Origin of the sequence: Aliiglaciecola sp. SL4 (genome assembly GCF_041538045.1) — a bacterium.
Classification (GTDB): Bacteria; Pseudomonadota; Gammaproteobacteria; order Enterobacterales; family Alteromonadaceae; genus Aliiglaciecola.
The window spans coordinates 57,672-288,357 of sequence record NZ_JBGOSE010000002.1; the positions used below are offsets into that span (position 1 = coordinate 57,672).

Here is a 230,686-nt window from a genome sequence, read left to right on the forward strand (position 1 = left end):
GGCGTGCGTAGCGTGGCATATATACGTCTAGCACCTGAAGGCGATGATTCACCGTCTGAATGGCCTGAAGAGTTGCAAAACTTTCCACCGACTGAAAATAATACAGAAAAAAGCAGTAACTGATGGATAATGCTAAGGCAGACACTAAGTCTTCCGTTGCTACGATTCGGGACCTTAGGCATGTATATAAAAAGACCGTCGCCCTTGATGGTATAGAGCTAGATATACCCTCGGGTTTAGTCATTGGATTACTTGGACCAGATGGCGTAGGGAAGTCTACCTTATTAAGTTTAATTGCTGGGGCACGGAAGTTACAGCAGGGCAAACTTGAGGTACTAGGCGGAGATATGGGCTCTCAAGAGCATCGCAATCGCGTTGGACCTCGCATAGCCTTTATGCCACAAGGACTAGGTAAAAACCTATATTCTGAGCTTAGTATTGAAGAAAATTTGGATTTTTTCGGGAAGTTATTTGATTTAAGTGCCACTGAGCGTAATAGTCGAATTAAAAAACTAACCCTTGCCACTGGATTAAATGCATTTCTAAAAAGGCCTGCAGGTAAACTATCAGGAGGCATGAAACAAAAGTTAGGTTTGTGCTGTGCGCTAATACATAATCCAGACCTACTCATACTAGACGAACCCACCACAGGCGTTGACCCTTTATCTAGGCGTCAATTTTGGCAACTCATCGCCAGTATCCGCGAAGATAGACCGTCGATGACAGTTATTGTTTCTACCGCCTATATGGATGAAGCTGAGGGCTTTGATTGGTTAGTTGCCATGAACAACGGGGTTATTCTAGAAACTGGTAGCCCACAAGAATTAAAATCTAAAACAAATACTGATGATCTTGAAGCGGCATTTGTAAAACTGTTACCCACAGATGTTCAGCAAAAAGACATAGAATTAGTCATTCCTCCATTTGAGCAATCTAAAGCAACTCCTGCCATCGTTGCCGAAGGGTTAACTCGTAAATTCGGCGATTTTACGGCGGTAAATAATGTAAGTTTCGATATTCAAGCGGGGGAAATCTTTGGCTTTTTAGGCTCCAACGGTTGCGGTAAAACGACAACCATGAAAATGTTAACGGGACTCTTACCTACAACGGAAGGAAAAGCCTTACTCTTTGGTCAAGAGGTTGATGCATCTGACCTAGAAACCCGCAAGCGAGTAGGGTTTATGTCTCAAGGGTTTTCCTTATATGGCGAATTGAGTGTGCTAGAAAATCTAACCTTGCACGCTAAATTATTCCATTTAACTGTTGCCAAAATGAAAAATAGGATTGAGGCATTACTCGAACGTTTTTCACTCATAGAGTTTAAACATTCCTACGCATCGTCATTGCCCCTTGGTATTAGGCAACGGCTTTCTTTAGCTGTAGCCGTCATCCATGAACCTGAAATTTTAATATTAGACGAGCCAACCTCTGGGGTCGACCCCGTTGCTCGTGACGGCTTTTGGGAATTGCTAATCGAATTGTCTCGACGAGATAAAGTGACGATTTTTATTTCGACTCACTTTATGAATGAAGCAATGCGATGTGACCGAATTTCGTTGATGCACGCCGGACAAGTTTTAGTCTGTGACACTCCTAAAAATTTAGTGGCAGAAAAAAAGGCAGACTCATTAGAAGATGCTTTTATTGAATATATACAAGCTGCAATTGGTGAAAACCAGACCGATAATCAGCAACAGGACGTTGAATTAAGTATCGCGCCATCTTCTGCGGAAACGAGCAAACAAGATGAACATGTAATACCTAAGAAGTTTAGCCTTTTTAGATTGTTTGCCTATAGCTTTCTAGAAACCAAGCAAGTGATCCGTGACCCCATTCGATTGGCGTTCGCATTTTTAGGAAGTGCAATATTATTGGTGGTCATTGCTTATGGTATTTCACTTGACGTGGAAGATCTCACATTTGCCGTCCTTGACCATGATCAAACGCCACAAAGTCGTCAATATATTAGCAACTTTCAAGGTTCTCGATATTTTATTGAAAAAGAACCGTTACTTACACAAACAGAACTAGAGTCTCGATTAAAATCTAATGATATAACCCTAGCAATAGTGATCCCTCCAGGTTTTGGTCGAGATCTTAAAAAAGGCGAAACGCCTAGCGTATCTGCTTGGATTGATGGGGCAAACACGACTCGTGCAGGCACCATTGAGGGCTACGTTTCTGGCGGACATATTAAATATCTGACGGTACTGGCAACGGAAGCTGGAATTGATGCAGACGCTTATTATAATGTTACCTTGGAATCACGATATCGGTACAACCCTACGTTTGAAACGATTTATTCCATAGGGCCGAAAACACCCGCCATGTTATTATTATTGTTCCCGGCAATTCTGATGGCTGTAAGTATTTCAAGGGAAAAAGAAATAGGGACGATCACAAACTTCTATGTTACACCCACCAGCACGTTAGAGTTCTTGGTTGGTAAACAACTTCCCTATGTTTGTATTGGCTTAATTAATTTTTTGATTTTAACCATGATGGTGGTGTTTCTTTTACAAGTACCATTAAAAGGCAGCTTTTTAGGCCTTAGTTTGGGGGCGTTGTTTTATGTCTGTGCATCTACCGGGTTCGGCTTATTAATCTCTTCTATAACTAAAACTCAGGTTGCAGCAATTTTTGCCACTACTGTGTTATCGGTTATGCCAACTATTCAATATTCAGGAATTATACAACCGACTTCAACATTAGAAGGGCTTGGACAGTTTATTGGTTCGATTTGGCCTGCAACCTATTATATGCATATGAGTGTTGCGGCTTTTACTAAAGGTTTAGGGTTTAATGATCTGGGTAAAGATCTGCTAATTCTTGCGGTATTTGGGCCTATTTTTGTATTAATGGCTTCGGCGTTATTAAAAAAGCAAGAGGCCTAAAAAATGAAAGTATGGTCAAATATATTGTATCTTGGTAGCAAAGAGTTACGCACTGTAATCAGAGACTTGGTGGTTGTAGGATTGGTTTTTTACTCCTTTAGTCTTGATATTTATCTACAATCTACAGCAATTAGTGAATCGGTTAATAATGCATCGGTAGCAATTGTCGATGAAGACAATTCAGCGTTATCAAGAAGAATTGCTAATGCATTGTATCCCCCGTATTTCAAAGAGCCGGAATTAATTGATCCAGATGAGATCGATGAGGCCATGGATCATGACCGATTTATTTTTGTTGTAAGTATCCCACCTAATTTTGAAAAAGATGTGCGTGATCAACGTCAACCAACAGTACAAATAGATGTAGATGCAACAGCCGTCTCCCAAGCAAGTTTAGGGAATAGTTACATTCAAAATATTGTAAACAACGAAGTTAATCATTTTGTGAACCGATCGGATGAAGACACGTCCTATGCTGTTACCTTAGTGTCTCGTCGAGCCTTTAATCCTAATGGCACGGGCATGTGGTTTGGCGCAATTAATGGTTTATTAAACCAGATTACGATCCTCACCATTATATTAACAGGTGCGGCCCTTTTAAGAGAGAGGGAACACGGGACTATCGAGCATTTACTGGTTATGCCCATCAACTCTTTTCAAATAGCGATGTCTAAAGTTTGGGCCAATGGTTTAATCATTCTAATCGCATTTTCTCTTTCCATGTGGTTGATTGTCACTAATTTATTAGATGTTCCCATTGTTGGTTCGCGCTGGTTATTGTTAACTGGTACTACTATTTATTTGTTTGCGGCAGCGGCGATCGGTATTTTTCTTGGCACTATTGCACGAACTATGGCGCAGTTTGCGTTACTCTTAATGATTGTAATCATTCCAATGATGTTATTATCGGGGGGTCTAACTCCGATTGAGAGTCAACCGGATATTATTCAACCTTTCACCATGCTTTTGCCATCTCGTCACTATATGGCGTTTTCTCAAGCTGTGGTTTTCCGAGGGGCTGACTTATTCATTGTGTGGCCACAACTACTATTTATTGTTGGTTTAGGCTCCGTATTTTTCATTTCAAGTCTAGCATTATTTCGTAGAAGTATTGCCACTGAACATTAGTCGTCAATGTATTTATAAGCATAAAAGCAGTTTTTAAAAAGGAGCACTGATATTAAAAACTATGTAAGTGATAGCGAATTTTAGTAAATTTAGTCTAGGAAGTATTATTTACAAACCGTCTTTATCTGAAGTTTGGCCTATTTAGGAATCTTATGACCATAGATATAATTTACCAAAATATTTTTGTTGCAGCTATTCTCTCATTGCTTTGTGTTATTGCGACTGTATTAACTCGTCGTATTGGCGCTCCAATTCTCCTCGTCTTTTTATTATTAGGTATGCTGGCTGGTGAGCAAGGTATAGGTGGCGTAAAGTTCGATGATTTTAGCCTAGCATTCTTGTTTGGCAATGTGGCTTTGGCGATTATTATTTTTGATGGAGGCTTAGGTACTCGCAGAGACACTTTTCGAGTCAGTTTAAAACCCGCATTGTCTTTAGCTACTGTGGGAGTATTGATTACAGCGGGTATTACCGGTTATGCAGCGCATGTTATTTTAGGTTTACCTTGGCAAGAAGGACTGTTGATTGGTGCAATAGTCGGTTCAACCGATGCGGCGGCGGTGTTTGGCTTACTGCGAAATGCAGGCTTAGAACTAAAAGAACGGACCGGGGCTACACTGGAAATTGAGTCAGGATCAAACGATCCCATGGCCATATTTTTAACCATTACGTTAGTGCAAATTCTTCAACTCAGTGGTGAAGGCAATCAAGGTTGGACAATTTTTAGCGAGCTTTTTAGACAAATGGGTTTGGGGTTAGCCATTGGTTTTGCTGGCGGTTATGTTCTTTCTCAATTATTAAGACGGGTACCGTTACCGGTTTCTCTTTATCCACTATTAGCCTTAGCTGGCGGGATAAGTCTATTTGGTCTTACAACTCTTTGGGATGGCAGTGGTTTTCTCGCCATTTTTATCACCGGTGTGATGATTGGCAATACGTCAATCCCTTACAGTAATGATATTCACCGTTTCCATGATGGAATAGCCTGGTTAAGCCAAATAGGCATGTTTTTAATGCTAGGGTTATTGGTTACCCCAAGTAACTTAGTACCTATTATCATTCCTGCCATTGCTATCGCCGTTGTGCTTATCTTTGTAGCCAGACCTCTTGCCGTCTTAATATCGTTACTTCCATTTCATTTTCCATGGCGAGAACAAACTTTCATAAGTTGGTGTGGTTTACGTGGTGCAGTTCCTATCATCTTGGCTTTGTTCCCTTCATTAGCTGGGCTGGAACATACACAAACCTATTTTGAATTAGTCTTTTTCGTTGTTTTGATTTCTTTAGTACTGCAAGGCTGGACCATGGCACCGCTGGCAAGATGGTTGCAAATTGAATTACCACCAAGTGCTAAAGAACCAGAGTATCTACAATTAAAAATTAAACATGAACAAGACAAAGAACTACTGATTTACCCAGTGCTATCAGGTAGTCGCGCTGCAGAGTCAACTATTCGTCAGTTGCCATCTACAGAGGGAAGCCAAGTAGTTGGCGTAATACGCAGAGGCATACTTGCCGATGTGGATGAGAAGGAAAAGTTATTAGGCGATGATCAAGTGATGATCCTAGCTACTAGCAGTGCAAGATCGGCTTTCGGGCGGTTCTTCGCATCAGCTGCACATTCCCCATTTTTAGAATCTGATCGGTTTTTTGGTGAGTTTGTATTAAACCCTGAAGCACGATTGACCGATATCGCCCAACTTTATGGATTCGAAGTTTCCTCATCTAGTGAAGGTATTACTATTGAGCGTTACTTAATTAATCATTTTCACGGTAAACCCGTAGTGGGTGACCATGTAAAACTTGGTGAAGTGAAGTTAATCGTTCGAGAAGTTGATGGAGATCACATCGTCTCTGTGGGTTTAAAGTTATCATCAGGTAATGAAAAAAGTTAATGAAGATAAACCTAAGACCGCAACGGATGGTTAAAATATTGGGTTTATTGACTAAGCTAAGTGTATTCGCGTTATGGTTGGTTTAAGCCGTCAATTGCAAGAATACACTGCCTGATAAAAATGAAGCATCTGGTTTTAGGTTTTCGACTAGCAGAATAGGGGATATTTACGTTTATTAATGTATCGATATTGAACATTGATGTTGTCGTTAATAAATGAATTAGCAGGATAAATATCGGTTGCTCACTCAATAGAGCTAAACGAAATAGGGAAGCAGTAGTGAACATATTTGATATTATTTATGGGTCATCGTTTGCAGAAATTGCTGCTATTTTAGTATTGGCTGCGTTGTTAGGTTTTATCGGTTTACTCTTGCGACAACCCCTTATCGTTAGTTTCATTGCCGTGGGTTTGGTCGCTGGCCCTTCAGTTTTAGATATCGTTCATTCTCAAGAACAAATCACCCTCTTATCCGAATTGGGTATCGCCATTTTACTGTTTTTGGTCGGTATCAAACTAGACGTTAAATTAATTAAATCCATTGGCGGAGTGTCGGTATTAACGGGCCTCGGACAAGTGGCATTTACCTCATTCGTTGGTTATTACATTGGTATTGCCATTGGTTTAGAGCATTTGACCAGCGTTTATGTTGCCGTAGCCCTGACATTTTCCTCTACCATCATCATCGTTAAATTGTTATCCGACAAGCGCGAAATAGACTCGCTCCATGGACAAATAGCTTTGGGGTTTTTGATAGTTCAAGATCTAGTTGTGGTGCTTGCTATGATCGTTCTGGCCGCCATAGGGATCGGTTCTGGTCATGGTGGCGAATCATCGGTTTGGCAGGTCTCCATTTCAGGTATCGGATTAGTGGGCTTCGTTATCGTATTTGTCCGCTATATTGCCAATCCACTAACTGAAATGTTAGCTAAAGTACCGGAATTATTGGTGATATATGCCATTGCCCAAGCCGCCTTATTTGCAGCTATAGGTGATATAGTCGGTTTAGGGATGGAAGTTGGGGGGCTGTTAGCTGGCGTTTCATTAGCTTCTACGCCTTATCGTGAGAGTATTGCAGCCAGATTAGCGCCATTGCGTGATTTTTTATTGTTATTCTTTTTCGTAGCCCTAGGAGCCTCTTTAGATTTAACCTTGCTGGGTTCTCACTTCCAAGGAGCAATGATATTTTCAGTATTTGTGCTTATTGGAAACCCGCTAATCGTTATGCTGATTATGGGAATGTTGGGCTATCGCAAAAGAACAGGGTTTCTGGCTGGTTTAACCGTGGCGCAAATAAGCGAATTCTCACTGATTTTTATAGCGATGGGGATCAGTTTAGGTCATGTAACTAACGACATTTTAGGCTTGGTTACGTTAGTCGGTATAGTCACTATCGCTGCTTCAACCTATATGATCACATATTCACATCAACTTTATGCTTTGTTTGAACCCCTGATTAGTTGGTTTGAGCGACCTGGAGCTCCCCGCGAAAAAACCTCCAATAATAAAGGTAACGACAATTATCCAGTGATCATATTTGGGTTAGGGCGATTAGGCACTGCTATTGCGTTGCGGCTAAAGCAAAAGGGTATAAATGTTTTGGGGGTGGATTTTAACCCCTCAGCAATAAAACGTTGGAATTATCTAGGGCTTAATACTGAATATGGCGATGCCACAGATGCAGAATTTATCCTTGAATTACCCCTTAAAAATACAAAATGGTTGTTGTTTACCATTCCTCATCATCACATCGGATTATCATCTGAAGATATACGCAAAACAGTAGCGCAATTAATACATGCTGCTGGCTTTACGGGAAAGCTGGGAGCCGTTTCCCATAACAGTGAAGATACCGAAGAACTAGCATTACTTGGCTTTGATCTGGTTTTAGAACCCTTTCAAGATACCGCAGATCGAACCGCCAACTTTTTGCTTGATGGTTTAAACGTTCAATCAATTGAAAATGTAATAGGAGACACTCAATATGAAAAGGTTTAAGAACTTTCTATACGTAATGAGCAATCACATTAATGAACCTTCAGCTGCATTAATGCGAGCAGTTTCTCTAGCAAAAAATAATCAAGCTGACTTGACCCTATTGTATGTTATACCGAAGTTATCGATTCCTAAAAATGCAAAAATCGATAAGAAAAAGATAGAACAAGACATACTCAAGGGTGAACAGCAACATTTATTACAATTAGTTGACTCATTGGATAACGACTTACAAATCAAAACCCAAGTAAGAGTCGGTAAACGTTATTTGGAAAGTATCCGTGCAGTTTTAGCGGAAAATTTTGATTTGGTGATTAAAGAAGCGGACAAGGTTAGCTGGCTAGAACGTCTTATAGGCAGTGACGATATGCAATTACTTCGTAACTGTCCTTGTCCGGTATTTTTGATGAAAAAAGATGAATTATCAGAATATAAACACGTAATGGCCGCCATAGATTTTGACGTAGAGGATGACGAAAGCTGCAATGAAGAACTAAATGATACAATAATCGACCTCGCTAGCTCTTTATCTCTGTCTGAGTTTGCGACGTTACACATCGTTAATGCTTATGAAGTACCCGATGCCGGTTTTATCAGTTTATGGGTTGAACAACCGGAAAAAGTTGAGCGAGAGTTGTACGAATCAGAGTATCAAAATAGAAAAGTTAAGATGGAAAGTGTCTTCAATGAATTAAAGGAAAACTTAGGCGAAGAGTCTTTTAATTTTCTATCAATCCGTTCTCACATCAGTCGCGGAGATCCAGGTCAAGAATTACCTAAGATTGCTAAAAGCATAGGCGCAGATTTAGTTGTGATGGGGACTGTAGCAAGAACTGGAATTGCAGGGCTTGTAATTGGTAATACCGCAGAGACAATTCTTTATCAGCTACAAAGTTCCGTTCTTGCCATTAAACCCAAAGGCTTTGTATCTCCTGTGTCTTGAGGAGTTATACAAAGCCTAAAAGGAACTATTGATGACTTTATCAGCTAATCAATTTTCTTTACTGTAAACATAAAAATAGTAAAGAGAATTTGGTTAGCGCTAATGTCTAACGGTTTTCTTTAATGCCAGTCTAAGCTGTTTTTCTATCTCTATAATGGTGAACAATGCAACGCCTACAGCAAAAATGATGACACCGTCTAGAAACGGAATAGACTCAGTGTCAAAAACGGCTTGCAGTGGTGATAAAAAAGTAATTGAAAATTGAGCCAAAGTAATCGCCAATATCACTAACCATACAAATTTGGTGCCGCGGATCCCTTTCCAGGTTAACGATGTGCCATAAATATTGCGAACAAAGAACAGATGGAATATTTCCATGACCACTAGGGTATTTAGTGCGATGGTGCGAGCTAATTCAATAGAATAGCCTTTGTCGATTGCATATTGATAAATACCGAATACGCCACACAAAAACAACACTGAAACGAATAATACATGCCATATTAAACTGCCATTAAGCAGTGGTTCTTGACGGTTTCTAGGAGGGCGCAACATAGTATCGTCTTCTGTAGACTCAAATGCTAAAACAACGCCTAGGGTGATGGCAGTAACCAAATTGATCCACAATATTTGTATGGGAGTAACAGGCAATGTCATACTCATTAATAGAGCGACGATAATTGTCATGGCTTCGCCAGCATTGGTGGGTAATGTCCAACTAATCACTTTTTTAAGGTTGTCGTATACTGTTCGGCCTTCAGCAACGGCAGCAACAATGGATGAAAAGTTGTCATCCGCTAAAACCAGATCTGCCGCTTCTTTTGCAGCTTCACTGCCTTTTTGTCCCATGGCGATGCCAGCGTCAGCACGTTTTAACGCTGGCGCATCATTGACACCGTCACCGGTCATGGCAACAGTTAAACCATGAGATTGCAGGGCCATGACTAAACGTAGTTTATGTTCAGGACTGGTTCGCGCGAAAATGTCACACTCCAACGCGGCTTGACGTAAGGCGATATCATCTAACTGATCCAAATCTACACCAGTCATTACCTTTTCCACATTTTCCAATCCAATTTGTTTGCCAATGGCTGCTGCAGTTTTAGTATGATCTCCGGTGATCATTTTAACTTTGATACCGGCTTGATGGCATTGTGCTACCGCTTCAATCGCTTCTTGGCGAGGAGGATCAATCATGCCCACTAAACCCAACAAGGTAATTGTACCCTTGATGTCTTGGTGCTCTAGTACTGTATGCTCTGGTGGAAGAGTTCGAATTGCAAATGCTAAAACCCGCTGGCCTAAGCCTGCAATGGCTTCAGATTGTTGGTTCCAGTAGTTTGTATTTAGTGGCTCTGTTGAACCGTCTGCAGCCCGTTGATTTTCACACATGGCTAAAATTTGTTCTGGCGCCCCTTTAATGAAAGCTACCCCATGTTGTTGATGATCATGGTTCAAGGTGGCCATAAATCGATGTTTTGCATCAAAAGGAATGGTATCGGTGCGTGTCCATAATGCCTTTTCTTGAAATATATCTAAGTCCATTTTACCTGCAAAGGCTAATAAGGCGCCTTCCATAGGATCGCCTTCTACAATCCATTTATCTTTATCATGACGAAGGGCTGCATCGTTACACAAGGCAGAGGCACGGGCAATTTCAGCTAATATTGTATGTTTATCTGGGGTGACGGTATCTTCACCTAACTTCAATGTGCCTTTTGGTTCATAGCCGTTTCCGGTTAGGCTGAATAAGTGCTCATTGGTAAGGATAGAAGCTACCATCATTTCATTACGTGTTAAGGTGCCAGTCTTATCGGTGCAAATAACTGAAACTGAACCTAAGGTTTCAATTGCGGGTAGCCGCCGAACAATCGCGTTTCGCCGCGCCATTGCTTGTACGCCAATGGCGAGAGTAATGGTCAATACCGCCGGTAAACCTTCGGGTATAGCCGCAACCGATAATCCAACTACCGCCATAAACATTTCTGTAAATTCGTAATTTGCGACAAAAGTACCAAATACCACTAACAGCGCAGCTACGACTAAAATGAAAACCGTTAGCCACTTTGCAAAAACGCCCATTTGTGAAACAAGGGGAGTGGTTAGGGTTTCGACTTTACTCAATAATCCACTAATTCGACCTATTTCAGTATCCACGCCCGTTGCGACAACCAAACCTTTACATTGTCCACTGGTTACTAGAGTGCCCGAAAACGCCATACATGATCGGTCACCCAAAGGTGAATCATTTGCCACTGTTTGGCTGTTTTTTTCAACGGGAACGGATTCCCCAGTTAAAATGGCTTCTTGCACATAAGCATTATGTGCACTAAATATACGTAGATCTGCTGGGACTTTATCACCGGCTTCTAATAACACCATGTCTCCAGGGACTAAGTTTTCACCATCAATGGTTATCCGCTCACCATCACGAATAACATTTGCTTGTGGCGCTAACATGTGACGAATTGCATTCATTGCCTGCTCAGCTTTACCTTCTTGAATGAAACCGATAATGGCATTGGCAATGACCACTGTTAGTATAACGGCGCTATCTATCCAATGCTCTAGAATGCTAGTTATGAGTGCAGAGGCAATTAATACATAAATTAATATATTGTGGAAGTGCGATAAAAAACGAAGTACAGGATTTCGAGAAGAAGTTTGTTGAAGTCGGTTAGGTCCATGTTTTTCAAAGCGTTTATTAGCCTCCGAGGTGGTTACGCCTAACTCGGATGAGTTTAGTTTCACAATGGTTTCTTGGGTAGAAATGGTGTGCCAAGGCACTTGAGTACTCGAAGTCTCGCTATTTTCCATACTTATTGTCCTTGTAGTAAATCCCTATGATTGAAAAGACGATAAAGAATAAATGTGGGCGCATTAATGATAATCATGTTGTACAAGGTAGGGATTTTGTTTAATCGAAATAAGGAAGTATAGATGTTCGAAAATTTAGTCGATATTGGTAATAGTACGTATTATTTTTTAGTTGTGGAGCAACCTTAACGTTTCGGATTGAGTTGCCTAAATAGCTAGGCACTTTTGTGTTTTAGCTTCCTTACTTGATGATTAATTACTTTTGGGAGTAAAACAAAATTAAGTAAAATAGATGCGACTAGCAAAGTTCCACAAAGAACGATTATTCCTGTTGTAATTATTTGCAATAAAAGTGGAGGATGACTGAAACCGAATCTGAAAAATTGTGCTATGTCATAACGGTTAGCCGTGATTAAATCATCAAGCCAAATCCCCAGATAAATTAAGCCTAAGCCAAGTAGCAGTTGCTTTAAGGCAATGGAGATTACTTTAATATAATTTAAGCTAGCATTTACTCTTTGAGCAATAGTTTCCACACAAAGAGTCGATGTAAAACTCTTAATCACAAAAAGTGATCCTAAGCCAACGGTTAAGATCATGGATAGCAACCATAGATGGCGCGTCATTTCCGGCAGACGTTCAGGATCCCTTGAACTGCTCAAATCCGCAACGTACCAAATAGTTACTAAATAAATGATAAAGGCTAATATACTGAATAAAAATAATGGTAGGACCCATTTATTTTGCTTTTTCAATAACCGCTGATGTTGTTTGTTTTTTTCTTCGAGACGTTTTAATGCATCCATGTCCATATCTCTGTTGTATATAATTTCACTACTTCAACAGCGCTAACTAAGGCTTTTGATTATCAAATGATTTTTAGACAGCCAAAAGCCCATTTAAAACCTATTTCTTTACCCATTCTCCATCGTATTTAACATAGTAGCCTTTAGCTGTTTTCTCGAAGGCCTTTTTAGCTGCTAATTTTTCCACTTGGGATAAGGAAATATTGTTCTTTTTAGCCAATTCCATGTACTTAGCTTTACGTTTGACATTGACCTTGCCAACTAACTCCAAAACGTCTGATCGTTTTACTACCGCACCTAAATAGCCGTTATCTTGTTCGCCAACTAAACCACTTTGTTTGGCATCACCAAGTTCAAGAGCAAATACAGCACTACAAAAGAGCAGGGTACTTAACATTGTTATACGTAAAATTTTCATTCTTACTCCTTAAAATAAGTCACTGTCGTCACTGAATATATCGTCTAATTCTTTATCAACTTTGACCCGTATTTCATGATCCACTTTCACGTTGATATTGATGGTTATGGGTTCTTTGGTTTCTACTTGCACTGTGTGTGTACAAGCAACAATAAACATTGCAGGAACCATTATGAGCAGTTTTTTCACAGATTCTTATCCTTATTTGATAATCTTTGTTGAATTCGTTTTTCTATGGAATTTTGTACTGAGTTAGTTATCCTCATTGACTTAAACAAAGTGAAGATATTTTCTTTATGGCTATAATTAAAGTTTATTTCCTGTTGTTTGTCAGGATTAATCCCGTTTATACCAATTTTTAAATCCAACCAACCATCATCTGATAAAGAAACTTCACTTGAGAGTTTACTAAATTCGACGTTCTCTAAAAAGGCCAATTGATCTTGCTGTTCTTTAATCGCATTAAATGCTTGGTTATTACTGATTAAGAGTGTACCTGGGCCATCATTGAGCAGTGTACCTTGATCAATGTTACTAAAACCTGAATCCCAATAAATGGGTAGATCACCGGATATCTCGCCGCTAACCTCTATACCTTCTTGGTTTTGTAACTCTACCAGTTGCTTTAAATCCAAATCGTTAATATCAAGTTTGAGTAGTTGTTTGCGATTATCTAACCAAAAATCAGCAAGGGTTACCCGTCCGCCGATAATTCGAGCTTCAACAAAGTCAAATTTAGGCACATTATCGAGCATAGATATTTTTGCTTCAATTTGTGTCATCGGCACACCTACATTAATTTCTTCAACAGTAATCTTGCCATGGTCAAGCTGAATTCCAGATGAATCAAGTTTAAAGGGAGCGTCCATTTGAGCATTAATGATTTGATAATCTTGGTATTCGCCACTTAAACCGGTAATGGTTAAGTTACCGTTAAAGTCACTGTTATCATAGTTTTTTGCTAAATTAACAGTCAATTCCCCAGTGACTAAACTCAGCTCAGGAACGATTTGTTGCAGCAAAGGATTAAGGTAAGTAACAGACTGTTCGGGCACCAAAAGCGATAAACTTTGAGCATCATGAAATAGATTGGCTAATAAACCTGAGGGCAGGGTGATTTCGTGGTTTCCAGTGAGCTGGTAAGGCTCTATTTGGCCATTTATATCGTGTTTGATATCAATATTGTTGAGGTTAATTGTATCACTGCTGATGCCCAGAAGTTTTGACTTGCCAGTGCCACTGATTGTTTGTATGTCCTCCAGAAAAACAGTGAAATTGCTGGCCAAAGATTTGGCTGCAAAGTCGTCATATTTGATATCTTGCAGAGCGCTTGTAAAATTAATCTTTAACTGGTCAATAGTGTCACCATCGACTGAAAAGTCACTGGAAACTGAATGAATTGTTAATGGGCTTTTTACTATCTCGCTAGCCGTAATTTTCCCCTCGCCATTCACTTTCCAAGGGGTGTTTGCCACTTTCTCTAAGCTGAATTCAAGCTGGCTAGAGGTACTTTCTATTGTAGTTAAATCCGATGCTAAACTGGTTATTTCCAGGACGTTGCTAGCAATTAGTTGGATCTTATCAGCTTTTTTTAGAATGTTACCTGTGGTCGCGATATTCAGTTCTGCATCAATAAGTTGTTGCTCAACTAAAAGATCAGTGGCAGCGGTTTTAAGGGTGATTTGATAGTCTAACTTGGCATCCATTTGTGTGTTTAATTCTATATCCTTTAACGTCAGCTTTAACGGATTTTGCAACGAACTCGAGATTAGATTGATCTCTGGAATGACCATATTTGTGGCAGTAGCGGTGTTGATGTTAGGGATATCTATTGACCAAGCGTCTAGTTTTACCCATTGAGTAACGGCATCTGCTTGAGGACATTGTTTTATGGAGAACTGGGAATTTAAACGGCTAAGATCGACTTGCACTGCCAATGGCGCAACCTGAAGATTCGCTTTAATATCCCCACTGAGTTGCACTGGGATCTTACAATCCTCAAAGGTCATGACATTGTTAAGGTTAATCCCATGCTGGCTGTTAAGCTCTGAGCCTGTGAAATCAAAATGGCTATGAATTGGAGTATCCAGCAAAGATTGCCAGTTAGTAAAATAGTCTTGGTAAGGTTTAGTGAAGCTTTCAAGTTGCTGACTTTGCGACAAAAATAGACTAGCAGACCAATTTAAATCACCACTAATTACGCCTTTACCTTGATGTTTACCGACAACCAGATCTGCTTCTACATCTCCCCGAATGGCTAATTCAGATCTATTGGGTTGAAAAATACGAATGTGTAAAGGTTGCTGCATAAGATATGAGTCAACACGAATTTGCTCAATAGTTATTAATGGCAACATCTCTGGAAGTGCCCACAACTCTGCTAGGTCATTATTTTGAGCTGGCTTAACAGTTGATGCTTGCAGGTTTTGCTTATGGGAGACAGAAAGGCTGTTAATTTTCACACTGGCTTGGTTCAGATAGCTTGCTTTTGAGAATAAACTTGAGTCAACAAAATACTTTGCCTGTTGAAGGTTAATTTCCACATCAGCAGACTCGAGGCACATTGAGTGGATATTAATAAAAGGGCTTGTACCCAAATCGAAGTCTAAACAAGTGATTGATGTATCTTCAGCTAACCAGAAATCACTTAACCAAATAGCTAGGCTATTTCTAAATAAGAACGCACACAAAAAAATGACAAAAATCAGCAAAATTAGGCGAGGAAATAGGCCCTTGAGTAAATAATGGAATGTCTTTTTTGCTGTCACTAACAATCGTTCCCTGAATTAATGATCAATGTACGCAGCAGATAAAAAGTTTATTACGAAAAAGCGAGACTAGATCTACCGTTACAATAGGTTGTTTATCAAATACTTCCTGCAAATACTATCATAGGGTGTAATAAGATAGGGCATATTCTTTGATGAAGTTTTTAGGTAGTGAGCAATAGCACTGGTCGTAGTAATAGAGACGTCGAAAACAACGAGTTTTGACGTCTCTTTTTGTTATTTACTATTTAATTGTAAGACACTGTTTTAACCAATACAGCTGACAGCAAAAAGCTGATAGTTTGCATAGGAGCTATAAAGGTTGCGTAATGAACATACTCTCTGAATTAACTTTCAGTCACCGTATTAATTCAGATAGCCGTTTTAAAAACCCTTTTCCCTTTTAACTTAAATTAACACCTTTACATAATCTCAGAGAGCCTAATATTGCATCGCAACTTTAGAATTAGACTTGAATAAACTGCCTTAATGGATAAAGTGTTAATGATGTTTTTACAAAACCAGAACAGTTATTTCAATCAATACTATTTAAAATCTGTATTCAAAGAATGCATCAACAAAGCGCAATAAAAATCTGCCACAAGGAATAGTTATGTCCCAGTCTCATTATGATCTTATTATTTATGGCGCTACTAGTTTTGTGGGGAAATTACTTGTTGCACATTTACTCCATCGACATGGCGTTGAAGGTGATAAAAGTGGAGCAGGGCGCATTCGCTGGGCTATAGCAGGGCGTAATCAATCGAAGCTAAATCAGCTTAAACTCGCTCTTAGGGTAATGACGTTACCGACAATAATAGCGGATGCCAGTGATCGTGACGCGTTGGATGATATGGTTTCGCAAACAAAAGTGGTTGTTTCTACTGTAGGGCCTTATGCGATATTCGGTTCAGAGTTGGTTGCGGCCTGTGCTGCAAGTGGTACCCATTATTGTGATTTGACCGGCGAAGCGCAGTGGATAAGACGAATAGTAGATACCCACGAGTTGAAAGCTACAGAAACTGGGGCCAAAATTGTTCACAGTTGTGGTTTTGATTCGATCCCATCAGATTTAGGTGTCTGGTTTATTCAGCAGCAGGCAATGGAATCATTTGGTGAACCTTGTTCGCGAGTACGATTATTAGTTAAATGCATGCGCGGTAGTGCCAGTGGCGGAACAATTGCTAGTGCGCTAAATGCGATAGCTGAACAAAGCAAAGATCCATCTGTTGCATTGGAAATGGCGAATCCGTATTCCATAGCGCCACTGGATTATCGTCATGGAATCAAACAACCACAAGTTATTACCCCTGAATTTCATAAAGCTAGCGGTAATTGGTTAATACCTTTTGTAATGTCTGTGATTAACACGCGCATTGTACATCGCAGTCATGCATTGTTAGGGCAACCTTGGGGCAAAGATTTTCAGTATGATGAAGCGGTTATGGTAGGCAGTGGTACGCTAGGTTGGTTAAAATCTGCAGTCGCGTGTGGTGCCATGGCATCAGGCATGAAAGCCATGGAGTTCAGTATGTTACGTGAATTTGCAGCCAAACAACTACCTCAACCAGGTGAAGGCCCAAGCCCTAGAGAGCAAGAACAGGGTTGTTTTAACATCCTACTTTTTGGGGAAACAGCAAGCGGCAAGACAATCGAAACCCAGGTAACCGGTGATCGCGATCCGGGTTATGGCTCGACCAGTAAAATGTTAGGCGAAGTGGCCGCTGCTTTAGCTCAGGACATGGGTTCAAGCAAACTTAAAGGCGGGTTTTGGACACCATCCACATTATTTGGTGATGAACTAATAGACTGTTTAGTTAAACATGCCAGTTTGACATTTGTCCGACTACACTAATATTTCATAGCGTATTTGGAATTCGTAATTTTGAATAGAATTACCACATTCAACAATCTCAAAGTACGTCTAAAGCAAAGTATCGAATTAAAGTAATTCATCGGGTTTTAAGCAAAATAACAGAGTGAAAATCAATAAGCATTTAACGATACAGATCTAATTATCGGCTCATCCAAAACGCTAAATTTTAACGGATCTAAACTTTCCAAAAATAAGAGTTAAGCGAATACTAGTCTCCGCTATTTACTGGATTCTGACTTTATCAAAAACTTCAAAACCTTTTCTATCTGAGACCGCCGAACAAACTAAGGAATTGGCTATTCGTTTTTAGATTAAACGGATCTGACCACACATTCTTTTTCTTCCTATCCATAAATCTTTCCGCTGTTTTACCTGCAAATAATTTTTTAAAAATAGAAATTAAAAAATAGTGGGAGAGAGTATAAAACCGTATTTCGTCACTTAGATTCAAATCTGACAGTATTGTATGGCGACAGTGAGTACTTATTATCAAAATAATATTTTATTTAACATAATATACATTATGCGAATATTGTTATTAATGTGGATGAGAGGGCTTCTCGCGTTATTTAGGTAAAAATGCCCATCTTGGTCACGCGTCCCTGTGTGTCTGCTTTTGCAATAAACCCACAAACTTGCACAGATTTCACGTACAGCACGGTTTGATTTATTGGTTAAATTAGAACAATTGAAAATGAGAATTGATTTGGGAAAATGGCGTTAAAAATATTTGTTAGTTGGATTTAAAAACCTTGGTCCTTATCCAATCTTATTTATTGAAATGAAGTTCGATCACTCAGGTTTATACAACTACGATTTCACGTTGCCGCTTTGTCTAGAAATGGATGAAAGTAACACAATTTTTGTGGGGTAAAATTTAAGGTTAGATTTTGGGAATTAATAAGTAAAAGAAAATGTGGCCAGCATGAGCCGACCACATATTTTACTTATAAGTCACGGAAGTTGCTTTGTGACCCGTTTTATAAATAGACCTATTAGCTATTTAAAAATTTATCGACTTGCTCTTCGGCTTCTTCTTTGGATTTACCGTAAGACTGTTGAACTTTGCCAACTAATTCTTTACGAATACCTTCCATTTTATCCAGATCATCATCGGTAATTTTTCCCCAATTTTTCTGTACTTTGCCTTTTAATTCTTTCCAATTGCCTTTTACTTGGTCATCGTTCATAAAGTTCTCCGTTTAAAGTTGAAGTTAGTTAAAACGCTAATTGATTGCACAGTAAAAGGAGCAAAGACTGGACCAGTTAACCCTAGTAAATGGTAATAGCTAGGTAAATTGCGCAAATCGACTGATTTAAAAGGGATATTTTTTATCCCGTTAAGTTTTATAGGTTTAAAAATTCGATTTCTCGACTAATCTAATAGCTGCATGTTTGAAAATATTACAGCTTTGCTATGACAAAATTGCATGTTTACACCTTTAAAACCCGAATAATTAGTTGCTTTACGAATTATGGTTCGGCATCACATTACAGACATATTGAATGACAGATAAATGGATACTAATTGCTGAAGTATTAGGCGGTATCGGGCTATTTTTGCTTGGTATGATTGTAATGACTGACGGATTAAAATCTCTTGCGGGTAAACTCATTCGCTTCCGCTTAATGGAATACACCAAAAGCCCCTACTCTGGCGCTCTTTGTGGCGCGATCAGTACCGCAATATTGCAATCATCTAGTGCGGTTACGGTTGCTACCGTTGGCTTTGTTAGAGCAGGATTAATGACCTTTAGTCATTCATTGGGCGTAATATTTGGAGCCAATATCGGAACCACTATTACTGGATGGTTAGTTTTATTATTTGGTTTTAAACTCAAATTAGGTGTTATTGCATTTCCGCTTATTTTTGGTGGTGCACTGCTTCGTCTATTCGCTAAAGCAAATATAGCAGCCTTAGGGTTAACAATTGCAGGGTTTGGGCTAATTTTCGTTGGAATTACTGAGCTTCAAGAAAGCATGTCTACTTTACGGGAATTTTTTGCCTTCGAAGGTTTGTCGGTGTCTACGTTCTCGCAAAAATTGACCGTATTGGGTTTTGCAATCCTTTTTACTTTAGTAACGCAATCATCAAGTGCAGGCGTTGCCGCGGCGTTAACTGCTCTTTATTCTGATTTAATTAACTTTGAAGTGGCGGCCACTTTGGTGATAGGCATGGATATTGGTACAACTGTTACCGCATTAATGGCAACAACCGGAGCCTCTATTGCTGCCAAACGGACTGGCTATTCCCATGTTATTTATAATTTGTTTACTGGCGTAAGTGCCTTAATTTTTGTAACGCCCTTTGTTATGGCTTGGGAATACCTCACTGCTCAGTCCATTGTAGAGAATGCCGAGGTCGCTTTAATTACTTTTCACTCCGCTTTTAACTTTCTTGGCATTATCATAGTTTTACCCTTTAGTAAGGTGTTTGCAAAGGTTATAGAAAAGCTAATTCGGTCTTCCTATGAGACTAATTCAGAGCATCTTGATGACAGTCTGCTTAATCAACCTTCTATAGCATTAGATTTAGCTTTGGACTCGTTAAAAAAGCAAATGATGGCATTATTACAATCAACTGTGGGAGTGTTGCGGACAGATCCCTTAGCGACGACTACTAAACTGGTGGAATTACAAACTGACATTGATATTTCACGGGAATTTATCGACAAAATACCCATAGAAAAGAATGATCATCAAGAGCGACAGCGTCTACTTAACTTGATCCATACTTTGGATCATATGCAAAGATTACATGAACGCTGTGAAGAATTACCGAATCAATCTTTTAAACATTCCTTAAGCTCTAAAAGTGCCCTCCCCGCTGAAATTGCCGATTATTCTGCGCAGTTATGTGAAGCTGTGACGCTATTGAACAATGGCATTCAGCGCAATCAATGGTCTGCGCCTATGAAAGAAGTTTCAATATTGTTTGAACAACTTAGCGCAGCTCATCAAGAGTTTAGGCAAAAAGTACTGACTAAAGTCACCAATGATGAGTTTGATATTATGGATGCAACTAACATGTTGGATACGTATCGCTGGTTAGTGCATGTGGCTAAACACATCGAACGCTGTGCTAGCCACTTATCAGAAGCCAGCGCATTAACTGCTGGCTAAAGACTTTGAGGCTCATAGTTTTTTTCTACGCCTTCCTTCGGCATCAGCGGCTTTAATACAATGCATAACCTTTCTATGGGTGACCTCATAGGGTTCATTATGAATTGTTTCTCCTTCAGCACATGCTCTTTTTGCCACTTTTAACAGTTCGTCTTCAGTGGGATCAATCATGCCAATATCTTCAAGACAAATGGGTAACCCTATTGATTGACAAAAATCGAACACTAAATCAATTGTCTTGCTGGGTCTATCGGTTAGAAACATCATCGCTTGAAGACCAATTGCGACTTTTTCACCATGATAATAATTGTGGGTAGTGGAAATGGTGGTTAATCCATTATGAATTGCATGGGCGGCTGCCAAGCCACCACTTTCAAACCCTAGGCCGCTTAATAGCGTATTGGCTTCAACAACATGCTCCAATGCTGGGGTGACAATGCTGCTTTCACAGGCATGTTTGGCATAAAGGCCATATTCGAGCAATATTTCGTGACATAACTTGGCTAACGCATAAGCGCTTAAGGGCCCAACTCTGCCGGTCATATTTGTACCGCGTTTAAGTCGACAATCTTCTGCTTCAAACCAAGTTGCAAATGCGTCTCCCATGCCAGCGACTAAAAACCTAGCCGGTGCATGGGTAATCACATTAGTATCAACTAAAACCACTTCAGGGTTGTGTGGCAACACTTCATAACGGTTAAATGAGCCATCGGTATTATAAATTACAGATAAAGCACTACAAGGTGCATCTGTGGACGCAATTGTGGGGATCAGTATAATCGGACAATTTTGTTTATAGCCAACAACTTTAGCTGTATCTAGGGTTTTACCACCACCGATTCCAATGATGACGTCAGCAGAATCTTTAGAAAAACGATCACAAAGTTTATTAATTTCATCATCACAACACTCACCACCAAAAAGCTGTACTTTTGAATCGTTAAGTTGCGATAGTGGCTCTTTGAATATTCCGCCGTTGTTATCGGTTACGAATTTATCCGCTATGATTAAAGCACTCTTGCCATGCCGAGCTACTTCTTCTGGCAAGATACTTAATGCTTGGTCACCTTGAACATAACGCCCCGGAAATATGGATGTAGAAATCATTAAATTGGCCTCATTGAGTTCGAAGATAAGTATTAATTTAAAGGATCAGCCACGTTTTACGTTGATCTACATCAACAACTTTTACTTATTAGAGGTTCAAACTAGTATTAATAGCTGAATTGCTTTTAATAGTAATGTGCGAAGAGAAGCCTGTTTTTTTCAGTTGCTAGAATGAATTTATCAAACTGCATGGTACAGCTATTTTAGTCCTACGAAATTATTTGCCTGCCAACTATCGTGTAAGGAATATGAATGGATTTTAAAGATTATTATCAAGTTTTAGGTGTTAAAGAAGACGCTGATTTAAAAGAGATAAAAAAGGCCTATCGTAAACTTGCCCTTAAACTTCATCCCGATATGAATGCAGCCCAAGATGCAGAAGAAAAATTCCGTGAAGTAGCGGAAGCCTATGAAGTTTTAAAGGATGAAAATAAACGGGCCGAATACGATCAATTAAAACGGTTTGGTGGTCAGGAACAAGGCTTTGATGTACCACCAGATTGGCAATCTAGTGGCAACTATACCCATTCTCATGGTTCTGGAAGTGCTGACTTTTCAGATTTTTTTAATTCCATATTTGGCGGAGCAAATCGACAACATCGTCAGTCTCAACAGGCTGAATCAAATCTATATAAAGGCCAAGATGTAGAGTTAGAAGTGCCACTTTTTCTAGAAGAATCTATCAAAGGCATTGTTAAACGAGTCGAATACACTGTACCTAATATAACAGGTAACAACGTTGAACAGCTTAAAAAGTCATTGGAGGTTAAAATTCCAGAAGGTACCTCCGATGGCGAACGAATTCGTGTAAAAGGTCAAGGCGTACCAGGTAGTGAAAGCAAATTAAATGGTGACCTATATTTGCATATCCGTTTAATTCCTCACCCCTTATTTGATGTTCAAGGTAACGATTTGCTCCTTACCCTCCCCTTAGCACCTTGGGAAGCGGCTTTGGGTACTAAACTCGAAGTACCTACGTTATACGGTAATATAAACCTTAATATCCCTGCGAATAGTCGTTCCGGGCAAAAGTTACGTGTCAAAGGTAAAGGGCTGAAACACAAGGGGCTACAGGGAGATCTCTTCGCTGTTATTAAAATAGATATTCCCCCTAAAACAACAGCTGAAACTGAAAAACTATGGTCACAATTGGCAGACGTCGCTAATTTTAATCCCAGAGCAGATTGGAGCAAGTAACATGTCTGAAATTACACTTCACCTTTCAATTCACGAGTTATGCGAATACGAAGAAATTAGCCAAGACTCAATCTATGCGATGGTTGAATACGGCATAGTTGATCCTATTGATGGCAAATCTGTTTCCGATTGGATATTTGACTTGGACAGTGCCCACTGGATAAAAAAAGCAGTTCGTCTTAATCAACAAATGCAAATTGATTGGTTAGCAACTGCAATGGTCATTGATTTATTGCGACAAAAAGAGCAACTAAAAAAAGAAAACGACCAGTTAAAAGCAAGATTAAATAGATTACTTTGAAATCTTATAACCACAAATAAAAAGGTCAGCCATTGTCTACTACTGCTGACCTTTTTCTGTTTCACAGGATTTCGTTGCGCAAAGATAAAACATTTCACGTAGATTGCCAGGCCTTTTAACTATCTAAATAAACCTCAAAAAATTGAATTAGGATAAGGGTTTTTACCCACAAAGTGATATTCACTTAACCATTTAACTAATCTTTATTGGAATACTACGAAACCTCAGTGTATTAAATGCCTGTATAGGTTACGCGTAATTTTTTAGGTGCGAAATTTGAGGTGTTTTATGGGGTCAGATACGTTGAAATTATCAATCTTGATGATAATTTCACGGGGTCTGACCCCTTAGAGTTTTTTAGATTAAAGTAGTTTTCTAATCACGAATTGCAGGATACCGCCGTGTCTGAAGTATTCAAATTCATTAGGAGTATCAATACGAATATCCGCATCAAAACTAAATGGTTGTTCGTTCACTCGACGTACCTTTACTACAACACTTTTTTGTTCCGCGGATATAGCGTCAATACTAAAGGTTTCTGTGCCGTCTAATTTATAAGTTTCAGCACTTTGTCCAGCCTTAAACTGCAGGGGTAAAATCCCCATTCCAATTAAATTCGACCTATGGATTCTCTCATAACTTTGGGCAATCACCGCTTTAATGCCTAACATTAATGGCCCTTTTGCTGCCCAATCTCTTGAACTGCCAGTCCCATATTCTTTGCCCGCAATGACAACTGTGGGTGTTTGTCGTTTTTTATAGATCTCAGATGCTTCAAAAACGGACATTTCGTCAGATTCCGGTTGAAGTCTGGTCCACCCACCTTCTGTTCCAGGCGCAAGTTGGTTCTTTAAGCGCACGTTTGCAAAAGTACCTCGCATCATAACTTCGTGATTTCCACGTCTTGAGCCGTAGGAGTTAAAACTGGTTTTATCCACGCCCTCTTGTTGCAAATATTTTGCTGCGGGTGTGTCTAACCCTATGGCTCCTGCTGGTGAAATGTGATCGGTTGTGACGCTATCACCTAATTTAAGTAGGCATTTGGCATCTTCAATTGCTTCAATTTTCGAAGGAGAAGCCGTCATTTCATCGAAAAATGGTGGCCTTTTTACGTAAGTAGAATCCGGCCAATCGTAGATATCTGAATTAACCGCTTCAAGTTCATCCCAGATTTTACCTCCATCGTAAATTGAGCCATATTTTTCACTAAACATGTTTTTATTTACAACTTTATCAACCATAGCATTTACTTCTTCATTGCTAGGCCAGATATCTCTTAGGTAGACAGGCTTACCGTCTTGACTGGTGCCTAAAGGCTGTGAGGTCAAATCAATATTCATATTGCCGGCTAAAGCATAAGCAACCACCAAAGGTGGTGAAGCAAGATAATTTGTTTTTACTTCCGGATGAATTCGCCCTTCAAAATTTCGGTTCCCAGAAAGTACGGAAGAAACGGTTAAATCACCGGTTGTAATAGCTTCGGATATGGGATCTGGAAGGGGTCCTGAGTTACCGATACACGTTGTGCAGCCATACCCCACTAGATTAAATCCTAGTTGATTAAGTTCGTCGCTAAGTTGGGCTTCATTTAAATATTCAGTCACAACCTGTGATCCAGGTGCAAAGCTGGTTTTTACCCATGGATGCACTTTTAAGCCTAGTCTGTTGGCATTTTTGGCTAATAATCCTGCAGCAACGAGAACCGATGGATTCGATGTGTTAGTACAACTGGTGATTGCGGCAATGACAACTGCCCCATCTTCAACATTAAATGTTTCGCCGTTGTACTGGCATTCCACTTTCTTGCTGATGGGTTCTTGTCCTTGCCCTCCTTCATTTTCATAACGACCTTCAATGGTATCTTTAGGTGCAACGTTTAGATCCGATTGATCTGAAACCCACTTTTTAAAACTGCTAGCTGCATCTTCTAAAGCGATTCGATCTTGAGGCCTTTTAGGACCGGCAATTGAAGGAACAATAGTCGACAAATCCAAATGTAATTTGGCGTGGTACTGGGCTTCACTCAAACTTTCTGAGCCCCACATATTTTGCGCTTTGTTATATTGCGTAATGTATTCTATTTGCTCATCGCTACGGCCGGTTAAGCGCAAATAAGTGATGGTTTGTTCATCGATGGGAAATAATCCACATGTAGCCCCATATTCTGGTGACATATTGGCAATGGTTGCTCTATCTGCTACGGATAAATGTTGTATGCCTTCGCCAATAAATTCGACGAATTTACCTACTACGCCGAATTCACGTAATTGTTGTGTAACCGCTAATACCATATCTGTTGCTGTCACCCCTGGTGCGAGTTTACCAGTGAGTTCCATTGCAACTACTTCAGGGATTAACATTGTTACTGGCTGTCCTAACATGGCGGCTTCGGCTTCAATGCCGCCTACACCCCATCCCATTACACCTAGTCCATTGATCATAGTGGTATGTGAATCTGTACCCACCAATGTATCTGGGTAAAGTACCTTACTATTGTCTTTTGCATTTTCGTTATCGTCAGCGAAAGTAACTCGTGCCAAATACTCCAAATTTACTTGATGAACAATACCTTTTCCTGGTGGCACAACTTTAAAGTTGTTAAACGCTTTTTGTCCCCACTTTAAAAATTGATAGCGCTCTTTATTTCGTTTCACTTCAATGGCAGTGTTGTGTTGAAAGGCATCTTTGTTACCAAACTCATCGACCATAATTGAGTGATCAATAACCAAATCAACGGGCTTTAACGGATTGATCTTAGTGGGATCACCACCTAAATCATTCATAGCATCACGCATTGCAGCTAAATCGACAACTGCTGGTACGCCAGTGAAATCTTGTAAGATAACCCGTGAAGGTACAAAAGCAATCTCGGTACTTGAAGCTGCAGTGTTATCCCATTTGCTTAAAGCATCTATGTCTTCATTTTCTACAAAATCGTTGTGACTGTGACGAAGTAGGTTTTCAAGTAGCAGCTTAGCGGTTAAGGGCAAGCGTTGAAGGGTCTGCGGTGATGCAGCCTTGTTAATATCGTAGAACAGGTATTCCTTATCACCGATAGAGAGGTTAGATTGATACTTTGCAGATAAATCCATAATGCTTCCTTTTTGTATGCAATTAAAACGGGACGCGAGAGGACAAAAATAAACCTAATTAAAGTTCGATGTAATCCTCGTATATTGGTTCCATAAATTTGATAATGATTAGTTACCTCTAGCATGAAAAGTTATGAACTCTCATGATAAGGATTCTGTTACCAAGTTTAACGTTAGTATTGCAATTTGTTAGCCAATTAAGCGCTGGCAATGGATTCGGGGGAAGGATTGATAAACAGAGGAATTTTATATATAAATTATTCACTAATTGTAAAAATTACATTGATGTGTAGCTCATCATTTATTTGAATAGTAGTCTTCTCTGATTTTTCTGAAGTCGCCATTTTGTTTTCCGGTTATAATTATTCGTTCAATCTCTGCTTGTCTCGAGGTGAATTTAGACAATTTACTCAGGCCAAAAAAGTAATTACGTCGAGCTTCTGGCTGATAAAGGGCGGGAACTATAGTTATCTCACTTTCTAGGGTTTCCAACAACTTATGTGTACTCGCGGCAAAATGTACAAAACCGTCTACCCTACCTTTTTCTAACAATCCAATTTTCTGCTTTAAAGTGGATACGCTAACCGTCTTAGGTCGATCATTTAAGCTCAGTTCAGGGAAGTAACTTCCTCTTATTGTCACGGCAAAGGTAGATGTTTTGAAGATATCGACAGAGGTCATTTTATATTGGTCTTGTAGCTTTACAAATACAGTATTTTTGATAGATTCATAGCTTGGTTGAAGAATAATAAAAGATTCATCTGGTGATGCGTAATGGTGGACACCTGCAATTAGATCTAAATGTCCATTTTTAAGCTCAATCAAACGGCGAGCAAATGGTAAAGGGGTAATTTTTAAATCCACATCTAGTTTATTGGCCATGTACTTTAGATACTGAGCGTGCAATCCGTCTGGAAATTCAGGGGATACAGAAGAATGTAAAACCTCTTTTGAGAAAACTATTCCAGTTGAGGAAAGGAACATTAATAATATAATGCATAAAAATTTGAAACCTTTAATACTCAAAACCCCTACTACCTTTACCACTTGTTATAATCTGTATTTTTATAGACTAATTAATCTATCACCTTAAAATCGTTTATTGCATAAAAATGCGAATTGTAACTAGCGGTTATGATCTTTAAGCCATTCATTTAGTAATTTAATTTGGCCACATTTATAAGCCGCGTACGTAATTCTTAATGCGTTCGATAAAACTTCATTATCGGTCCAGTTTGTTTTTTCTCGTATCTCATCGTAACAATTCATGGCATCTTTTGTGACATAACCACGAACTTGTTTGTGCCCTAATTCTTTTTGACGCTGCCGATAGCGTTTCTGCTTTTCGGCGTTGGCTGCTTTTTTGAGATTTTTTTGCATTTAATCAATTTTCAGTTAAGTTTAAACGTATAATGACTATAAAATACCAGTTTGTTAAGAAAGTTTCACTGTTCAGAGTTGTTTAGCTTACAAGTGTTAGCTAAATTAGGGCCTTTATAAACTAGAAGAATCCTAAATGAGTAATTTTAAATCAAGTTTTAGTCGAGAAGATCTATTAGCGTGTAGTCAAGGGGAGCTTTTTGGACCAGGAAACAGTCAGTTACCTGCTCCGAATATGCTGATGATGGACCGTATTGTTACCATAAGCGAAACTGGCGGAAAGTATGACAAAGGTTATATTTTGGCTGAATTAGATATTTCTCCTGATCTTTGGTTTTTCGACTGTCACTTTCCTGGTGATCCCGTTATGCCTGGTTGTTTGGGCCTTGATGCCATGTGGCAATTAGTTGGGTTTTTCTTGGGATGGTGCGGTGGTCCTGGCAAAGGTCGTGCGTTAGGTGTGGGTGAAGTGAAATTTACTGGCCAAATACTACCTACTGCCAAAAAAGTCACATACAAAATCCATATGAAACGAGTAATTAAGCGTAAGTTGTTTATGGGAATGGCTGACGGTGTAGTAGAAGTTGATGGTAGAGAAATTTATGCTGCCGATAACCTTAAAGTTGGTTTGTTCCAAGACACGAGCAGTTTCTAAGTGTTTTAAGGGATAGTTGCTTCATCTAATAACTATCCCCCCCCCAATTACAAAAGCCCCTTTCGGGGCTCATTATTAACGGCTATTTAAACCTATGTTGCGGTCTTCGATAGCTTCTCGCCATCCTCCTAACCACTCAGAACGTGATTCCGTTGTTTGAAATGGACAGATTTCTTTAGAACGTCCGGAAATACCTGCTTGATAGCCTTTTGAATGAGCTCGGGAAAGTTTATCGCGTTTTTGTCTTTTCATTGAGTGACCTCTTATTGAAAAAAATACTTGTGATTATCAGAACCACATAAGTGAGACTATCTTAACCACGAAAGGGTTCAATATGTTATTGCATAAAAATTTACCAGTTTTCAATAAATATATGATTAGTTTAGGTTTTTACCTTTACATCAATTTTGAATATAGGCAGTAATTTTAATTTCTATTTGATATTACAATTTTGTGACGTCACTGGATGCGGGGCTTAGCTAGAGTTTTAACAAAAAATAAAAAAAAGCCCCGACATAAGAGTCGAGGCTTTAAAAATACTTGAGAACAGTTTTAGGGGGCGTTTATGACTTTAATTTTTGTCTGAATCGGCCATAAAATCCGAATAAGGCTAAACCAAGCAAATAGTAGATACTCCCACCTTTTCTCTCTACAACCTCATTGGATAAGCGGCAGTCATCGATACTACCACCAGGAATAGGCACTAACTTAACCGCCACTGACATATTTTCAAAAATAGTATTGCCACGGTCATCTAAGGCTAATTCACCGTTTATTGCGGTACGTTCACGATATACGACTGCAGTAGCTGTGATTTCATCATTATCGTTAATATCTACACCTTGCACTATGGTGTAAGGCGTATCACAACTCAATAGATCATTTATGTTAGCAAATTCATCGGTATTAATATTGTAAAGAAAAGCTTCACTTCTGCGAGTCCCGATCAAATCAGTATCAACCTGCCCTTCTCCAACCACTAAGCCATTGTTATTAATTCCTCTGGCAACACTTGATGAGCTTTCAAAAAAATCATCTGGAAAATCTAGTACGTCACCGCGATAGTCATAAACGAAGAATTTATTTCGTGAACTTCCGTTAATAATTATATTCGCATAACCTACCACCATGTCATTGTCATTGATGTCCAATGCGGTACTTTCAATGTATTCCTCATCACTAACAAAGCCTACGACTTCATCACCATCGAATACAGCCGCTTTATTTACTACAATACTCTGTGAGTCTTGAAAATAGTCATTAGAAATACCTACAGCGATACCATTATTATTGATAGCATTAGCTTGGCTACCATAAAACGTTTCATCACCTGGTGCAGGTTCAATCAAAGTCCCAAGCTCTCTGCTGTTAAGAAGTTCACCGCTAGCATTAAACTCCCATATAATTGCTCTACGCTTAAAGGTTTGATCAATGGGATAGCGATTTCCAACTGCATTAGCGAGTCTACCGCGAATATTATTCTGATATTGCTCTCTGAGTTGTCTTAGACAATACTCTTGAGGAATGTCCCCTCTTTCATTTTTGTCGTCACATATATCTACCACATCGTCGAAACCATCGACATAATCAACTGAACCGTAACCCGCTACTTCAAAACTATCGTTGATATCATTAGCAACACTAATACCACCTAACAAATCTTCAATTGGCGGTACTTCAATTGTTATACCGTTAATATCCATAAATCCGCGAACTAGAAAATCTTGAACATGATACCGAAGACTTACGCCGTTTTCGTTACGATAGTTAATTTTATAAAACGGGGCTTCAGCAAATCCTACGGTAGCAGAAAAGTTATTAATGCCTGTCGTCAGTGTATCTGCACTTTTGGTATACCCTTGTAGATCTTGTTCAATAACATCAAATCCAAACTTTTCTTCTACTTCGGTATTTTCTAATACGTAACTTTGTACCCGGGCAATTTGCTGTAAAAAGGGGTTTGTAGAGTCATTACTTTGCGGATAAAAAGTACTGGGAGTGGTTGCATCAGAGGTGATGAAACTATAAAGAAGTAACAAGTCATCATCGTTGATATTTCCCACTGAAGCACCATCGGCATCGGTAAGTACATTGATTAACGTTTCGTTTTCAAAGTCAATTAAATCTACATCTATAGGTGGATTGAAGGGATCCGAAATGGAAGCTGCAACATCTCCTTTATCATTAATGGCTCTAGCATAGCTGTTGACGCCTTTATCTCTTAAAGGTAATTCTACAACTTCATATTTTGCTGCTTGCGCTGAACAAACGGTTAGCGCACAAAGGGTTAGCCCAGAGGCCAGCCGATTTATTTTCATTACATATCCTGTAAATTACTGCTTAATTAGCTAATTTCGGTATTTAGATATTGTAAAACCATTAGGTTCTTACATACCATCTAGCTCATCCCATCTTGCATATGCTTTTTCTAAAGAACTTTCACATTCGGCCAGTTCGTTGATAGCATGATTAAACTCGTCTTGGGACTGCTTAAAAAATTCCGGATCATTTATTTTAGTCTGTAATAGCTGAACTTCATTTTCCAGCTTTTCAATTTCATATGGTAAAGAATCAAGTTCTAATTGGTGTTTATAAGACAGTTTTTTTGTCTTTTTTAATACCGGTTGAGATTTAGGACTCGCTGATTTTACAGAAGTTTCGTCTTCTGTGGGGTTTTTTTCTGTCTGATACCAGCTTTCTATATCAGTATAACCGCCCACAAACTCTTTCAGTTCACCATTACCCTCGAAAAACAGGCTTGATGTTACGACATTATCAACAAATTCTCTATCATGACTTACTAAAATAACCGTTCCTTGGTAGTTTGAAATTAAATCTTCAAGTAATTCCAAGGTTTCAACATCTAAATCATTGGTTGGTTCATCAAGGATCAGAATATTTGAAGGTTTTAGTAATAATTTAGCCAGTAATAGTCTATTTTTCTCACCACCAGAAAGAGATCTGACTGGCGCGTTCACCCTATCAGGGGTGAATAAATAGTCCTGCAGGTAACTCATAACGTGCTTATATTGACCATTAACCAATAAATCACGCTTACCATCACCCACGACATCAATCACAGTTTTATCTAGATCTAGGGCTAAACGATGTTGATCAAAATAAGCTACGTTTAAATTTGCTCCTTGTTTTACATAGCCAGATAGAGGCTGCAAATCACCAAGCAACAATCGAATAAGGGTACTTTTTCCACAACCGTTGGGACCTATTAACGCTAGTTTATCTCCGCGAAACACATTCAATTCAAGATTATTAACAATAATCTTATTGTCAATTTCATAATGGAGATCGGCCGTTTCAAACACAATTTTACCCGAAGAACTACTGGTACTTACGGTAGCTTTAGCCCTTCCTTGTAATTTATTCCGTTGTGAATGCTCTTGTCGTAGGGCTTTTAGTGCACGTACCCGTCCTTCATTACGGGTACGACGGGCTTTAATTCCCTGTCTGATCCACTGCTCTTCTTGGGATAATTTTTTATCGAATTCAGCATTAGCATTTTCTTCGTTTTTAAGATCTTCGGCTTTTTTATCTAAGTAGGTTTGATAATTACCTGGGTAACTGGTGAGGTTACTGCGATCTAAATCGATGATTCTTGAAGCAACCGCACGAATAAAAGCTCGATCATGACTGACAAAGACTACCGCCCCTTTGTAATCCTTTACTATGCCCTCGAGCCACTTAATCATATGAATATCTAAATGGTTGGTTGGCTCATCGAGTAATAATATATCTGGGTTTCCCACCAATGCTCTAGCTAAAGCTGCCTTTCGACGCCAACCTCCAGATAATGAAGACAGTTGCTGATTACCATCCAAACCTAATAGGGTAAGCACTTGGCTAATTTGCTGTTCAAATTGCCATGCATCTTGGTGTTCTAATTTATGTTGAAGTTGTTCTAATACTTGTAGGTTTTTATCCGACGGGTCCGTGGAGACTAAATTAATTTGATGGAAATAGGCTTTTAAAAGTTCGCCGGTTTCTGCCATTCCTTCAGCTACATAATCAAATAAGGTTGATTCTACGCTCTCAGGTGGATCCTGGGGTAAACGAGAAATTTTCACATTGGGTGAAATAATACGTTGACCATCATCTAAGGGTTGCTCCCCTTCCAACACTTTTAATAAGGTGGATTTTCCGCATCCGTTACGACCGACTAAACAGATTCTTTCGCCAGGATGAACAACCAGCTCACCTTTATTTAAAATGGCAGGGTGTCCAAACGAAAGCTGAGCATTTTTTAATTGTAACAAGCTCAATTTAAAAACTCCTTTAACTGTTGCAAATCAAATGGCCAGCCTAGTTCTTTTTGGTTATCTTCACGTTTGATAACAGGAATACGAGCCCCGTATAAATGGAATAATTGATGCTCAGATTTTACGTCCATTTTGGTAACTTCTATATCGTAACTTGATGTCACTTGTGCCAACAAAGCATCAGCTAGGTCACATAAATGGCATTCTTTTCCGGAATAAAATATTAACTGCATTAAGTTATTTTCTCGTTGTTTTAAGCGTGTTTAGTCAATATCCAGCAGTAGTGGATTTTAGGATTACGTTTAAAGTCTTCAGGTAATGTCTTTAGACTTATATTCTCTACTGATAAACCTAAATTGTTAACTGCGTTATTATCCAACTTAAAACTGCGTAAATTATTAGAAAAAACTATTTCTCCATTTACATTCAGTCGCTTGTACGCATGTTCAATGAGTTGCAGATAATCTCTTTGCACATCCCATGTTGAATCCATACGTTTTGAATTAGAAAACGAAGGGGGATCAATGAAAATTAAATCGTAGGTGTGTTCATGGCCCGCTAACCAATTAATACAGTCTGCTTGGATAAACTGGTTGGCACATTGAATGCTGTTCAATTGAACATTCTGTTTCGCCCAATTTATGTAGGTTTTTGACATATCAACGGTTGTCACTGACTTTGCTCCGCCCAATCCGGCATGCACAGAAACACTTCCCGTATAAGCAAAAAGATTCAATACATCTTTATTGCGGGATCGTTGCTGAATAATTTCTCTAGTAATTCTGTGATCCAAAAACAAACCAGTATCAAGGTAATCAGATAGATTTACTAAGAACTTAGCGCCATTTTCATAGACTTCTAAGGTGACTTTCTTTTCAGCTACTTTTTGGTATTGCTCACTACCCTTTTGTTTCTGGCGGGTTTTTACCACGATTTGTGCTGAATCCACACCAGTAACACCAGGCAGTGCCAGCAGCACATCGTGCAAGCGCTTACGGGTTTTTTGTTCTGGTATATCTTTAGGTGCAGCATACTCTTGCACGACTAACCAGTCGCCATAACGGTCAATTGCTACATTATATTCAGGTAAATCTGCGTCATACAATCGGTAACAATTGGTATTTTGTTTTTTTAACCAACGAGACAACGATTTAATGTTTTTTGCCAATCTATTGGCAAAATCAGAGTCGGGTTTTATTGCTTGTTTTACAATGCAATTTTTTTCATCCAATACATAGTTAACTAACTGGCACTCAATTGCGCCATTCATTAGTTTGTAGTCTTTGTTAGCTACCAACTTCAGTTGTTTGAATAAATCTCTATTAGCGGTGAGTAAACTCATTCGCCAACCTTGAAAGTGTTGCTTTAAATGTTCGCCCCAAGATTGAAATACGGGTAGTAGTTCGGTGAGTTCATTTAAACGCTCACCATAAGGTGGGTTAGAAACTATGTACCCTGCTTCACAATCCACTTGTAATTTAGTGGCATCAGAATTAAAAAAGGTTATGTGCTCTAACATTCTCGCCGAGTCGGCATTTTGTTTTGCGGTATTGAGTACTCTTCTATCTAGGTCATTAGCATATATTTTTGCAACTGGCTGCACCTGAGCATCTTGAGCTTCATCTATCAACGTATCCCAAAGATCAGCTTGGTGCAATTTCCAATTGCTAAATCCCCATTGTTGCCTGCCTATACCTGGAGCAATATTACAGGCCATCAAGGCGGCTTCAATGGCAATGGTACCGGAACCACACATTGGATCGAAGAGCGGTTTAGTGCGTTCATTGTTCCAACCACTGCGCAATAACATAGCGCAGGCTAGATGCTCTTTTAAAGGCGCTTGACCGGTATTCTGGCGATAATGGCGTTGGTGTAAACTCCGTCCTGAAATATCAACATAAACCGCAAAGTTTTCTCTGCGTACTCTTGCATGAATTCGTATATCTGGCTGAATTTTGCTAATTGAAGGCCGCTCATCAAAATGGTGGGTAAAGGTATCTACAATGGCATCTTTTACTTTTAGGGCACCAAATTGGGTGTTATTAATCGTTCTATTGGTACCCACAAAATCAACCACAAAGGTATTAGAGACCTGAAAATGATCCTGCCAAGGAACAGTTGCTACAATATCGTATAGCTCTTCTGCAGTATCAATTTTGCCTTCTGCTAATTGCACAAGCACCCGATTAGCTAATCGAGACCAAAGGCAAACTTGGTAAGCGTCTTTAAGATCGCCACTAAAATACACCTGTCCAGGTCGCATTTTTAAACTGCAACTGGGTAATAATGACGTCAACTCGTCAAGTAGTAGCCCGTCAAGTCCCCTTGAGGTTGTAACTAGAATTTCAAACATGTTTGTACCAGAAAATAAAATCTCGGGGATTATACGGGATAACGACTGTGGGTATAAGGGGTATTATTGATTAGCCCTTTAAATTTATATAAAACTAAATCGGCAATGATGCTCAAAAGTGAGATTGATTTTCTAACCCTTGGTCGTCATCGTCTTCTAGTTGCTCTAAACTCATTAGTCGATCAGACAACACGTTAATCAAAGAAAACTGAGGATGTACTTTATTATCTGAGGTTTTAAACTCTTCTGATAGGTTTAAACACAGTACAGAACTACCTTGTTGTTCTAGTGTAAGCATAAGATAGCTTTCGTCATGACTAGTTAACCAAGCAAGTTGTTGTTCGTCGCCATGCAAACTAACCGCGTTTTTAGTATATAACCAGCTTTTGTTTAGAACCGGCTTATGAAAACATTTAGCCGCAGTAGCATTCAATGCAATTTGCGTTTTGACGCTGCTTTCGAAAGGAACATTGGAATGATTAATGGCTTCAAGAGATTCAATAAAAGATTGCGAATGTTGAATTTGAAAGTATAGATTCTCAGGAATTAACTTTAACTGAGAATCTAAATAAGCCGTTTGGAAGGATAGCCCCGCGTCCATTTCAATCATCAAAAAATGCGATTGTTTATCTATAAACCACTTCCAGTGACCTGATGGCAACAACATAGATTACGCTCTTAAGTCGAAACAATTAATCTAAATTTATCATAACCACAAACTTATTCTAATCCTTTCACTATTTGTTTTATTAATGGTGGTCCCTGATATATAAAACTGGAGTATATTTGAACTAAACTTGCTCCTGCATTTAATCTTTCGTTGGCCGTAGCACTAGAATGGATACCTCCTACCCCAATGATCGGTAACGCACCACCTAAATACTGAGCCAAAAGTTTAGTGATATGTAAGCTTTTATTGGTCAATACCTCACCACTTAACCCGCCAGCCTCTTTAGCATAACGCAAACCTTCAACTGCGCTGCGATCGAGAGTGGTATTAGTCGCAATAACGCCATCAATTTCTGTTTTTAGTAAAGACTCAGCAATACCTTTCACTTCTTCATCCGTTAAATCTGGCGCTATTTTAACCACCAAAGGAACATATTTACCGTGCAGTTGTGCTAACTGTTTCTGTTCATTCTTTAAACCGAAAAGTAAGTGCTCTAGAGCCTCACCATACTGCAAAGATCTTAAGCCTGGCGTATTTGGAGATGAAATATTTACCGTTACATAATCAGCATAAGCGTATACCTTTTTCAAACATATTAGATAGTCATCAAGGGCATTTTGCTCTTCTGTTTGTTTGTTTTTGCCGATATTAATGCCCAGTATGCCGTCATATTGAGACTGCTTAACTTGCTCAACCAAGTAGTCTACGCCTTTATTATTAAATCCCATGCGATTAATGATTGCTTTGGCATCCGGTAATCTAAACATCCTTGGTTTATCGTTACCTGGTTGGGCTAATGGTGTAACCGTGCCCACTTCAATAAAGCCGAATCCCATGGCTGAAAAAGCATCGATACATTCGCCATTTTTATCCAAGCCTGCGGCCAAGCCAAGGGGGTTTCTAAAGGTTAAACCTAAACATTGAACCGGATGGTCGGCAATGCTTTGTTGATAGGTAAGCTTTAATAAATTGTGTTGAGTACGTTTTAAATAATCTAATGTGAAGTCGTGACTCCATTCAGGGTCACACTGGAATAGTGCTTTTTGCACAAGTGGATACATATAAAAAGAACCTCAACAAAAAGCCCTGAATTAGCAGGGCTTTTATGGTTAAAAACAATTGAATATTAGCTTACTAATATTCCACTAACTGCTCGCATTGATACTAAGCAACATTAATTCTCGTAATGCAACAGAGAATTTAGCAAACTCATGTGAGTTACTGGTTTTGAATTCAGACATCATATGATACCAGCGTTCTAGCAAGATAGTATTGTTGTTCATCCATTTTTCCAAAATTTCTTGTGGATCATTACTATCTGGTGCACCAGATAATAATACCGTGGTGAGAGAACGTTGCTGCCAATCTAACTCTTCACGATAGGACGCTCTTGCTAGCGCTTGCCAATGGTTACTCACGGTCTGATTATTAATTTGATCCAAGAACCAATGTAGTTGTAATTTCGAACCTAAATTGAAATATAAACTCGCAGCTACATCTAACTTTCTGTTTTCCGACTTAATCATTTGCGCTAAATCTAAGGCGCAGAACATATTACTTAAACTGGCAACCTTGTACGCAATGTTTTTAGGCACACCTTCAGCAACATAATCAGACGTCGATTTTTCTAATTGACTATATTCGGTATCAACTAAGTAATTTTCTAAATTCTCACTTAAGGTTTTGAAGGTGGAAACATACAAATCAACCGACTCGCTTATCGACAAGTTCTTTTCACCATGGCGTAGGAACCAGCGTGATGCTCTGCGCATGGTGCGACGCATTAAATCTAGCATTCCTAATTGGGTTTTAGCTGATACTTTATTATCTAAACTTTCAATTTCTTGCCATAAAGAATCAATTCCAAATACGGCTTTAACAACGGAATAAGCCGTTGCCACTTCTTCAACCGCCGCTCCGGTTTCTTCTTGCATACGAAACACAAAGTTAAGACCCATATCGTTAACCATATTATTAGTTAATTTAGTGGCAATAATCTCTGCACGTAACGGATGAAATTCCATTTGAGGAACAAACCGTTCCTGCAATTGTTTTGGAAATGCACCTACCAACAATTGAGCATAAAATGGATTATTAGTGATTTGCTCAATATTGAGTTTCTCTTTTAATACCATTTTACCGTAAGCGATCATTACTGACAGCTCTGGCCGGGTCAGGCCTTTGCCGAGTGCTTGTCGATCGGAAAGCTCATCGTCAGATGGAATAAATTCAAGCTCGCGATTTAACGCTCCCTCTCTTTCCAATCCGTGAATAAAGCGCAATTGTTCTTTAAGCAGTGTTGGACCTCCAAATTCAGTTATGGATATAGATTGAGTTTGACGATAACAATCTTGAATCACTAAATCTGCAACGTCATCGGTCATTGAATACAATAATTCGTTACGTTGTTTGTTAGTTAGATCACCTGCTCTGACTAAGGCGTTTAGTAAAATTTTGATATTAACTTCATTATCTGAGCAATCTACTCCGCCAACGTTATCAATAAAGTCGGTATTAACTCGACCACCTTGAGATGCGTATTCAATGCGACCTAACTGAGTTAAACCTAAGTTACCACCTTCACCAATAATTTTAGCGCGTACGTCCTTACCATTTACGCGAGTATCATCGTTGGCGCGATCACCGACTTCACTGTGGGTTTCTTTGGTCCCTTTAACATAAGTCCCTATTCCACCGTTCCAAATCAAATCGACCTGCATTTTTAATGCATTGTGAATCAGTTCGTTAGGCGTCATAGCCGCTTGAGTCGTGCCTAACCATTTTTTCATTTCATTGGTAAGTTTTATCGACTTAGATGCGCGACTAAAGATACCGCCACCTTTAGAGATGAGTGATTTATCGTAGTCATCCCAGGTTAACGATGGGTTTTCAAACAAACGTTTTCTTTCTATATAACTTTTTTTAGTATCTGGATTAGGGTCAAAGAAAATATGTAAATGATTAAATGCACAAATTAAGCGTGTGTGCTCAGACAATAGCATGCCGTTTCCAAATACATCACCGGCCATATCACCTACTGCCACACAGGTGAAATCGGTGGTTTGACAATCTACACCTATTTCACGGAAATGGCGTTTTACCGACTCCCAAGCCCCTCGGGCTGTAATGCCCATTTTCTTATGGTCATAACCAATACTGCCGCCAGAGGCGAAAGCATCCCCTAACCAGAAGTTAAAGTCATCGGAAATACTATTTGCAATATCAGAAAAGGTTGCTGTGCCTTTATCTGCTGCAACCACTAAATATGGGTCATCTTCATCAATTCTAACGACATTTTGAGGAGGAACAATTTCACCATCGATAATATTATCAGTGATATCCAAAAGGCTACGAATAAAGATTCGGTAACAAGCTTGCCCTTCTTTTTGAATTGCTTCTCTGCCTTGGTCTATGGGTAAGTTTTTGCAAACAAATCCCCCCTTGGCACCAACTGGCACAATTACGGTATTTTTAACCTGTTGGGCTTTAACTAATCCTAGTACTTCTGTTCTAAAATCTTCACGTCTATCAGACCAACGTAATCCACCACGAGCAACTTTACCACCACGTAAATGCACCCCTTCTATTCGCGGTGAGTACACAAAAATTTCATATTTGGGTAACGGCAGTGGCATGTCAGGGATTAATTCAGGCAATAACTTGAAGGACATATAAGGTTTTTCATTGCCCTCTTCGTCTGGCTGATAGAAGTTGGTACGTAACGTAGCCAAAATCATATCTAAATAACGACGGATAATTCTATCATCGTCCAAATTAGAGACCTGATCTAAACGTTCTTTAATGTCACTTAGGATACTTTCGTTTTTCTTATCACTTCGTTTTTTACTGGGGTCAAAACGATTGGCAAATAATTCGATCAGTTTTTTGGCAATATTTGGATAATTAGCCAGTGTATTTGCCATGTAGGTCAAACTAAAGGAGCTACCAGTTTGGCGCATGTACTTAGCGTAGGCACGTAAAATAGTGACGTTTCGACCTGTTAACCCTGCACCCAACACTAAACGGTTGAACGGGTCATCTTCTAAGGTGTTATGCCAGACTTTAGCAAAAGCATCTTGAAATAGAGCTTGTGCGGCTTCCATGTCCAAATTTTGGCTATTGCTGTGCAACATGGAAAAATCCATGATCCAGTGTACATCACCATTTTGACAGGTAATTTTATACGGACTTTCATCTATAACGCGCAACCCAAAATGTTCAAGCATAGGCAGAACCGCTGACAAATGAATCGGTTCTTTGCGATGAAACAGTTTGAGCTTAACTGCCTTAGAGTCATAACCTTCTTCTTGAGGTCGATAGAACAGCATGTCCAAAGTATGGGATTCTGTTAGTTGCTCCAGTTTACTAATATCAACTAAGGCAACGCTGGGCAAATTTTGCTCTGTATAGCTTCGAGAAAACCCATTGCCATACTTCTGCTCAATGGCCTTTCCGGCAGCTTCACCATAAGTCGCGCTAATGGATGCTGCTAACCTGTCGTTCCAACTTTTGGTCAGCTCTATAATATTCTTTTCAATTTCCTTCACATTAAATTCCGCATTATTATCTTGCACTCGAGCAATATAGTGAGTTCGCGCATAAACTGACTCTGAAAAATAAGTCGTAAACTCTACTTGTTCTGCACTGTTAAAGGACGTTTGTAATAATTCTTGGGTTTCTTTACGTAGTTGAGTGTTATAACGCTCTCTTGGCACATAAACCATGCAACTAATAAATCGACCAAATGCATCTTTACGGACAAATAACTTGGATATCCCGCGCTCTTGCATTTGAAAAATACCTAAAATGATATTTCCTAGCTCTTTATCATCACCTTGCAACAATTCATCTCTGGGATAAGTTTCAATAATGTTGACGAATGCTTTGTATGCATGAGAGTTTTTATCAAAGCCAGAATATTCACAAATACGTTCAATCTTTTTCTCTAAGACCGGAAGTTGAGTGGCGCTGCTATTGTAAAATGAGGCTGCATATAAACCTAAAAATCGGTGCTCTCCAATCACATTACCTTCTTTATCGAAGCATTTAACTCCTACGTAATCCATATAGGCAGGACGACTCACCCTCGCGCGACTATTTGTTTTAGTGAGAATAAGTGGATTTTTACTAAGGGCTTCTTTTTGTGCTGATTGGGGCATATTTGATAATATTCTATCGCGATCGCTGATAGAGTTTTTCATCAAACCTAAGCTGGTTTCGTTTTTAGGTGTCCAACGATGATCACCTTCTATGGCATTTACATCGTAATAACGGTACCCCATAAGGGTAAAGTTGTGATCATTCAACCAAGTTAAAAATGCTATGGCCTGAGTTTGTTGCTCTTTGCTTACTGGACTATTGGTGGACGGGAAGTGTTCAATAATATCGGCCAACTTATCACTCATCGCTTGCCAGTCAGAAACGGCTAAAGACACCTCATCTACCACAGATAATAATTCACTGGTTAATTTATTCAGCGCTTGTTTAGTAACCTGCCTATCCACTTCGATTAAAAAAACGGTTTCACGAAGTTTTTGTTTAACTCGACTTTTACTGCTCAAAAACGTGTTTACTTCTGCTTTATCATTACGCTTCAAGTTAATCGGGCTATGTAATAATAAATGTGAAGTAATGTTCAGACGGTTGAGTGTCATTCTGACTGAATCTACTAAAAACGGCATATCTCTAACAATGATCTCGACAATCGTGTGAGAAGATTGCCAGCCGTGTTTCGATATCTCTGGATTAAACACGCGAATTTTTGGTTGCTGACCGTCATATTTAACAAACTCGTTCCATAGACTTAGCGTTGCACCATATAAGTCACTGTCATTTCGATTCTCTAAATCATCGATAGAAATGTTTTTAAATAACAGACGGGAAAACTGTTCAACCAATGTAGCATTGGATTTATCGAGTTTTTTATTAATTAGTTTAAATACATTCCCGAGTAGTACTGAATGTTGGCTATTCGCAACCGTCATTTTATTACCTTGTTTTGATAAATGAGCTAATTTCTTCTTAACATAATAAGTAAGTTCTATTTAGATTAGTCAAAATGCTGAGATATATACAGTTTTTGATAATTTACTTGGGCTATTTTCGCTAAAAAATACGGATTTTTAAAGGGCTAAATTAACCTTATGTTTACAAAAAATATAAATATGCAGGGAATCTAATTAAAAAGGGCCGAATGGCCCTTTCATTGAAGTTTAAGCATATAATTATGCAAAATTTATTTTTGTTTTCGCCAGAAAACTGCGGCAAGTGCCGGTAATACCACTATGGCACCTAACATATTGACCACAAACATGAAGGTCAGAAGTATCCCCATATCCATTTGGAACTTGAGAGAAGAAAATACCCATGTACTCACACCAACAGCTAACGTAATACCAGTAAACAGAACAGCACTACCTCTTTCTTTTAGGGCTTCAAAGTAAGCTTGTCTTACTGGCATGCTCGATTTTAGTTTTATATTCATAGTAGACAGAATATAAATACCATAATCCACACCGATACCTACCCCTAAAGCGATAACCGGCAAGGTGGAAACTGTCAGGCCAATTTCTAAAAACGTCATTAACGCTTGGGCGAGTACGGATACTACATACAAGGGTATGACCACCGACATAGTCGCACGCAATGAGCGGAAACTCAGTAAGCATAAAATGATGACGGCTCCAAAAACATATAACATCATTGGGTTCTGGGCATCATCTACAGCTTCGTTTTTCGCAGCCATCACACCAACAGGCCCTGATGCTAAACTAAATTTAAGATCGTCAGTTTGGTAATCCTCTCTGAACAATTTCACCGCTTCAACTACACGTTTAATCGTCTCAGCTTTGTGATCTTCCATAAACAAGATGATTGGCATGACAGAACAATTCGTATTTAGCAAACCAGAGGACGTTGGTATTTGCGCAATAGCTTGAACTAAGGTTTGTTGATTTCTAGGAATAACTCGCCATTTCGGATTCCCTTCGTTATAACCTGCGTTGACTAACTTGGCGATAGAAGGAAGACTAACAGTGGATTGAACTCCCTCTACGTTGCCCATTTTCCACTGTAATTCATCAATTGCATTCATCACTTCATAAGATGTACAAGCTTCAGGTTTTGTTTCTACTAGGATAGAAATGTAATCAACACTGATGGCGTACTTATCAGTAATTAGAAACGTGTCTTGGTTATAACGACTGCTTTCATGTAGAGCTGGAGCTCCAGCATGAAGATCACCAATTTTCATTTTAGAAGATTGTATCCAACCAAAAACGAATAATACGGCGGTGACAAACAAGATTAAATAGGCAACCTTAGGAGTTGAACAATGGGCAATAGTATTCCAAAAAGTGTCTGAGCGATTTTCCTTGTTTTTAAACTTATTCTTATATGAATCACTAAATTTCACATAGGACATAAGCACTGGCAGTAGTATCAAGTTGGTTAAAATGATGACTGCGACCCCTAAACTAGCGGTTATCGCTAACTCACGAATAATACCAATATCGATTACCAGTAACGTCATAAACCCAACGGTGTCGGATAACAATGCAATGCCGCCTGGTATAAGCAAGGTTCTAAAGGCACTCTGCGCAGCAAACAATGAAGTGCCGCCTTCGACGACTCGTTTACCTACGGCATTAATCATTTGCACACCGTGACTAACGCCAATGGCAAAGACTAAAAACGGCACTAGGATAGACATAGGATCTAGGCCAAAACCTAAAATTGTTAATAACCCTAATTGCCATACAACGGCTATTACTGAGCATAACAGAGGTAAAATGGTGAGCATGATTGATTTAGAGAAGAAATAAACCATGACAGCCGTAATGGCTAAAGCAATGGCAAAAAACATTAACACGTCTTTGGCACCATTGGCCACATCGCCAATCATTTTGGCAAAACCAATGATATGAATACTGGTATTTTCGTTTTCAAACTTACCACGTAATTGCTGTTCCAACTGATCTGCCAAAACTAGGGTATCAAGCTTCTCCCCAGTAGTTGGATCAATATTGAGCAACTGAGCGGATACCATTGCACACTTAAAGTCATCTGAGACTAACTGCCCAACGATACCTGCCTTATCAATATTTTGAGACACTAACGCTAATGCATCTGAGTTAGTTGAATCGAAATCTGCTGGGATAACTGGACCGCCTGCAAAGCCCCCTTCGACTATCTCGGTAAAACGCGTAGACGAAGAAAACAAAGATTTCACTAATGAGCGTTCAACACCATTAATAAAAAACAACTGGTCATGGACATTTTTCAGAGTGTCGAAAAATTCGGTATTAAAAATATCACTGTCTTTGTCACATACTGAAACCAAAATACTATTAGCACCACCAAAGTCTTTGGCATGCTTCATATAATTAACCATGTATTCATGGTTTAACGGTATATTTTTAGTGAACCCCGCATCTAACTTAAGTTGTGAGGACTGATAACCCAAAAACGCGGTGGTTAAAGCAAACAATAAAACAACAATAATCCGATTTCGAAAAATTATGCTGACACAAAAATCAATCAATTTAGTCATAAGTCTTAATTCATTCCTTCACAAACGGATTCGTCATCGCTATACAAAACGCTTTTTATTCCTTCCGCTGTTGCTAAAAGGATTATATTTTCATGTTTAACAGCTGCATTAATAGCTTTGCCGTCATCAAAGTGAGCATCTATGACGTTGTTACCGTTAACACAAACCACATTGCCACTATTCCCCATGGCAACATATTGGGAGTTTGACAAGGGCATAATCATATTCAACGAGGAGGTTATGCCAGATTGAATCGATACCCATCTTTTATCTTCAGCGGACAATTTAAATATGTTGCCACGCAAACCAACGGCAATTAAGTCATTATTGTCCAATTGTTGTATATCGAAAAACGAACCATAGTAATTCACATCCATTCGTTGCCAGGTAACGCCTTTATCGTCACTTTTAGCCAGTAACCCTGACTCGCCTGCTACATAAATGCTATCGTCAACAACTAGAATTTTGTTGAGGTGAGGTAAAATGGAAACTAATTCAGAACGATAAAACTCTTCATCCTCCAAGCGCAGTTCTTCTAAATATTCAATATCATCAGGATGAAGAAAACCGAGATGAACCTCAGTATCCCAAGTTTTACCACCATTTAGGGTACGCATAAAGGTACCGTAAGCGCCTATCGCTAACCCTTCATTAATATTTAAAAACGCCACATCTAACAACGGCTTTTCTAATTCAGGAGCGAACAGTTGAATTTCCCAAGGTTGACCTTGGTCTTGCTGATGTAAAATAACTGCATCGTGACCCACGGCCCAAAGTTGATTATCAACTGCAGTTACCGCCGTGAGTGTAGATAAGGTAGGAATGACTTGTTGTTGCCAATTTTCGCCATCTTCTGAAACTAGAACATGACCACGTTCACCAACAGTGACTATCTGTTGATTGCTTTTTACCACGTCCAATAATAGTGATTCTTTAGCTAAAGGAGCCATATAAGACTCTTCAGAAGACGCTGAGAATGCACTGAAAGAACTGATAAACAAAATTGTTAAAATTTTACTTCGCTTCATTTTCTTCTTTTCATCTTCAATTACAAAAACGGCTGGCAGAGCCAACCGTTGTTATTTACTAGTTAGCGTATCCCTTCTCGCCTTAGGGCTTGGGCCGTAAATTCTTTTTCTCTAGGTCTAACCGAGAAATCATATACTTTATCTTCGTTATCTAAACCAAGAGCCAAGTAACGTCTTGAATTTAGATCATGGTATACATCTAGCGTAGACCAATGTGCAGGAACATCGTAGAAATTTAATCCATGAGCTACGGCTACTTTGTACAAATCACCGCGGTTATCATACATATCAACCACTTGTACTTGCCAGCTATCTTCGTCAATGAAGAATACGCGTTTAGAATAAACGTGGCGGAAGCCCTCTTTTAAAGTCGCTTCAACAACCCAAACACGATGTTTTTCATAACGCGTTAAATCTGGATTAATGTGTCCTGGGGTAAGTATTTCTTCATATTTTACCTTATCACTATGCAAAGCATAGCTGTTATAGGCAACATACATTTCTTTTTTACCCTTTAATTCCCAATTGTAACGGTCTGGAGCACCATTAAACATATCGAAATCATCGGTAGTACGCAATCCATCAGACGCTGTACCTGGTGCATCATAAGCAATATTAGGTGCGCGTCTAACACGACGTTGTCCAGTATTGTAAGTCCAAGCTTGACGTGGTTCGCGAACCTGATCCATAGTTTCATGAACTAATAATGCTGTTCCGGCGAGCCGTGCAGGAGACGTTATCTTCTGTTTAAACTTCATAAGAATGTTGTTTTCAAGTAGCTTTTCCGGCGTTGCATCACGTTTGGCGTATTCCACCAATAAAATTTCATCAAAACCTATCACGGTGTAATCACCAGACGCGGTAGGGGCTGCTTGACCACCGTAGCGCTTAATGCCTTCACCGCGGAAACGTAAAATATGGTTCCAAATTGCCTCTACGCCTGTTTGTGGAATAGGAAAAGGTACACCAACAGCGGCATTTTTGATGCCATTACCACCTTGAACTAATTCAGCACGAGAAGCATTAGCTTTCGCTGCATCGTACACATATTGTGGGTTTGAAGCCGTTCGGCGAGTTTCGTAGATAGGCATTTCATAAGTATCAGGATAGGTTTCAAAAAGCTTTATTTGTCCAGCACTTAAGAAGTCTGCATATTCTTTGTAATTTTTACCGCTAATGGTAAACAACACTTTGTCTCCAGGAAATGGGTCTGGATGAAAGTCACCAGGTTCATAACCCTCTGGAGGAGTTGTAATTCCTCCGTTCCAAGCTGGGATACTGCCATCAGCATTACCTGCTTTTTCTCCGCCTAATGGCGTAAGTTCGTTACCTAGTTTCGCTGCTTGCTCTTGAGATACTTTCGCATGAGCAAACGAAACACTTAGTGCCAATGCCAAAGCAGTGGTTGTTACTACTAAATTCTTTATCATTTCGTTTTTCTCTTAAATCGAATATTTGAAGTTAACTGATACAAAGTCGCGATCTGAAAGTGCATTTGAATTACCGATGCCACCCCAGTAACTACTGTAACCTACTGCAGCTGAAAATTTGCTTAAATAATCAAACTCGAAAGTTAAGTTCGCTGATTTCACATCTTCTGTAAATAAGAACAATGGATCAGGCGTTGTCCCCTCAACATCATGAGAGAAAGTCGCTCGCGTTCTAAGGTTTACACCAGAAAACACATTATTGAAGTCGGCTACTGCCAAAATACGATATCCCCAAGCGTAATCTGTTGGGAATGGGTTTGTTTCAGGCCCATCAGACAAACCTATATGTAAACCTTCTCGAGTGGAAATAATATTACCACTTTCATCACGCAAAGGCTCTAAAGAAGGTGTTCTCGATGTACCGGGGCCATTTAATCTAATAACGTTTGGATCGGGCATATCTTCTATACTCACATAACCTACTTCACCAAGTAAGATTAGGTTATCAGCGCCCCAAGTTGGACCAAAAACATGAGTGGTAGTAAATTGCACCTGCATGGTATCTGATACTACAAAACCCTCAGCAGTTTCACCTGGACCAACCGAGCGTCCGATATTACCCATTTGTGATATACCCTCAAAATCTGGACGAATACCTGCGTTAGCAAGTTGTTCAGGCATTGCGGTATACAGCAATTCCACATCATCGATTTGTAGCGGTTCATCAACACGATAAGCAATTTCACCGGCCACAGCTGTTTCACCAACGTTGGTGTTAAAGCTAAAACCGTATAACTTAATATCTTCGGGGTACATAAATTGACTTTCTGTAAATGCATCTAACGAGGTGATGTTGTCACGGGTGATTTCGTTAGCCGCTAAAAAGGCAATATCTTGTGCAATACCAGCGCTTGTGAAATCGGAAGTCGTACCTGAAATTAACGGACGCTGACTATGATAATTGATATGGTATAAACTAAATTCCGTATCATTCAATTCACTTGAATAATACGACATCTTAATACCGTACTGACCTTGATCATCTGCATCTGTATGAGCAGCGTCACTATATCCTCTTACCGCCACTTTAGTAGGATAGGCCAAATAAGCCATAGCAATATCTGAAGAGTCCGCCCCGGCTAACAATGCTGAACGTAATCCATTTAAACTTTCAAGTAGGAAGTCTAAATTAATATCTGGGTTACCAGAGAAGCCTAATTGAATGTTTTGAGCCTGACCGCCCTCGCCTGCAAAATCATTGGTTGCGAAATAACTTCCAGCTTGTGGCAACCTGCTACGTTCCCACTCATATTGATAATAGGCGGATAAACTAAGGTTTTCTGTTAGTCCAAAAGATGCGAAAACCATTCCTACAGGAATGAATACTTCTTTTAGCTCAGCACCAGGTGCTAGTGCACGAGTAACATCAACAGGGTTAGTTGTATTGATACCGTGTTGGATGAAAGTACTTTCCCCCCAACTTACCACTTGATCACCTATACGCAATGTGACTGGTACATTACCAATATCAAAGTCAGCATAGAAAAATGCATCTAACAATCGAACATCTGAACACAGTTCCTCAGACGCTTGCGGTGCAGAACAAGGATCCTGAATTTGACCAGTAATTGGGTTAGCCCAATCTCTTGTGCCATCTTTTAACGCGAAATCGTAAAAATACAAGCCACGAGCAAAAAAGCCCATGTTGTCATAGCGAATGTCTAATTCATGGGTCCCTTTAAAGACGGTTGAAAAAGCTTCGCCTTTATCAAAGTTAAGGTTACCTAAGTCACCATTGGTTGAATAAGCACCGTCTGCGCTTGCCCATACATCAGATGAAGCATAAGTGACATTAGTCGCTGCGTTGTAATTACTCCAATCGAAGTTGGGGTGATTGCTGTTACCTATTAGAGAAAAGTCACGTTCTTCAACACGAATACTTGTTCCGAGTGAAAAGTTTGAGTCGAAGTTTATCGACCAATCCCCTTTCTCCCATGACGCAGCATAAAGATTTGCGGAGGTCATAACAGAAACGGCAGCTATGCTAAGTGCAAGCGGTGACTTTTTAAACTTCAAAGGTCCACACTTCATATTTTAGTTCTCCCTAGTCGCCAGAAAATGAAGACGACATTTATTTAGTATCAAATTATTCACAAAATGATTACATCATTTAGACACGATAGCAAGAAGAAATCGTACCAGTTGAAAATTTGTAAAAGTCTACCATTTTCAACAGGTTAAAAATCACACAATTGCTAACTGTGAGTTATTAGGTCACTTTTTCAAATGAAAAGACTTTATTTTCAGGAGTAATTATAAGTCGAAAACGGCCATTTAACCCGAGCCTAGTAACAAATGGCCGCAAATTAAAGGTAGGGAGTTGAATTCGTTCACCATTTTCTGAATATAGAATAACGGCGTTATTTGTAGTCAAATAAAGCTTCTCACACATTTCGTAAGAAGCGTTTAAATTGAAATAATAGGTTCGCATATAATGTTAATAACTGAGGCTTTTACTTACTTTTTCAAAGACATCTTTACTTAAACTCGGTAGAGCAAGTAACCGAGTTAATTGATATTTCATCAAGTCAGCTCGAATATCATCCACTTTTCGCCATTGTGTTAACGGCGTAACGATGCGTGAAGCAACCTGTGGATTTCTTGCATCCAACTTCATTAAGTAGTCTGTTACGTATTTATAACCTGAACCATCAATAGCATGGAAGCCCGTTGCATTATAAAATGCAAAGGTACCAATAACTGATCTTACTCGGTTAGGGTTATCATGATTAAATTGTTTATGACTCATGAGTAAATCTAAGCGGGTCAGGATATCGGGTATCTCACAACTAGCATGCAAAGCAAACCACTTGTCTAAAACCAAAGGATCATCGGCCCATTTCTGTTCAAATTTATTCATAAGATCTTCGAAACATGGCAGCACTGCTGCTTGAGCGGCTTTAAGTGCGCCTAGTGAGTCAGTCATGTTATCGGATGATTCGAATTGTTTACTAACAAGTGAATTACCCTGCTCTGTTTTCGCTAAGTAATATAGACACAAATTTCTTAGCTTACGCTTGTTCACCTGTTCTGACTGATATGCATAACCAGATTGCTGGGTAGACTGGTAGACCCTTAAAAACACGTCGCTAAAGGTTTTTGCAATATAAACTTCTAGTTCTTTCCTGCCTTGGTTTAATTCAATCACATAATATCGAGACACTTGTTGCCCTAGGGTTTCGATGCTAGGTAGGGTCAGCATTTCAGCAATCAAAGCCAAATCACAAGGTGCCTTTGTTTCGCTTAATAGCCCATCCACTAATTTATCAATGGCGTTAAAGTTGACACTTAATTTAGAGCTAGCTGGTGTTTTACCGTGTAAAAATTCACTGAATAGTGTCTGCGCTGCATCCCAGCGTGCATAACCGTCTTTTGCAGATAACGCTATTTTTAATAAGGCATCCACTGAATAATTAAATTCAAGTTTAACCGGAGCAGAAAAGTCCGTTAACAGAGCAACCGTGGGTTTTTGTTCAAGCCCTGCTTTAGTAAGAGTTTGCTGAGACTGTTTAAGATGGAATAGTTCAACAGAGGTTTCACCACAACTATTTATCAATTCCAATCGTATTGGAATATGTAAATCTTGCTTTTCTAGTTGATCAGCGGTGGCATTATTTATTTGTTCAAACCCTATGGTATATTCGCCTTTTAGTTCATCGAAACTTTCGTTAACTTTGACAATAGGCGTTCCCGATTGTCCATACCATCGTTTAAATTGTGATAAATCGAACTGATTCGCATCTTGCATAGCGCTGACAAAATCATCGCAAGTTACCGCTTGGCCGTCATGACGTTTAAAATACAAATCGATACCATTTTTAAACCCTTCTTGACCAAGTAAGGTATGCATCATTCGAATAACTTCCGCACCTTTGTCATACACGGTTACAGTGTAGAAGTTATTCATTTCTATTACTTCATCGGGACGAATGGGATGTGACATGGCGCTCGCATCTTCTGCAAATTGATGCTCTCTCATCACTTTGACATTTTTAATCCGATTCACAACCGGTGAGCCCATATCTGCACTAAATTGTTGATCGCGAAATACCGTTAGGCCTTCTTTCAAACTTAGTTGAAACCAGTCTCTACAAGTTACTCTGTTGCCTGTCCAATTGTGGAAGTATTCATGGGCGATGACTGATTCAATATTGAAAAAGTCTTCATCTGTTGCTGAGGCACTATCGGCTAACACGTATTTACTGTTGAATACGTTTAGCCCTTTATTTTCCATTGCGCCCATGTTGAAGAAGTCAACGGCCACTATCATATAGATATCAAGGTCATATTCTAAATCAAAAACTTGTTCATCCCAGGCCATGGCTTTTTTGAGAGATGCTAAAGCATGATGCCCGCGATTTAATTTACCTTTGTCGACGAACAGTTGTAATAAAACCTTTCGCCCTGAAGTGGTTTTATAATGATCTTCTAGTAGATCAAAATCTCCTGCTACTAACGCAAATAAATAACAGGGTTTTTTGAATGGGTCATGCCATTTTACCCAGTGGCGACCATCTTCTAATTTACCACTGTCTATTTTATTACCGTTTGACAATAGATAGGGATAAGCTTTTTGATCCGCATAAATGGTAACAGTATATTCGGCTAGAACATCGGGCCGGTCGATAAAGTAAGTTATTTTTCGGAAGCCTTCAGCTTCACATTGGGTGCAATAAGCATTTTCGGTTTTATACAGCCCTTCTAACGATCTATTTAGTGCAGGATCCAGTTCTGTATAAATTTCAAGATAGAAATCATCTGGCACATTTTCAATGGTTAAAGCGGATGACGTTTGTTCATACTTTGTCAGGCTATTACCATTTAACTTGATATCGATTAAAGTTAGCTCTTCACCATCTAACACTAGTGGCTGTTGGTGATCTCCGTTACGTTTAACACGCAACTGACTTTTAATTTGAGTTTTTGGCTGTTCAAGTTTTACGGACAAATCTACCGTTGAAATCAGAAAATCTGGAGCTTGATAATCTAAACGGCGCTTTGCTTTAATATCACGATTGTCGGACATACTTAGACCTAATTAAGAATACAAAAATACCGATTACTCTAAAGGCTTTTACTGACCTTTAGAGGTAACCGATTCTGCGTATGCAGGCATTGGGACTCTGAGAATTTTAATCCCTAAATAAGCATACACAATAGCTAAAACAGGGTTAATGAGATTGAAAAAAGCATAGAAAAGATAATCTAACGCACTTACCCCTAATACACCGCCCATATAGGCACCACAGGTATTCCACGGTATTAATGGCGAGGTTAAGGTTCCACCATCTTCTAAGCTTCTGGATAAATTTAATTGGTGTAATCCACGTTTTTCGTACTCGTTTTTATACATACGGCCAGGCATTACAATTGCCATATACTGATCTGCCGTAATCACATTGGTTGCGAAACAGGTTAATATTGTTCGAGAAATCATGTCACCCGCAGATTTAGCACCTAATAAAATGGCACTTACTATGCGTTTTAATAGCCCAACTTTCTCCAACACAGCACCAAAGGTTAATGCGCACATGATTAACCATATTGTATTTAGCATACTGGACATGCCACCACGGCTTAATAAATCATTGAGCACATCACTTTCTGTTGTAAAGCTGACACCTGCATAAAGCGCTGTCCACACAACAGTAATACTTGCCACTATTCCGTCACGACCGTCAGTGGCAAAACCTTGTACCACTTCAGGCTGAAATATTGCGGCCCAAATTCCTCCCATAATTGCACCAATAGATACCGCTGGAAAGGCAGGTACCTTCTTCAACGCTAAAATAAGTAGAACAACCAACGGAATGAGTAAATGTAAGCCTAAATTAAATTCCGACGCTAACAAGTTTTGCATGTCTGCAATACTTTGCGCGGATGACTCTTGACTAGAATTAAAACCTAAAACCGTAAAGATAATTAGCGTCAGTATGATACTCGGAACTACCGTCCACAACATGTACTGAATATGTTCAAACAAGTTGGTACCAGCAATGGCCGGCGCTAAGTTTGTGGTTTCTGATAAAGGCGAAATTTTATCACCAAAATAAGCGCCAGATACCACAGCTCCAGCAGTGATGGCTTCTGACATTCCCATGCCATTAGCCACTCCCATTAAGGCAACACCAACAGTCGCGGCGGTTGTCCAACTACTGCCAATACTCATGGCAACAACAGAGCAAATTAAACAGGTAGCAGTATAAAATAAAGAAGGATTGAGCAATTCTAGGCCGTAATAAATCAAGGTTGGAACCGTACCTGATAACATCCAAGAACCAATTAATGCGCCAACTGCTAATAAGATTAGGATTGCTCCAAGGGAAAGCGATATGCCATTGACAATGCCCTCCTCTATCTCCTTCCAGGTATAGCCATTTTTGATGCCAATAATCGATGCTATGAACATGGCGAATATCAGGGCAATTTGATTTGGTCCGAAGGAAGAATCACTTCCGTACCAATAAACAGAAGAGCATAACAAACAAACTAAGATGACTATTGGGATCAAGGCATCAAGAATCGAGGCGTCTCTGGCGACTTTTTTATTTGGAATATTGTCCATTAAATTGACTTCCTTATCCGATTACTGAGCGATAGAACATAATGGAAATGACAACGGGACATACAAATTTCACGTACCAAGGCCAAACTTTCCAGAATAAGGAATGTTCAGCATTCTCATTTCCTTGCTTCAATTCCGCTAATATTTGATCTCGACGCCACACCCAACCTGCAAACAAGCATAATGCTAATCCTAAAAGTGGTTGGCTGTACTTTGTGGTTAGACTAATCACTAGTCCAAATAGACTAGAAAAGTTAAACACGATAACAGCACTTGCGATAAACACGCCGCTGGCTAGAAACCAAACGGCTTTAGTACGTTTGACTCCTTTGCTTTCGACGACATAAGCTACGGGTACTTCAAGCATTGAAATGGAGGACGTTAGTGCAGCTATTACCATAAGTGCAAAAAACGCAAACGCAACAATATTTCCTACGGGCCCCATAGTATCGAACAGTGCAGGTAAAACCGTGAATATAAGACTGTCCTCAGCAATTAAAGCGCCACTTTCAGAAAATATCTGTACACCGTTATGCAAAGCTACATACATAGAGGGAATAATTAGCATCCCGGCAAGGACAGCAACACCAATATCAACCAAGGCAACTGAGGCTCCCAAAGACGGTAACTTTTCATTTTTACTAACATATGATCCATACACCAACATGGTACCTACACCAAGAGACATAGAGAAAAATGCTTGTCCCATGGCATTAATTAACAATGCAGGATCCATAATGCGGCTAAAATCAGGCACTAAATAGGCTTTCCACCCCTCAATAGCTCCTTCTTGCAGCGACACATAAACAATTAAAAGTACGATAATTATCATTAAGGTCGGCATTAAACGTACAGACCAACGTTCTATTCCTTTGCTAACACCGCCAGTGACTATAGCTGCAGTTAATCCTAAAAAGACGCCACAAAACAATAAATTACGAGTTATAGATTCACTTGTTAGCCAGCTAGATGCCGTATCTAAACCGAGTAGATGAGTAACAGTTTCTAAGAAAAATGCCAACATCCAACCGGCTACGATGGCATAAAAAGCAAGAATTAATGAAACAGTAACAAAGCCCCATGCGCCTGTTGCCCGGCCTATTTTACTGCCTGATATTTGCCCTAAGGCATCGACCATATTTGCTCTGGTAGCACGTCCAATAATTAATTCTGCCATTAATACTGGATATGCTAATAGGAAAGCCAAGATGATGTAAACTAATACAAATGCGGCTCCACCATTGCTTGCAACCTGTGTTGGGAAACCCCAAATATTACCTAATCCTACAGCTGATCCAGCTGCTGCGAGGATAAATCCAAGTCGAGAAGAAAACTCTCCACGTGCGTTCATTCCGTACCCTTTTATTATTATTGTGTTTAGCTAATTTTTTTAACCATTCTAGGAATATTATACTAAACCGTCATGACCGCAAAACAATCCTATTTTAGGTTTGACTGACTAAAGTAAAAATAGCCTGTTGTCGCTAATGACGTTCCATCCAATACTTTTATAGTTGGTAAGTGCCAATGCTTTTGAAACAAAATATGCGTTTTTTATGTTATAAAAAAAGGGCTATTTAAAATAGCCCCCATTAATACATTAAAAATTACTTACCCTCTGAATGAGATGCATACATACCTGTAGACACTAAATCAAATGTAATACTTGCAGCTTCATCAAGGAAAGGATCAATTTCATCCATATCCTCAGGTAAATCATCAAGTTTTTCGACTTTTTCTTTGCCTGCTCTTACTAAACGCTCGTTTGCTCTTTTAAGACGCAAAGCTTCTTGTTCGTCTTTTTCTTTGATTCGTTCAGACTCTACCAATGAAATAGTCTTTTTATCTTTTTCTTTTTGGTAACGCTGAATATCTTCAAAGATATAGGCAAATTCAGGATCATTTTTAATACGTTTTAAGTGATTTTGTTCCATTACAGTAAGTGCACTTGATGTATCACCAAATGTAGAATAATTCACTCTTTCAATGCTGTCCCAGGGTAAAGCATTTTCTTCTTGGCTTTCCCCCCAATCATCTGGGTCAATTGCAGAAGGAAATTTGATATCTGGAACCACACCTAAGTTTTGTGTACTACCACCGTTAATGCGGTAAAATTTAGCAATAGTATACTGAATACTTCCCAATGGGTTGCTATATAAATCGTAAATACGTCCTAAGGGACGGTGACGCTGTACAGTGCCTTTACCAAAGGTTTGCTCACCCAAAACGACGGCACGTCCATAATCTTGCATGGCTGCGGCAAAAATTTCTGATGCCGATGCACTATAACGATCAACAAGTACAGTTAAAGGACCATCATAATAAGTAATGCCATCAGTATCTTTTTCAGTTCGGGTACGCCCAGAAGCATCGTGAATCTGTACCACAGGACCTTGGTCGAAAAACAATCCAGACAACAACGTTGCTTCAGTTAAAGAGCCGCCGCCATTTCCGCGCAAATCAACTACGATTCCTCGCACGCCTTTTTCTTTTAAATCAATAAGTTCTTTTTTGACGTCAGAATGCAGATTGTTATAAAAAGACGGTATGGTAATAACACCAAGTTTTTCACCAGCGTGATTGCCAGTTTCTGGTGTGTATACTTCAGACTTAGCCGCTCGGTCTTCTAGTTTAATTTTATCTCTGGTTAAGCTTACCACTTCTGGAACATTAGATTCAGAAGCACCTTTCAAGACTTGTAGCTTAACTACACTCCCTTTAGGGCCTTTAATAAGGTCAACCACTTCATCTAATCGCCATCCGATAATATCCACAAAATCATCTTGATCTTGCGCGACACCAACAATTTTGTCTTCAGGTTTAATTTTTTTAGATAATTCAGCTGGACCACCAGGCACCACACTGCGAATGACCGTATAATCGTCTTCACTTTGTAATACCGCGCCTATACCTTCAAATGACAGGTTCATTTCCATATCAAAACGATCGGTACTTTGCGGTGATAAATAACTTGTGTGGGCATCAACGCTGCGGGCAAAAGAATGCATTACAGTTTGGAATACATCTTCACTTTTGGTTTGTGAAAGACGTTTAATTGCGCGTTCATAACGTTTCGTTAAAAGATCTTTAATTTCTTCCGCCGTTTTTCCCGCCAACTTTAGATTTAAGGCATCATATTTTACTCTTTGACGCCACAACTCATTTAATTCAGCGGTGGATGCAGCCCAAGGCGCCTCTTCACGATCAAACTCCAAAGAGTCGCCTTTTTTCTCAAAATCAAAAGGTTTATCGAGTAACGTGATGGCATACTCAAACCGCTCTAAACGACGATTTAAGTTCAAAGAATATATACTGTACGCGTCGTTTAAATTTCCTTGAGCAATGGCTTCATCAAAATTTAAACGGTACTTTTCCATTGCATCGATATCAGACTTCAAAAAGAAATTACGATTGAAGTCTAGGGTTCTAACGTAGCGGTCAAATGTTTTAGCAGACAAGCTATCGTCAATTTTAATCGGTTTATAATGGGAACGTAATAAATGAGAGCTTATTCGTTTAGCTGAAGCAGAGTGTTGTGACTCTTGCACTAAACTAGGGATGTCGACAGCTTCACTCGTAGAATTAACCGCGATCGCCCCAGCACTTAAACAAAATAATGCGCTATATACAGAAACGCGTACAAATTTATTCATATTACTACCTCTTAGGTCGAGCTAAGCGCAAATTATCTGCTTGCACTTTCACTATCATACCGGTTTGCAGTTGGACGTGAACTTCATCTTTTGAGATATCGGTAATAGTCGCAGGAAGAGGACTCTTTCCAACCTTAACGGTAACTTCGGTCCCTACCACTAAATTTGATTCAGTCAATTTTTCAGGTGGTGGTTGTTTAATTTGTTTGTGTTTTGCGGGTTTAGTTCCCTTAAATTGCGTTTGATTTTGTTTTTCACGCTTTTCTTTAGAACTTTTTTTCTCAGGTTTTGGTTTAGACGCGTTGTTTAGTTTACGTTTTTCAGCCACTTTAGCTTTACTTTCAGTCAACTGTTTTAACGCATGTTCAGCATGCTCTTTTTCAATGGCATCACCTTGATTACCATCTAAATCAATTCGAAAACTGCCTTCTTTCACACTGTGTAAATAACGCCAGCTGTTTGTGTAATGTCTAAGAGAAGCCCGTAATAACGTTTTACTTACCCGATCATCTTCTTTTAAACGTTCAGAAAGTTCTTGAAAGATACCTATTTTTAAAGGTTTCGCTTCACCTTCTAATGAGAAACATTTAGGGAAGGTTTGTGCTAAAAAAGTAATAACTTCTTTGCTATTCGAAAATTTTTGTTGGTTTTCCATTCAATCTACTAATTAATAATTTTGTTCATAATCTTCATCGTGTTCTGCATCATCCCAAGTTGCCAACAGTTGGTCAACCCAGTCGTGCAAATCCGCGTCGTCGATTTCCAAGAGGTAACTGTCTTCATGCCAGTTTACCCATATATGATGTAGTATTTTTTCTAAACGGCTTGTGTCTATGTCTTCATCTGCAAGATCATAAGCCATGTGTAAAATCGTGTTTAATCGTTCAGCTGCTTCTTCAGCTTCGTCATCCCAATTTTCAAGATCAGCTGGCGTCGCCAAAACAACATGAACATCTACAAGACTTTTCACACTATCGTCTCTTGCAGCAAATCAACCATTTTTTGTAATCCCAAGCCATCGATAGAATCAAAACGTGCTATTGATGGACTATCTATATCTAACACTCCGATTAGTCGTCTCCCTGACAAAATGGGGATCACAATTTCTGAGTTGCTTGCAGCATCACAAGCAATATGCCCTTCAAACTGATGAACGTCAGAAACGATCTGAGTCGTTCGATTTTTAGCAGCATTGCCGCAAACGCCCGCTCCCATTGGAATTCGAATACAAGCAGGTTTTCCTTGAAACGGACCTAATACCAATTCTTCACCGTCTACTAAATAGAATCCAGCCCAATTTATGTCCTCTAAACTCATAAATATTAACGCACTCAAATTTGCTAAATTAGCAATTAAGTTACGCTCATCTTCTATGAGAGCTTCAGCTTGTTTTGCAAGGCTTTGATAAAATTCAGCTTTTTCTTGATCTGTAGACATCTTTACCTTCGGGTTATTAACCTATATTTGCGACGAGTCGATATATAAAAAGGATTTTAACCTTCAATCACTAGAATTTCAGCGGTTTTTTTACGATTTATGTTTTAAAGACCTTCGGAAATGATCTTTGCAGAGATTAAGGGGTCTCAATCTCTGCAAAATTTGGCTGGAAATAGCGATATATTTTGATCTGCTAGTTATCCCCTAAGGAGGTTATTCCTTAATTTTAAAAGACAAAGTTACACTTGCATTTATTTCATTTAGACCAGGTAAATACTGCGCTGCTTCATTAAATACAGAAAGTGAGCGCGCAGAAGGCTGCGGAGTTGGTTGATAACTCGATGTTTCCTCAACATTTATCACATTGCCTAATTTAATCTTTAAGTTCTTTGCTAAATGTTTAGCCCGCTCGTGACCATCAGAGATAGCTGCCTCTAAGGCGTTAAGGTAAGCTTGTTGTTGATCTTCGACTTCATAGCGAAATCCATCGATTCTGTTTACCTTCAAAGTAAACAACTCTTCTAAAATTGCTGGGTAGTTTTCAAACTTCCGCAATGTCACATTGATATTGCGACTAAACACAAAGCCTTTTTGAATGTTTGATTGTCTTTCACGTTCATACCAAGGATATAAGCTTAAGGACATGGCTTGAATATCTTGTTGCGCCACTTTGTGTTTACTCAGTACCGATAATATTTTATCAGTTTTCGCATTTACTAGGCCATTTAAGACTGACGAATTATCACCCTTTTCTTCAACGGCAATGGTAAATTTTAAAATATCAGGTGCTTGGAAAATGCTCCCTTGCCCCCTCACTGTGATGATATCACTACGAGATTCATGGGCGGATAAAACAAAACTATTTAGTAATAAAATACCAACAAGTAGTATACGCATTTTAATCTAATCCTTTTTTGGTGATAACTGCCGCTCTATCCATAATGAAGCTGACTTTAATATACTTTTCTTCTTCATTACCCCAGATGCATGAATGGGTACCAATAACGGCCTCGCAATTATCCGCTTTACCTAAAATCATCTCTACATCTGATTTTATCATCCCCATCTCAACTCTATCGTAGTTTTCTAAGGTTACTTTTGAACACCCTGCTAGCAAAATGCTAATACCTGAAAACATGATTATTTTTCGCAACATATCTTTACCTTTCAAAAATGTAAGTTGTTCAGCTGTTAGTTTAACCAAAAAACCAATAAGCCACTATAATTGCCGTAATAATTCCTGCGAGATCTGCAGCGAGGCAACAGGCCACGGCATAACGACTATGCTTAATTCCCACAGCCCCTAAGTATACGGCGAGAATGTAAAACGTAGTTTCTGTTGAACCTTGCAATACTGAAGCAAGACGACCGGCAAAAGAGTCCGCGCCATGGTGTTGCATGGTTTCAATCATTAATGCTCTGGCACCAGAACCGCTCAAAGGTTTCATTAATGCATTGGGTATAGCATCAACAAAGCGATTATCTATCCCAATAAAGTTTACGCCACTGGCCATGACCCCCATCAACATGTCCAATAATCCGCTGGCTCTAAGCATACCAATAGCAAATAACATAGCAATTAAATAAGGAATAAGTGAAATAGCTAATTTAAAACCTTTTTTTGCCCCTTCAACAAACAATTCATAACAATTTAGTTTTTTGAAAGCCCCCACACTTAACACTATGACAATAAAAGTTAGTAGCAAGCTATTGGCTACAATGGATGATTGCGTCGACATTTGCTGTGCTGTCAGTGAGGAAAAATAAATAATTACCGCTGCTAATATTGAAATAACCGCGGCGGCATAAAGAAAAATCACACGGTTAAATAGATTTATCTTTTGTACCCAAGAGGTCACTAACAAGCCAACCATGGTCGAGGCAAATGTCGATAACAAAATGGGTATAAACACATCCGTAGGGTTGACTGCACCCTGCTCTGCTCGATACAAAAATACTGCGATTGGAAATAATGTCACAGACGAAGTATTCATGACTAAAAATATGATTTGTGCATTAGTAAGACTGGCTTTTGATGTATTCAGACTTTGCATATCTTGCATTGCCTTTATACCGAAAGGCGTAGCTGCGTTATCCAATCCCAAGACATTGGCTGATATGTTCATCGTAATACTTCCTATGGCGGGATGCCCCTTGGGAATTTCAGGCATTAATCGACACAACAGTGGTTCTAACACAATAGATAATTTAGAAACTAAACCAGAACGCTCAGCGACTTGAAAGATTCCTAACCAAAATGCCAATACACCGATTAAACCAATGGAAATATCAACGCTTAATTTGGCCATTGAATAGATCGCATCCATTACGTCTTTAAAACTACCTATATGGTCATTAAAGAATACTTGCCAGAGTGTGGCGATAAATGCCGACAAAATGAATGCTAACCAAATTCTATGTAACATAATTACTTAAGGTGTTGACTGTTTGAGAGTAAACTACCATAGAATCAATATGATGTGAGAAAATCCTGTTTATCGATTAACAATAAACAGGACTTGTTCGTAGTAATAATTAGTGAGGGGGAATTTTTTATAGAATTATTTATTTGAATTTAAAACAGCTTTTAAACTATCAATACAGTAATTCACATTTTTTAAATTTGAACCATAACCCATTAGACCGATTCTCCACACTTTACCCGCTAAAGAACCGAGTCCAGCGCCGATTTCTAAATTGTAGTCATTTAGTAAGGTTTGTCTTACCTTAGCATCATCAACGCCGTCAGGGATCCGTACTGTATTTAATTGCGGAAGACGATATTTTTCTTCAACAATAAATTCTAATCCGAGTGCTTCAAGGCCTTCTTTTAGCTTATTGTGCATTTCTTGATGGCGTTGCCATGCAGCTTCTAACCCTTCTTCTTTTAAAATAACTAGGGATTCGTGCAGCGCATACAAACTGTTAACAGGTGCGGTATGGTGGTAAGCGCGTTTAGCTCCTTTACCCCAATATCCCATCACCAGTTCCATATCTAAGAACCAACTTTGGATAGGTGTTTTTCTTGCCTTAATAGCATCAATTGCTAACTGACTGAAGGAAACAGGCGATAAGCCAGGAACGCAGGATAAACATTTTTGTGTCCCTGAATAGATAGCATCAATTTGCCAGTCATCGACGCGTAATTCACAGCCGCCTAATGACGTCACAGCATCCACTAAGGTTAAACAGTTGTACTTTTTAGCCAGTTTACATAAGGCTTCAGCATCATTTTTAACCCCTGTAGAGGTTTCTGCATGTACAAATGCGACAATCTTAGTGTCTTTATTTTCTTCTAAAGCTTGTTCAAGTTTTTGAATATCTGTAGGTTTTCCCCACTCATCTTCCACCAACACAGCTGTACCACCGCAACGAATTACATTCTCTTTCATGCGGCCGCCAAAAACACCATTTTGGCAGACAATGACTTTGTCACCTGGCTCTACTAAGTTAGCAAAGCAGGCTTCCATACCGGCGGAACCTGGTGCTGAAACCGGCATAGTTAATTGATTCTTGGTTTGAAATGCATATTGCAGGAGAGTTTTAATCTCATCCATTAAATCGATAAACTGTGGATCTAAATGACCAATTGTTGGTCTAGAAAGGGCCGTCAGTATTTTTGGATCAACATCTGAAGGTCCAGGCCCCATGAGAGTACGAACCGTCGGGATAAATGATGTAGCAGTTGAAGTCATAAATTACATTCTCATTAGGTTAAAACGAATATAGTGTTACAGTTGATTGGCTAAACAACAAGATCAGCATATCCAACATTCACAAAAAGAATGTAATTTTCATTCAGCATTTTTCAAATTACTATTCAATTAAGTCAAAAATAATGAATTTGTTGCAATTAAGCGCTGTGGATAACCTGTACACAAGAACTGTATAAGATGTGACGAAATCACTAAGATCATTTATATTTTAGTAATATGTAATAACTAGGTGACTGATATTACGTCATTTTTAAATTTAATCTCAAATATGTTTAAATTTTGAGCAAAGTTGTTCTAAACTAAATATTCAAATCAATTATTTTGATTTTTGAAGACTTCTCCCTGAAGAAGTTTAGTTAGCGCAAGGCTCTTTACCAGAGCCATTCCCCTAAGCCCGGCACTAGAAATGGTACCGGGCCTTTTTTAAGGAAAGTGACGACATTATTCAGCCAGTAACTCGCTCATATAATGTTTGGCATTTTTTACATAATGGTCAGCAGAACCTTTTAGCATAGCCTGTTGCTTATCACTCAGGGTTTTTACAACTTTGGCAGGGCTGCCCATAACTACAGAGCCGTCGGGTATCTCCATATTTTCGGTCACCAAACTGTTTGCGCCAATCAAGCAATAACGCCCTATTTTAGCACCATTTAGCACTACCGCATTAATACCAATTAAACTGTAATCACCTATTTGACAGCCGTGCAACATCACCTTATGCCCAACGGTAACCCCTTTACCCAAAACTAGCGGCACTCCATAATCGGTGTGTAATACCGAACCATCTTGGATATTTGTGTCTGGGCCTACGGTTATATCATCGCAGTCACCGCGAATTACCACGTTAAACCAAACACTGCTATTTTCACCTAAGTTCACCGAGCCAATAACATGGCTTCCTGGCGCAACAAAGACACTATCAGCCACCACGGCTTTGCGTTCTCCTAATGAATAAATCACATCAACTCTCCTATTGTACTGTTATTTATCAACTTGTCGCATCAATCCTTCTTGCATAGTTGACGCTACTAGAACGCCTTGCTGATTGAAAAATTGACCACGAACTAAACCACGCACACCACCAGTAAATGGACTTTCTGCTACGTACAATAACCATTCATCAAATTTAAACGGATGGTGGAACCACATAGAGTGATCTATGGTAGCCATTCTAAGCTGCTTATTTCTCACCGAAATACCGTGGGGCTGCAAACAGGTACCCAGAAAATGATAGTCTGACGCGTACGCCAGCATGGCGTGGTTTAAATTTAAATTCTCCGCAACCAATTCTTGGGCGCGCATCCATATATATCGTTTGGGCTCTGATTTAACCGGTTGCAGTGGATCGATAGTTTGCACAGTTCTGCTATCTATCGGTTTGTGATAACTAATGGCTTCTTGCATTCGTTCTGAAATTTTGTCCAATGTACTTTCAAAAAAAGTTATATCTGATTTAATTTCTTCTGGTGGCGGTACATCTGGCATATCCGCATATTGATGCTCTAAGCCTTTTTCAGGTGTTTGGAAAGAAGCCGTTAAGTAGAAAATGTTTCTGCCATTTTGAATGGCCTTTACCCGCCGAGTAGAGAAACTTCTACCGTCCCTGACATTTTCCACTTCATAAATTACTGGATGGTTAGCATCACCCGGCAATAAAAAATAGGAGTGAAATGAATGGGAGACTCGACCCTCTGGTAAGGTATTGTGGGCAGCGGCTAATGCTTGACCCATTACCTGACCGCCAAATAGCGCGCGGAAGCCGAGATCCCAACTTTGCCCCCGGTACAAAGTGTTTTCAATTTTCTCTAATTGCAATAATGACTTTAATGTCACTTCTGCCATGTACTACTCCCCGTTAATTTTAGCGCTGTTGTATTTTTAGTTTTTTAGGATAAAACTTTTCTGGTAAACCCGAAGCATGTTCGAAATAACGAGTGTCTTTATACGGCAATTTCATAAATCCTGAAATCCCTAAGCCTTTAATTTCTGAAACTAACTGAATAATCCGCTTTAATAATGCCCTAAATTCATTTTCCATACTGTGGTCAAGTAAGGTGTAATAACTGTGGATTTTTAAATTAGATGGCAGTGCTTCAAATATTATGCACCCCGTATGATGAATACGATTTAACTGATGAATGATCTCCATCATTTTATCAGGTAGAGCTAAAAGTTCATCTGGATCTTCGCCGTCCTCAAAATAAGAATGGTTGCGACTTTGATCCTCCGTTATCGAAGTATGACTGAGTTCATAAGGAATCTGCATGTTATTCTCAGCTTGATAAGGTAAATTTTCGTTATCACGTTCAATATGTAAGGTATCGCGTGCGTTAAACATACAGCTTTTAAACACACCCACACGGTGAATTGCTCGCGCTAAGGTAATCACATTATTGACTGACACATCAAAAGACCGTTTTAAGGTCGGATCGTATAAATTTAAACTAGAGTCTATATACACCCCTTCAGGTTGCCACCGAACCACTAAACCGCCCACAACTGGGTATTTACCTAACCTGCCTACCGCTGATATAAAGGCTTTTTCGGTTTCGCCCATCCCTTGCATGTAATTTTTATAATATCGTTCAAACTGTGCATCATTGACGTAATGTAGATCCGAGCTAATATCGCTATTTTCAAGTTTCAAGAAAGAGCGTCTAGAACTATAAACAACAGTATCAATTTCCTTTTTCTTAGCAAAACTCCAAGTTGGAATAAGCGCAAGGTGTTCATCAATATCCTTATCAGCGAAAACCACGTTTTTCATGAACTTCATATTTTTCATAAAATAGTCGCCGCCTAATCGGCGTTTTTCCGGCTCGTCACTTAACATTGCGGTTAATACTTCTGATAACTCTTTGGGTAACCCTAGGGAATTGGGCGTAATAATATGTCTTCCAAAGCGACTTGATTGACCTGACGCCAATGCATAAAGTGTACTCGCTAAGCCCTGCTCATCGAATCTGGGGCTAGATAGCTCTCCGTTTAACTGTTCATCGCCAATGAAATAGACGTCGCCAAGACGAGCGTTAGTTTGTTGCAGATCACTGGACATGAGATCCATCACATTGTTTGCGATATATTGGCCTTGATGATCCATTTGTGCAAACACACTGGAGCCCCAATCAATTAACCCGATTGATTCAGTTTGTGCGTCGAATACGATGTTTGAAGGTTTAATATCACCATGCACTATGGGTTTGTTGGTGCCCTGCTCTTGATGCTGTCGTAGAAATAATAAGATGTCACAAAGTTGAGCGGCTATTTTGGTTATGAGTCTAGCTGACAACGGCCCTTTTTGTAGGGAATAGACTTCAAGGTCAACTCCCTTTGCCCTTTCCATAACCAAAATGGCTTGTTTTTTAATGCGTTGAAATTCAATTAAAGAAGGCACATGAGGATGTTCTACCTGACTTAGCATATAAGCTTCGTCTTCTAACTGTTCCTGAACGTGTTGTGGCAGGTTAATACGGGAGAATTTAAAAACCAATTGGTTCTGTCGAGGATCACTACCGGCAAATGCAAAACCGAAGGCACCTTTACCTATCAATTCAATATCACTGTAACCAAGCAGCTCTAGTTGCTCTTTACATAACTTAATCCATTCCTTTAATTTTTGTGCGTCTTTGTGGGACAAAAGATAAACAGATTGTTCGTCTGGAATATAAAAATGTTTGAGATCTGCAACAGTCATTTCAGTTGGCCTTGATTCAATAGCCTAGTTTTATAAGCCCATATTATTTAGCTCTTGATCATAAAAAAGGCTATTCAGCCTTTTTCAACCACTCGACATACCCTTTGCCATGGGCTTTGTCCGCACTAATGTGATTCACTAATCCAGGTAGCAATTCATCTAAATCAGTGTCCAATTGCCAAGGCGCGTTGACGATAATTAACCCCGAACCATACATACCGGCGTCACCTTCATTTTCAGTAACATGCATAACAACATTCAATACACTTTTACAGTCAAGTTGCGCAATTTCTTGGCACATTTTTTCGCTTAATCCAGCCTTTTTACCGGCGCGATTGGATAACAGCGGATACCAAATAGCAAAAATGCCAACGGACCACTTTTTAATCCCTTTAGTCAAAGTCTGCACAACCTGTTCATATTCGCTAGCCACTTCATAGGAAGGATCTATCAGCACTAAGCCTCTTGCTGGAACTGGCGGTAATATGGCCAACAAACCTTCATATCCGTCACGATGATGTACAGCAATAGTGGCTGAACTACCAAAGTCAGACAAATTGTCTCGTAAGTTATCAATTTCAGTATTGTGCAACTCCATGCAAACCATTTTGTCTTGTTCACGGAGCATATTAGCGGCAATTAACGGCGAACCAGGATATTGATTATTTGCAATAAATTCATTGGTGAGCTGCTGATAGTCTGCAATATCCTGTTGCTCTGATTGATATTTCTGGATTGCCGTTATACCAGTCTTAAACTCTAGGGTTTTTTGTGCTTCTTCACCAGCTAGTTCATACAAACCCGCTCCGCTATGGGTATCAATATAGATGGCTGGCTTGGGTTTGTTTTTAAGTTTTTTGATGATCAACATTTGGGTAATATGCTTTAACACATCTGCATGATTGCCTGCATGAAAACTGTGGCGATAACTTAACATTTCAATAGTTACTTTTATAACTGGACATCAGCTAATGATACTTAAATAAGGCAATGCCACCAAGGTTTAATCAAAAACTGCCATATAAAACTATATGGCAGCACATACCTTAACTTAACTCAGTTAGCATACTGATGGGGTTTTCCAGATAGGATTTCCACAAGTTACTAAATTTCAGCATAGTGGCACCATCAATGATGCGGTGATCCCCAGACCAACTGATATGCATGATATTGACCGGAACGACATTGTCATTTTGATCAAATCGTGGAAGTCGCTGAATTTTACCTAGAGCGACAATGGCACTTTCAGGTTTATTGATCACCGGCGTTGCTGTGGTACCGCCAATCACGCCAACATTGGATATACTAATAGTACCGCCCTTTAAGTCCTGATTAGACAGTTTCCCCTGTCTGGCTAACCCTACTAAACGTTCCACTTCTTGAGCAATCTCAAACAAGGAAAGGTTTTCTACACCTTTTATATTGGGCACCAACAAACCTACCTTTGAATCAACTGCAATGCCAATATTATGGGTTTTGATATAGGTTATTTCAGTACACTCAGGGTTCACCTGGCTATTAATGATTGGGTACTGTTTTAAAGCCAAAGACAGAGATTTAATGAAAAATGGCATCAAACTTAATTTAGTGCCCTTATCTTCAAACTCCTGTTTAAGATCCCGGCGCACATCCATTAACTTATCCATTTCTATTTCATCACTGACACTAAAATGGGGAATACTGAAAACAGAATCCGTCATTTGTTTGGCCATAATGGCTTTAATTCCACGAATAGGTTCAACTGTATTATGGTTATCTAGATCTTTACTTTGTGTTCTAGGATTTTCATTGAGGTTATGATTTGTCGCTACCTGATTGGCAGAGTCAGTTTGCTGAGATTTATCTAAGTGAGCGGCAATATCTTGTTTTAACACGCGCCCTTTTTTACCGCTTCCTAATACGCAAGTAATATCTAAATTATTTTCTCTGGCTAGGCGACGGACAGCTGGGCTGGCTAGTGCCTTTTTGTTAATTGATTTTTGCTCAGGCGAGCGCTGTTGGCTTACTTGAGGTTGATGGCTCACCTCTTCGGCAGTTTTCTGTTGTCCTGACTTCGGGCCTGCTTCTTCAGAGGTGATCAGTGAATACAAAGGGCTATGGACTTTAGCCACTTCCCCTTGATGATAATAAAGTTGACTTATTACCCCAGTGTATTTGGCTGGGATTTCAACCAATGCTTTGTCTGTCATCACTTCGACCACGGCTTGATCTTCAGTCACTTTTTCACCTTCTTCAACCAGCCATTTAACGATTTCACATTCGACTATGCCTTCACCAATATCTGGCAAAATAAAATCCAAAGCTTCACTGGAAGCGGCATCATCGGCTGATGGCGTTTGACTCAGTTTGGTCTCTTCTTCCTCAAGAATAGGCTCACTGGTCTTTGATTTGTCAGAAGGTGCATCCTCAGAAGTTCCATGGGCTTTTGGCTGATCGTCAAGATTGCCATCTAATGCAAATAAAGGTTCATGGACTTTTGCCACTTCACCTGCTTTGTAATATAGCTTACTCACTTTTCCTGAGTGCATTGCTGGAATTTGCACGGTTGCTTTATCGGTCATGACTTCGGCAACGGGCTGATCTTCTTCGATCAAGTCCCCTTCTTTTACCAACCACTCAAGGAGTTCACATTCTACTATTCCTTCGCCAATATCAGGCAATATAAAGTCTTGCATCTTATTTCTCCTGATTAATAATTGACTGAGCGTTTGATGGCTTCATAGGTTTTTAAATGATCCGGCATATATTCCTTTTCGTGTGACAACGGATAAGGCGTATCTAAGCCACAGACTCGTGTTATGGGTGATTCTAGATTTAAAAAACATTTGTCTTGAACAGTGGCGGCAATTTCACTGGCAAAACCTCCGGTTTGAGGTGCTTCGTGGTTAATTAACAGTCGCCCCGTTTTCACAACAGATCCACAAACGGTTTCTACGTCCCAAGGTAAAATGCTACGTAAATCGATGATTTCACAGGAGATGCCATCACCTTCTGCCATTTCTGCCGATTTTTGCAAAACTTCTACCTGCGCTCCCCACGCCAGTAACGTGATGTCAGTCCCGCTTTTAACCAACTCCGCTTTACCTAGAGTCAATTCGTAATCTTCTTCTGGTACTTCCCCCACTGATGCGCGGTATAAACGTTTGGGCTCCATAAATAGCACCGGATTGTCGTCGCGAATAGAGGCCAATAACAGACCCTTAGCTTGATATGGATTGCGAGGAATAACGATTTTCATGCCTGGAATATGAGCGAAAAAAGCCTCTGGTGATTGTGAGTGATAATGGCCACCAGCAATACCACCACCATATGGTGTTCTGATGGTCAAACTACCGCAGCTAAATTGACCGCCGGAACGATATCGAAATTTAGCAGTTTCATTGACGATCTGATCAAACGCGGGAAATATATAATCAGCAAACTGGATCTCTGCGATGGCAGTTGACCCCTGTGATGCTAAACCATTGGCAAACCCGATGATGCCCTGTTCAGTTAACGGCGTATTGAAACAACGGCCATTACCAAACTTTTCTTGTAAATTGCTCGTGGCCCTAAATACCCCCCCAAAATGCCCTACGTCCTCACCAAATACCATGGCTGTTTTATCTGCTTCCATAGCTGTGATTAGTGCATTATTTACCGCTTGTAACATGTTCATTTTAATCATTTTTAATTCTCCCTGAAGTCTTAGGATAGGCATCTGGGTACTGACGAATATGTTGCTTTAATGATTGCAATTGTTCTTTTAAGTGCCATGGAGGGGTGTCATAAACATCTTCAATAATATCATCAATGTTATTTACGGGTTCCTTTTCAACTTGCTTTAGAGTTTGCAATACTTCTTGACGAGATTCAGTGGCAAATTGTTTGATTGCCTCTTCATCCAGCCAACCTTTACTTTTCATCCATTTCTCGAAACGTAACAATGGATCTTTTAATTTCCATTTAGCTTCTTCTTCTTTAGAGCGATACCCACTGGGATCATCTGAAGTTGAATGAGCAGCAAGGCGATAGGTCATGGCTTCAATTAATACCGGGCAATTTTCTTTCAGTGCAGTCTCTCGTGCCTGTTTAGTTGCTGCATAAACGGCTAAAACGTCATTGCCATCGACGCGGATCGTTCTAACTCCGTAGCCGATACCACGAGATGCAATGCCATCTCCGGCAAATTGTTCTTCTGCTGGGGTAGAAATGGCGTAACCATTATTGCGGCACAGGAAAATCACCGGGCAATGTAAAACAGCGGCCATATTAAGCCCTGCGTGAAAATCGCCCTCAGATGCGGCTCCTTCCCCAAAATAGCATATAGTTAACGCATCCAAACCAGCCATTTTTTGACCATAAGCATAACCTGAGGCTTGGGGAATTTGTGTCCCTAAGGGAGATGAAATGGTCATAAAGTTAAGATCCTTATCACCGTAGTGAATGGGCATTTGACGACCTTTATTAGGATCTTTTTGATTACTAAACATCTGATCCATAAATTGTTTGGTTGTATACCCACGATACGCTAATGAACCTTGTTCTCGGTATTGAGATAAAATCATATCTTGGGGCTCTAAAGCCGCTGCGCTACCAATAGTTGCGGCTTCTTCACCGGTACAGGCTAAATAAAAACTGATCCGTCCTTGTCGTTGAGCGGCAATCATTCGTTCATCTAAAATCCTAATGTAATGCATAGTTTTTAAGATTTTTTCAGATACTTCTTGGCTTAACTCGGGGCACTGCTCATGGTCATGCTCAACACCATCAGGTGACAATAATTGCAACATGGGGATGTCAACTAATCCATTGGTGATCATTTGAACCTGATGGACCATCCCAATATCGGAAAGATGATTTCTGTCTTTCATCAAAAAACCTATTTTGTGAGTTAAATAAACTGTTATCAATATGTTAATTTTAGTTCACATTTAAAGGAGATGTGTTGCGAAAATGAATTGTGCAAAATGCACATAAGACAGAAGCATTCTAATAAGACCATTCATATTAGGATGTCTATCCTAATTATTAATTAACCTGAATCCCTTTATTCACCAGCAAGAGAATGTTTGGACTAATTTCTTTTGTTAACTAATTAAAAGACTGGAAGTTGTGGTCGTGGAAGTTGCTGGAAAATGATTGAGTTTCAACACGAGTTAAAAATTTTAGGATCTGAGTTCATACTAGAAATAAAAAAGGGTCTAATCATTAGACCCTTGCTATATAGATTCGACTTAAGTTTGTTTACTCAAACTTACGTTCCCGTTTAGTCTCTATGGTTTCAATGTACCCATGCCATGTGGCATATCCAATTAATGGCATTAGTAATACAAATCCAACAAACCCCGTTAAAAAGCCAATGACCACTGCGACAAAGATAATCATTGCCCAAACAAACATTGCACCTTTATTCAGCCATACAGCGTTTACGCTCGTTAACACGGCAGTGGCCAAATCTACCTTACGTTCCATTAATATTGGTTGGGTAAAGGCACTGAGTAAAAATACGATGCCAGTAAATACTGCGCCAACGACTGTACCTAAAACTAGGAATGGCAATAACTCTTCCAAGTTATCTCCTAAGTAAGATGGATATAATGCATGGATCATTGATGCGACACGCAACCAAAATATCATCAATACCATAAGCAATATGCCAAACCCCCATTCATTCACGGCATTTCGTTTCACTGCTTTTACCGCATGCCATAAAGTCGGTTTATGGCCCTTACCAAATTCCCAGCTAATATCATATAAAGCGGCGGCTAAAAAAGGGCCGATTAACATAAAACACACCATGGCAGGTAAAATAACTAAATGCCAACCAGTGAGTGCAACTAAATAGGTTATCAACCAAGGAATTAACGCGAAAAACACGCCAAAGAAAACCGTTAAAATAGGTGCTCGTAATAGATCTCTAAATCCTAATGCGAGCCACTTAAAAGGATCGGTTAATGCTAACTCTTTGCAAGGAATAACTCGGGCAATACTACTATCAGTTATTGCATTATGAGGTTCTTCTTGGAAATGCTGTGACATACATAACTCCCTAACTTTAAATCGAATCGGGTGGAAACACAGTTATAATTCAAATAAGACATATCAATTAGTATAAGTAAGCAATGAAAGTTTGCCATTTTTCCGCTGAATTATTATTCACTTGAGTTAACAGAACAGCGCTTAAGATGCCGACTTAGAACATTCTTATTATTAACATAAAATTAACAACTTGAAAGTAAAAGTAGATTAATAATTAAACTGAATGTATTTAAGGGTTAATGAATATCGGCTAGACACCAACTCAAGGGGCTAGCAAAATAGCGAAAAAGGGCTAGATTAAGGTCAGAAAAGCTCGTAATGGATTGTTCTGAGTTAGATACACATTTAAATACAAAACGATGACAATTGTTTTTAATCAGATCGTAGTCACTATAATTGTATAGATTAGCGACTGCAGTTGCTGCAGCGTGGGGAGAGATTAGCGGTGCGCCTGAAGCATCACATAATACATGTATGCGAGTTCCACTTCTTTTAGTTAAGAAGCGCTCAGGAGAAATTCCGCGAATTAAACCGTTTCCTTTTAATTCAATAATATTACCGTCAACCCAAATCCCAGTATGTTCAAATACACCAAAAATGCCACAACAGACAATAGAGCCGTCTTGAACACTAACTAATGAATCATCTTCACCAGGGTAATGTTTTACGTATTGGCGTTTAATTTTATTTGATTGCTGAAGTTTATCGCCAGCATATAAAGCGGCTATTCCAGCCCCTAACCATAACAAAGGTACAGGCATGTCGTTTTCCTATGAAGACTACTCCTTAAGCCTGCAAGATCTATTTAAATTAGGCAATATAAAGTTTGTAAACAGATGTTATGCAAAAAAACATGAGTGATATATAAAAATAATTATGAATTCCCCCTTAACACCACCCCCTTGGCTGTATTATTCTGTGTTATCAAATTAAGGTGTAGGTATTCATGAAAATAATCAACAAATCCAACAAATTAGAGGGCGTGTGTTACGACATTCGAGGACCAATCCTCGATGCTGCCAAAAAAATGGAAGATGAAGGACATCGTATCCTCAAACTTAATATTGGTAACCCCGCCCCATTTGGATTTGCCGCACCAGAAGATATTTTAAAAGACGTTATTCATAACTTGCCTACTGCCCAAGGCTATTCTGATGCCAGCGGTATTTACGCTGCCCGTGTTGCAGTAATGCAGTACTACCAACAACAGAACATTAAAAACATTTTAGTTGATGATGTATTCATTGGTAATGGCGTAAGCGAATTAATCGTTATGGCCATGCAAGCGTTGTTAAACAATGGTGACGAAGTATTGATCCCCAGCCCCGATTACCCTCTGTGGACTGCAGCGGTCAGCTTGTCCTCTGGTACGCCGGTACACTATAAGTGCGTTGAACAGGCAGATTGGTTTCCAGATATAGCCGATATTCGCAGTAAGATAACCAGTAATACCAAAGCCATCGTACTCATTAATCCAAACAACCCGACTGGTGCGGTATACAGCAAAGAAGTACTCCAAGACATCATTGACGTTGCCAGAGAGTTCAATTTAGTTGTGTTTAGTGATGAAATTTACGACAAGATTTTATACGACGATGCTCAGCACAATTGTATAGCGGCCATGGCCGATGATTTGTTTTTTATTACCTTAAGTGGCTTGTCAAAAAACTATAGAATCGCGGGCTTTAGGGCTGGTTGGCTATTGGTTAGTGGTAATAAATTAATTGCCAAAAATTATATAGACGGCATTAATATGCTGGCATCCATGCGCATGTGTGCCAATGTCCCCTGCCAACATGCAATTCAAACTGCATTGGGCGGCTATCAAAGTATTAATGATTTAATTGTCGACGGTGGCCGTTTAAAAATTCAACGTGATTTAGCCACTAAAATGCTAAATGACATCGAAGGCATAAGTTGTGTGGTACCCAAAGGGGCCATGTACTGCTTCGCTAAAGTAGACGCTGAAAAATTCAATATAACCAATGACGAACAAATGATTTTGGACTTATTGACCAAAGAAAAGATTTTGCTTGTTCACGGAAAGGCGTTTAACTTTAAAGATGGCTGTTATTTCAGATTGGTTTTTCTACCTCACAAGGACGAATTAGAAACCGCGATTAAACGTATTGGTAACTTCTTCTCGTACTACAGACAGGTTTAATTGCATTACTCTAAATGAGAGTGCTATTTTCAACACTCTCATTCATTAAACAAGGGCTTTATTTGCTGATTTGGGCACAAAATCAGCAAATAGTGACCACATCCATGTATCATTCACACCAGTAGCTGATATTGGTATTCTTTACATTAATCGGTAAAGAATAAACGGTAAGTAAAAGCCTTTCCCTTCAATCTAAAATGATAAATATTTCATAAAATCAAAGGTCTTAAGTATGAACCAAAGTACATTTATGGCATGGATCATTAGAATGCCATTACTCGAACGATGGGCATTAATGCATTGTTTTCAAAAAGAGAATGTTTCAGAGCATTGTCACCAAGTGGCGGTTATTGCTCACTTATTAGCAGTAATAAAAAATAAGCGATTTAATGGTAAGTTAAATCCAGAAAGAGCCGCTACCTTGGCTCTTTACCACGAAGTCTCTGAAACCAAATTGCAGGATATAAATACCAACACAAAGTACCATAATCCTGAGTTTACGAAAGCATTTAAGATGCTGGAAGATTTAGCTGAAAAAGAGTGTTTATCTACCCTGCCTGAAGATTTGCGCAGTGAAATGGAGCCATTGTTAGTTCAATCTGAAGTAGACCCTGAATATAAAGCGATAGTTAAAGCCGCAGACATTTTACAAGCCTATGTAAAAACCATGAATGAACTGCGTTTTCACAACGATGAATTCTTGCATGTGAAAGATAAATTAGATAAAACCATTGAAGAACTCATTGTAACCATGCCTGAAGTAGCTTGTTTTGTAGAAATATTTTTAGATAGTTGTACCACTACCCTAGATAAATTGTCAGAAGCACAATTATAAGCTCTTATAGCTTCCTTACAAACTGGCTAAAAATAAGAGACTTAAACTGTATATTGTTAAGTCTCTTATGTATTTGCTAGTTGTTGTTAATATAAATTCAACTTAAAATCTAATCCCATCCTCTTATCAAGCCTAATCAGTACGGCGATACTGACTTCGTTCTTAGTAACATCTAATGTTACCTACGCTGAAGATAACTCAACAAGAGAAATTGAAAAGCTCGAAGTAAACCATAATGCAACGCCTTCATCCTCACTTAGCCAAGTCGAAGTGGTTAAAGGGTCTGGAAAAATTTTATACGCTCCACAACATAATTTAAACATAGTTGAATATGCGCAAACATAAAATTGAATGTTTCCCTTCGCCCCCATAATTACGCAAGTGACAAGACTCTATAAATAAGTTAATTTATTCCTAACGCTTTGATTTAAAAAGATCGATTCAAGATTTTTCAGCACTGCATCAAAGTATATTTAATGCAAAAACAAACATGAGAAATGTCGTTGATCACTAATTTTAAAAACCAATTAAATAGGTAGGATAATGTAGATGTGGACCCAAAGAAGAGAATCAAATCAATCTATTCGTACTGGGGATCACCGAAATCCTTACCAACGTGATAAAGCGAGAATTTTACATTCTGCTGCGTTTAGGCGTTTACAAGCTAAAACCCAAGTTTTAGGTGTAGGTATGAGTGATTTTTACCGCACTCGCTTAACTCACTCCTTAGAAGCATCACAAATTGGACATGGTATTACTTCACAGTTACGCAATAAGTATCCACAACTAACCGAGCAACTTGAAGTAAATGAACAACTCATAGAAGCCCTTTGTTTAGCCCACGATATAGGTCATCCGCCCTTTGGTCATGGAGGGGAAGTGGCATTGCATTATAAGATGTATCAACACGGTGGTTTTGAAGGAAACGGCCAAACCTTTCGAATTGTTGGAAAACTAGAACCCTATACCTTAGAGCATGGTATGAACTTAAGCCGTCGAACTATGTTGGGATTGGTTAAGTACCCAAATTTTATCGATACCCTCACCAATCATAGTATTGCAACAGACCAAGTACCTCACCGCCAAGTTAAAGCAGACTTATGGCATCCACCGAAAGGTCTTTATAAATGCGACTCAGAAATGTTGAGCTGGCTGTTAGAGCCTCTATCAGATAATGATAAAAATAAATTCGTTGGTTTTAATCAGTTTGATGATAAACATAGTAAAACGCGATTCAAAACCTTTGATTGTTCTATTATGGAATTAGCTGATGACATTGCTTACGGTATTCATGACCTTGAAGATGCCATCGTTATGGGAATTATTCATCGTGATCAGTTCCAACAAGAAGTGACTGCAAAAATTAAAAATCTAACGGATTTTGCATTATCTAAAAATATTGAGGCTATTACCGACAAACTTTTTAGCGAATATCATCATCAACGTAAAGACGCCATCGGTGCTTTGGTAAATGTTTTTATTACATCAATAGAAATTGTTGAAAAAACTGAACACTTTGATGAACCCTTGTTACGTTACGATGCAGCCTTTCCTACGTCTTGTCATCAAGCCTTAGGGTTATTTAAAACATTTGTATTCAATCGTGTTATCCGTAAACCAGACATTCAATTGATAGAGTATAAAGGCCAACAAATAGTAATGGAGATTTTTGAAGCGATTGAGTCAGATCCTGCGCGGCTTTTACCTGAAAATACTCGAATTAGATGGCGTGCTGCTGAATTAGAAAATAATGGAAATCGAGTTATTGCAGATTATATTTCTGGCATGACAGATGGCTTTGCTTCGAAACTATACAGTACGTTGTTTTTACCAAAATCCGGCAACATTAATGATCAATTTAGTGGTTAGTTTTATGGTTTATTACTAAAAGATTGCAACTTTTTGTCCAATTCATCTTTCTATACGTATAAGTGCAGCGTTCTTAGAATTTATTGGATTAATAATGTTAATAAAAACCCCAAAAAAGAGTGATGAATTAGAAAGTCAGGTAACCCCCAAAGCTGTCTATCAGCAGCGTCGAAATATGCTTAAAGCAATGGGGTTCTTAGGCACCAGTGCCCTACTCGCTAGTCAACCTGTACGCGCAATAAGTTGGTTTTCAGATGATGACGAATTATTTAAAACGACGCCTTTGTCATTCACCAAGTCGTCTCAGTTTAGTACCCAAGAAACTCTTACACCCATTGATAAAGTCACTTCCCACAACAACTTCTATGAGTTTGGCACGGCTAAATCCGATCCCAAGGAAAACGCGCAAAAATTCAAAGTTGAACCATGGAAATTGGTCATTGATGGTTTGGTCGAGAAGCCCATTACCTTAGACTATGATGATCTCACTAAATTATTTCCACTTGAAGAAAGGATCTACCGCCTTAGATGTGTAGAAGCTTGGTCAATGGTTATTCCATGGATTGGCTTTCCGCTGGCAAGTTTAATCAAAAAAGCCAGTCCCCTTAGTTCAGCTAAATACGTCGCGTTTGAAACCTTAGATGATCCAAAACAAATGCCAGGCCAGAAAAGTCGCTTAATTGGTGGAGGAATTGACTATCCTTATGTTGAAGGGTTACGTATGGATGAAGCACTACACCCTTTAACGTTAATGTCCGTTGGTTTATATGGTGAAACCTTACCTCCACAAAATGGTGCTCCCATCAGACTTGTGGTGCCATGGAAATACGGGTTTAAGAGCATCAAGTCCATAGTGCGTATTAAATTAACCGATAAACAACCTCCCACTACATGGCAGAAATTAGCGGCAAACGAATACGGTTTTTACGCAAATGTAAATCCGGCTGTTTCTCATCCGCGTTTGAGTCAAGCCAGTGAAAGGCGCATCACCAGTGGTGGCCTTTTTAATCAATCCCGTGTTCCGACACTTCCCTTTAATGGATACGATGAAGTCGCCGACTTATATAAAGGCATGGATTTGAGGCGCTACTTTTAAATGAAGATAAGATTAACTAACAGACGCCTATTTTGGCTAAAAGTAATCATTCATTTATCTGCAGCCCTGCCGTTAGTTTGGTTTTTTTACCAAGGATCCATAGATCAACTTGGCGGTGATCCCGTTAAAGAGATTCTGCATTTTACTGGCATCAGTGCATTCAACTTGCTGTTAATTTCTCTTCTGGTTACGCCCTTAGCAAGGCGATTTAAATTAGCTGCTTTGGTTAGAGTGCGACGATTGCTTGGTCTATATGCATTTGTCTATGCTTTGGCGCATTTCCTTAGTTATATACTTTTTGAGCTTCAACTTGCTTGGCAACTATTGATATCGGAAATTGTTAAGCGGCCCTATATCACCGTTGGTTTTTTTGCTTTTGTTATTTTACTGCTACTGGCTGCAACATCCACTGTATGGGCACAACGTAAACTGGGAAGAACTTGGCAAAATCTACATAATTTTGTCTACCTTGCTGGAATTTTAATCGCTCTGCATTATATTTGGTCAGTTAAGTCAGATATCCTTCAACCCACTATTTATTGGGCTTTACTGCTTATTTTATTATTTTTTAGAAAGCAAAAACTGACACAATTGGTTAAAAAATGTAAAAAAACACTTGCATGAACAGATATACAGTACTACTGTGTATACAACCACTGTATAAAAATACACTATAGAGGCAAGTTCATGGCACAGGTAGATTTAAATCAACAAACATGTTTACCCAATCACAATCAATTGCATTATCAAAACTATAAAGCACATTATGGGCTTAATGGATTATCTGATGCTAAATGGATGTATCTAATTTCTGACCGGGTGAGCTATGCAGGTAAATTTGAAAAAGCGATTAAGTTAAACAAACCATCTCAAGAAGTATTGTTTAGCTGGCTTGAGAAAATTATTCTTGGGGGGCAATGTTCAGCATTATTCGTAGAAGACTTGCCCATTGATGATATTCGAACGGCTAAAATCAAATCTCTTTGTGAGCAAAACTTTATCACTCTGATAAATTTAACCTTAGATGGCACTTTACCTGATAATTTGATCATCGGTCCCTGGCACTAAACTTTTTATAGTAAAGACTAATTCAACCTTGGTGTAATTTCGATTACCGTTGGGCAAAAATCATAGTTCAATAATTCAAGCTTAGGGGAAAAGGAATGCAAACCTGAGTTTAAGGGTTAAAGTAATCAATAAAATAACTCATAGTTTTTAGACAAAGTTCGAGTGACTATAGTAGAGTTTCTATTGCTCTATTGTTTGTTGTTTAATTCTAGATTAGATTTACCGCAGATGAATATTCTAGAGTAAGTTAAACGATGCAGCGTAATAACCATCCATGTCCCTGTTGCAGTAACAAGTCCTTCGCAGACTGTTGTGGGCCATTTATTTCCAGAACAAATTCTCCTGTTAGCGCAGAACAATTAATGCGCTCTCGATTCAGCGCCTATGTAAAAAAGAACTACCAGTATATTTTGGATACCTACGCGGCTAGTTCTCGTCAAAACCTATCGGCCAAAGAACTTCAACAAGGAGATAACGGCACTCAATGGTTATCCTTGGAAATTGTTGACTGCCCTAATGTAAACACCGTTGAATTTAAAGCTTACTCTCGAGTAGATAGTTGCTTTTATTTACTTCATGAGGTATCAAACTTTAAGTTAGAAAATGAACTATGGGTCTACGAGGATGGCAGTATTGTAAAAGACACGGGGGCATTTACACCAAATCGAAACGATCAATGTCCTTGCGGTAGCGGTAAAAAATACAAAAAATGCTGCTTAAATTAATAAAACTTCATTTAACCCAATAAAAAGATAGTTGCTTTTAGTTAACTATTTTTACCCTAAACGATTATAGTCTTCACCGTCTTAGCCCTTATTAAATGGGCTTTTAGGGTTAGATTACTAACCATTCTAACTATCTGAATTTGGTAAAATATAATACCTGCAACAGTAATGAATTTGTTAAATCAACTCCAGTCTTATCATTCTTACTTATATCTTATCTATCTGATTTTGTTATTTTTTAATTGATATTTATTGAAAATTTGTAAGAATAATAGATGAAATATATCTGTTCCAGGCGTTATCTGCGATTAGTATTTGCAGATAAATTTTAACCGTCTAAGATCAAAAGCAACCTCCGCTAAAATAATCATTTGATTCTCATAAAACTGAAAAATATCAAAACACTACGCGGGGTTATTTCACATTAACATCAGGATACAACATATATGAAAAAAACTGCTATTTTTAAAGCCAAAGAACATTGGTTAAAAGTCGCTTTAATGATGAGTGCTTCAAGCGCAATTTTCACTTCCTTACCAGCTCTTTCTCAACAATCAGCAGAAATAGACACTGAATCGGTCGAAAAAATCAGCATTATTGGCTCTCGTCGTTTAGGCCGCACTGTTGAAGACAGCCCTGTTCCCATCGATATTATTGGTGCCGATGCGCTGAATACAACAGGCCAAACTGAAACAAATATGATTTTGGGCAGCTTGTTACCTAGCTTTAACTTTCCTCAACCTTCTCTAACTGATGGTACTGACCATGTACGACCTGCTCAACTAAGAGGTTTAGCACCTGACCACACTTTGGTACTCGTAAACGGTAAACGTCGTCATTCCAATGCGTTACTTAACTTAAATGGATCTACAGGTCGTGGCTCTTCTGCTGTAGATTTGAATGCAATACCTGCAAATGCCATTGAGCGTATTGAAGTCTTACGCGATGGTGCTGCAGCGCAATATGGTTCTGATGCTATTGCAGGAGTGATTAATATTGTCTTAAAAAGTGCCAACAGTGGCGGTTCAGCCTCTCTAACCTATGGTGCCAACGTAACCACTATGGATGGCGTGCCAGAATTACAAGATGTGGGTATCAGTGAAGATGGTAACCTTACCTTTACAGAAAGTGGTGATCGAGAATTAACCGATGGTCAAACTGCTACATTAAGAGGCAACATTGGTTTAGAACTAGGTGAAGACGGTTTCCTTAATATTTCAGCAGAATTTCGTGACCGCAATGCGAGTAATCGTTCAGATTACGATACCCGTGAAAACTACGCCCGTTTAGAAGATGGTTCTTTAGATCCCCGTGAACTCACTTGGGATCGTTACAACCATAACTTTGGTAATGGTGATGTCGAAGATATGGCTGTATTCGTTAATGCCGGTCTTACCCTAAATGCAGAAGCAGAGTTGTATGCATTTGGTTCATACAGTACCCGTGAAGGTGAAGGCGGCGGTTTCTATCGTAGAGCACAAGATAGCCGTAATATTGAAGCAATCTATTCAGATGGCTTTTTGCCAATCATCACTTCTGATATCAATGACTTTTCATTGGCAACAGGTATAAAAGGTGATTTGAATAAATGGAACTACGACGTATCTGCGGTTTATGGTGAAGATGAGTTTAAATTTGGCGTCATCAATAGCTTAAACGCTTCTCTTGGGCCAACCAGTCAAACAGAGTTTGATGCAGGAACCTTGATCTATGATCAATTCACCTTAAACCTAGACTTCAGTCGTGAAATTGACGTTGATGGTTTAGCCAGCGGCGTTAACCTTGCGGTCGGTGCTGAATATCGCCATGAAGGTTATGAAATTAAAGCCGGTGAAGAAGCATCTTATATCCAAGGTGAATTTGATGGCGCAGCAGGTTCTCAGGTCTTTCCTGGATTTACCCCTGAATCAGCTGGTGACAACAGCCGTCATAACATAAGTTTATATGTGGACTTAGAAGCTTATGTTACGGATGATTTGAACGTCACTGTAGCGGCGCGTTATGAAGATTATTCTGATTTTGGTTCTACTGTTAATGGTAAACTGGCGACTCGTTATACTCTTACCGAAGATATAGCACTACGGGCTTCAATATCCACAGGTTTTAGAGCACCGTCTCTTCAACAACAATACTTCACATCAATCGCCACTGTCTTTGTGGATGGCGAGCCTACTGAAACTGGAACATTTGCTCCTAGCAGTGATGTAGCTGTAGCTTTGGGCTCTCCTGGCTTAGACGCTGAAGAGTCACTGAACTATGGTGCAGGTATTACCTGGTCGCCTGATTCAAATGTAAGTGTGTCCGTTGATTATTATAAAATTAAGATCGATGATCGTATCGTGTTATCGAATAACTTATCTGGAGCGGAAATTGAAACTTTATTAGAAGGTACGGGTGCTAACCGTGCACGTTTCTTCTTAAATGCTATTGATAGTGAAACTTCAGGTGTCGATGTAGTGGTTTCCTATAACACTGATATTCAGAACTGGGGGGATATTGCCTTTAATGCCGGTTTTAACTACAACAAAAATGAAGTTACAGACATCATAGATCCGCCAGCAGTGCTAGCTGGTGCAGGCTTCGATCAAGATAACTTGTTCTCAGATGTTGAGTTAAGACGTTTTGAAGTTGGCTCGCCAAAAACTAAACTTAATCTAAGTGCCATTTGGAATATGAATGATTGGCATGCAACTATGCGCACGACTCGATATGGTGAGACCCAAGAGCCATCAACTGATCCAGCAACTAACGAAGTGTTACCTGAAAAATGGGTTACTGATTTAGATGTAAGTTATGATGTCTCTGAGAATCTAACCCTGACATTAGGCGCGAATAACTTGTTTGATGTGTATCCTGATACCACTCGTACGTTGGTAGAAGAAGTAGGAACTTTCTCAAGATTGTTCCCCTACTCAGGCTTTTCACCATTTGGCTTTACTGGTCGTTTCGTTTACGGAAAGGTTTCATTTACATTCTAATGGGTTAAATCAGTCACTTATTTTAATAATAAAAAGTGAATCAGATAATAAAATACAAGTGGGTACAGTAGTTACTGTATCCACTTTTTTTTGTTTTTTTGAATCACTAAATTGACAAAAACAGTAGAACTTTTATTTACCACTTAAATATTCAAGTCATTAAGTAAAAAATTTTAACGCTTGTGTACTCCAGCAAATCTTAAACTGTTTTTTAAAGGGAGGGGTCTTTGCAGGTATTCTTTCTTATGAATTATGGTTATGGGTTTTGATGGGTGTGATCAAGGGGCTTAATGTAAAAGACACTGATCATTTCAAGCAAACAGAAATGACCAATGTCTTTGTAGTCGTTCTAAAACATATTTCTTATTGAAAGTATAAATTTAGATTTTTGAATCTATCCATGCATGTATGTTGTCTGTCAATACTGTTAAATTTACCGCGCCATGAATGAGTACTTGATCATTAAATTCTGGCAAAGAAAATTTATCTCCCAACTTTTCTTTAGCCAATTTACGTAGTTCAAGAATACGAATTTGCCCCAATTTGTAAGAGGTTGCTTGCCCTGGCATGACCGCATAGCGCTCTACTTCTCTAGTTAAGGATGCAACGCTTTGCCCAGTATTTTTATGCATCCAGTCAATGGCGTATTCTCGACTCCACTTCTTATAATGAATTCCGCTGTCTACTACAAGTCGAGCAGATCTAAAAAGATCTGATTGTAATCGACCAATATCACCTAAGGGGTCGTCATCGTATAATCCTAGTTCTTTAGCGAGTAATTCTGCATAGAGCGCCCAACCTTCACCATATGCGCTAAACCACAACATATTCCGAATCATAGGCATATCGTCAATTTCCTGAGCGATACTCACTTGTAGGTGGTGACCAGGGCTGGCTTCATGATAAACCAGAGTTGGCAACGAAAGGATTGGCCAGTCAGCCGTATCTTTTAAGTTTATCCAAAAAACACCTGGGCGAGAGCCGTCTAAGTTCGGTGAGGTATAATAGCCACCGGGAGAACTGTCTTGCTCATAAATTGATATACGACGCACTTCAACTTCGGCCTTTGGAATGGTGTTAAGAATATTAGGCAGTAATAGCTCTACTTCTCGCATTTGTAAGTTGAGATCGTTCAATAACTTATTTCGACCTTCATCGGTATTTTGATATAGATTGGCGGGATCTTCAGACAAAGCAATGACTCTATTGATGACTTCCCCTTCTGAATGACCGATAGACTTTAACAGTTCGTCTATTTCAGCCTTAATACGTGCAACTTCGTCCAGGCCTAATTGATGAATTTGTTCGGCAGTCAGATCTCCAGCGCCAAAATTTTGTAACGCTAATTCATATAATTTTTCACCATCGGGCAATACCCAAATACCGGGTTCACTTTGTGCTGACGCTAAAGTGGCAGTTAGTGCTTTTTGCAGTCTGCCATAACCTGGGTAGACTTTTTCCAAAGTGATTTTTTCAGCGCGCTCTATATAGTCTGCTCGTTCTGCATCACTAATCTCTGCTACCGATTTTAAACGGTTGTCTAACACCACCACTAGTGGGTTTTCAGCCGCAGCGCCACTCGTCATGCCAGAGATAACTTTTAACGCACCTTCAATGGCAAATTTAGGTGGAATTAAACCGTGTTTGGCATCTAAGGTCACAACATCAGCCATATCTGTATAGGCTTTTTCTAACAAACTTAGTCGCGTTAGATAGTCTTCTACATCGGCTTTATTGTTGAGTGGTTGTTCAGTTTGTAGAGCTCTTGGCAAGTCAATGTGTATTCCCGTTAACTGAGTGATTGCATAAGGGCTATAGATAGATAGTGGATAAAAAGCACCAAATACATAGGGTTCAAATTGTTTTGTCATTGCGATGGCACTGGCTAAGACATCATAAGTTGTAGCCGCTGTACCAGTTAATAATGAACGATCAATTTTTAATAAATCAGCTTCCATTGAATCACGTAATGCTTTTGACTTGGCAATATTTTCAACAGAGTAGTCTCCAAGCTTGTTGTTAAATTTCCCGCCGAAATATTCTTCCGATACACCTAAGGTTGTCGCCAGTGTTGGTGTAAGCTGCAATAACGCTTTAGTTTGTTTGTCCATCAAGGCTAAAAATGCAGCCGTTTCGTCTTGATTAGTTTGTTGCTGAACTACTAATTTAACGTCTTGCTTACTCTCTGGCATTTGAGGATGACTAAAACAAGCCACTAAGTTAAGTGTCATTGCTGTTGTGATGCATATTTTGAATAATTTCATATTGCTTCCTTTGCTTTGGGTTTACTTTTAATAAGTATTTATTTTTCTCTATCCTTACAAATTAGCTTAATTCAGCTTTTAGCACTTATTTTTTTCTATATTCGAGAGCTGGAGCACGATCACCAATCATAGACTTATATTTCAACGCGTCTTTTCTTTCAAGGTATTCTTTTTTCGCAGCTTCAATATTGTCAGGGTGAGCAAATAAATCGATAGCAGTTTTAGTTAACACTTCACTCGCCAGATACATACCTTTGTAGCCAATATCCGTACCACTCATCGCTGATGCTTGCCAAGTATGAGGAGGCGTGCCTTTTACCCATGTTGCACTTGAGATACCGACTGTTGGTACTTGCCAGCTCACATCTCCCACATCAGTTGAGGCTGACCACACCGCGATCTTTTCACTAAATGGAACTGAACTACTGTGTTCTTGCAAATTAAAAGAATGATTTAACGTTTCGCTTATATTGCTAGCAAATGCTTGTTCATCTTTTGACAATGTAATCGGTTGGGCAGCAACAATAGCTTGGTCCGCTATTTTCGATAGAGCCACGTTAGGGAGTACGCTCCACACTCCGCCTGTCACTTCTACTTCAACTCTGGTTTGTGTGCCTAAAGCTGCCCCCTCGGCAGCATTGTTCAATCGATCCCATAAAGATAAGACTGTTGCAGGCTCAACAGAGCGCACGTAATAATACACTTCAGCAAATTCAGGCACTATATTAGGAGCAGTTCCACCATGGGTGATCACATAGTGTATACGTGTCCCATCGGGCACGTGTTCACGCATTAAATTAACCATCATGTTCATGGCCTCAACCGCGTCTAAAGCCGAACGTCCTCTATCCGGCGCAGCAGCGGCATGGGCGGCAACACCATAAAACCGAAACTTACCACTTTTATTGGCTAATGAAGTATAAGGAGCTGCGGTTGTTCTATCTGATGGGTGCCAATGCAATGCCACATCGACATCATCGAACAAACCTTCTCTTACCATGTAAACTTTACCGGATCCCCCCTCCTCTGCTGGCGTGCCGAACACCTTTATCTTTCCTTGTTCAGGATGTTTATCTAGATAGTCAGCTAACGCTAAAGCGGAGCCAATCACGCCTCCGGCAAATAAATTATGCCCACAAGCATGTCCAGCATGTACATGGCCATTGGTCGATATCGGTTGTTTATCAGGTGTGTTTTTCACCCCCATTCCTGGTAACGCATCCATTTCTGCCAGTAAGCCAATAACTGGCCCAGTATCTCCGTACTCCGCAACAAAAGCTGTGGGCATGCCTGCAACCCCTGTCTTGATGGTGAACCCACGTTCAGCCAATGCTGCTTGCATCAATGCGCTGCTATCATGCTCAAGAAAACCTAATTCAGGCGCTTCCCACATGGATTTAGCGATTTGCTTCATTACAGATTGGTAGTTTTTTGAAGATGAATCGATACTTTGTTGGTTTTGGCTGTGGCTAAGACTTGAAAATCCAAACACTACACATAAAAAGCTCGCGAGCAGTGTTTTGTTAAAGTTAGTTTTCATATTTGATTCTCACAGTATGCTGCCTTGTTAATTTTAGTTCTACCATTCTAAAATGCTTATAACAATTCTACATCAGTATCACAGGCTTGATTAAATATAACTTTAAGGATTTCACTTATAGAATTGATGGTTCTTAACATCAAAGGAAGGAAGGTTTTTAGTTTACCCATGGCTAAAGTAAACTAAAAACTGCCTGAATTGTTAACCTAATTGAATTCGACTAGGGTTTAATACCCTTTTAAATAATTAACTCTTGGCGCTTCTAAAAGCTGTGACCAAGAACCGTAAGTTGGGTTGCCTAAGATGAACCATTTAACTCCCCAATTATCTTGATAATCAATGACTAGGTCTTTTCTAGCTGATGGCGTAATTCCCTTTTTTACATTTGGCAAAAAATCACCAAGATCATCACCGATCAACATGATAATTCGATAGGACTCAGCGACTAATTCTCGTCTTGATTGCTTTTCAGAACTCCAATCGGCTTTTTCTTTTTTAAGAAAAACATCCTCAGAGTCGACTTGGTTAATACCCACGCTCTTTAAGTTGTTAATGGTTTCTTGCTTTTGCGGACAATGACTAGAATTTTTATCCCGTGATTTACATTCACGGTTAGTGATATAGATTATTTCAACGCCCATTTGTTGCGCTTTATTGATAAATGCTACTGCACCAGGAATTTCAGGTGCCGACTGCATAGACACCCATTGGTCCCACTTTTTCGGATCATAGCTATAGTCATTTAAAATCATATCGGCTTGAAACTGTGAGTTGTCCAGTACTGTTTCATCCACGTCTAAAATGATGGCTGGCGGTAAGTTCCCATAGTTGTCTTGTTGCTCGATGGCAGAAGTCCAACTTGTATCTTGTATTGCATTATTTAATTGCAACTCCGCTGCTTTATAGGTTTGCAACGCATTAGCTTTATATTCTGCCGAGGTTTGCATCCATAAGGTACTGTTTAGATTCATTAATTCATTTGAACTGCTTGGTGTTGATTCCTTATGAACCACTACACAGCCACTTAAGCTGACTGCCAATAAAACACTACATAGAGGAACTGAATATCCCATTTTTAATATAACTCCTAAATTACTAACGCTATGGCGCTATTCCTGTTGAGAGGCGCAGGTTATGATACTTGCAGTCCCACCTATTGATCCAACTAACTCTTCGCCAATTTTGTGTATTTCATCTAATTCTAATGGCCATGGATAAGATCTGGACGAAAATGGAAATAACACGTAAAGAATATCACCTTTGGGCGCCCCTGCTCCATTTCGAGGATTGACGTTATTACCGCCAAGATTTTCAGCTAAGGCCATGGACATTTCCCCTAAACTTGCATTTGTTGGTCCAACATCGGCTACCACAAAAGCACTGTGTTCCCCTGATTTAAGGTTAACAGCAACGCCAATATCCCCTAAGCGTCCAGTGCCTTTTTTATTATAAAATTTTCCTGGATAGACTAAATATGGGATCTTGGTCGCATCTACGTAACGAGAAACATCTAAATCAGCCTTACTTTTATCAAATAAAGATGTTTTTGATATGAAATAACCAGCGAAGTCACCGTTCGTTTGTACATAGGGTTTAGTGGGATCACTGGGATCTGCAACTAACACTGAGTTCCACCAATTACTATTTGGATAACCCGCATTTAAGTAGTTATCTAACCCAGTATTTTCAGGGTGATAAGCATTAGGCGCGCCATCTGCATCTATTGCCTTATGCTCTGTTTGGAATAAAAACGCCGACTTAGTTGGATTACGTAATAACTTCTGTTGTTTGTATTCTTGCCAAGGTTCGAATTGACACTCTTCAGCCTGCACCCAAAAACTAGGTAAAGATAATAACAGCGACAAATTAACTAGCAGTATTTTTGCAAGGTTTTCCATTTGAAACTCCTAATTTAATTTAAATACAAACTATAGTCGAAGCTGTCAATACCAGTGCTTTTTGTTTTACCGAGATTTTATGCCATCAAACAAATCGTAAAAGTTCTTGGTAGTCGCTGCAGCGAGCTCTTCCACACTCACGCCTTTCAATTCAGCGATAAACTCTGCCACCTCCACCACATAGCCTGGTTGATTTTGTTTGCCACGATACGGGATCGGAGCCAACCAAGGCGAATCGGTTTCAATTAGCAACTTATCCAAAGGCAGGGCTTTTACTACGGCTTGTAACTCTTGAGCGGATTTGAAAGTAACGATACCTGAGATGGAAATATAAAAACCCATTTCGATGGCTGCTTTAGCCATTTCTAAAGACTCAGTAAAGCAGTGTAATACTCCTTTAGTATGCTCGGCTTTATGTTCGCGCAACAAGGACAAGGTATCTTCTCTTGCATCTCGAGTATGGATAATTAATGGCTTAGATAGCTCATTGGCAACTTTGATATGATCAATAAAGGATACAAGTTGCACTTCTTTAGTATCACTACTGTAAAAATAATCTAACCCAGTTTCCCCCACTGCAACGACCTCAGGTCTAGCTGCCATGACTAATAAATCGTCATAACTGCAAGCGTCTTCTTGATGTAAAGGGTGGACACCACAGGAAACCGACACGTCATCAAAGTCACTGACTTTGGACAACATCTGGGGAAAGTCTTTTACTGAAACTGCGACACACAGAAAATGATCCACACCTCGTTGTTTAGCAAAGTGAATGACTTCTTGTAACTCTTCACTTGTTTTATCTAATTTGTCGAGATGACAGTGGGAATCTACAAACAAAAAATAACTCCTATTTTAATTAGCGTGTTAGCGCATTAAGCGGTAATAATCCGTTAGTATATCGGATAATATCAATAAGCGATTCACCCCCGGATTTTGTAATGCTTTAGAGGCTTTAATTAATTTATCTTCTAGCTTCCACAATAAATTGTTATGTAAACCCGTGATAGCCAATTTTGATAAATCATATTGCAGCCATAAAACCACTTGTTCCGCCTCTTTTTGCCATTTATCGGCAAGGGTTAAAGAACTTGCTTGGGCTTGTTTCAACTGATTTAACGAAGCGGAAAAATCCTCAAAAGTGATTCCGTCTTTGTTAGCAAGCTGAGCAATGACCTTAAGGGGGCATTGCCCATATATCCGAATAATATCGTCGTTTACACCCGCAATATTTTGCGACGCCAACCACTGCTTACATTGTTCGAAACTTGGTGCCTGTAAATTCACTTTTTCACAACGACTAATAATAGTTGGCAATAATCGTTCAGGAAAAGCGGATATTAAAAACAGAAAGGTATTTTCTGTGGGTTCTTCTAAGGTCTTCAATAATGCATTGGCCGCAGATTCGGTCATACTTTCTGCTTGTTCAATAATGAGAACTTTGTTTCCAGAAAGGTGTGCGGTACTGGTTAATTTTTGTATTGCATCACGAATGAGATCCACACCTATTTGTTTATCTGAGGCGACTCGATGCAAATCAGGATGGGATTGAGCGTCAAAAAGTGAACAGGATTGGCAATTTCCGCAGGGCTTTTGGTGGGCACTTTTACATAAAATGGACTTGGCTAAAGCTAAGCTAAAATCCGTCTTACCAATTCCCACAGGCCCTTTAATTAAAAGTCCATGATGCAAGCTACTATTTTGTGCTCGATGCCCAAGCTGAGAATAAGATTCGGCTAACCAAGGGTACACGATTGATCCTTTAAAAAGCAGCTTAAAGCGGTTTGAATATCTGCATGAACGTTTTCTATTGTTTGCATTGTGTTGATGGTAACTATACTGTCATCCTGTTGGCACAGTTGCAGATATCGTTCACGTGTTCGTTCAAAAAAGGAAATGTCTTCCAATTCGATCCTATCCAACTCCCCTCTACCTCTAGCTCTTTTTAATCCTTCTGTAGGTTTAACATCCATATACAGAGTGAAGTCTGGTTTGAAGCCATTTAACGACAATTCACTTAAGGTTGTCATTTTTTGGCTTGAAATTCCTCGACCGCCACCTTGATAAGCTTGAGAGGATAAATCATGGCGATCACCTATCACCCAATCCCCTTGAGATAAGTGAGGCTTGATTACGTTTTCAAGCAATTGCACACGGGCTGCATACATCAGCAGTAATTCGGCTTCTATTGTTACCTTTTCCTGCCAAGGATGTTTGACACATTCTCGAATGGACTCGGCCATGGGAGTTCCTCCAGGCTCTCGGGTACACACTACCTTTAGTCCTTGATGTTCGAGTTGTGCTTTAACTGTGGCGATAGCGCTACTTTTACCTGCGCCTTCTAACCCTTCGATAACGATAAATTTACCAGACATTTAATTAGTTACTTTTACTTTTTTTAAGTTGATACTGCCTAACGGCTCGATTGTGTTGTTGTAACGTTTCAGAGAAATAATGCGTACCATCACCTTTGGAAACGAAATAAAACTCTTCTGTATACAAAGGATGCAACACCGCATCGATACTTAACTTGCTTGGCATTGCAATGGGTGTTGGAGGAAGCCGCTTGATTACATATGTATTGTATGGGGTAGCTTGCCTAAGATCTTTACGCCTAATATTACCATCGAATGCTTCGCCCATTCCATAAATCACCGTTGGGTCTGTTTGCAAACGCATACCTCTATTGAGCCGGTTAACAAATACAGCAGCTATGCGAGGTCGCTCAATGGGCACACCCGTTTCTTTTTCTACAATTGAAGCCATGATCAACGCTTCATATGGACTTTCATAAGGTAAATTTGCTTGTTTGGTTTGCCAAGCTTCTGAAAGATAACTGGTGAGTGCTTGATGAGCTGTTTTTACAATATCCTCTACTTTTGTTCCACTGGTAAAATGGTAAGTATCCGCCAATAACCAGCCCTCGATAGACTGACCGGGTAAATCAGGATCCAACATTTCAAGCCATTGTTCGTTGCTTTTAGATGATTTCACTAAATGAGGATGATTATTTAATTGGATTAGCCAATCTTGCCAGCGTAATCCTTCTATTAGACTAATTTGATAAGTTTTCTCTATTCCTCTAGATAACTTATTAAACATATTACGTGCGCTCATGCCTAAACTTAACTCATAAGTACCGGCTTTTATTTGGCTTAATTCAGGTTCAAGTTTTAGTGCTGCTTTTACCAATACGGGATGTTTGATTATTGAACGCTCATATAATTTATTAATCACTGAGTGAGCGTATTGTCCCTTTTTAACGACTAGTATTTGACTACCAACGATGTTCAATGGATTGTTAAACGCGGTATTAATCTGGTAGACCATAACAATCATGACAGCAAAACAAAACACGATGCTGCCTAGTAGAAACTTTAACCACCTACTCATTTAATACTACCTCGTGTTGATTGGCACAAAACCAATCAGAAAATACACTTTCAGTGCTATCTAAAACCCGTTGTTGCTCATCCATGTTGATTACTTTGACGTTTATAATTTTCATTAAACTATTGCATATAAATGCTTCGTCACATTCAAGTAAGACTGAAGTTTTGAACAAAGAAACCTGCAAAGGCACCTTATTTTCTCTCATTACACTAACAATATGGTTACGCATAACCCCTGCGACACCGCTGTACTCCAGCTTTGGGGTAAACCATTGCCTACCTTTGCGCCAAAACAAATTTGCAGCACTACATTCAATAATATTTGAATCAGTATCACATACAATGACGTCATCAACGTCCATGTTTTGCATTTCATGTTTAATTAAAACTTGTTCCAAGCGATTTAAATGTTTAATACCGGCTAACAAAGGTTGCTTGGCTAATTGTATGTTACTCAGCCCGACAGTCATGCCTTTGCACCTTAAATCGGTATACTGTGATGGAATTTCAGACAAACTAATATAGCAATGGGCTGAATCAATCCCACTTGTTCCGTAACCCCGACCACCAAAGCCCCTGGATATTACCGCTTTAATTACCTGCTTTTGGTAATTTAGAGCAATATTTTCAAGTCTATCTTGTAAATCACCCCAATGGTTAAAATCAATTTTTAAACGTTGGCAACCGTCTTTTAATCTGTTGATATGTGCAGTTAACAGTTCAATCTTCTTATTATTCACACACATGGTAGTAAAACAACCGTCACCATAGGAAGCAATCCTATCGTTACTCAAAATTCGGTCATTTGTGGAAAGTTCGATAATCATTTTTTACCAACAAAAAAGCCCAGTTCTTACTGGGCTTAATCTTAAACTATTGAATGTGCTACGCAATAATTCAATTTAAAATGTGACTAGATTTTTTTAAATAACAAAGAACCATTAGTGCCACCAAAACCGAAAGAATTACACAACGCATATTCCATACTGACTTTTCGAGCTGTGTTGGCAACAAAATCCAAATCACATCCTTCACCTGGATTATCCAAGTTAATTGTTGGAGGCGCTATTTGATCTTGTAGTGCTAATATCGTGAAAATACCTTCCACAGAGCCAGCAGCACCTAGCAAATGACCTGTCATTGATTTGGTTGAGCTTACTAGTACTTTATCAGCGGCTGAGCCAAAGATGCGTTTAACCGCTGCGACTTCAGCCTTATCACCAGCCGGTGTAGAAGTACCATGAGCATTGATATAACCAATTTCACTGGCCGGTAATTTAGCATCATTCAATGCATTTTCCATCGCCGCTGCTGCACCCTCACCGTCTGCTGGTGGCGAGGTCATATGATAAGCATCACCACTCATACCAAAACCCACTAGTTCAGCATAGATTGTGGCACCTCTGGCTACCGCTTGTTCATACTCTTCAAGCATTACAACCCCAGCACCCTCGCCCATCACAAAACCATCACGGTCTTTGTCCCAAGGGCGACTTGCCTTAGTTGGATCATCATTACGGGTCGACAATGCTCTAGCCGCGGCAAATCCACCTAAGCCTAAAGGCGAGATTGAAGATTCTGCACCGCCCGCTAACATCGCATCAGCATCACCATAAGCGATGGTACGCGCGGCAATACCAATATTATGAACACCGGTAGTACAAGCAGTAACAATATTTAAATTAGGACCTTTCAAACCTTCAAAAATAGATAAGAAGCCTGAAATCATATTAGTAATAGTGGCAGGAACAAAAAAAGGTGTAAGTTTCCTAGGACCACCGGCTAACATTTTTTTATGGTTTTCTTCGATAAGACCTAATCCACCAATACCAGAACCAATTGCCACACCTACTCTTTTTGCGTTTTCAGCAGTAATTGCCAATTTAGAGTCGGCCAAAGCTTGTTTTCCCGCGGCTATTCCTAATTGAATAAAGCGGTCCATTTTTTTGGTTTCTTTTTTGGGGATATAACTTTCCACATCAAAATCTTTAATTTCCCCAGCAAAGCGAGTACTAAAATCAGATGTATCAAACGATGTGATAGGACCTATTCCACTTTTACCTTGTAAAATGCCGTCCCAAGTTGAATTGGTGTCTCCACCTAAGGGGGTCAGCATGCCAAGACCCGTTACTACTACGCGACGTTTAGACACATAGGCCTCCGCATAAAGTTTATTATTTTATGTATAAAGAAAAAAACGGCTCAGACTGAGCCGTTTATAGGAGTATCTTACGCGTCTTTATTAGCGTTAACGTAGTCTATTGCAGACTGAACTGTTGTAATTTTTTCTGCTTCTTCATCTGGAATTTCAGTATCGAATTCTTCTTCCAAAGCCATTACTAATTCAACAGTATCTAGTGAATCCGCACCCAAATCATCAACAAATGACGCTTCAGCTTTTACTTCTTCTTCTTTAACGCCCAATTGCTCGACGATGATCTTTTTAACGCGTTCTTCGATGTTACTCATGATTCTAGTTTTCCCTATAAGTAGCTAGAGTTTAAATTTCCGGTAGTTTATTCAGCTAGCCTCTGTCTTGCAAGTAAGACAATTAACTTTTTATCTGGTCAAACCACCGAATCAAATTAGTCTAATAAACAGTACATTAACAATCACCTTCTAAAAGTGTGACCGTTTAATACGTTTATTATCCCATATACATACCACCGTTTACATGGATAGTTTCACCCGTTATGTAAGCGGCATTATCACTTACTAAAAAACTAACAGCTGCGGCAATCTCTTTTGGCAAACCTAATCTGTTAGCTGGAATATCTTTGAAAATGGCTTCTTTTTGCTCTTCAGTCAATGACTTTGTCATATCTGTATCAATAAAACCTGGCGCTACAACGTTTACGGTAATGCCTCTGGAAGCAACTTCACGCGCCGTTGATTTACTAAACCCGATAACACCAGCTTTTGCTGCTGCATAATTAGCTTGTCCTGCGTTACCCGTAGTACCGACAACCGAGCCTATGTTCACTATTCTACCACTACGTTTTTTCATCATGCCACGTAAAACTGCTTTAGTCAGTTTAAAAATAGGCGTTAAGTTGGTATTTAGAATATCTTCCCACTCTTGATCTTTCATTCGCATCAGCAAATTATCACGAGTCACACCTGCATTATTAACTAAAATATCAATTTCGCCATGATTTTCTTTAATTTTAGTCAAAACTTCATCAAGAGACGTCTGATCAGTTACATTTAATGTTAGACCATGACCACCAAATTTAGAAAGATAATCGGTTATGGAATCAGCACCTTTATCAGATGTGGCCGTTCCTATGACTACCGCACCTTGTTCAGCCAATGACTCAGCAATAGCTCTTCCAATACCACGACTAGCACCAGTAACTAGAGCAACTTTTCCATTTAAATCGTTCATTATAATACCTTAATTACAGTAGTTTTTGGACTGATTCGACTGTGTTTAATGAGTCGGTTTCGATACTTTTATTGATCCGCTTAATAAGACCAACAAGTACTTTACCTGGACCTACTTCATACATTTTTTCTACATTTTGAGCAGCCAGAAACTCAATGGTTTCCGTCCACCTTACCGGACAATAAAGCTGTCTAACCAACGCATCTTTTATGCTATTTGCATCAGTAGCTGACATTACATCAACGTTATTAATAACAGTAACACTAGGCTGTGCAAATGTAATGGATTCTATCAAAGCAGATAACTTCTCAGCTGCAGGTTTCATTAATGCACAATGAGAAGGAACACTTACAGGCAATGGTAATGCTCTTTTAGCGCCAGCTTCTTTACACAAATCTGCAGCAACTTTTGCTGCTTCAGTGGTACCGGCAATTACGACTTGTCCTGGCGAGTTAAAATTAACCGCAGAAACCACTTCACTGGTTTGTTGCTGGGCTTTTTCACATGCACTTAGAATAAGATCATCAGCCAAGCCAATGATCGCATACATAGCGCCCTTACCTGCTGGCACGGCTTGCTGCATGAATTGACCTCTAGCTTCAACCAATTTAACGGCTTCTTTTAGGCTGATAACATCGGCACAAACCAAAGCAGAATATTCGCCTAAACTGTGACCAGCCATATAATCTGGTTTGTCACACCCTAAGTCTAAGAGTAATCGATAAATGGCTACACTTGCAGTCAATAACGCAGGTTGAGTGATGTGAGTTTGATTGAGCTGTTGATTTTCATCATTTTGAACCAAATCCCACAAGTCATAGCCTAACGCTTCTGAAGCTTCACTAAAAGTCACTTGAATTTGTGGATAATTCGCGGCCAGATCGGCCAACATTCCAACTGTTTGAGATCCCTGACCGGGAAACACAAAAGCTTGTTTAGTCATAAAACATACCTTGGGTGAATTTAAACAAATAGAAATTAATATTTAACGAGGGCTGCAGCCCAGGCGAATCCACCACCGAATGCTTCCAACAATAAATTTTGGCCGCGTTTAATACGTCCATCTCTTATTGCTTTGTCGAGTGCTGTAGGCACAGTGGCAGCAGATGTATTGCCGTAATCTTCTAAGGTTAGTACAACTTGATCCAAAGACATTTCTAATTTTTTGGCTGTTGCTTTAATAATTCGAAAGTTTGCCTGATGAGGAACCAACCAATCTAAATCCGATTTTTGCATGTTATTTGCTTTTAAAGTCAGTTCAACCACTTCACTAAGTTTCGTTACAGCCACTTTAAAAACTTCATTGCCTTTCATGCTGCCCCAGTTTTCATGAACTGATTGTTCATTACCATGTTGAACATGGCCAATTTGCAATAAATCACCATAGGAGCCAGCAGCATTGATATGAGTGGATAAAATACCGGGTTCTTCACTAGCTTCAAGAATTGTTGCGCCAGCTGCGTCACCAAATAAAATAACCATAGAGCGATCTTCAGGGTTGATCATTCTTGATAAGCAATCAGTACCTAACACTAATATCCGTTTTACCATACCGCTTTTAATATACTGATCTGCCACACTTAGCGCATAACAATATCCGGCACAAGCAGCAGCGATATCAAACGCTGGAATACCATCGATTCCTAACGCTTTTTGAATTTCACAGGCGGTGCTAGGTAGAGCGTAACGTCCACTAGTGGTAGCACACACGATCATATCAATTGAGTTTTTATCAATACCGGCCGCTTCAATAGCTTTTATAGATGCTTCGTATCCCATAGTGGCAGCAGTTTCATCTGCACCAATAATTCTTCTTTCTTTTATGCCCGTTCGATCGGTTATCCATTCATCAGTCGTATCAACCATCAATTCTAGATCTGCGTTGCTACGAACTTCTGCAGGGTAATAACTTCCAGTACCTATTATTCTTGAGTACATATTTTAAGAGCGCTCCATTAAAACGGATTCAATTTTATCTTTTATTTTTTTCGGAACTTGCCGTTGCACTTCTTGTTCAGCTTCCTTAATTGCAAACAAGAAAGCATCCGAAGAAGCATTACCATGGCTCTTGACCACAATTCCGCGCAATCCTATCAGACTAGCGCCGTTATACTGGTCGGGGTTCACCTTTCTATAAATTTTTCTTAATAGAGGCAAGGCTATTTTTGCCAATAATTTTGTCACCCAATTTTCGTTTGATACGCGCTTTGCCTCTTCTAAGACTAAGGTTGCTAACCCTTCACAGGCTTTTAAAGCGATATTACCAACAAAACCATCAGCTACCACAACATCTGCGCAATTTGTGAAGATGTCATTACCTTCAACAAAACCAGTATAGTTTATTCCTTCGGCTTGCTGTAACAACTGAGCCGTGAACTTCACTTGGTCATTGCCTTTAATTTGTTCTTCGCCCACATTTAATAACGCCACTCTTGGGTTTTCAACGCCAGCCACTTCTTCTGCTAATACCGAGCCCATAACTGCATATTGAAATAAGGTTTCTGAGTCACAATTTACATTCGCCCCTAAATCTAACAAAAATAACTTATGCTGATCATCGGTGGGTAATGCAGATACTAGAGCTGGACGGTCGATACCGGGCAAAGTTTTTAATACGTGATAAGCGATAGCAAGAAGAGCACCTGTGTTACCGGCGCTAACACATGCATCAGCATCACCACACTCTACTCGCTCTAAGGCGCGACGCATGGAGGAATCTTTTTTATTACGAAGGGCCGAACTTGGTCTTTCATCCATGGCAACCTGTTCTGAACAGTGCTGAATCTCGACACGTTCTTGAATGGATGAATTTTGGGTACTAATAACCTTGGAGATGATTTGTTCATCACCACAAAGTATAAAATATAGGTGTGGAATTTCGTGCAGTGCTTTAATTGCAGCAGGAAGAGTTACATGGGGGCCGTTGTCGCCCCCCATAATATCTAACGCAATGGTTAGACGGCTAAAAGTCATTGCTAGTCAGCGATAACTTTTTTGCCTTTGTAGTAACCGTCAACAGTCACGTGATGACGAAGATGCGTCTCACCTGAAGTTGAATCTACAGACAAAGTCGCTCCAGTCAAAGAATCGTGTGCACGACGCATACCACGCTTTGAACGAGTTTTCTTGTTCTTTTGTACAGCCATTACATTACTCCTAGTCTCGCTTAAGTTCTTTCAAAACCGCGAAAGGGTTTGGACGTTCATCGGCCGGTTCAATCTTACCAAACTGCATTTCATCCCGCTTGATATTGCAATCCTCCTCTGCATGAAGGGCAACAATAGGCAAAGACAATATTAGTTCATCCTCGAACAATTGCAGTAGATTGATTTCTCCATGGTCATTGACCTCTACCGGTTCGTAAATATCCGGCAATTCAACTGCATCATCTGTTTCAACTGCTTTCCGTTTAATCGGACTAAAACAAAATGATGTGTGAATTGAATGAGCAAATTGCTCATTACATCTCTGACAGACAAGCTCCACAGATGTTGATAGTTGTCCTTGAAAAAAATTCAGACCCTGCTCGTCTTTATCGAATTTTACTTCAGCTTCAACAGTATCAGCAGCGGTGGCCACTGCGCTAAGAAAACGCGCCATATCAGAAGTCATCATCACACCCTTATAATCGGAGCGTTTTGTTGCACTTTTGACTGGTTCAATAAACTTGGGCAATTTCACTTTCTGCATAGGGCGCGCATAATATAGATACTGAAGCCGTTAGTCAAAGGAAAATATAGCCAAAAGCGCCCTATTCCCTAATAATAATCAAGACTTTTAATTCACTAACTGGAAAATTGTGGAAATTATACTCGCTTCTACTTCTCAATATCGTAAAGCCCTGTTGCAAAAACTGCAATTGGAATTCAGCTGTCATGGTCCAGATGTAGATGAAACTCGACTTGCCAATGAATCGGCTAAAACCATGGCCCTTAGGTTGGCAGAAGCAAAAGCAGAAGATGTAGCCAGCCACTATAGTAGTGGTTTAATTATTGGCTCTGATCAAACGGCCGGTTTAGATAATGACATTCTAGGGAAACCGGGAAACGCCAAAAACGCGAAAGCTCAACTACAACAATGCAGCGGTAAAGAAGTGGTATTTTATACGGGGTTATGTGTGATTGATGCAGCCACAAATAAAACTTTATCTAAGGTAGAAGAATACAGAGTGTGTTTTAGAGACCTAACGGAGCAACAAATAGAAAACTATATTGTTAAAGAAGCTCCGTTCGATTGTGCCGGTAGTTTCAAATGCGAAGGCTTGGGAATTAGTTTATTTAGCCAATTACAGGGGCGAGATCCCAACTCTTTAGTTGGCTTACCCCTTATTGCTCTGTGTGACCTATTGATTGAGTTTAATATGGATGTTCTTGCCTAGGAACGAATATTAAGCTTCACGTTTTCTTAAAGCGTTCAGTCCTAGGGTCAATGAACTATCTAAATTAGCGGTATGACTCATTTGCTTTCCACTCACTGGGTGCAAATATAAAATCCGGTGGGCATGTAAAAATAAACGGTGTAAACCCAATTTCGCCATAAAATGATTGAACTCTTCGTCCTTATACTTGTTATCGCCGGCAATTGGATGTCCAGCGTGCTGACAATGAACACGTATTTGGTGGGTTCTGCCTGTAATGGGTGATGCTTCTACCAAAGTTGCTTGGGAAAAAGACTCTAAAATACGAAAGCGGGTTTCCGATTCTTTACCTTCAGCAGCCACCGTTACGATGCGCTCACCTGACTTCACAATATTTTTTAACAAAGGCGCTTTAACTTTGAACCTGTTTTCAGGCCAATTTCCATGCACTAATGCTTGATAGCGCTTATCCACGGTTTTATTGCGAAGTTGCTCATGTAAGTGTTTTAAAGCTGAACGTTTTTTTGCAATCAACAAACAACCTGATGTATCTCTGTCTAAGCGGTGAACTAATTCTAGAAATTTAGCCGTTGGACGAAGCGCCCTTAAAGCCTCAATCACCCCAAAACTTAAACCACTACCACCATGCACAGCCATTCCTGAGGGTTTATTAACGACTATTAACACCTCATCTTCATATAAGATATGTGATTCTAAGGTAGCGACCTTATCAAGTTTAGTTGATGGAGCAGTTTGATTTGACTCAGACACTCGAATAGGCGGCAAACGAATTTCATCACCACTAATTAGTTTATATTCTGGTTTAATCCGCTTTTTATTTACTCGCACTTCACCTTTACGCACAATTCGATAAATCATACTTTTCGGTACACCCTTTAATAATGTGCGTAAAAAATTATCAATTCTTTGGCCTTCGTGTTCTTCATCAATGGCTAAAAATTGTACTTTATCGAAGTTTGTATCTGTCATTTACGAGCCTGTCGAGTTTTACTAATTGGATTTAATTGTTAGTTGAACGCATATGTTTACGAAGCTTATTTTTAAGCCGAGAATGTAAACACCTTAATATAACGACTAAATTCAACTGGTTTGGGGCGTTATTCTAACTTAAATATATAAATTAGCTTTATAATTTTTATTTGCTTGCCAGAGAGTTAGTTTTAATGTGATAATTTGACTGTTTAGCTGGCTTTGCAATTGCATAGCAGTAAACAATGCGATGAAAATAGAATTTGTATGGCATCAACGAAATAAATTTCGTAACACGTAATGATGCATTGCCGCTATCGAAGTGAGTATTTTTTCGATTAGTTGGGCAAGCAAATTCACAACTCATCATGCGATATACAATAAAAAAGTACCAATCGCAGAATAGTAAGAATTGAATTTGGCAACAAACTGATGTGTTTTGTTTAATATCACGTCAGTTTGAAAAGATAGACAAAAAATTTATTGGGGTGAGGCGTTTCACCCAAGGGTCTGAAGTTAAAATTACCAACTGTAATAATTCACTTCCCTAATGAAATCATATGCTTAAGGTTAAGCCTTGGCACATCTAAACGCGCACAAGATCTGTTTTTACAGTCGTGAGACTGAAAGTGATTTCAGCTTGGTGCAGCTTGCAAGCCACGTTTTTCAGTTCTACATTATTCCGCATTCGGTACTAAAACCGAGTCTTATACAATGAAAAGAATGTTAATAAACGCTACTCAACAAGAAGAGTTGCGTGTTGCATTGGTCGATGGACAAAAGCTTTATGATCTTGATATCGAAAGCCCTGGACACGAGCAAAAAAAAGCCAATATTTACAAAGGAACGATCACCCGAGTAGAACCCAGTTTAGAAGCTGCGTTTGTAGATTACGGTGCTGACCGTCATGGTTTCCTTCCTCTAAAAGAAATTGCAAAAACTTATTTCCCACAAGGTTACAAGTTTGACGGCCGTCCAAGCATCAAAGATGTAATCAAGGAAGGTCAAGAAGTCATCATCCAAATTGATAAAGAAGAGCGCGGCCAAAAAGGCGCTGCGCTTACTACCTTTATTAGTTTAGCCGGTAGCTACCTTGTTTTAATGCCAAATAACCCTCGTGCAGGCGGAATATCTCGTCGCATTGAAGGTGATGAGCGCACCGATTTAAAACAATCCTTAAACAAACTTGAGTTGCCTGAAGGCATGGGCCTAATTGTAAGAACCGCTGGTGTAGGCAAATCTTTTGAGGAGCTAGAACACGATTTAAATGTGCTAATTCGTCATTGGAATGCAATTTCTGAAGCGTCTGAATCTAAACCCGCTCCTTTCCTTATTCACCAAGAAAGTAACGTTATCGTTAGAGCGATACGTGACTATTTACGTCGTGATGTAGGTGAAATCCTAATTGATAGTCTTGAAGTGTATGAAAAAGCGCTACAACACATTCAATTAGTAAGACCAGACTTCGCCAGCCGAGTAAAACAATATACAGGTGACGTGCCTCTTTTCAGTCATTATCAGATTGAAACTCAAATCGAATCCGCTTTCCAACGTGAAGTTCGCCTTCCCTCTGGTGGCTCAATTGTAATTGACCCAACAGAAGCGATGATTTCCATTGATATTAACTCTGCCCGAGCAACAAAAGGCGGTGATATTGAAGAGACGGCTTTTAATACTAACCTTGAAGCGGCTGATGAAATTGCACGTCAATTGAGATTGCGTGATGCCGGTGGTTTGGTGGTAATCGACTTTATTGATATGACCCCAGTTCGTCACCAGCGTGAAGTTGAAAACCGTCTTAAAGATGCCGTTAAACATGACCGAGCTAGAATACAATTAGGTCGTATATCTCGCTTTGGTTTGTTAGAAATGTCTCGTCAAAGATTGCGCCCATCATTGGGTGAGTCTGCACATATCGTGTGCCCTCGCTGCAGTGGACATGGTACAATCCGTGGTACTGAATCTTTAGCATTATCTGTTCTTCGCATCATGGAAGAAGAGAGTATAAAAGACAACACCGGACAAATAGAAGCGCAACTTCCAGTTAATGTTGCAACTTACCTGTTAAACGAAAAAAGACGTTCAATTCAATCTATTGAAAAACGTCATGGGGTGAGTTTGCTGATTATTCCAAATCCAAATTTACAAACTCCCCATTACCATGTTGCTCGTAGACGTCCCGATGATACCTTAACTGAAGCTAGCTATAACATTGAGTTAATGGATACCCAAACTGCAGAGGTTGATAATCCTACTCAAGAAATTAAGCCTAAAGAACAACCAGTATTACAAGGCTTGTCAGCTCCTCAACAAGCTCCTGTTGCGGCTAAAGCTGAAGAACCTACATTATTAACTAAGGTTTCTAAATGGCTATCCGGTTTGTTTGAAAGCGAACCAGAAGAAACTACTAAGAAACAAACTAGCAATACGCAAAATAAACGTCCACAACGTAATAGTCGTAATCGTAATGAGCGCTCTGGTAATCGAAAGCCTAGAGCTACCGATCGTAAAGATAAGTCTGCTCGTAATAATGACAAGACTCAATCTGAAAAGCGTGATCAAATACGCGATCAGAAGCCTAAGCAACGTCGTGACAACCGGAATAAACCTCAAGAAGCTAAAACAAATGATGTAGCTAAAGAGAATGTTTCTACTCAAGCCCAACCGGAACGTAAAAACGAGAAGGTAGCTGAGCGTAGAAAAAGACGTGATACCCGCCGAAATGTGCGTGGTGATAAAACTGAAAATGAGAAAGCGACTACTCAAGCTCAATCAGACGTGACTAAAACAACCCAGCATAAAGCTAAGGTTGAAGAAGTTAAAATTAATAAAGTTAAGAATGAAGAAGCTAGCATTGACGAGGAGAATAATACTAAGCAAACCGCTGTAGTTGAGGAAACAGTTAAAACTGAGCGCAGCAGAAGCAGACGCTCTCCAAGACATATTCGTGCTGCAGGCCAAAAGCGCAGAAAAGAAGAAGCCGAAGTTGAAGAAACAAACGCAACTGATAGCGCTGAAAAACCTGACAATGTAGCTCAAGATGAGCTTAAATTTGAGTCTCATGATACACCTACAGTGCAAACTACTGACAATGGGGATGAAGCAAAGGCAGAAAAGCCGAAAGCTAAACCTCGTACTAGAAGACGTCCTAAGAAAGTAGAAGAAAACACATCAGTGTCTACTACCGATGAAAGCGCTACTGAAGGTGCTAAGCAGGATGTTGTTGAAGCTAGTGCAGAAACTGCACCTGAAGCCAAAGAACCGGTTAAAGCTACGAAACCTGCAAAGCCTAAGGCAACTCAACCTGAGCAAGTAGAAATTCAGTTGGATGCCGACAATTCTGAGCCGGCGACGAAAGAAGCCGATGCTAAAGTTGAAGAAGCCCCTGCTCCTGCTGAGGTTCAAACACCAGTTCAGCAAGAAGTTGAGCAAAAGTTAGCTGAGCCTAAAGCAACTGAGGCAGCTGCCCCAGCTCAAAAAGCACCAAAAGCCAAGTCAGTTGCGAGTAAACCAAAAGCGGTGAAAAAGCCAAAGGTTACTGTAACGAAAGTGCCTGTATCTCATCCTATGGCTAAGCCTAAAGCGATAGATACTGATTTCAATGAAATTGAAATTAAAGCCCTAGCTGCTGATAAACGTGCAGGCCTTAAAGTATCAGGTAAAACAGCCTCTATGGTTAACACTGCAAACAGTTCAACTGCTGCAGCAACTAAGCCAGGCTCTGTTGCTTAAAAAATGAATGGCTAATTAAGCCAATCAATACAAAACGCCGATAAATTTACATTCATCGGCGTTTTTTTATGACCTTTACTCAAGTTTAGGTATGCTAAACGAACATTAATTTGTTAACTAACATGTTAGTTGTTAATCAATCCCGCAAGATTTACCCTGACGCCCGGCGTCCCCTCAAGCAATTGCTGCTTTAACGCTTGATTGATTTCCACTTTTTTATAGTTTTTGGCATCTACCATCACATAAATCACTTCAACGGTGCATATGCTTTGTCCGTCTTTTTGCTGACACATGTCTACATGCAGTGTAAATGACGAACTTCCGACTTTAGAAACACTTACCTTCATACAAATAACATCATCAAATTTAGCGGGGCGCTGCCAACTAATATTGAGATTCACAACTTGATTGTCTAACCCTTGAGCCAGTAGTTTATCAAAACCCCCTAATAATGCGCGCATGAACTCTGTGGCGGCTAAGTCTGCATATTCGGCATATCGGCTATTAAAAACCACTTGTTGTGCATCACATTCGGCATATCTTACTCTTAGTAACACTTCCATTGGCATATTGTTTAGTTCAGACATTTAATCCTTCTCTCTTATTATTGATGATACTCTCACCTGCTGATTTTTATCTTCAATCTTGTGGTTATCGTTTTCTTCAGTCCTATATTCAGATAGATTTTGCGGACTAGAGTCCTGTGCATAGAATTTTTCGGAGCTTAACCACTGCTCGCCAATTTTAGGCTCATCAGCAATTTCTGGATCTTCCCATTCGTAGCGTTTTATAGAGGGTTTAGGATCAAGCTTATGCCACAAAAGCGCACTTATGATGCCTGCAAGACCACCAAATAAATGGTATTCAAAGGAAACGTTTTCTTGGCGCGGGAAAATGGTCATAGTCATGCCACCATACATAAAAAACGCGGCCATCATAATAGCTATGGAGCTTTTATCGCGTCTAAATAGGCTAACCACGAATAGATAGAAAAATACTCCGTGGGTTAAGCCGCTTGCTCCAAGATGATACGCATTTCTAGCAAACAACCACACGCAAATACCAGAAAACAACCAAACAAAAAGCAGAACTCGCCAACGCGAACGGGGATATCCGTAAAGCAAAAAGACACCTAAGATCAACAAAGACAAGGTGTTATTAAATAGATGTTCTACAGAACCATGAATTAACGGGGCAGTTAATATTCCCATTATACCTTGAACGGCTTGGGGATAAACACCTAACCACCCAAGGTCAACATGGAATAATAATTCAAATGATTTTATGCACCACAAGAAGCCAATAAAAAAACTAATGACAGTGATGCTAGATTGTAAAGATGGCTTTGTTTTCATCATTCAAGGATGGGGGCGATTTGCCTAAACAAAAGAGACGCCCCCAAAGCCATTTTATTTTACACTGACATATGATTCTTAACCGGTAAATCCCTTATGCGTTTACCACTGGCATGGAATATAGCATTGGCTAAACTTGGTGCCACCGGCGGCGTACCCGGTTCACCAACACCTCCTGGAGGTGCATCTGATTCAATAATATAGGTTTCTATTTTTGGACATTGATGCATCCGCAATACTTGGTAATCGTGGTAGTTTGATTGTTCTACCGCACCATCTTTAACTGAAATCTCCCCCAATAAGGCGATAGACAAGCCGAAGATCATCGAACCTTCTTGTTGCGCTCTCACGCGATCTGGGTTGACCACTGTACCGGCATCAATAGTTGAATGGATTTCCAAAACTGTCACTTTGTTTTCCACTACTTTAACTTTTGTGGCAACGGCGCAATAACTCACAAAGCTTCGATGGACACAAATCCCCCACCCTTCATTTTCTTTGGTTGGTTGATCAGCGCCAGATTTTTCCACAACTAAATCCAATGCTCGTTTAATACGTTTAATGTCCACCGGAAATACATCCTGAGGCTCGCCATAATTCTGATAATCAAAATCATCGGTTTTGGGATCCACTAAACGATCTTTACCCAGTAGCTGATGCCACATTTTATGGGTCGAGATACCGGCTTTTGAGGCTAACTCGTCAACGAAAGAACCTTGCGCAAAGCTGTGCTGAATATTACACACTGAACGCATCCATCCAATTCGAATATGTCCTGTTGCTTTGTGAGTTTCGCAAGCTAAGTTATTTACTTCAAAGGGCAAGTCACCGAAACCTAACGACAGTTCATTCATTTGAGGTTCGTCAACGGTACCAGTAAATGTCCACAAAATACTTGGAAAAGCAGTACGTTGCAGCCAAGATGTAACCTGTTTTTCATTATCCATAGCGGCAGCTAAATGTTGCACACTGACGGAGTGATAAAATCCCTGTTGAATGTCATCTTCACGGCTCCAAACCACTTTTACCGGTCGATTTAGCTCTTTTGCCAACAGCGCGGCTTCAATGGAGAAATCGGGTTTGGCTTTTCGGCCAAATGCGCCACCTAAAAAAGTAACATTGATTTTGACTTTATCCTGCTCGATTCCTAGAGCCTGGGCTACATTTTGTTGGGTAACTTGAGGAGATTGGGTACAGGCCCAAATTTCGCACTTACCGTCTTTTACCACGGCAGTGGCTGCAGATGGTTCCATAGGGGCTTGGGAAAGATAAGGTACGCTGTAAATAGCACTGTGTGTATCTGTTGAATTTTCTAGGTCAGAGTAAACATCCCCTTTAACACGAATAGGTTTACCTTTAGTCACAATACGGTTTTTTAGTTCAGCAACATATTCCGTTGTATTATGTTTAACGTTGTCACCTAACTCCCAATCAATATTAAGGGCCTTACGTCCCTGTAATGCTGACCAAGTATTATCGGCAATTACCGCTACACCATTCATCGGGTGAAACATCACTGGCATTGGCTGTTCTGGCATTTTAAAGGTTGAGACAACCCCTTTTACCGACTTTGTAGCCTCTGCGTCATAGGACTTTACTTTCGCCCCTAATACTTTTGAACGTTCGATACTGGCATACAGCATGTTTTCCAACCGAATATCTTGTCCAAATTCAGCTTGTCCGCTGACGATTTCGGTTGAATCAATACCAGTAACGGGTTTACCGATGAGTTTAAACTCCTTTTTCGATTTGTAGGTCAAGGTCTCGGGATCTGGAGGAGATAACTTGCCAGCTGCTTCCGCAATATAACCAAAACTCACTTTACGGTTAGAGTCTTTATGATGTACGTAACTGTCTTCAGCATAAACTGTATTTACATCTACCTTCCATAGATCTGCTGCAGCTTGCTCTAGCATCGCACGAGCAGATGCTCCCATTTGCCGTAAGGTAGTATAAAACCTGCGAATTGAGCGCGAACCATCGGTATTTTGACTGCCGTATTCTTTATTGGCTAAACCTTGTACAACAGACACTAACTCCCAGTTTGCACATAACTCTTCAGCAACAACCTGAGGAATAGATGTTCGTATCCCCTGTCCCATTTCACTGCGGTGACAGATAATGTCCACTTTGTTATCGGCGTGTATGCTAACAAACAGGTTTAACTCTACATCATCTTGGCTAGTAGGTTGAGCCCAAACCGGTGTATAACTTCCTAAGCTACTGGCCAGTACAAAACTACTTGCACCTATTCCAGATACTTTTAAAAACTGACGGCGACTGACATTTTCTATTTTATGGCTCATGCGTCATCTCCCACGTTCTTGGCAAGATCTACCCCTTTGGCAACACTTTTAATCGCGGCTTTGATCCGAGGGTAGGTTCCACAACGACATATATTGCCTTGCATATAGTTATCTATATCTTCATCGCTAGGAGATGCATTTTGAGATAGCAGAGCCACCGCACTCATTATTTGACCAGATTGACAATAGCCACACTGAGGAACATTGTGTTCAATCCAAGCTTTTTGAACCGGATGATCACCACTAACCGATAAGCCTTCAATAGTAGTAATTTGTTTACCCGCCACTGCTGATATTGGCATAACGCAAGAGCGAACGGGCTGTCCATCAATATGTACAGTGCAAGCTCCACATTGGGCCATACCGCATCCAAACTTACTTCCAGTTAAACCCAAAGCATCTCTTAATACCCACAACAGCGGCATAGAGGGTTCAACATCCACTTGTTTTGGTTTACCGTTCACACTGAAATTAATCACGTTTTTGCTCCTAAATTAGCCGGTGAAAGAATTGCGCCAGCGACGCATATCCTCAATAGTATCTATATCAAATTGTGCTTCAGGGACTTTGACCTTAATTAAATTTTGTTGATTTGCCCGTAAAATAGATTTAGCACCTTTTTGTAAATCTGAATTTGAACTATTTAAATTTAATAAATCAGAAAATATGCGCTTTGGAAAACAAGCAGGTACACCAACATTGCCAGCGTACTCTGATGCTATTATAGATTCTGAATTATGTATTATATGTTTATACAGTGTAGCAATTTGAAGAGACTCCACTGCTATTTGATCAGCTAAAGCAATCATTATATGGCTGGCATCTGGGTATCTTTGATGCAATATAAAGTCTACCCCTGCTCGAATGCTCTCTCCCATTCCTAGTCGCCAATTTTGGGCTGTAACCACATCGACAGAAGGATCAATTTGTTGTTTTATCAGTTCTGCATTTGCCCCAAGTACCACAACAACTTTTTCTAAGCCTGCCCCTCTGTGTTGTTCAATAACCCTATTCAACATCGGCTGCCCCTGTATCAGAGCGAGTTGTTTTATGCTACCAAAACGGCTTGCCTCTCCGGCAGCCAAAATTAAACTAACAAGTTTCACACTATTCCGCTTATGGATTTTGCATCTTTTTCAGCAAGAAAACTATGTACCTCAGAAATCATAGACAGTGCTATGGATTCTGGCAATTCACCGCCTAGACGCAAGCCAATAGGATTGGCAAAAGGCAACGAAAAAGCGCCTCTATCTAACCCGGCTTGTGCAAACACCCGCTCAGTTCGATGCAGTGGACCCAACATTCCAACATATTTGGCCGAACTTTTTAAGGAAAGCAACAAGCCTTGAGCATCAAGTTTTACATTATGGCTCATAATGATTAATGCATCAGTTTGCGCCAGCCAAGTTAACTCATCAGCATTTTCGATCAAACTGTCCAGTGGTACCTTTATTACCTCAAAGGCGTCTGGAAAATAATTGCGTCGCCCATGACTCGCCCTTGGATCAATTAACACAACTCGCCAGCCTAATTTAGCAGCAATTTCAACAACCGGTTGCGCATCCACTCCTGCGCCAACCACACACAGGTTTATTGGCGGGCGGAGTACCTGTTTGAGAAATACTTGCCCGTTGTGTTCCCATTGTTCCACTTTAACTTGCGCTGTGGAGGGTAATTCTGCATATTCGACCTGGGGTTCACCACTGGTTATTTGCTGCGCAAAGTAACAATAGCCATTTTGCGACAAACGACCATAGACCTTATTTAAATACAAATAATCATTCTGCTTAGAGACCGGTTGCAATAAAATTTTAACCACGCCTCCACAGCCAATGCCTAACTTCCAAGCCAAATCTTGCTCTTCCGTCATATCATACTCAACGATTCGCCCTTCACCAGTATCCCAACACCTTCTCGCTTGCAGCATAATATCCGACTCTAAGCACCCACCACTAAGGAGTCCATGATATCGGCCCAAATCGTTAATCATCATATGTGCGCCGGACTTACGGTAAGAAGAACCCTGCGTCTCAAAAATTGTGGCTAACACCCACTGACATTGATCTTTTTGTTGATACCAAACACTTAGCATGCTGGTTAATGTATTAGCCATTAATGGTCACTTATTGTTTTGCTTTTAATCTAATGACTAAGGTTTCAGAAATCTTATCTTGGATAGCTTGCCGATTGGGATCCCAATAAATTTGTATAAAGCCGAGTAACCCAGTAGCCAAACCAGCGCCATATCCACCATAGCGTCCAAAACTTTCCCAAACATTCAAAGTACTGCCATCGAGTTTGATGACTTTAATTGAAAATAATTTTTTACCAATGGTTTGCCCTCTAAGTAGCACCATAGTCCCGGTAAAATAAACCGCAGCCCAACCGAAACCGAGGCCAAGATCAGCAGCAATTCCTTTAAACCACTTTACAATACTATGGTCTTGAAATGATGAAGCTTCGGGTTCTGCATCAGCTTTTGCCTGCTCTTGTATGGCAACCTTATCGACATCTGCCTGCAATGATTCAAACTGTGCTATTAAGGCTGTTCGCAAGTTTTGATATTGAACGGCATTGAGCTCAGTACTGCTCTTTTCAAAAAGCTCTTCTAACATTTCGCTTTTTGCTGATTTTGGCAAGGCTAATTTAACCAAGTCTTCGACAAATTCCTCACCGATCATTGACCAACAGGTTTCAACATCTGGGCACCCGCCTTGTTCTACTTGTTCTTGAATTAAACTAGTAAATGCGGCATATGTACCAGTAAAAACGACAACAGCAACGGCGTCTGACGCGTTAACGTCCTGTTTATCACTGGACTGGGTATCAGTCCAAATAGCAGTATCATTGCGAAATAAACCCAAAATTCCACCTAGAATTAACGCCACAGCAAGAATTCGCACTAACATAATTGCTGAGGGTAAGCGTTTTTCACGTTTTAGGCGTCTACTGGTTACCCACAATAAAATTGCAATTAAAATTGCCAATGCGTTACCAGTAACACCTGACAGTATTGCAACCAAGATTAAATCGACAGACAGCGCCAACGCGCGACGAGTGGGAGTAGCTAAGGGTGTTCCGTATAACTCTTCGGGCACCTCAAAAGCATATGGTGTTATAACATCGCGGGTTTCTTGACGTTGCTGATGTTTTGAGGTGTGAGTGTTTGTTTGCTTGTCTGTTTCAGATTGATCTGGTACCGCTTCCTTAGGGTTCATATACTTACCTTTTGGTGAGCGCTTTGATGCCCTCGCTGAGTCCTTCTATGGTTAATGCAAACATTTTACCTTGCATTAAATCTTTTAAAATCTGAATAGAAGCATAATATTGCCAATGTATTTCCATTTGCGGATTTAACCAAATGGCGTGGGGAAAGTGATCCGTCAGACGTTTTAACCAAACCGAACCTGGTTCCTCATTCCAATACTCAACACTACCTCCTGGGTAGGTAATTTCATAAGGTCCCATAGTCGCGTCGCCAACGAATACTAATTTATAATCGCTTCCATACTTATGAATGATATCAAAAATAGAAATGACTTCATTTGAGCGACGTTTATTGTCTTTCCACACCCCTTCATAAACGCAATTATGAAAATAAAAATATTCAAGATGTTTAAACTCAGAGTGTACGGCTGAAAACAATTCCTCACAAGATTTAATGTGTTCGTCCATAGAGCCACCAACATCAAAAAACATCAATACTTTGATGGCGTTATGACGTTCTGGCACCATGTGAATATCTAACCAGCCGGCATTTTTAGCCGTTTTACCAATGGTTGTAGGAAGATCGAGTTCTTCACTTGCGCCAGTTCGTGCAAATTGACGTAACTTACGTAACGCAACTTTTATATTACGGGTACCTAGTTCTACATCAGTGGCGAGGTTTTTATATTCACGCTTTTCCCACACCTTAACAGCAGAAGATTGACCTTTTCCTTTATTGCCAATACTAATTCCTTCGGGATTGTAACCATGTGAACCAAAAGGAGACGTCCCTCCAGTCCCGACCCATTTGTTACCACCTTGGTGACGTTTTTGTTGTTCTTCCAAGCGTTTTTTGAGGGTTTCCATAAGCTTATCTAAACCGCCCATGGCTTCTATTTCCGCTTTTTCGGCATCACTAAAATGTCGTTCTAATTGTTTTCTCAACCATTCTTCAGGAATATCTTTGCCAAATAAGTCAATGAATTGCACCCCTTCAAAGTAATCAGCAAATGCCCTATCGAATTTATCGAAATGGCTTTCATCTTTAACCAAACACAATCGCGATAAATAATAAAAGCCTTCGGTATCGGCAAATATCACTTGCTGTTCCAACGCATTGAGTAAATCTAGCAACTCCCTAACCGTTGCTGGAACTTTGTATTCTCTAACTTTAAAGAAAAAATCGACTAACATTAGCGTCTAGCCATGAAAGCCAATTTTTCGAACAAATGAATATCTTGTTCGTTTTTAATTAGCGCACCGTACAAAGGTGGAATGCTGTTTTTGCCGTCTTTATTTTGCAAAGCTTCTGGTGAAATATCTTCGGCAACCAGTAGTTTTAACCAATCAATCAACTCACTAGTGGAAGGTTTTTTCTTTAATCCTGGCATATCTCTTAAATCAAAAAACGTTTCAAGAGCTTGGGCAAGCAATTCTTTTTTCAAATTAGGAAAATGCACGTCGACAATTTCTTGCATTTGTTGTTTGTCTGGAAATTGAATGTAATGGAAAAAACAACGACGCAGAAATGCATCAGGAAGTTCTTTTTCATTGTTCGAGGTAATAATCACGATAGGACGCTTTTCAGCTTTTATGGTTTGTTTAGTTTCATAAACAAAGAATTCCATTTTATCTAATTCTAAAAGCAAATCGTTTGGAAATTCGATATCGGCTTTATCGATTTCATCAATTAACAATACCGGTGGCGTCTGCGCATCGAATGCTTGCCAAAGTTTACCTTTGATAATGTAATTGCTGATGTCTTTGACTTTTTCGTCACCAAGTTGAGAGTCTCTTAAACGAGAAACTGCATCATATTCATACAAACCTTGCTGAGCTTTAGTCGTCGACTTGATATGCCACTGGATTAAATCAGTACCTAAACTTCTAGCTAACTCTTCTGCCAACATGGTTTTACCCGTACCTGGCTCCCCTTTAATTAATAAAGGTCTCTGCAATGTTATGGCAGCGTTTACCGCTAGCTGCAGTTCCTTGCTCGCAATATAATTTCCGGTACTACTAAATGGCATCAATCACCTCAATCATCAAAAAATGTAAATATAAAACTAAGATATAGCAAAAAGCACTTTGAAAAATGTTCGTTGAGTACAATCATACTAGGGTACAAAATTAAGCAAACTTAAAAGTTTTGCTATCTACATTTAAACAAGTGCTTGTTATGTACAACATTAACAGCCTAATATAGTTATTCAAATAACGAAAACACATCAAAGGGTATCACTGAAAGTTACCTAAACCTATGCAAGGATATAGTATGCAAGTTTATGATGATAATTCTCTCGCTATTGGTAATACACCATTAGTTAAATTAAATCGTGTTGTTTCCAGCGGTAACGTTTACGCAAAAATGGAATCACGTAACCCCAGTTTTAGTGTTAAGTGCCGGATAGGCGCGAACATGATTTGGGATGCTGAAAAACGTGGCATTTTAACCAAAGACAAAGAGTTAGTTGAACCAACCAGTGGTAATACTGGGATTGCTTTAGCGTTCGTTGCAGCTTCTCGAGGATATAAATTAACGTTAACAATGCCAAGCAGCATGAGCTTAGAACGCCGCAAGTTGCTTAAGGCTCTTGGTGCAAATGTAGTGCTTACTGAAGCACCTAAAGGCATGAAAGGTGCTGTAGCTAAGGCACAAGAAATTGTAGCCTCTGATCCAGGTAAATATATTCTGCTTCAACAGTTTGATAACCCAGCTAACCCCGAAATACATGAAAAAACTACTGGTCCTGAAATCTGGAAAGATACCGATGGTAAAGTGGATATTTTTGTAGCCGGTGTTGGTACCGGCGGAACAATTACCGGTGTGAGTCGCTACCTTAAAAATACTAAGGGTAAAGACATCTTAACGGTAGCTGTAGAGCCAACTGACTCGCCAGTTATTACACAAGCAAAAGCAGGTGAAGAACTCACTCCTGGTCCCCATAAAATTCAAGGCATAGGGGCAGGATTCATCCCTGGTAACTTGGATCTTGATATTGTTGACCAAGTTGAACAAGTGTCAAATGACGACTCTATTGAAATGGCTCACCGTCTGTTAAAAGAAGAAGGCATTTTAGCCGGTATCTCAACTGGCGCGGCCATGGTTGCGGCTAAACGTTTAGCCGAGAAGCCTGAAAATGCTGACAAAATGATTGTCGTTATTTTCCCAAGTTCAACAGAACGCTACTTAAGCAGTGCTATGTTTGCTGGTGAATTTACCGATCACGAAGAAGTGCAATAAAAGAAACTGCATTTTTTAATTATAAGAGCAGGCTTTACGCCTGCTCTTTACTTTTAAACACAGAAAACGCAGACTGTGTGAGTGTTCAATTTAACTCTGTCGATTCATCATGATAAATCACTCTTACTTACGTTTATTCTCATTATGTATTTTAATTTTATTCCTACAAGCTTGCGACAACGAAAGTAAAAAAGGAGCAGGTAAATACGGCATGATGGATACCAACACGCCAGATTATGCCGCAGTCGAGTTTTTCCAACACGTCTATAACGATAAAAATTTAAATAGAGCAATCGCCATGAGCACTGAACGCATGGCTAGATTGCTAAACTCTTACCGTACAAATAGAAATGTGCAGAGACACGTATTCGATTTAGTATACGATGAAGTAGACATTCAACCTGATACCGGAAACAGTATAGGACGCAGTGAGTTTGCAGAATCTGCCGTGGTTACCCTATTTTTTACGGGTACCTTGTACGACGAACGAGTTGAAGATATTCGGGTAATAGAAATGGTTCGTAAAGATGGAAAATGGTTGGTTGATAAAATTCAGCCTGACAAATATTTATAGATAGAATGAAAAATGTCTAACCTTGCCAATTCAAACCTTTGGCTTTCCCACATAAAACGACTGCATGCAATTGCCGAGTCGGGATTAGCCTTCTCCCCAGAAGAGTTTGATCGCGAGCGATTTGAAGAAATCTCTTTAATTGCTCAACAAATGATGAGCGATCTGGCGTCTGTTCCCGTTAAGCAAATTTCAGATTTAGTCACGCCTTTTCATCGACGTTATGTTACGCCACAAGTAGAAGTCCGTGGTGCAGTCATCAAAGACAACAAAATATTATTGGTTCAAGAGAAAAGTGACAAAAAATGGACACTACCTGGTGGCTATGCGGATGTTGGCTTAACAGCGGTACAAAATATTAAAAAAGAAATTGAAGAAGAAGCTAACGTTCACATAAATAATGCGCGCTTAATATCGTTACGGCATAAAGCATCGGGAGACTATGATCCTGATATTCGAGAATTTTATAAAATTTTGTTTTTATGTGAACCTGTAGAGCCCTTACAGGAAATGGCGGGAATGGAGACTTTCGACGCAGCATTTTTTGACCTCGACCACATCCCTACTCTCTCGACGGGCAGAACCATTATGCGAGACCTACAAGATGCCTTTGCTTATTTTGCAGATGATCATAAACTCACAACCATTGAGTAGTCCGCTCAGGTCAACGATTTTAAGTTAGTGGAATAATTTAAGGCGTTTATCCCAATTACCTTGATGGCTAAACTGACAAGCTTCTTCGCTATCAAAAAATACATTCTGTTTCGGTTTTTTTAATACAATTCCAACGTTTAATAGTTGTTGCTGTATTAATTTTCGCAAAAAGGCGTCTTGTTGTTGAGATTGTGCATCCTTTAAATGTTGTTCCGTTTGAAAAACACAAGTAATCACTAAACTAGACGGGAAGTTACTATAATCAGCAGTATGGGTCAGCCAATCAAACCCAGCAATTTTTTGCTTTGCTGTTTCGCACACGTTAGTGAGTGCCTTGATGGTATTTTCATCTAACTTTTTAACTGTGGATTTTGCAGAAGACATAACACACTTATTTGAATTCAAAATCGGACGCTGAATTAATCGCGTCCGCTGAGTATTTACATTTACAACAACAGTATTTATTTGCCGTATGTACAAAGATAGGCTGTATCTTGCGTTACCTTAACTTGAAATTTTACATTTGCGTCAATGGTAAATACCTGGCCGGTAGTAAAAGTTTGCCATTGTGTTTGACCGGGCAACAATACGGTTAGCGCACCATTTACCACAGTCATAGTTTCAAACTCACTTGTGCCAAATTCATATTCACCAGGAGCCATTACCCCGACTGTCGCTGGTAATGTAGCTGTTTGAAACGCCATGGAAGTGACTTTGCCATCAAAATATTCATTTACTTTAAACATATAACGCCTTTCTATAATTATAAATGGCGCTTAATTTAACAGGTTTAGAATAGAAACTCCCTATCAAAAACAGCTAATTTAGATATTCTAGCACTAGCTCATAATTAGGATCTGTAGGTCTAGTTTAAGAACCTTATAATGATTAAACCGCCACTATTTGCGTCAATTAACCGACTTCACAGCGGTTTGTTTGCTGCAGGCCAATACCGTTGTCTTTAGCTTGTTCAATAACATCAACATCTTCTAAAAATAACATGTAGCCATCTTCTTTTACTGCTTGCAGAAATACATCCACTTCCAATGATGCAAATTTATTTAAGTTACCAAAACAATTATTTTCAGTGGAAATAGCGAATTCGCCTCGCCCCTTGACGTCTTCAGCTTTGTATTCTTTCGCTTTAGCCAATAACCCATTCATTAATTGAGCGTCACTATCCGACAGTTTCAGAATTGTCACCCTTTCATTATTATCTAAATCATCCAATAGAATTTCAGGCATATCAGTGATTGGGGCTTGTTGCACTTGCACGTTAAAATTATGCTCTTCATAAAAAGCCGGCAAGCTTTCGTTTCCATCTGAACTGTAACTCATAAATATTTTTGCAGCGCCATTTTTCACATCGATACTTTGATCGGTGCGAAGGGCGATTCTTATGTCTTGAGGTTCCATATCTAAAGGAGAAAACTGAGACATTTTATACATTGTCGATAAGGGCATACTCATACAGCCATTCAAAATAACACTTGCCGCTAGTATTCCTATCACCTTTGGCTTTAACTTCATTATCAATCCCTTTTTAAACCTAAAATTTAGGTATTTTTTTATCACTAGAACGCTGCTTAAAACGACCTTTTTCTAAAATTAGCATCTCTATTTAGTGTTTAATCCTAAATTAGAAAAGGGCTTAATTAAATTAAGTTCCCTCTCAAATTTGTAAAATTGTAATACGCTCCATTTACCAGAGCGTAATATTTTAAACTAATCACCCACAGCAACACCTTCCCTTCTTGGGTCAGCTCCACCAATTATTTTGCCGTTTTTAAATTGAATTCCGTGCAAACCACTGTTTAAGTCGATTACCTTAACGTTATGACCCATGGCAGTTAGCTTATCTACCCACTTTTCAGCACTGGTCCCTTTTTCAAGGGCAGTGTAATCATTACGATTAGTTACTTTGGGTAAATTAATGGCTTGTTGAATATCTAATCCCCAATCCACTACACCCACTATGGTTTGTGCAACATAACTAACAATTCGACTTCCACCTGGCGATCCTATTACCATCATCAACTGGTCATTTTCGTCAAATACCATTGTTGGACTCATAGCACTGCGAGGACGTTTATTGGGCTCAACTCGGTTAAGTGCAGGCTGTCCGTTAGCACTTGGGTTTAAAGAAAAATCTGTCAATTGATTATTTAGCAAAAACCCTTCTACCATTAATCCTGAGCCAAAACCAAACTCAATACTGGTCGTCATTGCAAGAGCATTACCCTCTTTATCGACTATTGAGACATGGCTGGTATTAGGTAGTTCAAAAGAATTGTCCATGCCGAACAAAGAAGCGTTGATATAGGGTTCTCCTGGTACAGCTTTCCCCATATTTTTATCTGCTTTTATCAGCTCGGCGCGTTGTGATAAGTAAGTTTGATTGATTAACGCAGCAAAAGGAAGCTGGGCAAAATCACTGTCAGCAATATATTTATCTCGATCGGCATAAGCCAGTTTAGATGCTTGGGTGAACAAATGAATTGACTCAACCGAATCTGGTCCCATTTTAGCCAAGTCATAGTCTTCTAGCATTTTCAGAATTTGTAAAACGCTAATGCCGCCAGAACTTGGTGGTGCCATGCCACATATTTTAAATTTACGATACAAACCACAAATTGGCTCACGCTCTATAGATTGATAACTGTTAAGATCATCTACGCTTAACGTACCGGGATTAATAGTCGAAAATTGCACGGTTTTAGCAATCTTATCCGCTAACTCACCTTTATAGAGGTAGTCCGCGCCCTGTTCAGATATATTTTCAAATACTTTAGATAGTTTTACGTTGGTCTTATTTGTGCCTTGTTTAAGCTCTATGCCATTTGGATAAAAATAAGTTTTAGGGATCAAAAAGGCTTCTAGTCCAGGATGGAACCTTAAGGAAAGCAGTTTTTCTAAACGCGGAGAAACAGTGAAGCCTTTTTCTGCTGTATTAATTGTATCATTGAAAAGTGCATTCCAAGGCAATTTGCCAAATTGCTTATGGGCTTTTTCCAACGCTTTAAGGGCTCCTGGTACGCCGACTGAACGCCCACCAACAACAGCATCTCGCCACTTCATGGGCTTACCATCTTGCATGAACAAATAAGCATTTGCTTTAGAAGGCGCGGTTTCACGACCGTCGAATGTATGCAGTTTTTTGGCTTTATTATCCCAATATAATATAAAGTTTCCGCCACCAATACCCGATGATTGGGGTTCAACTAAGGTCAACATTGCTTGCACAGCAATGGCAGCGTCTATGGCACTACCGCCTTTGTTGATAATATTTTTACCAGCCCATGATGCATAAGGATTGGCGGATACCACCATGTACTCTTCAGCGATCCGTGCTTTTTTCTGACTGACACCAGTTGCGGCCTCAGGCTCGCGATCTTCCCTAGTCGTTTGCTTAGCGTTAATTTGATTAAAAGAGATTAAACAAAAAACGCACACTACTTTACACAATAATTTCACTGACTATCTCACTTAACGGCTATGGGATGATAGAAAGATAACTATCCCGAGATTTGGATGCAACCAAAAATCTAGTTATTAAACCATTCTTGTGCAAAATCATGGATTTAGTTAAGGTGTTCACTACTATTTATAAATATTGTGTTGGCAACTTGTTAAATTTCCCCTTAAAACCTCAACATCTAATCGGGCCTATTTTGATAACGCTTATATGTTGTTTGTTATGGATATTTGAACCTACGACCTCAGAATATCTAGCCTTACAACGAGGATCACTTGCAGAAGGTAATTACTGGCAATTTCTCACCGCAAACTTTGTCCACACCAATACAAATCATTTATTACTCAATATTGCCGGCATATTGCTGCTCTGGGCCATCCACGGTCAGTATTACACTGTAAAAAACTACCTTATCGGTATCGTTTTACTAAGCATATGTGTGACCCTTGGTATTTATTTATTTTCCCCTAACCTTGTTTGGTACGCTGGACTTTCTGGAGTTTTGCACGGCATATTTGTGTATGGCGCTTACTTAGACATCTGTAACAAAGTAAAATTTGGCTGGTTGTTAATGCTTGGGGTTTGGTTGAAAGTTTTACATGAACAGCTTTATGGTGCAGATCAAATGATCAGCGATTTAATTGCCGCCAACGTCGCTGTAGATGCTCATTTATATGGTGCGGTAGGCGGATTAGTTTGTATTTGTATCAGCTTAGTTAAAAACAACTATTTGCCTCAGAAGCACTGAGACAAATAGTTAATTGTTAGGGTTATAAATTTTCTTCAAATAATTTAAATATTCTACGGTATTCATCCAACCATGAGCTAGGTTCAATAAAACCATGGGACTCAACGGGATAAATTGCAGTTTCGAAGTCTTGTTTTTCTAACTCAATTAAGCGTTGAACTAAACGTACTGTATCAACAAAAAACACATTTGAATCCACCATAGGTGCATTGATAAGCAGTGGCTTGGTTAAACCTTCCGCAAAATAAATAGGCGAACTGCGCTCGTAAGCGATGGGATCAACATCTGGTGTATTGAGAATATTCGACGTATAGGGATGATTGTAATGGGCCCAATCAGATACTGGACGCAAGGCTGCTCCGGCTTGGAATAGGTCCGGTTCAGTGAACAGCGCCATAAAGGTCATAAAACCACCGTAAGAGCCTCCATAAGTCCCTATTCTATTTCGATCCACATTAACGTTGTTTACCATCCAGTCAACACCGTCAACTAAATCTTCAATTTCAGGTTTCCCCATATGTCGATAGATAGCAGTGCGCCAGTCTCGGCCGTAACCTGCTGATGCCCGATAATCCATATCTAAAACCACATAACCTTTTTCAACAAGCAGGTTATGGAACATGAATTCCCGAAAATACCCTGACCAACCTAAATGGGAGTTTTGTAGGTAACCTGCCCCATGGTTGAAGATAACCGCTCGTTTCTTGTCACCTTCTCCAGCATCTTTAGGCGCATATAAGCGGGCATAAATTGGTTGTTCACCGTGGGAAGATTTTACCGCTACTATTTCAGGGACAGTCCAGTTAATTTGTTTAAATGCTTCACTGGTGGTGAAGGTAACCTGCTGTGGCTCGCCCTCAGAATCCAAAGTTTTAACAAAAAGTTCGGGCGGCATGGTTAATTTAGAATGGGTTAACAATAACCTGTTTTGTTTATCATTCAGCACATAATCTGTTACGCCATTTAAATCCGTCAAAGCCTCAATATCACCACTGCTTAAATCAATACGGTAAATTTCGTAGATTCCAGGGTGCTTTTTATTGGCTTTAAAATAAATAAATTGATCGTTAGCGCTAAGGGTTAGTTCATCAACCTCATAGTCACCGCGAGTAAGTTGTTTTGCATCACTATTTAATGCTTTTAAATAGAGGTGGGAATAGCCACTTTTTTCAGACAAAAAATACAACTGTGAAGACTGATTTAACCAACCGAAACTATTAAAGTTATAATTGATCCACGCATCATCATGCAATCTATCTTGAGTCACTAAGCTTTTGTTTTTGAAGTCCACCGTTGTCAACCAACGATCTTTGTTGTCCCAAGCTTCCAACATGATGGCAACATTTTCGCCATTTTGTTGCCATTCTATTGCGCTTTGGTTCCATCCCCAATCTTGCAACAAGGCAATGTCTCTAGGCAGTCGGTTACTCTCATAGGTCTGTCCTTTAGCTTCTGCATTTTCCCGTTTTACTTGTTCTAAAACATCTTCGTTATATCCAGGTAAACTTTTGTAGGACAGCTCTTTTTGCGTACCTGTTTGTAAATCTAATAACCACAAGTACTGACTTTCAGGCTTAGAATCGGCCACTCGGCGTCTGACTTTCTCAGCTTTAATACGGCCATTGTCTTTTATGTAGTTAGGCATGATGTCGCCTTCACTGCGACTTGGGGTATCTTTTTCAATGGCTAAAATGAGATATCGGCCATTGGGCGATAGGCTAGCTGCAGCGGTCTTATGTTCAAGGGGTAAATAAATAGGTTCAGGTGTAGAGGCTAGATTCTGCGCAGATAGTTGCGCATTAAAATCAAACTTATCTTGAGTTCTTGTGCGACGCTCACGCAATACCTCAATTAAATTCAACTGCTGCTGGGCAATATAATCTTTGGCCTCTTCATTGGCTTTTGGAGCCTCTTTAAACTCCCAACTAACCAGTTGTTGCGTCATTCCTGAATCAGTATTAATAGCATAGATTTTATTGTAACTACGGTAGCTCAGTCGGCCATCGGTTAGAAACTGTAAACTGCTTCTATATTGCGCACTGCGGGTAAGTTGAATAACTTCTCCAGAGCTAAGATCTTGTACAAAAATATTCTGTTTAAATATCCAAGCCGCTTTGTCTCGGCTTTGGTTAAACACTTTATTTTTATAGGCTACCTCATGGTACTGGGCAAGTGGCACTAAACTCGCAGTTTTTGACGACAGTGATTGTTGAAATAAATCAGTCACTACCGAACCTTCACGCTTTTGCGAATAAAAATAACTTTTCCCATCTAAAGACCAATACGGGGATTGTGGCTCTCTGCCAATCCAATCCGGATCAGCCATGATTTTATTTAAGGTCAATGCTTCATTAGAATCACCAACATAGGGTGCTTGCTGTTTAACCGTTTGATAAATCGCTGTGCTTACCGAATCACTATTCGACAAATTGGTTTCAGCGGGGCTTTCTGACGTTTGAATGCCAGAACAGGCAAGTAAACTTGAAGTGATAGTAGAAATAATGAGCAGCTTAAAGCTTTTTTGCATTTTTGAGTCTCTGCTTTTTGTTATAGTCGTTAGAACTTAAGGTTGTATTAAAACCTATGTGGGTATTTAGGTAAACAAGTGATCTAAAATTGCTTACCGAGGATAGTAACGTTTAGCTGCCATATTTTGGCCTGTCATAACCACGGAGTTTTCATGAAAAAATTAGTCTTATTATGTAGTTTAGTGTTCACCCCTATGTTCGCATCTGCAAATGCATGCCCTGACGTTTTAAAGTTTATGAAACGTAAATTAAACTCACAAGAAACCGTAAACATGTGCAAGGAATATCAAGGCAAAACGTTACTCATTGTGAACACCGCGAGTAAGTGCGGGTATACACCTCAATTTGAAGGACTAGAAGCGTTATACAGCGAGCTTAAGGAACAAGATTTTGTGGTGTTAGGTTTTCCCTCTCATGATTTTAAACAAGAATTTAATGACGAAAGTAAAACGGCAGAATTATGTGAATTAACCTACGGTGTAGAATTCCCAATGTTTGAAGTCACTAAAGTAAAGGGTAAAAACGCCGACCCCTTATTTCGTAAATTAAGCAAACAAAGTGGTATGGAGCCAGGTTGGAATTTCTATAAATACTTGGTGGATAAAAATGGTGAGGTAGTCAAAGCCTATAAATCATCGACTAAACCAGCAGATAAAGAATTTAGACAAGATATCGAAGATGCATTAGCTCTTTAAATTAAGTTAGTTATGTTTGCCCCTTAAAACCAAAAAAAACAGGCAAAAAAAAGCCCCGTTAAACGGGGCTATAAACACACATCACTTGGAACACACAATGAAATGTTTTACTGTTTTAGCAATAAAACATCTTTACAACTAATAGTTAGTCACTTTTAAAAAACTTTAGTTCATTAAATTTTAAATATTTTTAACATTTTCTAAAAAATGCATTCAAGTGATTGAATTTACGTTATTTATTTTTTGCTCAGCTAACTAAATAGCAGTGCTCTTAAACTTACTTGTACGACAACGCTACAGTTGAGCAAATGCCTGTTCAAAATCTGCAACGATGTCATCGGTGTCTTCAATACCGACAGAAAATCTTATCATATTATCGTTGATACCCATTTGCGCTCGTTGCTCAGCACCATTTTCATAGAAAATAGTCGAGGCTACCGGCAAACACAATGTCCGGGTATCGCCAAGGTGGGTAGCAATCACAACCGTATTTAACGCGTTAATAAACTTATGGATATCCAGTCCTGGAGATAAGTCCATACTGAAGACCCCGCCATAATTACCATTAAAAAGTTCTCTGGCAATATAGTGCTGCGGATGATCAGCAAGGCCTGGATAATATACGTTAGCGACTTTGTCGTGACCATGTAAATAGGTCGCTAGCCTCAAGGCATTTTGACAAGTTTTATTCAGGCGTAATGCCAAGGTTTCTAAGCCAACTGAAATTTGCTGCGCAGATTGCGGTGCCAAAGTTGCACCTAAATTACGTAAACCCTTTTTACGAATTTGTGTCATGCCCCAAGAAGATGAATCACCCACTCGGTACAAATCAAAAATATTAGGATACTTAGACCAATCATAAAAGCCTGTATCTACCACTGCCCCACCTAATACATTTCCATGCCCAGAAATATACTTAGTTAATGAGGTGACAGTTAAAGATGCTTTGACGGCTTTAGCATCAAATATATACCCTGGGGTCATGGTATTATCGATAATAAATAGCAGCTTGTTGATATTACAAAACTCACCAATAGCTTGTAAATCAGCCACCTGTGTTACAGGGTTTGCGATAGTTTCAGTAAAAACCAATCGAGTATTATCTGTAAGGGCTTGGCTGATAGATTTGATATTGGTGGTATCCACATAACTCACTTGAATACCTAAGTTTTCCAATGTCACCATTAAACTACTGGTGTTGCCGAATAAAAACTGACTCACAATGATGTGATCATTTTGTTTCAGCAAAGCTAAAAGCATTGACGAAATCGCCGCCATACCCGTAGCAAAGGTTACTGCTGAAACGCCACCTTCTATATCAGCTAATATATTTTGCAAGGCTGCATTAGATGACGAAGAAGAACGGCCGTAAACATGCCCTAGTTTCTTGCCTTGAAAGACCTCAACTAAATCATTGACGTCTTGATACTCAAATAGTACAGAATTACTAGTGGGTGAATGAACAGAACCATCTTGAGGCTTGTTAAACATGCGGTCAGCATGCACAAGTCGTGTTGTAAAACCTTTATCTTTCAATCGAACTCTCCGCGGGAAAGGCTACCTGGGAAGGAAATTTTGCGTGCACTTTAGCATAAAACTCATAAACTTTTTGCATTTCTAAAGAGTTATCTTCTTCAGGATGAAAAATCGGTCCTAAAACGATGGATTTATGCCGATAATCTAGGCCAATTAAAAACACCGGAATATTCGCTTGTTTAGCAATATGTAAAAAACCACTTTTCCAAGGGTAAATTTTGCTGCGAGTGCCCTCTGGAGCAACCGCTAATAATATTTTATCTTTTTGTTTAATTTTATCAATCATTTGATTTACGACACCATGAGATTGCGAACGCTCAATGGGTATGCCGCCCCAACGCATTAAAAGCGATTTAAAAGGAGGGATAAAAATACTATGTTTACCAAAAAAACAGATTTTGAGTCGTAAACTAAACACCGCAGCCATGCCAATAACGAAATCCCAATTCGACGTGTGTGGCGCAACAGCAATGACCATTTTACTTTGTTTAGGAAATTCACCTACAAATTTCCATCCCAAAATTTTTAAAATAGTAATGCCGAACCACTCGCTGAAAGCATTTCCCAATCTGGGGATATTTTCTGATAGTTTCAGTTTTTTTAACCTTTTGCTCATGAAATAATGCTTTTTACAATATTAATTACGTTCATATTCTCTTATTATATAGCCGAATTGAAAAATAAGCGGGTTGCAACTTTTTACAACTTCAAGGGTCATGTAAATAGTCGTGGAAGAATAATCACGTTATTTTTGTAACCCACAATTCAAGCCGCAGTGTTTCAGTTGAGGTTTCGTTTGAAGCGGCCGCAACTAACCCCTAATTACCATCGTCAGTATTATAATGGGATTTTTAGTGCTTAGAATTATAATTTTTATATCATTGATTTTTAGCCTACATGCTTTTAGTCAGCAAACGGCGCAAAATTTGTTTAGCCAATATCGTAGTTCTTTATATCAAATCCAAATGATTGATAAAGAGTCAGGAAACAAGTCTTCAATTGGTTCTGGATTCAGAGTCAGTGAAAATGGCGATATTATTTCCAATTACCACGTCATTTCCGATTTTGTATATTTTCCAGATAAATACCGAATTCAATATTTAGATTCAAATGGTAATACCGGAAGTTTACAGCTTAAGAACTTTGATGTAATTAATGACTTATCCCTTCTACAAATTGATCCTGCACAAACTAGCGGTTTGCCATTTAAGTTAGCTGAGAACCTCCCCTTGCAAGGTTCGAATATTTATTCTTTAGGTAATCCCCATGATTTAGGAATGATAGTGGTACCTGGAACCTATAATGGGTTAAAAAAGAATAGTTTTTACCAACGTATTCATTTTACGGGCTCAATCAATCCAGGAATGAGTGGTGGCCCTGCTGTCAATGGTTTAGGCCAAATTGTTGGTGTGAATGTTGCCACAGCGGGCAATCAAATAGGCTTTTTAATCCCTCTACCAAAAGTTAAAGCATTGTTTAATTCGCAACTCGAAATCAATGCTAAAGACTATAAATCACATATGCAGAAACAGTTACAACAAAACCAAAGTAAGCTGATAACTGAAATTTTATCAAAACCTTGGTCTCACGCCCCATTAGGTAAAGCCAGTGTACCAGAACAAATTTCCGACTTTATATCATGTTGGGGGGGCTCCAACGCCAGTGAAAAGGACGTAAAATTTCTCTCGGTTTCCAGTCGCTGTCGAATTGGTGAAGCTATCTTTTTAAACGGTAGATTACAAACAGGCGAAATTGAAATAGAGTTTGAATGGTTAACCAGCGAACAGCTTAATACCTTTCAATTTCATAACTTTCTAACCAAAAAAATAGCTTTTACACGACCAGGAAACCAAGCAGGGAAAAATGATGTAACCAATTATCGTTGCCAACAAGATATCGTCTCAAACCAACATCAAGTTTCACAAAAAAGTGTCTTGTGTGCCCGCGCCTATAAAGACTTCGACGATTTGTATGATGTGCTATTTATTTCCGCCAGTAATGACTTCGCAGATGGAAGTCTAATCAGTCACTTTACCCTTGCAGGAGTAAGTGCAGATTCGATGAAACAATTCTCTAATCAATTTATGGATTCCATGTCATGGCAATAGTTGTTGAAGTACTGTCGAGAAGCGGCAAGGTCTTAAGTTATCAAGTTTTTGAAAAACAGTTGATTTCAGTAGGTAGAGCCTATGATAATGACGTCCGTATTGACGATCCCTATGTAGGCTCGGAACACCTAACCATAAGCTCCGAAGAAGATAACAATGCACTGGTATTAACTGACGTTAATTCATTAAATGGTGTAAAAATTAATGGTGTCCAGGGTAGTAAAGCCTTGGTAGGTTTTGATGACATTATAACCATAGGTCGAACACGATTACGGGTATTTAAAAGCAATCAAAAAGTCATACCAGCAGTTGTTTTAAGTAAACTAGAAGAAAAAATGGAATGGCTATCCATGCGCAGAATATGTGCACTTCTAGCATTTGTCTTTATTGGCTTAGTTTCTGCAAATTTCTATTTCAACAGTATTGTCGAAGTGAATATTTCGCAGGTTATGAAAGTCAGTTTAAGTGCAACAGCAGCAGCCTGTATTTGGCCACTTTGTTTTGCTCTGTTGTCCATCTTGGCCAAAAAAGAAGCTCATATTGTGACTCAATTTAATTTGCTTTGGCTGTTTTTAATTAGTCACGAACTTTTGAGTTATTTACAGGCACTATTACAATTTAATTTAAGCTCTGTGCAATTTATTTATTGGTTTATCTTATTATTAAAAGGCACCCTATTTTTTGCGTTTTTATGGTTTACCTTATTTATTGCATTCCATCAATCAAAAGCCATGCGAAACGGTATTAGCATAGCCGGTACTGCTTTATTGGCCATGTATGTGTTGGCTCCCCATTTCTTTAATACCCAGAGCTTCGTAGCAGCCCCTCGCTACACCTCTCAAGTACTGTCGCCGATATTTAGGATTACAACACCAGAAAGTACAGAAGAATTTGTAGAGCGGTCCGATAATCTAATTAAAGGATTAAAGCAAGAAGTTGAAAAGGATAAGAAATAGTTAATGTGTATTCTTTTTATTGCTGTAGAGCAACACCCTGATTATCCGTTAATAATAGCCGCTAATCGAGATGAGTTTCACCAACGCCCCACCGCTCAGTCTGAGTTTTGGGCTACATACCCTAACCTACTTGCCGGTCGAGATCTGGAGGCGGGAGGTACATGGATGGGCGCCAATGTAAATGGCCGAATTTGTGCCTTAACCAATGTAAGAGATCCGCAAAAGCTGCTTAGCAATGCAATTTCACGGGGCCATTTAGTTAGCAAATTTTTAATTAACCAAGATCCCCCACAAGATTATTTATGCAAATTACGGAAAAGCAAACAGCAATATAATGGTTATAATTTATTGTTTGGAGAATGGAACGACCTGTATGTGTATAACAATCACACAGATAATGTGAATCGATTAGGCGCAGGGGTTTACGGACTTTCAAATGCAGACTTAGACAGCCCTTGGCCGAAAATAAATCAAGGGGTTAACAAGTTGCGCGAGCATTGCCAACAGACATCGTCATTAGATAGCGAAAAATTATTTGAAATTCTACTCGATCAAACAAAAGCAAAAGATGAAATGTTGCCTAAAACTGGGGTGCCTTTGGATTGGGAACGCAAGTTGTCGTCGATTTTTATTCAATCTGCCGATTACGGAACTCGTTCTTCAACCTTGTTATTAGTGAATAAAAACAAACAGGTAACATGGCAAGAACACACATTCGACCCACAGGGACATAACGTCCAACAACGTGAGTTTAACTTTAACATTCAATAAGCTCATATATTACTCGAAATATCTCCAATTACTGGCATAATAGCGGCTTATTTTTTTCGCCTGTTATTTATTGAGGAATTGCTGTGTTAGAAGTGCTACCGAAATTACCCGCCGATCCTATTTTAGGTCTGTCTGCTGCATATCGTGAAGATCCGAATCCTAACAAAATTGATTTAGGTGTCGGTGTTTATAAGGATGAAAACGGGAATACACCAATACTCAGTTCAATTGCTAAAGCGCAAAAAATTCTTTTAGCTCAAGAAACCTCTAAAACCTATATTACGCCTCAGGGTGTACAAGGTTATATTAATGGCATGTTGGAGCTACTTTTAGGTAAAGGACACCCTGCTATAATTGAAGATCGTGTGGCAGCGGTCCAAGCTCCAGGTGGTTGTGGTGCCCTAAGAGTACTATCTGAATTAATTAAACGTTGTAACGCTGATACTACTGTTTGGGTAAGTGACCCTACTTGGGCAAATCACATCCCCTTAATCGGTAGTGCTGGTTTGAATATTGAAACCTACCCGTATTTCGATAAAGCCTCAGCAAGCATTAAGTTCGATGAAATGGCCGATTGCCTGAAACAAGTTAAAAAAGGCGATGTAGTCTTGTTGCACGGTTGCTGTCACAACCCAACAGGGGCTGATTTAAGCAATGAACAATGGCAATCAGTATTAGAAATCGCCCAACAACAGGGTTTTATTCCTTTTATCGACGTGGCGTACCAAGGATTTGGTGACGGCCTTGAAGATGATGCTTATGGTGTTCGTTTGTTAACTAAGAACCTGCCTGAAGTCATTATTGCCGCATCCTGTTCTAAAAACTTTGGTTTGTATCGTGAACGAGTTGGACTTGCAGTGTCTGTGACGAATAACAACGCCACTCGTCAAATTGTTCAAACACAAATTCAATCCATTGCTAGAGCCATTTATTCTATGCCACCATCATACGGCGGTGCCTTGGTAGATATCGTATTAAATGACCCTATCCTAAAAACAGAATGGCAAGGCGAAGTTGAAGATATGCGGGTTCGTATGCAATCTTTACGTCAATTATTAGTGGTCAAATTAGCAGAAAAAGGAGCATCGAAAGACTTTAGCTTCGTCACTAAGCAAAAAGGGATGTTCTCCTATTTGTGCATCAGTCCTGAACAAGTTAAAGCCATAAGAGCTAAACATAGTGTATACTTTGTAGATTCAAGTCGAGTCAACATAGCTGGTATTAGCTTAAAAAATGTCGATGCGTTAGCTACCGCTTTGGTAGATGTTTTATAAATACTCTTCTAAATGCGCTCAATAATGAGCGCATTTCTCCTCTTGTTAGCCAATGTGTTCTTAGGTAACCCCATAAAGATAAACAAACACTCTGGCTGAAATTATTTGTATTTTCTTGCGTTTAATACTTAGATATTAAGCAATGAACATATCACCTGTATTTTACTTAATAGAGAAACTTTAATGAATTTTAATTCCCTTGGTTTAGGCCAGAACATTGCTAATGCCTTAATTGAAAAAGGCTACAATGAACCTACACCAATTCAAGCTCAGGCTATTCCAGCCATTTTAGAAAACAAAGATGTGATGGCCGCAGCACAAACTGGTACTGGTAAAACAGCTGGATTTGTACTCCCCATCTTAGAAAAATTAAGTCATCAACCGCGCCCAAAGGCGAACCAAGTTAACGCGTTAGTGTTGACTCCTACCCGAGAGTTAGCCGCGCAGATAGCGGATAATGTAAAAGCCTACAGCAAAAACTTAAACATTCGACACACGGTTGTTTTTGGCGGCGTAAGTATTAATCCGCAAATGATGGCCTTGCGCAAAGGTGTGGATATATTAGTAGCCACACCCGGGCGTTTGTTAGATTTGTATAATCAAAAAGCGGTGAAGTTCGATAATTTGCAAATTTTGGTCTTAGATGAAGCAGATCGCATGTTAGATATGGGCTTCATTCATGATATTAAGCGGGTAATGAAACTATTACCGCCAAAACGCCAAAATCTATTGTTTTCTGCAACCTTTTCACCGCAAATACGTGAACTTGCAAAAAATATAGTGAACAATCCTGTCGAAATTTCAGTGGCTCCGGCGAATAAAACTGCGGATAAAGTGGAGCAATGTGTTCACCCTGTTGATAAAAGTAAAAAATCAGCATTACTGTCTCACATTATCAAACATCAAAACATGGATCAGGTTTTGGTATTTAGTCGCACTAAACATGGCGCTAACCGCCTAGCTAAGCAATTAACGGCCAAAGGCATCATATCATCAGCAATTCATGGTAATAAGAGCCAAGGAGCCCGTACCAAGGCCCTAGCAGAATTTAAATCCTCTGCCATCCAAGTATTAGTTGCCACCGATATAGCGGCTAGAGGATTAGATATTCATCAACTTCCTTTTGTGATTAACTATGACCTACCCCACGTAGCAGAAGATTACGTGCATCGAATTGGTCGAACAGGCCGTGCTGGTGCTACTGGCCATGCTGTTTCTTTAGTAACGGTTGAAGATGTTAAGTTATTAAAAGATATCGAACGGGTAATTGGTGAGAAAATTAATCGCGTTGAAGTTAAAGGTTTCGAGCCAACTGAAAAGTTATCAGAAACCCCAGCCAAACCTCAGGCTAAAAAACCACCCAGACCTAAAAAACCTCGTAACCCTAGAGCAGCTAGAAATTCACGTCCCAAGGCCGATTAACTGGGACGGTGAAATTGGGTTAACATGCGATCTAAGTGATTGGCAAAGTTCTGTCGGTCAGTTTGATTGAGTGCCGGAGGCCCGCCAGTGTTAACCCCGCTGGCGCGCATGGTATCCATAAAGTCTCGAATGTTAAGTCGTGAACGCACGTTTTCCTTGTCCATAAGTTCACCTCTAGGACTAAGGGCGTTACAGCCCTTTTCAATCACTTCAGCCGCTAAGGGAATGTCACTGGTGATAACTAAATCACCGGCTTCACAGCGAGCAACAATTTCATCGTCAGCCACATCAAATCCTGAAGAGACTTGTAATGACGTAATGTTTTTATTTGGCGGTACGCGAATAAACTGATTTGCAACTAAGGTCATCTCAACCCCTGTACGTTGCGCAGCTTTGAATAAAATGTCTTTTATCACATTCGGACAAGCGTCTGCATCAACCCAAATTTTCAAATTAGAAAGCTCCTTGAAAAAAGAAAAATTAAAGTATGTTGATTACCACACTAAATCATCTGGAATTTCATAATCTGCATACCATTCATCTTCTTCGGCAGTACTGGTTGATTTAGCTTCTGCCTGTTCCGCCGCATCAGCACGATACACCACCGCATCTTTGTCGCGTAAACTAATTTTGTCTGCCACAGGCATAGGGACAATTTCATATGCCCCACCAAGTACCACAATGGCAAGTTTGCCTTGGCTAATCCGGTTACGGGTTTGTTGATTCACATACAGCCGTTTGATGATATTGTCGTGGGTGAAATTACAAGGGATATCACCATTATCTTTGGGCTGCTTGTTCAGCTCAACCAACTGTTTAATCTGCGCTTGTACCGCCTTGGTCTCGGCAAGTGCTTTGGCTTCTTGGTTTAGCTTTCGGTCTTTTTCTTGCTTTTCTTGAAGTGCTTTTTGAGCCGCAATTTGTGATTCATTTTTATTCACAACTTTATGTTTTTGCTGCTGTTTTACTTGTTTGTGCTTTTCTTTTTTGGCTTGTTTTACCTTTTTCTTATCGGTTAAACCTGCTTTTAATAATTGCTCTTGTAATGATAACGCCATAATAAAATACTCTTTGAATATTCTAGAAATAAAAACGGCAGTATTACACTGCCGTTAACAATAGATTGTAAAACCGACTATTTGCCTTTTTTACGTTTGTCTTCAACAACCCATTTGCCATCTTGATACCAAGCTGCCCAACCTGTTGCTTTACCTTCCGCATTTTCAGAGGTGACATATTGTTGTTTAGTTTTACGACTAAATCTCACCATAGTGGGATTACCGTCGGGATCCTTTGCAGGTGCATCAGCTAAGTAATAAAACTTAGGTGAAATACGGTCCCTAAATCTAGCTAACTCATGGACCATTGGTGCCCGCGTCTCGCGAGATTTTGGAAAGTTATGGGCTGCCATAAAGATTCCTGCTGCACCATCACGAAGAACGAAATGAGCATCAGATTTTTCACATTCCAATTCTGGTAAATCAACGGGATCTTCTTTAGGTGGCGCGGCCTCACCATTTCTCAATAGTTTGCGCGTATTTTTACACTCTTCATTAGTACAGCCAAAATACTTACCAAATCGACCATTTTTCAGTTCCATGTCCGAACCACACTTATCACATTCGATAATTGGTCCGTCATACCCCTTAATTTTAAAGGTCCCTTTTTCAACATAAGTACCAGGACAGGTAGGCGCATTACCACAAACATGTAACTTGCGAGTTTCATCTACCAAATAACTATCCATAGCTGTACCGCATATATCACAGCGGCGTTTAGCTCTTAATACTTCCGTTTCCAGCTCTTCTTCATCATCCACTTTGATGACTTCATCCCCTGGAGTCAGATTTTTAGTACCTGTACAGCGCTCTTTGGGAGGTAAGTTGTAACCCGAACAACCAAGGAACACGCCAGTAGAGGCTGTTCTGACATTCATAGGGCGGCCACACAAGTGACATTCAACGTCGGTTTCTATGGCCTGATTGAGACGCATGCCTCCCTCTTCAGGTGGCAATTCAGCTTTTAACAATCGTTGATAGAAATCTTCGTAAAACTCATTTAAAACATCTTTCCAATCACGAACGCCATTTGCAACATCATCAAGTTGTTGTTCCATGTTGGCGGTGAAATCGAAGTTTATTAAATCAGAGAAATTATCCACTAAACGATCGTTAACAATTTCCCCCATTTTCTCCGCGTAAAAACGTTTATTATCCAATTTCACATAACCACGATCTTGGATAGTCGAAATGATGCTGGCATAAGTTGAAGGACGACCTATACCTCTTTTTTCTAGCTCTTTAACCAATGACGCTTCATTAAAGCGAGCAATAGGTTTTGTAAAGTGTTGTTTTGGATCCAGTGCCTTAAGGTCGAGTTTTTCACCTTCTTTAACATCAGGTAAATTAAGATCACCATCGCCCTTGCCTTTCACTTGCGTTTGTACCCGAGTCCAACCATCAAATTTTAACACACGGCCTTTAGCGACTAATTCGTACTCGCCGGCTTTCACCTTAATGGTACTCGCATCATATTTTGCCGGCACCATTTGACAGGCTACGAATTGACGCCAAATTAACTCATAAAGTCGCTGCGCATCACGCTCAACTTCTGTTAATGATTCAGACTTGACGATCACATTGGAGGGACGAATAGCTTCGTGAGCTTCTTGTGCACCTTCTTTGCTACCATAAGAAATGGGAGCGTTAGGCAAATAATTATTGCCAAAATTATCTTCGATATAACTACGACAGTTATCTACAGCGTCTTTACTCAAATTAGTTGAATCTGTACGCATATACGTAATATGACCAGCTTCATACAAGCGCTGAGCCATCATCATCGTTTTCTTCACTCCAAAGCCCAACCGAGTACTTGCAGCTTGCTGCAACGTGGAAGTGATAAAGGGTGCGGAAGGTTTACTTTGTGTCGGTTTAGATTCTCGACTGATAACCTCATAAGCGGCTTTATTCAGCGCTTCTAAGGCAGTATCAGCCTGGGATTTATTAATTGGTTTGAAGGCTTTACCTAAATGCTTAGAGACGAGCATACGTAATGCTGTTTGCTTCGCATTTAAATCCGCATGAATATCCCAAAATTCTTCTGGAACAAATGCTTTGATTTCGCGTTCACGTTCAACGACTAAACGTACAGCCACCGACTGAACACGGCCTGCTGAAAGCCCACGAGCGACTTTTTTCCATAACAATGGAGACACCATGAAGCCCACCACCCGGTCGAGGAATCGGCGAGCTTGTTGAGCATTTACTCGGGCAATATTTAATTGACCAGGGTGCGCAAATGCCTCTTGGATAGCATTCTTGGTAATTTCGTTAAAAACTACCCGTTGGTAAGTTTTTCCTTTACTACCCAATAATTCTTGCAAATGCCAGGCAATCGCCTCCCCTTCTCTATCCAAATCCGTTGCGAGATAAATAGTGTCTGCATCTTTTGCAAGTTTCTTTAATTCATTAACAACTTTCTCTTTACCCGCAAGAATATCATAATGGGCTTTCCAGTCGTGTTGGGGATCAATACCCATGCGATCGACTAACTTAAGATATTCAAATTCTCTTAAGTATTTTTCACGCTTTTTTTCGCTCCACTCTTTTAGCTCTTTAGCTGGTTTTTTGGCCGGAGCTTGGCCTAATGCTTTTGTTGGTAAATCTCTAACGTGTCCAACACTAGATTTAACAATAAAATTTTTGCCCAGATATTTATTTATTGTTTTCGCCTTGGCTGGCGACTCGACAATAACCAGTGATTTTGCCATAAATTACTTATTAACCTTTGATTTATATGGATTTTATACCATTTATAAGGAGTTTACTTAAACTTCCTGACACATATTGCTTTTTTAACATATATCGGCAAAGTGAATAGAAAACAAGTTCTTCTTAATACTTATCTACTTTTTAATTGTAATGACGCACCAAATATGTTCAAAATATGTACAGGCACATTGGCAAGCACATTAAAAGACGTATAATCGCCACCAATAGTAAACAGAGCAAGTCTAAATCACCTAGTTTTTTTGAAATATAATTCATTGAAACCTATTCGTGATGGACAAGCTTTATGCATTTTAGTTGCAATGAGGTGAGTGAGTGAAACAAGTTGAAGTCAATTTTGATGGTTTAGTCGGTCCAACCCACAATTATGCGGGTCTTTCAATTGGTAATGTAGCGTCCCTAAATAATGCAAATGCGTTTAGTAGTCCAAAGCAAGCAGCGCTGCAAGGACTGCAAAAGATGAAAGCATTACATGATATGGGCATGGTACAAGGTGTATTAGCGCCCCAAGCACGACCAGATATTGACACGCTCAGACGTCTTGGCTTTACAGGCAGTGATTCAACCGTGCTTGAGCAAGCCTCAAAGCGTGCTCCTGAAGTTTTCAGCGCTTGTTGCTCCGCTAGTAGCATGTGGACAGCAAATGCCGCTACTGTCTCTCCCAGTGCCGATACGAGTAATGGAAGAATTCACTTCACGCCGGCTAACCTGACCAATAAATTTCATCGTTCGTTGGAACCGGAAGTGACCGGACGTATTTTGCAAGCCACTTTCGCCAATGATAAATACTTTCAACATCACCAACATTTACCAGAAAATGAACACTTTGGTGATGAAGGTGCGGCGAATCATACTCGACTTTGTAGTGACTATGGTCTCGCAGGTATTGAGATGTTTGTTTACGGCCGCTATGCGTTTGACAGCAGTAAACCTGCTCCTAAAAAATTTCCCGCCAGGCAAACCTTGGAAGCCAGCCAAGCCATAGCCCGATTACATGGTTTGAGTGACGATACCACCGTGTTTGTGCAGCAAAATCCTGACCTGATTGATCAAGGGGTATTCCACAACGACGTTATCTCTGTGGGGAATCAAAATGTGCTGTTTTATCATGAACAAGCATTTCTCAATACTCAAAACGTATTAGATGAAATTCAACGCAAGTTTGGCGAACAAAAATTGCATTTTATCCAAGTCGATAGCAAAACCGTCCCCGTTCAAGACGCGATTAAGACCTATCTATTTAATACCCAGATCATTACTCTAACAGCGGGTGAAATGGCAATTATTGCGCCAACTGAATGTGAAGAAAACCCAACCGTCGCCAATTATTTACAAGAGCTGACAAGCTTAAATACCCCAATTAAAAAAGTGCACTATTTTGATGTTAAAGAAAGTATGCGAAATGGTGGAGGGCCTGCTTGTTTGCGCTTACGTGTAGCGATGACAGAAGCTGAACTCGAAGCGGTTAATCAACATACTTTAATGTCTGAGGCTGTTTTCGCCCGTTTAAATAAGTGGGTAAACAAACACTACAGAGATCAATTAAGTGTTGATGATTTACGGGATGCGGTTTTACTGGATGAAACCCGCAGTGCATTGGATGAATTAACTCAAATCTTAAACTTAGGTTCGATATACCCTTTCCAGCGTCAGTAAAAATTATTTTGACTCAATAAAAAAGCCTTGTATCAATACAAGGCTTTTTACATTCTAACTTACTTACAGAGTATCGGTACAACTAAACCCTGTGCCAAACGGACTATTAGGCGGTGATATCGCTTCATCGTCCAGGTCTTCGGCAGCTACAGATAAGGTATAATACTGACTTTCGACGGCTTCACTGCCTGAAGATTGACCAAACACGGCAACTTCAACATCCGCCCAAAAACCAAATGCTCTAGGATAACGAACTTCTAATTTTGCTTGACCGTTTGAATCAGTTTCATTATTACCGTCAGTAAAACCTATTGTACCTATGATACCTGGTGTTAATTCACCATCACCATTGGTATCTTCACCACTATCGAGTATGCCATTGCCATTAATATCTTCATTCGCACAAATAGCGGTGATATTAGCTACCCAAACATCCCCTGAATAAGACCAATAGCCTTTTCGATATACCCCATCTTCTGTAAATTTAATTGGGGTTAAAGATGCAGTTAAAGACACATTTTCCACAGCTCTACCCACTGAATCACTTACAAATACTGAAAACTCTTTTTGATAACTAGAATCATCTGGGGATGATAATAAGTTTCCTGTTCCCAGGGAAATATCAAAGGCTCTATCTCCCACAGTTAAAGTGGTAAAATCCGTGACTGAATCATCATCTGCCACCTCGGCATAGACAATCACTGCATCTTCGCTGCTCACCGCATTAGAAGTATACACAGTGGAAGCGATTCCGTTGCTGTCGGTTGTTGCTGAGTTTGGCGACACATAACCACCACTTACATCGTCCACTCTGAAATTAATGACCTTACCTTTTACAAGATTTCCGGTGTCATCTCGGACGATTGCGGTAATTGTTGATGTTTGTCCATCTGGGCCGATAAGATCCGGTGATGCATCTACAATAACAGTGGCAGGTTCAGTGGCTACAAATTCAAATTGTGTTCTAGCGCTTACGGTTTCTTCATTTGCATCTGTTCCAAGTGCGGTAATAGAAGCTAATCCAGCGTTGTTCGAGTTAATTAAAAATGTAGCAACACCGTTGTTATCTGTCATTGCGGTCGTTACATCAAAGTTCCCTCGTGAAGAACTTAACACCACTTCACCGCCAACATAAGCAATATTGTCTTTTAACCAAGTCACCTCCAAAGTGGTGTCTGTATTAAGAGGGACATCTTCTGAGGGCACTGTGGTAAAACTAAAACTATCTTCTTGCACGGTAAAAGTTAAACTTCCTTGGGCATTGAGTGCACTGGCGGTAATGATATTCTCACCAGAAGTAGAAGCGACATACTGGATGCTTACCTGCCCTTCACTATCAGTTACTGCTGAAGTGGCAATATTCCCCTGTGAGGCACTAAGTTCAACACTTTTATTGGCCAAACCATTACCGTCAGAATCAGCCACTTTAATAGTAACGTCTATAGTATCCCCTAGTACTACCGAAGATGGGCCATCCACATTCACTTCTGTACCCACAATATTAATGTCGATTGTTTCACTGAAGGTACCGGAAGAAACCGTGGCGGTAATTGTTCTATTTTCTGGGTTATTACGACTGGTGAGTGATGCTCTAGCCGTACCATCGTCTGTCGATGTACCTTGTATAATTTGTAATTCCGCGCCGTTATTAGCAGCGAAAGACACATCTACGCCAGACAATAAGATATTTTGGGCATTTTTAACCACCGCAATTAGTTCTATTTCATCAGAACCGCTAGACGCCAGTTGAATTGAACTTGCATACAACTCCAAAGACGCTGGCGTAACACCAGATTGCGAAGTACCTGAAGAGCTAAACCCCACTTGACCTGCTGTACCATCTTCAAGCGCTCCTGTAACCAAGCCATCCCCTGAACTAGCTCCAACCAACAATCCAATAGTGGCAACTCCATCTGCGTTGGTTAAGGCCGTTCCCGTATCATTATCAAAGGTGGCTAAACCATTTTGGCTGAATGTGAAGGTGACGAGTCGATCTTCTACGTTACCATCAGAACTACTGACGGTTGCTGTCACCACTAAAGGAGAGGTAGAGGTTAGTTCATTGACCGCGCCTCCGTCTTGATCCGCGATGCTTAAATTAACATCATAGGTTACAGAACTATCACTTCCACCGGTATCTGTGGCTGTAGAATCACGCTCAACTGAGCCGCCTCCACCACAGGCTGAAAGTGTAAAAATTAGTATAACAGCGAACAACATCTTCAAACGTGAAGCCATGCATTTTTTCCCACAAATAATGTTTTTCAATTCAAGTACCAGTTCTAAATCATTTTTCTTGTTTTGCTAGAGACCTAAACTTGCTACGCTATCCAAAAATCAATAATAAATTTAGGACTAACAATGCAGCAATCTCCAAAAAAACTTGGTCTCACCGCTAAAATCTTTATCGGCATGATTGCCGGGATAATTACCGGTGTTATTTTAAAATGGTCATTTGATGATAGCGGAGATTTAGCATTTAGTGTATTCGGGACTACGGTTTCTACGTATGATGTTTTAATCAATGGTATATTTAATGTCGTTGGTTCGATATTTATCAACAGTTTAAAAATGCTTATAGTACCTCTGGTCTTTGTTTCTTTAGTCTGTGGTGTGGCTAACTTATCTGAACCAAGTAAATTAGGACGCCTAGGTGGCAAGTCTGTTTTGCTTTATATTGGTACTACTGCCATAGCGATAACTGTTGCAATGATTGCAGCGATCATCGTTCAACCTGGTTCTGGTATCCCTATTCCAACTGATGCCGTTTTTGCCGCCAAAGAGCCACCTACTCTAGCCGCGGTAATTATCGATATATTCCCATCAAACCCGTTCCAAGCCTTTACCGAAGGTAAAATGTTGCAAGTTATCACTTTCGCAGTTTTATTTGGTTTAGCCATTGCGATGGTTGGTGATGCGGGCAAACGTATTGCCGCTTTCTTCGAAGATTTAAATACGGTAATTATGAAGTTGGTTACCATTTTGATGAATTTGGCCCCCTATGGTGTTTTTGCGCTGTTAGCAAAATTATTCACCACCATTGATGAAGGACGAATCGCATCCTTAGCCTTATACTTTGTATTGGTATTTGCTGTGTTACTAATTCATGCCTTTGTTAACTATTCAATAATTCTGAAGCTGTTAACGGGATTGAACCCTAAGTACTTGTTCTTAAAAATGCGCGAAGCAGTGTTATTTGCCTTTAGTACCGCCAGTAGTAGTGCAACCTTGCCAGTAACAATGGAAACCGCTACTAAAAAATTAGGTATCGGCAAGTCAGTGGCGTCTTTTGTTGTTCCCCTAGGTTCGACGATTAACATGGATGGTACGGCAATAATGCAAGGGGTAGCCACCGTATTTATCGCTCAAGTTTATGGTATCGACCTTTCTACTTCGGATATGTTAATGGTGGTATTAACCGCTACGTTAGCGTCGGTAGGTACCGCAGGTGTACCAGGTGTAGGTACACTCATGTTATCTATGGTGTTAGTACAAGTAGGGCTTCCAGTTGAAGGCGTCGCCTTAATATTAGGTGTCGATCGGTTATTAGACATGACTAGGACAGCGGTGAATATTACTGGTGACTGTATGGTTTCTTGCGTAGTCGCAAAAAGCGAAAATGAACTTGATGAATCTGTGTATTACGATTTGGAAGCGGGCGTAGACTTTGAAAATGTGGATCTAGATGATTTTAAACCCACAGAAACCCAAACCAAAGACTAATTTAAATAACTAAACATTAGCAGCTATTGATTAGCTGCTAATGTTGTCCTAAAGCTTCTGCAGGATTTATTTTAGTGGCTTTTATGGCTGGATAAATGGTTGCTAACAAACTTAACGTCACCGCGATTAAAGCTGTAAAAAACACTTCACTCCAACGTAATTGTGACGGCAGAAAGTCGATAAAATAAACATCGCCAGATAGGAATTTCACGCCACTGACAGTTTCAATAAAGCTTGCAATTTGAGTCAGATACTCAGCTAATAGCACCCCACATGTTACACCCACTAGGGTTCCAATAAGTCCATTTACAGCACCTTGCAGAATAAATACTTGAATGATTAACCTATCTCTGGCACCCATGGTTTTAAGCATTGCGATTTCCGCCTGCTTTTCACTCACGGCCATGACCAGAGTTGAAATAATATTAAAGCAAGCCACTGCTATGACTAAAGTGAGCGCAACATAAACCACTGCTCTTACTAATTGAATATCCTGATATAAATGCCCTTGAGTTCGCATCCAATCAGACATAAACACATGCTGGGAAAAAGAAAAACCAAATTCACGTATGGCGCTATTGGCGATAAAAGGATCATTGAAACGAAAGCGTAAACCTTGAGCACCGGTTTTTGTACCTAATGTATCAGCAGCTAATTGTATATGCATAAAGCCAATTTGAGCGTCAAGTTCACCGCCTATGGCGATTTCACCTGCTACATGTAACCACACTGATTTAGGCGCTGAAAAAGAAAGGTCGTCGGAAATTTGTGGCAATACAAGTTGTACTTTGTCGCCTACGTTAACCGCTAATTGCTGCATTATCGAACGGCCTAACAACACGGCGTTAGGATCTGCTTTAAAGTTATTCCAGTGACTCTCGCCTACTTGTTGAACCAATTTATTATTTTTCGAATAGTTTAGATCTATGCCCACCAGTTCTGGTACCGCTTTCATTTTACTGCCTTTTTGCAATAAACCTGCGGCTTTGATGTAAGGTTCGATAGAAGTGATCCTTGGATCAGCAGACAAACGATTGAGTTGCTCTTGCCAGTTTTCTAAACCACTGCCTTCGTAAGCGTATATTTCACCATGGGGTATAAAGCTTAAAAGTTGGTTTTTAAGCTCTCGTTCAAAGCCATTCATTACAGATAGTAGCAATATTAACACCATACATCCCAATGCAATGCCTAGTGTAGATGATGCGGAAATAAAGGATATAAAACCGTTTTGGCGCTTACCTGAACGAAACCGCCAGGCCAATTGTCCAACTAAATTCATACAGTAGTGCCCTGCTCGACCAATTTGCCATCGGTAATATTCAACGTTCTGTCGAGTTTAGCGGCTAACTCAATATCGTGAGTTACTACAATAAAGCTGGTTGAAACCTGTTCTCTTAATTCATTTAATAAATGATAAATACTCTGTCCAGTTTTATGGTCTAAATTCCCTGTAGGTTCATCGGCTAAAACCAAATCAGGTTGAGTGACAAGAGCTCGCGCTATGGCACAGCGCTGACGTTCCCCACCAGACATTTGAGCAGGTTTATGATCTAATCGATGACCCAATCCCACTCGTTTTAAAATCTCTTCTGCTCGGTGCTTAGCCAAGTCCGCTTTAATTCTGCCAATGAGTAATGGCATGGAAACGTTTTCTAGTGCGCTAAACTCAGGAAGCAAATGGTGAAATTGATAAACAAAGCCTAAATATTTATTACGAAAATCAGCTTGTTGTTTCTCATTAAACTGAAAAATGTCTTGTCCGTTAAACAGTACCTTTCCAGAGGATGGCGTATCTAGTGCACCCAAGATATGCAACAAGGTACTTTTCCCTGACCCTGAACTCCCCAGTATGGCAACTTGCTCCGCTGTATTAACTTGAAAATTAACGTTATCCAATACTTGTACTGACGCGGCGTCATTTTCTTGATAGGTTTTACTTACATTTTTACAGATTAACAACTGTGACATAATCTCTACTTTATTTTTGGTCTTGCTGTTGTTTGAACAATTCTCGCTCACGCCTCTTCCACATAAGTCGTGCAACTTTTTTCATGCTTACATGTTTGTCTTTCTCATCTACGATTTCAAAACCTAAAAGACTCTCGAGTAAATCTTCTAAGGTTAATATGCCGTCCATTCCACCGTATTCATCCACAACAAGCAGAATATGAGAACGAGATTGTAAAAAATGCGGAAAAGTTTCAGCCAAACTAGTACTGCTTAACAAGGCCACCATGTCTTTACGATATTCAGACAACAACTTATTTCCGTTGCCTCTTGCCTGAGCCAAAATCAAATCGGATTTTAAAACAAATCCACTTATTTTCTCTGGCTCTTCATCTTCATAGACCGGAATTCTCGAATAGCCCTCGGTTGCGTGTTTATGATAAAACGTTTCTACCGTTAAGTTTTCTGAAACTTTAAATACCACGGTTCTGTGGGTCATTGCATCACGTACTTTAAGATCATCTAAACTTAATAAACTTTGTAGGATATTGGCTTCTTGGTGATCTAATAAACCTTCGTGTTTAGATAATTCTGTCATGGCTTGCAGCTCTCCACGACTCAAACCTTTTAAGGGGCTTTCCTCTGTAAATCGGCTGGTTAACGCATTTGCCATTTGTACAAACGGATACAAAACCCAAACCAAATACTTTAAAAAATATGCGGTAACGGGTGCGAGCTGACGCCAAAAAGTAGCCCCTAATGTCTTCGGAATAATTTCTGAAAACACCAAAATGAGTAAGGTTAATACAGCTGAAGCTGCACCAAGGTAAGCATCGCCAAACACCACTGCTGCTTGTGCCCCAGCACCAGCAGCCCCCATTGTGTGGGCAATGGTGTTGAGGGTTAAAATGGCGGCCAAAGGTTTGTTAATGTCCGCCGTTAAGCTATGTAAAATCTCTCCCGATTTTTCACCTTTGTTCATAGAAACAGATATGTAAGCTGAAGAGATACTTAAAATGACCGCTTCAGCGACAGAACATAAAAAGGAAAATCCCAGTGCAACAAAAACATATATAATTAGTAGCACCATAAAGTTAACTATCGCCCTCTTTTTTAGGTTTATGTTGCTCGAACCACCACAAAATATATTCCACCTTTGCCATCAAATTACTTGGTTTACGATAGATACTATGTGACGCATTAGGTATGCGTACCATGGCACTCTCAACACCTTGCAGTTTTAATGCTTGATAAAATTGTTCGGATTCAGATATGGGAGTTCTATGATCAGACTCACCAGTCAATAACATCGTCGGTGTCGTTACATTACCAACATAGCTGATAGGCGAATATTTCATATACTCATCTAAATTATCCCAAGGTTTACCGTTGAACCAATATTGATAAAAGAAAGGATAGAAATCCGCAGTTAGTACAAAACTAAACCAATTAATTACCGGTTTTGCGACTACCGCTGCTGCAAAACGTTGAGTATGGCCAATAGACCAAGCAGTGAGGGTACCACCACCTGAACCACCAGTAATAAATAGCTGATCAGTATCAATAAACCCTTTTTCAATAAGCTTGTCCACGCCACTCATTAAATCGTCGTAATCTTGACTGGGATAGTTTTTATCAATCGTATGGGCAAAGTCTGCTCCATAACTAGAACTACCTCTAGGATTTAGATACAACACTACATTGCCAGCAGCGGCAAACAGTTGGATCTCCATTGAGAAATGTGGTCCATAGGCGGTAACCGGACCACCATGGATTTCCAATACCATTGGATACTTTTTAGTTTCATCAAAGCCCGGAGGGTAAGCAATCCAGCCTTGAATATCCTTACCATCAGTACTGGATTTAAACCAAAACTCTTCGATCTTGGCCAGAGTTTTGTGACTCAAGGCATCATCATTTAAATGGGTTAGTAGTTTGCTTTTTTTGTTTTCGATAATCGCGATATCCGCAGGTCGCATGGGATCAGAATGTGAAATGACCACTTTGCCATTTTCACTTACCGAAAACTCACCGCTGGTATAAGGTCGACCATAAGATTGGCCGCCTAATTTGTCAGACAATATACTGCGTTTATCCGCTGTTCTTGCCGATTGCAGGGCTAAAATAGTTTTGCCTTTATCATCATACTGAATATAAAGGTTTCGACTTTTGTGATCCCACTCTATTGTGTCTATACTGCGATCTAATCCTTCAGAGACCATTATTGTCTCACCATCAGATAGCTGTTTTATATAGACTTTAGCATTGTCATAATTTTTACGTTTATCATCAAAGCCAATATAGGCCAAGTATTTGCCATTTGGAGAGATCTTGGGGCTGCCGTCAGGCCCATCCCTTTCGGTTAATTGCGTGATAAGACTATCTTTAATTGAAATAGAATAAATATCGCTGTTAAGAGGAGTAAAATCTCGATTTTCGGAACGATTAGCAGAAAAATAGAGGAGTTCACTGTTTTTACCCCAACTCAACGCGCCACCATTATCAAATTCATCGTTAGTTAGTTGTCTAGGTGTACCGCCATCAGCAGATAAGATAAATATCTCTGATGTGCCAGGGCTACGATAACCGCCTCCATCAAAGCGATAATACACATCATCAATATAAATCGCAGGGTCTGCCCATTTGGCTCCCGCGGGCTTACCCGCTAGGTTTACTGGTGATTTAGGTTTACCAGCGACAAACATGCTAAAGGCGATGTACTTACCATCAGGCGACCAACTTAACCCACTAGGAGACGAGACCAAATTAGTAAGCTTTGCAGTGTTGCCCGAGGCTAACCAAGTGACGTAAATTTGTGGCTTACCGCTTCGAGTAGAGATAAAAGCAAGCTTTTTACCATCGGCGGATAGTACCGGGTTGTAATCTAAATGGTCACCCGTAGTAACAGGTAACATGTTGCCCGTCTTAGTGTCTACAGACCAGATATTACCAAGCTTTCTGTCACTTTGAATATCCATAAAATGGCGTACGAAATAGACGACTTTACCATCTTTACTGATGTTTAAATCAGCCGCATACTCAATGTCGAAGATATTCTCAGATTTGAGTACATCGATTTCTGTCTTTGCGTTAATAGCTGGTGAAATTAATCCTCCCATTAACAAAAAAGTAAGCATTACGTTTTTCATTTTTATCCCTAATGTAGTCGGCGAACAAATAGCTTATCGCACTTTTTTTAAAATGCCTCGTAAATACGACCTTTGCATTGAAAGTAACAACGATTATTGATCATATAGAAGACAATTCTACGTATTTTCGTATTAATCGGTAATTGCCAAACTGTATCCTATATATCTGCACTTTTTATGCAGTGATTGACTAGTTTGACAACTTAATGATGAGAATCAAAGTATTCTCAATTCGAAGTTGAATATAAAGTGTAAATAACTGTTTATTATTTCAAAACGATTAGTTTCCCTTCTAATACAGCCCCTTTAACTTGGTCATTAAATAACATCAACCAAGTTGGTGGCATTCTCTTTTGCCAGAAGCCAGCAGGTTCAGACTCTCCCGGCACTTTGATGATGGGCCAATCAGTTAACTGATTGATTAACGATATATCGCCACTGAAACGACAAAAACCGTTGCGTAACAAAAATAGGTACTTGTCTTCACTAAGGTCGATGGGTTCATTGACCTCAAAGGTATTCCCTGGTGCATAATTAAAATTATGGGCATTTAACACTTCATAACCGCCCAAATGCCTTAAGTCCCCTAGTTCGCTAATCAGTGCCTGTTTGTGGTTTAGATGCTTTAAGGCAACATCCACATTAAAATTACCTTTCACGCTATCAACTTTGAGGCCCCTAATGACTTGATCACAGAGTCCATTTTCAATATTATACGGTAAAGAATTGTACGCAAACTCTCCCACCTGCTGATATGAGCCATCAGCAATGTGCTTTAAACCCAGCATTAGACAAAGAAAATTGAGTCGTCTGGCATTTTGTCTATTTAGATCATTGGTCCTATATCCCGATTCAATCAAAACACAAGCAATGCCTTGGCTACAAGCTAGATCACCAAAGGCGCGATCTGAATAGCTATCTTGATACTTGGCGACCCGACCAAACAATTCATCTGACATATCAGATAGCACAGCACCAATAAGTTTCATGGCATTACATCTATTATCAGGCATACTTTCGTGAGAATCACCTGCAGGCGCTAAAAATGCCATTTCTACCGGTGCTAAAGAATGCTCAATGCGATAATAACGAGACTGATCATGAAGGTTGAAGGCAAAAGCTGGCTTAATATTGTCGAACAAAGATTTTAGTACTTTTCCTTCAGGGGTTTGTAAGACTGCGGCATCGCGATTGATATCAATACCTTGGGCATTTTCTCTAGTTTGTTGCTGTGCACCGTCGGGGTTCAACATAGGCACGAAGTGTAGAGTGACTTTTTCAAAGAGCTCGGTTAGCCAAGGAGTGGTTTTATTTTGCTCAATAAAGACAAGTAAGTCCAACAGTGACGCTGTTGCCGTTGGCTCATCTCCATGCATTTGCGACCAACATAATATAGGAATACTCCCCTTGCCCACTGAAATCATATGAATGGGACGGGCTAAATAGGAATGACCTATAATTCGTTTCTTAATAAAATCCGGATCAACAAAAATAGCTTCCTCAAGATGTTCGCTGACATCCTCAGGGAAAATGTGGGCTTTGTCCAGTTGAGCAATTCTGGCTTTGCAATAAAGCTGTTCTAATTCGTTGTTCTCAGGGAACATGCCTACTCCGAACTGTCATTATTCACTATGTCTAGATTAGAGCGCTTGACTAGGTAATTCTAGTAATTTTAGTTAGTTATCATCATTAGCGCAATTTAATCAATGGCAACTTCCCTAGCCAAGCCTAATCTATCAGTTAATTACAACCGCCTTTTTGAGCTTGCCTAGCATCAAACTCCGCAAGTTGCTCGGGGGTAGCTTTGGCTTGATACTGTTCTTTCCATTGGGAATAAGGCATACCGTATATCTTTTCCCTAGCTTGTTCGTAATCGATTTCAATTCCTTTTTCTTCCGCCGCGGCCTTGTACCACTTACCTAAGCAATTACGACAAAAGTCGGCTAAAATCATTAAATCGATGTTTTGCACATCTTTATTGTCGTCTAAGTGTTTTAACAAACGTCTAAAGGTTGCCGCTTGAATTTCAATTTCTGTTTGTTTATCCATCGTATATTCCAATCGTAATAATCAATTAACACAAAATAAAAAAAGGAGCTTAAAGCTCCTTTTTATGTAACACAATTTTGTAGATTAATCTTCAGAAGGTGCTTCTGCTGCTGGTTTTTCCAACAACTCTTTGATGCTAAGACGAACACGGTTCTGACGATCAATTTCCATTACTTTCACGTCAACCATTTGGCCTTCAGAAAGATAATCAGAAACTTTATTCACACGTTCATGAGCGATTTGTGAAATATGTACCAGACCTTCTTTACCAGGCAATACTTCAACAAATGCACCAAAATCAACGATACGCGTCACTTTACCATGGTAAGTTTTGCCCGCTTCAACTTCTGCAGTTACTTGCTCAATCTTAGCGATAGCAATTTCTGCTTTAGCTAGTTCAGTTGCAAAAATCTTAATAGTACCGTCATCTTCGATTTCGATATTAGTATCTGATTCTTCAGTGATAGCACGGATCATTGCGCCACCTTTACCAATCACATCACGGATTTTATCCTGATCGATTTTAAGGGTATAGATGCGAGGAGCAAACTCTGACATTTCGTCGCGGTGTCCACCAAGAGCTTCATCCATAACACCCAAAATGTGCAAGCGAGCTTCTTTAGCTTGCTTAAGGGCTTTTTGCATGATTTCTTTGGTAATACCTTCGATTTTGATGTCCATTTGCAGTGCAGTAATACCATCGGTAGTACCAGCAACTTTAAAGTCCATATCACCAAGGTGATCTTCATCACCTAGAATGTCAGATAAAACAACGAAGTTTTCGTCACTTTTCACCAAGCCCATAGCAATACCCGCTACAGAAGCTTTAATAGGTACACCGGCATCCATTAGTGCAAGTGAAGTACCACATACAGAGGCCATAGAAGACGAACCATTTGATTCAGTAATCTCAGACACTACACGAACAACATATGGGAATTCAGCTTCAGATGGCATTACAGCTTGAATACCACGTTTAGCCAAACGACCGTGACCAATTTCACGACGCTTAGGAGAGCCTACAAAACCTGTTTCGCCTACACAGTATGGAGGGAAGTTGTAATGCAACATGAAACGGCTACTTGCCATGCCACCTAGCTCATCGATCATCTGTGCATCACGCTCTGTACCAAGGGTAGCGGCAACTAATGCTTGAGTTTCACCACGCGTGAAAAGAGCAGAACCGTGAGTTCTAGGTAGAACACCTGTATTTACGTGTAACGCTCTGATCATATCCGGTTCGCGACCATCAATACGTGGCTCGCCGGCAAGTATACGAGAACGAACAACATCACTCTCTAGATCATGTAGCATTTCAGACACTTCTTTAGGGTCTTGCTCAGGATCAGCTTCAAGGATTGCTTCAACGGCTTTTTCAGTTACCGCAACAACGGCATCTTTACGCACCATTTTATCAGAAATCTGGTAAGCTTCAGTCATGCCAGCTTCTGCTAATTCTTTGATTTTGCTCTTAAGATCAGTATTTTCAGCATCAGCGGCCCATTCCCATTTAGGAGTAGCAACTTCTGCAGCAAACTCACTCACTGCATTAACAACAGCTTGGCTTTGCTCATGACCATACATTACAGCACCAAGCATCACTTCTTCAGAAAGAATGCTTGCTTCTGATTCAACCATCAATACTGCACTTTCAGTACCGGCTACAACCAAATCTAATTCACTTGTTTCAAGTTCTGAAGTCAAAGTGTTTAGAATGTACTCACCCTCTTTGTAACCAACACGAGCTGCACCAACAGGACCATTAAATGGAATACCTGAAATTGCCAAAGCCGCAGAGGTACCAATAAGAGAGATGATATCAGTCGGAATTTCTGGGTTTGCAGAAACAACGGTAATAATAATTTGCACTTCGTTCATGAAGCCGTCTGGGAATAGAGGACGGATTGGACGGTCGATCAAACGTGCGATTAAAGTCTCACTTTCTGAAGGACGACCTTCACGTTTGAAAAAGCCACCTGGTATTTTACCAGCAGCATAAGCTTTTTCTTGATAATTAACCGTTAATGGGAAGAAGTCTTGACCTGCTTTGGCTTCTTTTCTACCAACTACACTAACTAGTACAGATGTATCATCCATGCTAGCCATAACAGCAGCAGTAGCTTGACGAGCAATAACGCCCGTTTCTAGAGTTACAGTATGCTGACCATACTGAAATGTTTTAGTAATAGGAGTCACTATTTATCCTTTTTAATATTTTCTTATATCGCTTTTAAATGCGGCGCATAGTATAGCTATATGATAGGCAAATCGACAGTGAAATTTATATTTAATCAAGGTTAATTTTGTTTTTTCCTAATTTTTCCCATAAGCTTGTTTTAATTTGTACTAAGCTAGGGGGGTTAACACCAAAATATTGAGTGGTTTATCAACTGATGGGGAAAGCTAAATTGCTGATATAAAACAATTCCAATGAAAAATTGTTTTTTGAACTTATGCAGATATAGAATACACTCTCGCTTAGTCATAAAAATGCAACAAAAGTGTAACAATGTCACAAATTAAACATTTAAAGTCCTTTTTCAACTTTATTTTGGTTCTTTGCATCAGTTTCAGCGCAAATGCCAACAATACCAGTGGTGTAACTGGCCCAATAGTCAAACCCAATGACCAGTCTTTCCAAATTCGTACTGCATACACGCCAAGTGAAAATGGTGATAGAGAACAGTACGTAATTAGAATGAATGCGCAAAAATCCATTACCGATTCAGTGCGATTTCGCATGGTTGGTCAAGTAAGAAACACCACAGGGAATTTTGAACTTGACTCCATTTCCGCCGATTTATTATGGCAGTTCCAACATAAAGAAGATGGAATTTGGGACAGTGCTGTTCGAGCTGACATTAAAACCCGTAAAGCTCATCGCAGCGAAGGACTTTCATTTAAATGGAGTAATCGGTGGTCATTTGCGCCTAAATGGTCGCTTACTCAAGTGTTGTCATTTACTTGGAACATTGGAGGCGACAACCCTGCCACCGGAACCTTTTTAGAAACACGCACTGGCATAACCTATAAAGCGAACAAAAACGTTACCCTTGGCTTTGACTCATTCAATAACCTCGGCAAAATTGGCGCTTTTGGAAATAGCAATGATCAAAGCCATCAAATTGGACCTTCAATTTCTGGTAAGTATCAACAACTCTCCTATTCTTTCAGTTACCTAAAAGGGATTACCAATGGCGCCAGAGATGATGTTATTCGGTTATTTGTAAAAAAACCGTTTTAACCAGTTACGTTTCTTAGTCTGATACTTTTTAGTCTGTTTTGTTTTAATCCTGAGACTGCCTTATCTTCTAACGGTTTTGAATGATTAATAACTAAATTGATTTTACTGATAATTATTCCTTCACTATCATAACGTTTTGCAACAATTATTACTCGACAACCTCAACCTTATAGAGAAAAATAATGAAATTAGAGTCCATAGCATTACACGAAGGCTACAAATCAGAAGAAACCACTAAAGCTGCTGCGGTTCCTATTTATCAAACCACATCTTATACTTTTGATGATACGCAGCACGGCGCGGATTTGTTTGATCTTAAAGTACTAGGAAATATTTACACCCGCATCATGAACCCTACCACTGACGTCCTCGAAAAACGTGTGGCGGCGATGGAAGGCGGCATAGCTGCAGTATGTGTGTCGTCAGGTATGGCAGCCATTACTTATGCAATCCAATGTATCTGTGAGGCAGGCGACAATATTGTCAGTACCAGCCAATTGTATGGTGGAACCTATAACCTTTTTGCCCACGCATTGCCTCGTCAAGGCATTGAAACTCGCATGGTTTCCCATGACGACTTTACTACTTTTGAAAAATCTATCGATGAAAAAACCAAAGCAATATTTTGTGAATCCATTGGCAACCCAGCCGGTAATGTAGTTGATATCAAACGCTTAGCACAGATAGCGGATAAACACGGTGTACCTCTAATTGTAGACAATACCGTTGCAACCCCCTACTTGTGCAGACCATTTGAATTAGGCGCGCACATAGTTGTGCATTCACTTACTAAGTACATTGGTGGTCACGGTACATCTGTGGGCGGTGCGATTGTTGATTCTGGCAAATTTGACTGGGTAAAAAACAAACACCGTTTTGCTATTTTAAATGAACCTGATCCTTCATATCACGGTGTGGTTTACACTGAAGCACTAGGAGCTGAAGCATATATTGGACGCTGCCGCGTAGGCCCACTTAGAAGTACTGGTGCAGCCATTTCTCCGTTAAATTCATTCCAAATTTTACAAGGATTAGAAACCCTAGGGTTGCGCATGGAACGTCACTGTGAAAATGCAGAAAAGCTTGCAACTTACTTATTGCAACACGATAAAGTTGATTGGGTAAATTATGCCGCCCTCCCCGACAGTCCTTACCATGAAAACTGCCAAAACATTACCTCAGGAAAAGCATCCGGGGTGTTAAGTTTTGGTATTGCTGGCGGTTTAGAATCTGGCACGAAATTCATCGACTCATTAAATATGATCCTACGCTTAGTGAATATTGGTGATGCTAAATCATTGGCCTGTCATCCAGCCTCGACCACCCATCGTCAGTTAAACGAAAAAGAACTGGCTGCGGCTGGGGTAAGTACCGATTTGGTAAGAATATCAGTGGGTATTGAACATATCGACGATATTATTGCGGATGTTAGTCAAGCGTTAGATAAAGTGTAATGTTGCTCTAAATATAAAAAACAGCAATCAATAGTTGATACAAAAAAGCCTGTAGAGATTTACTCTACAGGCTTTTTATTTATATTGGTGCGGATGGGGAGACTCGAACTCCCACGGCCTAAGCCACAGCCCCCTCAAGGCTGCGTGTCTACCAATTCCACCACATCCGCGATGTTTATTAAAACAACTATCTAGTTAGGGATCTCGTTTGAATCTGGCGTAGTTTCCTGATTAGGAATGTCTGAATCAACTGATTGCTCAATAGCGCCTAGATTTTCAAATTCATCAAGTGATTGATCTTTATCTGCGGTTTGATTACCTAAAATCAAACTGATAACAAAAAACAAAGTAGCAAGTATGGCTGTTGTTCTTGTCATAAAGTTACCTGAACCAGAAGAGCCAAATACTGTATTTGAGCCGCCACCACCAAATGATGCGCCCATATCCGCACCTTTACCTTGCTGAATAAGCACCATGCCTATCAACATTAAAGCTACTACTAAATATACTACTATCAAAATTTCGTAAAAATACGTCATGTTATGTCTCTAACCTTTTGCTGCTAAGCAAATATTTAAAAATTCCTGTGGATCCAAACTGGCTCCACCTATCAACCCGCCATCTACATCGGGTTGTGAAAATAATTCATTGGCATTGGCGGCTTTAACACTACCACCATATAAAATACGTAAGCCATTGGCTATGTCAGCATTTAATTTACGTAAATATTCACGAATAAATGCATGAACTTCTTGCGCTTGCAATGGGCTGGCTGTTTTGCCTGTACCGATTGCCCATACTGGCTCATAAGCAACCACTATGTTGTCAAAGTCGTCGATTCCAATGACATTAATTACGGCTTCAATTTGTGCTTGGATATGATTAAAAAACTCACCACTATCACGCACAGACTCTGGCTCACCAACACACAACACTGGTGTTAAACCATGTTTTAGTGCCACGCTTACTTTTTCAGCAACCAGTTTATCACTTTCGCCGTTATCCGTTCTTCTTTCAGAGTGACCGACTAACACGAAGTCACATCCTACAGATTTTAGCATTGAACCAGACACTTCTCCTGTATGAGCACCAGAGTCAAATTCACTTAGATTCTGTCCCCCAATAGCACCTTTTAACGAGTTAAAAGCACTTATAAATGGAAAAGGAGGACAAACCAATACATCAACATCCGTCAAATTGGCACCGTTAAGGGTATCCATCATTTGCTTGGCAAGTTCGATGTTACCATTCATTTTCCAGTTGCCTGCAACCATAGGGAGTCGTTTGTTCTGCACTTTAATCTTCCTTAACCCAGCGAAAAAGCGGGCGAGATATTAACTAACCCGAGTAAAATATACAAGTGGGCTAGCGTTAATTTATGATGCTAAATGACTAATTGGTTAATTTACGCACTGCATCAGCGATAAATTCAGCCCAATTAGTCGAGTCTTCTTGTTTTTCGGCTTCAACCATGACACGAATAAGGGGTTCAGTACCACTTTTTCGCAATAACACTCGTCCGGTTTTACCTAAATTGTTTTCTGCTTCAATAACGGCTTCTTTGACCTTCGTATTTTCTAATGGGTCTTCACCTTCCTCAAACCTCACATTTACCAGTGTTTGAGGATACATATCCATGCCGGAACATAATTCGTGTAGACTCATCTGAGAACGTAACATGGCAGTAATAACCTGCAAGCCCGCTAAGATACCATCACCTGTAGAAGTGACATTTAAATTAAGTACATGGCCGGAGTTTTCTCCACCAATTGCCCAACCACGTTCTTGTAACAATTCCATCACGTAACGGTCACCGACATTACTTCTGAGAAAAGCGACACCAAGTTTATTTAGGGCAATTTCTAAACCTAAGTTACTCATTAAGGTGCCTACAACACCACCGTTCAAGCGGCCTGATTTTAACGAGTCACGAGCTATAATATAAATAAGTTGATCACCATCGATTAAATTACCTTTATGGTCAACCATCATAATTCGATCACCATCACCGTCTAAGGCAAAACCTAAATCGGCTTTATGCTCAAGTACACTCTCTTGAATCGCTTTCATTGAAGTGGCCCCGACACCTTTATTGATATTTAACCCATCAGGTTCAGTACCAATTTCAATGACTTCTGCTCCAAGCTCTTCTAAGACGTTAGGGGCAATATGATAAGTTGCACCATGGGCACAATCGACCACTATTTTTAAACTTTTAAGGTTTAGATCCGAAGGAAAGTTGCCTTTGCAAAATTCAATATATCGACCTGCAGCATCTTCAATTCGATACGCTTTACCCAGCTTATCGGAGGCCACACATACCATAGGCTTTTCCATTTCTTTTTCAATGGCAAGTTCAATTTCATCATCTAGCTTATAGCCGTTAGCTGAGAAAAATTTGATACCATTATCGTAAAACGGATTGTGAGATGCACTAATTACTATTCCAGCTTCAGAGCGAAAGGTTTTGGTTAGATAGGCAATTGCTGGGGTTGGCATTGGACCTAATAAACCAATATTAATGCCCGCTGCAGATAAGCCAGCTTCAAGACAAGACTCAAGCATATAACCAGATATACGTGTATCTTTACCGATAAGAACTTTATTTGTTCCCTGCCCAGCCAACACTTTTCCAGCAGCCCAGCCTAACTTCATTACAAACTCAGGATTAATGACACTTTCGCCAACTTTTCCACGAATACCATCTGTACCGAAATATTTTCTTGAGTTCATCACATTAATCCTTATAAGTACTCAACGCCAATACCACTTTTACAACATCAACGGTTTGTTTTACATCGTGCACTCGTAATATCGAAGCGCCTTTAGTTAACGCAATTGTCGCAGCAGCTAAACTGCCAGCTAATCGATCGTTAACGTCTCTATTTAAGAGATTGCCTATCATTGACTTGCGAGATATACCAATCAACATAGGTAAATCTAATTCTTGCATTTCATTAAGTCTATCAAGTATTTGATAATTATGCGGTAAAGTTTTGCCAAAACCAAATCCAGGATCAATCAATAGCTTAGATTTTGCTATCCCAGCTTGAACACAAAGGTCAATTTTAGCTTGTAGAAATTCAGTCACCTCTTTAACTACATCTTGATAACTAGGTGCTTGTTGCATACTTTTAGGCCGTCCTTGCATATGCATCAGGCACACAGCGGCTCCACTTTGTGCCGCAGTTGTTAACGCACCAGTTTGTTCTAATGCGCGGATATCATTAATAAGACCAGCACCGGCTGCAACAGCATGTTGCATCACTTCAGGTTTACTGGTGTCGATGGAGATAACCACATCAAAATTGGCATTTATAGCTTCAATGACTGGAATTGTGCGATCAAGCTCTTGCTGAACAGACACCTCTTCGGCACCGGGCCGAGTCGATTCTCCGCCAACATCGATAAAGTCGGCACCCTCTAAAATCATAGTTTCAGCTTGAGATAGCGCACTATCGCGCCCTTCAAACTTTCCGCCGTCGGAAAATGAATCAGGCGTGACATTTAGGATCCCCATGACTCTGGGTGCGGTTAAATCGAGCTTTTTGTTTTTAAACTGCATAAAGTAATTTCAAATACCAAAACATGGGGTAGTAGATACAAAAAAGGTCGAGTCAGCACTTGTCTGAGTCGACCCAATTTAAACGAATAATAATTTAGCTAGGTAAATCGCCAGGCTTGCCTACCGTCGGAGGAGGCGTACTCTTATCATCAGTACTTACCGTTGCCCCACCAGTTGGTTTGTCATTTGACCCTGGGTCACGACTATCCCAATCAGCAGGTGGTCTTACTGGACGACGAGCCATTAAATCATCAATTTGTTTGGCGTCAATGGTTTCATATTTCATTAACGCGTCTTTCATGGCGTGTAAGACATCCATATGTTCGTTCAGAATATTTTCTGCACGTTCATAATTGCGATCTATGATTGACTTAATTTCAGCATCTATAGCACGAGCCGTATCATCAGACATATGTTTTGCCTTAGACATGCTGCGACCAAGAAATACTTCACCTTCCTCTTCGGAATACAGCATAGGTCCCATCTTGTTCGATAGACCCCACTGAGTAACCATTTTACGGGCAATATCAGTTGCTCTTTCAATATCGTTGGAAGCACCAGTGGTGACACCTTCTTCTCCGAGAGTAAGAGCCTCTGCGATACGACCACCAAACAAACTAGAAATCATGCTTTCAAGGTGCTGCTTGCTGTGGCTATATTTGTCTTGTTCAGGCAAATACATTGTTACCCCTAAAGCGCGTCCTCGAGGAATAATAGAAACCTTATAAACAGGATCATGTTCTGGTACAACACGACCAACAATGGCGTGTCCCGCTTCATGATATGCCGTATTGGTTTTTTCTTCTTCAGACATAACCATGGTTTTACGCTCGGCGCCCATCATGATCTTGTCTTTCGCTTTATCAAACTCTTCCATAGATACAACACGTTTATCTGAGCGTGCTGCAAATAATGCTGCTTCGTTAACAAGATTAGCTAAATCTGCACCAGAGAAACCCGGTGTACCTCTGGCTATAACAGAGGCTTCAACATTGTCACCAATAGGAACCTTGCGCATGTGAACTTTAAGGATCTGCTCACGTCCACGAATATCAGGTAAACCTACAACAACTTGACGGTCAAAACGACCTGGGCGCAACAATGCAGGATCAAGTACGTCTGGACGGTTAGTTGCAGCAATAACAATAATGCCCTCGTGCCCTTCAAAACCATCCATTTCAACCAACATTTGGTTCAATGTTTGTTCACGCTCATCGTGTCCGCCGCCTAAACCAGCTCCACGTTGACGACCTACAGCATCAATCTCATCGATGAAAATAATACATGGTGCTGATTTTTTGGCTTGCTCAAACATGTCACGCACTCGAGATGCACCCACACCCACGAACATTTCAACAAAATCAGAACCTGAAATAGTAAAAAATGGTACTTTAGCTTCACCCGCTATGGCTTTGGCTAAAAGGGTTTTCCCCGTTCCTGGAGGACCTACCATCAAAACACCCTTAGGTATTTTACCGCCTAACTTTTGGAACTTAGAAGGGTCTCTTAGGAAGTCAACGAGTTCAGACACATCTTCTTTGGCTTCGTCACAACCTGCTACATCAGCAAACGTTGTCTTTATTTGGTCTTCGCCTAACAAACGAGCTTTACTCTTACCAAATGACATAGCGCCACGACCGCCGCCACCTTGCATTTGACGCATAAAGAATATCCAAACGCCAATAAGCAACAACATTGGGAACCAAGAAATAAAAATTTGAGATAAGAAAGAAGGCGATTCAGGCGGTTTACCCTCCACTACCACTCCATTACTAATCAAATCATTCATCAAATCAGGGTCGGCATAAGGAATATACGTTGAAAACGCATCGCCACTGGTAGTAGTACCCGTTATTTCACCTGTTTGTCTGTCTATGGTTGCTTGTCTAACAGATTTTTGATCAACATTACGTACAAAAGTAGTGTAATCAATTTTCGCCTTGCTTGTTTCGCCCGGCGTAAAACTATTAAACACGGACATCAACACAACGGCGATGACCAACCATAAGATTAAATTTTTTGCCATATCGCTCAACGCTTTTAACCTCTAAAAATAAAATTCTGTCTGTAGGCTTATTCTTGGGTAGATTACTAAATAATCAACCAAGTCTTCTGCCCGGTTAGCAGTACATCAAGAGTACTACAGTTTAAATCCTGTCGCTACCAGAGAAACCGCGTTTGATTCTGCTTCAATCAAATCAGCTCTCAACTTTTCATCATACTCAATGACACTTTCCATTTACTGTACAATTGATGGAACCCTTTACATCATATGACTTTAAAATTTCCGTAAAGTTTTAACACCTACCTTAAACAAATAAAAAACGATGCGTAAAGTAGTTTATGAAACTTGAACCTTAGTCCTAAAAGTAAACGTAGGACACTAACTGGAGTTACACTAATAAAAAATTGTTTGTTTGATACGTGCTGGTGCACAATATTGTTCAATTGTCTTTAAAATTCGTCTGCGGACTGATTTAAATATAGCTTACCTTGCATTAAATCAGTCTTTTTTACCCTGTATGTAGTTTCTTATTAGGTATAACAGCAAGATGGCGTTAGAATACCGATTTTCAACCGTAAATAATCAATAAAATTGTAAGAATTAATCTAAATGAAGTTATCTAATAAACAGAAACAATATTTGAAAGGCTTGGCCCACCCTTTAAAACCCATAGTACAATTGGGAAATAATGGCCTGACTGAAGGTGTGTTAGCAGAAATCGATAATGCCCTAAGTTTCCATGAATTGATTAAAGTTAAAGTACCTTCAGATGATCGAGAAGAGAAGCAACTAATTATGGATGCAATTATTCGTGAAACCTCTGCAGTTAAATTACAGGTTATAGGCCACACACTGATTATGTTCCGTCAAAGTGAAGATAAAAAAATCAGTATTCCTAAGGTTTAAGATATTTACTTGGGCTCCATTATCGCCTGTCTGAATACTTTTAATTAGTGGGGGGCACTATGTCTACCCCCTAAAAACAGCCTCATCAATCCCCTTTTTTTTGATTTAACGTTTACAAATTAAAGTAAGGGGCGTTGAGTTATAAAAATACTATTGTAAGCTAAAAAAGTACATTAGCTTGAAGGTTACCTGCCCTATCAACTATTTCCACCATGGCATAAATGAAATGGAAATTGCTAAAACAGAATACCTAACTCAACGTTTTCTATACACTTCTATATGTGATGAAGACCAAGCTATTTTTTGTGACCTTTATTGTAGCGATGTAGTTATGGGCAAGATCATGCCTAAGTTAACCACTGAGCAAGCTAAATCTCTATTTAAGGATAGTTTAAGCAATCAGCAACAACATCCCCATGAATTTTGGTGTATTAAATCGATTGTTTCAGGGCAATCTATTGGTATCCAAGGGTTTATGGCAAACCCTGAGCAGAGAAAGCGTGGTGATGCAGAATTTGGGATATTATTAAAACCAGAGTTTTATGGAAATAACGTAGCGACAGAATCTGTTACTGCGATGCTATTTCATGGTTTTCAACATTTAAAGCTGAACTGCGCACATGCCTATTTCAATATTAATAATGCCGCTATCCTAAAAATTGCTAAAAAATTAGGCTTCACAATTACGGTTGATGATAAACAACCTGATAAAATGTGTTGTTCTATCTCAAAAGCCGCTTTTTTAAGTTCTAATAAGGACCCAAAATTTGACAATAAATAGCCAAAACAGACACAAAGGAAGCCTTGTATGCGTGGGTTTGGGTATGATTTTAGGTTCACACCTAGCCCCCCTCTCTCGCAACTTTATTGAACAAGCTGATGTCGTGTTTATGAGTGTTACTGACCCATTAACTGAAAAATGGATTCAAAAAATGAATCCAAATTGCCAGAGTTTGCAAAAGTTTTATTCTGAAGGAAAAGATAGACGGATCAGTTATCAACAAATGGTAGATACGGTTTTAAGAGAAGTTGAATTGGGAAAGCAAGTTGTTGCTGCTTTTTATGGTCACCCTGGCGTATTTGCTTGGGCCCCACACAAGATGATTGAAGTAGCGAAAAAAAATGGATATCACAGTCACATGGAACCAGGCATATCGGCGGAAGCTTGTCTATATGCCGACATGGCAATAGATCCAGGGAAAAATGGTGCAGTGCATGCGGAAGCTAGCCAGTTCATGCTATATGAACGAAAAGTTGACACTACCGCGTATTTAATTTTATGGCAGCTCGGTTTTGTCGGAGACTTAAGTATGTCCAAATACCAAACTGACAGCGCTAATCGGCTACTATTACAACAACTTTTAATCCAATTCTATTCTACTGATCACTTAGTGGCAATTTACGAGTCGCCAACGCTTCCAACGGGAACAGCTCGCATAGAGTGGTTTCCATTAGAGCAACTGAGTCAAGTTCACGTTGAGCACTTCTCTACCCTTGTTATTCCTCCCTCTAGGTCGAAAAAAATCGACGCTGACATGCTATATAAAATAAACAAACTTTTGGAAAACAGTTAAAACTTAAAAAAAAGTGGATAGTCCTTTCCACATGTATAACATGTGTTTAATAATACCGTCCCGTTAACGTTGTTTACGTGTCTAATATTTTTAAAATTATAAAGGTGACAATATGACTGCACTAGAATTAATTGAAGAACTAGCGATTAACCCTAACTTTAAAAAAGAATTATTTGAGAACGGTCAACACCCGTTAGCTTTAAAAGCAAATAAAGAAATTGAAGAGTTGCGCAACAAAAAAGGTAAATTTTGGTGTGCACTAATGCCTGCAAAAGATGACGAGCAGGAAGAACAAGAGTCTGAAGATCAAGAAGATGTCCCAAAAGAGAGCTGAGAATGCGTGGTTTTGTCATTTGTATAAGTTGTTTACTGTGTTTATTAACTCCTCTTTCGTCAAAAGCAGACGTAACGACTTTATTACACAAGGCAGATAAAATTCGAAGTTCAGACTTTAACACTTTTGAAACGTTGATGACTGAGCTAGAGCAAAATAAAGGCTCATTTAGCGAGCAACAAAAACAGTTTTACAAACTACTGAAAGGCTATCAACTTACATTTAACGGCAAAGTTGATGAAGCTATCGCCCTATATAGAAATATTGAAAGCAGTAATGCTTCAGAAACGCTTAAGTTGCGGGCCTTAAGTTCATTAGTAAACAACTACGCCGTCAAACGCGATTTTTATCTTGGTGCAAAAGCTATTAACCGGTTATTTGACCAAAGAGAAAAAGTCCAAGACGAGGAAGCCTTAAACAGCAGTTTTGGGGTGGCAGCAATATTTTATAACCAAGCACATCAATTTGATCTAGCTTTACAAGTAGCGAATCAATTATTAAAAAGAACAACAACCAATCGAACTCAGTGTTTTGCACGCCAAATTAAAGTTGAAGCCGAATTTGAGTTAGCAAAGACCTTAACGGATTACCAATATGCACAGCAGAGTATAGACTTTTGCAAAAGTCATAATGAGTTTTTGGTTGCTAATATCATCATCATGACAGTGGCAGAATCGTTGACCATTGAAAGTCGTATCAATGAATCCCTCAAATTGTTACAAAATGCTGAAAAACAGACACTTTCAAGCAAATATCCACCTTTGATTGGTGTGTTTTTTAGTTTAATGGCTAATAATTATTTACTTTTAGAACAACCTGATTTGGCGAAAACCTATGGTCTTAAAGCGTATGACAGTATTCAGAATTTTGGTTTAACAAAAGCCCTAGTAAGGTCTCTTGAAGTTTTATATAAAGCCGCTGAAGCACAAGGCGATTACCCGCAAACAATCGATTACTTAAAACGTTATAATCAAGCTGAAAAAGCCTACTTAGATGACACCATTGCAAGAGGCCTTGTGTTTCAACAAGCCAAATACGAAAAGCTAGAGCAAGACAACACTATCGTTATTTTAGATAAGCAAAATGCTCTGCTACGCACACAAGCGGCCCTTGCAGCAGAACAGTCCCGAAACAATAAATTGGCGTTAACACTGGCGGTATCGCTACTCATCTTGTTATTCGTTGTTTTATACAGGAACAGAAAAGTCCAATTAAAACTAAGAAAAATGGCCGAAACCGATGAGTTAACAGGGATCAGTAACCGTCACTATTTCAATCATCGTGCAAAAAGCATCATTGAGAATGCGGAAAACCAACAACAACCAGTTAGTTTTGTATTATTTGACTTAGATCACTTTAAAAAAGTGAATGATACCTATGGTCATCAAACTGGAGATTGGGCCCTTAGAGAATCCGTTAAACAAGCAAAACGAGTATGCCGTTCTATCGATCTTATTGGCCGAATGGGCGGTGAGGAGTTTGGTATTGTATTGCCTGGCTGTAATGTTGACGAAGCATGTAAGGTCGCTGAAATTTGTCGCGCAGCGATTGAAAACATCGATACGCAACAAACCGAACATCAATTTAAAATCACCGCCAGCTTTGGTGTCGCGGATGCATTACATTGCGGATACGGTTTAGAAAAGCTGTTTGCAGGTGCTGATACCGCATTATATGAATCTAAAGAAAATGGCCGAAACCGTGTGTATCAATTTAATAGCGAAAGTCCAGGGTTTACGGCAACCTAACAAAGATAAATTAGGTGCTAAGATTTAGCGCCTAATTTGTCCCAAGTGGCTTTTCCGACAATACCATCTACCTTTAAACCATTACGCTTTTGAAAATCCATCACTGCTCCTTCGGTGCCAGCACCAAAATCATTATCTATCCCTATAGCGTAACCTTTATCAACCAACATTCTCTGCAAGTCCCCGACTTTTTCTCCAAATGAGCCGCGACGAACAATCACCGCTTTTTCGCCCTCGTTAAACGCAATTCGGATACCTTCAATTGCAGCTAATGCACGTTTGGCTTTCTGCAAATATTTACGCCTGTCGTCTAGACCATTGGTACCACCATTAACCAGTTTTGTTGCCCTGATTAGATCGTCTAAATCTGCAACCGCGTTAATTTTCCTAGTACGCCAATACTCACAAGCTATTTTTAATGAAATAGCAGGATCTGCCGCAATATTAGGGTCATCTTCCAAAGATAAATTGAGTTTTTTACCATATTGACGGTAATTGGCTCTGCCTGTTAATTGTATTAATCCACGACCTTTAAAACGCTTACCATCACCCACTTGATCGTTTCCTAAATCACTCCGCCCTTCGTAAGCGGCACCCGAAGCGAACTCTTCGGTGGTCCGAAAACCTGCACACTCGTGGGTAACCTGACCCATAAAATGAGCTATTCGCAACCTGGTGTTAATTTGATAGCTAGCTAAGGTTGGCGCGAATATCGCCGAAATTTGACCGACTATGCGCATTTGAGCTTCGGCTTTTGCGCCAGAAAAGCGCGGAGCAACAGATAAAATGAAATCACCATCCACTGGAATCATGTTAGAGATCCTTAAGTTATAAAAAACATAAGTGCATTCTAACTGCGATGCAACATCCCCCATCTTTACGAAATTGGAATCGTTTGAATTAAGCGGGTCATATTGAAGATAGTCTATATATCGGAAAATGCATTAATAAGTAGCGCAATTTTTAATCATTACGTTTTTTATTGATGGCTTATAAAAGAATAACTAACTAAGGTTAGTGATGATGTCCTCCTACACCATGAGCGTGGCCGTGGAGACAAGCAGCTGGATCATTGGAAAACTTTATTCTAATTCATTACCTTCTAGATCATTGATTCTATAGTGAAACTAAAACACTTTATTTTTGCTAATCAGCATATTTTTCTCTGTTTATGGTTTTGTTAATCATCATCTGCGCCATTAACGATAGATGCAATATTATACAAACGATTTACCGCCAAATAATTCATCGAACCTTTAGGGTAACGACCTCTAGAGTTTAATTCACCCGCTTCTTTACCAGTTAACAAGGACAATGCCTGATCAACGGTTGCCACTGTATATATGTGAAATACGCCCTTACTAACAGCTTCGATTACTTCACTGTTAAGCATTAAGTTGATCTTATTTGAATGGGGAATAATCACCCCTTGGGTACCCGTTAAACCACGATGCTGACAAAGTGTGAAAAAGCCTTCTATTTTTTCATTTACCCCACCAATAGATTGTACTTCACCATATTGGTTGATTGAGCCGGTAATCGCTAAATCTTGTCGAGCGGGCACTTCTGTTAATGCGGATATCAGTGCCACTAGTTCACCTAGTGACGCACTATCTCCATCAATATGACCATAGGATTGTTCTAGGGCAATATTTGCCGATAAGGTCAACGGGAAATACTGAGCATATTTGTTTCCCAAATAGCCCGTCAGCAGCATGACTCCCTTAGAATGAATCGGTTGGCCGAGTTCCACTTCACGCTCTATATCCACAACACCGTTTGCACCAGCATAAACTGTGGAAGTAATTCTTGCTGGAGTCCCAAACACACTATCGCCAATTTCAAGTACAGTTAAGCCATTAACTTGACCAATTGATGTCCCTTGTGTGGCAATCAATATTTGACCTTGTTTAATGTCCTCTAGTAGCGCTTGGCTTACCCGTCCTGTTCTTTCTATTTTCGCTTTTAACGCAGTTTCAATATGCTCAGTTTGAATTTCAGTCGACTGTTCTAAACCACAGAAATAATGGGCTTCATTAATTAATTCAATAACATCTGAAAAACGTGCAGACAGGTTCTGTTGATGCTCAGCTAAACGCAAACTGTATTCTACTAGTCGATACATAGCTTTATCGGAAATGCTGTTCAAGCCAAGGGACATAATATGATTGCGCACTCTACCCACAAAATCGTATAAGGTTTGCTGATTAAGGGGAATTTCATGGTCAAAGTCTACTAAAACACGGAATAATTCATCGAACTCTTCATCGTAATCTTGCAACAAATAATATAAGTCTCTCGACCCCAAAAGTACCACTTTTACGTTCAAAGGAATTTGCTGAGGGATCAGTGTCATGGAATTCACCATACCCACATCAAGTTGCGGTAACTCCATTTTAAGTTGACCGAATTTAAGGGCTAACTTCAAGGATTCCCACACAAAGGGCTGATCGATCATTTTATCCGCATCTAAAAGTAGATAACCACCGTTAGCTTTGTGCAACGCCCCACTTCGAATCATACGAAAACTCGTATACATTGATCCTTGCACATTAGTGTATTCAATTTTACCGAACAGATTTTGATGGGTAGGATTGGGTTCGTAAACCACTGGCGCGCCGTCGTGTATATTATGGGAAACCAAAATATTCGGTAAATATTGCTCTTCTAATACATCACGTTTGTCGTACTCATCTTGTTTATCATCTTTTAAATCACCGGCCAGTAATTCAACAATGGTATCCACTAAATGAGACTTTAGCTGTCTTAAGAATTTTAGTACCGCTAGCTCGTTGGCATATTTGTGCTCTAAATCTTTAAGTAGTGGTTTAATTCCTTGTTCAGCTGTATCGCGCTTTAATTTGCGTAATTGTTCAGAGGAATGACGCTTCCATTTAGGTAATTCTAGTAGCGCTTCACTTAAATAGTCTTCTAAATGGTCGATTAATTGATAATAATGCTGACGCTGTTGATCATCCAATTTTGCAAAGTCTGCATCCGTAATGGGCTTATCTTCTAAAATTGGCGAAAAACTAATGGTGCCATTTTCTTCAAATAGTGCGACGTTTTTAGATTGCGCATACTGCTCAACTTTATCAATCGCTTTGTCGTAGCGTTGATCAAACTCTCTAGCAATGGCTGCTTTTTTACGTTGATAACCGGGATTGTCGTATGCTGCGGGAAAAGTATCTAACAGGACATCAATCAACCCTTCCATGTCTTTGTGCAACAGTTTACTTTCGCCGGGTTTAAGGCGCAGAACAAAAGGTTCCCGCTCTTCTTCAAAGTTATTGATGTAACACCATTCATCAGGAGTCGGAATTTTATCCACTGATTTAGCAATATATTCCTGAACTAATGTAAAGCGCCCGGTCGCATGCTCTCCCATAACATACAAATTATAACCTTTGGCTTGAATTCCCAATCCAAAAGATAGCGCTTCTCTGGCCCTTTGTTGGCCAATAAACGACGCCATTAGAGCGTTATCGTCCCTTAACGCCTGATTTATCAAATCACGGCTGGGGATTGCAGTTAGTTGTTCAACACTCACTGATTTATGTTGCAGCATATAAGTTTTTCGAAGTTAATTTGGCCACAGTGAAACCTTTATGTTGAATTGTGTCAACTGTCAAACCCCTAACTAATTTAGGTTTCGATTAAATTATAACCACTACAGAGGTTTTTAATTGCTCTAAACAGCATTTCAGGTTGTTTGCACACGGCTAGCTAAGGTATTCTTGCAGGAATAACATTAAGAAGCTCTTTTCGCTTCTTGTAACAGATAATTATACTATTTTTTTGGAATTCCGTGTTAATGGCTGACAAACAATACGACCCGCAACAAATCGAATCAAAGGTACAATCCCATTGGGAAGAAAATGACATATTCCGCGCTGAAGAAGATGCCAGTAAGGAGAAGTTTTATTGTTTGTCAATGTTTCCCTACCCTAGTGGTCGTTTACACATGGGTCATGTCAGAAACTACACCATTGGCGACGTAATCAGTCGCTTCCATCGCATGCAAGGTAAAAATGTTTTACAGCCTATGGGATGGGATGCGTTTGGGTTGCCAGCTGAAAACGCCGCTATCAATAATAACACCGCCCCTGCAAAATGGACCTACTCCAATATCGACTACATGAAGCAGCAACTAAAGTCCCTTGGATTTGGTTATGATTGGAACCGCGAACTGGCGACCTGCAAGCAAGATTATTACCGTTGGGAACAATGGTTTTTTACTCGTTTGTACGAGAAAGGCTTAGTTTACAAGAAAAATGCTACGGTAAACTGGGATCCAGTGGATCACACAGTACTGGCCAATGAACAGGTCATTGATGGTCGCGGTTGGCGCTCAGGAGCATTGGTTGAACAAAAAGAAATTCCCCAATGGTTTATTAAGATTACCGACTATGCTGAGGAACTGTTACAAGATTTAGAACTGTTGGATGACTGGCCAGAACAAGTTCGCACCATGCAAAAAAATTGGATTGGCCGCTCTGAAGGAGTAGACATTAAATTTGAGCTAGCTCAACCAATCAACAACATCGAAGAGTTCGAGGTCTATACCACTCGTCCAGATACCCTTTTAGGTGTGACCTATGTGGGTATTGCGGCCACGCATCCAATTGCTTTAGCCGCCGCAAATAGCAATCCAGAATTAGCAGCATTTGTCGAAGAATGTAAAAATACCAAAGTTGCAGAAGCTGAAATGGCAACCATGGAGAAAAAAGGCTGTGCCACAGGTTTGTATGCAATCCACCCTATATCTGGCATTAAAGTACCCGTTTGGGCTGCGAATTTTGTGTTGATGGATTATGGTTCAGGTGCGGTTATGGCTGTTCCAGGTCATGACCAACGAGATTATGAGTTTGCAACTAAATACAAATTGAACATCACGCAAGTAATTGAACCCCAAGATGGTAACTCACAAACTTGTGACCTAAGCGTAGCGGCTTTTACAGAAAAAGGTAAATTAATCAATTCTGGACAGTTTGACGGCTTAACCTCAGAACAGGCATTTGAAAAGATAAGTGAAGAATTAGAAAACCAAGGTAAAGGTCAGCGCAAAGTGAATTACCGTTTACGTGATTGGGGTGTTTCCCGTCAACGTTACTGGGGTTCACCTATTCCTATGCTAAACCTTGAAAATGGTGAATCAGTACCAGTTCCAGAACAAGATTTACCCGTGGTTTTGCCGGAAGATGTGGTAATGAATGGCGTGGTTTCGCCAATAAAAGCCGATCCAGAATGGGCTAAAACTGAATATCAAGGCCAACCAGCCTTACGTGAAACTGACACCTTCGATACGTTCATGGAATCGTCATGGTATTATGCACGCTATACCAGCGCGCAAAATGATCAAGCCATGCTAGATCCAACTCAAGCTAATTATTGGCTGCCAGTAGATCAATATGTAGGCGGAATTGAACATGCAATCCTACATCTACTTTATTCTCGATTTTTCCATAAACTATTGCGAGACGAAGGTTTAGTAGAGTCTAGTGAGCCTTATAAAAAGTTGCTTTGCCAAGGAATGGTTTTAGCCGACTCTTTTTATCGTGAAGATGAAAAAGGTAAAAAACATTGGTATTCACCTGCAGATGTGGAAACCCAAAAAGACGAAAAAGGTCGCATTATTAGCGCCAAGTTAATCAGTGACAAACAAGAAGTTGAATTTGGTGGTATGACTAAAATGTCAAAATCCAAAAACAACGGAATTGATCCACAACAAGTTATTGATATTTATGGTGCTGATACAATTCGCCTATTCACTATGTTTGCCGCGCCACCAGAACAAACCTTAGAGTGGATTGACTCTGGTGTTGACGGCTCTAATCGCTTCTTAAGACGCTTCTGGAAATTAGTACAAGACCATTTAGCATTGGGCCCAGTTGATAGTTTGGATCTTTCTAGTCTTACTTCTGAGCAAAAGGCATTACGTCGTCATATTCATAAAACCATAGATAAAGTGAGTGATGATATTGGTCGCCGTCAGACATTCAATACTGCAATAGCCGCAATTATGGAGCTTTTGAATCACTTACAAAAAGCGTCTCAAGATTCGCCTCAAGATCGTGCTCTTTTAGATGAAGGATTACATTCTATGGTGTTAATGTTGAACCCAATTACTCCCCATATTTGTCATGAATTGTGGGCACAGTTTGGACACACAACTGAAATAGCCTTTGAAACCTGGCCTCAAGCTGATAAAGCAGCCTTGGTTGAAGATGAAAAATTAATCATCGTGCAGGTGAATGGCAAGGTTCGAGCAAAAATGACAGTAGCAGCTGATATGGCTGCGGATGACGTTAAAGAGCTCGCTATTGTGCAACCCAACGTCACACAATTTACCGAGGGTAAAACCCTTAGAAAAGTCATCTATGTACCAGGTAAACTTGTTAATATTGTGGCTAATTAAGTTTATGAAACTATTTTCAGGTCGTGTTTTTTTATTAATTGCAGTGCTGGTCACTTTGCATGGTTGTGGCTTCAAATTTCGAGGTTCACAACCGTTGCCGGAGGGAATTCAGCAGGTCTATTTGGCGGATCCCAAAGAGTACTCCCCTTTAAAACGTGCCCTGAAAGAACATTTTGATTTTTACCAGATAGATTATGTGGCTAATATTCCGGTAGCTCAAAAAGACCAAACTATCGCTATTTATTTATACCCAGACTCTCTAGATAGAAGATTGCTTTCTCTTTTTAGTACCGGGCAAGTAGCAGAATATGAACTGGTTTTAACCATTAAACTGCAAGTTATCTTCCCTAACAATGAACCGCAAATAGTTGAATTTGATATCACCAGAGAATATCAGGATGACCCTGACGCAATTCTTGCTAAATCTCGAGAGTTGGATTTGATTTTAAAAGAGATGCGGAACCAAGCAGCAGATCGAATAGTTAGAATGTTACCGAGTTTAGATAGCCGAGAACATTAATGCAGGTTTACCCAAATCGCTTGGCGCAGCATGTTAAACAAAATAATCATAGTTTTTATATGATTTTTGGTGATGAGCCACTGCAAAAAATGCTGAGTATTGAAACCATACGTAAACAAGCTTTACAACAGGGTTTTGAAGAGCGTCAGCAATTAAATGTAGACAATCAATTTCAATGGTCTCGTTTAATTGAAGCAACCCAAACATTGTCACTATTCAGTTCTAAACAATTTATTGAATTAGAACTACCAACAGGCAAACCCGGCACCGAAGGCAGCAAGATACTTTGTGAACTTGCAGCTAACGCTAATCCAGACACTATTGTACTTATTCACGGCCAAAAAATAGGCCGTGATGTGCAAAACGCTAAATGGTTTAAAGCCTTGGACAAACAAGGCATTTACGTACCCTGTTACCCACTGGAAGGTAAAAACTTGCATCAATGGGTTGCTGGTTACATGAATGAAACGGGCTTAAAAACCGGACCAGAATCAATAAAGCTGCTCAGCGATTATTGTGAAGGCAATTTATTAGCAGCCAAACAGGAAATTGATAAATTACTATTGTTATTTCCTAATGGACTTGTCACTGAACAACAAATAATTGAATCTGTTGTAGACCAATCTAGGTACAATGTATTTCAATTGGTCGACGTTATGTTATCCGGTGATGCTGTTAGAATGGTTAAAATGTTGTACCGATTAGAGGCTGAGGGTGTAGAGCCAACTATAGTGTGCTGGGCTTTAACTCGAGAGTGGCAAATATTAAATACGTTGCTGGCCGACAAACAAGCCGGTAATAGCATTAATTGGAATCAACACCGTATTTGGAAAGCCAGACAACCTTTTTATTTAAGCGCAATGCAACGTATGAGCTTTGCAACTTTAGACAATATTCAACAAAAACTACAAGTGTTAGATCAGCGTATTAAACAATCCCAAGTTATGCGTCCTTACGTTGAGCTTTGCCACTTGTGTTTGTTATTTGTCCCCTATGACCTAACCTCTATTCCGTTTGAATAGTAGAGTTAGTTACGCGTAACGCGACAAACCCAATAAAATTGAAGTAATAGATAGCTATGCTAGTTTGTCTTTATTTCTGATACAATTTACAGCGAAAATTTGTTTTAAGAGGAACACAATTGGAAAGCGAAGAATTCAAAAAATTTGTAATCGAGAAAATCGAAGATTTAAAAGCCAGAGACATTGTTGATATCGATGTGAAAGGCAAGTCAACTGTGACTGATACTATGTTAGTTTGCTCAGGAAATTCCAAACGACATGTGGCATCAATTGCACAAAATGTGGTTTATGAAACCAAACAAGCTGGTCACCCGCCTCTGAGTGTTGAAGGACAAGAAGAAGGTGAATGGGTACTAGTTGACCTCGGTGAAATTGTAGTGCACGTCATGCAAGATCAAACTCGTGACTTTTATCAGTTAGAAAAGCTTTGGGCATAATAAACTAAAATCAATCTAGGAAATTAGTTCGAATGCGCATTCAACTGATAGCAGTAGGCACAAAAATGCCCTCTTGGGTAGAATCAGGTTACCGGGAATATGAGCGCCGTTTTAACGGCGACTTGCAATTAACACTTACCGAAATACCCGCTGGTAAACGAGGCAAAAATGCAGACATTAAACGCATATTGCAAAAGGAAGGGGAACTTACCCTAAATTCCATACCCAAAGGTAATAAAATAGTCACCCTTGAAGTAACAGGAAAAGCCTTGACCACAACTGATTTGGCAAAAAACCTCGCAGCCTGGCAGATGGATGGCCGAGATGTTAGCCTTCTAATTGGCGGTCCTGAAGGGCTTGCACCTGAATGTATTCAAGCGAGTGAACAAAAGTGGTCTTTGTCTGCCCTCACCTTGCCGCACCCATTAGTTAGGATAATCGTTGCTGAAAGTCTGTATCGAGCTTGGTCGGTGAATGCTAATCACCCTTACCACCGAGAGTAGTTTTGCCAGTTAACCGCGTTACGATTAAAGATCATTCAGCCGAAGCCAACCTTTTTGCAAGACGCAGCTTCATTGCAATGGTGTTGGTATGTTTGGCAATGATACTTATCATCAGCAACTTATATTATCTGCAAGTATCCAAACATTCAGATTATCAAACGCGTTCCAATGGTAACCGTATAAAGGTATTGCCCGTGGCCCCAAATCGCGGCCTCATTTATGATAGAAATGGCATTCTATTGGCTGAAAACAGACCGGTGTTTTCGTTGGAGGTTATCCCCGAAGAAATTGATGACTTAGATGATACATTAGCGCAGCTCACCAGCCTGCTAGATTTAAGCGAAGACGAAATCTCTGATTTCAAAGCAAGTATGAAACGGGTAAGACGATTTAAACCCGTATCACTACGTAACCGGCTTAGTAATAAAGAGTTGGCATTGTTCTCAGCCAATCAACATAAGTTTCCTGGGGTTTCAATTGAAGCTCGGTTAACTCGCCATTACCCTTTTGGCAGCGCACTTACCCACGTACTGGGATACGTGGCAAGGATCAATAAAAAAGACCTGCAAAAACTGAATGAAGCCGGACAAGAAGATAATTATGCTGCTACCCATGATATCGGCAAACTTGGCATTGAAAAATATCACGAAGAACTACTACATGGTTCAGTCGGTTATCAAGAAGTAGAGGTGAATAGCAAAGGACGTATTATTCGTACTTTAAATTTTCAACCTCCAGAACCCGGTCAAGATTTGATCTTAAATATTGACGTTAAAATGCAGTTAGAAATACAAAAAGTATTAGGTGATACTCGCGGTTCGGTCGTTGCACTGGATGCTAAAACAGGTGGCGTTTTAGCACTGTACAGTAACCCAAGTTATGATCCCAATTTGTTCGTTCACGGCATTAGCAGTAAAAACTATGCTAAATTACTGCAATCTACTGACCGTCCTTTAATAAACCGAGCGACCCAAGGTCAATACCCTCCAGCATCCACCGTTAAACCTCATTTGGCCCTTGCCGGCTTGGAAGAAGGCGTTATCGATAGTGAAACTCGCTTATTCGATAATGGCCGATACAAGCTCAAGAATGTGAGCCATGTTTGGCGAGATTGGATCCCGTGGGGACACGGCTGGGTAGATGTTAAAAAGTCCGTAGAGGTCTCCTGCGATTTTTTCTTTTACGATTTAGCTTATCATTTAGGTATTGATCGTATTAACGAGAGCATGACCGAATTTGGCTTTGGTGATTACACTGGTGTTGATATTTATGAGGAGTCCGATGGAAATATGCCAAGTCGGGGATGGAAAAAAGCCCGTTATAACGAACCTTGGTATATAGGTGACACCATTTCAGTCGGAATTGGCCAAAGTTATTGGACAGCCACCCCATTACAGTTAGTCAAATCAGTCAATACACTTGTAAATAGAGGCAAAAGAATTGTTCCACAAATTTTACGAGGACGCATTGTCAAAAACGAAATGGTGTTGGATCCTTTAAAAGAATTACAGCCTATCCCAGTTAAAAATAGCGAAAATTGGGATCTAGTGCTGTCTTCCATGTATGGGGTTATTCATGCACCTCATGGTACGGCACGTGGCGCTTTTGTTGATGTTAACTATGAGCCAGCAGGAAAAACAGGTACAGCACAGGTAGTGTCCATTGCCCAAGATGCCAAGTACGACGCCGAAAAACTGGCTGAAAAACATCGAGATAACGCTATGTATGTAGGTTTTGCCCCCTATCAAGATCCGCAAATAAGTATTGCCGTAGCCCTCGAAAATGCGGGTGGCGGTAGTTCCCAGGCCGCGCCTATAGCTCGCAAGGTGATGGACTTTTACTTTAAAGACAAGCCACCTCAATTGGTTCAGACTAATGTCGAAGAAACTGAAACCGTTTCTCAGACACAACAATAAGCCTTGCCCATGTTAAGAACGAAATTAGAACCTAATAAACAATCTATTTTCACAAAAATACACATAGACGTGACCTTGTTGATTGGTCTTTTAGTGTTAATGGCAGTGGGTCTAGTTACCATATATTCCGCAGGTGGCCAGGACATGGCACTTATCCAGCGCCAGGTTATTCGCCTAGGTGTTGCATTATTTGTAATGTTTATGTTGGCGCAAGTTCCGGTATTAGCCTATCAACGAATTTCAATATATTTTTATATCGCTGGTGTTTTAATGTTAGTCGCAGTACTGCTATTTGGGGTTTCAGGAAAAGGCGCTCAACGCTGGTTGGATTTGGGAGTTGTCAGGTTTCAACCATCTGAAATCATGAAGTTAGCCGTACCTATGATGATCGCCTGGTATATAAGCCGCTTTAATCTTCCCCCCAAAATATTGAACATTTGCATCGGCTTTTTATTTGTTGCTGTTCCAACATTACTTATTGCTAAACAACCTGATCTTGGAACATCATTATTGATTGCCAGTTCAGGGGTGTTTGTATTATTTCTAGCAGGGATGAGCTGGAGTCTAATTTTAATGGTCACCTGTTTAGTATCGGCTTTTGCCCCTGTAATGTGGTTCTTTTTAATGAAAGAGTACCAAAAACAACGGGTACTGACGTTCCTCAACCCCGAGAGTGATCCCTTGGGCTCTGGTTATCATATTATTCAATCAAAAATTGCTATTGGCTCTGGTGGAGTAAGTGGCAAGGGTTGGCTTCAAGGTACTCAATCACAATTAGAGTTTTTACCCGAAAGACACACTGACTTCATTTTTGCGGTATTTAGCGAAGAGTTTGGGCTGTTTGGAATTTTAGCCCTGTTAGCCATATATTGTTACATCATAGTGGTAGGTTTAATGATAGCAATGCGTGCTCAAGATGCTTTTGCAAAGTTATTGGCTGGCAGTATCACCTTAACCTTCTTCGTTTATGTATTTGTTAATATGGGGATGGTATCTGGTTTGTTGCCTGTTGTAGGTGTGCCTTTGCCCTTAGTCAGTTATGGTGGTACCTCAATGGTGACTTTATTAGCCGGATTTGGCATTCTAATGGCAATCAGTACTCAAAAACGTCTACTGTCCAGACAATAATAACTAAGTATCGGGCTAAATCAGACAAGTTTAGCCATGGAGAGAAAATGCGAGCTCTAGCAAAATTACTATTATGTTCCGCTTTATGTCTTAATTTGACGAAGGTTGCAGCTGAACAGTCGACCAAGCCAGAAGTTAACGATCAGATTGAAGCGTTCATTACTATGATGGCACAAAAGCATCAATTTGAACCAGATTTCATTAGACAAACTCTGAGTAATGCTGAAAAAAATCAAACTATTTTAGATGCGATTGCCAAACCTTGGGAAGCGAAACCTTGGCATCAATACTACCCTATTTTTCTAACCGACAAACGCTTGGAAAAAGGCGTTGAATTTTGGCAACAACACAAAGACGACTTACAACGAGCGGAACAAGAAACTGGCGTACCAGCGCAAATTATCGTTGCCATCATTGGTGTAGAAACATTTTACGGCGCATACAAAGGTAAGTACTCGGTTTTAGATGCGCTTTATACTTTGGGTTTTCATTACCCTCCCCGCTCGAAATTTTTTAGAAGTGAGTTAGCTGAGTATTTTCTTCTTACCCGAGAAGAAGGATTTAACTTAGATGAAGTGAAAGGCTCTTATGCTGGTGCTATGGGTTGGGGGCAGTTTATCTCGTCGAGTTATCGTCATTATGCAGTAGATTTTGATGGTGATGGTGTACGTGACTTGTTGAACAACCCAACGGATGCCATTGGCAGTGTAGCAAACTACTTCAAACGTCACGGTTGGAAGGACGGTGAACCCGTAGCATTTAAAGCGAGTGTCGTCCCGTCCAATGACAAAATTGATAAGCTGATTAGTAAAAGTTTAAAGTACAAACACACATGGCAAGATTTAGAGGCCGCAGGAGTGAGTCTAAGTGACGATGATTCATTAACTCCACAGCAAAGTGTAAAATTACTGGCGTTTCAACAAACTGACAACACTGAGTATTGGGTTGGTCTACCTAATTTTTATACGATAACCCGTTATAATCATAGTCCTTTGTATGCCATGGCAGTATTTCAATTCAGCCAACAACTAAAACAAGCAATGGAATAAAAATGAAAAGACTTGGTTGTTTGATATTTTGTATTTTAATTGCTTCATGCAGCAATACAGGCCGCTACAGCCAACATTCGGATTCAAAGCCAAAATCAATTAGCAGTGATATTGACTTTCGAGATGTCAAACCCAGCTATGAGCCCTATTTAGCCGCATCCATGCGACCTTATACCGTGTTAGGAAAATACTATAAACCCCTTAAAACCGGAAAAGGTTATGCTAAACAAGGTATTGCATCTTGGTATGGACAAAAGTTTCATGGCCATTTAACCGCAAATGGCGAAGTTTATAATATGTTTGCCATGAGTGCCGCACACAAAACCTTACCCCTACCATCAATTGTAAAAGTGACCAATATTGAAAATGGCAAAATTGCAGTGGTGCGAGTGAACGACCGTGGCCCTTTCCATGATAATCGAATCATTGATTTATCCTATGCGGCAGCAATGAAGATCGGTGTGTTAGATACAGGAACCGCCAAGGTAAAAGTAGAAGTTTTACACTTGGATAAAGATGGCACTCTAACGGTAGGTAACACCCCCACTACAGCACCAACAACTTTAGTCGCAGGGAATAAAAGTGAGCAGTTGTTCATTCAGGTTGCAGCACTTCAAGATGAAACAAAAGTGCAAGCCTTAGCACAAGGTTTACAAAGCCAATATCAGGTATCCGTTAACACGCCTAACGAAAATGGGTTATTTCGATTGCACTTAGGCCCCCTAAACGATGAAAGTCATGCAGAACAACTTTTACAACAATTAAAACAAGATGGCTACAGCAGTGCATTTCGTATTTATAGTCAATCAACATTAATACCCTAACCTTTGGTTAAAACTTCGCTGCTTTTAGTCCTGACAACTGAAAAATAACCGTTAACTAAACTTTTTTAAGTATTTAGCGGTCATATTATGAGTTGAAATATACGCCTGTACTGATTTACGCTGGCGCTAATTCATATAGAGTTGAAATTAAGCATGTCGTCCGACATAAAAAGTGAGCGATTAAACGAACTTGCAGATATTTTTCACGAAAGTAAATGACAGAAATGATATATTACGCAGCGCTCACGAAACACTTTTTAAAAGATTAATAAAAATGGTAGGTCAATGAACAATATTAAGTCTATTTTTTTCGGGTTATTTTGCTCAGTTAGCACAGCTGTATTCTCGGTTAGTGCCTTCTCAGCCGTGGTTATTCCCCCTCCTCCGACTGTCGCTGCAAAAGGCTTCTTGTTGATCGATCATAATACAGGTCATGTAATAGCGGAACTAAACGCGGATATTCAATTAGCTCCTGCAAGCTTAACAAAAATGATGACCAGTTATGTGATTGGGAATGAACTTAAACTGGGTAATATTTCAGAGTCCGATATGGTCACAGTGTCTGAAAACGCCTGGGCCAAAAATTTTCCTGACTCATCTAAGATGTTTATTGAAGTCGGTAAACAAGTTTCAGTTCATGATTTAAACCGAGGCATTATTATTCAATCTGGAAACGATGCTTGTGTTGCCATGGCTGAGCACATTGCAGGAACAGAGGGTGCATTCGTTAGTTTAATGAACGCCCATGCTGAAAAATTAGGAATGACCTCAACGCATTTCGTAAATAGCCACGGTCTACATGATGCAGATCACTATACCACGCCACGTGATATGGCTATTCTAGCCAGTGCTTTGATTAACGATGTTCCAGAAGAATATGCATTATATGAAGAAAAGGAGTTCACCTATAATGACATTAAACAATACAACCGCAACAGTTTGCTTTGGGACAAAAGTTTAAATGTAGACGGAATTAAAACCGGCCATACATCAGATGCTGGTTACAGTTTGGTGACTTCAGCGACCCAAGGTGATATGCGCTTAGTTGCAGTGGTTATGGGCGCAGATAGTGAAAGAGCCCGTAAAAACGAAAATAAAAAATTATTAAAATATGGTTTCCGTTTCTTTGAAACTATTACCCCTTATAAAGCTGGAGACAGCTTTGTTTCTCATCGCATTTATATGGGTGACAAAGAGACTGTAGACTTGGGAATTAACCAAGACACCCCCATAACTATACCTAGAGGTCAGGTCAAAAACCTTAAAGCAAACTTCGAACTAGACAAAAGCTTAGAAGCTCCTATCGCTAAAGGTGAAGTAGTTGGTAAGTTATATTTACAACTTGAAGGCGAAGATATTGCAGAATATCCCTTAGTTGCACTGCAAGAAGTGCAAGAAGGTGGTTTGTTTGACCGCGCATACGATTACATAAAATTACAACTTGGATTTGGTGACTAATCTATTTACTAACATTCAAATCCCTAAATTAGTTAAGAGAAAAAAGTGGATACTAAATTCGATAAATTGTTGGATTTTCCTTGTTTACAAACATTCAAAGTAATGGGAGTTGCCCATGAGCAACTTCCAATTGACGTAGTTTCTTGTTTACAAAATCACGCTCCAGGTGATTATAGTCCAACCATAAAACCTAGCTCTAAAGGCACTTATCATTCGTTATCTATTAGCGTGAAGGTGACGAGTAAAGAACATATGGAAACTATTTACACTGAGTTATCTAGCCTAGAGTTAGTGAGAGTTGTGCTCTAATGAATTTGTCAGTACCCGTTGAATAATATGTCTTTAATTGTTCGTCAATTAGGTAAACAAGCGTATCAGCCAATATGGCAGGCAATGCAAGACTTTACTGATACACGAGACGCTACAGTTGCAGATGAAATATGGTTAGTTGAACACTTACCTGTATTTACTCAAGGTCAAGCTGGCAAAGAGGAACATCTGTTGGCACCAGGGGATATACCCGTGGTTAAAGTAGACCGTGGCGGTCAGGTGACCTATCACGGGCCTGGCCAACAAACCATGTATGTACTGTTAAACATTAAACAACGTAAGCTCGGCGTAAGAAGCTTGGTTACGGCCCTTGAAAATTGTGTTGTGAACACATTACAAGACTATTCCATAAACGCCTACCCTAAAGCAGATGCCCCTGGCGTGTATGTAGATGATAAAAAAGTCTGTTCTGTTGGGCTTCGCATACGCAAAGGCTGTTCGTTTCACGGCTTAGCATTAAATGTAAATATGGACTTGTCTCCATTTAATCGTATTAATCCTTGTGGCTATGCAGGGCTTGAGATGATAAATTGCGCAACTATTGGTGGCCCACAATCTGTAAACGACGCTGGGACTAAATTAGTTGAGCACTTTTGCAATTTGTTAAATATTGATCACAAAGAATATAAAGAAGGTTTTGATGAGTAACGCACGACCACAAGCTGGAGTAAAACTCCGCGACGATGAGAAAGTAAAGCACATTCCCATTACTATTGTTCCAACTGAAAAAGAACAAATGTTGCGTAAGCCTGAGTGGATCAAAATTAAATTACCCCGTACAACGGAAAAAATTGATCACATCAAACAAACGTTGCGCAAAAATAATCTGTTTTCGGTGTGTGAAGAAGCAAGTTGCCCAAACCTGGCAGAGTGTTTTAACCATGGTACAGCGACCTTTATGATTCTAGGCGACATCTGTACCCGACGTTGTCCATTTTGTGATGTTGCCCACGGGAAACCTTTACCTCCAAGTGCTGAAGAGCCAATTAAACTGGCAAAAACCATTGCAGAAATGGGCTTGAAATATGTGGTCATTACTTCGGTTGACCGAGATGACCTTCGTGATGGTGGTGCACAACATTTTGTTGACTGCATTAATGCCATTCGTGAGCACAGCCCTACGACTAAAATTGAAGTACTTGTTCCAGACTTCCGTGGAAGAATGGATCGCGCGCTAGAGATATTTAAACAAGGCGTGCCAGATGTATTTAACCATAATTTGGAAACCATTCCTCGCCTTTATCGTGAATGTCGTCCAGGTGCGAATTACCAGTGGTCTTTAGATCTGCTTAAGAAGTTTAAGCAACAGCATCCTGAAATCCCCACCAAGTCTGGTTTGATGATGGGAATGGGTGAAGACAAGCAGGAAATAAGTGTAGTGCTTGACGATCTGCGTGCCCACGACGTTGATATGCTTACGTTGGGACAATATCTGCAACCTAGTAAACATCACTACCCGTTAAAGCGCTATGTACACCCCAGTGAATTTGACGAATTAGGTGATTACGCACATAGCATCGGTTTTACCCATGCAGCCTGCGGACCTATGGTTCGCTCCAGTTATCACGCCGATAAACAAGCGGCAGGTGTGGAAGTTAAATAAGTAAAACACAATAAAGTTTACGAATGAATCAAAGCCCGTTAATGTAATCATTAACGGGCTTTTTCGTATTAAGGAATTTCAATGAAATCATTTAGCGCTCTGTTAGTCTTACTTACCTTTTTTAGTGATTCGGCGTTAAGTAAAATTCAAACGGAATGGCGAGCACCTGCATTAGCAAACCAAGTTTATATGCAAACTGACGAAGGATTAGTGATCATCGAGCTTGCACCATTTATTGCACCTAATCATGTTACGCGGTTTAAAAACTTAGTGAACCAAGGTTATTACGACGGCTTAGACTTTTATCGGGTGATAGACGGTTTTGTTGCCCAAGCAGGTGATCTTGAGGATAAAAAACCAACTCAATTTAATAGTCCATTAAAGGCAGAGTTTACCCGTTCTATTCCCCCCATGAGTGCCTTTCAACTGGAACAAAAAAATGATTTTATGGCACCTGAAACTGGCTATTTACATGAATTTCCTGCCGGTCGAGATTTACAAAGCAAAGAAGAGTGGCTACTCCATTGTCCGGGTAATGTAGCCATGGCCAGAGATGTAAATAAAGACTCAGCCACTACCCATTTTTATATAGTCATTGGCCAAGCTACGCGACACCTAGATCGAAACATGAGCTCCTTTGGTCAGGTTATCTATGGCATGCCAGCCTTGCAATCCTTAAAACGGGCAAGTGTCAATGAAGCGAGTGGCGTTATCGAACAAGCTGAGCAGCGTAGTAAAATACATTGGATTAAAATGGCAGAAAATATTGCCCCTGAAGAGCGCATTAACATTGAAATACAAAAACAGGACTCTGATGCCTTCCAAAAGCGTTTACAAAGCGCTCGTGGTTTAGAAAGTGAATTCTTTCACTTTAAGGGTAACGGTAACTTGGACATGTGCTACTACAAGCCCAAAACTTACATAAACGAATAACGGTTTTATCTATACAGAGTTGCTTTGAGCACTGAGAATTTCAAAATAGCCGGGCAATATTGACCTCAGTAATTCTTTACTTGTTGGAGTCAAAGATAGCAAAACTGCCCTTGCATCTTGCTTATCCTTTTTGGAAGACAATAACGAGGCTTCAATAAGCTTCTTTATGGCTCGACTCAATACCGGCTTTGATACATCTAACCTTTCTGTTATTTCATGGGCAAAGAGGTGATCACGATCCGGCTCCCGATCAATCACCATCATGACTAAAAATCGTAATTGAGAAAGGTTGTGGCTAGCAAAGTAGTCCTCTAATTTTCGAATCAAAGTGCTGTATTCTCGCAGTCCTTGTAATTTTTTAGCGACATCTTCACTTCGCTCAGGAAAGTAATCTTCACTGTAGCGGTTTATCATTGCTTGAGTCGGTAGCTCTTTTAGAAAAAACATATTTTTAAACTTCTACCATTATTTGAGTAAAGCCATGGTTTTTATCTCAACAGGCTCAGCTAACCACTCTTGATAAGCAGCAAACACCTGTTTTGTATAATCTTGCTGATAATGTTGTTCAAGGGCACTTTCATCCTGCCATTGTTCATATAAAAATAGCTGTGTTTCACTTTGATTTGTGTGGACGTCAAATTGCAAGCAGCCTTCTTCTTTTCGGGTAGCTCCTAATATCCCAAGGATAGCTTTTTCTGCCGATTTAAAATATTGGGGCTTGGGAGTAATGGTGGCAAAGATACAATGCACAGAGCAATCCTTAATGAAAACAATATAGTTATCACGGTAACCATATACACTAAATTGTCAAGCAAACATGATATTTTATCTATTTATGCCATGGCTTTTGATATTCAGACTTCCTATGCAGTTAACACCTGAATTTGACTACCTGCTCTCCCTGATTTCACATCAACTCGCAGGGCCATTTGACTTTTTAACTCACTGACATGGGAAATGATCCCAATCATGCGGCCAGTGGATTGCAAATCGATTAAAGTACGAATGGCTAAATCTAACGACTCAGAGTCTAAACTACCAAAGCCTTCATCTATAAATAATGTATCCAGTCGAATACCACCTGAATAGGACTGCACAACATCAGACAAACCCAAAGCTAATGATAAGGCAGCCATAAAGGACTCTCCCCCTGACAGAGTGGCAACAGGACGCGATTTACCGGTGTAGGCATCATCTACTTCCAGTTCAAGTCCAGAGGCTTTGTTGCCTTTCGCACGCTCTTCTTTGCGAATAAGTTGATATCGGCCTTTACTCATTAACGACAATCGCTGTGAAGCCTGTATCAATACATCATCCAACAAGACACTGAGCACAAATCGCTGCAAGCTAACTTTATCACCGGTGAGTCCATTGGATACCTCGTATAAGGTTCCTACGGTTTGATACTGCGCTTCAAGTGCTTGGTTCTTTTTATGGGCAGCAACTAACTTGGTTTGCACCGAAAGGAGCTGATTTTTGCGCTCTTCTAATTCCCGCCATATGCGATCTTTTTCATTAAGCACTGAATTAGCCAAGGCAAGTTCGTCTTGGATCACAACAAGGTTAGGTTTGCTTTGCTCGGTTAATTCAGATTTAAGTTGGGAAACCGCCCCGGTTAAATTATCCAGTCTAGTTTTAAACTCTTCAATATTGGTTTGTAACTCAAGTTGTTGTTGATCACTTAGTTGCGCGGCTAAAAAAGCGTCTTCATTAATAAACTCACTTGCCCCTAAAGCGGTTTCCCAGGTTTTTTCTGCCTCTCGACTTTCGGTTTCTAGCTCAGTTAAGTTTGCCTGTAATGCCTGGTTGTTGGCATGGCCTTGGTCGAATTGAGATTGGGCGACTTCTTTGTCTTGTCGAGCAGACACTAAGGCCTCATTAAGCTGGCTAATCTTACGTTTTAGACCATCAATACTGGATTCTAGCTCGGAAATATTACGTTGCTGAAGGGGGACTTGTATTTCAAGTTGCGCAACATTCGCTTCAGCTGTGATCAAACCTTTCTCATCTACCGCTGCTTGGTCTTGCAAACCAGAGAGTTTAGTTTGGTACTCTTTGAGTGTGTTTTTATTGTTTTCTAGGTTTTCAGTTATAGTTGTCAGGTTTTTTTTAACCCTTAACAACTCACTGACTTTGTGCTGCTGAGTGTCGTGCTCAGTTTGCATCTGTTCTATGCTTTTAGATGCAATATCACCTAACTCTTGGTTTAGGGAGTCAATTAAGCTCTGTTTAACGGTTTCCTTACTGACAGCAGTATCTAATAGTGCTTTTGCCTTATCTCGCGTGTTAGTTGCTTGTTGTTCTAGGGCTCTAACCTCATCGACTTTTTCTTTGCTGGTGAACTCAATATCACCTTGTGTCGTGGCAATATTAGGGTGCTGCAAACTACCACACACAGGACATGCCTCTCCGTCTTCTAACTCTTGGGCCAAAATAGCCGCTTGACTAGCATGCCAAGAAAACTCGGTTTTTTTAACTAAGCGTGAACTGTCTAATAAGCTATTTTGGGCCGAATCATAATCACGTCTGGCCAGAGCACTTTGCTGTTGCAGTTGCTTTAATTCGTCCCGTAATTTCTGTAAATCTTTACCCTTGATCAAGTTTTGACTTAACTTTTCAAGTAATAGTTGTTGTGCTGCGATGGCGCTTACTTGCTCTGAAAGTTGCTGCCATTGTTGTTCTAAACCCGTTATTTGTGAACTGATAGTGTCAATCTGACCTTGTTGCTTATCAAGCTTACTTTTACTCTCAGCAGCTTGTGACCGGGCCTTTGTTTGTAACACTGTGGCGGCGTTTAAGCTTTGCGCCACTTTTAAAAACTGTTCCAGTTGATTGAGTTGTTTTTGCACAGATTCAACTTGTTGCTGCTCAACTTGCGCCGCGCTAAACTTTTCCACTGCACGTTTTAACTGGGCGTCATATTGGTTTAACGCTGTTTGGCTGTTAGCTAATTTTTCCTGCCCTTGAGCTAGTTTTGATGCCGCGCTCTTTTTGGCTTTAAAAAGAGGCGCTAACTTTTGTGCAACTTGGGCAAGCCTCAACTGTTGTTTTTGCTTGTCGAACGCGGGAATGGATTCTTTTAGTTGCTCTAACTCATCACTTTTCAACTCAAAGTCGGTGAACTTTTTAACTAATTGATTGGCCGCTTCTAAGGCTTTTTCCGTTTGTTTAACCTGGCTATGTGCATCTTGTTTTTGAGTAAATGCCAGTGCAAGTTCTGGTTTTATCTGCTCAATGCTTGTTGCAACCTGCTCTTCTGAGTTGACGTCAGCACTTTGCAATATGCCTTTTATTTGATTCTGATGTTGCTCCACCGCTTTTTTAATCTCTGCAGCTTGGAGTTTTAAACCATCTTCAATCCTCTTATAAATGGAAGTTTGAAATAACTGGCTAAATATCTTTTCGCGATCTTTAGAGTCCGCTAACAACAACTCTCTAAACTTTCCTTGAGGTAACACCATAACCTGACGGAATTGTTCAACATCTAATCCAATAAGACTTTTAATCTTGTTGTCAGCTTCTTTCACGCTAGATGAAACTAATAGCCGATTGTTCTCGCTACCATCAAGTTCCCAAAGGCTGGCTTTGGAATTTTGCGATGTGGTGCCTTCACCAACACTCTTAGCCCTTTCTTGCATGGGGATCCGAGAAATGCGATAGGCTTTGTTGCCCAAGCTAAAATCTAAGGTTACCTCGGTTAGTAAATTTATATCGGCGAAATCACAGCGCATTTGCGAGGCTGAGCGTTCAGCCCCTGTTGTTTGGCCATATAAGGCAAAACAGATGGCATCGAGTATGGAGCTTTTGCCCGCGCCTGTGGGGCCATTTATCAAAAATAAGGGGTTAGATCCCAAGTCCGCAAAATCAATACATTCAGTACCAGAAAAAGGGCCAAAAGCATGCACAGTCAGTTTAAGTGGCTTCACGTTAATATCCCTATTTGGTTAATTGATTAATTAGTTCACAGACCAATTTATCTTGATCCTCTGACATGGCTTGGCCGGCAATTTGCGAATAGAAATCTCGAAACATATCCAGCTCCCCTTGCTTTAACGACTCTTGATTTAATTGCGTTGAGTTGGTTTCTAACATGCCAGGTTTTTCAAGGTGCAACACATTGGGGTACACCTCTCTTAACTTACCCATGGGATCTAAGATTGCGTGCTTATCTGTTAGCCTAACTAAAAGATAATCGTCATTATTGGGGTCGACTTTACCTTGTTCTAAAATAGTGCTTAATTCCCCTTCAATAATACGCATGTCTCTGAGTGGCTTAAGCGCAAGGTGTGTCATTGATACTGGTATTTCAGGGTCGAATTCAACAAGGGTTACACCTTTTTTCTGGTGCTGTTCTGAAAAACTATATTTCATGATCGAACCAGAGTAACGGATATATTCTTTTCCTTTAAACTGCGGACTATGCAGGTGCCCTAAGGCCACGTAATCAAAGTCGATACAAGGTTGATAACTCACTCGGTCTGCACCGCCTATTTGTAGTGGTCGTTCAGAGTCAGATTCACTGGCACCATCAATAAAACAATGGCTGATCAATACATTTTTTTGTTTGTCTGACATTACTTTTTTAATTTCTTCGACTAAGTAACTATGGGCCTCATCATAACTGCTAACCCCCACATCAAAGGTATTTCTTACCATTGCTGGTTCACAATACGGAATGCCATAAAAAGCGACTTCAAGTCCGTTGACTTCAATAACCGTTGGTTGGGTCACTTGCTGTAATTCACCCATAATATGTAAACCCGATTGTTTCATCTGGTTGGCACCAAAACGGATTCTTTCGGCACTATCGTGGTTACCTGGGATTAAAATAGTCGGTATTTTCAACTCCATGCAAATCGTACTTAACACCCGATCTAAAAGCTCTACCCCATTGGCTGGAGGTAGTGCACGGTCATATATATCGCCAGCAATAATCAGTGCATCAACCTTTTCTTGTTTAATGTATTCAATTAACTGATTAAGAACGAAGTCTTGATCTTCAAGTAAAGAAACGTTGTGGAATTGACGGCCAATATGCCAGTCTGAGGTATGTAAAAACTTCACGAAAGTCCTATAAAATAAGCTGCTGGAAATAATTTCAATACAATAAAAAAGACGAGACCTAAGCCTCGTCTATGATACTACCCCATCAGCCTTGAGCTGAAAACGCACTTAAGGGTGTAAACCTGATTCATGACTCTTGAACACAGGTTGTTTAACTTTTTTGACTCTCGATCCAACGGTCAATTTTAGCTTCAAGAATGGGCATAGGTAATGCGCCATCGATCAACACTTGGGTGTGGAACTTGCGAACGTCGAACTTATCTCCGAGTGCGGCAGAGGCTTTATTACGCAACATACGGATATGACGTTGTCCTATTTTGTAAGCAAGAGCTTGACCACCAATGGAAATATATCGCTCAACTTCAGCGACGACGTCGCTTTTAGCCATAGAAGAGTTTTCTAACATAAAGTCGATAGCTTGTTCACGGCTCCAACCAAACGCATGTAACCCCGTATCCACCACTAAACGCATTGCACGAAGTTGTTCGTCACTTAAGCGTCCATACCACATGTAAGGGTCTGTGAAGAGCCCTAACTCTTTACCTAAACTTTCGGCGTATAAGGCCCAGCCTTCGGCAAACACAGTGTAACCACCAAATTTACGAAACTTAGGTAACCCCTCAACTTCTTGTTGAATGGCTATTTGAAAATGGTGTCCTGGTGCAGCTTCATGGATACTCAAGGTTTCCAATGAAAACTTAGGTTGGCCCTTTAGATCCCGGGTATTAATATAAAAAACACCAGGTCTGGAACCATCAGGCGAAGGCGGCATGTAGCTCGCTCCCGCTTCTGATGCTTCGCGGTATGCTTCAACTGGTTTCACCACATAATCCGCTTTGGGGAAAACTTCAAACAACAATGGCAGCTTCTGATTAATTTTTTCTTTTACTTCAGTGTAACCATCAATGATGCCTTGCTTAGAATCAAAATAGAATTGGTCATCTGTGCGCAAAAACTCAAAAAATGCCGGTAAATCGCCATCGAAACCTACGGTTTTTTTTACTTTAATCATTTCTGATAAAATTCGTGCTACTTCTTGTTTACCAAACTCATGAATTTCTTCTGCGGTTAGCGGTAAAGTAGTGTTAGTTTCAATACGATACTCGTACCATTTTTTTCCATCAGGAAGGGCTGATAAGCCCACAGTATCACGGCCATTTTCTAAGTACTCCCCTGCAACAAACTTTGCTACCTTGTCATAAGCAGGAATAATCTGTTGTTCGATAACCGTAATATATTCACGTTTTATTTCAGCTTTTTCTTGCTCAGAAATATTGTTATTTTGCTCTAACGCAGCAACAGGTCCATAAAATACGCTTTGGGTTACATCGTCAACAACGTGGGCTTCCAGTTGTGGAATCAGTTTTTTGATAATAGGTTTGGGGTGTACTACACCCTGTTTGATGCCTTCTCGCATTGTGCTGATAACACTGTCCATATAAGCCGCAAAACCAGCAGCGCGCTGCATAAAGTTGCGATAATCTTCTGCGCTATTAAAAGGCTGTGCGCTACTACCTGAGCCTAACATGGCAAAGTAACTGTGAACGCCGCCAAATTGGCTTATGGGCATTAAGTGCTCTGGTAATTCAAAACCGCGAATATCAACCTCAAGATCACGTTTAAAGACTTCATAACTAAGCAAATCTTGACCGCTCAATTTACTCGGGTCTATTTGCTTCACTGCGGCCAAATATTGTTTTTCAAAGGCCAAGTTTTTAGCCAATAATTCATCACTCAATGGCTCATCAAATTTATCGTTGTACTTAGTTTCCCCCACAAAAGTAGAGTAAATCGGATTCAAGGCCATTTTTTCATTAAAGTAATTTTCGGTTAAGCTTTGGATTTTTTGTGACTCGCTTAACTGGGACATGTTTTCAGCCGCCACTGAGCTAGCATTGGCGCTCTCATTGGTGTTAGCGCAACCTGCTAAAGCAATAGTGACAGACATTGCGATAAGTGCTTGCTTAGCAATAGGCTTAATGGTGAATTTCATATATTTTCCTGTGTTGGTGCGTGTTTATTATTTTTATAAGGGTTAAGAATAACAAAGCCTTTTCAGTTAGGCTTGTTAAAACAAACTCTGTAACACTTTTTAATCTGGCGCAGCCTTTATTGCGGCTGTATCAAATGAAAAGTTTTCTGCCGTACATCTAGGTATTGCACCCCCTTTTTATCAAAAAACGCATTTTCCTCTAACATAATGCGTATTTCTTTTTTCCACTCAGGAATAAAGGTGGCTGCGTTTAATTCGATGGAGTAAGCCGTGTTCAGATGCAACGGGTAATCACCTCTAACAGGCACCCCACCCTGTGAATCCCACATCCCTAAAGTGGTTCCTGCAGCATGGCCATGGTAGCCAATGGGATGGGTGTAAATAGAGGGTTTGATACCTTCAGCAATAGCTTGTTCGCGGGACATCATTAACACTTGATTACCGGTTCTTCCCGCCTTGAAATTTTGCGTGAAAATATCCTGTAAACGATTGGCCTTAGCAAATGCTTGTTTAAGGTAACTAGGCGCATCGGTTTCGCCGGGTTTTAACACGTAAGCATGCTGTTGTTGATCTGAGTTTAATCGTAGATAGGTCAAACCAAAGTCCACATGTAAAAGGTCTCCAGCTTGGATCACTTGTTCAGGGTTAGTGCCAGTAAATGCTTTTAGGTGATCAAATTTCACGCTACTTGAGCGTTGAATGGAAACAGAGGGATGAAACCAATTTATTAGCTTTAACTCTCTACTTTTCTCCCGCAACCACCAAACAACATCCTCAGTGGTGGTTTTACCTGGGGTAATGACTTGATTAGAAAAGGCCTCGGCAATTAAGCCATGGCCAATTTTAATTAATTCTGGGTACACTTGCATTTCTTTGTCGCTACGGGTTTCTAACCAAGCGATGGCTAAATTTTGTGATGAAACCACTTTTTTCGACAACTGAGCTGGCAAGGCGTCCATTAGCTCTTCGTATTCCGTTGCGCTAACTCCATCAGCCAACGCAAAATGAGCGGATTTATTTAATGCAATTTTTTGCGGATTCTTTTGCTGTATTAGCTCCACAAGTCGCTGCCATTGGTTCGGTTGTTTTTCTTTATTCCAACCTTTTCTAAACATACTATCAACGTCGTATCGGCTCACGGCAAGACGCTCAATTGCTTGCCCGTTTCCTGGATTAAACAGAACCAAAATGGTCCTGCGTCGGGCGGATAACCAAGTCGCTGGCAACATGGTTTTTAACACTGGATCTTCGTTATACTCTCGCGAGATCAAAATCCACATATCAATGCCTTCGCGCTCCATCAACTGCGGAAGTGTATGCTCCAAACGATCTTGCAATATCTCATCTATTAACGCTGCACGGTCACGCATGCTCATCACTTCACTGTGGCTAGCGCCAACATACAACGTACTCATGAGAATTAATAATAATGGAGTCAGCGCCTTTAAATTGATCAAAATAAGTCCTTAAATTTCGTTTCGAATAGTGACGATACATCTTTAGCCCATTTTAACTATTTTTGTGAATATTTAGCTTAATTACAACAATATATCGTCTACTTGCGAAAATTTCAGGTTAGAATAGCAACATTAAATAAATAGTTAATAAGCAAGATGACTCACACTAAGAAACGCATTTACGTAGCCTATACCGGAGGCACCATCGGTATGCGACCTTCAACCCAAGGTTATGTACCGGTCTCGGGATTTTTAACTGAAACCCTGAACAATATGCCAGAATTTCATCGTCCAGAGATGCCCGAGTTTACGATACATGAGTATCAAAGTTTAATTGATTCGTCGGATATGAGCCCACAAGATTGGCAAAATATCGCCGATGATATTAGCGAAAACTATGACGACTATGATGGTTTCATAATTTTACATGGTACAGATACCATGGCCTACACCGCTTCTGCGTTATCTTTTATGTTAGAAGATTTGGGCAAACCGGTAATCGTCACAGGCTCACAAATCCCTCTCGCTGAATTACGTTCAGACGGGCAAGTAAACCTGTTAAATGCACTGTATATCGCTGCTAACTACCCTATTTCAGAAGTATCTCTGTATTTCAATAATCGTCTATTTCGTGGCAATCGCAGTCGCAAAGTTGACGCTGATGGTTTTGCTGCCTTTGGCTCGCCCAATTATCCAGAGCTACTTAGAGCTGGGATTGATATCGAACTGGTTTCTGGAACAATCAGTCAGCCAACACAAAAGGTTATGAAGGTTAGTCCTGTTAATGCGCAACCCATAGGTGTGGTCACCTTATATCCTGGGATCAGCGCTGAGGTAATTAGAAATACCTTACAACAACCGGTTAAAGCATTGGTGCTACTGAGTTATGGCGTAGGCAATGCACCACAAAATGCGGCCTTATTAGCGCAGCTAAAAGCTGCACAACAGAACGATATTATTGTTCTAAATTGCACCCAATGTTTTAGTGGTAAAGTAAATATGAGTGGTTATGCCAATGGCCATGTATTGCGTGAAGTTGGGGTAGTCTCTGGTAACGATATGACACCAGAAGCCGCTTTAGCAAAACTACATTATTTACTCAGTAAAGAGCTCTCTGTAGAAGAAATTAAACGTCAATTAGTCACCAATTTGCGCGGTGAATTAAGTTAATTCACCAGCGCGTTTTTGGAAACATGAATTAACTAATAAAGTGGGTCTTCACACGTTCAAAGACCGCAATATCTTTAGTTGTAGCGTCAACGGGTAATTTTCCAGCTTTGATAAACTGTAATAACAAACTGTCTTTATCCAGCTGTTCACCGTGTTGAAGCTTGTCAGTCATCATTTGTAACTGCAGCTTTTTACGCAATTGAAGATCTTCTTGTGGACTTTCAACGGCCTCCAGAATATCTAGCAACACAGCTATCTCAGTACGATTAAAATCAGTGGCATTGTTGCTTAGATAAGCTTGTTTCCAAGCTTGTGGAAATTGCTCAAGCAAGTCATCCCCATTTCCATCATCCAATGTACCATTCAGTAAACCAAACATACTCACTAACAGTCCACGTTTTTTGTTACTGTGAACTGACTGTTTTTTGTTAATTAACTGTTTTTCAATTTTCGCTATTTTATGGCTAAGGGTCTTTAAAACCTTGTCTTCAAGTGCGCTATTAAACCCAAGCAATTGCTCAGTAACCTGTTCAATGGCAGAAAAACTATCAGCCTTATTGGCCAACTCCTGAATTTCCAGAAGTTTGGTCTGTGCTTCTTGTGTTTCTTTTTGCAAGGCTTGTTTTGAGCTCGTTTGCATATCATTACGTTTGGCAAATAACTGATCGTTGATACTTCTAAACTCTTTCCACAATAATGAGTCCTGCTTACGACCGGCGTTGCCAATATTCTTCCATTGAAGTTGTAACTTTTTGGCTTGTTCAACTGCCTCATTAATATCTTCAAGTTCGATTAAATTTTGCGCCTGTTTAACAAGTGATTGCTTAGACTCTGCATTTTCTTGGTAAAATTGCTGAATCCGCTCTTTTAAGGGCTTTAAAGCATTTGCATAAGCGGCATTGATGTTATCTAAAATTTTGTAGTCTACTTTACCAATCTGCTTCCAGCGTTGTTGGATCACAGAGACCTCATCGGCAATGTCACTTATCCCTTTGTCTTCAGTTTGTAACTGTTTGCATTGCTCTATTAACTCTAACTTTTGCTGTTCATTCTCTTTGCGTTGAGACTCCATTTCTGCAAAATGTAACCTACAAGGTTCAAAAGCTTTTTCTATGGCCATATCAAACGCTTTATTAAGAATGGAATCAGCTTCATTGCCAGTGTTACCTAGGCTATTCCATGCACTTCTCAAACGCTTTACTTCTGCAACTTGCTGCTCGATTGGGAGAGGATGTAATGCAATGGTTTCGGCTTCTTTTAACACTGCAGGTTTGCGCGGTTGAGCTATATATTGTTGCCAACCTTTGAGGTTTTCGACTTGTTCTTTAATAGTTTCAAGCTGGCGACTAATATATTGCTGATTTCGTTCGGGCAATTGCTCGTACCAACTCGTTACTTTTGAATATAAACTTATTGCAGCGTTGTACTTACCCTGTGAAATCAAACTGTCGATGGCTCGGAGTTTGGCTTTACATCGATTCTCGTTTTGTTTTACATCGGCTAGTAGCTTAGCTAAACCCGCGTTAAATTCTTTTCGGCGGTCTTGCCATTGTTTTTCAAGCTCTTTTGGCCATCCTGAACCATAAGGTTCAGATAATGCTTTCCAATATAACGTTTGCTCAGACAAAAATTCTTTTGAGGCACTGATCTGACTAACGTCTGACGGCGGCGCTAAATGTGAAAACTTTTCAAGGAACTCTTTACCTAAGGTCACTGCTTTTTTAAATTCAGGCAAACGTTCCAAGGTTGAGCGACATTGCGTTATTTGCGCAGAGATATAATCCCAAGATTTTTTTAAATCATTGTAATGTTTTAATGCTGGTAACAAACTAACTAATTGCTGCTGACACGCTTGCAATGCATGTTCATAAGCTTCCACTGCACCTAAGGTTACCTTTTCTACGTCTTGGGCCAGTTCCTGGTTTGCGCTAGTGAGTATTGAAGTTACTTGGTCAGCAATTTCATCAAGTTGTTTTTTAAGGGCACTAGCTTGTTCAGCAGCTTCGAAACTAGGCGCTAACTGTTGAATTAAGTGAGTAATCTTATGACTTATCTCTTCGAAGCGAGCATTTAATTGAATTTTGGTTTCATCTTTAAGGTAAGAAAACTCTTGTTGCAGTGACAAAAAAGAATTAACCAAAGCGTCATTTTGCTGTTTGATATGTACAAAATCAGATTTGTCTTTTAGTGCCAACAATTGGGACAGCACTAACTTTGCATCTTTCTCAATTTCTTTAGGTTTGAGTTTTGCTTGTTCAAGTTGTTTTAGTTTATCACGGATGGCATCTGCTACAGCAGAAGATGTAGCTCTTTTAAGCCCTTTGTTTAGAGTCGATTCGTCATCTATTAAAGGCAATAAACTCAATTGCACTTTTTCATTATCACTATTGATAAACGTCTGTTTAAGAACGTGAGGTTTATTCAGCTTATTCAATACCGTGAGTAATAAACCAGATTCATCGTTTTTTACCGCAGGTAGTTGCAGCATTTTTTCCAATAATGAATTACTTTTACATTCAGCAATAAAGCGTTTTCTTTCTTGATCACTTATGACTAAATCACCTTGCTCAAACAAAGCACTTTCAACCATTGCTTGAGCACGCTTTTTAACACGTTCTGATTTAGCGGTGTCTGCCATTTTACACCATAACGCAAAGCTATTAAGGCGGGTTAATGCTGCTAGACTGACGTTAGGATCTTCATCATTGAATGCAAGTTCATGCAATTGAGATTTGTGTTGTGACTCTTCTGGGACTAGGTTTGCAATTGCTTGAATTCTAACTTGAGGGTTAGGATCCTGATATTTGGGTCGAAAAAAGTGTTTAAAAATCATCCTGTTTAAACCGCGCTATACTGCTTTGTGGAGCAAATTGCTCTTTTAGTTGTTGACGACTTTTATGATTAATCTGGCCATCGGCATTTAAGGTCATGTGCTGATCAAGCTTTAAAACTTTCACTTGATACATCATGACCGCTTGCATGCTGCTCTCTCGTTGACTTTCTGTCAAGGGTAGACCATCAAGCCACTTACCGGTCTCTACCGCTTGTAATAACTTTTCATAGGTTTCTTGTGTCATAGATGACACTAACGCATCAATACTCACTAATTTGCTCGCTTTAAAAAGATTAATCGAATTCGATTGACCACATACCAAACAAAACCAGTAACAGAGACGGCAATAGCAATAGTATGTTGAAGATCACCTGGCTGTGCCCCACCCCAATACATAAAACCAAAGCCAGCGACAAACATCAACATCGCTAACATGGAATGATTTTGTATACTGTGTTGTTTTTTAAATTTGTTAAGGTTCTTTTTTCGTAACAGATCTTCAGCCGAAGCATCCCCCACTGCAAAACCACAATGAGAACAAGAATCTGCTTTATCAGAAATTTTCTTATTACATGCTGGGCATTCTATTAGTGCCATATTCAAACTCCAAATACAAAACGTTGACGGTAGTTTCCCACCGTCAACGCTACACAAATTAATTATTGAGAATATTGTACTGGATTAAGATTTATTTTCCTTATTAAATCTTTCCCAATAATCTTTCACCGAGCTTTTCATCTCTTTGCTCAACATCAAAATACCAAACAAGTTTGGTAAGGTCATTACCACAATAGCAACACTTGCTAGGGTCCAAACTAATTCAGTGTCGGAAAATGATGCCCATACAAAACCGGCAACATACACGACACGGTATGGCATAACCGAACGGGAACCTAATAAATAGGTCATTGCTCTATCACCATAGTAAGACCAAGCAATAGCCGTTGAAAATGCAAACAATAATAAGCCGATAGAGACTATGTACTGCCCAAAGTCACCGAAGAACCCTTTGGTAAACGCAATTGTGGTTAAACGCGCTGAGTGAACCAAAGATTTACCCGTTAGAATTAAGTTTTCTTTTTCAATGCTACCATCAACAACATTAACTGTGCCGGTGAATAAATCCTCATTTCCACCTACTGTAAACACTACATCTTCAGCCAATGAACGAGCATGGATTATAGTAAAACCAGTGCTTACGGCTTTACCGGAAACAACTTGAATATCCCCACTGTATTTCTCGACATTTGAATTACCAATATGATTTAAATAGTGATAAAGGTTTTCGCGGTCTTGTTGGTCATCTTCTGAGTAAGAACCAGCCACGATTTCAAGACTAGAGCGTTCAAATTCGTTGAGGTGTTTATCTTTCCAGACGCCGGAAGATAAAATCACTAAGCCAGTTAGGGTACAAATCACAATTGTATCGATAAATGGTTCTAAAATAGACACCATACCTTCAGACACAGGCTCTTTGGTTTTAGCTGCAGCATGGGCAATAGGAGCAGAACCTTGACCAGCTTCATTTGAGAATAAACCACGATTCACACCACGGTTAAATGCGTAGGCAATAGACGCCCCTAAGAAGCCACCTGTTGCCGCTGAACCTGTAAACAAATCTGCAAATATTGAAGTGAAAGAAGGACCGATATTCTCTAAATTGGCAAATATAACCGCTAAAGCACCAATCAGATAAATTAAAGCCATAAAAGGAACAATTTTAGATGTCACAGCAGCAATACGCTGTATTCCACCCAAGATTACCAAGGCAAGTAAAATCCCCAAAACACTACCAACAATCCAAGGTTCGAAGCCAAACGTCTCCTCAATACTGGTAGCAATACCGTTACTTTGAGGTAAATTACCTGTACCGAAAGAACTGATAACAGTGGCAATGGCAAAGGCCACAGCTAACCATTTCATGTTTAGACGTTTATCCATGTAATACATGGGGCCACCGGCCATGGTGCCATCTTCTGTTTTTTCACGATATTTGTGAGAAAGCGTTACTTCGACAAACTTAGTAGTCATACCGAAAAACGCAGTTGCCCACATCCAAAACAATGCAGCAGGCCCACCTAGGAAAATGGCGAAAGCCACACCACTGATGTTTCCCGTTCCTACAGTGCCTGATAGAGCCGTCGTTAATGCCCTAAAATGACTAGTATCACCAGGAGAATCATCGCTATCAAACTTGCCTGTTACCACTTTCCACGCATGTTTAAAGTAGCGTATTTGTGGAAAACCTAGAAAAATTGTAAAAAACAGACCTGTTCCCAGTAAGATAAATGGAAACAGCGCATTACCCCCTAAATAGCTATCTAATAGCTTTAAAAAATCATGAAAAACTTCCAAACGACTCCCCTTTTTTTATTGTTATATCGTGTTTAATACAAGTTTCTAATTGTGTTTATCAAAACTAACGTAAATCATCTACCACCGCGTTGACGGCTACCAATAAATCTTCACCTAACTGTTTGCATCTTTCTGGTGACCAACCATAATCTTCATCAGGCAAAAGAGCGTTATCTTTAAATGGCATTTCTAATGTATAGGCCAAACAATCGTATAATTGACCTACGGCATTAGTCGCCACCGTCATATTAGCCTTGCCTGGTGCATCTTTATCATAGCCAAATTCATCTTGGAATTCTGGTGTTACCGTTAAAAACGCCGATTTAAACGCATCTTCTAACCCTTTGATTCTATCACTGTAGCCTGGATTTCCTTCTGAACCAGCGACAAAATTATAGGGCAAAGACTCATCCCCATGAATATCTAAAAATAAATCCACCCCAGTTTTTTGCATTTTCTCCATCACCCAAAACACTTCAGGGCTCTTGTCTAAACTAGGTGATTCCCATTCTCTATTTAAATTTGTCCCCACTGCGTTAGTGCGCAAATGCCCGCGAACCGAACCGTCAGGGTTCATATTAGGAACCACATAAAAGACCGCATTATCAAGCAATCTTCTGGCCACACCATCATCTGCGTCAAAAAGACGTATTAATAAGCCTTCAATCAACCATTCGGCCATAGTTTCACCAGGATGTTGCCGAGCGGTGATCCAAATTACAGGCTTTTGCTGTTCTTGCTGCCCTATTTCTAATACCGACATATCACGCCCATCTAAAGTTTCACCTAGGTGGTGCAATTGGCAATGCTCATTAACTTGTGCGCTGGCCAATAAGTCTAAATGTCTTTCGTAACTGTAGGGGGCGAAATAAGCAAAATAAGTATGATTTTGCTCTGGAGTATATGAAATAGAGAGGTTGTCACCGTCAAAAGTACTCTCGACTCTAAACCATTCTTGGCGATCATAGGAGGCAACAGCCTGATAACCTTCCCACCCTTCTGGGTACGCCGAATTGGCTAGGTCACCAATATTAATTTTATGTTCAACAAAAGGAGTGGGATCTAGTTTGAAATGAAACCATTGATAAAAATCAGACTGGTTATCATTGCGTATTTGTAATTCGATTTGTTGCGGGTTTTCTGCGTTGATTACGACAATATTGCCAGAATCAAAATTGCTGCTTATTTTCACATTCAGACTCACTGATATTTAAACCGACATCAATCTACCATAATCTGATAAAAAATGGGTTAGCCTGAATCACTAATTTAAATAAAAAAATCAAATTAGCGTATAAATATAACTTAGTTAATAGGAGGATTTATGGAAACTAAATGAAGAAAAATAGTTTGCCGCTTTTAAGTACTAAAAACGGCAACCCTATTCGTTTATTATTTAAGCTGGAATAGTTGGATAAACTAGACCTGACATGGCTTGTACAACTCGCATAACCTGACAGCTATAGCCAAACTCATTGTCGTACCAAACATATAAAGTAGCACGATTACCAGCAACAATTGTCGCTTGAGAGTCAACCACTGATGCCGCACGAGAACCCACTAAGTCAGTAGACACAATTTCAATTGAAGAGGTAAAGTCTACCTGATGCTGCAATGAAGAGAACAAGGATAGGTCTCTTAAGAAATTGTTCATTTCTTCTTTATCAGATGACTTATTTAAGTTTAGATTCAAAATAGCCAAAGAGACATTCGGAGTAGGTACACGAATGGCATTGCCCGTTAACTTCCCTTCTAACTGTGGGTAGGCTTTTGATACCGCTTTAGCTGCACCTGTTTCGGTAATAACCATGTTCAAGGCTGCACTACGACCACGTCGCTCAGCTTTGTGGAAATTATCGATAAGGTTTTGGTCATTGGTAAATGAGTGAACTGTTTCCACATGTCCATTTTCGATACCAAACTGCTCATCCAACGCTTTAAGAACCGGGGTTATAGCGTTAGTTGTGCAACTAGCAGCTGAAAGAATCGTATCTTCGCTAGTAATATCATTATGGTTCACACCATATACAATATTTTTAACGTCGCCTTTTCCAGGTGCCGTCAAAATTGCTTTTTTAGTGCCTTTAGCTTTTAAGTGCAAACCCAAGCCATCGCGGTCACGCCAGATACCAGTGTTATCAATAACAATTGCATCTTGAATACCAAATTGGGTGTAATCAACACTGTCTGGTGAGTCTGCGTAGATAACTTGAATAAATGAGCCGTTTGCTTTTATTGCATTACGTTCATGGTCAACGGTAATACTGCCGCTAAATGGCCCGTGAACAGAGTCTCTGCGTAACAAACTAGCACGCTTTTCTAAGTCACCATCTTTGCCGCCTCTAACGACAATTGCTTTAAGGCGTAGTTTGTTATTTTTACCTTGGCGCTCGATAAGTAAACGAGCTAACAGTCTGCCTATACGACCAAAGCCATATAACACCACATCTTGTGCAGGATGATTATCTTGCTTGCCTGCGATGGTCGCAAGTTGCTCAGTAAGATAAGTTTTGATATCCACGTCTTTAAATTTATCATCATAATGATAAGCGTAAGCTAACTTACCTAAGTCAATGTGTGCTGGTGCTAATTGAAGTTTGCTCATTTCTTCAAGAATGGGCCAACTTTCTCTTAATCTAAGTTTATCACCAGTGTGGCGTCTAACTTTACGATGAGATTTAATAATATCAATTGCGCTGGCGCCTAACATTGGTCTGCCAAAAATCGAGATTTCAACAGCGCTGTCACGATATAATTTACCAAGTACCGGCTGCATCAATTCAGCGTATTCTTGACGCTCCTGCCAACTGCCCATGAGTTCCTGTTCAAACTGCTGATTCATTCTTTACTACCCTAATTTGTTAATAGCATCAAAAACGCGGCTATTCTAAAGGCAGTTATCCATATCACCAAATTGGTATAAAATTTCAGCTTTTAGACATAATAGTAATGAACACGGATATTGAATGTAATTTTACCTCATAAATTTGGCTTTTGAGGGGGAACAATGGCGAAACACCGCAATCTGCTAGAAATTATTGTAAATATATTACAAAAATTATTTTTAACTATTTTTTAAATAGTCCAAATAGAGGTTATTTTTCGGGAGAAAACCTAACAGAAATGGAATTAACACAATATCGTTGACCCGTAGGTGCTGGGCCATCTGGAAAAACATGGCCAAGGTGTGCATCGCAGTTTTTGCAGACGATTTCAATTCGCTGCATTCCCAAGCTATTGTCTTGGTGAAAGGCGACGTTATCGTGTTTAGTGTGGGCAGAAAATGAAGGCCAACCACAGCCAGAATCAAACTTGTCCTCAGATGAAAAAAGAACACTACCACAACAAGTACAAGTGTAGTTTCCGGTTTCTTTATTATGCAGTAACTCACCAGTAAATGGCCTTTCAGTCCCCTTTTGTCGGCACACTCGATACTCTTCTTCGGTTAACTTTTCACGCCATTGCTCATCAGTTAGTTTCATAGCAATCTCCAAAATAGAACACAAACATGTTTAATCATAAGTTCGCTTAAATACAGTAACACTTCGATAGGCCTGCAGAAATACATTCGCTATTTCGGTTTTAGGTTGTAACGATGTTTTTTTGTATCGAGTATCTAATTCTAATGACCAGCGACCGGTTTTAAGTTCAGGCAAATGAAAGCGAACATCATGGTCATATGTATTAAAAATCATTAATAAATGTTCATCTGTATGTTTAGGACACCCCTTCAATTCAACAGCGAAAGACTGTTTATGGGGATCTTGCCAGTCTGAGTCCAATTTACTTTCACCATCGGGACGATACCAGTTCACCTCGTCAACATTATGGTGAAGGTTATAATCATCGTCTTTAAGTGATAAATCGGACAAAATAATACTGTTTTTACGCAACGCGATAACTTGCTTACAAAACTCTAGAAAGTCCTTTTGTGACTCGTTTAACGTCCACTTTGACCAGTTAACTTCGTTATCTTGACAATATGCATTATTATTCCCCAACTGTGTTCGGCTCAACTCATCTCCGCCCAGAATATGAGGAATACCTTGAGAAAGGATTAGGCTCGCAAATAAATTCCGTTTCTGTTTTTCACGTAAAATATTAATACTTTCGTCTTTAGTTGGGCCTTCCACACCATAATTAGCAGATAAGTTATGGCCATGGCCATCTCGATTATCTTCTAAATTTGCTTCATTGTGTCGACTCGAATAACAGACTAGATCATGCAAAGTAAAACCATCATGGTAAGTCACATTATTAACAGATGACTGGATAGAACGGCGTCCTTTGGGGAATATATCTCTTGAACCTAATAACCTTGTAGCAAAATCTCCAGTCAGACCAACGTCACCACGCCAAAAGCCTTTGACGGTATCTCGATACTTATCATTCACTTCTTGCCAATTAGCGGGAAATTGACCTAATTGATAACCGCCATAGCCAATGTCCCAAGGTTCTGCGATTAATTTAACGCCAGATAAAATGGGGTCTTGTCGAAGCGTTGTCAAAAAGCCAGACGAACTAGAAAACTCATAAGGATCTCGACCTAAGCCTGCAGCTAAATCAAACCTAAAGCCATCCACTCCCATAAAACTTACCCAGTAGCGAAGTGCATCCATCACCATTTTCATAACATAGGGGGACGCTGTGTTTACGCTATTACCGCAACCGGAATTGTTGACATATTTCTCGAAATTTCTTAGCCCATGTTGGTCTTTTTCAAATAGATAAAAACCGCTATTATCAAACCCTTTGAAAGATAATATCTGACCATCATGGCCTCCTTCAGCGGTATGATTGAATACCACATCCAATATAACTTCTAAGCCTGCCTCATGGTATTTTTCTACCATGGTTTTAAACTCAGCAATGGGATCATCAATGGCGTAGCGCATTTCTGGGCAAAAATAATTAATGGGGTTATATCCCCAATAATTAGTAAGACCTTTCTCGGTAATATAAGGCTCTGGCATAAAAGCCATAACGGGTAAAAACTGTACGGCTGAAACGCCCAAATCTTTTAAATGTTGAATAATGGAAGGATGACAAGCCCCCAAATACGTTCCTCTAATATTCTTCGGAACATCAGGATGCAGTTGGGTTAAACCTTTTACATGTGCCTCATATAAGATGGTTTCACTTAAAGGTGTGTTCGGCCGTTTATGCTCGTCGGTTAATGGTGGATTATTATCCTCCACTACAACACACTTGGGCATCATCAGAGCGCTATCACCCTCGTACTTTTTGCGATTCCAATGCAATGCACGGTTTAATTGTTTGGCATAGGGATCAATTAGTAATTTTTCCGGATGGAAAAGATTACCATTACAAGGTTTATTCTCTCCTTGAGTACGGTAACCATATAACTGACCAGCGCTAATGCCTTCAATGTGACCGTGCCACACTTCACCGGTTTTTGCTTTTAATTCAACAGTTTCAATTGGTTCTTCAGTGTCTGATTTAAACAGACATAGCAATACTTGTTGAGCGTTTGGGCTGTGAACGGCAAAGTTACAGCCAGTTTTTGTTAACGTTGCACCTAAGGGAAGGCACTTACCTTCCGTTACTGAAAAGTCATTTTGTGTTGAATTAGCCAAATTATCACTCAGTTATTTGTAACATCAATGTCGCCAAAGGAGGCATATTAATGCGAATAGAATAAGGTTGATTATTCCATTTTACTGCTTCAGTTTGTACTTTTTTAAGTACTTTGAAATCACTACCCCAATATTTTTTATCATCGGAATTCATTATTAAATGGTACTCACCTTCTTCAGGGACTCCTACTCTAAATTCATCCCGAGGCACTGGCGTAAAATTACTAACGGCAATTACAGTTTGTTTACCATCCTTAGATTTACGCATTAAGGAAAGCATAGATTGCTCAGCATTTCCGTGGTCTATCCATGCGAAACAGTCAGGATCATGATCGCTTTCATAAAGCGCTGGGTAAGTGCGATATATATTGTTTAAGTCGCGATACAAAGATTGAATACCTTTGTGCTTATCGAAATCGAGCAAATTCCATTGCAAGGAAGCATCATGATTCCACTCAGAACTTTGTCCAATTTCATTGCCCATGAAGTTTAGCTTCTTGCCTGGATGCGCATACATAAAACCAGCATAACAACGAAGGTTTGCTGCTTGTTGCCATTCATCGCCAGGCATTTTTCTTAATAATGCTCCTTTGCCATGGACAACTTCGTCATGGGAGATAGGTAAAACGAAACTCTCACTAAATGAGTAGACCATACTAAAAGTGATTTCGCCGTGGTGATAGCGACGATAAGAAGGATCCTTGCTAATATAATGCAACGAATCATGCATCCAGCCCATGTTCCATTTAAAGCCAAACCCTAAACCGCCTTCGAAAACAGGTTTCGACACTTTTGGAAACGATGTAGACTCTTCAGCAATAGTCATTGCACGGGGATACTTTTCGTAAACTGCTTTGTTCATCCATTGTAAAAAGCTAATGGCTTCATAATTTTCATTTCCGCCATCAACATTTGGGATCCATTCACCGTCGTTACGGGAGTAATCTAGGTACAACATGGATGCAACAGCATCAACACGCAAACCATCAATGTGGAAATGCTCTATCCAGAATAACGCATTAGCTACCAAAAATTGACGCACCGTATCTTTACCAAAATCGTAGATACAAGAGTTCCAATCTGGATGCCACCCTTTACGGGGATCTTCATATTCGTATACATGGGTACCATCAAAACGTGCTAAGCCATGGCCATCTTCAGGAAAATGAGCAGGCACCCAATCGATGATGATACCAATGTCATTTTGGTGACATTGATCGACAAAGAATTTAAAGTCATCAGGATCGCCAAATCGGCTTGTTGGTGAAAACAACCCTACCGGCTGATACCCCCAAGATCCATCAAATGGAAATTCAGAAATAGGTAAGACTTCTAGGTGGGTGTAACCCATGTCTTTCACATAAGGAATAAGGTCATCTACCAATTCGCGATAGCTCAAATAGGTTTTGCTTGGGTCAGTTGGTCGCTTCCAAGACCCTAAATGCACTTCGTAAATACTCATTGGCTGCAAATATTTATCTGCCTTCGCTTTATCCAACCAATCAGCATCATTCCACTGATAATCATTTTGATTAAATATGATGGAAGCATGGGATGGATATTGTTCTGCACTAAAACCAACTGGATCAGCTTTGTGGGGTAATTGGTTGCCGTCGATATCTTTAATTTGATATTTATAACGCTGTCCAGCCGTTAAACCTGGGATAAATAACACCCAGTAGCCCATCGACGTTTTCTGCATCGGATGACAACTGCCATTCCAGTAATTGAAGTCACCAATCACCGAAACAGCCTTCGCATTAGGAGCAAAAACCGCAAACCGAGTACCGTCTATTTTATTGTCTAAACCAACATCTAGAGAAACTAGCTGTGCACCTAACTGTTGATACACATTTTCCGGAGCGTGATCAACATAATGCACGGCGTGAAATGCTTGTTCTTGAAACTGATAAGGATCAATCAGTTCATATGTCGTGTCTTCGGTCTCAACTTTCAAACCATATACTAGGTTATCTTTTACTTTCTTAAACTGACCACAGAATAGGTCTGTTTTGTTCTTTCGTTTCAGCTTACCAATGCTTTTTCCAGAATCTAAATCAAACACGCTGACATTTTTTGCTCCTGGTAACCAAACATTAAATTGGGTTAAACCTTCGATGGTTTTTTTACCTAAAAACTCAAATGGTTCTGTACAATTTGCTTGCTTTAATTCTTCTTCTATTAACATTGATTCGCCTTTTGGGTTAACGTCAGTTCAAAATATAGAACCTTAACCGTTTAAGTAAAGTATAATTACAGAATTACTTTGCGTTGTCTCTTGCCTCAGTTAATTTTTTCGCTAAAAGCACAATTTCCGGTTCAGAGAATATTTGCTCTAAATCTTGACTTAATTTGCGCTTCCAGTTCGGATACTCTTTAAACGTACCAGGTATGTTGACAGGTTTATTCATTTGTAACCAGTCTTCAAGTTGCAAACTGAGCAAAGCACTGGAACCTGTTGCCATATGTATTTGCATGTCATAGTTTAGTTCTTTGCTCATGCCAAGTTGATCAACTTGACGATCCATCCATTCTGGTATGGCATGGTGTCCATGTAAGCTATCTAATATTTGCTGTTTATTATTATGCCGACTAGCGTACAAACTCGATAGTATCTCTTCAGTTGGGTACAACCCTAATTCCTTGCCAAGCTCAAGGTCATGGCAATGCCAATAACCAGAAAGAGTCGGCATATCGTGAGTCGTTAAGGTTGACATAGATTGAATAGGATAATCAGAAGGCGAATAAAAACCACCGTCTTTGGCTTGCTCAAAAAAGAAAACGCGATAGGAATACACGCCATTTTCAGCTAGTTTATCACGGATTTCTTCAGGCACTGTGCCTAGGTCTTCACCGATGACCAAGCTCTTATGGCGTTGGCTTTCAAGGGCTAAAATACCTAACAAATCGTCTACAGGATAATATACGTACCCCCCCTCTTTAGCATTATCGCCTTTGGCTACCCACCACAACCGCAACAATGCCATCACATGGTCAATTCTTAATGCACCAGCAGACTTCATATTTGAGTCAAACAAATCGATAATTGGTTGATATTGTTGCTGATAAAGTTTTTCAGGATCCATGGGAGGCAAGCCCCAATTTTGTCCTAAGGGGCCAAGCACATCTGGCGGAGCTCCTACACTTGCATCGGTGCAATAGAGGTCTTTATTACCCCAAATTTCCGCACTTCCCTCGCTAACACCCACAGCTAAATCACGATAAATACCGATGGACATGCTGTTTTGTTTGGCAACCTGATTAGCAGCTTCAAGTTGCAATGCAGCCTGCCATTGTAAGAACAAGTAAAATTTGATCCTATTTTTATTCTTTTTAATAAACTTAGATACGGCTGGTGATTGAAAGTCTGCATATTCTTTTGGAAAAACTGGCCAGCCCCATGAAGGATTGCCGTCAATAGCTAAGTGCTCCTGTAAAGCATCATAAGTCGCCAACATTTGCAGGCTTTCGCCACCGTCCCCTATGAATTTTTTAAAGGCTTTATTTTGCTTAGTATTTTTACTTAAAAACTGGGAGTTTTGGTTTTCGAAAACTAGCTCAAGAGCTTGTAACTTTAAACGTGTTACACCTTCATAATCTACATATTCAACACTACGTAGGTGTTCTAAACTAGATTTAAATTCAGCATCGTTCACCAATGCTTGCACGTCTTTACTGTTATAACCATCAATGGCGGTAACATCTAAATAGATAAAGTTAAGCCAACGTCTGGAGGAAGGACCGTAAGGACTGCAAGCTTCGGGGTTAGCAGGATAAAGGGCATGAATAGGATTCAAACCTATAAATTGAGCTCCATTTTTGGCTGCTGACTCAACCAACTGTGCCAAATCTGAAAAATCACCTACTCCCCAATTATTTTCGCTGCGAAGACAGTAAAGTTGTACGCTTAAGCCCCATACCTTGTCACCGTCTAAAATAGTTTGAGGGTGATAACAAGCCGACGGCGCCATTATCATTCGCATAACGGCAATTTGGTCACCATCGTCTGCTAACAAATAAAGCTGGTGATACCCTAATGGCAACGAATGGTTGATTTTAATCAGGTATTCTTGAAATTCGATATCTTCAATGATGGTTGCGTTGATTAAGTCCCCATCGATAGGCACAAACTTCTGCTCAATTCTGCTCTTATCTTCGCAATCAATGGCAATAATAAAATCATCATTAACCAATTCAATAGGTAACCGAACAGTAATAAAAAGTTCATCGCTATCACGATTAACCTGCACAGGGTTAAGTGGCGACATCCAGACTTGTTGAAACTCGTTTTCTACCTGATTGATTAATAACTCTTCGTCATCAACCTGGTACCCCATTGCCTTTAATAATTTACGTTTACTTTGTTCTTTTACGATTTCGGGTTTACCCCATGCATCGATGTAATTTGATTCTACACCTTTTATATCTACAAGCTTATCGATAAGAGGAGAAGTCATGTCGCTTTGTGTCCTATTAATATAGTACTTTGACGAGTTTTAAGAGAAACATCGTCTCATATGAAACTGAAATTTTACCTAGCAGGGTGTAAAAATATCTATAACTATATTCTATAGATATTACCTACTACTCTGCGTAGCGAATTTAAAGACTCACCATCTTGAGTGCTCAAAACTTTATCTATAAACCTTCAAAGGCTAATAAATAGCACCTCGTTTCTCAAGTTTAACTGAAATTAATGATTATTAAGGTACTAATTTTACCCGTAAACTTTGATATGATGGCAAATACATTATCCTTTATTATGTTAATAAGTCGTTATTGAATACGTTTGCAGTGAATATATCGTAATAAAACAACAAATATACGGGTTTTTTTTGCCTTATGGGCAATTATGATCCATAATTTTTGTAATTATCTTACAACCAAATGTAAAATTGAGGAACATTCATGGCAATCAAAATTGGAATTAATGGCTTTGGCCGAATTGGACGATTTGTTTTTAGAGCTGCGTGCGAACGCTCTGATGTTGAAGTTGTAGCAATCAATGACCTTCTTGATACTGATTATATGGCATATATGCTTCAGTATGATTCAACTCATGGAAAATTTAACGGTACTGTTGAAGTGGTTGACGGTCATTTAGTGGTAAATGGCAAACAAGTACGCGTGACTTCAGAACGTGATCCTTCTGAGCTGAAGTGGGACGAAGTAGATGTTGATGTTGTTGTTGAATGTACCGGCTTATTTCTTACCGACGAAACAGGGCGTAAACATATTCAAGCTGGTGCAAAAAAAGTGGTCTTTTCTGCTCCATCAAAAGACACTACGCCTATGTTCGTTATGGGTGTTAACCATGAATCATATGCAGGTCAGGACATCGTTTCTAACGCATCTTGCACCACCAACTGTTTAGCGCCTTTGGCTAAAGTACTGAACGATAAGTTTGGTATTGTTGACGGATTGATGACCACTGTTCATGCCACCACAGCGACGCAAAAAACTGTAGATGGCCCTTCTCATAAAGATTGGCGAGGAGGACGCGGTGCAAGTCAGAATATTATCCCCTCTTCAACAGGCGCAGCAAAAGCGGTCGGCAAAGTAATCCCAGAATTGAACGGTAAATTAACCGGAATGGCATTTAGAGTACCAGTTGCAGATGTATCTGTAGTTGATTTAACGGTTAACTTAGAAAAGCCCGCCACTTACGATGAAATCTGTGCAGCTATGAAAGAAGCTTCAGAAGGTGACTTAGCTGGTATTTTAGGTTACACAGAAGACGCTGTCGTTTCACAAGACTTTATTGGCGATGTTAGAACATCTATATTTGATGCCAAAGCGGGTATCGCACTAACAGACACCTTTGTAAAAGTCGTATCTTGGTACGATAACGAAATTGGTTATTCTAACAAAGTTCTGGATTTAGTTTCCCATATCAGTAAATAAAAACAGATTTAGAAATACATAAAGCGACCTTAGGGTCGCTTTTTTTATATTATTCCAATCAAATTTAGTAAAACTCTTGTTTCGATCATATATTAGCCATTCCAGCATTTTTAATTAACACTCATTTTAATAGGTATTTAAATATGAACACACCTTCAAGTATCTCCAGCGGTAAACGAGGTGAGAACGATATATTAGAAATTAACAACGATTTCGCAGTAGCTACGATTTCTCTATTCGGTGGGCATATTTTAAGTTTCATACCAAAAACAGATAATATTGACCGACTTTGGGTTAGTGATGCGGCAATATTTGACAACAAAACAGCCATTCGTGGTGGTATTCCAATTTGTTGGCCTTGGTTTGGAGATGGACATAATCAAAATCGCGATGACCTGCCCTCTCATGGTTTTGTCCGCACTCAAATTTGGTCTTTAGACTCAGCAGAAGAAAACAATCAAGGTACCCAATTAATATTGAGTCCCAAAACGACTCAAGGCCCAGGTTGGGCATATAAAAGTGCATTAAAACTGAAAGTCACTGTGGGTAAAACCTTGGTTGTAGAGTTGATTACGCGCAATTTAGACGCCGAAGATATTAATCTAGGCTGTGCGCTTCATAGTTACTTTAGCATTGATGATATTGATGACGTTTCCCTTGTGGGTTTGCATGGCCCCTATTTGGACAAAACCAAAGGTTATGAGGAATTTGAAACCCCAAAAACCTATCGAATTAGGCAAGAAACCGACCGCGTACATTTGCACCCAGCGGTGTTAGTCGAAATCAACAATGGTCACCATATAAGCGTACGCTCAACAGGACACGACAGTATCGTTGTTTGGAACCCATGGAAAGACAACTGCTTAAGAATGAAAGATATGCACTCTGATAGCTTTGAAAGCATGATTTGCGTAGAAACGGCAATCACTCAAGGAAAGTTAATTAAAAGCAAAGAAGAAGTAATAGTTAAACAGCAGATAATTTAATTATCTGCTATTTCAACAAACAATAATCTTAGATATGAAAACTAACAGCTTTAACAAAACGAATTGCTGGGAATATAACTTACTAAAGAATGGATAATTTCGGAACATACAGCATTGCATTAAAACACTTTGCTGTCGACTTATAGACAAGTCTGTCGTTTTAAATGGCGGAGTGGACGGGACTCGAACCCGCGACCCCCGGCGTGACAGGCCGGTATTCTAACCAACTGAACTACCACTCCGCATTTTAAAACAGAATAAATTTGCTGGCGGAGTGGACGGGACTCGAACCCGCGACCCCCGGCGTGACAGGCCGGTATTCTAACCAACTGAACTACCACTCCATTCGCAAATTTTTTTCAATATGTTGGCGGAGTGGACGGGACTCGAACCCGCGACCCCCGGCGTGACAGGCCGGTATTCTAACCAACTGAACTACCACTCCGCTGACCTATTGAAATGCTATTAACTAGTTTTGTAGAACCCCCTAGTCAACCGCGGCGCAGATAATAAGGGTTCACTATTAGCGAGTCAACCAGTTTTTTCGTATATCCGAAGCTAATGTGTCTATTTGTTTTAATTTTGTGCAAAAGCCTCAAAAACGCTCAATAAAAACACAGAAGAAAGCAAAGACTATTTATCTATTGGTCTTTCTTAGGAATGCTTAAATCAATAATTCCTGAATCATCTTTATTCTTTTTAACAGGAGCCGGTTCTGGTTGCTCCACCTTTTTTTTAGAAAAAACGTTTTTAATTTTATTCAGTACACTTACTTTCGGGCTATCCGCCTTGGCCGTATTACTTGGCGCCGCCTCCATGGGCTTTTGGGAAGGTTTTAAATACCACCACAGGGTTACACTGCCAATAACGATAATTATCAAGTTAATCCCGATAATAAGCCCCCAAAATAGGCCTTGAGACATTTTTTCTTCCTCAGGCTCTATGGCGTCATTTGGCATTGATTGCGTTGAAAGTGCGTTAGCATCAGTAAGATTATTGCCATCTCCGTTGGTAGTTTGCATCTGTGGTTCTACAACGACCTCAGGCTCTTCAACTAAATAGGTATATTCCGGCACATCCAAAATAAAATCTCGTCCGCTTTTAGTATTTCCATATGCGGTTAACTTTATGCGATAGACACCAGACTCATAATTCACAATTAAATATTCTCGTGCATTTGGCGTTTGTTCGGTTAATGAAAAATTTTGTACATCGCCATTTGGAAAGCGTACTTTGCCATCTATTAACAGCGAATTCATATCCACATATTCGCGCTCTGCATCAATCATTAACTTGTGATATCCATCCCCTCCACCGTCTTCAATCATATTAATTTTAATTGGGTTAGGATAAAGCATTAACGGCGGATCGACTTGCTCTCTGGTAAGCATAGGGGTACTTACCATAAATACCGGTGTCCACTCACCGTTGGCCACAGAAAGGTTAAACTGCCCCGTAAACACACCATCTAATGGTGTTTCGTCCATTCCGCGGCCGTTATCTTCAAAGGTTGCTATGGTCGCGATTTCTGCACCGAAATTGTTGTAATTCGGGTTATTGGTACTCACAAACTTTATTTCTAATGAGACAACGTCGCGAAACTCAGTCGCACTGATGGGCTCGCCGCCATTAGTTAATCGGGCGGTCTGTTTGAGGATTTCCCCTGAAAATAAAACACTAGGGAGAGGTTTTGCATGAAGTTCGATATCCGTTATCACCATGACTCGGCTTTCTGGCAATATTTGCCCTACAGCTTGCCAAGGCCCAGGCGTGGGGTTTTTAATATTGACGAGGTCATAAGTTGCAGAATCATACCAAAAGATATTTTCACCATCGGCATCGGATTCGAAAATTTTAGAGCCATCAGGTTTTACTAAAACAACGGGGGCACTGCCAAATTCTCGAAAAAACACCATTGTAATTTCATCAACTTGGTAATCTATTCGAAAACGATTTTGCAGTAACTTAATGCTGTTGTGATATTTATCCCCTAATTCATGCAATGGTTGCAGGTTTTCTTCAACAGGGCTTTGGGCATGAACGTGAGTCATGCCCAGAAACGACAGCAATATTATTACTGTCCATAGACTCATTAACCTAATTTGGCTGATGCCAGATACAAGAACCACTGCTGTCCTCTACAAGTTTTAATCGTGCTTGATGTTGTTCTAATTCATCGGCAGAAGCTTGGATAACCTTGAATGGTTTTCGGTTTGCATCTAAACGTTGAATGGTATTTGCGTTTTGATTACTGTTGTCGTTTGCTTTGTTGCCGCTCAAGTTTAAGTCGGTTTGTCCACCTGTCATCAACAAATAAACATCTGCTAGAATTTCTGAATCCAGCAAAGCCCCGTGTAATTCTCGATGGGAGTTATCGATACCGTAACGTTTACACAACGCATCCAAATTATTTTTTTGACCCGGATGTAATTCCCTCGCCAGGGTTAGAGTATCAAGAACCCGACAAATTTCCCGGCTCTTTACCGGACTGACCGGATTCATTAGTTGAAATTCATGATCCATAAAGCCAATATCAAATGGGGCATTGTGGATCACCAGCTGCGCCCCACGAATAAAATCTACAAACCCTTGGCTTATGTCTCTAAATTTTGGTTTGTCTGCCAAATACTCATTGGTGATACCATGAACTTCTATGGCTTCAGCTTCTACAATACGTTCTGGATTTATATAAACATGATAATGATTACCGGTAAGCTTGCGGTTAACCAACTCCACACAACCTATTTCAATGATTCTGTGACCCTGTTTAGGATCAATTCCAGTCGTTTCCGTATCTAAAACAATTTGACGCATTTATATCAACTCAATTGGCATTAGTAGTAGCAATCATTATACTTGCCTACAACTTTAAATCACGAATATTTCCATGAAGCATATTACAATTTTTACAGATGGCTCTTGTCTTGGTAATCCTGGCCCAGGTGGTTATGGTGCTGTTCTTAAATTTAATCAACACAACAAAGAAATAAGCCAAGGTTTTAAACATACTACGAATAATCGTATGGAGTTACTAGCAGCAATCGAAGCTTTAAGTACTCTTACAGAACCATGTCAGGTAACACTCACCACAGATAGCCAATACGTTAAAAATGGCATTAATCAATGGATTAAAAATTGGAAAAAGAACGGTTGGAGAACTTCTGATAAAAAGCCGGTTAAAAATGCTGACTTATGGAAAAGACTTGATGAACAAGCTCAAAAGCACAAGATTCAGTGGGAATGGGTGAAGGGCCACTCAGGACACCCTGAAAATGAGCGGTGCGATGATTTAGCAAGAACCGCCGCCGAATCCAAAGATTTATTGGAAGACAGCGGTTTTCAATAGACTTGAATCCACAGTTTAGGTAGCAGGGGGACTCCCCTGCTACCATTTACAAATTAATTTACCAATGGTGTCATTAACTTCCATTCTAGCGTGTGCTTTAGCAATCTCTTCAACTGAGTAGACAGTATCAATTATCGGCTTCAACTTGCCAGTTTCAAACTCACTCAAAAAGCGTTGGCAGAACCCATTGATTAAGTTTGTTTTATACTCATCACTTCTGTTTCTCAGGGTAGAACCTTGTATTCTTGCTCGTTTACCTAGCAATAACGCCATATCTAATTTATCGCCAAAACGACCATTTAGCAGGGCTAACTGAATAATACAGCCATCCATATTCAGCACTTTTAAACTTCGATTGGTATATTCAGCACCAATAAAGTCAATTACCACATCTGCTTTAAAACGTTCAGAAGATAATGCTTCAGCAAAATCTTGTTGCTTGTAATTAACTAAAGTATCGGCGCCCAAATCAGCGCACACTTGCAATTTTTTACTTGAAGACGCGGTTACTGCGATCTTGGTACCAATCAAATCAGCCAACTGAATAGCGGCAAGCCCTACTCCACTAGCTCCTGCATGTATTAAGGTTGACTGTCCGTGTTGCAGTTGACCAATTTCACATAAACTTTGGTAAGCGGTTAAAAAAACTTCTGCAATTCCAGCCGCTTGTTCACAGCTAAGGCTATCTGGTGTTTTAAACACATGATCACTTAGAATTTTAGCGTATTGTGCATAGCCGCCCCCAGCGACTAACCCAAACACTCGCTCGCCTTCTTTGACATTAGTAACGCCGCTTCCCACAGCTACTACAACACCAGCAATTTCCAACCCTAAAATTTCACTTTCGCCTTTTGGAGGCGGGTATTTACCTTGTCTTTGCAAAGTATCCGCTCTATTCACCCCAAATGCGTTAACCTTAACCAATACTTCATTTGCATCAATACTAGGAATACTAGTGCTATTTATTGTTAAAGACTCAGCGGATCCGCCTTTTTCAAAATCCACAAATGACATGCTCTGTTGACTGTTCAAAAATCACTCCATAAGTTAAAAATTAAATCGCATTTAGCTATCATATAGTGACTGCTGTACAATCTCAAAATTAGTCAGCTTTTCGTTAAATTAGTCACTTATGACTAATTCAATCAACTTTTGGAATTTTTTATGAGTGCATCTGTCATTCTCCATCCCGGTCGGGAAAAATCATTATTACGTAAACATCCCTGGATATTTGCAAGCGCTATCAAAGAACATAAGGGGGTTGTGCGTAACGGCGACACTGTTGATATTTTCACTGATGACGGAGATTTTCTAGCTAAAGGGGCTTGGTCAACGCAATCTCAAATACAAGTTAGGGTTTGGACCTTTGATCGTCAAGAGGTCGTAGACAATGGATTCTTTCTACGCAAACTAGATAACGCCATCGCATTACGGGAGTCCATCATATTGCAACATGGATTAACTGGATATCGCATGGTTGCTGGAGAGTCAGATGGGCTGCCGGGGATCACTATTGATAAATATGCCAATGTTATTGTCTGTCAATTACTTTCAGCTGGCGCAGAGAAACACCGTAAAAAAATTGTCTGGGCGTTAAACAAGCGTTTTCCTGAGTGCAGTATTTTGGAACGCAGTGATGTGGCCGTTCGAGCGAAAGAAGGGTTACCTGAAATTGTGCAAAGCTTACATGGTGAAGTACCGGATGAGGTTATTATTGAGGAAAATGGGATCAAAATCATTGTTGACCTCAAACAAGGCCATAAAACAGGCTTCTATCTTGACCAGCGAGATAGCCGAGCAATTGCCGCCACTTATGCCAAAGATAAACAGGTATTAAATTGTTTTAGCTACACAGGTACGTTTGCTTGTTACGCCCTCAAGGGAGGGGCAAAGAGCGTGGTCAATATGGATGTATCAGACAATGCTTTAGAAACCGCAAAACGTAACATCGAAATAAATAATCTAGATATCAGTAAAGCGAAGTTTGTAAAACAAGACGTATTCGAGGCTTTGAGAGAATATCGGGACAAGGGTACAACCTTTGATATGATCGTTCTAGATCCACCTAAATTTGTAGATTCAAAAGCATCTTTAACACGAGCCTGTCGAGGATATAAAGATATTAATATGCTGGCGATGAAAATTCTTAATCCAGGTGGAATACTACTGACCTTTAGCTGTTCAGGTTTATTATCGTCAGATTTATTTCAAAAAGTGGTTGCCGATGCTGCATTAGATGCGAATAAAACAGTGCATTTTTTACAGCGCTTAGGACAAGCCGCTGACCATCCTGTGGCAAGTAATTATCCTGAAGGGTTTTATTTGAAAGGGCTGGTTTGTAGAGTCAATTAGGCTTTTTATTTTTGTCAGCTAAACAGACCAAGGGCTCTTCAGCCTTTGGTCTTTAATAAATTCAAACTCTAATTCATTTCAATAATTTCAACGCCTATAATACAACTGCTATCAGAGCTACGTTCACAGCGCACTACTTTGGCTTTGGCACTTAGCGAGGGGATCTGGCTACTTGTGGATTCAATTGCCACATCAACAAGCGTTCCTATCTCTACCGACTCTTCTTCCACCTCAAAAGACATACCTGTAGCACTTATATCTTTACAAACTGCAGGCATGGAACGAGTAGACTCATCATCGTGGACAGTCAACTCACACGGTGAATTCAACATCATTCGAAAAAAGTTTCGCTTGTCATCGTATCCCAACATCTTTTACCTCATCCTATCAATAAACATCTATGACTTTTATAGGGTGCATCTGCAATAAAGTCAACGAACATCGCTTAAAATGATAGCAATTGATTTTCAATTCGCTTCATGGAAATAGGCATAGGTGTTCCAAGTTGTTGCGCAAAGAAGGATATACGCAACTCTTCTATCATCCAACGCACGAATCCTAGCTGTTCAGGCACGGCTTTACCTTTAGGTATTTTATTTAATGCCGCCTGATACCGATTTTGCACTTTTTCAATATTAAGTTGATGCAGGCGGTCTTTATTAGGATCAATGGGTAACTTTTCCAACCGTCGAGCAATACCTTTGATATAGCGATTCCAATCGTCAATTTTGACGATACCAAATTGGGTAATAAAACCTGGGAAAACCAAAGAATTTAAGTGTTGTTTAATATCACCATGGGCACTGATCATATTAAGCGGCACATTACCTTTTAATTTCTTTTGTATTTGATGTGCTTGGGTTAAACCAACCTCAACTTTTTTTGCAATATCAAGAACCACTTCGTTTATGTCTTTGCGAACAAAGTCTCGTGCTCGTTCAAATAGCTCTGGAGAACGAATGCGAACATTGTTTTCACTTTCAAAACGGTCTATTAAGTGATCAACCCCCGCTTCAATACAGTCATTGATAAGCGCTTGTATTTGCCCAAATGGATTAAAATACAAACCTAATTTCGCTTTATTAGGTAGTTTTTCTTTTAAATAACTTAACGGTGATGGAATGTTTAACATGATCAAACGACGCAGCCCCTGTCGATGCATGTTTAATGCTTTCTCTGGACTTTCAAATAACTTGATAGCAACACTCTTATTATCATCCACCAACGCAGGGTACGCTTTGACTTCATACCCCTGAGAATTGTCTATATATTCTTCTTCAAGTTCTGAGAAGTCCCATTGGGTAAGTCCGCTTTTTTCTATCTCTGGAGAGGCCGCTTGTTTTAGGGTGGTGGATATTTTTTCCTGTAATCCAAATTTGAGTACGTGTAAGTCACGCCCTTGTTTTAACAAGTTTCCTTCGCCATCTACCACTTTAAAATTGAACTTTAAGTGCTCGGGAAGCCCTTCCCACTGCCATTCTTCTTCCGCTACTTGAACCCCGGTCATTTGCAGCAGCTTTTTACTCAAGGCAGCTAAAAATGTCAAAGGATGACCTTTATTATCGGTAGATTTCATATCTAACATACAGGCATCAGCAAAATTCGGTGCCGGCACAAAATTACGTCTTAACCTTTTTGGTAAAGACTTAATTAACGTCACTATTAATTCATGACGAAAGCCAGGTATCAACCAGTCGAACCCGATTTCCTCAAGTTGATTTAAAATAGGTAGAGGAATGATTAAACTCACCCCATCATCTATCTGGTTAGGCTCAAAACAATAGCTTAATTGCAGATTCAGGTTGTTCTGTTGCCAAGTGTCGGGGAAGTTGAGTTCATTAACCTGCTCTGCTTGGTGTTTTTTCAGCTGCTCAGGATCATACTTTAAACTTTCCTTAACTTTCGGCTCTGCTTTATTCCACCACTTTTTGAAGCCACTTTCACTGCATACATGCTGAGGCAGGCTCTGTTCATAAAATGCCACTAACTCTTCCTCGTCGACTAATACGTCGCGACGGCGTGACTTTTCTTCGAGCAATTGTATATCTTCAATAAGTGATTGGTTGTAGTGAATAAAGTCGTACGATAATTTAGTTTGTGCGTTTACTAAGGCTTCTCGAATAAAAATTTCACGACTGACAACAGGGTCAATTTGACTAAAATTCACGTGCCTGTTGTTGACAACTGTCAGACCAAACAGCAAGACTTTTTCCAGCGCTTGTACAGCTCCGCGCTTTTTCGACCAAACCGGCTCGCTATATTGATATTTAGTTAAATGTTTCGCCAGAGGCTCAATCCATTCAGGTTCAATTTTGGCGGCCAAGCGCCCAAATAACCTTGAGGTTTCCACAAGCTCTGCAACCATGGTCCACTTTGGTGGCTTTTTGGATAAATATGAACCAGGGAATATCATAAATTTAGATCCCCTAGCCCCTTCAAATTCGCGCTCTTTATCTTTAAAACCAATATGCGATAACAATCCAGATAAGATGGCTTTATGCACAGTATCAAAATCAGCTTCTTGCTTATTTAAGCGAAATCCAACCTCAACAATGGATTTTTTCAGTTGGCTAACCACATCTTGCCATTCACGCATTCGCAGATAATTAATAAAGTGGGTTCGACACCATTTACGTAATTGATTCGCGGATAATTCCTGTTGTTGTAACTTAAAGTCTTGCCAAAGGTTTAATAAGGACACAAAGTCGGATTGTTTGTCTGCGTACTTTTCATGTTGCTGATCTGCCGCTGCCCTTTTATCTTGAGGACGTTCTCTGGGATCTTGAATGCTCAAGCCGGCAGCAATTATAATTAATTCGGAAACACAGTTATTGTGCCCTGCTTCCACCACCATTCTGGCATAACGAGGATCAACAGGTAACTTAGCAATTTGTCGTCCTGTCTGTGTTAAACTCAATTTACCCTGACGCTTCTCCACAGCGGTAAGCTCTTCTAACAAACGAAAGCCATCGTTAATAAATCGATTGTCTGGGGGCTGAACAAAGGGAAAGTCTTGAATGTTGCCAAGCTTTAACGACAACATCTGTAAAATGACTGAGGCAAGGTTGGTACGCAGAATTTCAGGATCAGTAAACTCTGGGCGTCCGCTAAAGTCTTCTTCAGAATAAAGACGTATACAAATCCCTTCAGAAACCCGTCCACAGCGGCCTGCTCGCTGATTTGCCGAGGCTTGAGATATGGCTTCGATAGGTAAACGTTGAACTTTACTGCGATAACTATAACGAGACAATCTTGCAAACCCGGGATCAATTACGTATTTGATACCTGGCACCGTAAGGGACGTTTCCGCCACATTGGTCGCTAAAACGATTCGACGACTACCATGAGATTGAAATATACGGTTTTGTTCCGCCACCGATAAACGCGCATAAAGAGGTAACACCTCTGTGGCTTTATAATTCTGCTTGTTTAAGGCATCTGCGGTGTCTCTAATCTCGCGTTCACCACTTAAAAAGACCAAAATATCCCCACGCTTTTCACGACTTAACTCATCAACAGCAGAAATAATTCCCTGTATTTGATCGCTTTCTTCATCATTGTCTTGCAGCGGGTTATAACGTATTTCTACCGGATAGCTTCGACCGCTAACCTGAATAATAGGTGCATTATTAAAATGTTTTGAGAAACGCTCTGGATCTATTGTGGCAGAGGTAATGATTAATTTAAGTTCAGGTCTTTTAGGGAGTAATTGTTTTAAATACCCTAAAATAAAATCGATATTTAAACTACGTTCATGGGCTTCATCAATGATTAATGTATCGTATTTACTTAAAAACCTATCGGCTTGCATTTCTGCAAGCAAAATACCATCGGTCATTAACTTTATATAAGTATCATCACCCACATGATCTGAGAATCGAACTTTAAAGCCAACTTTTTCACCAATGGATGTACCTAACTCCTCGGCAATTCTCCCTGCAACCGTCCTTGCGGCTAATCGACGAGGTTGAGTATGACCAATGAGCCCATCAACACCCCGCCCAAGCTCCAAACAAATTTTCGGGATTTGGGTGGTTTTTCCTGATCCGGTTTCACCCGCGATGATCACTACTTGATGATTGGCGATTGCCTCGCCTATAGCGTCTTTATGCTCACTAACAGGTAAATCGGGATATTTAATATCCGGAATATTTTCTTGTTTAAACTGACGAAGCAATATGGATTCTTCAATGGCAGTTGCCACAGATAACCACTGAGCATCAGTAGATTTACCTTTGACTAGACGATTTATTCGCTTTTGCAGTCTAAAAATATCGCTACCTAGGCATTCTGAAAGCTGCTTTTGCAGATTTTCACGAGTTGGGATGGCTGTATTTTGGTTATTGGACAATGTATTCTCAAAAATTCGATGCGTTAAAACGCAACGGATCCTAGAAGAAACGCCAACAAATTTCCAGCAAAGTCACCGATTAAACGCTTTTAGGCGCGTTTATATCCATCTCTAAGTTGAACATCTATTGCATAAAGCACATCTGCCCGGCTGATAGTGCCAATAAAATAACCGTCATCATCTACCACTGGGTATAATTTTGTACCTTCATTTAAAAAACGCTGGGCCACTTCAATAATTGAATCATAAGGTTTCACAGCTAAAACATCTGTTTTCATAATCTCTTTAACTCGGGCTACTTGCTCTCGATAATAACTAGATGTGATCATACGAGCAATGCAGTCTTTTTCAGACAAAAAGCCAATTACTTTATTACGAGGGTTTAACACTGCTCCCCCAGATTGCTTTCCAGTTAAAAGGCGCTCTACCGCTTCTGCCACTGGCATTTCATCGGTAAATGTTACGGGCCGACGATTCATATAGTGATTTACTTTTAATGATTCCACCCTTTCTCCTTAGCTTCGAAAGTGTTTTGATTAGCCATCAATTTGTGAATTAAATTGACCACCTAATATAAAGATAGTCATAACCGTTTAAAAAACATAACTTTTTATAAACATTTTAGTATTTTTCGTCTGATGCGTTAAGAATACCATTGTGGATAGCAGAACCTATTGGTTTCTGTATAATTCTTATTTTACCAACTCAAATTCCACTCAGGTCAAAATAAACTAATTTTCATCTTATTTAACCTGTGGTTTTGAGAAAACTAATTGCAGAGAGTGATAACATTGAGCCCATCAATCCTTTGGCACGATTATGAAACATGGGGAGTAAACCCTCAAAAAGACGTTCCTTGCCAGTTTGCTGGAATAAGAACTGATCTAGAGCTCAATATTATTGATAAACCAGTAAAATGGTACAGCCAAATCCCCAATGATTATTTACCGAACCCCTATGCCGCCCTAGTAACTGGTATTACACCACAGTTAACTGTTCGGGACGGCTTGGTTGAAGCTGAATTCATTTCAAAAATACTGCAACAGATGGCGACACCTGGCACCTGTAGCGCCGGTTACAATAGTATTCGATTTGATGATGAAGTCACTCGATACACCCTTTATCGGAATTTATATGACCCTTATGCACGCGAATGGCAAAATGGCAATAGCCGCTGGGATATTATAGATTTAGTAAGGGCATGTTATGCATTAAGACCGGAAGGCATAAACTGGGTTTACAAAGAAGATGGCACACCGAGTTTTAAACTCGAAGACCTCACAAAAGCAAATGGGATCTCTCATGCTGATGCCCATGATGCCTTGTCAGATGTGTATGCCACTATTGCCATTGCTAAACTGATTAAACAAGCTCAACCTAAATTATACGATTATATTTTCAGTCTGCGCAATAAACGCAAAGTAGCTGAACATATAAACATAGATGCCCAAGTTCCTCTGGTACATATTTCTTCAAAATTACCGGCAAAAAATGGATGTTGTACTTGGGTGCTGCCCATTAGCTACCACCCCATCAATAAAAACGCCATTATATGTTTAAATCTCGGCTTGGATCCGACTCCCTTGTTCAACTTAGACGTTGAAGAATTAAAGGCCAGATTATATCAACGTGCATCTGATATGCCTGAGGGACAACAAAGACTTCCTATTAAACTTATCCACCTTAATAAGTGCCCAATCATAGCGCCAGCAAAATCCCTTAGCGAAGAAAATGCACAACGGTTAGGTATCGACCGCAGTCAATGTTTACAAAATTTAGCAAGCATCAAAAGTCAAACCAACCTATCCAGTAAGCTTATAGCTGTATTTGATCAACCGCGCGAGTCAGATTCTTCAATGGATGCTGACTATGCCCTATACACCGGTGGCTTCCTAAGTGATTCTGATCGCCAAAAGTTGAATCAAATTCATCAAATTGCGCCTGATAATTTAGGCGCAAAAGAGTGGGAATTCGAAGATCCAAGACTTAGTACCTTATTGTTTCGATATAGAGCTAGAAATTATCCTATCAGTTTAAATGAAGAAGAGATCATGAAATGGCAACGTCATAGACAATATCGCCTAACCGATCCTGAATCACCGGCAAGCATGAAGTTGCCTGAATATTTAAATTTATTGGAACAATTGACATTTGAGTATCAGAATAATCCAGAAAAAAGAGCCATTATCAGAGCCCTTCATCAATACGCAGAAAGCTTATAGTAGAGGCAAATAAGTACGGATTACACACTCTAAATTAATCCCTTAGTTTAAAAACTAACTGGAAGTACATTTTTTCACTTATGTGATATAAATAGATTTTAGATGTTACCGTGTTTAAGTACGTTTGAGTGGCACCTTAGACCCGAGTTTATATCACATATTGAATTGACTACTGACAGCCCAAGTTGACCAACAAAGTTCCCGGTGTTGTCTAAAGTTAATATATTTATAGTTATAGTCGATAAAGCAGTAACGAATAGATCGGATTAATTTCAGGTGGAAGCAATGAAAGGCATCAATTTTAGGCTAGATGATAGCGGCAAATTTTTAAATTTAGTAATCAACCCAAGCGATGTAGCGCCTAACATCGATACAAAATCCCTTATCAACTGTTTTAATAACAGCGACTATTCAAACTTATATCTATCAGACGAGAATATCATTAATGCAGCAGACTCTTTGACTAAAGCGCGCAAAGAAGGTAGTTACGAAACAATTACTGAAGTGATTGCAGAGAAAAAAGACGCAAAGGTGAAATTCCGTATTGAAGACAGTGATATGTATGGGTTTATTTCTATTACTGCCGCCTATGGGGGGCACTCTCCCACAGCTGCTGAATTAGTCAAACTTGCCAAAGACAATGGTGTTGTAAGAGGTCTAAGTAAAAAGGTAATAGCTGATATTGCAGTACAAACCAAATCAGCGAAACCTGGCTCAATAATTGAAGCGCTAGTAGCTAAAGGCCTACCAGTCAAAAATGGTAAAGACTCTAAATTGAAGCCGTTGGTACCCAATGCCCTTGAAAGAATATTGAAACCACAAACAAGTGGTTCTAGCCGCGTTGACATGCGCAACTTAGGTGACGTTATTTGTGTCAAAGCAAACAGCGAAGTATTGCGTCGTATCGCGCCGACCAAAGGACGTAGTGGCTTTAATGTTAAAGGTGGAATAATCGCACCTAAGGTGGGTGCTTGGATTAAATTCAAGCCCGGTGATGGAATCAAAAGTAGTGACCATGATGAAAATTTGTTTATTGCTGCAATCACCGGCATGCCAAAATTCCAAAATGGCAAAATGTGGGTTGATGATACATTTATCTGTAAAGGGGTAAATGTCGGTACCGGTAATATTAAATACGATGGTGCGGTGTTAGTGAATGGCGATGTGACTGAAAAAATGGAAATCACCGCCAGTGGAGATGTCACTATTAATGGCTTTGTTGAGTCCGCTACCATTAAGGCTGGCGGCGACATCATCATAACAGAAGGTGCCATGGGCAAGGTTAACGAACACAGCACTGAATATAGCACTAGACTTATAGCCGAAGGCAGTATTCACGTTCAACATGGCCAAGGTTTAAATGTACAATGTAGTGGCAACGTTACCATTGGACGCCAATTGGCATACAGTAAAATAAATTGCGGTGGAAGTGTGACAATCGGTCCCATTGATAAACCAAATGGAAATTTATTTGCCTGCGATATTCAATGCAAAGGCGCAATAACGGCCGGCACCTTAGGTGCCGTTTCTGGCAGCCAATTGAACATTGACTTCAGCCAGGGCTTCAACAACCTTTTGGAAAGAAAAGATACTGTAGAGGAACTGTTACTGCAATTAAGAGACAATAATCAGCGCCACAAAGGCAAGTTTGAATTAATGCGCAGTAAAAATATTCACCCAGAACTGCAGCGTAAATTTAAAGAAGCTGAAGAGATGTTTAATAATGAATCACAGTTGTTAGAATGGTTAGAAACAAAGTGTGAAAAAATGAAGCAAGCCAAAGATTCCTATCAAGAGGGAATCAAAATAATAGCGAATAAACGTTTGTACGCTGGGGTTGTGGTTAAACTCAATAACCGCACTTGGCGAGCTGAACGTGAATACGCGAAAGCAAAAGTACAATATGCGGGTCACCAGTGGAATTATGAACCGATAATATAAATATAAGAAAACAATAGTAGCAACCTACATGAGAAAAATATGTCAGACTCGATTTACGACTTTCAAATGCCAATGAGTAACGGTGAAGTAAAAGAATTTTCAGATTACAAAGGTAAAGTTCTGTTGATCGTTAATACCGCCAGTAAATGTGGATTCACCCCCCAATATGATGGCTTACAAGCACTATACAAAAAATACAAATCACAGGGTTTGGAAATATTAGGTTTTCCTTGTGATCAGTTTGGACATCAAGAACCCGGTTCAGACTCTGAAATTGAACAGTTTTGTAGTTTAAATTTCAACGTCGACTTTCCCCTATTTAAAAAGTCAGATGTGAATGGTAAAAATGCATCTCCTCTTTACGAGTTTTTAAAAACACAGGCTCCTGGTGTATTAGGAAGCAAAAGCGTTAAATGGAATTTTACAAAATTTTTAGTCAATAAAGAAGGTAAAGTCATGGGAAGATATGCCCCAAAAACTAAACCTGAAGCGATTCAAAAAGATATTGAGGCACTACTTTAATTCCTTTTTCACCGACAAATCATCGTTCACACGAAGAGACTAACAGAATGAAAACACTCTTTTTCAGCAGTAAATCTCATGATATTACCTATTTTAATAAACAAAACGCCCTTTATAAATTCACCTTGGATTTTCAAGAAGCGAAACTTTCCATTGATACTGTCTCTTTGTGTCAGGGCTACGATGCCATATGTGTTTTTGTAAATGACCAAGTTGATAAACAGGTAATTGAACACCTTAAAGAAATGGGGATTAAACACATTGCATTGCGTTGTGCCGGTTTCAATAACGTTGATTTACAAGCGGCTAAACAGCTGGGTATCAGGGTATCTCGTGTACCCGCTTATTCACCTGAGGCTGTTGCAGAACACACCGTTGCACTCATGATGACCTTGAATAGAAAATTACATAAAGCATACAATCGTGTTCGTGAAAACAATTTTAGTCTTAACGGCTTAATTGGCTTCAACTTCCATGGCAAAACTGCTGGTATAGTTGGTTATGGAAAAATCGGAAAATGCACGGCCAATATACTAATAGGCTTAGGTTGCAAGGTGATTTGTTATGATCCAATAACGCAAAAATGTACAGATCAAGACGTCAAATTTGTTTCCCTTGATAGCCTTTTAAGTGAATCAGATATCATAAGCTTACATTGTCCGTTAACCAGTGAAAGTCAATATATGATAAATGATGATTCTATTCGAAAAATGAAAGATGACGTAATGCTTATCAATACTTCCCGCGGAGGGTTAGTGGATAGCAAGGCGGTTATAAGAGCATTAAAATCTCGAAAAATTGGCCAATTAGGTTTAGATGTTTATGAAATGGAGTCTGATCTATTTTTCGAAGATAAGTCTTGGGAAATAATGCAAGACGACGTTTTTGATAGATTAGTCGGCTTTCCCAATGTTTTAGTTACTGGTCATCAAGGCTTCTTCACCCATGAAGCCCTATTACAAATCGCACAAACGACCCTAAACAACATTGATTTAATGCACAAACAACAATCGGATGAGAATACCTTTTTGGCATAAACCAATTGGCTACAATATGGATAATTAATAACCCAGCCTAGATTCAATAAAATTGAATCTAGGTCTCAACAATGAACGATGAGATGAAAATACTTACCTAACCATTTGTATGGTTCCATATGTCCGTATTTTATTTCAGCTGCTTTTATATTTTCATATTCATCTGTTTGTTTCGATATATCTTTTAAATAATCATGGAAACATCGGATCCCCGCGCTACTAATAATTTTAACCGGCAAGTTATCTAAATGATTGATGACTTTTTTAGGTTCTAATGCATTGTTTGGATTCAATCTCACCGTATTCTTATTTTTCATATCAGCAGCAAAATAATCGAAATTGCCGTATAGCAGGTTTCCGAACCTATGGGCGTCTTTATTAAAAAAGCTTAAAGATAGAAGTCCACCGGGCTTCACTTGAGTTACCAAACGTGAAATTGCATCCAGTGGCGACTCTAACCACTCTAAAACCGCGTGACAAATCACCACATCATAGCTTTGTTGATTTGCCAACTCGCTTAATGAACAACAAAGAAACCTAACATCATCAAACTCAGCTAAGTTTTGTTTAGCCATCGCCACGGCATCTGCAGACAAATCGTTATACGTAAGCTTATGTCCCCACTCAAGCATTACCTTACTCATAATACCTGTACCGCCCCCCACATCGATTATGTCGAGCGGTTTATCTTCAAGCTTGATATAATTACGCAGATTGTTAACTAACAATTCGTGTCGCAGTTTTCCCTTACTAGAACCGTAAATATTGTTAGCAAACTTATCCATCAATGAATCAAAGCTTTGATCTGAATTTTTACTCATAGGATGATATTTTTAAGGTGGTGCATAGCTGCCTACTACATGTGACTTTACTGGAGATCATTTTACGTGGATTTGTTCCTAATTAAAAAGTTTATCGGCGTATTCTTAATGCCTTTACCGATGATTTTAATATGTCTGTTTATCGCTATGATTTGTTTATGGCGAAAAAAATATGGTCGCGCCAAGCTTTTTCTAAGTGTCGGGCTATTGGCTTTCATTTTGGTTTCTTTTGCCCCTATTCCTAATACACTTTTACATTCTTTAGAGCGCCAATACCCACAATACGATTTATCTAAAAAGGTAAATTATATTGTTGTACTAGGCTGTGCCCACGTGAATGACAGAGCGGTACCAATTACATCTCAACTTTCTCCTTGCTCGCTGATCAGAGCAACAGAAGCCATCAGAATATTGCAACATAACCCCTCAGCCAAAATACTCACCTCAGGTAACGTTGGTAGACAAACGTTTAGTAATGCCTATATGACTGCGCAATTTATCATTGCCATGGGCGTCCCAGCCAATCGAGTTATCGAAGTTCCGTTATCCAAAGATACCGAAGAAGAAGCTGCAAACTTAAAGACTACATTACAAAATAGAAAATTCGCATTAGTTACCTCGGCCACCCATATGAAACGAGCAGTATATTTATTTCAACAACAAGGATTAACCCCTATTCCAGCACCAACAGAACACATTGTCAGAGATTCTGAAGACGGTAACACTGGTTATTTAATACCAACGTCTAAAAACATCTATAAATTTGAACGCTGGTGGTATGAGTGGATGGGCAATACATGGGTTAAAATTAAAAGTTGGTTTTAACCAAAGAGGATTAACACCCCTAAAAGTTTGCAAACTTAAAAAGTCTTAAACGGGGTTGTCGATATCCTCAAATATTACCTCTAAATCAAAAGATCGTGCCAGATATTCACCAACGGCTTTAGCACCATAACGTTCAGTTGCATGGTGTCCAGCTGCGATAAAGTGAATTCCCATCTCTCTGGCAACATGCACCGTCTGTTCAGATATTTCTCCACTAATAAACGCATCAACCCCCTGCTCTGCTGCCATTTCGATATAGCTTTGTCCACCACCGGTGCACCAAGCAATTGATTTAACATTGTGCTTACCACCCGAAATCACCTGTGGCGTTCGCTGTAAAGAAGTTTCAATATTATTAGATAACTGTTGCAGTGTTAACGGCGTTTCAAATTGCCCTAACATGGCAACACTTTGCTGGTTTTGCGCTTCCAATCCACTGATAACATCTATATTCAACCTGTTAGCTAATTGCGCGTTATTCCCTAGCTCTGGATGGATATCTAAGGGTAAGTGATAGGCGTAGAGGTTTATTTCATTATTAATTAATTGTTTAATTCTCTGCCGTTTCATACCAACTATACAAGGGTTCTCTCCACGCCAAAAATAACCATGATGAACTAAGATAGCGTCAGCATTTAACTCTACAGCGCGATCGATGAGTGCCTGAGAGGCCGTTACTCCAGTAATAATTGTGCGGATCTCGGAAGCTCCTTCCACCTGCAATCCATTGGGACAATAATCTTTAACTTTCTCAGGTTTAAGAAGCTGATTAAGGTAAGTTAATAACGTTTGGTTATTGATGCTCATAGTTACCCTTTACATTTTAATAGCATTTTTGCTACATAATTGTCGATATTAGACATTTTTAATAAAACACGGTATAAAAGCATTCCAACAATATCAATTATTTTTAGTAAAAAGGTGTAGATCCTAAGATGAGCAAACTGGACAAAGATCAGGTTATTGAGAAATTTACTGAAGCATATAAATCCGCCCATGGCAAAACGCCAACAGTGGAAGCTAAAGGTGGTTGGTACAGCATTGATGGCGGGAAAAATGTCCGACTGTCGGCCCTCGAAGAAATGACTAATGATTTAGCATCTAGTGGATCAAACACTAAAACGGCAAAAAAGAAACCCTCTAAATCTGACAACAAAGCTGCGACAAAAACGAAAACTTCTAAAAACCCCAAAGGTAAGAGTAGCTTTTCAGTTAAAGATTATTGGCAAGAGAAAATTATTGCTCAAAATCCAGGTTCAAAACTTCCACGTTAATTTGTACAATTGACGATGATAAACGATTAAAGCGGCTTATTAGCCGCTTTTTCATTTCTGTTTTTAAAAGGAAAAACACATGACATTCAAACGCACTAAAAGTGCACTATTAGTTATTGCTGCCTTAGGTTTGGCTGCATGTGGGGACGAACAACAAATACCCTCTAACTCTGAACCCAAAGCACTAACTGAAAAAGATGCGCAGCAGTTTGTTGAAAAAGCACAAAAGGATATTTCAGAATTACTCATACCTGCAGCTCAAGCCGAATGGGCCTATCAAACTTATATTAATCAAGATACTGCAGCATTAAGTGCCTACTTCAATGAAAAGGTCACCTCCAAAGCGACAAATTATGCCAAGCAATCAGCAAAATTTAACGCTGTTGAGGTAGACCAAGACACCAGAAGAAAGCTGAACCTATTAACCAATAGTCTGGTTATGCCCGCCCCTGAAGATCCCGAAAAATCTGCTCGATTAGCACAGATAGGATCGGAGTTAGGGGGTATGTACGGTGCAGGAAAGTATTGTCGTAATACAGAAGAGTGTTTCACGTTACCTGAAATGTCCAATATTATGGCAAGCGAACGTGACCCCAAACTATTATTAGAGATGTGGGAAGGTTGGCGCCAAGTCTCCCCGCCCATGAAAGCCCTTTATGCAGAACAAACTGAACTTGCGAACCAAGGTGCTCAAGAGTTGGGTAAAAAAGATTTAAGCGAAATGTGGCGCGGCAGTTACGACATGGAAGCAGAAGCATTTGGCCAAGAGCTAGATCGTTTATGGGGCCAAGTAAAACCATTCTATGAAGCACTTCACTGCCACGTTCGTGCCGAATTAGGTGAAAAGTACGGTGAAGATGTGGTGCCACAAGATGAGCCTATCCCTGCCCATTTACTCGGTAATATGTGGGGGCAATCATGGGGCAATATTTATGACATCGTAAAACCTGAACAAAAAATGGATGTCATTGATATTACCAAAGCATTAGAAGAGCATGATTACGACGAAATCCAAATGGTTAAACAAGCCGAGTCTTTCTTTTCTTCTTTAGGTTTTGCTCCTTTACCAGAAACCTTCTGGGAACGCTCAATGTTTACTCAGCCCACAGAGAGAGATGCTGTCTGTCATGCTTCAGCTTGGGATGTTGATAACATCGAAGATCTGCGGATTAAAATGTGTATTCAAAAAAATGGTGAAGATTTCTCAACAATACATCATGAACTAGGTCATAACTATTATCAGCGGGCTTATAATAAACAACCCACCCTATATCAAAACTCTGCAAATGATGGCTTTCATGAAGCTATTGGTGACACCATTGCTTTATCCATTACGCCTAAGTATTTAAAAGAAATTGGTTTGGTAGACAACATCCCTGATGCGTCAAATGATATTGGTATGTTACTTAAATTAGCCTTGGATAAAATTGCCTTTGTACCTTTTGGTTTAATGGTTGATCAATGGCGATGGAAAGTATTCTCTGGGGAAATCACGCCAGAACAATACAACAGCGGATGGTGGCAACTACGTGAAAAATATCAAGGTTTGCAAGCACCGGTTGATCGCCCTGCAGATGCATTTGATCCTGGGGCAAAATATCATGTTCCTGCCAATACCCCTTATACTCGCTACTTCTTAGCCCATATCTTACAGTTCCAATTCCACAGAAGTTTATGTGAAATTGCCGGTGACCAAGGTCCTGTGCACCGCTGTTCAATATACGGCAGTAAAGAAGCCGGTACTGCATTGAATAATATGTTGGAAATGGGACAAAGTAGACCTTGGCAAGAAGCATTAGAAACCCTAACGGGTAAACCTGAAATGGACGCTACTGCTATTCTTGACTATTTCGAGCCACTAAAAGCTTGGTTAGATGAACAAAATCAAGACAGAAAGTGTGGTTGGTAAATACTAAAAATCAGCACAAAAAAAGAGCGACTTAGGTCGCTCTTTTTTATTGATAAAATTTACTTAACGGTTATCTATTTGAACAAGGTCTGACTTTTAGACCAAAGCTTCACTAAAGCAGACTCAATCCCTGTAGAGGCTGCTTTACCAAACTTCTCAGCCAAACCTTTTTTCTTACTGTACTTCACCGAAAAGATATTTCGACTGTCTAATTTACTCATTAAAAAGTCATCAGAAGTTTGTATGGTATCCACTAAGCCTAACTCTTTTGCTCGGCTACCATACCAGTATTCACCTGTGGCGACTTTATCAATGTCTAAATCAGCACGATTAGAAGAAACAAAATCTTTAAACATCACATGCACTTCTTCTAGTTCTTGCTTGAACTTATCGCGCCCCTGATCGGTATTCTCACCAAACAAGGTTAATGTCCGTTTAAAGTCACCGGCAGTATGCTGTTCAAATTCAATATCGTTTTTCTTTAGAACTTTATTAAAGTTAGGTAGTTGGGCAATTACCCCAATTGAGCCGATAATCGCAAACTTAGCACTCAAAACATGATCAGCAACACAGGCCATCATATACCCGCCACTTGCTGCTACCTTGTCTACTGCGGCAGTAAGATGAATATTTTTATCTTTTAGACGTTGTAATTGTGAGGCTGCTAACCCATACCCATGGACGACACCACCACCGCTTTCTAGGCGCACTAAAACTTCATCTTTTGGTTGTGCAGCACATAAAATAGCAGTAATTTCCTCGCGTAAACTATCGACTTCATGGGCATCCATCGAACCTTTAAAATCCACCACAAAAAGATTAGCCTTAACCTCGTCTTTGTCTTTCTTTTTGGCTTCTTTATCTGCTTTTTTCTGTTCTTTCTGCTTTTTCTTAAGCTGCTCTTTACTTAAAATGAGATGTTGTGCATGTTCTTTTAACTCTTCAAACTGCTCAGACATAGATTTAATCTCTAATTGACCAGCACCCTGTTTTTGCTTGGAAGAAAGCACAATTATCCCGCCAACAGCCAATAAAATTGCCACCACGATGGTGATTGCTTTGGCTACAAACAACCCGTATTGAAATAAAAATTCCAAGCGTAACTCCTTTATATTGATTAAAAAATCAACTTATTTATATTATAAATGAGGGGTCAGTATAAAACCGTTCCCAGCGGTAATCCCTTTATGTGGGGACAAATTGTGAGATTAAAAGCGTTTTATTTACGCATTTCAATGCTCGATAACCTTCGACGATAGTCAGAATATATCCAAGCTATTGATGCTACAACCTAATAGACACCAATAATTTGAGGTGACAAACTCTAGACAAAAAAAAGCCAAGTCAGAGACTTGGCTTTTACCATGCTTTGTACTTAGTTCGCAACCACCGAAGAATCAGTGACTACAATTGTACCGCCTGTGGCAAAAAATGCCGCAGCTTGTTTTTGCATTTCAGTTGTTACCGCCGCACTAGGTGACGGGCTCAATAAACTGGAGTGAACACCAGCAATAAAGCGTACAAGTCCATTCCCCTCAGTAGTACTTGATACTCCACTTAAACCAGCAAAGTTCGCCAAAGGCTCAGTACCAGCAAAAGTTGAAGAGTTTACCGTTGTATTAGGAATAACCTGATCGGGTAACGCCGTTGAACCATCATCATTGGTTCCGCCACCGATAACTTCTTGGAACATAAAGCTAGTATTAGAGGCAAGTAAAGATGCAAAGTTATTTGGATCTGATGCATCAGTTATGGTTTGTGCCGCAAATACGAAACTAGCGAATGTGGCATTAATTTCAGCCAAGCCAGCGTCATCAAGTTGCGCTTCATAAGCAATGAATGCCGGTATTATTGCATCTTCTGCAGGGATTTGATTTTCCGTTGCATACTCAACTAAGTAAGTTTGAAACTCAGTAGACGAAGATGCTAATAAGGAACCTTTAATCAAGTTGCTAAAGCTAGGTGATTCAATTAAGAACCCACCCGTACCGCCACCAGGCACGTTAAATACAGCAGTTTCAAAAGCGTACATAGAATCAAACGCTGCAAGAGGGTTGCCTTCACCAAATGATTTATTTGCAGACGCAACAGATGGAATACCGGTAATTGAACCTAAACTTTGTCCAATATAGGAAACTTTGCTGCCATCCAAATCAACGCTACCACCGGTTAAATCGACAACTGCATTTAATCCTAAACGTAAACCCATAACGTCAACGATACTCTGACGATTGTTATCTCGAGTGGTAAGTAGTGAAGCTAGATTTAAATAATCTGTAGTCGAGCCTCCAAAACCAGTTGATGTATTAACTACTTGCCCGTCAATAGTAAACCCACGACTACCATGCAACGGATGATCTATGGCAACTGTAGCGAAACCGGCCAGCGACAAGGCACCTGTGATCGCTAAAAAGTCTTCTTTCTTAGAAGTGATACCATGTTGTAGAA

The 230,686-nt window shown here is 39.8% G+C and carries 187 protein-coding genes and 4 tRNA genes (2 of these 191 only partly in view); 66 read left to right on the plus strand and 125 right to left on the minus strand.

Annotated elements, in window-relative coordinates:
- From AB6T38_RS03975 to AB6T38_RS04000, 6 genes are all read left to right on the plus strand, one after another.
- Positions 1-123: the final stretch of an HlyD family secretion protein gene (locus AB6T38_RS03975; protein WP_372546091.1), read on the plus strand. It extends 903 nt beyond the left edge of the window; the window shows 123 of its 1,026 coding nt (coding positions 904-1,026); the start codon falls outside the window, past its left edge; it ends in the stop codon at positions 121-123.
- Positions 123-2,894, plus strand: a complete 2,772-nt coding sequence (rbbA, locus tag AB6T38_RS03980) for a ribosome-associated ATPase/putative transporter RbbA (protein WP_372546092.1) — start codon at positions 123-125, stop codon at positions 2,892-2,894. Before AB6T38_RS03975 ends, rbbA begins: the two co-directional genes overlap by 1 nt.
- 3 nt (positions 2,895-2,897) lie before the next feature.
- Positions 2,898-4,022 carry an ABC transporter permease gene (locus AB6T38_RS03985; RefSeq protein WP_372546093.1) on the plus strand — a complete coding sequence of 375 codons (1,125 nt, stop codon included), beginning with the start codon at positions 2,898-2,900 and terminating at the stop codon, positions 4,020-4,022.
- Positions 4,023-4,174: 152 nt separating this feature from the next.
- Complete coding sequence (locus AB6T38_RS03990; RefSeq protein ID WP_372546094.1) at positions 4,175-5,917, plus strand: potassium/proton antiporter; 1,743 nt, start codon at positions 4,175-4,177, stop codon at positions 5,915-5,917.
- Between the two features lie 279 nt (positions 5,918-6,196).
- Complete coding sequence (locus AB6T38_RS03995) at positions 6,197-7,915, plus strand: cation:proton antiporter (protein WP_372546095.1); 1,719 nt, start codon at positions 6,197-6,199, stop codon at positions 7,913-7,915.
- Positions 7,902-8,855: a universal stress protein gene (locus AB6T38_RS04000; RefSeq protein ID WP_372546096.1), complete on the plus strand. Its 954-nt coding sequence runs from the start codon at positions 7,902-7,904 to the stop codon at positions 8,853-8,855. Before AB6T38_RS03995 ends, AB6T38_RS04000 begins: the two co-directional genes overlap by 14 nt.
- 99 nt (positions 8,856-8,954) lie before the next feature.
- On the opposite strand, the gene AB6T38_RS04005 is transcribed toward AB6T38_RS04000, so the two are convergent.
- From AB6T38_RS04005 to AB6T38_RS04025, 5 genes are all read right to left on the minus strand, one after another.
- Positions 8,955-11,672, minus strand: coding sequence for a cation-transporting P-type ATPase (locus tag AB6T38_RS04005; protein ID WP_372546097.1), 2,718 nt, complete (start codon positions 11,670-11,672; stop codon positions 8,955-8,957).
- A gap of 215 nt (positions 11,673-11,887) precedes the next feature.
- Positions 11,888-12,478, minus strand: a complete 591-nt coding sequence (locus AB6T38_RS04010; RefSeq protein ID WP_372546098.1) for a hypothetical protein — start codon at positions 12,476-12,478, stop codon at positions 11,888-11,890.
- A gap of 100 nt (positions 12,479-12,578) precedes the next feature.
- The gene (locus AB6T38_RS04015) at positions 12,579-12,896 is read right to left on the minus strand and encodes a YdbL family protein (protein WP_372546099.1); all 318 of its coding nucleotides are present in this window, start codon (positions 12,894-12,896) and stop codon (positions 12,579-12,581) included.
- Between the two features lie 9 nt (positions 12,897-12,905).
- Positions 12,906-13,067 (minus strand): YnbE family lipoprotein, encoded by a 162-nt coding sequence (locus AB6T38_RS04020; RefSeq protein WP_348490706.1) that lies wholly within the window; start codon positions 13,065-13,067, stop codon positions 12,906-12,908.
- Between the two features lie 14 nt (positions 13,068-13,081).
- Positions 13,082-15,664 (minus strand): YdbH domain-containing protein, encoded by a 2,583-nt coding sequence (locus tag AB6T38_RS04025; protein ID WP_372546100.1) that lies wholly within the window; start codon positions 15,662-15,664, stop codon positions 13,082-13,084.
- Between the two features lie 613 nt (positions 15,665-16,277).
- On the opposite strand from AB6T38_RS04025, the gene AB6T38_RS04030 reads away from it, so the two are divergent.
- A complete protein-coding gene (locus AB6T38_RS04030) occupies positions 16,278-17,519 on the plus strand; it encodes a trans-acting enoyl reductase family protein (protein ID WP_372546101.1) in 1,242 nt (413 codons plus the stop codon).
- Positions 17,520-18,535: 1,016 nt separating this feature from the next.
- Here the strand turns inward: AB6T38_RS04030 and AB6T38_RS04035 are convergent.
- Complete coding sequence (locus AB6T38_RS04035; RefSeq protein ID WP_372546102.1) at positions 18,536-18,730, minus strand: CsbD family protein; 195 nt, start codon at positions 18,728-18,730, stop codon at positions 18,536-18,538.
- 316 nt (positions 18,731-19,046) lie between these two features.
- On the opposite strand from AB6T38_RS04035, the gene AB6T38_RS04040 reads away from it, so the two are divergent.
- Positions 19,047-20,663 carry a Na/Pi cotransporter family protein gene (locus AB6T38_RS04040; RefSeq protein ID WP_372546103.1) on the plus strand — a complete coding sequence of 539 codons (1,617 nt, stop codon included), beginning with the start codon at positions 19,047-19,049 and terminating at the stop codon, positions 20,661-20,663.
- Between the two features lie 12 nt (positions 20,664-20,675).
- On the opposite strand, the gene AB6T38_RS04045 is transcribed toward AB6T38_RS04040, so the two are convergent.
- Positions 20,676-21,770, minus strand: coding sequence for a glycerol dehydrogenase (locus tag AB6T38_RS04045; protein ID WP_372546104.1), 1,095 nt, complete (start codon positions 21,768-21,770; stop codon positions 20,676-20,678).
- Positions 21,771-22,022: 252 nt separating this feature from the next.
- Between AB6T38_RS04045 and AB6T38_RS04050 the strand changes: the two genes are divergently transcribed.
- Together AB6T38_RS04050 and AB6T38_RS04055 are read left to right on the plus strand one after the other, a co-directional pair.
- Complete coding sequence (locus tag AB6T38_RS04050; RefSeq protein WP_372546105.1) at positions 22,023-22,967, plus strand: DnaJ C-terminal domain-containing protein; 945 nt, start codon at positions 22,023-22,025, stop codon at positions 22,965-22,967.
- A gap of 1 nt (position 22,968) precedes the next feature.
- Positions 22,969-23,268 carry a chaperone modulator CbpM gene (locus AB6T38_RS04055; protein ID WP_372546106.1) on the plus strand — a complete coding sequence of 100 codons (300 nt, stop codon included), beginning with the start codon at positions 22,969-22,971 and terminating at the stop codon, positions 23,266-23,268.
- A 362-nt stretch (positions 23,269-23,630) separates the two neighbouring features.
- On the opposite strand, the gene acnA is transcribed toward AB6T38_RS04055, so the two are convergent.
- The 3 genes from acnA to AB6T38_RS04070 all read right to left on the minus strand — a co-directional run bounded on the left by acnA (position 23,631) and on the right by AB6T38_RS04070 (position 27,740).
- Complete coding sequence (gene acnA / locus AB6T38_RS04060) at positions 23,631-26,360, minus strand: aconitate hydratase AcnA (RefSeq protein ID WP_372546107.1); 2,730 nt, start codon at positions 26,358-26,360, stop codon at positions 23,631-23,633.
- 297 nt (positions 26,361-26,657) lie between these two features.
- Positions 26,658-27,344: a substrate-binding periplasmic protein gene (locus AB6T38_RS04065; RefSeq protein WP_372546108.1), complete on the minus strand. Its 687-nt coding sequence runs from the start codon at positions 27,342-27,344 to the stop codon at positions 26,658-26,660.
- Between the two features lie 141 nt (positions 27,345-27,485).
- Positions 27,486-27,740 (minus strand): hypothetical protein, encoded by a 255-nt coding sequence (locus AB6T38_RS04070; protein ID WP_372546109.1) that lies wholly within the window; start codon positions 27,738-27,740, stop codon positions 27,486-27,488.
- Positions 27,741-27,876: 136 nt separating this feature from the next.
- Between AB6T38_RS04070 and fabA the strand changes: the two genes are divergently transcribed.
- Positions 27,877-28,395 (plus strand): 3-hydroxyacyl-[acyl-carrier-protein] dehydratase FabA, encoded by a 519-nt coding sequence (fabA, locus tag AB6T38_RS04075; RefSeq protein WP_348490406.1) that lies wholly within the window; start codon positions 27,877-27,879, stop codon positions 28,393-28,395.
- 75 nt (positions 28,396-28,470) lie between these two features.
- Here the strand turns inward: fabA and rmf are convergent, their stop codons facing one another.
- From rmf to AB6T38_RS04240, 33 genes are all read right to left on the minus strand, one after another.
- Positions 28,471-28,647 (minus strand): ribosome modulation factor, encoded by a 177-nt coding sequence (gene rmf / locus AB6T38_RS04080; RefSeq protein WP_216046599.1) that lies wholly within the window; start codon positions 28,645-28,647, stop codon positions 28,471-28,473.
- A gap of 311 nt (positions 28,648-28,958) precedes the next feature.
- A complete protein-coding gene (locus AB6T38_RS04085; protein ID WP_372546110.1) occupies positions 28,959-30,713 on the minus strand; it encodes a DUF3466 family protein in 1,755 nt (584 codons plus the stop codon).
- A gap of 69 nt (positions 30,714-30,782) precedes the next feature.
- On the minus strand, positions 30,783-32,672 hold the full coding sequence (locus AB6T38_RS04090) for an ABC transporter ATP-binding protein (protein WP_372546111.1): 1,890 nt from the start codon (positions 32,670-32,672) through the stop codon (positions 30,783-30,785).
- The gene (locus AB6T38_RS04095) at positions 32,669-32,902 is read right to left on the minus strand and encodes a glutaredoxin family protein (RefSeq protein WP_372546112.1); all 234 of its coding nucleotides are present in this window, start codon (positions 32,900-32,902) and stop codon (positions 32,669-32,671) included. Before AB6T38_RS04095 ends, AB6T38_RS04090 begins: the two co-directional genes overlap by 4 nt.
- Positions 32,903-32,922: 20 nt before the next feature.
- On the minus strand, positions 32,923-35,022 hold the full coding sequence (gene rlmKL / locus AB6T38_RS04100) for a bifunctional 23S rRNA (guanine(2069)-N(7))-methyltransferase RlmK/23S rRNA (guanine(2445)-N(2))-methyltransferase RlmL (RefSeq protein WP_372546113.1): 2,100 nt from the start codon (positions 35,020-35,022) through the stop codon (positions 32,923-32,925).
- 112 nt (positions 35,023-35,134) lie between these two features.
- Complete coding sequence (locus AB6T38_RS04105) at positions 35,135-35,689, minus strand: cell division protein ZapC domain-containing protein (protein WP_348490411.1); 555 nt, start codon at positions 35,687-35,689, stop codon at positions 35,135-35,137.
- A gap of 53 nt (positions 35,690-35,742) precedes the next feature.
- A complete protein-coding gene (gene pyrD, locus AB6T38_RS04110) occupies positions 35,743-36,753 on the minus strand; it encodes a quinone-dependent dihydroorotate dehydrogenase (protein WP_372546114.1) in 1,011 nt (336 codons plus the stop codon).
- A gap of 84 nt (positions 36,754-36,837) precedes the next feature.
- On the minus strand, positions 36,838-41,676 hold the full coding sequence (locus AB6T38_RS04115; protein ID WP_372546115.1) for an NAD-glutamate dehydrogenase: 4,839 nt from the start codon (positions 41,674-41,676) through the stop codon (positions 36,838-36,840).
- Between the two features lie 251 nt (positions 41,677-41,927).
- Complete coding sequence (locus tag AB6T38_RS04120) at positions 41,928-44,243, minus strand: RND family transporter (protein WP_372546116.1); 2,316 nt, start codon at positions 44,241-44,243, stop codon at positions 41,928-41,930.
- Positions 44,244-44,248: 5 nt separating this feature from the next.
- Entirely contained in the window at positions 44,249-45,271 is a 1,023-nt protein-coding gene (locus AB6T38_RS04125; protein WP_372546117.1) for a WD40/YVTN/BNR-like repeat-containing protein, read from the minus strand.
- A gap of 62 nt (positions 45,272-45,333) precedes the next feature.
- Entirely contained in the window at positions 45,334-46,701 is a 1,368-nt protein-coding gene (locus AB6T38_RS04130) for a DUF1329 domain-containing protein (RefSeq protein ID WP_372546118.1), read from the minus strand.
- A 12-nt stretch (positions 46,702-46,713) separates the two neighbouring features.
- The gene (locus AB6T38_RS04135) at positions 46,714-48,792 is read right to left on the minus strand and encodes a DUF1302 domain-containing protein (protein ID WP_372546119.1); all 2,079 of its coding nucleotides are present in this window, start codon (positions 48,790-48,792) and stop codon (positions 46,714-46,716) included.
- A 178-nt stretch (positions 48,793-48,970) separates the two neighbouring features.
- Complete coding sequence (locus AB6T38_RS04140) at positions 48,971-49,192, minus strand: DUF2835 family protein (RefSeq protein WP_372546120.1); 222 nt, start codon at positions 49,190-49,192, stop codon at positions 48,971-48,973.
- A 6-nt stretch (positions 49,193-49,198) separates the two neighbouring features.
- Complete coding sequence (pepN, locus tag AB6T38_RS04145) at positions 49,199-51,787, minus strand: aminopeptidase N (RefSeq protein WP_372546121.1); 2,589 nt, start codon at positions 51,785-51,787, stop codon at positions 49,199-49,201.
- Between the two features lie 48 nt (positions 51,788-51,835).
- Positions 51,836-53,326: a Na+/H+ antiporter NhaC gene (gene nhaC / locus AB6T38_RS04150; protein ID WP_372546122.1), complete on the minus strand. Its 1,491-nt coding sequence runs from the start codon at positions 53,324-53,326 to the stop codon at positions 51,836-51,838.
- Between the two features lie 13 nt (positions 53,327-53,339).
- The gene (locus tag AB6T38_RS04155) at positions 53,340-54,677 is read right to left on the minus strand and encodes a sodium-dependent transporter (RefSeq protein WP_372546123.1); all 1,338 of its coding nucleotides are present in this window, start codon (positions 54,675-54,677) and stop codon (positions 53,340-53,342) included.
- A gap of 256 nt (positions 54,678-54,933) precedes the next feature.
- Positions 54,934-56,979 carry a carboxy terminal-processing peptidase gene (gene prc, locus AB6T38_RS04160; RefSeq protein WP_348490422.1) on the minus strand — a complete coding sequence of 682 codons (2,046 nt, stop codon included), beginning with the start codon at positions 56,977-56,979 and terminating at the stop codon, positions 54,934-54,936.
- 4 nt (positions 56,980-56,983) lie between these two features.
- Entirely contained in the window at positions 56,984-57,634 is a 651-nt protein-coding gene (proQ, locus tag AB6T38_RS04165; RefSeq protein ID WP_372546124.1) for an RNA chaperone ProQ, read from the minus strand.
- 12 nt (positions 57,635-57,646) lie between these two features.
- Positions 57,647-57,949: a hypothetical protein gene (locus AB6T38_RS04170; protein ID WP_348490424.1), complete on the minus strand. Its 303-nt coding sequence runs from the start codon at positions 57,947-57,949 to the stop codon at positions 57,647-57,649.
- Positions 57,946-58,416, minus strand: coding sequence for a GAF domain-containing protein (locus AB6T38_RS04175; protein ID WP_372546125.1), 471 nt, complete (start codon positions 58,414-58,416; stop codon positions 57,946-57,948). Before AB6T38_RS04175 ends, AB6T38_RS04170 begins: the two co-directional genes overlap by 4 nt.
- 213 nt (positions 58,417-58,629) lie before the next feature.
- A complete protein-coding gene (locus tag AB6T38_RS04180; RefSeq protein WP_372546126.1) occupies positions 58,630-59,313 on the minus strand; it encodes an SIMPL domain-containing protein in 684 nt (227 codons plus the stop codon).
- 1 nt (position 59,314) lies between these two features.
- Positions 59,315-59,572, minus strand: a complete 258-nt coding sequence (locus tag AB6T38_RS04185; RefSeq protein WP_372546127.1) for a DUF3862 domain-containing protein — start codon at positions 59,570-59,572, stop codon at positions 59,315-59,317.
- A 40-nt stretch (positions 59,573-59,612) separates the two neighbouring features.
- On the minus strand, positions 59,613-60,842 hold the full coding sequence (locus AB6T38_RS04190) for a nucleoside recognition domain-containing protein (protein WP_372546128.1): 1,230 nt from the start codon (positions 60,840-60,842) through the stop codon (positions 59,613-59,615).
- A 135-nt stretch (positions 60,843-60,977) separates the two neighbouring features.
- Positions 60,978-62,111, minus strand: a complete 1,134-nt coding sequence (locus tag AB6T38_RS04195) for an alanine--glyoxylate aminotransferase family protein (RefSeq protein WP_372546129.1) — start codon at positions 62,109-62,111, stop codon at positions 60,978-60,980.
- Between the two features lie 462 nt (positions 62,112-62,573).
- Complete coding sequence (locus AB6T38_RS04200) at positions 62,574-63,092, minus strand: gamma carbonic anhydrase family protein (RefSeq protein ID WP_372546130.1); 519 nt, start codon at positions 63,090-63,092, stop codon at positions 62,574-62,576.
- A 21-nt stretch (positions 63,093-63,113) separates the two neighbouring features.
- Entirely contained in the window at positions 63,114-63,974 is an 861-nt protein-coding gene (locus tag AB6T38_RS04205; RefSeq protein WP_372546131.1) for an acyl-CoA thioesterase domain-containing protein, read from the minus strand.
- Positions 63,975-63,993: 19 nt separating this feature from the next.
- The gene (locus AB6T38_RS04210; protein ID WP_372546132.1) at positions 63,994-65,826 is read right to left on the minus strand and encodes a protein kinase; all 1,833 of its coding nucleotides are present in this window, start codon (positions 65,824-65,826) and stop codon (positions 63,994-63,996) included.
- 70 nt (positions 65,827-65,896) lie between these two features.
- A complete protein-coding gene (locus AB6T38_RS04215) occupies positions 65,897-66,763 on the minus strand; it encodes a 23S rRNA (adenine(2030)-N(6))-methyltransferase RlmJ (RefSeq protein ID WP_372546133.1) in 867 nt (288 codons plus the stop codon).
- Between the two features lie 109 nt (positions 66,764-66,872).
- A complete protein-coding gene (locus AB6T38_RS04220) occupies positions 66,873-68,501 on the minus strand; it encodes a dihydrolipoyllysine-residue acetyltransferase (RefSeq protein WP_372546134.1) in 1,629 nt (542 codons plus the stop codon).
- 14 nt (positions 68,502-68,515) lie between these two features.
- A complete protein-coding gene (locus AB6T38_RS04225) occupies positions 68,516-69,493 on the minus strand; it encodes an alpha-ketoacid dehydrogenase subunit beta (protein ID WP_372546135.1) in 978 nt (325 codons plus the stop codon).
- The gene (locus AB6T38_RS04230) at positions 69,486-70,679 is read right to left on the minus strand and encodes a thiamine pyrophosphate-dependent dehydrogenase E1 component subunit alpha (RefSeq protein WP_372546136.1); all 1,194 of its coding nucleotides are present in this window, start codon (positions 70,677-70,679) and stop codon (positions 69,486-69,488) included. Before AB6T38_RS04230 ends, AB6T38_RS04225 begins: the two co-directional genes overlap by 8 nt.
- Before the next feature lie 373 nt (positions 70,680-71,052).
- Positions 71,053-71,847, minus strand: a complete 795-nt coding sequence (locus AB6T38_RS04235; protein WP_372546137.1) for a DUF2189 domain-containing protein — start codon at positions 71,845-71,847, stop codon at positions 71,053-71,055.
- Between the two features lie 236 nt (positions 71,848-72,083).
- Positions 72,084-72,608, minus strand: coding sequence for a hypothetical protein (locus AB6T38_RS04240; protein ID WP_372546138.1), 525 nt, complete (start codon positions 72,606-72,608; stop codon positions 72,084-72,086).
- Positions 72,609-72,793: 185 nt separating this feature from the next.
- On the opposite strand from AB6T38_RS04240, the gene AB6T38_RS04245 reads away from it, so the two are divergent.
- From AB6T38_RS04245 to AB6T38_RS04280, 8 genes are all read left to right on the plus strand, one after another.
- Complete coding sequence (locus AB6T38_RS04245) at positions 72,794-74,011, plus strand: pyridoxal phosphate-dependent aminotransferase (protein ID WP_372546139.1); 1,218 nt, start codon at positions 72,794-72,796, stop codon at positions 74,009-74,011.
- 232 nt (positions 74,012-74,243) lie between these two features.
- Entirely contained in the window at positions 74,244-74,846 is a 603-nt protein-coding gene (gene yfbR / locus AB6T38_RS04250; RefSeq protein WP_372546140.1) for a 5'-deoxynucleotidase, read from the plus strand.
- A gap of 549 nt (positions 74,847-75,395) precedes the next feature.
- Positions 75,396-76,715, plus strand: a complete 1,320-nt coding sequence (locus AB6T38_RS04255) for an anti-phage deoxyguanosine triphosphatase (RefSeq protein WP_372546141.1) — start codon at positions 75,396-75,398, stop codon at positions 76,713-76,715.
- Between the two features lie 94 nt (positions 76,716-76,809).
- Entirely contained in the window at positions 76,810-77,811 is a 1,002-nt protein-coding gene (msrP, locus tag AB6T38_RS04260) for a protein-methionine-sulfoxide reductase catalytic subunit MsrP (protein ID WP_372546142.1), read from the plus strand.
- Positions 77,812-78,435, plus strand: a complete 624-nt coding sequence (msrQ, locus tag AB6T38_RS04265; protein WP_372546143.1) for a protein-methionine-sulfoxide reductase heme-binding subunit MsrQ — start codon at positions 77,812-77,814, stop codon at positions 78,433-78,435. It abuts the gene before it with no gap.
- 63 nt (positions 78,436-78,498) lie between these two features.
- A complete protein-coding gene (locus tag AB6T38_RS04270) occupies positions 78,499-78,879 on the plus strand; it encodes a hypothetical protein (RefSeq protein ID WP_372546144.1) in 381 nt (126 codons plus the stop codon).
- A gap of 254 nt (positions 78,880-79,133) precedes the next feature.
- Positions 79,134-79,604: a YchJ family protein gene (locus tag AB6T38_RS04275; protein ID WP_372546145.1), complete on the plus strand. Its 471-nt coding sequence runs from the start codon at positions 79,134-79,136 to the stop codon at positions 79,602-79,604.
- Between the two features lie 446 nt (positions 79,605-80,050).
- Positions 80,051-82,582, plus strand: a complete 2,532-nt coding sequence (locus tag AB6T38_RS04280) for a TonB-dependent receptor plug domain-containing protein (RefSeq protein WP_372546146.1) — start codon at positions 80,051-80,053, stop codon at positions 82,580-82,582.
- A gap of 380 nt (positions 82,583-82,962) precedes the next feature.
- On the opposite strand, the gene AB6T38_RS04285 is transcribed toward AB6T38_RS04280, so the two are convergent.
- The 17 genes from AB6T38_RS04285 to yceD form a co-directional block, all read right to left on the minus strand.
- Positions 82,963-84,846: a DUF885 family protein gene (locus AB6T38_RS04285; protein WP_372546147.1), complete on the minus strand. Its 1,884-nt coding sequence runs from the start codon at positions 84,844-84,846 to the stop codon at positions 82,963-82,965.
- A gap of 85 nt (positions 84,847-84,931) precedes the next feature.
- Positions 84,932-86,386 (minus strand): amidohydrolase, encoded by a 1,455-nt coding sequence (locus AB6T38_RS04290; RefSeq protein ID WP_372546148.1) that lies wholly within the window; start codon positions 86,384-86,386, stop codon positions 84,932-84,934.
- 227 nt (positions 86,387-86,613) lie between these two features.
- A complete protein-coding gene (locus AB6T38_RS04295; protein WP_372546149.1) occupies positions 86,614-87,459 on the minus strand; it encodes a 5'-nucleotidase, lipoprotein e(P4) family in 846 nt (281 codons plus the stop codon).
- 36 nt (positions 87,460-87,495) lie between these two features.
- Positions 87,496-88,284, minus strand: coding sequence for a hypothetical protein (locus AB6T38_RS04300; RefSeq protein WP_372546150.1), 789 nt, complete (start codon positions 88,282-88,284; stop codon positions 87,496-87,498).
- Positions 88,285-88,350: 66 nt separating this feature from the next.
- Positions 88,351-89,124, minus strand: a complete 774-nt coding sequence (locus AB6T38_RS04305) for a TatD family hydrolase (RefSeq protein ID WP_372546151.1) — start codon at positions 89,122-89,124, stop codon at positions 88,351-88,353.
- A gap of 27 nt (positions 89,125-89,151) precedes the next feature.
- On the minus strand, positions 89,152-90,036 hold the full coding sequence (gene holB / locus AB6T38_RS04310; RefSeq protein ID WP_372546152.1) for a DNA polymerase III subunit delta': 885 nt from the start codon (positions 90,034-90,036) through the stop codon (positions 89,152-89,154).
- Positions 90,021-90,659 (minus strand): dTMP kinase, encoded by a 639-nt coding sequence (gene tmk / locus AB6T38_RS04315; protein ID WP_372546153.1) that lies wholly within the window; start codon positions 90,657-90,659, stop codon positions 90,021-90,023. Before tmk ends, holB begins: the two co-directional genes overlap by 16 nt.
- A gap of 4 nt (positions 90,660-90,663) precedes the next feature.
- Positions 90,664-91,677, minus strand: coding sequence for an endolytic transglycosylase MltG (gene mltG / locus AB6T38_RS04320; protein ID WP_372546154.1), 1,014 nt, complete (start codon positions 91,675-91,677; stop codon positions 90,664-90,666).
- Positions 91,670-92,503, minus strand: a complete 834-nt coding sequence (gene pabC, locus AB6T38_RS04325) for an aminodeoxychorismate lyase (protein ID WP_372546155.1) — start codon at positions 92,501-92,503, stop codon at positions 91,670-91,672. The genes mltG and pabC overlap by 8 nt, the downstream gene beginning before the upstream one ends.
- 86 nt (positions 92,504-92,589) lie before the next feature.
- Positions 92,590-93,828, minus strand: coding sequence for a beta-ketoacyl-ACP synthase II (fabF, locus tag AB6T38_RS04330; RefSeq protein WP_348490459.1), 1,239 nt, complete (start codon positions 93,826-93,828; stop codon positions 92,590-92,592).
- 77 nt (positions 93,829-93,905) lie between these two features.
- Entirely contained in the window at positions 93,906-94,145 is a 240-nt protein-coding gene (acpP, locus tag AB6T38_RS04335) for an acyl carrier protein (protein ID WP_008844663.1), read from the minus strand.
- Between the two features lie 178 nt (positions 94,146-94,323).
- Positions 94,324-95,064, minus strand: a complete 741-nt coding sequence (gene fabG, locus AB6T38_RS04340) for a 3-oxoacyl-ACP reductase FabG (RefSeq protein ID WP_372546156.1) — start codon at positions 95,062-95,064, stop codon at positions 94,324-94,326.
- A gap of 13 nt (positions 95,065-95,077) precedes the next feature.
- On the minus strand, positions 95,078-96,007 hold the full coding sequence (gene fabD / locus AB6T38_RS04345; RefSeq protein ID WP_372546157.1) for an ACP S-malonyltransferase: 930 nt from the start codon (positions 96,005-96,007) through the stop codon (positions 95,078-95,080).
- A 35-nt stretch (positions 96,008-96,042) separates the two neighbouring features.
- On the minus strand, positions 96,043-97,002 hold the full coding sequence (locus AB6T38_RS04350; protein ID WP_372546158.1) for a beta-ketoacyl-ACP synthase III: 960 nt from the start codon (positions 97,000-97,002) through the stop codon (positions 96,043-96,045).
- A gap of 3 nt (positions 97,003-97,005) precedes the next feature.
- Positions 97,006-98,037: a phosphate acyltransferase PlsX gene (plsX, locus tag AB6T38_RS04355; RefSeq protein ID WP_372546159.1), complete on the minus strand. Its 1,032-nt coding sequence runs from the start codon at positions 98,035-98,037 to the stop codon at positions 97,006-97,008.
- 2 nt (positions 98,038-98,039) lie between these two features.
- Positions 98,040-98,210, minus strand: a complete 171-nt coding sequence (gene rpmF / locus AB6T38_RS04360) for a 50S ribosomal protein L32 (RefSeq protein WP_216046542.1) — start codon at positions 98,208-98,210, stop codon at positions 98,040-98,042.
- A 10-nt stretch (positions 98,211-98,220) separates the two neighbouring features.
- Entirely contained in the window at positions 98,221-98,754 is a 534-nt protein-coding gene (gene yceD / locus AB6T38_RS04365; RefSeq protein WP_372546160.1) for a 23S rRNA accumulation protein YceD, read from the minus strand.
- Between the two features lie 109 nt (positions 98,755-98,863).
- On the opposite strand from yceD, the gene AB6T38_RS04370 reads away from it, so the two are divergent.
- Positions 98,864-99,442, plus strand: coding sequence for a nucleoside triphosphate pyrophosphatase (locus AB6T38_RS04370; protein ID WP_372546161.1), 579 nt, complete (start codon positions 98,864-98,866; stop codon positions 99,440-99,442).
- A 9-nt stretch (positions 99,443-99,451) separates the two neighbouring features.
- Here AB6T38_RS04370 and rluC read toward each other — a convergent pair whose 3' ends face one another.
- The gene (rluC, locus tag AB6T38_RS04375; RefSeq protein ID WP_372546162.1) at positions 99,452-100,411 is read right to left on the minus strand and encodes a 23S rRNA pseudouridine(955/2504/2580) synthase RluC; all 960 of its coding nucleotides are present in this window, start codon (positions 100,409-100,411) and stop codon (positions 99,452-99,454) included.
- A gap of 723 nt (positions 100,412-101,134) precedes the next feature.
- Between rluC and rne the strand changes: the two genes are divergently transcribed.
- Positions 101,135-104,143 (plus strand): ribonuclease E, encoded by a 3,009-nt coding sequence (rne, locus tag AB6T38_RS04380; protein ID WP_372546329.1) that lies wholly within the window; start codon positions 101,135-101,137, stop codon positions 104,141-104,143.
- A 125-nt stretch (positions 104,144-104,268) separates the two neighbouring features.
- Here the strand turns inward: rne and AB6T38_RS04385 are convergent, their stop codons facing one another.
- The 9 genes from AB6T38_RS04385 to AB6T38_RS04425 are packed head-to-tail and all read right to left on the minus strand — an operon-like array spanning position 104,269 to position 113,041.
- A complete protein-coding gene (locus tag AB6T38_RS04385) occupies positions 104,269-104,730 on the minus strand; it encodes an acyl-CoA thioesterase (RefSeq protein WP_372546163.1) in 462 nt (153 codons plus the stop codon).
- Positions 104,731-105,501: a rhomboid family intramembrane serine protease gene (locus AB6T38_RS04390; protein ID WP_372546164.1), complete on the minus strand. Its 771-nt coding sequence runs from the start codon at positions 105,499-105,501 to the stop codon at positions 104,731-104,733. It lies immediately after the preceding gene.
- Between the two features lie 56 nt (positions 105,502-105,557).
- Entirely contained in the window at positions 105,558-107,804 is a 2,247-nt protein-coding gene (locus AB6T38_RS04395; RefSeq protein WP_372546165.1) for a molybdopterin cofactor-binding domain-containing protein, read from the minus strand.
- Positions 107,801-108,283: a (2Fe-2S)-binding protein gene (locus tag AB6T38_RS04400; RefSeq protein ID WP_372546166.1), complete on the minus strand. Its 483-nt coding sequence runs from the start codon at positions 108,281-108,283 to the stop codon at positions 107,801-107,803. The genes AB6T38_RS04395 and AB6T38_RS04400 overlap by 4 nt, the downstream gene beginning before the upstream one ends.
- A 15-nt stretch (positions 108,284-108,298) precedes the next feature.
- Positions 108,299-108,910 (minus strand): NTP transferase domain-containing protein, encoded by a 612-nt coding sequence (locus AB6T38_RS04405; protein ID WP_372546167.1) that lies wholly within the window; start codon positions 108,908-108,910, stop codon positions 108,299-108,301.
- On the minus strand, positions 108,907-109,917 hold the full coding sequence (locus tag AB6T38_RS04410; protein WP_372546168.1) for an XdhC family protein: 1,011 nt from the start codon (positions 109,915-109,917) through the stop codon (positions 108,907-108,909). The genes AB6T38_RS04405 and AB6T38_RS04410 overlap by 4 nt, the downstream gene beginning before the upstream one ends.
- 10 nt (positions 109,918-109,927) lie before the next feature.
- Positions 109,928-111,022 (minus strand): RDD family protein, encoded by a 1,095-nt coding sequence (locus tag AB6T38_RS04415; protein WP_372546169.1) that lies wholly within the window; start codon positions 111,020-111,022, stop codon positions 109,928-109,930.
- Positions 111,023-111,026: 4 nt separating this feature from the next.
- A complete protein-coding gene (locus AB6T38_RS04420; protein WP_372546170.1) occupies positions 111,027-112,205 on the minus strand; it encodes a VWA domain-containing protein in 1,179 nt (392 codons plus the stop codon).
- Complete coding sequence (locus AB6T38_RS04425; RefSeq protein ID WP_348490474.1) at positions 112,205-113,041, minus strand: MoxR family ATPase; 837 nt, start codon at positions 113,039-113,041, stop codon at positions 112,205-112,207. Before AB6T38_RS04425 ends, AB6T38_RS04420 begins: the two co-directional genes overlap by 1 nt.
- A gap of 245 nt (positions 113,042-113,286) precedes the next feature.
- Here AB6T38_RS04425 and cysK point away from each other — a divergent pair, with 245 nt between their 5' ends.
- From cysK to AB6T38_RS04440, 3 genes are all read left to right on the plus strand, one after another.
- Positions 113,287-114,255, plus strand: a complete 969-nt coding sequence (cysK, locus tag AB6T38_RS04430; RefSeq protein WP_348490475.1) for a cysteine synthase A — start codon at positions 113,287-113,289, stop codon at positions 114,253-114,255.
- A 109-nt stretch (positions 114,256-114,364) separates the two neighbouring features.
- On the plus strand, positions 114,365-114,829 hold the full coding sequence (locus AB6T38_RS04435) for a hypothetical protein (RefSeq protein WP_372546171.1): 465 nt from the start codon (positions 114,365-114,367) through the stop codon (positions 114,827-114,829).
- Between the two features lie 12 nt (positions 114,830-114,841).
- Entirely contained in the window at positions 114,842-115,480 is a 639-nt protein-coding gene (locus AB6T38_RS04440; RefSeq protein ID WP_372546172.1) for an NUDIX hydrolase N-terminal domain-containing protein, read from the plus strand.
- Between the two features lie 24 nt (positions 115,481-115,504).
- Here the strand turns inward: AB6T38_RS04440 and AB6T38_RS04445 are convergent, their stop codons facing one another.
- From AB6T38_RS04445 to ggt, 4 genes are all read right to left on the minus strand, one after another.
- The gene (locus tag AB6T38_RS04445) at positions 115,505-115,864 is read right to left on the minus strand and encodes a Fis family transcriptional regulator (protein WP_372546173.1); all 360 of its coding nucleotides are present in this window, start codon (positions 115,862-115,864) and stop codon (positions 115,505-115,507) included.
- Positions 115,865-115,941: 77 nt separating this feature from the next.
- On the minus strand, positions 115,942-116,226 hold the full coding sequence (locus AB6T38_RS04450; protein WP_372546174.1) for a pyrimidine/purine nucleoside phosphorylase: 285 nt from the start codon (positions 116,224-116,226) through the stop codon (positions 115,942-115,944).
- Positions 116,227-116,392: 166 nt separating this feature from the next.
- Positions 116,393-117,010 carry a hypothetical protein gene (locus tag AB6T38_RS04455; protein ID WP_372546175.1) on the minus strand — a complete coding sequence of 206 codons (618 nt, stop codon included), beginning with the start codon at positions 117,008-117,010 and terminating at the stop codon, positions 116,393-116,395.
- A 195-nt stretch (positions 117,011-117,205) separates the two neighbouring features.
- Positions 117,206-118,954 carry a gamma-glutamyltransferase gene (gene ggt, locus AB6T38_RS04460; protein WP_372546176.1) on the minus strand — a complete coding sequence of 583 codons (1,749 nt, stop codon included), beginning with the start codon at positions 118,952-118,954 and terminating at the stop codon, positions 117,206-117,208.
- 197 nt (positions 118,955-119,151) lie between these two features.
- On the opposite strand from ggt, the gene rrtA reads away from it, so the two are divergent.
- Positions 119,152-119,703 carry a rhombosortase gene (gene rrtA, locus AB6T38_RS04465; RefSeq protein ID WP_348490482.1) on the plus strand — a complete coding sequence of 184 codons (552 nt, stop codon included), beginning with the start codon at positions 119,152-119,154 and terminating at the stop codon, positions 119,701-119,703.
- Positions 119,704-119,725: 22 nt separating this feature from the next.
- Here the strand turns inward: rrtA and AB6T38_RS04470 are convergent, their stop codons facing one another.
- The gene (locus AB6T38_RS04470; RefSeq protein ID WP_372546177.1) at positions 119,726-122,230 is read right to left on the minus strand and encodes a prolyl oligopeptidase family serine peptidase; all 2,505 of its coding nucleotides are present in this window, start codon (positions 122,228-122,230) and stop codon (positions 119,726-119,728) included.
- A 153-nt stretch (positions 122,231-122,383) separates the two neighbouring features.
- Between AB6T38_RS04470 and AB6T38_RS04475 the strand changes: the two genes are divergently transcribed.
- Positions 122,384-122,926 (plus strand): glutathione peroxidase, encoded by a 543-nt coding sequence (locus AB6T38_RS04475; protein ID WP_372546178.1) that lies wholly within the window; start codon positions 122,384-122,386, stop codon positions 122,924-122,926.
- 294 nt (positions 122,927-123,220) lie between these two features.
- Here AB6T38_RS04475 and AB6T38_RS04480 read toward each other — a convergent pair whose 3' ends face one another.
- Entirely contained in the window at positions 123,221-124,462 is a 1,242-nt protein-coding gene (locus AB6T38_RS04480; protein ID WP_372546179.1) for a cystathionine gamma-synthase family protein, read from the minus strand.
- Complete coding sequence (locus AB6T38_RS04485) at positions 124,452-125,078, minus strand: lysophospholipid acyltransferase family protein (protein ID WP_372546180.1); 627 nt, start codon at positions 125,076-125,078, stop codon at positions 124,452-124,454. Before AB6T38_RS04485 ends, AB6T38_RS04480 begins: the two co-directional genes overlap by 11 nt.
- 238 nt (positions 125,079-125,316) lie before the next feature.
- Between AB6T38_RS04485 and AB6T38_RS04490 the strand changes: the two genes are divergently transcribed.
- From AB6T38_RS04490 to AB6T38_RS04510, 5 genes are all read left to right on the plus strand, one after another.
- On the plus strand, positions 125,317-126,570 hold the full coding sequence (locus tag AB6T38_RS04490; protein WP_372546181.1) for a serine protease: 1,254 nt from the start codon (positions 125,317-125,319) through the stop codon (positions 126,568-126,570).
- Complete coding sequence (locus tag AB6T38_RS04495) at positions 126,561-127,526, plus strand: FHA domain-containing protein (RefSeq protein ID WP_372546182.1); 966 nt, start codon at positions 126,561-126,563, stop codon at positions 127,524-127,526. The genes AB6T38_RS04490 and AB6T38_RS04495 overlap by 10 nt, the downstream gene beginning before the upstream one ends.
- Before the next feature lie 3 nt (positions 127,527-127,529).
- Positions 127,530-128,297 carry an NRDE family protein gene (locus AB6T38_RS04500; protein ID WP_372546183.1) on the plus strand — a complete coding sequence of 256 codons (768 nt, stop codon included), beginning with the start codon at positions 127,530-127,532 and terminating at the stop codon, positions 128,295-128,297.
- An 83-nt stretch (positions 128,298-128,380) separates the two neighbouring features.
- Positions 128,381-129,571: an aromatic amino acid transaminase gene (locus AB6T38_RS04505; protein WP_372546184.1), complete on the plus strand. Its 1,191-nt coding sequence runs from the start codon at positions 128,381-128,383 to the stop codon at positions 129,569-129,571.
- A gap of 183 nt (positions 129,572-129,754) precedes the next feature.
- Entirely contained in the window at positions 129,755-130,993 is a 1,239-nt protein-coding gene (locus tag AB6T38_RS04510; protein WP_372546185.1) for a DEAD/DEAH box helicase, read from the plus strand.
- On the opposite strand, the gene AB6T38_RS04515 is transcribed toward AB6T38_RS04510, so the two are convergent.
- The 3 genes from AB6T38_RS04515 to topA form a co-directional block, all read right to left on the minus strand.
- The gene (locus tag AB6T38_RS04515) at positions 130,990-131,445 is read right to left on the minus strand and encodes a YaiI/YqxD family protein (protein ID WP_348490492.1); all 456 of its coding nucleotides are present in this window, start codon (positions 131,443-131,445) and stop codon (positions 130,990-130,992) included. The two genes, AB6T38_RS04510 and AB6T38_RS04515, sit on opposite strands and share 4 nt — an antisense overlap.
- 42 nt (positions 131,446-131,487) lie before the next feature.
- A complete protein-coding gene (locus tag AB6T38_RS04520) occupies positions 131,488-132,051 on the minus strand; it encodes a DUF2058 domain-containing protein (protein WP_348490493.1) in 564 nt (187 codons plus the stop codon).
- Positions 132,052-132,128: 77 nt separating this feature from the next.
- Positions 132,129-134,765 (minus strand): type I DNA topoisomerase, encoded by a 2,637-nt coding sequence (gene topA / locus AB6T38_RS04525; RefSeq protein WP_372546186.1) that lies wholly within the window; start codon positions 134,763-134,765, stop codon positions 132,129-132,131.
- Between the two features lie 334 nt (positions 134,766-135,099).
- Here topA and astB point away from each other — a divergent pair, with 334 nt between their 5' ends.
- Complete coding sequence (gene astB / locus AB6T38_RS04530; protein WP_372546187.1) at positions 135,100-136,440, plus strand: N-succinylarginine dihydrolase; 1,341 nt, start codon at positions 135,100-135,102, stop codon at positions 136,438-136,440.
- Between the two features lie 63 nt (positions 136,441-136,503).
- Here astB and AB6T38_RS04535 read toward each other — a convergent pair whose 3' ends face one another.
- A complete protein-coding gene (locus tag AB6T38_RS04535; protein ID WP_372546188.1) occupies positions 136,504-138,678 on the minus strand; it encodes an Ig-like domain-containing protein in 2,175 nt (724 codons plus the stop codon).
- A gap of 123 nt (positions 138,679-138,801) precedes the next feature.
- On the opposite strand from AB6T38_RS04535, the gene AB6T38_RS04540 reads away from it, so the two are divergent.
- Entirely contained in the window at positions 138,802-140,163 is a 1,362-nt protein-coding gene (locus AB6T38_RS04540) for a dicarboxylate/amino acid:cation symporter (protein ID WP_372546189.1), read from the plus strand.
- 37 nt (positions 140,164-140,200) lie between these two features.
- Here AB6T38_RS04540 and AB6T38_RS04545 read toward each other — a convergent pair whose 3' ends face one another.
- The 7 genes from AB6T38_RS04545 to pnp all read right to left on the minus strand — a co-directional run bounded on the left by AB6T38_RS04545 (position 140,201) and on the right by pnp (position 149,504).
- Positions 140,201-141,442, minus strand: a complete 1,242-nt coding sequence (locus tag AB6T38_RS04545; protein ID WP_372546190.1) for a lipoprotein-releasing ABC transporter permease subunit — start codon at positions 141,440-141,442, stop codon at positions 140,201-140,203.
- Positions 141,439-142,131 carry a lipoprotein-releasing ABC transporter ATP-binding protein LolD gene (lolD, locus tag AB6T38_RS04550; RefSeq protein WP_372546191.1) on the minus strand — a complete coding sequence of 231 codons (693 nt, stop codon included), beginning with the start codon at positions 142,129-142,131 and terminating at the stop codon, positions 141,439-141,441. Before lolD ends, AB6T38_RS04545 begins: the two co-directional genes overlap by 4 nt.
- A gap of 10 nt (positions 142,132-142,141) precedes the next feature.
- Positions 142,142-143,200, minus strand: a complete 1,059-nt coding sequence (locus AB6T38_RS04555; protein ID WP_372546192.1) for a CNNM domain-containing protein — start codon at positions 143,198-143,200, stop codon at positions 142,142-142,144.
- A 4-nt stretch (positions 143,201-143,204) separates the two neighbouring features.
- The gene (locus AB6T38_RS04560) at positions 143,205-145,259 is read right to left on the minus strand and encodes a prolyl oligopeptidase family serine peptidase (protein WP_372546193.1); all 2,055 of its coding nucleotides are present in this window, start codon (positions 145,257-145,259) and stop codon (positions 143,205-143,207) included.
- 266 nt (positions 145,260-145,525) lie between these two features.
- Positions 145,526-146,863, minus strand: a complete 1,338-nt coding sequence (locus AB6T38_RS04565; RefSeq protein ID WP_372546194.1) for a M14 family zinc carboxypeptidase — start codon at positions 146,861-146,863, stop codon at positions 145,526-145,528.
- Positions 146,864-146,999: 136 nt separating this feature from the next.
- A complete protein-coding gene (locus AB6T38_RS04570) occupies positions 147,000-147,308 on the minus strand; it encodes a DUF1244 domain-containing protein (RefSeq protein WP_372546195.1) in 309 nt (102 codons plus the stop codon).
- Positions 147,309-147,392: 84 nt separating this feature from the next.
- A complete protein-coding gene (gene pnp, locus AB6T38_RS04575) occupies positions 147,393-149,504 on the minus strand; it encodes a polyribonucleotide nucleotidyltransferase (protein WP_348490504.1) in 2,112 nt (703 codons plus the stop codon).
- 313 nt (positions 149,505-149,817) lie between these two features.
- On the opposite strand from pnp, the gene AB6T38_RS04580 reads away from it, so the two are divergent.
- Together AB6T38_RS04580 and AB6T38_RS04585 are read left to right on the plus strand one after the other, a co-directional pair.
- A complete protein-coding gene (locus tag AB6T38_RS04580; protein WP_372546196.1) occupies positions 149,818-150,552 on the plus strand; it encodes a hypothetical protein in 735 nt (244 codons plus the stop codon).
- Positions 150,553-150,734: 182 nt separating this feature from the next.
- Complete coding sequence (locus AB6T38_RS04585) at positions 150,735-152,006, plus strand: O-acetylhomoserine aminocarboxypropyltransferase/cysteine synthase family protein (protein WP_372546197.1); 1,272 nt, start codon at positions 150,735-150,737, stop codon at positions 152,004-152,006.
- 85 nt (positions 152,007-152,091) lie between these two features.
- Here the strand turns inward: AB6T38_RS04585 and AB6T38_RS04590 are convergent.
- The 6 genes from AB6T38_RS04590 to ftsH all read right to left on the minus strand — a co-directional run bounded on the left by AB6T38_RS04590 (position 152,092) and on the right by ftsH (position 157,606).
- A tRNA-Leu gene (locus tag AB6T38_RS04590) sits at positions 152,092-152,176 on the minus strand.
- A gap of 21 nt (positions 152,177-152,197) precedes the next feature.
- Positions 152,198-152,545, minus strand: a complete 348-nt coding sequence (secG, locus tag AB6T38_RS04595) for a preprotein translocase subunit SecG (RefSeq protein WP_372546198.1) — start codon at positions 152,543-152,545, stop codon at positions 152,198-152,200.
- 9 nt (positions 152,546-152,554) lie between these two features.
- Positions 152,555-153,280 (minus strand): triose-phosphate isomerase, encoded by a 726-nt coding sequence (gene tpiA, locus AB6T38_RS04600; protein ID WP_372546330.1) that lies wholly within the window; start codon positions 153,278-153,280, stop codon positions 152,555-152,557.
- Between the two features lie 118 nt (positions 153,281-153,398).
- Complete coding sequence (glmM, locus tag AB6T38_RS04605; RefSeq protein ID WP_372546199.1) at positions 153,399-154,739, minus strand: phosphoglucosamine mutase; 1,341 nt, start codon at positions 154,737-154,739, stop codon at positions 153,399-153,401.
- Between the two features lie 4 nt (positions 154,740-154,743).
- Positions 154,744-155,571, minus strand: a complete 828-nt coding sequence (gene folP, locus AB6T38_RS04610) for a dihydropteroate synthase (protein ID WP_372546200.1) — start codon at positions 155,569-155,571, stop codon at positions 154,744-154,746.
- A gap of 94 nt (positions 155,572-155,665) precedes the next feature.
- Positions 155,666-157,606 (minus strand): ATP-dependent zinc metalloprotease FtsH, encoded by a 1,941-nt coding sequence (gene ftsH, locus AB6T38_RS04615; RefSeq protein WP_348490510.1) that lies wholly within the window; start codon positions 157,604-157,606, stop codon positions 155,666-155,668.
- 579 nt (positions 157,607-158,185) lie between these two features.
- Between ftsH and yhbY the strand changes: the two genes are divergently transcribed.
- The 5 genes from yhbY to AB6T38_RS04640 all read left to right on the plus strand — a co-directional run bounded on the left by yhbY (position 158,186) and on the right by AB6T38_RS04640 (position 162,138).
- Positions 158,186-158,482, plus strand: a complete 297-nt coding sequence (gene yhbY / locus AB6T38_RS04620; RefSeq protein ID WP_372546201.1) for a ribosome assembly RNA-binding protein YhbY — start codon at positions 158,186-158,188, stop codon at positions 158,480-158,482.
- A gap of 226 nt (positions 158,483-158,708) precedes the next feature.
- Entirely contained in the window at positions 158,709-159,263 is a 555-nt protein-coding gene (locus AB6T38_RS04625; RefSeq protein WP_372546202.1) for a GNAT family N-acetyltransferase, read from the plus strand.
- A gap of 31 nt (positions 159,264-159,294) precedes the next feature.
- Positions 159,295-160,056 (plus strand): SAM-dependent methyltransferase, encoded by a 762-nt coding sequence (locus AB6T38_RS04630; protein ID WP_372546331.1) that lies wholly within the window; start codon positions 159,295-159,297, stop codon positions 160,054-160,056.
- Between the two features lie 112 nt (positions 160,057-160,168).
- Entirely contained in the window at positions 160,169-160,390 is a 222-nt protein-coding gene (locus AB6T38_RS04635; protein ID WP_372546203.1) for a hypothetical protein, read from the plus strand.
- 2 nt (positions 160,391-160,392) lie between these two features.
- Positions 160,393-162,138, plus strand: a complete 1,746-nt coding sequence (locus tag AB6T38_RS04640; protein ID WP_372546204.1) for a GGDEF domain-containing protein — start codon at positions 160,393-160,395, stop codon at positions 162,136-162,138.
- A 17-nt stretch (positions 162,139-162,155) separates the two neighbouring features.
- Here AB6T38_RS04640 and AB6T38_RS04645 read toward each other — a convergent pair whose 3' ends face one another.
- Complete coding sequence (locus AB6T38_RS04645; protein WP_372546205.1) at positions 162,156-162,950, minus strand: peptidoglycan-binding protein; 795 nt, start codon at positions 162,948-162,950, stop codon at positions 162,156-162,158.
- Between the two features lie 368 nt (positions 162,951-163,318).
- Entirely contained in the window at positions 163,319-165,706 is a 2,388-nt protein-coding gene (locus AB6T38_RS04650; protein WP_372546206.1) for a Lon protease family protein, read from the minus strand.
- Positions 165,707-165,952: 246 nt separating this feature from the next.
- On the opposite strand from AB6T38_RS04650, the gene leuS reads away from it, so the two are divergent.
- The 14 genes from leuS (at position 165,953) to AB6T38_RS04720 (ending at position 180,279) form a co-directional block, all read left to right on the plus strand.
- Positions 165,953-168,556 (plus strand): leucine--tRNA ligase, encoded by a 2,604-nt coding sequence (gene leuS, locus AB6T38_RS04655; protein ID WP_372546207.1) that lies wholly within the window; start codon positions 165,953-165,955, stop codon positions 168,554-168,556.
- 4 nt (positions 168,557-168,560) lie between these two features.
- Positions 168,561-169,076: an LPS assembly lipoprotein LptE gene (gene lptE, locus AB6T38_RS04660; RefSeq protein ID WP_372546208.1), complete on the plus strand. Its 516-nt coding sequence runs from the start codon at positions 168,561-168,563 to the stop codon at positions 169,074-169,076.
- Positions 169,076-170,098: a DNA polymerase III subunit delta gene (holA, locus tag AB6T38_RS04665; protein ID WP_372546209.1), complete on the plus strand. Its 1,023-nt coding sequence runs from the start codon at positions 169,076-169,078 to the stop codon at positions 170,096-170,098. Before lptE ends, holA begins: the two co-directional genes overlap by 1 nt.
- A 119-nt stretch (positions 170,099-170,217) precedes the next feature.
- Positions 170,218-170,535 (plus strand): ribosome silencing factor, encoded by a 318-nt coding sequence (gene rsfS / locus AB6T38_RS04670; protein ID WP_372546210.1) that lies wholly within the window; start codon positions 170,218-170,220, stop codon positions 170,533-170,535.
- A gap of 32 nt (positions 170,536-170,567) precedes the next feature.
- The gene (gene rlmH / locus AB6T38_RS04675; RefSeq protein WP_348490033.1) at positions 170,568-171,038 is read left to right on the plus strand and encodes a 23S rRNA (pseudouridine(1915)-N(3))-methyltransferase RlmH; all 471 of its coding nucleotides are present in this window, start codon (positions 170,568-170,570) and stop codon (positions 171,036-171,038) included.
- Positions 171,039-171,040: 2 nt separating this feature from the next.
- Positions 171,041-172,954, plus strand: a complete 1,914-nt coding sequence (mrdA, locus tag AB6T38_RS04680) for a penicillin-binding protein 2 (RefSeq protein WP_372546211.1) — start codon at positions 171,041-171,043, stop codon at positions 172,952-172,954.
- A gap of 9 nt (positions 172,955-172,963) precedes the next feature.
- Positions 172,964-174,082, plus strand: coding sequence for a rod shape-determining protein RodA (rodA, locus tag AB6T38_RS04685; RefSeq protein WP_372546212.1), 1,119 nt, complete (start codon positions 172,964-172,966; stop codon positions 174,080-174,082).
- Between the two features lie 47 nt (positions 174,083-174,129).
- On the plus strand, positions 174,130-175,131 hold the full coding sequence (mltB, locus tag AB6T38_RS04690) for a lytic murein transglycosylase B (RefSeq protein WP_372546213.1): 1,002 nt from the start codon (positions 174,130-174,132) through the stop codon (positions 175,129-175,131).
- A gap of 2 nt (positions 175,132-175,133) precedes the next feature.
- Positions 175,134-175,955, plus strand: coding sequence for a septal ring lytic transglycosylase RlpA family protein (locus AB6T38_RS04695; protein WP_372546214.1), 822 nt, complete (start codon positions 175,134-175,136; stop codon positions 175,953-175,955).
- 285 nt (positions 175,956-176,240) lie between these two features.
- Positions 176,241-177,413: a serine hydrolase gene (locus AB6T38_RS04700; RefSeq protein ID WP_372546215.1), complete on the plus strand. Its 1,173-nt coding sequence runs from the start codon at positions 176,241-176,243 to the stop codon at positions 177,411-177,413.
- Positions 177,414-177,458: 45 nt separating this feature from the next.
- Positions 177,459-177,722 carry a DUF493 family protein YbeD gene (gene ybeD, locus AB6T38_RS04705; protein ID WP_372546216.1) on the plus strand — a complete coding sequence of 88 codons (264 nt, stop codon included), beginning with the start codon at positions 177,459-177,461 and terminating at the stop codon, positions 177,720-177,722.
- 18 nt (positions 177,723-177,740) lie between these two features.
- Entirely contained in the window at positions 177,741-178,391 is a 651-nt protein-coding gene (lipB, locus tag AB6T38_RS04710) for a lipoyl(octanoyl) transferase LipB (protein WP_372546217.1), read from the plus strand.
- Entirely contained in the window at positions 178,384-179,346 is a 963-nt protein-coding gene (gene lipA, locus AB6T38_RS04715) for a lipoyl synthase (RefSeq protein WP_372546218.1), read from the plus strand. The genes lipB and lipA overlap by 8 nt, the downstream gene beginning before the upstream one ends.
- A gap of 81 nt (positions 179,347-179,427) precedes the next feature.
- On the plus strand, positions 179,428-180,279 hold the full coding sequence (locus AB6T38_RS04720) for a peptidylprolyl isomerase (RefSeq protein WP_372546219.1): 852 nt from the start codon (positions 179,428-179,430) through the stop codon (positions 180,277-180,279).
- 9 nt (positions 180,280-180,288) lie between these two features.
- Here AB6T38_RS04720 and AB6T38_RS04725 read toward each other — a convergent pair whose 3' ends face one another.
- From AB6T38_RS04725 to AB6T38_RS04750, 6 genes are all read right to left on the minus strand, one after another.
- On the minus strand, positions 180,289-180,726 hold the full coding sequence (locus AB6T38_RS04725; protein ID WP_372546220.1) for a MarR family winged helix-turn-helix transcriptional regulator: 438 nt from the start codon (positions 180,724-180,726) through the stop codon (positions 180,289-180,291).
- Positions 180,727-180,744: 18 nt separating this feature from the next.
- Entirely contained in the window at positions 180,745-181,029 is a 285-nt protein-coding gene (locus tag AB6T38_RS04730) for a putative quinol monooxygenase (protein ID WP_372546221.1), read from the minus strand.
- A 113-nt stretch (positions 181,030-181,142) separates the two neighbouring features.
- Positions 181,143-184,205 (minus strand): AAA family ATPase, encoded by a 3,063-nt coding sequence (locus AB6T38_RS04735; RefSeq protein WP_372546222.1) that lies wholly within the window; start codon positions 184,203-184,205, stop codon positions 181,143-181,145.
- 10 nt (positions 184,206-184,215) lie between these two features.
- Positions 184,216-185,343, minus strand: a complete 1,128-nt coding sequence (locus tag AB6T38_RS04740) for an exonuclease SbcCD subunit D (protein ID WP_372546223.1) — start codon at positions 185,341-185,343, stop codon at positions 184,216-184,218.
- Positions 185,344-185,494: 151 nt separating this feature from the next.
- On the minus strand, positions 185,495-187,336 hold the full coding sequence (locus AB6T38_RS04745) for a DUF885 family protein (protein ID WP_372546224.1): 1,842 nt from the start codon (positions 187,334-187,336) through the stop codon (positions 185,495-185,497).
- A gap of 116 nt (positions 187,337-187,452) precedes the next feature.
- Positions 187,453-188,751 (minus strand): M24 family metallopeptidase, encoded by a 1,299-nt coding sequence (locus tag AB6T38_RS04750; protein WP_372546332.1) that lies wholly within the window; start codon positions 188,749-188,751, stop codon positions 187,453-187,455.
- A 198-nt stretch (positions 188,752-188,949) separates the two neighbouring features.
- Here AB6T38_RS04750 and ansA point away from each other — a divergent pair, with 198 nt between their 5' ends.
- Positions 188,950-189,963, plus strand: coding sequence for an asparaginase (ansA, locus tag AB6T38_RS04755; RefSeq protein ID WP_372546225.1), 1,014 nt, complete (start codon positions 188,950-188,952; stop codon positions 189,961-189,963).
- Positions 189,964-189,991: 28 nt separating this feature from the next.
- Here ansA and AB6T38_RS04760 read toward each other — a convergent pair whose 3' ends face one another.
- The 10 genes from AB6T38_RS04760 to malQ all read right to left on the minus strand — a co-directional run bounded on the left by AB6T38_RS04760 (position 189,992) and on the right by malQ (position 205,205).
- Positions 189,992-192,796: a DUF349 domain-containing protein gene (locus tag AB6T38_RS04760; protein ID WP_372546226.1), complete on the minus strand. Its 2,805-nt coding sequence runs from the start codon at positions 192,794-192,796 to the stop codon at positions 189,992-189,994.
- Complete coding sequence (locus tag AB6T38_RS04765) at positions 192,786-193,067, minus strand: DUF1315 family protein (protein WP_348490049.1); 282 nt, start codon at positions 193,065-193,067, stop codon at positions 192,786-192,788. The genes AB6T38_RS04760 and AB6T38_RS04765 overlap by 11 nt, the downstream gene beginning before the upstream one ends.
- Positions 193,067-193,393, minus strand: a complete 327-nt coding sequence (locus AB6T38_RS04770; protein ID WP_348490050.1) for a hypothetical protein — start codon at positions 193,391-193,393, stop codon at positions 193,067-193,069. The genes AB6T38_RS04765 and AB6T38_RS04770 overlap by 1 nt, the downstream gene beginning before the upstream one ends.
- Positions 193,394-193,477: 84 nt before the next feature.
- Positions 193,478-195,151, minus strand: a complete 1,674-nt coding sequence (locus AB6T38_RS04775) for an AGCS family amino acid carrier protein (protein WP_348490051.1) — start codon at positions 195,149-195,151, stop codon at positions 193,478-193,480.
- A 64-nt stretch (positions 195,152-195,215) separates the two neighbouring features.
- Positions 195,216-196,343, minus strand: coding sequence for a M14-type cytosolic carboxypeptidase (locus tag AB6T38_RS04780; RefSeq protein WP_372546227.1), 1,128 nt, complete (start codon positions 196,341-196,343; stop codon positions 195,216-195,218).
- A 204-nt stretch (positions 196,344-196,547) separates the two neighbouring features.
- Entirely contained in the window at positions 196,548-197,993 is a 1,446-nt protein-coding gene (locus AB6T38_RS04785) for a glyceraldehyde-3-phosphate dehydrogenase (RefSeq protein WP_372546228.1), read from the minus strand.
- Between the two features lie 253 nt (positions 197,994-198,246).
- Positions 198,247-198,633, minus strand: coding sequence for a peptide-methionine (R)-S-oxide reductase MsrB (gene msrB / locus AB6T38_RS04790; protein ID WP_372546229.1), 387 nt, complete (start codon positions 198,631-198,633; stop codon positions 198,247-198,249).
- A gap of 30 nt (positions 198,634-198,663) precedes the next feature.
- Positions 198,664-200,748 (minus strand): glycogen debranching protein GlgX, encoded by a 2,085-nt coding sequence (gene glgX / locus AB6T38_RS04795; protein WP_372546230.1) that lies wholly within the window; start codon positions 200,746-200,748, stop codon positions 198,664-198,666.
- 4 nt (positions 200,749-200,752) lie between these two features.
- Positions 200,753-202,936, minus strand: a complete 2,184-nt coding sequence (gene glgB / locus AB6T38_RS04800; RefSeq protein WP_372546231.1) for a 1,4-alpha-glucan branching protein GlgB — start codon at positions 202,934-202,936, stop codon at positions 200,753-200,755.
- A 73-nt stretch (positions 202,937-203,009) separates the two neighbouring features.
- Positions 203,010-205,205, minus strand: a complete 2,196-nt coding sequence (gene malQ, locus AB6T38_RS04805) for a 4-alpha-glucanotransferase (RefSeq protein WP_372546232.1) — start codon at positions 205,203-205,205, stop codon at positions 203,010-203,012.
- Between the two features lie 451 nt (positions 205,206-205,656).
- Between malQ and gap the strand changes: the two genes are divergently transcribed.
- Positions 205,657-206,652 carry a type I glyceraldehyde-3-phosphate dehydrogenase gene (gene gap, locus AB6T38_RS04810; RefSeq protein ID WP_372546233.1) on the plus strand — a complete coding sequence of 332 codons (996 nt, stop codon included), beginning with the start codon at positions 205,657-205,659 and terminating at the stop codon, positions 206,650-206,652.
- 143 nt (positions 206,653-206,795) lie between these two features.
- On the plus strand, positions 206,796-207,638 hold the full coding sequence (locus AB6T38_RS04815; protein WP_372546234.1) for a D-hexose-6-phosphate mutarotase: 843 nt from the start codon (positions 206,796-206,798) through the stop codon (positions 207,636-207,638).
- Positions 207,639-207,803: 165 nt separating this feature from the next.
- Here AB6T38_RS04815 and AB6T38_RS04820 read toward each other — a convergent pair.
- The 5 genes from AB6T38_RS04820 to dnaQ all read right to left on the minus strand — a co-directional run bounded on the left by AB6T38_RS04820 (position 207,804) and on the right by dnaQ (position 210,452).
- Positions 207,804-207,880: transfer RNA gene (locus AB6T38_RS04820), tRNA-Asp, on the minus strand.
- Positions 207,881-207,905: 25 nt separating this feature from the next.
- Positions 207,906-207,982, minus strand: a tRNA-Asp gene (locus tag AB6T38_RS04825).
- Between the two features lie 24 nt (positions 207,983-208,006).
- Positions 208,007-208,083, minus strand: a tRNA-Asp gene (locus AB6T38_RS04830).
- A 196-nt stretch (positions 208,084-208,279) separates the two neighbouring features.
- Positions 208,280-209,689, minus strand: a complete 1,410-nt coding sequence (locus AB6T38_RS04835; RefSeq protein ID WP_372546333.1) for a TIGR03503 family protein — start codon at positions 209,687-209,689, stop codon at positions 208,280-208,282.
- A 46-nt stretch (positions 209,690-209,735) separates the two neighbouring features.
- Positions 209,736-210,452 carry a DNA polymerase III subunit epsilon gene (dnaQ, locus tag AB6T38_RS04840; protein ID WP_372546235.1) on the minus strand — a complete coding sequence of 239 codons (717 nt, stop codon included), beginning with the start codon at positions 210,450-210,452 and terminating at the stop codon, positions 209,736-209,738.
- A gap of 73 nt (positions 210,453-210,525) precedes the next feature.
- Here dnaQ and rnhA point away from each other — a divergent pair, with 73 nt between their 5' ends.
- Positions 210,526-210,984 carry a ribonuclease HI gene (gene rnhA / locus AB6T38_RS04845; RefSeq protein WP_348490060.1) on the plus strand — a complete coding sequence of 153 codons (459 nt, stop codon included), beginning with the start codon at positions 210,526-210,528 and terminating at the stop codon, positions 210,982-210,984.
- Between the two features lie 39 nt (positions 210,985-211,023).
- On the opposite strand, the gene AB6T38_RS04850 is transcribed toward rnhA, so the two are convergent.
- Positions 211,024-211,998, minus strand: a complete 975-nt coding sequence (locus tag AB6T38_RS04850; protein WP_372546334.1) for an NAD(P)H-quinone oxidoreductase — start codon at positions 211,996-211,998, stop codon at positions 211,024-211,026.
- A 150-nt stretch (positions 211,999-212,148) separates the two neighbouring features.
- On the opposite strand from AB6T38_RS04850, the gene AB6T38_RS04855 reads away from it, so the two are divergent.
- The gene (locus AB6T38_RS04855; RefSeq protein WP_372546236.1) at positions 212,149-213,336 is read left to right on the plus strand and encodes a class I SAM-dependent methyltransferase; all 1,188 of its coding nucleotides are present in this window, start codon (positions 212,149-212,151) and stop codon (positions 213,334-213,336) included.
- Between the two features lie 68 nt (positions 213,337-213,404).
- Here AB6T38_RS04855 and AB6T38_RS04860 read toward each other — a convergent pair whose 3' ends face one another.
- The 3 genes from AB6T38_RS04860 to AB6T38_RS04870 form a co-directional block, all read right to left on the minus strand.
- Positions 213,405-213,707 carry a PilZ domain-containing protein gene (locus AB6T38_RS04860; RefSeq protein WP_303473788.1) on the minus strand — a complete coding sequence of 101 codons (303 nt, stop codon included), beginning with the start codon at positions 213,705-213,707 and terminating at the stop codon, positions 213,405-213,407.
- A 74-nt stretch (positions 213,708-213,781) separates the two neighbouring features.
- Positions 213,782-217,687 carry an ATP-dependent RNA helicase HrpA gene (gene hrpA / locus AB6T38_RS04865; RefSeq protein ID WP_372546237.1) on the minus strand — a complete coding sequence of 1,302 codons (3,906 nt, stop codon included), beginning with the start codon at positions 217,685-217,687 and terminating at the stop codon, positions 213,782-213,784.
- Positions 217,688-217,776: 89 nt separating this feature from the next.
- A complete protein-coding gene (locus tag AB6T38_RS04870) occupies positions 217,777-218,193 on the minus strand; it encodes a CBS domain-containing protein (RefSeq protein ID WP_372546238.1) in 417 nt (138 codons plus the stop codon).
- A gap of 279 nt (positions 218,194-218,472) precedes the next feature.
- Between AB6T38_RS04870 and sbcB the strand changes: the two genes are divergently transcribed.
- The 4 genes from sbcB to AB6T38_RS04890 all read left to right on the plus strand — a co-directional run bounded on the left by sbcB (position 218,473) and on the right by AB6T38_RS04890 (position 223,409).
- A complete protein-coding gene (sbcB, locus tag AB6T38_RS04875) occupies positions 218,473-219,909 on the plus strand; it encodes an exodeoxyribonuclease I (protein ID WP_372546335.1) in 1,437 nt (478 codons plus the stop codon).
- A gap of 285 nt (positions 219,910-220,194) precedes the next feature.
- Entirely contained in the window at positions 220,195-221,850 is a 1,656-nt protein-coding gene (locus AB6T38_RS04880) for a DUF342 domain-containing protein (protein WP_372546239.1), read from the plus strand.
- Positions 221,851-221,889: 39 nt separating this feature from the next.
- Positions 221,890-222,372, plus strand: a complete 483-nt coding sequence (locus AB6T38_RS04885) for a glutathione peroxidase (RefSeq protein ID WP_372546240.1) — start codon at positions 221,890-221,892, stop codon at positions 222,370-222,372.
- A 47-nt stretch (positions 222,373-222,419) separates the two neighbouring features.
- A complete protein-coding gene (locus AB6T38_RS04890) occupies positions 222,420-223,409 on the plus strand; it encodes a 2-hydroxyacid dehydrogenase (RefSeq protein ID WP_372546241.1) in 990 nt (329 codons plus the stop codon).
- Positions 223,410-223,474: 65 nt separating this feature from the next.
- Here the strand turns inward: AB6T38_RS04890 and AB6T38_RS04895 are convergent, their stop codons facing one another.
- Entirely contained in the window at positions 223,475-224,230 is a 756-nt protein-coding gene (locus tag AB6T38_RS04895) for a methyltransferase domain-containing protein (protein WP_372546242.1), read from the minus strand.
- Positions 224,231-224,296: 66 nt separating this feature from the next.
- On the opposite strand from AB6T38_RS04895, the gene elyC reads away from it, so the two are divergent.
- On the plus strand, positions 224,297-225,055 hold the full coding sequence (gene elyC / locus AB6T38_RS04900) for an envelope biogenesis factor ElyC (RefSeq protein ID WP_372546243.1): 759 nt from the start codon (positions 224,297-224,299) through the stop codon (positions 225,053-225,055).
- 45 nt (positions 225,056-225,100) lie between these two features.
- Here elyC and AB6T38_RS04905 read toward each other — a convergent pair whose 3' ends face one another.
- Positions 225,101-225,862 (minus strand): Nif3-like dinuclear metal center hexameric protein, encoded by a 762-nt coding sequence (locus AB6T38_RS04905; RefSeq protein WP_372546244.1) that lies wholly within the window; start codon positions 225,860-225,862, stop codon positions 225,101-225,103.
- Between the two features lie 128 nt (positions 225,863-225,990).
- Here AB6T38_RS04905 and AB6T38_RS04910 point away from each other — a divergent pair, with 128 nt between their 5' ends.
- Both AB6T38_RS04910 and AB6T38_RS04915 read left to right on the plus strand, forming a co-directional pair.
- Positions 225,991-226,329, plus strand: coding sequence for a hypothetical protein (locus AB6T38_RS04910; protein WP_372546245.1), 339 nt, complete (start codon positions 225,991-225,993; stop codon positions 226,327-226,329).
- Positions 226,330-226,408: 79 nt separating this feature from the next.
- Positions 226,409-228,238, plus strand: a complete 1,830-nt coding sequence (locus AB6T38_RS04915) for a M2 family metallopeptidase (RefSeq protein WP_372546246.1) — start codon at positions 226,409-226,411, stop codon at positions 228,236-228,238.
- A 74-nt stretch (positions 228,239-228,312) separates the two neighbouring features.
- Here the strand turns inward: AB6T38_RS04915 and sohB are convergent, their stop codons facing one another.
- Together sohB and AB6T38_RS04925 are read right to left on the minus strand one after the other, a co-directional pair.
- On the minus strand, positions 228,313-229,335 hold the full coding sequence (gene sohB / locus AB6T38_RS04920) for a protease SohB (RefSeq protein WP_372546247.1): 1,023 nt from the start codon (positions 229,333-229,335) through the stop codon (positions 228,313-228,315).
- A 278-nt stretch (positions 229,336-229,613) separates the two neighbouring features.
- Positions 229,614-230,686, minus strand: partial view of a VolA/Pla-1 family phospholipase gene (locus AB6T38_RS04925; RefSeq protein ID WP_372546248.1) — the 3' portion only. The gene runs 1,507 nt beyond the window's last position; 1,073 of the gene's 2,580 nt are visible here — the last part of the coding sequence; the start codon falls outside the window, past its right edge; its stop codon occupies positions 229,614-229,616.

What these genes read in the sequence shown, in the direction of transcription:
- AB6T38_RS04035 (WP_372546102.1), bottom strand. Translation starts at nt 18,730, where the DNA reads ATGAACGATGACCAAGTAAAAGGCAATTGGAAAGAATTAAAAGGCAAA.
- AB6T38_RS04640 (WP_372546204.1), top strand. Translation starts at nt 160,393, where the DNA reads ATGCGTGGTTTTGTCATTTGTATAAGTTGTTTACTGTGTTTATTAACT.
- AB6T38_RS04720 (WP_372546219.1), top strand. Translation starts at nt 179,428, where the DNA reads ATGAAATCATTTAGCGCTCTGTTAGTCTTACTTACCTTTTTTAGTGAT.
- AB6T38_RS04555 (WP_372546192.1), bottom strand. Translation starts at nt 143,200, where the DNA reads ATGGTGCTACTAATTATATATGTTTTTGTTGCACTGGGATTTTCCTTT.
- AB6T38_RS04835 (WP_372546333.1), bottom strand. Translation starts at nt 209,689, where the DNA reads ATGACTCACGTTCATGCCCAAAGCCCTGTTGAAGAAAACCTGCAACCA.
- ansA (WP_372546225.1), top strand. Translation starts at nt 188,950, where the DNA reads ATGACTCACACTAAGAAACGCATTTACGTAGCCTATACCGGAGGCACC.
- AB6T38_RS04220 (WP_372546134.1), bottom strand. Translation starts at nt 68,501, where the DNA reads ATGCAAGACTTTATATTGCCTGATATTGGCGAAGGAATAGTAGAATGT.
- AB6T38_RS04425 (WP_348490474.1), bottom strand. Translation starts at nt 113,041, where the DNA reads ATGCCATTTAGTAGTACCGGAAATTATATTGCGAGCAAGGAACTGCAG.
- rnhA (WP_348490060.1), top strand. Translation starts at nt 210,526, where the DNA reads ATGAAGCATATTACAATTTTTACAGATGGCTCTTGTCTTGGTAATCCT.
- AB6T38_RS04390 (WP_372546164.1), bottom strand. Translation starts at nt 105,501, where the DNA reads ATGATGAAAACAAAGCCATCTTTACAATCTAGCATCACTGTCATTAGT.
- AB6T38_RS04510 (WP_372546185.1), top strand. Translation starts at nt 129,755, where the DNA reads ATGAATTTTAATTCCCTTGGTTTAGGCCAGAACATTGCTAATGCCTTA.
- AB6T38_RS04225 (WP_372546135.1), bottom strand. Translation starts at nt 69,493, where the DNA reads ATGATTAAAATGAACATGTTACAAGCGGTAAATAATGCACTAATCACA.
- lipA (WP_372546218.1), top strand. Translation starts at nt 178,384, where the DNA reads ATGAGTAACGCACGACCACAAGCTGGAGTAAAACTCCGCGACGATGAG.
- AB6T38_RS04650 (WP_372546206.1), bottom strand. Translation starts at nt 165,706, where the DNA reads ATGCTGCAACATAAATCAGTGAGTGTTGAACAACTAACTGCAATCCCC.
- folP (WP_372546200.1), bottom strand. Translation starts at nt 155,571, where the DNA reads ATGCAGTTTAAAAACAAAAAGCTCGATTTAACCGCACCCAGAGTCATG.
- msrB (WP_372546229.1), bottom strand. Translation starts at nt 198,633, where the DNA reads ATGAAACTAACTGATGAGCAATGGCGTGAAAAGTTAACCGAAGAAGAG.
- holA (WP_372546209.1), top strand. Translation starts at nt 169,076, where the DNA reads ATGCAGGTTTACCCAAATCGCTTGGCGCAGCATGTTAAACAAAATAAT.
- msrQ (WP_372546143.1), top strand. Translation starts at nt 77,812, where the DNA reads ATGAAGATAAGATTAACTAACAGACGCCTATTTTGGCTAAAAGTAATC.
- pepN (WP_372546121.1), bottom strand. Translation starts at nt 51,787, where the DNA reads ATGTCCGACAATCGTGATATTAAAGCAAAGCGCCGTTTAGATTATCAA.
- malQ (WP_372546232.1), bottom strand. Translation starts at nt 205,205, where the DNA reads ATGACTTCTCCTCTTATCGATAAGCTTGTAGATATAAAAGGTGTAGAA.
- AB6T38_RS04205 (WP_372546131.1), bottom strand. Translation starts at nt 63,974, where the DNA reads ATGGCAGAAGTGACATTAAAGTCATTATTGCAATTAGAGAAAATTGAA.
- AB6T38_RS04030 (WP_372546101.1), top strand. Translation starts at nt 16,278, where the DNA reads ATGTCCCAGTCTCATTATGATCTTATTATTTATGGCGCTACTAGTTTT.
- AB6T38_RS04190 (WP_372546128.1), bottom strand. Translation starts at nt 60,842, where the DNA reads ATGTTACATAGAATTTGGTTAGCATTCATTTTGTCGGCATTTATCGCC.
- fabA (WP_348490406.1), top strand. Translation starts at nt 27,877, where the DNA reads ATGAGTAATTTTAAATCAAGTTTTAGTCGAGAAGATCTATTAGCGTGT.
- AB6T38_RS04850 (WP_372546334.1), bottom strand. Translation starts at nt 211,998, where the DNA reads ATGTCATTTGTGGATTTTGAAAAAGGCGGATCCGCTGAGTCTTTAACA.
- tpiA (WP_372546330.1), bottom strand. Translation starts at nt 153,280, where the DNA reads ATGGTTGCAGGCAACTGGAAAATGAATGGTAACATCGAACTTGCCAAG.
- nhaC (WP_372546122.1), bottom strand. Translation starts at nt 53,326, where the DNA reads ATGGACAATATTCCAAATAAAAAAGTCGCCAGAGACGCCTCGATTCTT.
- AB6T38_RS04270 (WP_372546144.1), top strand. Translation starts at nt 78,499, where the DNA reads ATGGCACAGGTAGATTTAAATCAACAAACATGTTTACCCAATCACAAT.
- AB6T38_RS04095 (WP_372546112.1), bottom strand. Translation starts at nt 32,902, where the DNA reads ATGCAGTTAATATTTTATTCCGGAAAAGAATGCCATTTATGTGACCTA.
- acpP (WP_008844663.1), bottom strand. Translation starts at nt 94,145, where the DNA reads ATGAGTAACATCGAAGAACGCGTTAAAAAGATCATCGTCGAGCAATTG.
- AB6T38_RS04385 (WP_372546163.1), bottom strand. Translation starts at nt 104,730, where the DNA reads ATGTCTGAACTAAACAATATGCCAATGGAAGTGTTACTAAGAGTAAGA.
- AB6T38_RS04135 (WP_372546119.1), bottom strand. Translation starts at nt 48,792, where the DNA reads ATGAAGTGTGGACCTTTGAAGTTTAAAAAGTCACCGCTTGCACTTAGC.
- AB6T38_RS04055 (WP_372546106.1), top strand. Translation starts at nt 22,969, where the DNA reads ATGTCTGAAATTACACTTCACCTTTCAATTCACGAGTTATGCGAATAC.
- AB6T38_RS04070 (WP_372546109.1), bottom strand. Translation starts at nt 27,740, where the DNA reads ATGCAAAAAAATCTCAAAAAAGCAGCCAACGCCGAAAAGCAGAAACGC.
- AB6T38_RS04020 (WP_348490706.1), bottom strand. Translation starts at nt 13,067, where the DNA reads ATGGTTCCTGCAATGTTTATTGTTGCTTGTACACACACAGTGCAAGTA.
- AB6T38_RS04915 (WP_372546246.1), top strand. Translation starts at nt 226,409, where the DNA reads ATGACATTCAAACGCACTAAAAGTGCACTATTAGTTATTGCTGCCTTA.
- AB6T38_RS04245 (WP_372546139.1), top strand. Translation starts at nt 72,794, where the DNA reads ATGAAAATAATCAACAAATCCAACAAATTAGAGGGCGTGTGTTACGAC.
- AB6T38_RS04435 (WP_372546171.1), top strand. Translation starts at nt 114,365, where the DNA reads ATGATAAATCACTCTTACTTACGTTTATTCTCATTATGTATTTTAATT.
- dnaQ (WP_372546235.1), bottom strand. Translation starts at nt 210,452, where the DNA reads ATGCGTCAAATTGTTTTAGATACGGAAACGACTGGAATTGATCCTAAA.
- AB6T38_RS04125 (WP_372546117.1), bottom strand. Translation starts at nt 45,271, where the DNA reads ATGAAGCGAAGTAAAATTTTAACAATTTTGTTTATCAGTTCTTTCAGT.
- mltB (WP_372546213.1), top strand. Translation starts at nt 174,130, where the DNA reads ATGCGAGCTCTAGCAAAATTACTATTATGTTCCGCTTTATGTCTTAAT.
- pabC (WP_372546155.1), bottom strand. Translation starts at nt 92,503, where the DNA reads ATGATTATCGAACTTTCCACAAATGACCGAATTTTGAGTAACGATAGG.
- AB6T38_RS04625 (WP_372546202.1), top strand. Translation starts at nt 158,709, where the DNA reads ATGGAAATTGCTAAAACAGAATACCTAACTCAACGTTTTCTATACACT.
- AB6T38_RS04745 (WP_372546224.1), bottom strand. Translation starts at nt 187,336, where the DNA reads ATGAAATTCACCATTAAGCCTATTGCTAAGCAAGCACTTATCGCAATG.
- rluC (WP_372546162.1), bottom strand. Translation starts at nt 100,411, where the DNA reads ATGACAGATACAAACTTCGATAAAGTACAATTTTTAGCCATTGATGAA.
- AB6T38_RS04085 (WP_372546110.1), bottom strand. Translation starts at nt 30,713, where the DNA reads ATGAAAATAAATCGGCTGGCCTCTGGGCTAACCCTTTGTGCGCTAACC.
- AB6T38_RS04645 (WP_372546205.1), bottom strand. Translation starts at nt 162,950, where the DNA reads ATGATTCCAGTGGATGGTGATTTCATTTTATCTGTTGCTCCGCGCTTT.
- AB6T38_RS04350 (WP_372546158.1), bottom strand. Translation starts at nt 97,002, where the DNA reads ATGTACTCAAGAATAATAGGTACTGGAAGTTATTACCCTGCAGAAGTT.
- AB6T38_RS04040 (WP_372546103.1), top strand. Translation starts at nt 19,047, where the DNA reads ATGACAGATAAATGGATACTAATTGCTGAAGTATTAGGCGGTATCGGG.
- AB6T38_RS04815 (WP_372546234.1), top strand. Translation starts at nt 206,796, where the DNA reads ATGAACACACCTTCAAGTATCTCCAGCGGTAAACGAGGTGAGAACGAT.
- AB6T38_RS04240 (WP_372546138.1), bottom strand. Translation starts at nt 72,608, where the DNA reads ATGCCTGTACCTTTGTTATGGTTAGGGGCTGGAATAGCCGCTTTATAT.
- prc (WP_348490422.1), bottom strand. Translation starts at nt 56,979, where the DNA reads ATGAATAAATTTGTACGCGTTTCTGTATATAGCGCATTATTTTGTTTA.
- AB6T38_RS04230 (WP_372546136.1), bottom strand. Translation starts at nt 70,679, where the DNA reads ATGAAAGACAGAAATCATCTTTCCGATATTGGGATGGTCCATCAGGTT.
- proQ (WP_372546124.1), bottom strand. Translation starts at nt 57,634, where the DNA reads ATGGAAAACCAACAAAAATTTTCGAATAGCAAAGAAGTTATTACTTTT.
- AB6T38_RS03990 (WP_372546094.1), top strand. Translation starts at nt 4,175, where the DNA reads ATGACCATAGATATAATTTACCAAAATATTTTTGTTGCAGCTATTCTC.
- AB6T38_RS04115 (WP_372546115.1), bottom strand. Translation starts at nt 41,676, where the DNA reads ATGACGGTTGCGAATAGCCAACATTCAGTACTACTCGGGAATGTATTT.
- AB6T38_RS04275 (WP_372546145.1), top strand. Translation starts at nt 79,134, where the DNA reads ATGCAGCGTAATAACCATCCATGTCCCTGTTGCAGTAACAAGTCCTTC.
- secG (WP_372546198.1), bottom strand. Translation starts at nt 152,545, where the DNA reads ATGACGTATTTTTACGAAATTTTGATAGTAGTATATTTAGTAGTAGCT.
- AB6T38_RS04130 (WP_372546118.1), bottom strand. Translation starts at nt 46,701, where the DNA reads ATGATAAAGAATTTAGTAGTAACAACCACTGCTTTGGCATTGGCACTA.
- yhbY (WP_372546201.1), top strand. Translation starts at nt 158,186, where the DNA reads ATGAAGTTATCTAATAAACAGAAACAATATTTGAAAGGCTTGGCCCAC.
- AB6T38_RS04415 (WP_372546169.1), bottom strand. Translation starts at nt 111,022, where the DNA reads ATGAACCCTAAGGAAGCGGTACCAGATCAATCTGAAACAGACAAGCAA.
- AB6T38_RS04285 (WP_372546147.1), bottom strand. Translation starts at nt 84,846, where the DNA reads ATGAAATTATTCAAAATATGCATCACAACAGCAATGACACTTAACTTA.
- plsX (WP_372546159.1), bottom strand. Translation starts at nt 98,037, where the DNA reads ATGACTTTTAGCCGTCTAACCATTGCGTTAGATATTATGGGGGGCGAC.
- AB6T38_RS04520 (WP_348490493.1), bottom strand. Translation starts at nt 132,051, where the DNA reads ATGGCGTTATCATTACAAGAGCAATTATTAAAAGCAGGTTTAACCGAT.
- msrP (WP_372546142.1), top strand. Translation starts at nt 76,810, where the DNA reads ATGTTAATAAAAACCCCAAAAAAGAGTGATGAATTAGAAAGTCAGGTA.
- AB6T38_RS04065 (WP_372546108.1), bottom strand. Translation starts at nt 27,344, where the DNA reads ATGTTCCTTTCCTCAACTGGAATAGTTTTCTCAAAAGAGGTTTTACAT.
- AB6T38_RS04045 (WP_372546104.1), bottom strand. Translation starts at nt 21,770, where the DNA reads ATGATTTCTACATCCATATTTCCGGGGCGTTATGTTCAAGGTGACCAA.
- AB6T38_RS04545 (WP_372546190.1), bottom strand. Translation starts at nt 141,442, where the DNA reads ATGAATTTAGTTGGACAATTGGCCTGGCGGTTTCGTTCAGGTAAGCGC.
- lptE (WP_372546208.1), top strand. Translation starts at nt 168,561, where the DNA reads ATGAAACTATTTTCAGGTCGTGTTTTTTTATTAATTGCAGTGCTGGTC.
- AB6T38_RS04395 (WP_372546165.1), bottom strand. Translation starts at nt 107,804, where the DNA reads ATGAGCCATAAAATAGAAAATGTCAGTCGCCGTCAGTTTTTAAAAGTA.
- rlmH (WP_348490033.1), top strand. Translation starts at nt 170,568, where the DNA reads ATGCGCATTCAACTGATAGCAGTAGGCACAAAAATGCCCTCTTGGGTA.
- AB6T38_RS04880 (WP_372546239.1), top strand. Translation starts at nt 220,195, where the DNA reads ATGAAAGGCATCAATTTTAGGCTAGATGATAGCGGCAAATTTTTAAAT.
- AB6T38_RS04295 (WP_372546149.1), bottom strand. Translation starts at nt 87,459, where the DNA reads ATGGGATATTCAGTTCCTCTATGTAGTGTTTTATTGGCAGTCAGCTTA.
- AB6T38_RS04195 (WP_372546129.1), bottom strand. Translation starts at nt 62,111, where the DNA reads ATGACTTCAACTGCTACATCATTTATCCCGACGGTTCGTACTCTCATG.
- leuS (WP_372546207.1), top strand. Translation starts at nt 165,953, where the DNA reads ATGGCTGACAAACAATACGACCCGCAACAAATCGAATCAAAGGTACAA.
- rlmKL (WP_372546113.1), bottom strand. Translation starts at nt 35,022, where the DNA reads ATGTTTGAAATTCTAGTTACAACCTCAAGGGGACTTGACGGGCTACTA.
- AB6T38_RS04445 (WP_372546173.1), bottom strand. Translation starts at nt 115,864, where the DNA reads ATGTCTTCTGCAAAATCCACAGTTAAAAAGTTAGATGAAAATACCATC.
- AB6T38_RS04300 (WP_372546150.1), bottom strand. Translation starts at nt 88,284, where the DNA reads ATGGAAAACCTTGCAAAAATACTGCTAGTTAATTTGTCGCTGTTATTA.
- AB6T38_RS04890 (WP_372546241.1), top strand. Translation starts at nt 222,420, where the DNA reads ATGAAAACACTCTTTTTCAGCAGTAAATCTCATGATATTACCTATTTT.
- AB6T38_RS04750 (WP_372546332.1), bottom strand. Translation starts at nt 188,751, where the DNA reads ATGAGTACGTTGTATGTTGGCGCTAGCCACAGTGAAGTGATGAGCATG.
- AB6T38_RS04635 (WP_372546203.1), top strand. Translation starts at nt 160,169, where the DNA reads ATGACTGCACTAGAATTAATTGAAGAACTAGCGATTAACCCTAACTTT.
- AB6T38_RS04700 (WP_372546215.1), top strand. Translation starts at nt 176,241, where the DNA reads ATGAACAATATTAAGTCTATTTTTTTCGGGTTATTTTGCTCAGTTAGC.
- AB6T38_RS04120 (WP_372546116.1), bottom strand. Translation starts at nt 44,243, where the DNA reads ATGACTAAATTGATTGATTTTTGTGTCAGCATAATTTTTCGAAATCGG.
- AB6T38_RS04255 (WP_372546141.1), top strand. Translation starts at nt 75,396, where the DNA reads ATGTGGACCCAAAGAAGAGAATCAAATCAATCTATTCGTACTGGGGAT.
- yceD (WP_372546160.1), bottom strand. Translation starts at nt 98,754, where the DNA reads ATGCAGAAAGTGAAATTGCCCAAGTTTATTGAACCAGTCAAAAGTGCA.
- AB6T38_RS04580 (WP_372546196.1), top strand. Translation starts at nt 149,818, where the DNA reads ATGTCACAAATTAAACATTTAAAGTCCTTTTTCAACTTTATTTTGGTT.
- AB6T38_RS04210 (WP_372546132.1), bottom strand. Translation starts at nt 65,826, where the DNA reads ATGACTGTTGCAGATCTCAAACATTTTTATATTCCAGACGAACAATCT.
- AB6T38_RS04770 (WP_348490050.1), bottom strand. Translation starts at nt 193,393, where the DNA reads ATGGCACTAATAGAATGCCCAGCATGTAATAAGAAAATTTCTGATAAA.
- AB6T38_RS04570 (WP_372546195.1), bottom strand. Translation starts at nt 147,308, where the DNA reads ATGGATAAACAAACAGAAATTGAAATTCAAGCGGCAACCTTTAGACGT.
- AB6T38_RS04565 (WP_372546194.1), bottom strand. Translation starts at nt 146,863, where the DNA reads ATGTTCCCTGAGAACAACGAATTAGAACAGCTTTATTGCAAAGCCAGA.
- AB6T38_RS04860 (WP_303473788.1), bottom strand. Translation starts at nt 213,707, where the DNA reads ATGTTGGGATACGATGACAAGCGAAACTTTTTTCGAATGATGTTGAAT.
- AB6T38_RS04005 (WP_372546097.1), bottom strand. Translation starts at nt 11,672, where the DNA reads ATGGAAAATAGCGAGACTTCGAGTACTCAAGTGCCTTGGCACACCATT.
- AB6T38_RS04450 (WP_372546174.1), bottom strand. Translation starts at nt 116,226, where the DNA reads ATGTTTAAAGTAAATGAATATTTTGATGGCAAAGTCACTTCCATGGCG.
- AB6T38_RS04105 (WP_348490411.1), bottom strand. Translation starts at nt 35,689, where the DNA reads ATGTTGTTGCCATCAGGTCACTGGAAGTGGTTTATAGATAAACAATCG.
- AB6T38_RS04475 (WP_372546178.1), top strand. Translation starts at nt 122,384, where the DNA reads ATGAAAAAATTAGTCTTATTATGTAGTTTAGTGTTCACCCCTATGTTC.
- yfbR (WP_372546140.1), top strand. Translation starts at nt 74,244, where the DNA reads ATGAACCAAAGTACATTTATGGCATGGATCATTAGAATGCCATTACTC.
- mltG (WP_372546154.1), bottom strand. Translation starts at nt 91,677, where the DNA reads ATGAGTAGGTGGTTAAAGTTTCTACTAGGCAGCATCGTGTTTTGTTTT.
- rne (WP_372546329.1), top strand. Translation starts at nt 101,135, where the DNA reads ATGTTAATAAACGCTACTCAACAAGAAGAGTTGCGTGTTGCATTGGTC.
- AB6T38_RS04540 (WP_372546189.1), top strand. Translation starts at nt 138,802, where the DNA reads ATGCAGCAATCTCCAAAAAAACTTGGTCTCACCGCTAAAATCTTTATC.
- AB6T38_RS04760 (WP_372546226.1), bottom strand. Translation starts at nt 192,796, where the DNA reads ATGATTTTTAAACACTTTTTTCGACCCAAATATCAGGATCCTAACCCT.
- AB6T38_RS04785 (WP_372546228.1), bottom strand. Translation starts at nt 197,993, where the DNA reads ATGAATCAGCAGTTTGAACAGGAACTCATGGGCAGTTGGCAGGAGCGT.
- AB6T38_RS04010 (WP_372546098.1), bottom strand. Translation starts at nt 12,478, where the DNA reads ATGGATGCATTAAAACGTCTCGAAGAAAAAAACAAACAACATCAGCGG.
- fabG (WP_372546156.1), bottom strand. Translation starts at nt 95,064, where the DNA reads ATGAACGATTTAAATGGAAAAGTTGCTCTAGTTACTGGTGCTAGTCGT.
- AB6T38_RS04560 (WP_372546193.1), bottom strand. Translation starts at nt 145,259, where the DNA reads ATGAAAAACGTAATGCTTACTTTTTTGTTAATGGGAGGATTAATTTCA.
- AB6T38_RS04050 (WP_372546105.1), top strand. Translation starts at nt 22,023, where the DNA reads ATGGATTTTAAAGATTATTATCAAGTTTTAGGTGTTAAAGAAGACGCT.
- rodA (WP_372546212.1), top strand. Translation starts at nt 172,964, where the DNA reads ATGTTAAGAACGAAATTAGAACCTAATAAACAATCTATTTTCACAAAA.
- AB6T38_RS04500 (WP_372546183.1), top strand. Translation starts at nt 127,530, where the DNA reads ATGTGTATTCTTTTTATTGCTGTAGAGCAACACCCTGATTATCCGTTA.
- pyrD (WP_372546114.1), bottom strand. Translation starts at nt 36,753, where the DNA reads ATGTATCCACTTGTGCAAAAAGCACTATTCCAGTGTGACCCTGAATGG.
- glmM (WP_372546199.1), bottom strand. Translation starts at nt 154,739, where the DNA reads ATGAACTCAAGAAAATATTTCGGTACAGATGGTATTCGTGGAAAAGTT.
- rmf (WP_216046599.1), bottom strand. Translation starts at nt 28,647, where the DNA reads ATGAAAAGACAAAAACGCGATAAACTTTCCCGAGCTCATTCAAAAGGC.
- AB6T38_RS04015 (WP_372546099.1), bottom strand. Translation starts at nt 12,896, where the DNA reads ATGAAAATTTTACGTATAACAATGTTAAGTACCCTGCTCTTTTGTAGT.
- rbbA (WP_372546092.1), top strand. Translation starts at nt 123, where the DNA reads ATGGATAATGCTAAGGCAGACACTAAGTCTTCCGTTGCTACGATTCGG.
- AB6T38_RS04855 (WP_372546236.1), top strand. Translation starts at nt 212,149, where the DNA reads ATGAGTGCATCTGTCATTCTCCATCCCGGTCGGGAAAAATCATTATTA.
- AB6T38_RS04140 (WP_372546120.1), bottom strand. Translation starts at nt 49,192, where the DNA reads ATGCGAACCTATTATTTCAATTTAAACGCTTCTTACGAAATGTGTGAG.
- AB6T38_RS04235 (WP_372546137.1), bottom strand. Translation starts at nt 71,847, where the DNA reads ATGTCACAGCATTTCCAAGAAGAACCTCATAATGCAATAACTGATAGT.
- AB6T38_RS04535 (WP_372546188.1), bottom strand. Translation starts at nt 138,678, where the DNA reads ATGGCTTCACGTTTGAAGATGTTGTTCGCTGTTATACTAATTTTTACA.
- AB6T38_RS04725 (WP_372546220.1), bottom strand. Translation starts at nt 180,726, where the DNA reads ATGTTTTTTCTAAAAGAGCTACCGACTCAAGCAATGATAAACCGCTAC.
- AB6T38_RS04410 (WP_372546168.1), bottom strand. Translation starts at nt 109,917, where the DNA reads ATGGCTAATACATTAACCAGCATGCTAAGTGTTTGGTATCAACAAAAA.
- AB6T38_RS04215 (WP_372546133.1), bottom strand. Translation starts at nt 66,763, where the DNA reads ATGTTAAGTTATCGCCACAGTTTTCATGCAGGCAATCATGCAGATGTG.
- AB6T38_RS04155 (WP_372546123.1), bottom strand. Translation starts at nt 54,677, where the DNA reads ATGAACGCACGTGGAGAGTTTTCTTCTCGACTTGGATTTATCCTCGCA.
- AB6T38_RS04905 (WP_372546244.1), bottom strand. Translation starts at nt 225,862, where the DNA reads ATGAGCATCAATAACCAAACGTTATTAACTTACCTTAATCAGCTTCTT.
- cysK (WP_348490475.1), top strand. Translation starts at nt 113,287, where the DNA reads ATGCAAGTTTATGATGATAATTCTCTCGCTATTGGTAATACACCATTA.
- glgB (WP_372546231.1), bottom strand. Translation starts at nt 202,936, where the DNA reads ATGTTAATAGAAGAAGAATTAAAGCAAGCAAATTGTACAGAACCATTT.
- topA (WP_372546186.1), bottom strand. Translation starts at nt 134,765, where the DNA reads ATGGCAAAATCACTGGTTATTGTCGAGTCGCCAGCCAAGGCGAAAACA.
- AB6T38_RS04000 (WP_372546096.1), top strand. Translation starts at nt 7,902, where the DNA reads ATGAAAAGGTTTAAGAACTTTCTATACGTAATGAGCAATCACATTAAT.
- AB6T38_RS04585 (WP_372546197.1), top strand. Translation starts at nt 150,735, where the DNA reads ATGAAATTAGAGTCCATAGCATTACACGAAGGCTACAAATCAGAAGAA.
- AB6T38_RS04470 (WP_372546177.1), bottom strand. Translation starts at nt 122,230, where the DNA reads ATGCAAAAAAGCTTTAAGCTGCTCATTATTTCTACTATCACTTCAAGT.
- AB6T38_RS04695 (WP_372546214.1), top strand. Translation starts at nt 175,134, where the DNA reads ATGAAAAGACTTGGTTGTTTGATATTTTGTATTTTAATTGCTTCATGC.
- AB6T38_RS04455 (WP_372546175.1), bottom strand. Translation starts at nt 117,010, where the DNA reads ATGAAGTTAAAGCCAAAGGTGATAGGAATACTAGCGGCAAGTGTTATT.
- gap (WP_372546233.1), top strand. Translation starts at nt 205,657, where the DNA reads ATGGCAATCAAAATTGGAATTAATGGCTTTGGCCGAATTGGACGATTT.
- AB6T38_RS04885 (WP_372546240.1), top strand. Translation starts at nt 221,890, where the DNA reads ATGTCAGACTCGATTTACGACTTTCAAATGCCAATGAGTAACGGTGAA.
- AB6T38_RS03985 (WP_372546093.1), top strand. Translation starts at nt 2,898, where the DNA reads ATGAAAGTATGGTCAAATATATTGTATCTTGGTAGCAAAGAGTTACGC.
- fabD (WP_372546157.1), bottom strand. Translation starts at nt 96,007, where the DNA reads ATGACTAAACAAGCTTTTGTGTTTCCCGGTCAGGGATCTCAAACAGTT.
- AB6T38_RS04895 (WP_372546242.1), bottom strand. Translation starts at nt 224,230, where the DNA reads ATGAGTAAAAATTCAGATCAAAGCTTTGATTCATTGATGGATAAGTTT.
- AB6T38_RS04485 (WP_372546180.1), bottom strand. Translation starts at nt 125,078, where the DNA reads ATGAGCAAAAGGTTAAAAAAACTGAAACTATCAGAAAATATCCCCAGA.
- AB6T38_RS04495 (WP_372546182.1), top strand. Translation starts at nt 126,561, where the DNA reads ATGGCAATAGTTGTTGAAGTACTGTCGAGAAGCGGCAAGGTCTTAAGT.
- tmk (WP_372546153.1), bottom strand. Translation starts at nt 90,659, where the DNA reads ATGTCTGGTAAATTTATCGTTATCGAAGGGTTAGAAGGCGCAGGTAAA.
- AB6T38_RS04280 (WP_372546146.1), top strand. Translation starts at nt 80,051, where the DNA reads ATGAAAAAAACTGCTATTTTTAAAGCCAAAGAACATTGGTTAAAAGTC.
- AB6T38_RS04175 (WP_372546125.1), bottom strand. Translation starts at nt 58,416, where the DNA reads ATGTCTACAGATCAAGAAAAAGCTGAATTTTATCAAAGCCTTGCAAAA.
- AB6T38_RS04910 (WP_372546245.1), top strand. Translation starts at nt 225,991, where the DNA reads ATGAGCAAACTGGACAAAGATCAGGTTATTGAGAAATTTACTGAAGCA.
- AB6T38_RS04185 (WP_372546127.1), bottom strand. Translation starts at nt 59,572, where the DNA reads ATGTTGCGAAAAATAATCATGTTTTCAGGTATTAGCATTTTGCTAGCA.
- AB6T38_RS04420 (WP_372546170.1), bottom strand. Translation starts at nt 112,205, where the DNA reads ATGTTAGTCGATTTTTTCTTTAAAGTTAGAGAATACAAAGTTCCAGCA.
- AB6T38_RS04440 (WP_372546172.1), top strand. Translation starts at nt 114,842, where the DNA reads ATGTCTAACCTTGCCAATTCAAACCTTTGGCTTTCCCACATAAAACGA.
- AB6T38_RS04290 (WP_372546148.1), bottom strand. Translation starts at nt 86,386, where the DNA reads ATGAAAACTAACTTTAACAAAACACTGCTCGCGAGCTTTTTATGTGTA.
- lolD (WP_372546191.1), bottom strand. Translation starts at nt 142,131, where the DNA reads ATGTCACAGTTGTTAATCTGTAAAAATGTAAGTAAAACCTATCAAGAA.
- rpmF (WP_216046542.1), bottom strand. Translation starts at nt 98,210, where the DNA reads ATGGCTGTACAAAAGAACAAGAAAACTCGTTCAAAGCGTGGTATGCGT.
- acnA (WP_372546107.1), bottom strand. Translation starts at nt 26,360, where the DNA reads ATGGATTTATCTGCAAAGTATCAATCTAACCTCTCTATCGGTGATAAG.
- AB6T38_RS04180 (WP_372546126.1), bottom strand. Translation starts at nt 59,313, where the DNA reads ATGCGTATACTACTTGTTGGTATTTTATTACTAAATAGTTTTGTTTTA.